195 protein-coding genes, 4 tRNA genes, 1 pseudogene and 1 riboswitch (1 of these 201 cut by a window edge) are annotated in these 230,686 nt (G+C 74.6%); of the genes and pseudogenes, 73 read left to right on the top strand and 127 right to left on the bottom strand.

Features of this window, described 5'->3' with window-relative positions; translation table 11 throughout:
- Together NF338_RS16370 and NF338_RS16365 are read left to right on the top strand one after the other, a co-directional pair.
- A protein-coding gene (locus tag NF338_RS16370; RefSeq protein ID WP_264031751.1) for a glycosyltransferase family 4 protein crosses the window boundary here: on the top strand, positions 1-482 show its end. The gene continues 550 nt to the left of window position 1, outside the view; the window shows 482 of its 1,032 coding nt (coding positions 551-1,032); the start codon falls outside the window, past its left edge; its stop codon occupies positions 480-482.
- Positions 479-1,648, top strand: coding sequence for a glycosyltransferase (locus NF338_RS16365; protein WP_264031750.1), 1,170 nt, complete (start codon positions 479-481; stop codon positions 1,646-1,648). The genes NF338_RS16370 and NF338_RS16365 overlap by 4 nt, the downstream gene beginning before the upstream one ends.
- Here NF338_RS16365 and NF338_RS16360 read toward each other — a convergent pair.
- From NF338_RS16360 to NF338_RS16335, 6 genes are all read right to left on the bottom strand, one after another.
- Positions 1,602-2,804 carry a glycosyltransferase gene (locus NF338_RS16360; protein ID WP_264031749.1) on the bottom strand — a complete coding sequence of 401 codons (1,203 nt, stop codon included), beginning with the start codon at positions 2,802-2,804 and terminating at the stop codon, positions 1,602-1,604. The two genes, NF338_RS16365 and NF338_RS16360, sit on opposite strands and share 47 nt — an antisense overlap.
- Positions 2,801-4,696 carry a polysaccharide biosynthesis tyrosine autokinase gene (locus NF338_RS16355; RefSeq protein ID WP_264031748.1) on the bottom strand — a complete coding sequence of 632 codons (1,896 nt, stop codon included), beginning with the start codon at positions 4,694-4,696 and terminating at the stop codon, positions 2,801-2,803. Before NF338_RS16355 ends, NF338_RS16360 begins: the two co-directional genes overlap by 4 nt.
- Positions 4,693-5,862 carry a glycosyltransferase gene (locus NF338_RS16350; protein WP_264031747.1) on the bottom strand — a complete coding sequence of 390 codons (1,170 nt, stop codon included), beginning with the start codon at positions 5,860-5,862 and terminating at the stop codon, positions 4,693-4,695. Before NF338_RS16350 ends, NF338_RS16355 begins: the two co-directional genes overlap by 4 nt.
- A 115-nt stretch (positions 5,863-5,977) precedes the next feature.
- Positions 5,978-6,580, bottom strand: a complete 603-nt coding sequence (gene pth / locus NF338_RS16345; RefSeq protein ID WP_264031746.1) for an aminoacyl-tRNA hydrolase — start codon at positions 6,578-6,580, stop codon at positions 5,978-5,980.
- 163 nt (positions 6,581-6,743) lie between these two features.
- Entirely contained in the window at positions 6,744-7,346 is a 603-nt protein-coding gene (locus tag NF338_RS16340) for a 50S ribosomal protein L25/general stress protein Ctc (RefSeq protein ID WP_264031745.1), read from the bottom strand.
- A gap of 329 nt (positions 7,347-7,675) precedes the next feature.
- Positions 7,676-11,941: a LamG-like jellyroll fold domain-containing protein gene (locus NF338_RS16335; RefSeq protein WP_264031744.1), complete on the bottom strand. Its 4,266-nt coding sequence runs from the start codon at positions 11,939-11,941 to the stop codon at positions 7,676-7,678.
- A gap of 265 nt (positions 11,942-12,206) precedes the next feature.
- Between NF338_RS16335 and NF338_RS16330 the strand changes: the two genes are divergently transcribed.
- Positions 12,207-13,517 carry a UDP-glucose dehydrogenase family protein gene (locus NF338_RS16330; RefSeq protein WP_264031743.1) on the top strand — a complete coding sequence of 437 codons (1,311 nt, stop codon included), beginning with the start codon at positions 12,207-12,209 and terminating at the stop codon, positions 13,515-13,517.
- Between the two features lie 39 nt (positions 13,518-13,556).
- On the opposite strand, the gene NF338_RS16325 is transcribed toward NF338_RS16330, so the two are convergent.
- The 5 genes from NF338_RS16325 to NF338_RS16305 form a co-directional block, all read right to left on the bottom strand.
- Positions 13,557-14,285, bottom strand: a complete 729-nt coding sequence (locus NF338_RS16325; protein ID WP_264031742.1) for a GOLPH3/VPS74 family protein — start codon at positions 14,283-14,285, stop codon at positions 13,557-13,559.
- Positions 14,286-14,376: 91 nt separating this feature from the next.
- Positions 14,377-14,973 carry an SIMPL domain-containing protein gene (locus NF338_RS16320; protein WP_264031741.1) on the bottom strand — a complete coding sequence of 199 codons (597 nt, stop codon included), beginning with the start codon at positions 14,971-14,973 and terminating at the stop codon, positions 14,377-14,379.
- Positions 14,974-14,999: 26 nt separating this feature from the next.
- Complete coding sequence (locus tag NF338_RS16315) at positions 15,000-15,983, bottom strand: ribose-phosphate diphosphokinase (protein ID WP_053370151.1); 984 nt, start codon at positions 15,981-15,983, stop codon at positions 15,000-15,002.
- Positions 15,984-16,051: 68 nt separating this feature from the next.
- A complete protein-coding gene (gene glmU / locus NF338_RS16310) occupies positions 16,052-17,728 on the bottom strand; it encodes a bifunctional UDP-N-acetylglucosamine diphosphorylase/glucosamine-1-phosphate N-acetyltransferase GlmU (protein ID WP_264031740.1) in 1,677 nt (558 codons plus the stop codon).
- 30 nt (positions 17,729-17,758) lie between these two features.
- Positions 17,759-17,830 (bottom strand) — tRNA-Gln (locus tag NF338_RS16305).
- Between the two features lie 240 nt (positions 17,831-18,070).
- Between NF338_RS16305 and NF338_RS16300 the strand changes: the two genes are divergently transcribed.
- The 9 genes from NF338_RS16300 (at position 18,071) to NF338_RS16260 (ending at position 26,897) form a co-directional block, all read left to right on the top strand.
- A complete protein-coding gene (locus tag NF338_RS16300; protein ID WP_253052881.1) occupies positions 18,071-18,673 on the top strand; it encodes a TetR/AcrR family transcriptional regulator in 603 nt (200 codons plus the stop codon).
- Positions 18,674-18,783: 110 nt separating this feature from the next.
- On the top strand, positions 18,784-19,470 hold the full coding sequence (locus tag NF338_RS16295) for a hypothetical protein (protein WP_264031739.1): 687 nt from the start codon (positions 18,784-18,786) through the stop codon (positions 19,468-19,470).
- Between the two features lie 111 nt (positions 19,471-19,581).
- Positions 19,582-20,562, top strand: coding sequence for an ABC transporter ATP-binding protein (locus tag NF338_RS16290; protein WP_204542836.1), 981 nt, complete (start codon positions 19,582-19,584; stop codon positions 20,560-20,562).
- Positions 20,559-21,767, top strand: coding sequence for an ABC transporter permease (locus tag NF338_RS16285; RefSeq protein WP_264031738.1), 1,209 nt, complete (start codon positions 20,559-20,561; stop codon positions 21,765-21,767). Before NF338_RS16290 ends, NF338_RS16285 begins: the two co-directional genes overlap by 4 nt.
- Before the next feature lie 106 nt (positions 21,768-21,873).
- Positions 21,874-22,374 carry a MarR family winged helix-turn-helix transcriptional regulator gene (locus NF338_RS16280; RefSeq protein WP_167551001.1) on the top strand — a complete coding sequence of 167 codons (501 nt, stop codon included), beginning with the start codon at positions 21,874-21,876 and terminating at the stop codon, positions 22,372-22,374.
- Between the two features lie 117 nt (positions 22,375-22,491).
- Positions 22,492-23,805: a CynX/NimT family MFS transporter gene (locus NF338_RS16275; RefSeq protein ID WP_264031737.1), complete on the top strand. Its 1,314-nt coding sequence runs from the start codon at positions 22,492-22,494 to the stop codon at positions 23,803-23,805.
- Positions 23,806-23,999: 194 nt separating this feature from the next.
- Positions 24,000-24,947 (top strand): ATP-binding cassette domain-containing protein, encoded by a 948-nt coding sequence (locus tag NF338_RS16270; RefSeq protein WP_264031736.1) that lies wholly within the window; start codon positions 24,000-24,002, stop codon positions 24,945-24,947.
- On the top strand, positions 24,944-25,771 hold the full coding sequence (locus tag NF338_RS16265; RefSeq protein WP_264031735.1) for an ABC transporter permease: 828 nt from the start codon (positions 24,944-24,946) through the stop codon (positions 25,769-25,771). The genes NF338_RS16270 and NF338_RS16265 overlap by 4 nt, the downstream gene beginning before the upstream one ends.
- Before the next feature lie 91 nt (positions 25,772-25,862).
- On the top strand, positions 25,863-26,897 hold the full coding sequence (locus NF338_RS16260) for a TetR/AcrR family transcriptional regulator (protein WP_264031733.1): 1,035 nt from the start codon (positions 25,863-25,865) through the stop codon (positions 26,895-26,897).
- A 69-nt stretch (positions 26,898-26,966) separates the two neighbouring features.
- Here NF338_RS16260 and NF338_RS16255 read toward each other — a convergent pair whose 3' ends face one another.
- Positions 26,967-27,569: an NADPH-dependent F420 reductase gene (locus tag NF338_RS16255; protein ID WP_264031732.1), complete on the bottom strand. Its 603-nt coding sequence runs from the start codon at positions 27,567-27,569 to the stop codon at positions 26,967-26,969.
- Between the two features lie 119 nt (positions 27,570-27,688).
- Between NF338_RS16255 and NF338_RS16250 the strand changes: the two genes are divergently transcribed.
- Positions 27,689-28,174: a MarR family winged helix-turn-helix transcriptional regulator gene (locus NF338_RS16250; RefSeq protein WP_264031731.1), complete on the top strand. Its 486-nt coding sequence runs from the start codon at positions 27,689-27,691 to the stop codon at positions 28,172-28,174.
- Positions 28,175-28,393: 219 nt separating this feature from the next.
- Positions 28,394-29,140, top strand: coding sequence for an SAM-dependent methyltransferase (locus NF338_RS16245; RefSeq protein ID WP_264031730.1), 747 nt, complete (start codon positions 28,394-28,396; stop codon positions 29,138-29,140).
- 108 nt (positions 29,141-29,248) lie between these two features.
- Here NF338_RS16245 and NF338_RS16240 read toward each other — a convergent pair whose 3' ends face one another.
- The 7 genes from NF338_RS16240 to NF338_RS16210 all read right to left on the bottom strand — a co-directional run bounded on the left by NF338_RS16240 (position 29,249) and on the right by NF338_RS16210 (position 39,534).
- The gene (locus NF338_RS16240) at positions 29,249-31,123 is read right to left on the bottom strand and encodes an ABC-F family ATP-binding cassette domain-containing protein (RefSeq protein WP_264031729.1); all 1,875 of its coding nucleotides are present in this window, start codon (positions 31,121-31,123) and stop codon (positions 29,249-29,251) included.
- 94 nt (positions 31,124-31,217) lie between these two features.
- Positions 31,218-32,189, bottom strand: coding sequence for a carbohydrate ABC transporter permease (locus NF338_RS16235; RefSeq protein ID WP_264031728.1), 972 nt, complete (start codon positions 32,187-32,189; stop codon positions 31,218-31,220).
- The gene (locus NF338_RS16230) at positions 32,179-33,066 is read right to left on the bottom strand and encodes a carbohydrate ABC transporter permease (protein ID WP_264031727.1); all 888 of its coding nucleotides are present in this window, start codon (positions 33,064-33,066) and stop codon (positions 32,179-32,181) included. The genes NF338_RS16235 and NF338_RS16230 overlap by 11 nt, the downstream gene beginning before the upstream one ends.
- 2 nt (positions 33,067-33,068) lie before the next feature.
- Positions 33,069-34,403, bottom strand: coding sequence for an ABC transporter substrate-binding protein (locus NF338_RS16225; RefSeq protein ID WP_264031726.1), 1,335 nt, complete (start codon positions 34,401-34,403; stop codon positions 33,069-33,071).
- Positions 34,404-34,455: 52 nt separating this feature from the next.
- Positions 34,456-36,096 (bottom strand): FAD-dependent oxidoreductase, encoded by a 1,641-nt coding sequence (locus NF338_RS16220; protein WP_264031725.1) that lies wholly within the window; start codon positions 36,094-36,096, stop codon positions 34,456-34,458.
- Positions 36,093-37,235 carry a LacI family DNA-binding transcriptional regulator gene (locus NF338_RS16215; RefSeq protein ID WP_264031724.1) on the bottom strand — a complete coding sequence of 381 codons (1,143 nt, stop codon included), beginning with the start codon at positions 37,233-37,235 and terminating at the stop codon, positions 36,093-36,095. Before NF338_RS16215 ends, NF338_RS16220 begins: the two co-directional genes overlap by 4 nt.
- A 259-nt stretch (positions 37,236-37,494) precedes the next feature.
- A complete protein-coding gene (locus NF338_RS16210; protein ID WP_264031723.1) occupies positions 37,495-39,534 on the bottom strand; it encodes a DUF1349 domain-containing protein in 2,040 nt (679 codons plus the stop codon).
- Positions 39,535-39,754: 220 nt separating this feature from the next.
- Here NF338_RS16210 and NF338_RS16205 point away from each other — a divergent pair, with 220 nt between their 5' ends.
- Positions 39,755-40,780 (top strand): acetylxylan esterase, encoded by a 1,026-nt coding sequence (locus NF338_RS16205; RefSeq protein ID WP_264031722.1) that lies wholly within the window; start codon positions 39,755-39,757, stop codon positions 40,778-40,780.
- Positions 40,781-41,223: 443 nt separating this feature from the next.
- Here NF338_RS16205 and NF338_RS16200 read toward each other — a convergent pair whose 3' ends face one another.
- The 4 genes from NF338_RS16200 to NF338_RS16180 form a co-directional block, all read right to left on the bottom strand.
- A complete protein-coding gene (locus NF338_RS16200; RefSeq protein ID WP_264031720.1) occupies positions 41,224-42,174 on the bottom strand; it encodes a 4-(cytidine 5'-diphospho)-2-C-methyl-D-erythritol kinase in 951 nt (316 codons plus the stop codon).
- A complete protein-coding gene (gene rsmA / locus NF338_RS16195; protein WP_264031719.1) occupies positions 42,171-43,109 on the bottom strand; it encodes a 16S rRNA (adenine(1518)-N(6)/adenine(1519)-N(6))-dimethyltransferase RsmA in 939 nt (312 codons plus the stop codon). The genes NF338_RS16200 and rsmA overlap by 4 nt, the downstream gene beginning before the upstream one ends.
- A 125-nt stretch (positions 43,110-43,234) precedes the next feature.
- Positions 43,235-44,662: a transglycosylase family protein gene (locus NF338_RS16185; protein WP_318783126.1), complete on the bottom strand. Its 1,428-nt coding sequence runs from the start codon at positions 44,660-44,662 to the stop codon at positions 43,235-43,237.
- Positions 44,663-45,084: 422 nt separating this feature from the next.
- Positions 45,085-46,041 (bottom strand): helix-turn-helix transcriptional regulator, encoded by a 957-nt coding sequence (locus NF338_RS16180; protein WP_264031718.1) that lies wholly within the window; start codon positions 46,039-46,041, stop codon positions 45,085-45,087.
- A gap of 144 nt (positions 46,042-46,185) precedes the next feature.
- Here NF338_RS16180 and NF338_RS16175 point away from each other — a divergent pair, with 144 nt between their 5' ends.
- Complete coding sequence (locus NF338_RS16175) at positions 46,186-46,572, top strand: VOC family protein (RefSeq protein WP_264031717.1); 387 nt, start codon at positions 46,186-46,188, stop codon at positions 46,570-46,572.
- A 40-nt stretch (positions 46,573-46,612) separates the two neighbouring features.
- Here NF338_RS16175 and NF338_RS16170 read toward each other — a convergent pair whose 3' ends face one another.
- The 5 genes from NF338_RS16170 to NF338_RS16150 form a co-directional block, all read right to left on the bottom strand.
- The gene (locus tag NF338_RS16170; RefSeq protein WP_264031716.1) at positions 46,613-47,779 is read right to left on the bottom strand and encodes a ubiquitin-like domain-containing protein; all 1,167 of its coding nucleotides are present in this window, start codon (positions 47,777-47,779) and stop codon (positions 46,613-46,615) included.
- 186 nt (positions 47,780-47,965) lie between these two features.
- Positions 47,966-49,003, bottom strand: coding sequence for a TatD family hydrolase (locus tag NF338_RS16165; protein ID WP_264031715.1), 1,038 nt, complete (start codon positions 49,001-49,003; stop codon positions 47,966-47,968).
- 2 nt (positions 49,004-49,005) lie between these two features.
- Positions 49,006-50,799, bottom strand: a complete 1,794-nt coding sequence (metG, locus tag NF338_RS16160) for a methionine--tRNA ligase (RefSeq protein ID WP_264031714.1) — start codon at positions 50,797-50,799, stop codon at positions 49,006-49,008.
- Positions 50,800-50,947: 148 nt separating this feature from the next.
- Complete coding sequence (locus NF338_RS16155; RefSeq protein ID WP_264031713.1) at positions 50,948-52,246, bottom strand: G5 domain-containing protein; 1,299 nt, start codon at positions 52,244-52,246, stop codon at positions 50,948-50,950.
- 372 nt (positions 52,247-52,618) lie between these two features.
- On the bottom strand, positions 52,619-53,872 hold the full coding sequence (locus tag NF338_RS16150) for a PQQ-dependent sugar dehydrogenase (RefSeq protein WP_264031712.1): 1,254 nt from the start codon (positions 53,870-53,872) through the stop codon (positions 52,619-52,621).
- 129 nt (positions 53,873-54,001) lie between these two features.
- Here NF338_RS16150 and NF338_RS16145 point away from each other — a divergent pair, with 129 nt between their 5' ends.
- On the top strand, positions 54,002-54,436 hold the full coding sequence (locus tag NF338_RS16145; RefSeq protein ID WP_087469752.1) for a phage holin family protein: 435 nt from the start codon (positions 54,002-54,004) through the stop codon (positions 54,434-54,436).
- A 3-nt stretch (positions 54,437-54,439) separates the two neighbouring features.
- Here the strand turns inward: NF338_RS16145 and NF338_RS16140 are convergent, their stop codons facing one another.
- Together NF338_RS16140 and NF338_RS16135 are read right to left on the bottom strand one after the other, a co-directional pair.
- Entirely contained in the window at positions 54,440-55,621 is a 1,182-nt protein-coding gene (locus NF338_RS16140) for an aminotransferase class I/II-fold pyridoxal phosphate-dependent enzyme (RefSeq protein WP_087469753.1), read from the bottom strand.
- Positions 55,622-55,762: 141 nt separating this feature from the next.
- On the bottom strand, positions 55,763-56,338 hold the full coding sequence (locus NF338_RS16135; RefSeq protein WP_264031711.1) for a MarR family winged helix-turn-helix transcriptional regulator: 576 nt from the start codon (positions 56,336-56,338) through the stop codon (positions 55,763-55,765).
- 29 nt (positions 56,339-56,367) lie between these two features.
- Between NF338_RS16135 and NF338_RS16130 the strand changes: the two genes are divergently transcribed.
- Positions 56,368-56,967 (top strand): isochorismatase family protein, encoded by a 600-nt coding sequence (locus NF338_RS16130; RefSeq protein WP_264031710.1) that lies wholly within the window; start codon positions 56,368-56,370, stop codon positions 56,965-56,967.
- A 19-nt stretch (positions 56,968-56,986) separates the two neighbouring features.
- On the opposite strand, the gene rsmI is transcribed toward NF338_RS16130, so the two are convergent.
- Positions 56,987-57,877, bottom strand: coding sequence for a 16S rRNA (cytidine(1402)-2'-O)-methyltransferase (gene rsmI, locus NF338_RS16125; RefSeq protein ID WP_264031709.1), 891 nt, complete (start codon positions 57,875-57,877; stop codon positions 56,987-56,989).
- 34 nt (positions 57,878-57,911) lie between these two features.
- Between rsmI and NF338_RS16120 the strand changes: the two genes are divergently transcribed.
- The gene (locus NF338_RS16120) at positions 57,912-59,702 is read left to right on the top strand and encodes a phospholipid carrier-dependent glycosyltransferase (RefSeq protein ID WP_264031708.1); all 1,791 of its coding nucleotides are present in this window, start codon (positions 57,912-57,914) and stop codon (positions 59,700-59,702) included.
- Between the two features lie 4 nt (positions 59,703-59,706).
- Here the strand turns inward: NF338_RS16120 and NF338_RS16115 are convergent, their stop codons facing one another.
- Together NF338_RS16115 and NF338_RS16110 are read right to left on the bottom strand one after the other, a co-directional pair.
- Positions 59,707-61,203, bottom strand: coding sequence for a beta-N-acetylhexosaminidase (locus NF338_RS16115; RefSeq protein WP_264031707.1), 1,497 nt, complete (start codon positions 61,201-61,203; stop codon positions 59,707-59,709).
- Positions 61,204-61,300: 97 nt separating this feature from the next.
- Positions 61,301-62,929: a hypothetical protein gene (locus tag NF338_RS16110; RefSeq protein ID WP_264031706.1), complete on the bottom strand. Its 1,629-nt coding sequence runs from the start codon at positions 62,927-62,929 to the stop codon at positions 61,301-61,303.
- Positions 62,930-63,118: 189 nt separating this feature from the next.
- Here NF338_RS16110 and NF338_RS16105 point away from each other — a divergent pair, with 189 nt between their 5' ends.
- Positions 63,119-63,634 carry a DUF4190 domain-containing protein gene (locus tag NF338_RS16105; RefSeq protein WP_264031705.1) on the top strand — a complete coding sequence of 172 codons (516 nt, stop codon included), beginning with the start codon at positions 63,119-63,121 and terminating at the stop codon, positions 63,632-63,634.
- A 75-nt stretch (positions 63,635-63,709) separates the two neighbouring features.
- Here NF338_RS16105 and NF338_RS16100 read toward each other — a convergent pair whose 3' ends face one another.
- Positions 63,710-64,561, bottom strand: a complete 852-nt coding sequence (locus NF338_RS16100; RefSeq protein ID WP_412847065.1) for a formylglycine-generating enzyme family protein — start codon at positions 64,559-64,561, stop codon at positions 63,710-63,712.
- Positions 64,562-64,660: 99 nt separating this feature from the next.
- On the opposite strand from NF338_RS16100, the gene NF338_RS16095 reads away from it, so the two are divergent.
- On the top strand, positions 64,661-65,497 hold the full coding sequence (locus NF338_RS16095) for a DUF4253 domain-containing protein (RefSeq protein ID WP_264031703.1): 837 nt from the start codon (positions 64,661-64,663) through the stop codon (positions 65,495-65,497).
- A 57-nt stretch (positions 65,498-65,554) separates the two neighbouring features.
- On the opposite strand, the gene NF338_RS16090 is transcribed toward NF338_RS16095, so the two are convergent.
- The 5 genes from NF338_RS16090 to NF338_RS16070 form a co-directional block, all read right to left on the bottom strand.
- A tRNA-Ala gene (locus NF338_RS16090) sits at positions 65,555-65,627 on the bottom strand.
- 65 nt (positions 65,628-65,692) lie between these two features.
- The gene (locus NF338_RS16085) at positions 65,693-66,952 is read right to left on the bottom strand and encodes a hypothetical protein (protein WP_264031702.1); all 1,260 of its coding nucleotides are present in this window, start codon (positions 66,950-66,952) and stop codon (positions 65,693-65,695) included.
- Positions 66,953-67,013: 61 nt separating this feature from the next.
- The gene (locus tag NF338_RS16080; protein WP_264031701.1) at positions 67,014-67,664 is read right to left on the bottom strand and encodes a GNAT family N-acetyltransferase; all 651 of its coding nucleotides are present in this window, start codon (positions 67,662-67,664) and stop codon (positions 67,014-67,016) included.
- A gap of 132 nt (positions 67,665-67,796) precedes the next feature.
- Positions 67,797-70,253 (bottom strand): GH36-type glycosyl hydrolase domain-containing protein, encoded by a 2,457-nt coding sequence (locus NF338_RS16075; protein ID WP_264031700.1) that lies wholly within the window; start codon positions 70,251-70,253, stop codon positions 67,797-67,799.
- Positions 70,254-70,320: 67 nt separating this feature from the next.
- A complete protein-coding gene (locus NF338_RS16070; protein ID WP_264031699.1) occupies positions 70,321-72,567 on the bottom strand; it encodes an NTP transferase domain-containing protein in 2,247 nt (748 codons plus the stop codon).
- Positions 72,568-72,746: 179 nt separating this feature from the next.
- Here NF338_RS16070 and NF338_RS16065 point away from each other — a divergent pair, with 179 nt between their 5' ends.
- Positions 72,747-73,379 (top strand): 5-formyltetrahydrofolate cyclo-ligase, encoded by a 633-nt coding sequence (locus NF338_RS16065; RefSeq protein ID WP_264031698.1) that lies wholly within the window; start codon positions 72,747-72,749, stop codon positions 73,377-73,379.
- Positions 73,380-73,934: 555 nt separating this feature from the next.
- Here NF338_RS16065 and NF338_RS16060 read toward each other — a convergent pair.
- Entirely contained in the window at positions 73,935-76,598 is a 2,664-nt protein-coding gene (locus NF338_RS16060; protein ID WP_412847039.1) for a penicillin acylase family protein, read from the bottom strand.
- 164 nt (positions 76,599-76,762) lie between these two features.
- Between NF338_RS16060 and NF338_RS21005 the strand changes: the two are divergent.
- A pseudogene (locus NF338_RS21005) lies at positions 76,763-76,903 on the top strand (FmdB family zinc ribbon protein); the annotation flags it as partial.
- A 14-nt stretch (positions 76,904-76,917) separates the two neighbouring features.
- On the opposite strand, the gene NF338_RS21000 reads toward NF338_RS21005, so the two are convergent.
- Positions 76,918-77,121: a hypothetical protein gene (locus NF338_RS21000; RefSeq protein WP_318783130.1), complete on the bottom strand. Its 204-nt coding sequence runs from the start codon at positions 77,119-77,121 to the stop codon at positions 76,918-76,920.
- Between the two features lie 106 nt (positions 77,122-77,227).
- Between NF338_RS21000 and NF338_RS16050 the strand changes: the two genes are divergently transcribed.
- Both NF338_RS16050 and mscL read left to right on the top strand, forming a co-directional pair.
- The gene (locus tag NF338_RS16050) at positions 77,228-77,956 is read left to right on the top strand and encodes an SAF domain-containing protein (RefSeq protein ID WP_264031696.1); all 729 of its coding nucleotides are present in this window, start codon (positions 77,228-77,230) and stop codon (positions 77,954-77,956) included.
- A gap of 155 nt (positions 77,957-78,111) precedes the next feature.
- Entirely contained in the window at positions 78,112-78,579 is a 468-nt protein-coding gene (gene mscL / locus NF338_RS16045) for a large conductance mechanosensitive channel protein MscL (RefSeq protein ID WP_264031695.1), read from the top strand.
- A 127-nt stretch (positions 78,580-78,706) separates the two neighbouring features.
- On the opposite strand, the gene NF338_RS16040 is transcribed toward mscL, so the two are convergent.
- Positions 78,707-78,946, bottom strand: coding sequence for a hypothetical protein (locus NF338_RS16040; RefSeq protein WP_264031694.1), 240 nt, complete (start codon positions 78,944-78,946; stop codon positions 78,707-78,709).
- Between the two features lie 335 nt (positions 78,947-79,281).
- Positions 79,282-83,379: a hypothetical protein gene (locus tag NF338_RS16035; RefSeq protein WP_264031693.1), complete on the bottom strand. Its 4,098-nt coding sequence runs from the start codon at positions 83,377-83,379 to the stop codon at positions 79,282-79,284.
- Between the two features lie 823 nt (positions 83,380-84,202).
- Between NF338_RS16035 and NF338_RS16030 the strand changes: the two genes are divergently transcribed.
- Positions 84,203-85,261, top strand: coding sequence for a hypothetical protein (locus NF338_RS16030; RefSeq protein WP_264031692.1), 1,059 nt, complete (start codon positions 84,203-84,205; stop codon positions 85,259-85,261).
- A gap of 21 nt (positions 85,262-85,282) precedes the next feature.
- Here NF338_RS16030 and NF338_RS16025 read toward each other — a convergent pair whose 3' ends face one another.
- A complete protein-coding gene (locus NF338_RS16025; RefSeq protein ID WP_264031691.1) occupies positions 85,283-87,103 on the bottom strand; it encodes a glycerophosphoryl diester phosphodiesterase membrane domain-containing protein in 1,821 nt (606 codons plus the stop codon).
- A gap of 68 nt (positions 87,104-87,171) precedes the next feature.
- Positions 87,172-87,244: transfer RNA gene (locus NF338_RS16020), tRNA-Arg, on the bottom strand.
- Between the two features lie 118 nt (positions 87,245-87,362).
- On the opposite strand from NF338_RS16020, the gene NF338_RS16015 reads away from it, so the two are divergent.
- Positions 87,363-88,325: a nucleoside hydrolase gene (locus NF338_RS16015; RefSeq protein ID WP_264031690.1), complete on the top strand. Its 963-nt coding sequence runs from the start codon at positions 87,363-87,365 to the stop codon at positions 88,323-88,325.
- 69 nt (positions 88,326-88,394) lie between these two features.
- On the opposite strand, the gene NF338_RS16010 is transcribed toward NF338_RS16015, so the two are convergent.
- Positions 88,395-89,009: a dihydrofolate reductase gene (locus NF338_RS16010; RefSeq protein WP_318783124.1), complete on the bottom strand. Its 615-nt coding sequence runs from the start codon at positions 89,007-89,009 to the stop codon at positions 88,395-88,397.
- A gap of 5 nt (positions 89,010-89,014) precedes the next feature.
- On the bottom strand, positions 89,015-89,854 hold the full coding sequence (locus NF338_RS16005; RefSeq protein ID WP_264031769.1) for a thymidylate synthase: 840 nt from the start codon (positions 89,852-89,854) through the stop codon (positions 89,015-89,017).
- A gap of 222 nt (positions 89,855-90,076) precedes the next feature.
- Between NF338_RS16005 and NF338_RS16000 the strand changes: the two genes are divergently transcribed.
- The 4 genes from NF338_RS16000 to NF338_RS15985 all read left to right on the top strand — a co-directional run bounded on the left by NF338_RS16000 (position 90,077) and on the right by NF338_RS15985 (position 93,645).
- Positions 90,077-91,483: an NAD(P)/FAD-dependent oxidoreductase gene (locus NF338_RS16000; RefSeq protein WP_264031689.1), complete on the top strand. Its 1,407-nt coding sequence runs from the start codon at positions 90,077-90,079 to the stop codon at positions 91,481-91,483.
- Positions 91,484-91,660: 177 nt separating this feature from the next.
- On the top strand, positions 91,661-92,152 hold the full coding sequence (locus NF338_RS15995; RefSeq protein ID WP_264031688.1) for an OsmC family protein: 492 nt from the start codon (positions 91,661-91,663) through the stop codon (positions 92,150-92,152).
- A gap of 39 nt (positions 92,153-92,191) precedes the next feature.
- Positions 92,192-93,133 (top strand): hypothetical protein, encoded by a 942-nt coding sequence (locus tag NF338_RS15990; RefSeq protein WP_264031687.1) that lies wholly within the window; start codon positions 92,192-92,194, stop codon positions 93,131-93,133.
- Positions 93,134-93,168: 35 nt separating this feature from the next.
- Positions 93,169-93,645 (top strand): SRPBCC family protein, encoded by a 477-nt coding sequence (locus NF338_RS15985; RefSeq protein ID WP_264031686.1) that lies wholly within the window; start codon positions 93,169-93,171, stop codon positions 93,643-93,645.
- 26 nt (positions 93,646-93,671) lie between these two features.
- Here NF338_RS15985 and NF338_RS15980 read toward each other — a convergent pair whose 3' ends face one another.
- Positions 93,672-95,093, bottom strand: a complete 1,422-nt coding sequence (locus NF338_RS15980; protein ID WP_264031685.1) for a DHA2 family efflux MFS transporter permease subunit — start codon at positions 95,091-95,093, stop codon at positions 93,672-93,674.
- 54 nt (positions 95,094-95,147) lie between these two features.
- Here NF338_RS15980 and NF338_RS15975 point away from each other — a divergent pair, with 54 nt between their 5' ends.
- Positions 95,148-95,774, top strand: coding sequence for a TetR/AcrR family transcriptional regulator (locus NF338_RS15975; RefSeq protein WP_264031684.1), 627 nt, complete (start codon positions 95,148-95,150; stop codon positions 95,772-95,774).
- 104 nt (positions 95,775-95,878) lie between these two features.
- Here NF338_RS15975 and NF338_RS15970 read toward each other — a convergent pair whose 3' ends face one another.
- On the bottom strand, positions 95,879-96,787 hold the full coding sequence (locus tag NF338_RS15970; RefSeq protein ID WP_264031683.1) for a PadR family transcriptional regulator: 909 nt from the start codon (positions 96,785-96,787) through the stop codon (positions 95,879-95,881).
- A 304-nt stretch (positions 96,788-97,091) separates the two neighbouring features.
- Between NF338_RS15970 and ddaH the strand changes: the two genes are divergently transcribed.
- The 5 genes from ddaH (at position 97,092) to NF338_RS15945 (ending at position 103,230) form a co-directional block, all read left to right on the top strand.
- A complete protein-coding gene (ddaH, locus tag NF338_RS15965; protein ID WP_264031682.1) occupies positions 97,092-98,006 on the top strand; it encodes a dimethylargininase in 915 nt (304 codons plus the stop codon).
- Complete coding sequence (rocD, locus tag NF338_RS15960) at positions 98,003-99,262, top strand: ornithine--oxo-acid transaminase (RefSeq protein WP_264031681.1); 1,260 nt, start codon at positions 98,003-98,005, stop codon at positions 99,260-99,262. Before ddaH ends, rocD begins: the two co-directional genes overlap by 4 nt.
- Before the next feature lie 10 nt (positions 99,263-99,272).
- Positions 99,273-100,556, top strand: a complete 1,284-nt coding sequence (locus NF338_RS15955; protein WP_264031680.1) for an aminotransferase class I/II-fold pyridoxal phosphate-dependent enzyme — start codon at positions 99,273-99,275, stop codon at positions 100,554-100,556.
- Between the two features lie 821 nt (positions 100,557-101,377).
- On the top strand, positions 101,378-102,379 hold the full coding sequence (locus NF338_RS15950) for an ATP-binding cassette domain-containing protein (protein ID WP_264031679.1): 1,002 nt from the start codon (positions 101,378-101,380) through the stop codon (positions 102,377-102,379).
- Positions 102,379-103,230, top strand: a complete 852-nt coding sequence (locus NF338_RS15945; RefSeq protein WP_264031678.1) for an ABC transporter permease — start codon at positions 102,379-102,381, stop codon at positions 103,228-103,230. Before NF338_RS15950 ends, NF338_RS15945 begins: the two co-directional genes overlap by 1 nt.
- Before the next feature lie 4 nt (positions 103,231-103,234).
- On the opposite strand, the gene NF338_RS15940 is transcribed toward NF338_RS15945, so the two are convergent.
- Positions 103,235-103,798: a TetR/AcrR family transcriptional regulator gene (locus tag NF338_RS15940; protein WP_264031677.1), complete on the bottom strand. Its 564-nt coding sequence runs from the start codon at positions 103,796-103,798 to the stop codon at positions 103,235-103,237.
- Positions 103,799-103,894: 96 nt separating this feature from the next.
- Here NF338_RS15940 and NF338_RS15935 point away from each other — a divergent pair, with 96 nt between their 5' ends.
- Entirely contained in the window at positions 103,895-104,359 is a 465-nt protein-coding gene (locus NF338_RS15935; RefSeq protein WP_264031676.1) for a DUF6463 family protein, read from the top strand.
- Here the strand turns inward: NF338_RS15935 and NF338_RS15930 are convergent.
- The 3 genes from NF338_RS15930 to NF338_RS15920 all read right to left on the bottom strand — a co-directional run bounded on the left by NF338_RS15930 (position 104,304) and on the right by NF338_RS15920 (position 107,279).
- On the bottom strand, positions 104,304-105,251 hold the full coding sequence (locus tag NF338_RS15930) for a universal stress protein (protein ID WP_264031675.1): 948 nt from the start codon (positions 105,249-105,251) through the stop codon (positions 104,304-104,306). The genes NF338_RS15935 and NF338_RS15930 overlap by 56 nt on opposite strands.
- A 186-nt stretch (positions 105,252-105,437) precedes the next feature.
- Complete coding sequence (locus tag NF338_RS15925; protein ID WP_264031674.1) at positions 105,438-106,238, bottom strand: C40 family peptidase; 801 nt, start codon at positions 106,236-106,238, stop codon at positions 105,438-105,440.
- 2 nt (positions 106,239-106,240) lie between these two features.
- Positions 106,241-106,401: riboswitch (cyclic di-AMP (ydaO/yuaA leader) on the bottom strand.
- 167 nt (positions 106,402-106,568) lie between these two features.
- Positions 106,569-107,279, bottom strand: coding sequence for a metal-dependent transcriptional regulator (locus NF338_RS15920; RefSeq protein ID WP_264031673.1), 711 nt, complete (start codon positions 107,277-107,279; stop codon positions 106,569-106,571).
- A gap of 243 nt (positions 107,280-107,522) precedes the next feature.
- Between NF338_RS15920 and serC the strand changes: the two genes are divergently transcribed.
- A complete protein-coding gene (gene serC, locus NF338_RS15915) occupies positions 107,523-108,665 on the top strand; it encodes a phosphoserine transaminase (protein ID WP_264031672.1) in 1,143 nt (380 codons plus the stop codon).
- Between the two features lie 97 nt (positions 108,666-108,762).
- On the opposite strand, the gene NF338_RS15910 is transcribed toward serC, so the two are convergent.
- The 6 genes from NF338_RS15910 to NF338_RS15885 all read right to left on the bottom strand — a co-directional run bounded on the left by NF338_RS15910 (position 108,763) and on the right by NF338_RS15885 (position 115,881).
- Positions 108,763-110,109, bottom strand: a complete 1,347-nt coding sequence (locus NF338_RS15910) for an MFS transporter (RefSeq protein ID WP_264031671.1) — start codon at positions 110,107-110,109, stop codon at positions 108,763-108,765.
- Complete coding sequence (locus tag NF338_RS15905; RefSeq protein WP_264031669.1) at positions 110,106-110,564, bottom strand: MarR family winged helix-turn-helix transcriptional regulator; 459 nt, start codon at positions 110,562-110,564, stop codon at positions 110,106-110,108. Before NF338_RS15905 ends, NF338_RS15910 begins: the two co-directional genes overlap by 4 nt.
- A gap of 84 nt (positions 110,565-110,648) precedes the next feature.
- Positions 110,649-112,010 carry a mannose-6-phosphate isomerase, class I gene (gene manA / locus NF338_RS15900; protein ID WP_264031668.1) on the bottom strand — a complete coding sequence of 454 codons (1,362 nt, stop codon included), beginning with the start codon at positions 112,008-112,010 and terminating at the stop codon, positions 110,649-110,651.
- Between the two features lie 9 nt (positions 112,011-112,019).
- Positions 112,020-113,495 (bottom strand): NCS2 family permease, encoded by a 1,476-nt coding sequence (locus NF338_RS15895; RefSeq protein ID WP_264031667.1) that lies wholly within the window; start codon positions 113,493-113,495, stop codon positions 112,020-112,022.
- An 85-nt stretch (positions 113,496-113,580) separates the two neighbouring features.
- The gene (locus NF338_RS15890; RefSeq protein WP_264031666.1) at positions 113,581-114,327 is read right to left on the bottom strand and encodes a hypothetical protein; all 747 of its coding nucleotides are present in this window, start codon (positions 114,325-114,327) and stop codon (positions 113,581-113,583) included.
- 39 nt (positions 114,328-114,366) lie between these two features.
- Positions 114,367-115,881 carry a sugar transferase gene (locus NF338_RS15885; protein ID WP_264031665.1) on the bottom strand — a complete coding sequence of 505 codons (1,515 nt, stop codon included), beginning with the start codon at positions 115,879-115,881 and terminating at the stop codon, positions 114,367-114,369.
- Positions 115,882-116,328: 447 nt separating this feature from the next.
- On the opposite strand from NF338_RS15885, the gene NF338_RS15880 reads away from it, so the two are divergent.
- On the top strand, positions 116,329-116,592 hold the full coding sequence (locus NF338_RS15880) for a DUF2530 domain-containing protein (RefSeq protein WP_087469796.1): 264 nt from the start codon (positions 116,329-116,331) through the stop codon (positions 116,590-116,592).
- Here NF338_RS15880 and NF338_RS15875 read toward each other — a convergent pair.
- From NF338_RS15875 to NF338_RS15860, 4 genes are read right to left on the bottom strand one after another with little or no spacing between them, the layout of a single operon-like run.
- Positions 116,568-119,705, bottom strand: a complete 3,138-nt coding sequence (locus NF338_RS15875) for a sacsin N-terminal ATP-binding-like domain-containing protein (protein WP_264031664.1) — start codon at positions 119,703-119,705, stop codon at positions 116,568-116,570. The two genes, NF338_RS15880 and NF338_RS15875, sit on opposite strands and share 25 nt — an antisense overlap.
- Complete coding sequence (locus tag NF338_RS15870; RefSeq protein ID WP_264031663.1) at positions 119,702-120,667, bottom strand: DUF3027 domain-containing protein; 966 nt, start codon at positions 120,665-120,667, stop codon at positions 119,702-119,704. Before NF338_RS15870 ends, NF338_RS15875 begins: the two co-directional genes overlap by 4 nt.
- 1 nt (position 120,668) lies before the next feature.
- Positions 120,669-121,052: a cold-shock protein gene (locus NF338_RS15865; RefSeq protein ID WP_087469799.1), complete on the bottom strand. Its 384-nt coding sequence runs from the start codon at positions 121,050-121,052 to the stop codon at positions 120,669-120,671.
- Between the two features lie 40 nt (positions 121,053-121,092).
- Entirely contained in the window at positions 121,093-121,842 is a 750-nt protein-coding gene (locus tag NF338_RS15860) for a TetR/AcrR family transcriptional regulator (protein ID WP_264031662.1), read from the bottom strand.
- 120 nt (positions 121,843-121,962) lie between these two features.
- Between NF338_RS15860 and NF338_RS15855 the strand changes: the two genes are divergently transcribed.
- From NF338_RS15855 to NF338_RS15830, 6 genes are all read left to right on the top strand, one after another.
- Positions 121,963-122,901 carry an NAD-dependent epimerase/dehydratase family protein gene (locus NF338_RS15855; RefSeq protein ID WP_264031661.1) on the top strand — a complete coding sequence of 313 codons (939 nt, stop codon included), beginning with the start codon at positions 121,963-121,965 and terminating at the stop codon, positions 122,899-122,901.
- A gap of 51 nt (positions 122,902-122,952) precedes the next feature.
- Positions 122,953-125,430 (top strand): helicase-associated domain-containing protein, encoded by a 2,478-nt coding sequence (locus tag NF338_RS15850; protein ID WP_264031660.1) that lies wholly within the window; start codon positions 122,953-122,955, stop codon positions 125,428-125,430.
- Between the two features lie 63 nt (positions 125,431-125,493).
- The gene (locus tag NF338_RS15845) at positions 125,494-127,173 is read left to right on the top strand and encodes a DNA repair helicase XPB (protein WP_264031659.1); all 1,680 of its coding nucleotides are present in this window, start codon (positions 125,494-125,496) and stop codon (positions 127,171-127,173) included.
- Between the two features lie 402 nt (positions 127,174-127,575).
- Positions 127,576-129,774 carry an adenylyl cyclase gene (locus NF338_RS15840; protein ID WP_264031658.1) on the top strand — a complete coding sequence of 733 codons (2,199 nt, stop codon included), beginning with the start codon at positions 127,576-127,578 and terminating at the stop codon, positions 129,772-129,774.
- Positions 129,775-129,911: 137 nt separating this feature from the next.
- Positions 129,912-131,978: a TPM domain-containing protein gene (locus tag NF338_RS15835; protein ID WP_264031657.1), complete on the top strand. Its 2,067-nt coding sequence runs from the start codon at positions 129,912-129,914 to the stop codon at positions 131,976-131,978.
- Positions 131,979-132,045: 67 nt separating this feature from the next.
- Positions 132,046-132,849, top strand: a complete 804-nt coding sequence (locus NF338_RS15830; RefSeq protein ID WP_087469805.1) for a PspA/IM30 family protein — start codon at positions 132,046-132,048, stop codon at positions 132,847-132,849.
- A 47-nt stretch (positions 132,850-132,896) separates the two neighbouring features.
- Here NF338_RS15830 and NF338_RS15825 read toward each other — a convergent pair whose 3' ends face one another.
- Positions 132,897-133,664 (bottom strand): type 1 glutamine amidotransferase, encoded by a 768-nt coding sequence (locus NF338_RS15825; protein ID WP_264031656.1) that lies wholly within the window; start codon positions 133,662-133,664, stop codon positions 132,897-132,899.
- 92 nt (positions 133,665-133,756) lie between these two features.
- Here NF338_RS15825 and NF338_RS15820 point away from each other — a divergent pair, with 92 nt between their 5' ends.
- Positions 133,757-134,356 carry an NYN domain-containing protein gene (locus NF338_RS15820; protein WP_264031655.1) on the top strand — a complete coding sequence of 200 codons (600 nt, stop codon included), beginning with the start codon at positions 133,757-133,759 and terminating at the stop codon, positions 134,354-134,356.
- An 82-nt stretch (positions 134,357-134,438) separates the two neighbouring features.
- On the opposite strand, the gene NF338_RS15815 is transcribed toward NF338_RS15820, so the two are convergent.
- Entirely contained in the window at positions 134,439-135,668 is a 1,230-nt protein-coding gene (locus NF338_RS15815; RefSeq protein ID WP_264031654.1) for a winged helix DNA-binding domain-containing protein, read from the bottom strand.
- Between the two features lie 115 nt (positions 135,669-135,783).
- On the opposite strand from NF338_RS15815, the gene NF338_RS15810 reads away from it, so the two are divergent.
- From NF338_RS15810 to NF338_RS15795, 4 genes are all read left to right on the top strand, one after another.
- On the top strand, positions 135,784-136,527 hold the full coding sequence (locus NF338_RS15810) for a response regulator transcription factor (protein WP_087469808.1): 744 nt from the start codon (positions 135,784-135,786) through the stop codon (positions 136,525-136,527).
- The gene (locus NF338_RS15805) at positions 136,524-138,233 is read left to right on the top strand and encodes a sensor histidine kinase (protein WP_264031653.1); all 1,710 of its coding nucleotides are present in this window, start codon (positions 136,524-136,526) and stop codon (positions 138,231-138,233) included. Before NF338_RS15810 ends, NF338_RS15805 begins: the two co-directional genes overlap by 4 nt.
- A gap of 248 nt (positions 138,234-138,481) precedes the next feature.
- On the top strand, positions 138,482-139,213 hold the full coding sequence (locus NF338_RS15800; RefSeq protein ID WP_264031652.1) for a hypothetical protein: 732 nt from the start codon (positions 138,482-138,484) through the stop codon (positions 139,211-139,213).
- Between the two features lie 125 nt (positions 139,214-139,338).
- Positions 139,339-139,632 (top strand): WXG100 family type VII secretion target, encoded by a 294-nt coding sequence (locus NF338_RS15795; protein WP_087472516.1) that lies wholly within the window; start codon positions 139,339-139,341, stop codon positions 139,630-139,632.
- A 26-nt stretch (positions 139,633-139,658) separates the two neighbouring features.
- Here the strand turns inward: NF338_RS15795 and uca are convergent, their stop codons facing one another.
- From uca to groL, 15 genes are all read right to left on the bottom strand, one after another.
- Positions 139,659-143,378 (bottom strand): urea carboxylase, encoded by a 3,720-nt coding sequence (gene uca / locus NF338_RS15790; protein WP_264031651.1) that lies wholly within the window; start codon positions 143,376-143,378, stop codon positions 139,659-139,661.
- 210 nt (positions 143,379-143,588) lie between these two features.
- Positions 143,589-144,287, bottom strand: coding sequence for a GntR family transcriptional regulator (locus NF338_RS15785; protein WP_264031650.1), 699 nt, complete (start codon positions 144,285-144,287; stop codon positions 143,589-143,591).
- 72 nt (positions 144,288-144,359) lie between these two features.
- Positions 144,360-145,052, bottom strand: a complete 693-nt coding sequence (gene urtE, locus NF338_RS15780; protein ID WP_087469813.1) for an urea ABC transporter ATP-binding subunit UrtE — start codon at positions 145,050-145,052, stop codon at positions 144,360-144,362.
- Positions 145,052-145,972: an urea ABC transporter ATP-binding protein UrtD gene (gene urtD / locus NF338_RS15775; RefSeq protein ID WP_264031649.1), complete on the bottom strand. Its 921-nt coding sequence runs from the start codon at positions 145,970-145,972 to the stop codon at positions 145,052-145,054. Before urtD ends, urtE begins: the two co-directional genes overlap by 1 nt.
- The gene (urtC, locus tag NF338_RS15770) at positions 145,969-147,219 is read right to left on the bottom strand and encodes an urea ABC transporter permease subunit UrtC (protein ID WP_264031648.1); all 1,251 of its coding nucleotides are present in this window, start codon (positions 147,217-147,219) and stop codon (positions 145,969-145,971) included. The genes urtD and urtC overlap by 4 nt, the downstream gene beginning before the upstream one ends.
- Positions 147,216-148,100, bottom strand: a complete 885-nt coding sequence (gene urtB, locus NF338_RS15765) for an urea ABC transporter permease subunit UrtB (protein ID WP_087469816.1) — start codon at positions 148,098-148,100, stop codon at positions 147,216-147,218. Before urtB ends, urtC begins: the two co-directional genes overlap by 4 nt.
- Positions 148,101-148,217: 117 nt before the next feature.
- Entirely contained in the window at positions 148,218-149,483 is a 1,266-nt protein-coding gene (gene urtA / locus NF338_RS15760; RefSeq protein WP_264031647.1) for an urea ABC transporter substrate-binding protein, read from the bottom strand.
- 223 nt (positions 149,484-149,706) lie between these two features.
- Positions 149,707-150,753 carry an energy-coupling factor ABC transporter permease gene (locus NF338_RS15755; protein WP_264031646.1) on the bottom strand — a complete coding sequence of 349 codons (1,047 nt, stop codon included), beginning with the start codon at positions 150,751-150,753 and terminating at the stop codon, positions 149,707-149,709.
- Between the two features lies 1 nt (position 150,754).
- On the bottom strand, positions 150,755-151,756 hold the full coding sequence (locus NF338_RS15750; RefSeq protein ID WP_264031645.1) for an urease accessory protein UreD: 1,002 nt from the start codon (positions 151,754-151,756) through the stop codon (positions 150,755-150,757).
- A gap of 22 nt (positions 151,757-151,778) precedes the next feature.
- A complete protein-coding gene (gene ureG / locus NF338_RS15745; RefSeq protein WP_264031644.1) occupies positions 151,779-152,597 on the bottom strand; it encodes an urease accessory protein UreG in 819 nt (272 codons plus the stop codon).
- A complete protein-coding gene (locus NF338_RS15740; protein WP_264031643.1) occupies positions 152,590-153,507 on the bottom strand; it encodes an urease accessory UreF family protein in 918 nt (305 codons plus the stop codon). Before NF338_RS15740 ends, ureG begins: the two co-directional genes overlap by 8 nt.
- 3 nt (positions 153,508-153,510) lie before the next feature.
- Positions 153,511-155,229: an urease subunit alpha gene (locus NF338_RS15735; RefSeq protein WP_264031641.1), complete on the bottom strand. Its 1,719-nt coding sequence runs from the start codon at positions 155,227-155,229 to the stop codon at positions 153,511-153,513.
- Positions 155,230-155,233: 4 nt separating this feature from the next.
- Positions 155,234-155,692: an urease subunit beta gene (gene ureB, locus NF338_RS15730; protein WP_264031639.1), complete on the bottom strand. Its 459-nt coding sequence runs from the start codon at positions 155,690-155,692 to the stop codon at positions 155,234-155,236.
- A gap of 50 nt (positions 155,693-155,742) precedes the next feature.
- A complete protein-coding gene (locus NF338_RS15725) occupies positions 155,743-156,045 on the bottom strand; it encodes an urease subunit gamma (protein WP_264031638.1) in 303 nt (100 codons plus the stop codon).
- Between the two features lie 200 nt (positions 156,046-156,245).
- Positions 156,246-157,871, bottom strand: coding sequence for a chaperonin GroEL (gene groL, locus NF338_RS15720; RefSeq protein WP_264031637.1), 1,626 nt, complete (start codon positions 157,869-157,871; stop codon positions 156,246-156,248).
- A 292-nt stretch (positions 157,872-158,163) separates the two neighbouring features.
- Between groL and NF338_RS15715 the strand changes: the two genes are divergently transcribed.
- Entirely contained in the window at positions 158,164-159,630 is a 1,467-nt protein-coding gene (locus NF338_RS15715) for a glycoside hydrolase family 15 (RefSeq protein WP_264031636.1), read from the top strand.
- Positions 159,631-159,654: 24 nt separating this feature from the next.
- Here the strand turns inward: NF338_RS15715 and NF338_RS15710 are convergent, their stop codons facing one another.
- The 4 genes from NF338_RS15710 to NF338_RS15695 all read right to left on the bottom strand — a co-directional run bounded on the left by NF338_RS15710 (position 159,655) and on the right by NF338_RS15695 (position 162,597).
- A complete protein-coding gene (locus NF338_RS15710; protein ID WP_264031635.1) occupies positions 159,655-161,154 on the bottom strand; it encodes a phytoene desaturase family protein in 1,500 nt (499 codons plus the stop codon).
- A gap of 19 nt (positions 161,155-161,173) precedes the next feature.
- Positions 161,174-161,377: a cold-shock protein gene (locus NF338_RS15705; protein WP_087469824.1), complete on the bottom strand. Its 204-nt coding sequence runs from the start codon at positions 161,375-161,377 to the stop codon at positions 161,174-161,176.
- A gap of 169 nt (positions 161,378-161,546) precedes the next feature.
- Entirely contained in the window at positions 161,547-162,197 is a 651-nt protein-coding gene (locus NF338_RS15700; RefSeq protein ID WP_264031634.1) for a LytR C-terminal domain-containing protein, read from the bottom strand.
- A gap of 79 nt (positions 162,198-162,276) precedes the next feature.
- Positions 162,277-162,597: a DUF3263 domain-containing protein gene (locus tag NF338_RS15695; RefSeq protein ID WP_264031633.1), complete on the bottom strand. Its 321-nt coding sequence runs from the start codon at positions 162,595-162,597 to the stop codon at positions 162,277-162,279.
- Between the two features lie 243 nt (positions 162,598-162,840).
- Here NF338_RS15695 and NF338_RS15690 point away from each other — a divergent pair, with 243 nt between their 5' ends.
- A complete protein-coding gene (locus NF338_RS15690) occupies positions 162,841-163,500 on the top strand; it encodes a uracil-DNA glycosylase (protein WP_264031768.1) in 660 nt (219 codons plus the stop codon).
- A 147-nt stretch (positions 163,501-163,647) separates the two neighbouring features.
- Positions 163,648-164,517: an SGNH/GDSL hydrolase family protein gene (locus NF338_RS15685; RefSeq protein ID WP_412847012.1), complete on the top strand. Its 870-nt coding sequence runs from the start codon at positions 163,648-163,650 to the stop codon at positions 164,515-164,517.
- Between the two features lie 132 nt (positions 164,518-164,649).
- Here NF338_RS15685 and NF338_RS15680 read toward each other — a convergent pair.
- The 4 genes from NF338_RS15680 to NF338_RS15665 form a co-directional block, all read right to left on the bottom strand.
- Positions 164,650-164,725: transfer RNA gene (locus NF338_RS15680), tRNA-Thr, on the bottom strand.
- Between the two features lie 92 nt (positions 164,726-164,817).
- Positions 164,818-165,672 (bottom strand): DsbA family protein, encoded by an 855-nt coding sequence (locus NF338_RS15675; RefSeq protein ID WP_264031632.1) that lies wholly within the window; start codon positions 165,670-165,672, stop codon positions 164,818-164,820.
- 90 nt (positions 165,673-165,762) lie between these two features.
- On the bottom strand, positions 165,763-166,338 hold the full coding sequence (locus tag NF338_RS15670; RefSeq protein ID WP_264031631.1) for a hypothetical protein: 576 nt from the start codon (positions 166,336-166,338) through the stop codon (positions 165,763-165,765).
- A 90-nt stretch (positions 166,339-166,428) separates the two neighbouring features.
- Positions 166,429-168,150, bottom strand: a complete 1,722-nt coding sequence (locus NF338_RS15665) for a serine/threonine-protein kinase (protein WP_264031630.1) — start codon at positions 168,148-168,150, stop codon at positions 166,429-166,431.
- 204 nt (positions 168,151-168,354) lie between these two features.
- On the opposite strand from NF338_RS15665, the gene NF338_RS15660 reads away from it, so the two are divergent.
- The 5 genes from NF338_RS15660 to NF338_RS15640 all read left to right on the top strand — a co-directional run bounded on the left by NF338_RS15660 (position 168,355) and on the right by NF338_RS15640 (position 175,358).
- Complete coding sequence (locus NF338_RS15660) at positions 168,355-169,818, top strand: alpha,alpha-trehalose-phosphate synthase (UDP-forming) (protein ID WP_318783117.1); 1,464 nt, start codon at positions 168,355-168,357, stop codon at positions 169,816-169,818.
- Positions 169,815-170,681: a trehalose-phosphatase gene (otsB, locus tag NF338_RS15655; protein WP_264031628.1), complete on the top strand. Its 867-nt coding sequence runs from the start codon at positions 169,815-169,817 to the stop codon at positions 170,679-170,681. The genes NF338_RS15660 and otsB overlap by 4 nt, the downstream gene beginning before the upstream one ends.
- Before the next feature lie 252 nt (positions 170,682-170,933).
- Positions 170,934-172,058 carry an ABC transporter ATP-binding protein gene (locus NF338_RS15650; RefSeq protein ID WP_087469832.1) on the top strand — a complete coding sequence of 375 codons (1,125 nt, stop codon included), beginning with the start codon at positions 170,934-170,936 and terminating at the stop codon, positions 172,056-172,058.
- Between the two features lie 172 nt (positions 172,059-172,230).
- Positions 172,231-173,943, top strand: coding sequence for a discoidin domain-containing protein (locus NF338_RS15645; protein WP_264031627.1), 1,713 nt, complete (start codon positions 172,231-172,233; stop codon positions 173,941-173,943).
- Positions 173,944-174,098: 155 nt separating this feature from the next.
- Positions 174,099-175,358 (top strand): DUF4032 domain-containing protein, encoded by a 1,260-nt coding sequence (locus tag NF338_RS15640; protein WP_412847009.1) that lies wholly within the window; start codon positions 174,099-174,101, stop codon positions 175,356-175,358.
- 66 nt (positions 175,359-175,424) lie between these two features.
- Here the strand turns inward: NF338_RS15640 and rlmB are convergent, their stop codons facing one another.
- The 3 genes from rlmB to NF338_RS15625 all read right to left on the bottom strand — a co-directional run bounded on the left by rlmB (position 175,425) and on the right by NF338_RS15625 (position 179,486).
- Positions 175,425-176,438, bottom strand: a complete 1,014-nt coding sequence (rlmB, locus tag NF338_RS15635) for a 23S rRNA (guanosine(2251)-2'-O)-methyltransferase RlmB (protein WP_264031626.1) — start codon at positions 176,436-176,438, stop codon at positions 175,425-175,427.
- A gap of 246 nt (positions 176,439-176,684) precedes the next feature.
- The gene (gene cysS / locus NF338_RS15630) at positions 176,685-178,115 is read right to left on the bottom strand and encodes a cysteine--tRNA ligase (protein ID WP_264031625.1); all 1,431 of its coding nucleotides are present in this window, start codon (positions 178,113-178,115) and stop codon (positions 176,685-176,687) included.
- Between the two features lie 90 nt (positions 178,116-178,205).
- A complete protein-coding gene (locus tag NF338_RS15625; protein WP_264031624.1) occupies positions 178,206-179,486 on the bottom strand; it encodes an alanine racemase in 1,281 nt (426 codons plus the stop codon).
- Between the two features lie 44 nt (positions 179,487-179,530).
- Between NF338_RS15625 and NF338_RS15620 the strand changes: the two genes are divergently transcribed.
- The gene (locus tag NF338_RS15620; RefSeq protein ID WP_264031622.1) at positions 179,531-180,952 is read left to right on the top strand and encodes a D-arabinono-1,4-lactone oxidase; all 1,422 of its coding nucleotides are present in this window, start codon (positions 179,531-179,533) and stop codon (positions 180,950-180,952) included.
- Positions 180,953-180,983: 31 nt separating this feature from the next.
- Here NF338_RS15620 and NF338_RS15615 read toward each other — a convergent pair whose 3' ends face one another.
- A complete protein-coding gene (locus tag NF338_RS15615) occupies positions 180,984-181,622 on the bottom strand; it encodes a TetR/AcrR family transcriptional regulator (RefSeq protein WP_264031621.1) in 639 nt (212 codons plus the stop codon).
- Positions 181,623-181,825: 203 nt separating this feature from the next.
- Between NF338_RS15615 and NF338_RS15610 the strand changes: the two genes are divergently transcribed.
- Positions 181,826-182,356 (top strand): LpqN/LpqT family lipoprotein, encoded by a 531-nt coding sequence (locus NF338_RS15610; protein ID WP_264031620.1) that lies wholly within the window; start codon positions 181,826-181,828, stop codon positions 182,354-182,356.
- A gap of 2 nt (positions 182,357-182,358) precedes the next feature.
- Here the strand turns inward: NF338_RS15610 and ispF are convergent, their stop codons facing one another.
- The 3 genes from ispF to NF338_RS15595 all read right to left on the bottom strand — a co-directional run bounded on the left by ispF (position 182,359) and on the right by NF338_RS15595 (position 184,225).
- Positions 182,359-182,904: a 2-C-methyl-D-erythritol 2,4-cyclodiphosphate synthase gene (ispF, locus tag NF338_RS15605; RefSeq protein ID WP_264031618.1), complete on the bottom strand. Its 546-nt coding sequence runs from the start codon at positions 182,902-182,904 to the stop codon at positions 182,359-182,361.
- Complete coding sequence (gene ispD, locus NF338_RS15600) at positions 182,901-183,647, bottom strand: 2-C-methyl-D-erythritol 4-phosphate cytidylyltransferase (protein ID WP_264031617.1); 747 nt, start codon at positions 183,645-183,647, stop codon at positions 182,901-182,903. Before ispD ends, ispF begins: the two co-directional genes overlap by 4 nt.
- Positions 183,648-183,742: 95 nt before the next feature.
- On the bottom strand, positions 183,743-184,225 hold the full coding sequence (locus NF338_RS15595) for a CarD family transcriptional regulator (RefSeq protein ID WP_024841917.1): 483 nt from the start codon (positions 184,223-184,225) through the stop codon (positions 183,743-183,745).
- Positions 184,226-184,539: 314 nt separating this feature from the next.
- On the opposite strand from NF338_RS15595, the gene NF338_RS15590 reads away from it, so the two are divergent.
- On the top strand, positions 184,540-185,046 hold the full coding sequence (locus NF338_RS15590; protein WP_264031616.1) for a hypothetical protein: 507 nt from the start codon (positions 184,540-184,542) through the stop codon (positions 185,044-185,046).
- A gap of 110 nt (positions 185,047-185,156) precedes the next feature.
- A complete protein-coding gene (locus NF338_RS15585; protein ID WP_204542945.1) occupies positions 185,157-185,684 on the top strand; it encodes a septum formation family protein in 528 nt (175 codons plus the stop codon).
- Positions 185,685-185,775: 91 nt separating this feature from the next.
- On the opposite strand, the gene pstB is transcribed toward NF338_RS15585, so the two are convergent.
- The 6 genes from pstB to NF338_RS15555 all read right to left on the bottom strand — a co-directional run bounded on the left by pstB (position 185,776) and on the right by NF338_RS15555 (position 192,082).
- Positions 185,776-186,555, bottom strand: a complete 780-nt coding sequence (gene pstB / locus NF338_RS15580) for a phosphate ABC transporter ATP-binding protein PstB (RefSeq protein ID WP_087469843.1) — start codon at positions 186,553-186,555, stop codon at positions 185,776-185,778.
- A gap of 15 nt (positions 186,556-186,570) precedes the next feature.
- Positions 186,571-187,554: a phosphate ABC transporter permease PstA gene (pstA, locus tag NF338_RS15575; protein WP_087469844.1), complete on the bottom strand. Its 984-nt coding sequence runs from the start codon at positions 187,552-187,554 to the stop codon at positions 186,571-186,573.
- Positions 187,554-188,567: a phosphate ABC transporter permease subunit PstC gene (gene pstC / locus NF338_RS15570; protein ID WP_264031614.1), complete on the bottom strand. Its 1,014-nt coding sequence runs from the start codon at positions 188,565-188,567 to the stop codon at positions 187,554-187,556. Before pstC ends, pstA begins: the two co-directional genes overlap by 1 nt.
- Positions 188,568-188,679: 112 nt before the next feature.
- Positions 188,680-189,819 (bottom strand): phosphate ABC transporter substrate-binding protein PstS, encoded by a 1,140-nt coding sequence (gene pstS, locus NF338_RS15565; RefSeq protein ID WP_244286256.1) that lies wholly within the window; start codon positions 189,817-189,819, stop codon positions 188,680-188,682.
- 260 nt (positions 189,820-190,079) lie between these two features.
- Positions 190,080-190,784: a response regulator transcription factor gene (locus NF338_RS15560; protein ID WP_087469847.1), complete on the bottom strand. Its 705-nt coding sequence runs from the start codon at positions 190,782-190,784 to the stop codon at positions 190,080-190,082.
- Positions 190,781-192,082 (bottom strand): sensor histidine kinase, encoded by a 1,302-nt coding sequence (locus NF338_RS15555; protein ID WP_264031613.1) that lies wholly within the window; start codon positions 192,080-192,082, stop codon positions 190,781-190,783. Before NF338_RS15555 ends, NF338_RS15560 begins: the two co-directional genes overlap by 4 nt.
- 218 nt (positions 192,083-192,300) lie before the next feature.
- On the opposite strand from NF338_RS15555, the gene phoU reads away from it, so the two are divergent.
- Positions 192,301-192,984 carry a phosphate signaling complex protein PhoU gene (phoU, locus tag NF338_RS15550; RefSeq protein ID WP_053370239.1) on the top strand — a complete coding sequence of 228 codons (684 nt, stop codon included), beginning with the start codon at positions 192,301-192,303 and terminating at the stop codon, positions 192,982-192,984.
- Between the two features lie 182 nt (positions 192,985-193,166).
- Here phoU and NF338_RS15545 read toward each other — a convergent pair whose 3' ends face one another.
- Complete coding sequence (locus NF338_RS15545) at positions 193,167-193,904, bottom strand: phosphoglyceromutase (protein ID WP_264031612.1); 738 nt, start codon at positions 193,902-193,904, stop codon at positions 193,167-193,169.
- A 124-nt stretch (positions 193,905-194,028) separates the two neighbouring features.
- On the opposite strand from NF338_RS15545, the gene NF338_RS15540 reads away from it, so the two are divergent.
- Positions 194,029-194,475, top strand: coding sequence for a nitroreductase family deazaflavin-dependent oxidoreductase (locus tag NF338_RS15540; RefSeq protein WP_264031611.1), 447 nt, complete (start codon positions 194,029-194,031; stop codon positions 194,473-194,475).
- Between the two features lie 23 nt (positions 194,476-194,498).
- On the opposite strand, the gene mshA is transcribed toward NF338_RS15540, so the two are convergent.
- From mshA to NF338_RS15440, 20 genes are all read right to left on the bottom strand, one after another.
- Positions 194,499-195,758, bottom strand: coding sequence for a D-inositol-3-phosphate glycosyltransferase (gene mshA / locus NF338_RS15535; protein ID WP_264031764.1), 1,260 nt, complete (start codon positions 195,756-195,758; stop codon positions 194,499-194,501).
- A gap of 69 nt (positions 195,759-195,827) precedes the next feature.
- Positions 195,828-197,021 (bottom strand): lactonase family protein, encoded by a 1,194-nt coding sequence (locus NF338_RS15530; protein WP_264031610.1) that lies wholly within the window; start codon positions 197,019-197,021, stop codon positions 195,828-195,830.
- A gap of 168 nt (positions 197,022-197,189) precedes the next feature.
- Positions 197,190-197,525, bottom strand: coding sequence for a histone-like nucleoid-structuring protein Lsr2 (locus tag NF338_RS15525; RefSeq protein ID WP_087469851.1), 336 nt, complete (start codon positions 197,523-197,525; stop codon positions 197,190-197,192).
- Positions 197,526-197,708: 183 nt separating this feature from the next.
- A complete protein-coding gene (locus tag NF338_RS15520; protein ID WP_264031608.1) occupies positions 197,709-197,888 on the bottom strand; it encodes a hypothetical protein in 180 nt (59 codons plus the stop codon).
- Positions 197,889-197,914: 26 nt separating this feature from the next.
- Positions 197,915-199,378, bottom strand: a complete 1,464-nt coding sequence (gene lysS / locus NF338_RS15515; protein WP_264031763.1) for a lysine--tRNA ligase — start codon at positions 199,376-199,378, stop codon at positions 197,915-197,917.
- Positions 199,379-199,534: 156 nt separating this feature from the next.
- Complete coding sequence (gene nadC / locus NF338_RS15510; RefSeq protein ID WP_264031762.1) at positions 199,535-200,437, bottom strand: carboxylating nicotinate-nucleotide diphosphorylase; 903 nt, start codon at positions 200,435-200,437, stop codon at positions 199,535-199,537.
- A 224-nt stretch (positions 200,438-200,661) separates the two neighbouring features.
- Positions 200,662-202,362 (bottom strand): L-aspartate oxidase, encoded by a 1,701-nt coding sequence (locus tag NF338_RS15505; protein WP_264031607.1) that lies wholly within the window; start codon positions 202,360-202,362, stop codon positions 200,662-200,664.
- Complete coding sequence (panD, locus tag NF338_RS15500) at positions 202,359-202,823, bottom strand: aspartate 1-decarboxylase (RefSeq protein WP_087472528.1); 465 nt, start codon at positions 202,821-202,823, stop codon at positions 202,359-202,361. Before panD ends, NF338_RS15505 begins: the two co-directional genes overlap by 4 nt.
- A gap of 53 nt (positions 202,824-202,876) precedes the next feature.
- Entirely contained in the window at positions 202,877-203,905 is a 1,029-nt protein-coding gene (gene panC / locus NF338_RS15495) for a pantoate--beta-alanine ligase (RefSeq protein WP_264031606.1), read from the bottom strand.
- Positions 203,902-204,948, bottom strand: coding sequence for a Rossmann-like and DUF2520 domain-containing protein (locus tag NF338_RS15490; protein WP_264031605.1), 1,047 nt, complete (start codon positions 204,946-204,948; stop codon positions 203,902-203,904). Before NF338_RS15490 ends, panC begins: the two co-directional genes overlap by 4 nt.
- Complete coding sequence (locus tag NF338_RS15485) at positions 204,945-206,624, bottom strand: PH domain-containing protein (protein ID WP_264031604.1); 1,680 nt, start codon at positions 206,622-206,624, stop codon at positions 204,945-204,947. Before NF338_RS15485 ends, NF338_RS15490 begins: the two co-directional genes overlap by 4 nt.
- Positions 206,621-207,139: a PH domain-containing protein gene (locus NF338_RS15480; protein ID WP_264031603.1), complete on the bottom strand. Its 519-nt coding sequence runs from the start codon at positions 207,137-207,139 to the stop codon at positions 206,621-206,623. Before NF338_RS15480 ends, NF338_RS15485 begins: the two co-directional genes overlap by 4 nt.
- 121 nt (positions 207,140-207,260) lie before the next feature.
- Entirely contained in the window at positions 207,261-207,770 is a 510-nt protein-coding gene (locus NF338_RS15475; protein WP_264031602.1) for a DUF3180 domain-containing protein, read from the bottom strand.
- The gene (gene folK / locus NF338_RS15470) at positions 207,770-210,454 is read right to left on the bottom strand and encodes a 2-amino-4-hydroxy-6-hydroxymethyldihydropteridine diphosphokinase (protein WP_264031601.1); all 2,685 of its coding nucleotides are present in this window, start codon (positions 210,452-210,454) and stop codon (positions 207,770-207,772) included. The genes NF338_RS15475 and folK overlap by 1 nt, the downstream gene beginning before the upstream one ends.
- Before the next feature lie 128 nt (positions 210,455-210,582).
- Positions 210,583-211,467 carry a dihydropteroate synthase gene (gene folP, locus NF338_RS15465; RefSeq protein WP_264031761.1) on the bottom strand — a complete coding sequence of 295 codons (885 nt, stop codon included), beginning with the start codon at positions 211,465-211,467 and terminating at the stop codon, positions 210,583-210,585.
- Positions 211,468-211,531: 64 nt separating this feature from the next.
- Complete coding sequence (gene folE / locus NF338_RS15460) at positions 211,532-212,185, bottom strand: GTP cyclohydrolase I FolE (protein WP_239576758.1); 654 nt, start codon at positions 212,183-212,185, stop codon at positions 211,532-211,534.
- On the bottom strand, positions 212,185-214,290 hold the full coding sequence (ftsH, locus tag NF338_RS15455; RefSeq protein WP_264031600.1) for an ATP-dependent zinc metalloprotease FtsH: 2,106 nt from the start codon (positions 214,288-214,290) through the stop codon (positions 212,185-212,187). The genes folE and ftsH overlap by 1 nt, the downstream gene beginning before the upstream one ends.
- 201 nt (positions 214,291-214,491) lie before the next feature.
- On the bottom strand, positions 214,492-215,046 hold the full coding sequence (hpt, locus tag NF338_RS15450; RefSeq protein ID WP_047233909.1) for a hypoxanthine phosphoribosyltransferase: 555 nt from the start codon (positions 215,044-215,046) through the stop codon (positions 214,492-214,494).
- A gap of 5 nt (positions 215,047-215,051) precedes the next feature.
- Entirely contained in the window at positions 215,052-216,197 is a 1,146-nt protein-coding gene (gene tilS / locus NF338_RS15445) for a tRNA lysidine(34) synthetase TilS (RefSeq protein ID WP_264031599.1), read from the bottom strand.
- Positions 216,198-216,201: 4 nt separating this feature from the next.
- A complete protein-coding gene (locus tag NF338_RS15440) occupies positions 216,202-217,368 on the bottom strand; it encodes a zinc-dependent metalloprotease (RefSeq protein WP_264031598.1) in 1,167 nt (388 codons plus the stop codon).
- Between the two features lie 81 nt (positions 217,369-217,449).
- On the opposite strand from NF338_RS15440, the gene NF338_RS15435 reads away from it, so the two are divergent.
- Together NF338_RS15435 and NF338_RS15430 are read left to right on the top strand one after the other, a co-directional pair.
- Entirely contained in the window at positions 217,450-217,683 is a 234-nt protein-coding gene (locus tag NF338_RS15435; protein WP_264031597.1) for an antitoxin, read from the top strand.
- A complete protein-coding gene (locus NF338_RS15430) occupies positions 217,680-218,102 on the top strand; it encodes a type II toxin-antitoxin system VapC family toxin (protein WP_264031596.1) in 423 nt (140 codons plus the stop codon). Before NF338_RS15435 ends, NF338_RS15430 begins: the two co-directional genes overlap by 4 nt.
- A gap of 27 nt (positions 218,103-218,129) precedes the next feature.
- Here NF338_RS15430 and dacB read toward each other — a convergent pair whose 3' ends face one another.
- On the bottom strand, positions 218,130-219,638 hold the full coding sequence (gene dacB, locus NF338_RS15425; RefSeq protein ID WP_318783112.1) for a D-alanyl-D-alanine carboxypeptidase/D-alanyl-D-alanine-endopeptidase: 1,509 nt from the start codon (positions 219,636-219,638) through the stop codon (positions 218,130-218,132).
- 159 nt (positions 219,639-219,797) lie between these two features.
- Here dacB and NF338_RS15420 point away from each other — a divergent pair, with 159 nt between their 5' ends.
- The gene (locus NF338_RS15420; RefSeq protein ID WP_087469863.1) at positions 219,798-220,301 is read left to right on the top strand and encodes an inorganic diphosphatase; all 504 of its coding nucleotides are present in this window, start codon (positions 219,798-219,800) and stop codon (positions 220,299-220,301) included.
- Positions 220,302-220,362: 61 nt separating this feature from the next.
- Here NF338_RS15420 and NF338_RS15415 read toward each other — a convergent pair whose 3' ends face one another.
- The 4 genes from NF338_RS15415 to NF338_RS15400 all read right to left on the bottom strand — a co-directional run bounded on the left by NF338_RS15415 (position 220,363) and on the right by NF338_RS15400 (position 224,669).
- The gene (locus tag NF338_RS15415; RefSeq protein ID WP_264031595.1) at positions 220,363-221,016 is read right to left on the bottom strand and encodes a response regulator; all 654 of its coding nucleotides are present in this window, start codon (positions 221,014-221,016) and stop codon (positions 220,363-220,365) included.
- Positions 221,013-222,254, bottom strand: coding sequence for a sensor histidine kinase (locus NF338_RS15410; protein ID WP_264031594.1), 1,242 nt, complete (start codon positions 222,252-222,254; stop codon positions 221,013-221,015). The genes NF338_RS15415 and NF338_RS15410 overlap by 4 nt, the downstream gene beginning before the upstream one ends.
- Entirely contained in the window at positions 222,251-223,180 is a 930-nt protein-coding gene (locus NF338_RS15405; RefSeq protein WP_264031593.1) for a hypothetical protein, read from the bottom strand. The genes NF338_RS15410 and NF338_RS15405 overlap by 4 nt, the downstream gene beginning before the upstream one ends.
- 73 nt (positions 223,181-223,253) lie before the next feature.
- Positions 223,254-224,669, bottom strand: a complete 1,416-nt coding sequence (locus NF338_RS15400; protein WP_264031592.1) for a C40 family peptidase — start codon at positions 224,667-224,669, stop codon at positions 223,254-223,256.
- A 374-nt stretch (positions 224,670-225,043) separates the two neighbouring features.
- Between NF338_RS15400 and NF338_RS15395 the strand changes: the two genes are divergently transcribed.
- The 5 genes from NF338_RS15395 to NF338_RS15375 all read left to right on the top strand — a co-directional run bounded on the left by NF338_RS15395 (position 225,044) and on the right by NF338_RS15375 (position 230,519).
- Positions 225,044-226,381, top strand: coding sequence for a bifunctional o-acetylhomoserine/o-acetylserine sulfhydrylase (locus NF338_RS15395; protein ID WP_264031591.1), 1,338 nt, complete (start codon positions 225,044-225,046; stop codon positions 226,379-226,381).
- 44 nt (positions 226,382-226,425) lie between these two features.
- The gene (gene metX, locus NF338_RS15390; RefSeq protein ID WP_264031590.1) at positions 226,426-227,742 is read left to right on the top strand and encodes a homoserine O-acetyltransferase MetX; all 1,317 of its coding nucleotides are present in this window, start codon (positions 226,426-226,428) and stop codon (positions 227,740-227,742) included.
- Positions 227,743-227,803: 61 nt separating this feature from the next.
- Entirely contained in the window at positions 227,804-228,514 is a 711-nt protein-coding gene (locus NF338_RS15385) for a maleylpyruvate isomerase N-terminal domain-containing protein (RefSeq protein WP_264031589.1), read from the top strand.
- 77 nt (positions 228,515-228,591) lie between these two features.
- On the top strand, positions 228,592-229,551 hold the full coding sequence (locus NF338_RS15380; protein WP_264031588.1) for a zinc-binding dehydrogenase: 960 nt from the start codon (positions 228,592-228,594) through the stop codon (positions 229,549-229,551).
- On the top strand, positions 229,548-230,519 hold the full coding sequence (locus tag NF338_RS15375) for an alpha/beta hydrolase (RefSeq protein WP_264031587.1): 972 nt from the start codon (positions 229,548-229,550) through the stop codon (positions 230,517-230,519). Before NF338_RS15380 ends, NF338_RS15375 begins: the two co-directional genes overlap by 4 nt.
- Positions 230,520-230,686: the final 167 nt, after the last annotated feature.

Below are 230,686 nucleotides of genomic sequence, written 5' to 3'. Positions count from 1 at the left end.
CGCTCGAGGCGTTCGCGGCGTCGGGGCTCGCGGGCGGCGGCTGGCGGCTCGAGGTCGCGGGCGACGGCGCGCAGCGGGCGGCGCTCGAGGACCTCTCCCGGTCGCTCGGCATCGACGGCGCCACGTCGTTCCTCGGGGCGCGCGACGACGTCGACGCCCTCCTGGGGCGCGCGGGCCTGCTCGTCGCGCCCTGCCCCGTGGAGGGGCTGGGGCTGAGCGTCCTCGAGGCGATGGCGAGCGGCCTGCCGGTCGTCGCCTCCGCGGCGGGCGGGCACCGCGAGACCCTCGACGGGATCGACCCGCTCACGCTCTACCCCCCGCTCGACCCGGACGCCGCCGGCCGCTCCCTGGCGGTCCTCGCCGCCGACCCCGCGCGCCGCGACGACTGCGCCGCCGCCGGGCGCGCCGCACAGCGCGAGCGCTTCACCCCCGCGGCGCAGGTCGCCGGGACGGACGCCGTCTACCGCGCGGTGCTCGCGTGACGGCCGCCGAGGGCGCTGCGGGCGACGTCGTCGTCCTGTCGCTCGAGCGCTGGGACGACGTGTGGCGCCGCAACCAGTACCTCGTCGCGGAGCTGTGCCGCGCCGACCCGACGGCGCGGGTGCTGTTCGTCGAGCCGGCGGCTGACCCGCTGCACCGGCTCAGCCGGCGCGGCGTCCCCCGCCCCGGTCGCGGGCTGCGCGCCGCGCCCGACCTGGACGGGATCGCCCCGGGGCGCGTGCTCCTCCACGAGCCGACCAAGTGGCTCCCCCGCAAGGTCGACCCGCGCGTGGACGTCCGGCTCGCGCGGTCGGTCGAGCGTGCCGTGGCCCGCGCGGGGCTGCGCCGCCCCGTGCTGTGGGTCAACGACCCGTCCGGCGCCGCGGTCGTGCGGCGCACGGGCTGGCCCGCGCTCTACGACGTCACCGACGACTGGCTGGCCGCCGACCGCTCCCCCGCCGAGCACGCGCGCCTCGTCGAGGACGAGGCGACGCTGCTGGACCGGTGCGCCGAGGTCACGGTGTGCTCGACCGGGCTGGTCGCCCGCAAGGGGGCGGCCCGCGACGTGACGCTCCTGACGAACGGCGTCGACCTCGACCGCTACCGGCGCGGTGTCGCCCGGCCGGACGACCTCCCCGCCGGCGGGGTCGCGCTCTACGTCGGGACCGTGCACCCCGACCGGTTCGACGTCCCGCTCCTGCTCGCGACGGCCCGGGCGCTCGACGGGCACGCCCGGGTGGTGCTCGTCGGTCCGGTCGTGGACCTCTCGCCGGCCGAGCACGCGGACCTCTCCCGCGCCGGGGTGGTTCTCCTCGGGCCGCGGCCCTGGACCGACGTGCCGGCCTACCTGCGCCACGCCGACGTCCTGCTCGTCCCGCACGTCGTCGACGCGTTCACCGACAGCCTGGACCCCATCAAGCTCTACGAGTACCGGGCCGTCGAGCGCCCCGTCGTGTCGACGCCGGTGGCCGGGTTCCGGGACGAGCCCGGGGTGCGGGTCGCCGCCGGCGACGAGTTCCCGGCGGCGGTGCTCGCCGCGCTCGGCGGCGCGGCTCCCCCGCACGCCGGCGACCTCTCCAGCGACCCGCCCGACGTCCCGACCTGGCGCGGTCAGGCCGCGCTCATGCGCGCCGCGCTGGCCCGGACACGGACGTCCAGACGTCCGTGAGCACCCGCGCCGTGCGCTCCACGGGGAACCGGCGGAGCGCCGACGTGCGTGCCCGGAGCGCGCGCTCGCGGGCCGCGGCCGGGTCGCGCAGCACGTCGAGGAGCGCCGCCGCGAGCGCGTCGACGTCACCGGGCGGCACGAGGAGCCCGAGCGTCGGGGGCCCCTCCTCGGGGTCGTCGAGGATCTCCTCGACACCGCCCGCCCGTGTCGCGACGACCGGGACGCCGCGGACCATCGCCTCGACGACGACCTGCCCGAACGGCTCCGGCACCGGCGACGCGTGCACGCACACCGCCGCCCGGTCGAGCTCCGCGCGCGGATCGGCGAGGAACCCGACGTGCTCGACGTGGTCGTCGAGCCCGAGCCGGGTCACCTCGGCCCGGACCTGCGCCGCGTAGCCCTCGGCGCCGAACGCCGGCTCCCCGACCACCCGCAGCCGCGCCGTCGGCACCGCGTCCACGACCGCGCGCAGCGCGCGCACCACCTCGAGCTGCCCCTTCGTCGGGCTGATCCGCCCGACCATCACGACCAGGGGCTCGGGCTCGTCGGCGCGCCCGGCGAGCGCCGCCTCGGTCCCCTCTGCCTGCTCCGGGGTGAAGCCCGGGTAGGCGACCGCCGTCGTCACGGGCAGCGTCGCAGCGGTCGCCCGCGAGTTCGCGACCACCGCCGCCGGGACCCGGCGTGCCAGCCCCCGGACGACCCGGACGAGCGGACCGGGCAGGTAGTCGGGGGCGATGCGGTCGTGGACGTGCCACACGAGCGGTCGGCGCGCGAGCGTCGCGGGCACGACCCCCAGGAGGTCCGCCTTGAGCGACGTCGTGTGCACGACGTCGGGCCGCAGCGCCCGTACGCGCCGCGCGAGCCGCCAGAGGAAGGGGACGGTCTGCAGGGCGCCCGTGAGCGTCGCCGCCGACAGGCGCCCGGCACGCCCGCGGTCGGCTGTCGCGACGGCCGGCGCGAGCGGGACGACGTCGACCCGCACCCCGAGCTCCTCGAGGCGCGCGCGCAGGGGACCGTCGGCGAAGAGCAGCGCCCGGACGTCCACCCCGGGCCCGAGCGCCGCGCACGTACGCACGAGCGCCAGCTCGGCGCCACCGAGCTCCGCCGTGTGGTCGAGGACGAGGACCCGGAGCGGCGGACCGCCCGGGGCGGTCACCACCGGAAGGGGCGCTTGCGCTCGTCGGGCGCGGGCTCGTCGCCGGTCTCGTCCGGCGCGGCCGGCTCGACCTTGCTCCACGCCGGGGCGAGGACCGCGTGCCGCTTGCCCGGACCCTGCGGAGCGCCGGGCGCCGCTGCGCCGTCGGCGGCCGTGGGCGCACCGCCGACAGGCCCGGAGGGCGCCGCGGGGCGCCCCGCCGGCTCGTCGACCGCGACCGCCGCCGCGGCGACCGACGCGCGTCGCGTACCGACCGCGCGCGCGGCCTCGTCCGGGGTCGGCTCGTCCTCCGGCCCACCGGAACGCGCCGGCCCGGACGGCTCGGCGGGAGCGTCGGGCCGCCCGGTCGCGGGCCGCCCGGTCGCCGTCGGCGCGCCGAGCGCGGGAGCTGCCGCCCGGGCGCCGCCCTCGCCGGTCACCTGCTCCGTGTCGTCGCCGTACGTCGAGGCGTAGAGCATGCGGCGGTCGCCCGTGACCCCGGTCAGCGCGATGCCGAGCAGCGGGACGTTGCTCACGCGCAGCCGCTCCGTCGCCTCGGCGAGCACCGCACGGTCGGTGCGGCCCGCCGACGCGATGAGCACGACGCCGTTCGCGTAGCCGCCGAGGATCGTCGCGTCGGCCGCCGCCAGGACGGGGGGCGCGTCCACGACGACGACCTCCGCGTGGTCCCGCAGGCTCCGGACGAGCCCCCGCGCGCGCTCCGTGGCGAGGAAGTCCGCCGGGTCCATCTCCTCCTCGGGCACCGGCATGACCCGGAGGTTCGGCACCGCGGTCGGGCGCAGCTCCTGGTCCTGCCCGTCCCAGTCGTCGGGGGCCGGGAGCATGCGGTCGAGCTGCGGACGCCGCAGGTCGCCGGACAGCGCCACCGTGCGGCGCCCGCTGAGCGCGAACGACGCCGCGAGGTTCGCCGTGATGAACGAGCGGGGCGCCGACGGGTCGGCCGCCGTGACGACGACGACCGCGTGCTTCATGCCGGCCGTGGACACCTGCACGGCCGTGCGCAGCTCCCGGATCGACTCCGTGAAGGGCGTCGCGACCTTGCTCGCGACGGGCAGGGCGTACGTGTGCGTGAACTCCTTCTCCGCCGGCCGCGTGCCGTAGAGCTCGGCGAGGACCGGGGTCTCGGTGAGCCGCGTCGACTCGGCCGCGCTCCGGACGCGGACGTCGAGCCCCCGACGAGCGAACGCGAGCCCGATCCCCGCCACGAGGCCCACGAGGAGGGCCAGCGCCAGCACCGTGAGCCGCGAGAGCCCGAGGGGCTCGGCCCCCGTCGCCGGCGCGACGACCTCGCCCGGGACGGCGATCCCGCGCAGCGAGTTGATCTGCACCGTGAGCGCCGAGTAGTCCCCGACGATGATGTCCTGCTCGGCGAGCGCCAGCGGGTCCTCCGGGTCGGCCCCCAGTCGCTGCCGGACGCCCGCGAGCTGGTCGGCGAGCGCCTGGCGACGGCTCTCGAGCTCGGCGACCTGGTCGGCCTGGATCGTGACGAGCTGGGCCACGTACGCGTCGGCGAAGGCGTTCGCGACCTCGACGGACCGCGCCTCGTCGGGGGTCGTGGCCTCGACCGCGACCGTCTTGTTCTCGCCGTCGACGTCGCCGGAGACCTGGTCGGCCAGCTCGTCCGCCGACTCCGGCTCGCCGAGCGCGGACGCTGCGGCGTCGGCGACCTCGGGCGAGGTGACGTCGTCGGCGTCGGTCGCGACCGTGACCTCGACGAGCGACTCCCCGCCCTGAGCGCTCTGCACGCCGTAGAGCTGGACCGTCGCGGTCGCGCGGTACATCGTCTCCTGGCGGTCGACGTAGAACAGGGCGGCGGCGACGACGACGAGGACGGCGGCGAGCACGTAGTACTTGCCCGCCCAGATCGTGCGGAGGAACTCCCTGATGGTCATCGCTGTGCTCTCCCCCCACCCGGTCGGCCCGCGCCGACGGTGCGGTCCTGCTGCTGGGCGACGACCCCCCGCAGCCGCTCGACGAACCGTTCACGGCCGAACGTCGCGACGTGCGCCGTGACGGCGCCATCATCCCACGTGCGCCCGGTCGCGGCCTCGATCGCCTCGGCGACGAGTTCCGCCCGCGGCGCGTCGAAGAAGACGCCGTTGACGCCGTCCACGACCGTGTCGAGGTAGCCGCCGTCGCGCAGCACCACGCTCGGCCGCCCGAACGCGCCCGCCTCCAGGGGCGACAACCCGTAGTCCTCGTACGACGCGGCGACGAGCGCCGACGCGTTCCGGTAGACCCAGCGCAGCGTCGCGTCGTCGACGCGGCCGAGCAGGTGGACGCGGCCGGTGCCCGCGCGGGCCGCCTGTGCCTCCAGGCGCGCGCGGTCGGGGCCGTCCCCGACGACGACGAGCTCGCGGCCCGTCGCGAGCGCCGCGGCGACGACGACGTCGACGTTCTTGTACGGCAGGAGGCGGGCCACGCACAGGAGGAAGCCGGGCTCCACGCCGGGGAGCGCGCGCTCCTCGCCGTCCGGCAGCATCGCGGGCGGCGGGGCGAGCACCTCCGCCTCGATGCCGTACGCGTCGCGGATCGCGCGCTGCGTCACCGTCGAGTTGGCGAGGTAGACGTCGGCACGCCGGGCCGCCGACCCGTCCCAGCGGCGCAGCCCCGGGGAGAGGAGGCCGAGCGCCGTCGCCGCGGCACGGCGTCGGGCACGGTGCGCGGCCGAGCCCTCCGTGGGCCCGAGGTACCGGTCACGCTGGTAGAGCCACCGGGCGGGCGCGTGGCAGTAGACGACCGTGCGGCGCGCCCCGCGGTAGCCGTGGGCCCAGCCGGTGGAGGACGCGAGCAGGACGTCGGCCTCGACGCGCTGCCGGTCGACGGCGGGCGCGAGGAACGGGAGCGCGACCCGGTGGTGCCGCCGCAGGAGGGCGGCCCGGTCGAGGGCGGACGTGCGCAGGTCGAGGGAGCCGAACTCGGGGAACGTGCCGGCCGGGTCGTACAGGGTCGTGTACATCGGCGAGCCGGGGAACGCGTCCGCGAGCAGCAGCGCGACCCGCTCCGCGCCGCCACGCTGGGTCGCGTAGTCGTGCGCGAGCGCGACACCGTGGGTCATCGGTCCTCCCTCGCGAACGCAGGCAACCAGCCTAGGTCGGAGAGACCTCCCGGGGAGGGGGACGAAGGGACCTCACCCGGGTGAAAACGGGCGTCCTGGCGCGCCCGGCACGGCGCTACGCCTTCGTGTGGAACTTCCCCTGGGCGGCGAGCAGGCCGTCGGTGAGCAGCATCTCGACCGCGTCCGCCGCGTCGTCGAGCAGGAACGGGAGCTCCTTGGCCTCGGGGCCCTTGAAGTCCTTGAGCACGAAGTCGGCGGTGTCCTGGCGGCCCGGCGGACGTCCGACGCCCGCGCGCACGCGCACGTAGTCCTTGGTGCCGAGGGCCTTGGTGATGTCGCGCAGGCCGTTGTGCCCGCCCTCGCCGCCGCCGATCTTCAGCTTCACGGTGCCGAACGGGATGTCGACCTCGTCGTGGACCACGACGACGTGGTCCGGGTCGATCCCGTAGTACTTCGCGAGCCCGGAGACCGGGCCTCCCGAGACGTTCATGTACGTCGTGGGCTTGGCCAGGACGACGCGCGGCCCGGGCCGCCCGCCGGGCAGCATCCCGATGCGGGCCTCGGCGACGGCGGCCTGCGCCCGCGGGTGCCGCGCGAACCGGGCGGCGGCGCGCCCCGCGAGGACGTCGAGGACCATGTGGCCCACGTTGTGGCGGTTGCCCGCGTACGTCGGCCCGGGGTTGCCGAGCCCGACGACGAGCCACGGCTGGTCGGTCATGTCGTCTCGTCCTTCGTCCGGGTCCCGCGTCGGGCGGCACGCTCGTCGTACGGGTGGGGTGCAGGTCGGTGCCTGGATGGTGCGGGCGCACGGACGCCCGGCACCGTCACGGTACCGGGCGTCCGACGCGGGTCGTCGCGGCGTCAGCCGACGACGGGGAGGATCACTCCGCGGCGGCCTCGGCGGGGGCCTCCTCGGCGGCCTCGGCGGCCTCGTCCTCGGTGGCCTCGGCCTGCGGCTCGGTGACCGACACGACGAGGAGCTCGGCGTCGGCGGTGAGCGTGGTGCCCTGCGGGAGCACCACGTCGCCGGCGAGGATCTGCGAGCCGGCCTCGAGGCCCTCGATGGAGACCTCGATCGACTCGGGCAGGTGCGTCGCCTCGGCCTCGACCGCGAGGGTCTGCAGGTCGACGAGGTGGATGGTGCCGGGGGCGGACTCGCCGGTCACGACGACGGGGACGTCGACGGCGACCTTCTCGCCCTTCCTCACGATGAGCAGGTCGACGTGCTCGATGACGTTGCGGACCGGCTCGCGCTGGACGTCCTTGGTGATGGCGAGCTGGGCCTTGCCGTCGAGCTCGATCGAGAACAGCGCGTTCGAGTGCTTGAGCGCCATCATCGTCTCGTGACCCGGGAGGGTCACGTGCAGCGGGTCGCTGCCGTGGCCGTAGAGGACCGCGGGAATCTTGCCGGCGCGGCGGACGCGGCGGGCGGCACCCTTGCCGAACTCGGTGCGGGCCTCGGCGACGAGCTTGATCTCGGACACGTGGATCACTCCTGGAAGAACGTTGCGGGCCGGCCACCAGTGGGGAGCGGTCGGCTGTCCGGACGGTTGAGAGGGCCACCCGGACGGGCGGCTGCGTCGGCGCGGGACGTGTGACGGGCGCGCAGGAGGACGACCGCCCAGTCGATAACGGAGATCCAACAGGTCTGGCTGACACTCGCGGTCCCGCGCCGCCGGTGTGCTCACCGGTCCAGCGCTGCCGGCCGTCAGACGTCCCTCGCCGAGGCAACCTGACTACTGTACCCGGGCTCGGCCCCGCCGCGAAACCCGCGACGGAGCCGAGGCGGCGGCGGACCTAAGTGCCCGGCCGGCTACTTCCCGGGTGCGGCGTAGAGCTGCGCCACCTCCGCGGCGCTCAGCGCCCGGTCGTAGAGCCGCACGCCGTCGATGCGGCCCTTCAGCGGACGCGTCCCGTCCGGCTCGGCGCCGATGCCCAGACGGAGCGCGTTGGTGCCGACGGAGGCCGGCCCGGCCTTCGACGCCTGCTCGACGCCGTTCACGTAGATCCTCATCCGCGTGCCGTCGAAGGTGCCCACGAGGTGCACCCAGGTGCCGTCCGTCGGGTACGGCGTCGTGGTGTCGACGCGGTAGGTGTCCCCGGACGACGCGTGGTTGAACCGGAGGAACGCCGTCCCGCCGTTCGCGAGACCCAGCTCGTACCCGTCCGTCACGCCCTGGGCGGCCTTCTTGAGCACGTACTGGGTCGCCTTCTGCTCGGGACGCACCCAGGCGGAGACCGTCATCGGGCCGGCGAGGTCGAGGGCGGGCCGGTCGTCGACGCGCGCGAAGTCGTCGACGCCGTCCAGCGCGAGCGCCGTGCCGCTCAGGCCCGTCGCCCACGTCGCGCCCGAGCGCAGCGTCGCCGTCGCGCCGTTCGTGGAGCCGTCCGCCGCCGTCGTTCCCTGCCCCTCGTCGAACGCCCACGTTCCGACGGCCCCCGCCGGGACGGTCGGTCCGGGGTCGGGCGTCGGGTCGGGCGTCGGCGTGGGATCCGGGGTCGGGTCGGGCGTCGGCGTGGGGTCCGGCGTCGGCGTGGGATCGGGTGTCGGCGTCGGCGTCGGCGTCGGGTCCGGCGTCGGCGTGGGATCCGGGGTCGGGGTCGGGTCCGGAGCGGGCGTGGAGGCGCTCGCACCGGAGTAGAGCGCCGAGACCTCGGCCGCCGTGAGGGCGCGGTCGTACAGCCGCACGGAGTCGACGGCGCCCTTGGTCGCGCGGGTGCCGTTGGACTCGGCCCCGATGCCCAGCGGGAGCGAGTTCGTCCCGATGCTCGCCGGACCGGCCTTCGAGGCCTGCTCGACGCCGTTCACGTAGATGCGCAGCCGCGAGCCGTCGTACGTACCCACGAGGTGCACCCAGGTCCCGTCCGTCGGGTACGAGGAGGTCGCGTCGACCCGGTAGGTGTCTCCCGACGACGCGTGGTTGAGCCGCAGGAACGGCTTCCCCCCGCTCGCGAGCCCGAGCTCGTAGCCGTCCGTCGTCCCCTGCGCGGCCTTCTTCACCACGTACTGGGTCGCGAGCTGCTCCGGCCGCACCCACGCGGCCACCGTCATCCGCGTCGTGAGGTCGAGCGTCGAGGCGTCGGGGACGCGGACGTAGCCGGTCACGCCGTCGGACCGCACCGCGGTCCCGCTCCGTCCGGGGACCCAGGTCGCCGCGCCGACCAGGGAACCACCGTTCGCCCAGCCCGAGGCGTCCGCCGTCGCGAGCCCCTGGCCCTCGTCGAGGTCCCACGCGCCGACGAGCCCGTCCGGGGACGTCACCGCCACCCGGACCGTCGCCGGCGCGGACCACTGCCCGCCCGCACCGACCCGGAAGGTGAAGGAGTCGGCACCCGCGGAGGCACCCGGCGTGTAGGTGAACGCACCGGTGGACGTGCTGGTCAGCGCGACCGTCCCCCGCGTCGGCGGTGTCACGACCTGGAACTGCGGCGTCGCGCCCTGCGGCACGGTGGCCGCGAGGGTGCCGGAGACGGGCTGCCCGAGCGTCGTCGTGACGGCGCCGTCCTGCGCGACGGGGGCCGGCGTGGGCTGCGTCGTCCCGCCCTGGAACAGCGTCGTCACCTCGCCCGCCGTGAGGGCGCGGTCGTAGAGACGGACGCCGTCGACCGCACCCTTGACGGGCCGGTAGCCGTTGCCCTCTGCGCCGATGCCCAGCGGTGACGCGTTCGTGCCGATGCTCGCCGGCCCGGCCTTCGAGGCCTGCTCGACGCCGTTGACGTAGATCCGCATGCGCGACCCGTCGTACGTCCCGACGAGGTGCACCCAGGTGCCGTTCGTGGGGTAGGAGGACGTCGCGTTGACCCGGTACGTGTCGCCCGAGCTGTCCTCGTTGAGGCGCAGGAAGGGCTTCCCGTTGCTCGCGAGCGCCAGCTCGAACCCGTCTGCCGCGTCGTTGGTGGCCTTCTTCACGACGTACTGCGTCGCGGCCTGCTCCGGGCGTACCCACGCGGCGACGGTGAGCCCGGTGCTGACGTCGAGGGCGGCCGAGTCCGGGACGCGGACGAGGCCCGTCGCGCCGTCCGAGCGCACGGCGGACCCGGCGACCCCGGGGACCCACGTCGAGCCGCCGACGAGCGTCCCGCCGTTGCCCCACCCGGAGGAGTCGGCGGTCAGGAGGCCCTGGCCCTCGTCGAGGTTCCAGGCACCGACCAGCCCGTCCGCGGAGGACACGCGCACGCCCACGGTGGCGGGGGCCGACCACAGCCCGCCGCTGCCGACACGGAACGTGAACGAGTCGAGCCCGCTCGCGGCCCCCGCGCGGTAGGTAAACGCGCCCGTGGCAGGGTCCATCGCCGTCAGGGTGCCCGCGGTCGGCGGCGTGACGACCTGGAACGTGAGCGGGTCGTCGGTCGTCGCCCGCGCGCCGAGCCTCCCGGCGACCGTGCCGCCGACCGTCGTGGCGACGGTCGAGTCCTGCGCCGTCGGAGCACCGGCGGGCGTCCAGGCGAGACGCGCCGCGCGCGCCGTCGTGGCCGAGGACGCCATCACCAGCACCTCGCCGGGGACGTTCGACTTCGTCGCGGTCGCGTTGTTCCACGTGCCGGCGAGCACCGTCTCGGGCGCGCCGGAGAAGTCGGGCGCGAGCCGGGAGGTCTCCTTCACGAGGATGTCGTCGAGGTTGGTGCTGCGCGTGTACACGACGCGCAGGCGGTCCGTGACGTCGTCGACGAGGACGATGCCGCGCGTGCCGATCCGGTCGACCTCGTGCAGCGGGTCCCAGGTGCCGTCGGGGTGACGGACCAGGAGCCCGATGACCGTGTTGTCCGTGGTGTTGTAGGAGGTCTTGACGGCCGCGTAGAAGGTGCCGTCGTCGGAGACCGCGACGTTGAGGTGGTCGTCGGCCATGCCCCCGCCGACCGGGAGCGCCGAGCCCGCGGCGGGGAGCTCGTCCGCCGTCCACGTCGAGGGGGACGCGCCGTCGGCGTGGGTCCGGAACCCGAACCTCTGGGTGTTCTGGTTGGACCACAGCACGCCGATCTTGTTGCCCGGCATCGCGGTGACGACGGCGATGTCGTCGTCCGTGATCCCCGAGGCGACCGTGACCGGTGCCGAGAACGAGGAGTAGGGAGCGTCGCTCCAGCGCACCTGGACCTGGCTCGCGGTGTCCCAGGCGACCCACATGCGGCCGGCGGAGTCGATGTCGATCGTCGCCGTCTCGCTCCCCGGCAGGGAGACGGCCGTCGCGCCGGTGCGCGCGGTCCACGGGACGTAGGTGTTCGACTGCGGGTCCCGCTGGATCGAGACGAGGGTCGTGGTCGGCCCGTGGAGCAGCACGTGCGCGACGTCGCCGACGGTCTTGACGTCCGCGCGCACGTCCGTGCGCTCGGAGATGCGGGTGACGTTCGTCCACGTCTTCGCGACCGCGTCGTACCGCCAGACCCAGGTGCCCGCGGGAGACGTGCTGGCCGACGCGAGCACGGCCCACCACGTGCCGCCCGCGGACCAGAGCTTGGACTGGGGCTTCTCGCCCGTGTTCCCCGTGAGGGGGATGCCGGTGGAGGTGACCGCCGCCGCGGCGGGCTCCTCCGGGAGCGCCGTCGCGGCCGGCGCGGGCGGCTGCCAGGACAGCGTCAGCAGCCCCGGGTCGGGCGACTTGGCGGTGACCTCGACGAGGTACTCCTCGCCCGCGGTCGCGTCGAAGGTCACCGACGAGGTGCGGACGTCGCCCTCGTCGTCGTTGGTCGCGACGGGGGTGCTCTTCGCCGAGCGCGGGTAGACCGTGAGCACGGTGTCGAGCTCGCTGCCGTGCGTCGAGAAGGTGATGGGACCGCTCGTCGGGGCCGTCCACCGCCACCACATCGACGACGCGGACGCGTCCGGCCCCTCGGGGCCGGACTGGTCGGGGGCGAAGTTCGCCGCGACCTCCTGGCCGACGGCACCGCCGATCGCGACGCTCTCGTCCGCCGCGTCGCCGACGACGTCGGTGAGCTGCGAGGTGCCGGCACCGCCGGGGACCCCCGGGAGCGCCGCCCCGATGCCCACGAGCGCGAGCGCACCCGCCACCGCCCCGGCGGTCGCGACGAACCATCGCCGACGCGTGACCCCGGACGGTCGAGGATCCTGTGTGGTGTGCGGCATGTGGTGCGTCCTGCTTCTCGCGTGCGTCCGTCGAGACTGCGGCGACACCGCGTGACCGCCGCCCCCTGCACGCACCCTCAGGCGAATCGAACCACTCGCGGAGCCCGCAGTGCGACCTCCTGGCCGGAAGTTCACCCGCCACGGGGGTCCCGCACGACCGGTTGGTGCCCCCTGTCCGTCATTTCACCCCCACGGCCCGGCCGCCCCGCACGCCCGGCGGAGTAGCGTGGGCCGACACCCAGACCGTCTCCTCCGGAGGACCTCGATGCGCATCTCTGTGGTCGGTTGCGGGTACCTCGGCGCCGTGCACGCGGCGAGCATGGCGTCCCTCGGGCACGACGTCGTCGGCGTGGACGTCGACGCCGAGAAGGTCACGGCGCTCACCGCGGGCCAGGCCCCGTTCTTCGAGCCCGGCCTGCCCCGCCTCCTCGAGCAGGAGGTCGGGGGCGGCCGGCTGTCCTTCACGACGGACGTGTCCCGGGCGGCCGGGGCGCGGGTCCACTTCGTCTGCGTCGGCACGCCGCAGCGACAGGGCGAGTACGCGGCGGACCTCCGCTACGTGGACGCCGCGGTCGAGTCCCTCCTGCCGCACCTGTCCCCCGGGGACGTCGTGGTCGGCAAGTCCACCGTGCCCGTGGGGACCGCCGCGCGCCTCGCGGCGCGCGTCCGCGAGGCCCAGCCCGCGGCGCGCCTCGTGTGGAACCCGGAGTTCCTCCGCGAGGGTCACGCCGTCCAGGACACGCTCCACCCGGACCGCCTCGTGTACGGCGTCGAGCCGGGGGACGACGGCACCTCGGAGGGCGTCCTCGACGAGGTGTACGCGAGCGTGCTCGCGGACGGCACGCCGAAGGTCGTCACCGACTTCGCGACGGCCGAGCTCGTCAAGGTCGCGGCGAACTCGTTCCTCGCGACGAAGATCTCCTTCATCAACGCCATGGCCGAGCTGTGCGAGGCGACCGGGGGCGACGTCACGGTCCTCGCGGACGCGATCGGGCACGACGCCCGCATCGGGCGCAGCTTCCTCAACGCCGGCCTCGGGTTCGGCGGCGGGTGCCTGCCCAAGGACATCCGCGCGTTCATGGCGCGGGCGGGCGAGCTGGGCGTCGACCAGGCGCTGTCCTTCCTGCGGGAGGTCGACTCGATCAACATGCGCCGACGCGTGCGCATGGTGGACCTCGCGCGCGAGGTGTGCGGCGGGTCGATCGTCGGTCGCAACGTCGCCGTCCTCGGCGCCGCGTTCAAGCCCGACAGCGACGACACGCGGGACTCCCCCGCGCTCAACGTCGCGATGCAGATGCACCTGCAGGGCGCGCACGTCGTCGTCACGGACCCCCGCGCGGTGGAGAACGCGCGGCGCACCGCGCCGGAGCTCAAGTTCGCGGCGACCGTCGAGGAGGCGGCTCAGGAGGCCGACGTCGTCGTCCTGCTCACGGAGTGGCGCGAGTACCGCGACCTCGACCCTCGCGCGCTGGGCGAGCACGTCGCGCACCGGCGCGTGCTGGACGGGCGCAACGCGCTCGACCCGTCGGTCTGGCGCGACGCGGGCTGGACGTACCGCGCGCTCGGCCGGCCCTGACGCGGCGGGTCGCCGGAGGCGGTCTGCCGGCCGCTCTCCTCAGCTCGTGGCCGCTGCCGTCGCCGCGACCGTGGCGCCGACGAGGATCGCCGCGGTGACCTCCTCGACGTAGGCGCGCACCGCCTCGCTCGCCCAGCTCTGCCGCGCGATCTCCTTCGCGCGCGCGTCGACGGCGCGGCGGCGCGACCCGGACAGGTCGGTCCCGCCGTCCACGACCGCCGGCGTGCCTCGACCACCACCCGCCGCGAGCACCCGGCCCGTCTGCCCGGTCGCGGCGAGGATCGCGACGAGGGCAGCCGTCCGCTGGTCCGGCGCGCCGCCGTCGACGAGGACGCGCCACAGGTCGGCGCGCACGCCGTCCTCGTGCCGGGTGTCGGCGGCCGGCCAGCGCGTGGTCGGGAAGATGCCGAGCACACGCCCGTCCTCGCGGCGCAGGACCCCCCGCGCGGCGAGCGACTCGATCGCGCGCGACGCGGGCCGGAGCTTCGCGAGGGGCGCGACGAGCGCCTTCGGCTTCGACCCCTCGCGCGACCGCACGACGGTCAGGGCCTCGTCGAGCAGCGCGTTGCCGGTCGGGGACGCGTCCCGCACGACGATGCGCCCGATCCTCCCGCCGTCGCCGTCGCCCGCGAGGTCCGCGCGGCCCAGGAGCGCCAGCTCGACGAGGAGCGCCCCGGCGGCGACCTGCTCGCGGTACGACGCGTCGACGACGGCCTTCCCGGTCACGTCGTCGAGCGTGAGCAGCAGGTAGTCCTCGAGGATGAGCATGTCCACCACGCTACGGCGCGCCCCGGCCCAGGACCCCTGCCTTTTGTCACGAGCGAGCCGTGCGCCGCGCACGGTCGCGCGGAGCGGGTCGTCAGTCCGCGAGCTCCCAGCGCACGGTCACGCTCGCACGGACCTCCTGCGTGCCGGGCTCGACGACGAGCGCGTCGCTCACCGCCTTGGCTGCCATCAGGCGCGGCATCGGGCCCGGCCCGCCCGCGTCCTCGCGGACCTCCACGACCGGTCCGAGCGAGCGACCCGCGAGCCGGGCGTACTGCTCGGCGCGCGAGCGGGCGTCGGCGAACGCCGCGTCGCGCGCCGCGACGGCGAGCGGGCCGGGGTCGCCGACGGCGAGGCTCGTCGAGTCGAGGCGCGCGACGGGTCCCGCCGCGTCGAGGGCGGCGCGGACGATCTCGCCGCACGCCGCGACGTCGCGCACGGTCGCGCGCAGGGTGAGCCGCGCCGTCGTCCGCGGGCCGTCCTCGCGCTGCTCGGTCCACGTGGACGTCTGGGACGTGCGCACGTCCGCGGGGTCGACGCCCGCCGCGACGAGCGCGTCGCGCGCCGCGGCGAGCCCCGTGTTCGCCCGGTCGAGGGCCTCCTGGACGCCGGGCGCGCTCGACTCCGCGCCCAGCTCGACGACCGCGACGTCCGGCGCCGCGGTCACCGCCCCCTGTCCGGTGGTCGTCACTCCCGAGCCGCCCACGGCCCCTCCTGTCAGCTGTTGCCGTCGAAGAGCGAGGTGACCGACCCGTCGTCGAACACCTCGCGGATGGCGCGCGCGACGAGCGGCGCGATGGAGAGCACGGTGAGCTGCGGGAACTGCTTCTCCGCGGCGATGGGCAGGGTGTCCGTGATGACGACCTCGCTCGCCCCGCACTCCGAGAGGCGCTGCGCCGCCGGGTCGGACAGCACGCCGTGCGTCGCGGCCACGATGACGGACCGCGCACCCGCGGCGAGGATGACGCGCACGGCCTCGGCGATCGTGCCGCCGGTGTCGATGAGGTCGTCGACGAGCACGCAGTCGCGGCCCTCGACGTCGCCGACGACGCGGTTGGCGACGGCCTGGTTCGGGCGCGTGACGTCGCGCGTCTTGTGCACGAACGCGAGCGGGCCGCCGCCGAGCTTCGCCGCCCACTGCTCGGCGACGCGGATGCGGCCGGCGTCGGGCGAGACGACCGTGACGTTCGACGTGTCGACGCGCGAGCGCACGTAGTCCGTGAGGATCGGCATGGCCCACAGGTGGTCGACGGGGCCGTCGAAGAAGCCCTGCGTCTGCGCGGCGTGCAGGTCGACGCTCATGAGGCGGTCGGCGCCCGCGGCGGTGAACAGGTCGGACATGAGGCGGGCCGAGATCGGCTCGCGGCCGCGGTGCTTCTTGTCCTGGCGGGCGTAGCCGTAGAACGGCTGGACGACCGTGATGGTGCGGGCCGAGGCGCGCTTCGCGGCGTCGACCATGAGCAGCTGCTCCATGATCCACTGGTTGATCGGCGCGGTGTGGCTCTGGAGGATGAAGACGTCGGCGCCGCGCACCGACTCGCCGAACCGGACGTAGATCTCGCCGTTCGCGAAGTCGTACGCGGTCGTGGGCAGCAGGTCGATGCCCAGCTCCCGCGCGACGTCGTTGGCCAGCTCGGGGTGCGCGCGCCCCGAGGCGAGGACGAGGGACTTCTCCCCGTTGCCGGCGATCGTGCTGCTCATACCAGTGGGTTCCTTCGGTGGGGTTTCCGGGTGCGGGGGTAGGTCTGAGGTCGGCTGGCCGGTCGCGGTCAGTCTGCCGTGGTCGCGGGACGACCGCCACGCAGCGCCTCGAGCGTGTGCTCGAGCTCGGGGCCGGGCGGCGGCGGGGTCGGGCGCTCGGCGGTCGCCGCGGCGCTCTGGTCCGCGAGCTGGGCCTGGGCCTGCGCGCCGAGGGGCGCCGCGTCGGGGTCGCTCGCGCGCGCGGCGGCCGCGGCGTCGGCCGCCGCGGTCCCGGGGCGGCGGCGCTCGACCCAGCCCTCGATGTTGCGCTGCTGGCCGCCGCTCACGCCGAGCGCGCCCGCCGGCACGTCGCGACGGATGACGGAACCGGCGGCGGTGTACGCACCGTCCCCGACGCTCACGGGGGCGACGAACATGTTGTCCGCACCCGTGCGCGCGTGCGACCCGATCACCGTGCGGTGCTTGTGCACGCCGTCGTAGTTGACGGTGACCGACGCGGCGCCGATGTTCGTGTGCTCGCCGATCGTCGCGTCGCCCACGTAGGACAGGTGCGGGATCTTGGAACCCTCGCCGATCTCCGCGTTCTTCGTCTCGACGAACGTGCCGATCTTGCCCTGCGCGCCCAGCACGGTGCCGGGCCGCAGGTAGGCGAACGGGCCGACGGACGTCCCCGCGCCCAGGACCGCGAGACTGCCGTGCGTGCGGGTCACCGTCGCGCCCGCGCCGACCTCCGTGTCCGTGAGGGTCGTGTCCGGGCCGATCGTGGATCCCTCGGCGACGACCGTCGCCCCGTGGAGCTGCGTGCCGGGGAGCAGCGTGACGTCGCGCGCGAGCTCGACGTCGACGTCGACCCACGTCGTCGCCGGGTCGACGACGGTCACGCCCGCGCGCATCCAGTCCTCGAGGATCCGGCGGTTCAGCTCCGCGCGCAGCGTCGCGAGCTGCACGCGGTCGTTGACGCCCTCGACGATCGTCGGGTCCGCGGAGACGAGCGCCCGGACCGAGCCGCCCTCGGCGCGCGCCGCCGCGACGACGTCCGTCAGGTAGACCTCGCCCTGCGCGTTGTCACGGCCGAGCGTGCCCAGGCCGCGCCGCAGGACCGCCGCGTCGAACACGTAGATCGACGCGTTGATCTCGCGGATCGCGCGCTCGTCGGCCGACGCGTCCTTGTGCTCGACGATCCGCTGCACGTCGCCCGAGCCGTCGCGCACGACACGCCCGTAGCCGGTCGCGTCCTCGAGCTCCGTCGTCAGCATCGTCACCGCGTTGCCGTCCGCGACGTGCGCGGCGAGGAGCTGGGCGAGCGTGCCGCCGTCGAGCAGCGGGGTGTCGCCCGCGGTGACGACCACGGGGCCCTCGAGCCCGTCGCCGACGCCACGACCCTCCTGCCCGTCGGGCACGCCGTGGAGCAGCGCCTGGGCGTGCGCCTTGGCGTCGAGCGCGGCGAGCGCGCACTGCACCGCGCGCCCGGTCCCGGGGATCTCGTCCTGGTCCACGACGACCGCGTCCGGGTCGACCGAGACGGCGTGCTCGGCGACGCGGTCGCGCTCGTGCCGCACGACGACGGCGAGCAGCGCCGGGTCGAGCGAGCGTGCCGCGACGAGCACGTGCCCGAGCAGGCTGCGGCCCGCGAGCGTGTGGAGCATCTTGGGGGTGGACGACTTCATCCGCGTGCCCTCGCCGGCGGCGAGGACGATCACGGCAGCGGGGGCGACGGTGGAGTCGGTTCCCTGCTGAGCTTCCATGGGTGTTCCCCTCGGGATCGGTGGCACGAGCTCCGCCCCCAGGACTCGAACCTGGACCAAGGGCACCAAAAACCCTTGTGCTGCCGATTACACCAAGGCGGATCGGACCCGGCGACGCTCGCGCCCGGTGCGTTCCCGGGCCACGACGGGCGGGGTGGGTCCGGGAACAGTCTGCCAGGTCGCCCCGCGTGCCCGACGCCGGTCGTGCCCGTCTCGTCCGGTCCGCACCCTGGTCCTCGCTCACCGCGACAGTTGCCTGCGCCACACCGGTGCGGGGCACGCGAGCGGGTGCACGGCATGATGGACCCCGTGGCCGAGTCCAGACGCACCCCCCGATCCCGCATGACCGCGAGCCAGCGGCGCGAGCAGCTGCTCGCCGTGAGCCGCGGCCTGTTCGCCGAGAAGGGGTTCGAGGGGACGAGCGTCGAGGAGATCGCCGCGCGCGCCGAGGTGTCCAAGCCCGTCGTGTACGAGCACTTCGGGGGCAAGGAGGGCATCTACGCCGTCGTCGTGGACCGCGAGGTCCAGGCGCTCACGGCCGCGCTCTCCGGCGCGCTCGACGAGGGCGGCCACCCCAAGGTCCTCCTCGAACGCACCGCGCTCGCCCTCCTGTCCTACATCGAGGCGTCCGAGGACGGGTTCCGCATCCTCGTGCGCGACTCCCCCGTCGCCCAGGCCACCGGCACGTTCTCCAGCCTCATCGGCGACGTCGCGACGCAGGTGGAGCACCTGCTCGCCCACCAGTTCCGCACGCGCGGGCTCGACCCGAAGGTCGCGCCCATCTACGCGCAGATGCTCGTCGGCATGGTCGCGCTCACCGGGCAGTACTGGCTCGACGTGCGCTCGCCCAAGAAGACGGAGGTCGCGGCGCACCTCGTCAACCTCGCGTGGAACGGCCTCGCGGACATGGAGAAGAGGCCGCACCTCATCACGACGAAGTCCTGACGCGTCCGTCCACAGGTCGCCCGGGGAAACTTCTCCGAAACCGCGTCATGGCGCCCGGGCGGGCCCGTCTCTCCTTGCGGAAGCACGAGACCGACGAAGCGGGGCACTTCATGCACGGGCACGACCGGTCCACCGACCGCACGCACGAGGACTGCCGGGACGAGATCCGTCCCACGGTCTGGGGGTACTCGACCTGGACGACGGCGCGCTGCCTCCAGGGCGCCGTCGCCGGCGCACCGGACCGCATCGTCCAGCGCACCGACGTGCTGGTCCCCGGACTGACACCGCGCGAGCTGGACCGCGTGCGTCGGCACGCCGAGTGGCACGCGTCGGTCGACGGCGTGCGCCTGGGGCTCGTCGCGGGCGCGGCGACCGCGCTCGCCGCGGTCCTCGTCGGCCACGACCTGGCGCCCGTCGCGCTCGTCCTCGTCGCCGCGCTCCTGGGCGTCACCGCCGCGCTCCTCACGCCGGCCCTCCTGCGGGTGGCCGGCCCCCGGCTCTCCCGGGTCGAGCGCCTGGCGCTGCGCGACGCCGTCGAGATCCGGCGCGTGCGGGTCGCGCCGCCCACGTCGGCGGGCATGCGCGTGCTCGTCGCGATGAGCGCCGTCGAGTCGATCTCGAGCCGACTCGACGAGCGGGAGGCGGCGATCGCCCGCGAGCTCCTCTGGGCCGCGCTCGACGCCGTCCGGCGCGACGACGACGCCGACGTCGACCATGCGACCGCCGCGATGCTCCGCCTCACCGTGCGGGCCGCGCGCACCCCGCTGCCGCCCGTGCGCGACGAGCACCGGGGCTGAGCCCTCGGCCGCGGCCCCCGACCTCGGGAGGATCCTCCCCCTCCGTCGGGAGGGTGAGGACATGACATCTGTCCCGTGCCGCGCGCGTGCGCCCGTGGTTGTCTGGGGCGCATGGCGACACTCGAGATCGACTCGCTGACCAAGACCTACGGCGACGTGCGCGCCCTGCGCGGGACGTCGTTCGACGTGCGCGCCGGGGAGATCTTCGGCTTCGTCGGCTCCAACGGGGCCGGCAAGACCACGACGATGCGCATCGTCCTCGGCGTGCTCGCCGCCGACGGCGGCGAGGTGCGCTGGGACGGCAGGCCGATCGACCTCGCCGCGCGGCGGCGCATCGGCTACATGCCCGAGGAGCGCGGGCTCTACCCGCGCATGAAGGTGGGCGAGCAGCTCGTCTACCTCGCCCGGCTGCACGGGCTGTCCGCCGCGGGGGCCAAGGACGCGATGGAACGCTGGACCACGACCCTCGGCGTCGACGCGCGTCGCGGCGACGAGGTGCAGAAGCTCTCGCTCGGCAACCAGCAGCGCGTCCAGCTCGCGGCCGCGCTCACGCACGACCCCGAGCTGCTCGTGCTGGACGAGCCGTTCAGCGGGCTCGACCCCGTCGCCGTCGACGTCATGAGCGGCGTCCTGCGCGACCGCGCCGAGGCGGGCGTCCCCGTCGTCTTCTCCTCGCACCAGCTCGACCTCGTGGAGCGCCTGTGCGACCGCGTCGGGATCATCAAGGACGGCGCCATGGTGGAGGTCGGCACGATCGACGAGCTGCGCCGGACCGAGACCGAACGATGGGTCGTGGACGGACCACCGGGAGCGACGTGGATCGGCGCCGTGCCCGACGCGCGGGCCGTCAGCCTCGAGGGGTCGCGCACCGTCGTCGAGCTCGCGCACGGCGACGGGGCCGCGGGCGACGGTGCCGCCGTCGACGGGACGAGCGGGCGCGAGCAGGCCGTGCTGCGCGCCGCGCTCGCCGCGGGCCCGGTGCACGAGTTCTCGCTCGTCCGACCGTCGCTCACCGAGCTGTACCGCGACGTCGTGAGCGCCGAGGAGAAGCCGGCCGGGACGGCCGCCGAGACCGTGGAGGTGGGGGCATGAGCACGGGGACCTCGTTGACGTCCTGGGGCGCGATCCGGCTCGTCGCGGGCCGCGAGATCACGACGCGGATCCGCTCGAAGTCGTTCGTCTGGCTCACCGTGGTCCTCGTCGGCGCGGTCGTGCTCGGCGGTGTGGTGCTGAACCTCGCGAGCTCGTCCGGCCCGACCGCAGAGCGCGTCGGCGTCACGCCGCAGACCGCGGCGCTCGCGGAGTCGATCCAGGCCACGGGCACCACCCTCGGGACCGAGGTCGAGACCGTCGACGTCGCCGACGACGCGGCGGGCGAGGCCCAGGTGCAGGACGGCGACCTCGACGCGCTCGTCACCGGGACCGCCGGGTCGCCCACGGTCGTCGTTGACACCGAGCTCTCCCCCGGCCTCACCGCCGTCTTCACCACCCTCGCCCAGCAGGCCGCGCTGTCCGACGCCGTCGCGAGCCTCGGCGGCGACCCCGCCCAGGTCGCGGGCGACATCGCGACCGCCGCGCCGACCGTGCGCACGATCGGCGAGCCCAGCGAGTTCGACCCGACCCGGTACGTGACCGGCCTCGTCACCGGGATCCTGCTCTTCATGGCGATCATGATCAGCGGCCAGCTCATCGCGCAGGGCGTCGTCGAGGAGAAGACGAGCCGCGTCGTCGAGCTCCTGCTCTCGACCGTCCGGCCCTGGCAGCTCATGGCGGGCAAGGTGCTCGGCATCGGCCTCGTCGGGCTCGGGCAGGTCGCGCTCGTCGTGCTTGCCGGCGTCGGGACCGCGCTCGGCCTCGGCCTCGTCGACACGTCGACGATCGACCTCGGCACCGCGGCCGTCTGGGCGCTCGTGTGGTTCGTCGTCGGGTTCGTCAGCTACGCGCTCCTCATGGCCGGCCTCGGCGCGCTGGTCTCGCGCCAGGAGGACGTCGGCGCCGTCACGACCCCCGTCACGTTCCTCATGATCGTGCCGTACGTCGTCGGCATCTCCGTCGCGCCGTGGGCTCCCGACAACCCGCTCGTCGTGTGGCTGTCGTTCGTCCCGCTGTGCTCGCCGCTCCTCATGCCCGTGCGCATCGCGCTCGGCAGCGCCGAGACCTGGGAGGCGCTCCTCGCCCTCGGCCTCTCGCTCGCCGTCATCCCGGTGCTCGTGTGGCTCGCCGCGAAGATCTACTCCAACGCGGTCCTGCGCACCGGTGCCCGCGTCCGCCTCAAGGACGCCCTCCGCGCGTCCTGATCGTGCGACCAGGGCTCGACCTCGCGGCGCGCTGCGACGGCGCGCGGTCCCGACAGGGGAGCCGTCAAGAGTCTTGATGTCGAGACACGTCGAGTACCCTCGCGTCATGGAGCAGCAGCACGAGGACGAGGTCGACCGCATCGTCGCGGCGTGGCAGCGGGAGCGGCCCGACCTCGACGTCGAGCCGCTCACCGTCTTCTCGCGCGTCGACCGCCTCGCGCGGCACCTCGACCGCGCGCGCCGCACGGCGTTCGCGCGGGGGCACCTCGAGACGTGGGAGTTCGACGTGCTGTCGGCGCTGCGCAGGGCCGGCGAGCCGTACCGCCTGTCCCCCGGCGCCCTCGTGACGCAGACGCTCGTGACGAGCGGGACCATGACCAATCGCATCGACCGGCTCGAGGAGCGCGGTCTCGTGCTGCGCCGCCGGTCCCCCGACGACCGGCGCGGCGTGCTCGTCGAGCTCACGGCCGAGGGCCTCGAGCGGGTCGACACGGCGATGACCGACCTGCTCGCGGTGGAGGCGCGCATCCTCGACGCGCTGGAGCCGGGCGGCCGCCCGGCGCTCGCGGCGCTCCTGCGTACAGTCGTAGGACAGTTCGACGACTGACCGACGGCCCGGCTGACCGGGCGGGCGGCGTCGCACGCGCCCGCACCTGGAGGTCACCGCCCGATGCCGCCGTCCCGGCCGCCCCGCCCGAGCACCTTTCGGGGCGGGATCGACGGCGTGCTGCTCGTCGCGGTGCTGCTGGTCGCGGTCAACCTGCGCGCGCCGCTGACGGCGCTGCCGCCGGTCGTCGCGGACGTCGCAGCGGACCTGCACCTCACGGCGGCGGCCGCGGGCCTGCTCACGGGCATCCCCGTGCTCTGCTTCGCCGTGGCGACGCCCGCGGTCGCGGGGCTGCTGGGGCGGTCGTCGCTGCGGACCGCGATCGCGGTCGCGCTCGGGCTGATCCTCGCCGGCACCCTGCTGCGCTCGGCCGACGTCGCCGCCCTCGGCGCCGCGGGCACGTTCGCCGGGACGGTGCTGCTCGGGCTCGGCATCACGACGGCCAACCTCGCCGTCCCGATGATCGCGCAACGCGACTTCCCCGGGCACGTCGCGACGGTGACCGGCCTGTACACGGCGGCGATCAACGTGGGGACCGTCGCGACGACCGCGCTCACCGCGCCCCTCGCCGACGCCGTCGGGTGGCGCTGGGCGCTCGCGTCCTGGTCGGTCCTCGCCGTCGTCGCGCTCGTGTGGTGGCTCCGCGCCGTCCCGCGTGAGGCGAGCCGGACGGGACGGCCGACGACGGGCCGGGCGAGCGGGCCGGCGTCGGGCACGACGGCGCCCGGCGACGGGGCGGAGCACGCGCCGGACGACGCCGGCGGGTCGGGCGGGGAGGCGCCCTCCGACGCCGGCGACCTCGCCGCCGCGGTCGCGGAGGGCGTCACCGGCACCGACCCGGCCGCCGCCCGCGAGCGCCACGTGCTGGCGACGCCGTTCACGTGGTGGCTGTGCGCGATGTTCGCGCTCCAGTCGTCGAGCTTCTACGCGCTCACGGCGTGGCTGCCGCTCATCCTGGAGGACCTCGCGGGGATCCCTCGCGCGGCGTCGGGCGGCGCGGCGTCGCTGTTCCAGGGCTTCGCGATCGTCGGCGGGCTCGCCGTGCCGCTGGCGGCGCGGCGGTGGTCGCTGCGGCAGAGCTTCGCCGTGATCGCGGTGCTGTGGCTGACGCTGCCCCTGGGCCTGTTGGTCGCCCCGGGCCTGTGGGCGGTGTGGGCGTCGATGGCGGGCATCGCCCAGGCGGCGAACTTCGTCGTCATCTTCACGCTCGTCGCGCAGCGCTTCCCGACCGTCCGCCGCGGGCGCCAGGCCTCGGCGACTGTGCAGTCGGTCGGCTACTGCTTCGCCGCCGTGGCCCCGACGCTCGCCGGCGCCCTGCACACGGCGACGGGGACGTGGACCACCCCGGTGGCCGTCGTGCTCGGCGCCCTCGTGCTCATGACGGGGATCGGCCTCGCCGTCACGGGCTCCCCCCGCGAGCACACGAGGTAGCCCACCGCGGCTCTACCTCCCGCGACCACGGCTCGACCTGGAGGCCAGGGCTCCACCTCGCGCTCGTTCCCTCGGCAGGCACGACGCCCTTGACCCACGCGTCGAGCGTGTTTATGGTGTACACATCGTTTATGCCATACACGTCAGTGTGCGCCGCACACCGGCCAGCACGTCCGACCGAGAAGGAGAAGGCGATGACCGAACCGATGATCGCCGTGCAGGGGCTCGAGAAGTCCTACGGCGACCACGCCGTGCTGCGCGGCGTCGACCTGACCGTGCGCCGCGGCGAGATCTTCGCGCTGCTCGGGCCCAACGGCGCCGGCAAGACCACGACCGTCAACATCCTCACGACCCTCGTGCGGCCCGACGGCGGCGCGGCCCGCGTCGCGGGGGCGGACGTCGTGCACGACGCGGCGCGGGTGCGCGAGACGATCGCCCTCACGGGCCAGTACGCGTCGGTGGACGAGTTCCAGACGGGCCGCGAGAACCTCGTCATGATGGGCGAGCTCGCCCACCTGCCCCGGCGCGCGGTGCGTCGACGCGCGGACGAGCTCCTCGCGCGCTTCGACCTCACCGACGCCGCCGACCGCCGCGTCGGGACCTACTCGGGCGGTATGCGCCGTCGCCTCGATCTCGCGATCAGCCTGGTCGCCGACCCGGCGGTGCTGGTCCTCGACGAGCCGACGACGGGGCTCGACCCGGCGTCGCGCGCCCAGCTCTGGGAGGTGGTCCGGGGGCTGGCCGCGGACGGGACGACGGTCCTGCTGACGACCCAGTACCTGGAGGAGGCCGACCGCCTCGCCGACACGATCGCCGTCCTGCACGACGGCCGCGTCGCCGCGCGCGGCACGGCCGCCGAGCTCAAGGCGCTCGTCGCGGGCGACCACGTGCGCGTCGCGTTCGACGACCCCGCGAGCCTCGCGGCCGCCGTCGGGCTCGCGCCGACGCTGGGGCTCGCCCGCACGACCACGGACGACAAGGACCTGTCCCTCACCGCGCCGAGCGACGACCCCGTCCGCACGATCCGCGACGTGCTCGCGGCCGCTGACGCCCACGATCTCGCCGTCGTCGGGGTCAGCGTCGTCAAGCCCACGCTCGACGACGTCTTCCTCGCGCTGACCCGGAAGGAGGGCGCCCGATGAGCGCCACCACGCCCACGCTCACGACCTCCTCGGCGCGCCCACCGCGCACCGTCGTGCGGGCTCGACAGACGCCCGCGACGGCAGCGCGCGACGTGCGCACGATGGTCGCGCGCGAGACGCGCCGCCAGCTCCGCAGCGTCGACGGGCTCATCACCGCGTTCGTGCTGCCCGTCATGATCATGCTCGTGTTCGTCGTCATCTTCGGCGGCGCGATCGGCGGGGACGACTACATCGACTACGTCGTGCCGGGCGTGCTCGTCATGTGCCTCGGGTTCGGCTCGGCCACGGCCGCCGTGGGGGTCGCGCAGGACATGACGTCGGGCACGATCGACCGGTTCAAGACCCTCCCGATCTTCGGCCCGTCCGCGCTGTGGGGCCACGTCGTGGCGAGCGTGGTGCGCAACCTCGCGTCCGCGGTCGTCGTCGTGGCCGTCGCGCTCGCGCTCGGCTTCCGGCCCGACGCCGGGCTCGGCGACTGGCTGGGCCTCGTCGCGTTCGCCGTGCTCGCGGTGCTCACGTTCACGTGGCTGAGCGTCGCGCTCGGACTCGTGCTGAGCGTCGAGGCGTCGCAGTCGGTGAACTTCCTCTTCCTGTTCGTGCCCTACCTCAGCTCGGGCTTCGTCGAGATCGACACGATGCCGTCGTGGCTGCACGGGTTCGCCGAGAACCAGCCGTTCACGCCGATCATCGAGACGTTCCGCGGCCTCCTCGCGGGGTCGCCCGACGCGACGACGGTCCTCACGGCGATCGCGTGGCTCGTCGGCTTCCTCGCGGTGAGCTGCGCCACCGGCTCGTTCCTCTACCGTCGGCGGACCGCGCGCTGACCCCCGTCGCCGAGCATGCGGCTGTCGCCCGCCCTGGGCCCAGGGCGGGCGACAGCCGCATGCTCGACCGGATACCAGACATGATGTGGGCATGACGGACGCACCCGACCTCCCGCCCCGGCTCGCGCTCGCGTGGGGCGTCGCCGAACGTCCCGAGCGCACGCCGAAGCGCGAGCTGAGCATCGAGCGGATCGTCGAGACCGCCATGGAGATCGCCGACGCCGACGGGCTGGCCGCGGTCTCCATGGCGAAGGTCGCGCAGAGCCTCGGCTTCACGACGATGTCGCTCTACCGGTACGTGACGAGCAAGGACGACCTGCTGCTCCTCATGCAGGAGGCCGCGCTCGACGTCGAGTACCCGCCCGCGCACGAGCCGGCGGACTGGCGCGCGGAGCTGCGCGAGTGGGCGCAGTTCACCATGGCGGTGTTCGCGTCCCACCCGTGGTTCCTCGACATCCCGGTGACCGGCGCTCCCCTCACGCCGAACAACCTGCGCGGGGCGGACAGCGCGCTGCGCGCCCTGCGCTCCACGCCGCTCGACGACGAGGAGAAGATGTCGGTCATCCTCCTCGTCAGCGGCTACGCACGGAACGCCGCCCGGCTGCAGAGCGACCTGGCCCGCGCGGTCGCCGCGGCCGGGGGCGACGAGACCGTCCTGGGCGGCGGCTGGGGCGGTGCGTTGCGCGACCTCGTCGACGAGGTGCGCTTCCCCTACCTGCGCCCGCTCGTGGAGGCGGGGACGTACGCGGAGGAGGGCGAGATCGACGACACCGCGTGGGGCCTCGAGCGCGTCCTCGACGGGATCGCGGTGTACGTCGACGCGCGGGCCGCGGGTGCCCCGGGGGCGGGACGGGTCACCTCCGCCTCGGACGGGACGTCCGACGACGAGGCCGGACCCCGCGACACCGGCGCGGAGCCCGACCCGCGCGACGCCGTCGCGCCGGTCGAGATGGCCGTGCACGTCAAGGACCCGAAGGTCAAGAAGGCCACGCTCAAGCGGCGCGACGCCGAGCGCCGGGTGCGGGAGGCGCAGAAGAAGGTGCGCGAGCTCGAGAAGGCCCTGCGCGAGGCGGAGAAGGCCGAGCGCGAGACAGCGCGGGCTGCCGTGGAGAAGGCACGCGGCTGACTCCCCGGCGCACGACGGCGGCCGGTCACCCGAGGGTGGCCGGCCGCCGTCGTTCCTCCGGGAGACGCGTCACTCGGCGAGCGCGAAGCCCGTCGTCCAGGACGTCTTCTCGCCGGCGGCGAGGGTGAGCTGGAGGAAGCCGAGGGCCTCGAGCTCGTGCGCGCGCTTCAGCGAGCCCGCGTCGACCACGCGCACCCCGGACACGGCGCCGGCGAGCGCGGCCTTGGCGTCCGCGTCGTCGCCCGCGACGAGGACCGTCGTCGGGAGCGGGCCGACCTGCCCGGAGGCGAGCGTCGCGGCGAAGTTCGTGTTGAACGCCTTGAGCACGCGCGCGCCGGGGACGCGAGCCTGGAGCTGCGCCGCGGCCGACGAGCCGTCCGGCACCACGAGCGAGTCGAACGTCGCGAAGTCGAGCGGGTTGGTGATGTCGACGACCACCTTGCCGTCGAGGCGATCGGCGTAGAGGTCGACGACCTCGGCGACGGCCCCGAACGGGAGGGCGAGGACGACGACGTCGCCCTTGAGCTCGTCGCCGACGGTCCCGGCCGCGACCCGGGGGTCGAGGTCGGTCGCCTCGCGCGTGAGGACCTGCACCTCGCTGCCCGCGGCGAGCGCGAGGCCGGCGATCGCGGTGCCCATATTGCCCGCGCCGATGATGGTGATGCTGCTCATGGTGGCTTCCCTTCGTGCGCCGGCCGCCCGGTCGGCAATTGGTTGTTGCTACAACTAAGACGATACGACGCTAAACTTGTAGCGTCAACTATTACGATGGTCACACCGGAGGAGGCCCGATGACGACAGAACCCCGCTGGCTCGACGACCAGCAGCTCGACGCGTGGAAGCGGCTCGTGGCGGTGGTCGAGCTGCTCCCGGGCGTCCTGGACTCCCAGCTCCGTCGCGACGCCGACCTCAGCCACTTCGAGTACTACGTGCTCGCCATGCTCTCCGAGGCCCGCGACCGCACGCTGCGCATGACCGACCTCGCGGGCGCCACCAACGCGACGCTCCCCCGCCTCTCCCACGTCGTGGCCCGGCTGGAGAAGCGCGGGCTCGTCGAGCGCGTCCCGTGCCCCGAGGACCGGCGCGCCACCAACGCGCACCTCACCGACGCCGGGTGGGCCAAGGTCGTCGCGACGGCCCCCGGCCACGTCGCCACCGTCCGGGACCACGTGATCGACGTGCTCACCCCCGAGCAGGTCGGCCAGCTCGACGCCATCGCGGGGGCGATCCTCGAGCGCGTCGACCCCGACGACCGCATGGGCTTCCTGCGTCGCTGACACGACCGCGCCCGGCCCCCACGTCGCGGGTGGAATTCCGTTGCCCGCCGGTCGCTCCCGGTCGTAGCGTCGCGGAGGCTCACCCGGAGCCCGCCCCGCACGATCGACGCAGGGCGATCACAGAAGGTCTTGATGCTCGATGACGGTCCTGGTGCCGGCGAGCGGATCCGTCCGCTCCCGAACGCGTTCCCTGCTGGCACCCGTACAAGGAGCATCCTCGTGTTCGACCTTCGTCTCTTCTCGATCCGTGAGTCCCGTCACCGCATCCACAACCCGCTGACCGAGCGGCAGCTCGCCGACCTCGGCCGCGCGCTCGACCTGCGGCCCGGCACGCGCATCCTCGACCTGGCCTGCGGGTCCGGCGAGCTGCTCTCCACATGGGCGCGGGACCACCGCATCACCGGGCTGGGCGTGGACCTCAACCCGGACTTCGTCGCCCACGCCCGGTCCCGCGCCGACGAGCTCGGCGTGGCCCGCTCGGTGCGGTTCGTCGAGGCAGACGCGTCCGGGTACGTGACCGACGAACCCGTGGACGTCGCGGCGTGCGTGGGCGCGACGTGGATCGGCGACGGCGTCCCCGGGACGCTCGACCTGCTGCGGCGGAGCCTGCGGCCCGGCGGCATGCTGCTGGTCGGCGAACCGTACTGGCGCACCGTCCCCACGACGCCCGAGGTCCTCGCCGGCTGCGGGGTGCAGTCACCCGACGACTACCAGACGCTCCCGGATCTGCTGGCCTCGTTCGGCGCCCAGGGCTACGACGTCGTCGAGATGATGTGCGCGACCGAGGAGTCCTGGGACCGCTACGCCGCACCGCAGTGGCTGACCATGCGGCGTTGGGCTGACGCCCACCCGGGTCACGCGCTGCACGACCAGGTGCGCCACCTCCTGGCGACCGAGCCGCAGCAGTACGCGGCCTGCACCCGGGCCCACTTCGGGTGGGGCGTGTTCGCGCTGATGGCGCGCTAGCGGCGAGCGCGGGCGACGGGCGGGCGACCACCCGACCGTCGCCCGCGGCGCCCGCCCGCGGCGCGCGCACGTCACGGCGGCCGTCGGCACGGCCTGCGCAGCCGAGTGTCAGCCCGCGACCTCGGCCGCCTCGAGCCACGCCGCCTCCAGCTCGTCCTTCTCCGCCGCGAGCGTGCGCAGCTCGGCGTCGAGCTCCGCGACCGCGGTGAAGTCCGTCGCGTTCGCCGCGATCTTCTCGTGGAGCCGGCCCTCCACCTCGGCGATCTTGGACAGCCGCCGCTCGATGCGGTTGATCTCCTTCTTCGCGGCCCGGACCTCGGCAGCGCTCGGACCGGCCGGGGCGACCGCGTCCGGCGCGCCCTCCGCACCACCGTCGGCCCCGGCTGCCGCCGCGGGTGCGTAGCCGCTCGACGACGACCCCGCCCCCGCGAGCGCCGCGCGCCGCAGCTCGAGGTACTGCTCGACACCGCCGGGCAGATCGCGGACCTGGCCGTCCCCGAGCAGCGCGACCTGGCGGTCCGCGACGCGCTCCAGCAGGTAGCGGTCGTGCGAGACGACGATGAGCGTCCCCGGCCAGCCGTCGAGCAGGTCCTCGAGCGCGGCGAGCGTGTCGGTGTCGAGGTCGTTCGTGGGCTCGTCGAGCAGGAGCACGTTGGGCTCGGCGACGAGCAGCCGCAGGAGCTGGAGGCGACGGCGCTCGCCGCCCGAGAGGTCGCGCACGAGGGTCTGCGACCGCTCGCGCGTGAACCCGAGCCGCTCGACGAGCTGCGAGGCCGTGAGCTCCTTGCCGTCCACGACGACGGACCGCTTCTCGTCCTCGATGACCTGGATGACGCGCGACCCGGCGATGTCGTCGAGCTCGCCGACGTCCTGGGACAGCTCGGCGACGTGGACCGTCTTGCCGCGCTTGACCCGGCCCGCGTCGGGCTCGCGCCGCCCGGCGAGCAGGGCGAGGAGCGTCGTCTTGCCCGCGCCGTTGACCCCCACGACGCCGTACCGGTCACCCGGCCCGAGGCGCCACGTGACGTCGTCGAGCAGCACGCGCCGGGCCCCGTCCGCACCCGCCGCGCCGCGCACCGGGACGGCGACCGTCACGTCCTCGAGGTCGAGCACGTCCTTGCCGAGCCGCTTGGTCGCGGTGCGCGTGAGCTCGAGCGTGTCGCGCGGGGGCGGGACGTCGGCGATGAGCGCCGCGGCGGCGTCGAGCCGGAACTTCGGCTTGGACGTGCGCGCGGGCGCCCCCCGGCGCAGCCACGCGAGCTCCTTGCGCAGCAGGTTGTCGCGCTTCTCCGCGGCGACGGCCGCGGTCCGCTGGCGTTCCGCGCGCGCGAGCACGTAGGCGGCGTACCCGCCCTCGTACCCCTCGACCGCGCCGGAGCCGTCGCCGCGCACCTCCCACATGCGCGAGCAGACGGCGTCGAGGAACCAGCGGTCGTGCGTGACGACGACGAGCGCGCCGCGCGCGCCCGGGCGAGCGAACCGGTCGCCCAGGTGCGCCGCGAGCCACGCGACGCCCTCGACGTCGAGGTGGTTCGTCGGCTCGTCGAGGAACAGCACGTCGTGGTCGGCGACGAGCAGCGCCGCGAGCGCGACGCGACGGCGCTGCCCGCCGGACAGCGTGTCCGCGGGGGCGTCGAGGTCGAGGTCGGCCAGCAGACCCGCGTGGACGGTGCGGATGCTCGCGTCCGACGCCCACGCGTGCGTCGCCGCGTCGCCGTGCACGAGGTCGCGGATCGTCGCGCCGGTGCCGACGTCGTCGCGCTGGTCCAGCAGGCCGACCCGCAGCCCGCCCACCCGGGTGACCCGGCCGCCGTCGGGCTGCTGCGTGCCCGCGAGCAGGCGCAAGAGCGTCGACTTGCCGGCCCCGTTGGGGCCGACGATGCCGACGCGGTCGCCGTCGTCGAGGCCGAGCGAGACGTCGTCGAGGAGGGTGCGGGTGCCGACGGTCAGCGAGATGCCGTCGGCGCCGAGAAGGTGAGCCACGCCGTCGAGCCTAGGCCGCACCCCGTGAGTGCAAGAAATAGTCGCCGATCCTCGAGGAGATCGCGACTGTCTCCCGCACTCACGGGACGGTTCGTCAGCCCTTGAGGCCCGAGTGGGCGAGGCCCTGGACGAACTGCTTCTGCGCGACGAGGAACACCGCGAGGACCGGCAGGACCGTGAGCGTCGTCGCGGCGAGCTGCACGTTCCACATCGGGCCGCCGTAGGCGTCGACGTACTGCGTGAGCGCCTGCGGCAGCGTGAACCGGTCCTTGCTGGACAGGTACACGATCGGCTCGAGGTAGAGGTTCCACGACTTGAGGAACGTGAAGATCGCGACGGCCGAGATCGCCGAGCGCGACAGCGGGAACGCGATCCGCCAGAAGATCCCCCAGCGCCCGAGGCCGTCCATGCGTCCCGCCTCCTCGAGCTCGCCCGGCAGCCCGAGGAAGAACTGCCGCATGATGAACGTCGCGAGCACGCTCGGCGCCCCGAGGATCGGGATGACCACGAGCGGCCAGTGCGTGTCGATGAGCCCGAGCGAGTTGACCATCCGGAACAGCGGGACGATCGTCACCTCGGACGGCACGAGCAGCCCCACGAGGACGAGCAGGAACAGCGCGTTCGCCCCGGGGAACCGGATGCGCGCGAACGCGTACCCGGCCATCGAGGACACGAGGATGGTCCCGACGGTCACCAGCGCGGCGATGTAGAGACTGTTCCAGTACTGCTGCGCGAAGGGCTGCAGCCGGAACACCTCCCCGTACGCGGCGAACGACGGGTCCTGCGGCCACAGCGTCGGCACGGCCCGCAGGATCTCGCTCATCGGCTTGAGGCTCGACGTCGCCATCCACCACGTGGGGAAGACGAACGGGACGCTCAGCACGACGAGCAGCGCCACGAGCGCCCAGCGACCCCAGCGACGCCGCGAGCGCGCAGCCCGGTCCCGGCGGGCGGGCGCGTGCCGCGGCGCGTCGGTGCCGTCGCCCGTGCCCGACGGCGCGGGCCGGGACGGGCCGTCGTCCGCGCCCGGGAGCGTGGCCGGGCCGGGCATCACGTCAGACTTCATGGAAGACCCACCTCTTGCGCGTCTGCCACTGCACGAGTGTCAGGACGAGGACGATGACGAACAGCAGGACGGAGATCGCGCTCGCGTAGCCGAAGTCGTTGAAGCGGAACGCCTGCTGGTACAGGTAGTAGACGAGCACCGTGGTCGAGCTCCCCGGACCGCCGCCCGTGAGCACGGCGATCTGCGCGAAGACCTCGAGCGAGCCGACGATCGTGAGGATCGAGACGAGCAGGAGGGTCGGGCTGATGAGCGGGAGCGTGATCGAGCGGAAACGTCGCCACGCCCCCGCGCCGTCGATGCGCGCGGCCTCCTGGATCTCCTCCGGCACCCCCTGCAGCGCCGCGAGGAACAGGATCATGTTGAGGCCGACGTTCTTGAACACCTGGACGACGATCACCGAGATCATGGCCGTCGTCTCGCCGCGCAGCCAGTTCGGGCCCTCGATGCCGAGGAGCGACAGGAACCCGTTGATCCCGCCGTCGGCCTGGAGCAGGAAGCTCCACACGATCGTCCAGGCGACGAGCGACACGACGACCGGCGAGAAGAAGAACGTGCGGAACGTCGTCGTGCCCGGGAGCTTCTGGTTGAGCAGCACCGCGAGCAGCAGGGCGAGCGAGATGTTGAGGACCACGAGGCCGATCGAGAACCACAGGCTCGCGAGCAGCGAGTCGCGCAGACCGGGGTCGGAGAGCATGCGCTCGTAGTTGTCGGCACCCGCGAACGTGAACGTGTTCGCGAGGACGTTCCACTCGTGCAGGGAGTACCAGAACACGGCGACCAGCGGCGCGACGACGAACGCGAGCGCGCCGAGCACGGCGGGCGCGACCATGGTGTACCCCACGGCCGCGTCCCGTCGTGCGAGTGCGGAGGAGGCCACGCTCAGTCCCCGAGCAGGGGCTGGATCGCCGCGCAGGTGTCGGCGAGGACGCCCTCGACGTCGGCGTCCGCGGTCCACAGCGCGTCGAGCTGGGCGCGCACCGTGTCCTGGAGCTTCGCGAAGTTCTGGTGCGACGGCTTGGTCACCGCGCCCTGGATGCCGTCGACGACGACCGCCTGGAGCTGGTCCTCGCTGAGCTTCGGGTTGGCCGCGCCGAGCGTCTCGGCGTTCAGCAGCGACTCGCGCGGCGGCGGGAAGTAGGCCGCGAGCGTCTCGGCGTTCCCCGGGTTGGTGAACCACGCGAGGAAGTCGGCGGCGACGTCCGGGTGCTCGCCCGCGGCGAAGACGCCGATGCCGGCCTGGCCGATGACGTTCTGCTGGCCCGCCGGTCCTGCCGGCAGCGGCACCACGTCCCACGCGAACGAGTCGTCGAGCGACGACGCGCGGCTGATCTGCGTGATCGTCATGGCGGAGTCGCCGGCGAAGAAGTCGGCCGTCGTGCCCGGGCCGGGCATCGCCTTGTCCACGAACGTCGCGTCGTGGACCCACGTGAGCGCGTCGACCATCTCCGGGTCGGTGAACGTGCACTGCGTGCCGTCCTCGCTCCACGGCGCCGCGTCCCAGCCGTCCCAGATCGTCGAGAGGTTCTCCCACACCTTGAAGTCGAAGTCGCGCACCACGAGGCCCTGCTTGCCCGACGTCGCGGCGGCGGCGGCCGAGATGTCGCGGGCCTGGTCGTAGGTCCAGTCGCCCGACGCGACGAGGTCGGCCGGGTTCGGCTGGCCCGCGGCGGCCACCTGGTCGGTGTTGACGAACATCGCGAACGGCGAGTTGGAGAACGGGTAGGCGTAGAGCCCGCCGTCCTTCTCCCACAGCGCGAGCGAGGAGTCGAGGAGGTCGTCGAACTCGTACCCCTCGGTCTCCTGGAGCTTCGGGGCGACGTCCACGAGCGCGCCGCTCGCGACGAACTCCGGCGCGTAGCTCTCGAGGATCCACGCGAGGTCCGGGGCGTTGCCGCCCGCGAGCTGCGTGGTGAGCGACGTCGTGTAGTCCTCGAACGGGATCGTCTCGAACGTCACGCCCGAGACGAGGTCGGGGTTCTCCGCGACGTACGCGTCGGCGATCTCCTGGAACTGGGCGAGCTGCGTCTCGTCCGCCGTCCAGACGGTCATGCGGAGCTCGACGGGCTCGCTCGGCGTGCTGGGTTCGCCGACGACGTCGTCGCCGCCGCCGGAGCACGCGGTGAGGACGAGGGCGAGCGCGACGCCGCCTGCGGCCAGGGGTGCGCTCACGAGGCGCCGCCGGGTCGGGTTCCGGCGCGGGGTCAGGGGGGTCATCAGTTCTCCTTCGGACTGAGGGTGGCCATGTCGGTGCGGGCGGGGGCCCGCGTCAGTAGGGGTGTGCCTCGGCGGGCCAGCGCAGCTCGACGCCGGCCCGGACGAGCTCGTCCTGGTAGTCGGCGAGCAGGTCGGCCTTGGACTGGACGGCGTGCGGCGTGCGCCCCGTCGCGAGGCAGTGGGCCGCGAGGTGGCCGGCGGCCTCGCCGATGTTCCACTCGACCGGGTGCAGGCGGTAGCAGCCGTTGGTGATGTGCGTCGTACCGATGTTCTTGTTGGCCGCGAGCAGGTTGGTCACGCGCTGCGGGAGGAGCGCGCCGAGCGGGATCTCGAACGGGGTCGACGCGACGTCGATGTACGTGTCGCCGCCCGTCGAGGGATGCAGGTCGATCCGGTACATACCGAGCCCGACGGAGTCGTCGTAGCGCGTCGCGCCCCGGTCCCCGCGCACGGCGTACGAGACGTCGTTCTCCGTCACGGTCGTCACCGCGCGCAGGCGGCGCGACTCGCGGTGGTACGCCGCCTGGGCAAGACCGTCGGCCGAGCCCATGACGTCGGGCCGCAGCCGCAGGCCCGGGAAGCCGGTCCCGCCGTCGGGGCGGGGAGCCTCGGTCTGCATCCAGTAGAGCATCGAGAGGCTGAGCTGGCGGGCGTCCGCGATCCGCGCCTCCTCGACGTCGCGCGGCACGTCGAGCACCGGCGCGAGGAAGTAGTCGATGCTCGGCCAGTTCACGAGGCACAGGTCGCTCGCGTAGTGGCCGGGTGCGAACAGGTCGCGCGCGGCGATGCGACGGAACGTCCACAGGTTGCCGTCGCCGGGGTTCCTCGACTGGTCGGCATCGACCGCGCGGGCGTCGTCGCCCGGGTTCGGCGTGAACGATCGCACGTCCATCGCGAGCGTGCGCGGGTTGGGCGCCTCCCACGAGAGCATGCGTCGCCCGTTCCAGGGCCCCGGGGTGTAGGTGCTCCAGAAGTCGTACCGCTCCGGGCGGTCGATCGTGTGGTCGCCGTCCACGTGCTCGACGGCGAAGCACACGCTCAGCGCCTGCACGTTGTCCGGCTGCGCCTCGTCCGGCGCGCTCGGCTCCCCGGTCTCCCGGTTCGACTCGAACCCGGTGACGTACTCCGTGCCCGTGAGCGGCAGGAGCTCGCCGGTCTCCGTCGCGTCCACGACGAACGCGGCGTGGACGGTGACGCTCTCGCCCGCCGCCCCTACGGCGCCGTCGACCACCGCCGCGAGCGTCACCGAGGTGACGCGGTCGCCGTCGGTCGTGGCCGCCGTCGGGCGCACGCGCTCGAGCAGGCGGATCCGGCCCGCGGACCGCCAGGGGGCCAGCATCTCCTCGAGCACCCCGACCGCGACGCGCGGCTCGTGGCACAGCTTGGAGACCCAGCCGGCGCCGGGGTTGAGGGCGTCCCACGTGCGCGCTGCGTCGGTGAGCGGGTACGACCGGCGGTACACGTCGCGGATGCCGTCGCGCAGGGCGCGGTAGCGCGCGGTGACGCCGAACCGCTCGACCCACGCGCTCTCGTCCGGCGGCACCGCCTGGGACGTGAGCTGCCCGCCGATCCACGGGTGCTCCTCGGTGAGGACGACGCGGGCGCCCCGCTCGGCCGCGGCGAGCGCCGCGGCGACGCCGCCGAGCCCGGCACCGACGACGAGGACGTCTGCCTGGAGGTCTGGATGGGTCACGCTGGTTCCGTTTCTCTGGTGCTCTGGTGCTCTGAGGTCTGGAGGGGCGCTCTGGCGCCGGGGGGCGGCGCGGGCGGTGGCGCGGCGACGGTCTCGCCGTCGACGTCGACGCACTCGAGGAGCTGGTGCAGCTCGTCCTCGGGGACGCGGGCCGCGCGCGCGGCCTTCCGGTCGGCGCGTCCCGAGCCGGACTCGGCGACGAGGCGCGAGAGCAGGACGAGGGCGCGCGCGCCCATCTCCTCGCGCGGGATCGAGAAGCCGGACCACCGGCGCCCGCCCGGGCGTCCGTGGTGGGGCTGGCCCAGGAGGAGGAACGACACGTCGTCGGGCACCCGGACGCCGCGCCCCTCGAGCTCGTCGACCAGCTCCTCGGGGTAGTTCTCCGGCGCGACGACGACCGCCGTGAGCCGCTGGTCGACGATCTCTGCGGCCGTCGCGGGGACGCCGTCCAGCTCGACGAACCGCACCGTCAGCCCGTGCGCCTTCATCGTCGCGCGGTAGGCGTCCACGCGGTCGAGCGTCGGCTGGTCGGTGCCGCGCGGCCCCACGTACCCGATGCGCTCGTGCCCGACCTCCACGAGGCGCTCCACCTGGCGCGCGGTCGCGGCGACGTAGTCGGCCCCCACGTAGGGCAGGCGCCCGCCGTCGCTGCCGCGCTTGCCGATGAAGACGAACGGGTAGTTCGTGTCGAGCAGGTGCTGGAGCTCCCCACGGTCCTCGTGCTGGCCGAGCAGCAGGCAGCCGTCGGCGATCCCGAGCCGCTGCCACCCGTCGCGCGTGAGCTGGCGGCGCCCGTCGACGACGCGCGCGCTCGTGAAGAGCAGGATGTCGATGCCCAGCTTCTCGGCCGCGTGCTCGATCCCGACGAGGAAGGGGCCGTAGAAGTCACGACCCGCGCGCGGGAACGTCGCCTCGTAGGTGAAGACGCCGAGGATCTGGTTGTGCCCGCCCGCGAGGCGCTGGGCCACGGGGTTCGCCGAGTAGCCGGTGATCCGGATCGCGTCGAGGACGCGCTGCCGAGTCTCCTCGCTGATCCGGACGCCGGCGGGCGTGCTGTCGTTCAGCACGAACGAGACCGTCGCCTGGCTGACGCCGGCCATGGCGGCGACGTCGGCCTGGGTGATGCGGTGCCTCGGCATGGATCCTCCTCGATCACGTCGTCGATGACGTGCCAGGAGTCTCGCCAGCGCGACGCCCGTGGGTCAACGCGGTAATACGCATTATTACGTCGAGAGCGGCGAGACTCGGGCCCTCGGTGAGCCACCGTTGATCCGCATAATCGCCCGGCGCGCGACCGTGCTCGGGACTCGGGCAGACCCGCCGGGAGAGGCACGACGGGCCCAGGGACGCACTCCGAGGTGCATCCCTGGGCCCGCTGTGCGGCGCTCGCTGGCGGGGCTACCCGCAGGTCAGCGCGTCGTAGGTCACCGAGGTCGAGCCGCGGGCGACGCCGTCGGCGCCGACGACCTCGACCGTCGCCGCCCCGGCCGCGACCGACGTCGCGCGCGTGGCGAACGACTGGTAGGCGCTGCGGCCGGGCACGACGTCGGCGACGGTGCGCTCGCCCGCCGGGGTCGCGAGCCGGATCGAGACCGGCGCCGTGCCGTCGTTGCGCGCCGTCACCGCCACGTACGCGCGGCCCGCGAGGCACCGCGACACCGCCTGCGCCTCGACGGCGGGCTCGTCGTCGTCGCACGCTGCCGCCTCGTCGGCGGTCGGGGTCCACCGGAACCAGTCGAACGACGCGACGATCTCGGGCGGCGTCGCGGACCCGCGCATCGCGAACGGCCCGACGCCCGTGGCGCCGAGCGCGGCGACGTCCACGGTGCGGCCCCAGGGAGCGAACTCGACCCCGTCGACCGACACCGACGCCTGCACGGCGCTCCCGTCGCTCGCGAGGCGCAGCCAGAAGGTCTCGCCGAGCCCTGCCGGCGGGACGACGGAGTCGAACCCGGTGTTGCGGTCCGTGCCGTTCTGCCGCCAGATGAACTCGAGGCGAGGACCCAGCGAGCCGTGCACGAGGTCGAGCTTCGCGTAGTTCGCGTCGTCGCGGTACAGGAGCAGGCCGCCCTGCTGGAAGCGCTCGGCCGGGGAGACGGAGACCGCGGTCGTGACCTCCCACGACCCGTCCGGGACCGCCTGGAGCGGCAGCGACGCCCCCGCGACACCAGTGGCGTACGTCGGGACGCGCAGCGCGCCGTCGGCGAGCTCGTGCCGGGCCGTGTCCCCCCGGACGACGGACCACAGCGCCGGGTCGAGGGTGGCGCCGTCGAACTCGTCCGACGCGGCACCGCTGCACTGCTCGCGCAGCGGGTCGGGGTCCTGGCCGGGCTCGGGCTGCCGGACCGCGTCGGGGTCGCGCTGTGCCCACGCGATCGTCGCGCCGAGGCGGTCGCCGGACTCGTAGAAGAGGTACGTCTCGTCGCCGTCGGTGACGATCTCGGGCGCTGCGACCCGGCCGGTATCGTCGCCGGTCCCGGTGGCCCTGTGCAGCTCCCAGCGCGGACCGACCTGCGTCATCGTCGGGTCGAGCGTGCGGGCGAAGGTGATGCCCGTGGAGCCGTGGTAGATCACGTAGAGCTGGCCGTCCCACTCCCAGAGGTTGCCGCCGGACACGTTCGTCCCGGTCGCGGCGTCGGGCACGACGAGCGGGTCGGGGCGCACGACCCAGGTCTTGCCGTCGACCGACTCGGCGACCTTGATGCGCCGGATGTTGTCCGTCCGGTTCTGCATGTACGTCATCGCGAAGCGGTAGCCCGACGCCGGGTCCGGGTGCTCGACGACGCGCGCGTACGACGTCTCGGTGGTCCCGGCACCGCCGTCGGCGTTGGTGACCGCGATCCCGGAGTCGTCGAACGTGACGCCGTCGGGCGACGTCGCCCACCGGGTCGTGGAGTTCTCGCCGTGGAAGTAGAGGAGCACCTGGTCCGCCTCGTCGTCCCACAGCACGTCGGGCGACGAGACGTGCGAGACGCGCTCGTAGAAGGGCAGCCACTCGTTCGCGACGATCGGGTTGTGCGCGTACTCCGTCCACGGGCCCTCGAGCGAGTCGGCGTACATCAGGGAGATGCCGCCCGGGGAGTCGTGCGGGGCGTAGTACAGGTACCACTCCCCCAGCGGGGCGTCGAGGTACGCGCCCGCGTGGAAGACGCTCGGGAAGATGAACTCGTCCGTCGGGTTGTAGGTCATCGACTCCTTGTCGGTGATCACGCCGCGGTACTCGAACACGGGGAGGTCGGACGCGGACGGCCCGTCGTCCGCGGCGCGCGCCGCCGCGGGGGCCGCGACGGGCACGCTTGCGCCGGCGGCAGCGGGCGCTCCGGTCTGGGCGGCGCCGGCGGGGGCGACCGCACCGACGGCCAGCACGGCCGTCAGGGCGGCGACCGTCGTCGCGACGACGCCGGGTCTGCGGCGCGGTGCTGCTGCTCGGGTTCTCACAGGGGGACCTCCATCGGTTCCTCACCGGCGGCCTCGTCGCCGACCGGGCGCCGCGCGCGCGGCGGCGGCTGGTGGCAGTCTCGCCGCAACGACCCCGCAGGGGTCAAAGGGATGATGCGCATTATTAGTGCGGCCGTGGGCCCGCGACGACGGCGCTAGAGTCGTCACGGCCCGACATCGATGCCCGACATCAGACCTTTGCGCCCCCGGAGGATCCCCCGTGCCGCTCTTCGACCTGCCCCTCGCCGAGCTGGAGGCCTACGCCCCCGCGCTCGACGAGCCCGCCGACCTCGACGCGTTCTGGGCGACGACGCTCGCCGAGTCCCGTGCGGCGGGCGGTGACCTCGCCGAGACCGTCCGCCTCGACCGCGTCGACGCCGGTCTGGAGACGGTCGTGGTCGACGACGTCACGTTCCCCGGCTTCGGCGGCCAGCCCGTCCGGGCCTGGCTCGTGCGGCCCGCGGCGGCCGCTCGCGCGGCCGCCGCCGGGGACGCCGCGCCGCTCCCGGCCGTCGTCGAGTACCTCGGGTACGGGGGCGGTCGCGGTCTGCCGCACGAGCACCTGCTGTGGGCGAGCGCGGGGTACGCGCACCTCGTCGTCGACACGCGCGGTCAGGGCAGCGGCTGGGGCACCGGGGGCGACACGCCCGACCCGGTCGGGTCCGGCCCGGCCGTCCCGGGGTTCCTTACGCGCGGCATCCTCGACCCGCACGAGCACTACTACCGTCGCGTGATCGCCGACGCGGTGCGCGCGGTCGACGCCGTCCGGACCATCGCGGGGATCGACCCCGCGCAGGTCGCCGTCACCGGGGTGAGCCAGGGCGGCGGCCTGACGATCGCCGTCGCCGGCCTGACCGACGGTCTCGTCGCCGCGATGCCCGACGTCCCGTTCCTCACGCACTACCGCCGCGCCGTCGAGATCACCGACCGGGCGCCCTACTCCGAGATCACGCGCTACCTCGCCGTCCACCGCGAGCACGAGGAGGCCGTCTTCCGCACGCTCTCCTACCTCGACGGCGCGAGCCTCGCCCGCCGCGCGACCGCCCCCGGCCTGTTCTCGGTCGCCCTCATGGACCCGGTCTGCCCGCCCTCGACGGTGTACGCGGCGTACAACGGCTGGGCCGCGGACGCGGGTGCCGCGGACGCCGCGCGCGCGATCGACGTCTACCGCTTCAACGAGCACGAAGGTGGGCAGGCCTACCGCTTCGCCCGCCAGCTCGCCTGGCTCCGCGAGCACACCCGTTAGCCCGGCCGGGAGAGCGAACGACCTGGGCCGCCGCCGGTAGACCCGCAGGAGCGCGAGGGAGAACCCTGGCCCGCCGAAGGAGAACCGTGGTCGCGCGAGGGAGAACCATGGTCGTGCCCGACGGCGGCTGGTCGCGCGCCGCAGTCGGGTCGCCCGATGCGATGCGGTGCGGTGCGGAAGGACCCGACACCGCTGGCAGTCGCCCGGGTGAGCAACGACCGGGGCGAGACGACGTAGGGCGGGGTGGGTGGTGGTGCCGCGTCGTGGCGGGCCTGGCGGGAGCCGCGAGGAACGAGCGGCGGATGGTAGACGCGGCACCACCACCCACCCCGACCACCCAAGGTGACCAGACCGCCGTCGGGCACGAGGTGATCACGGCTCTACCTCGCGCGACCACGGCCCCACCTCGCGCGACCGGGGTTCGCGGTCGGCGGGCGGGCTCGTCAGTGGGCGACGACGCGCGCACCGGCAGCGGGGGCGGTGGTGCACCAGACGGTGTCGCACGCGTCGTTCGCCGTCCACGACGCGGCGATCGCCAGCGCGTGCTGGCGGCTGCGCGCGAGGGCGGCCACCGTCGGGCCGGAGCCGGAGACGATCGCGCCGAGCGCGCCCGCCTCGGTCGCGACGTCGATCGTCTGTTGGAGCTCGGGGCGCAGCGCGAGCGCGGGGCCCTGGAGGTCGTTGCGCAGCACCTGCCCGAGCCCGACCGCGTCCCCGGCGCGCAGCGCCTGCATGAGCGCGGTGTCCTCGGCGAGGTCGAGCTCGGCCGGGCCGCCGACGGTCTCGTCGAAGGTGCGGTACACCTCCGGCGTGGAGAGGCCGTCGGCCTGGACGGCGAAGACCCAGTGGAACTCGCCGCGCGTCATCGCGGGCGTGAGCACGTCCCCCCGCCCCGTCCCGACGGCGGTGTGCCCCACGAGCCCGAACGCGACGTCGGCCCCGAGCCCCGCGGCGAGGCGGACGAGGTCGGCGCGGGGCACGCCGGCCTCCCAGAGCGCGTCGCACGCGACGAGCGTGGCGGCGGCGTCCGCGGACCCGCCCGCCATGCCGCCCGCGACGGGGACCTCCTTGTGGATCTCGAGCCGCACGTCGGGATCGACGCCCACGTGCTCGGCGAGCGCGACGGCGGCCCGCCACGCGAGGTTCGTCTCGTCGGTCGGCACGACGTCGGCCTGGAGCCCGGTCACGGCGAGCGAGACGCCCGAGCCCGGCGGCACCTGGTGGGCGACGACGTCCTCGCTCAGCCCGACGGCCTGGAAGATCGTCACGAGCGGGTGGTAGCCGTCGTCCTGCAGCGCCCCGACCCGCAGCGAGAGGTTGACCTTGCCGGGTGCGCGCACGCGGACGGACGGAGGTGGCGCGAGGGCGATGCGCGGCGGTCGCGGGGGTGTCACGCGTCCACTGTGCCAGGTCGTCCGGTGCGACGCTCCGCGGGTGCGGCACCACGGGCGGGGCGCTCGTCGAGGCCACCCCGCAGGACGAGGTGCTCGGCGACGCGCGCGAACGCCGCGACGTCGAGCACCTCGCCACGCGCCTGCGGGTCGACGTCGGCCGCCTCGAGCACCTCGGCGGCCACGCTCGCGGAGCCGGCGAGACCGGACAGCGCGGAGCGGAGCATCTTGCGCCGCTGCGCGAAGGCCGCGTCGACGACGGCGAACACCTGCTCGCGCGTCGCGGTCGTGGCCGGCGGCTCGCGCCGGTCGAGCGCGACGAGCGCGGAGTCCACGTTCGGCACCGGCCAGAACACGCTGCGGCCGATCGTCCCGGCGCGGCGGGCGTCGGCGTACCAGGCGGCCTTGACCGACGGGACCCCGTACGTGCGCGACCCGGGCGGGGCGGCGAGCCGGTCCGCGACCTCGGCCTGCACCATGACGAGCACGCGCTCGAGCGAGTCGAACCGCTCGAGGAACGTGAGCAGCACGGGCACCGCCACGTTGTACGGCAGGTTGGCGACGAGCGCCGTCGGGGGCTCCCCGGGCAGGGTCGTCACCTCCAGGGCGTCCGCGCCGACGACCTCGAGGCGGTCGCCGAGGTCGAGGACGTGCGCGGCGACCGTCGTGGGGAGCTGCTTCGCGAGGACCGGGTCGATCTCGACCGCGACGACGCTCGCGCCCGCCTCGAGCAGCCCCAGGGTGAGCGAGCCGAGCCCCGGCCCGACCTCCACGACGCGCTCCCCCGCGCGCACGTCCGCGGCCCGCACGATCTTGCGGACGGTGCCGCCGTCGTGCACGAAGTTCTGGCCGAGGGTCTTGGTGGGGCGGACGCCGAGGCGGCCCGCCAGGTCACGGATCTCGGCCGGACCCAGCAGGGCACCGCGGGTGTCGCTCATGACAGCCAAGCCTACCGACCGGGGCAGGCACGGGTCGGACGTCGCAGGGACGACGAAGGGCGGGGCGCCGTGCGCCCCGCCCTCCGTGATGCGGCCGTCGGGCGGCCGCGCGTCCTGCTAGCGGGTCAGAGGAGACCCAGCTTGCGCGCGCACGCGGGCCACTGGCCCCAGCCCGAGCGGGCCTGGAGCGCCTGGGCGCGCTGCGTCTGCTCGGCGGCCGAGGCCTCCGACGGGAGGCCGGAGCCGCCCATCGCGCGCCACGTGGACGCCGAGAACTGGTAGAGGCCGTAGTAGCCGTTGCCCGTGTTCGTCGCGGGGTTGCCACCGGACTCGCACTGCGCGAGCGCACCCCAGACGCCGCCGGGGGCGGAGCCGAGGTCCGCGGCCGGGGCGGGCGAACCGCCCGACGACGAGGACGAGGACGACGACGACGAGCGCTGCTGCGTCTCGACCTTCGGCTGCGGCTTCGGGCGCTCCTTGGTGCCCTGCACGAGGATCTTGTTCACCGGGGGCGTGGTGACGCCCTCGGAGACGAGCTCACGCGACTCCTCGGCGCCGTCGACCGTCGTGACGCGGTGCACGGTCGTGTGGACGCCCTCGACGCCCTCCTGCTTGACGACCGGGTCGAGGTCCTTGAAGCGGTTGGCGTCCTCCTCGGTGACCGTCTCGAACGGGACGGCTGCCGTGGTGGGCACCTCCTCGACCTTCACGCGCTGCACGACGAGCGAGACCGGGGCCGCGTCGGCCGCAGCCTCGGCGTCCTCGGTCGCGGCAGCGTCGGCGGCGGGTGCCGCCTCGGCAGCGGCGTCGGCCTGGGCCGCGGCGATCTGCTCGGACTTCTCCACGTGGACGCGGTCGAGCTCGCCGAGCTGGACGCCCTGCTGGTCGAGGATCGCGTCGATGCCGATGCTGCCGTCGGGCGCGACCTTGGTCTCGCCGTCCACGACGACGTTCACGGGGCCGTCCGCGTCGAGGCGGATCGGGAGCGACACGCGCTCGCCGGAGCGCGACGCCACGAGGCGCACGTCGCTGCCGCGCGAGGCGAGGGTCGTCAGGGCCTCGTCCGCGTCGAGCGCGGTCAGCCAGACGGAGGACTGGGAGCCGTCGACCTGGACGGGCACCTCGCGCCCGTACCGCACGACGACGTCACCGCCGCCGCGCAGGGCGGAGTCGACGTCGGGCACGACGAGGTCGCGGTCGCCCACGGCGACGTCCTGCTCGGCGAGCAGGCCCTCCACGGAGCCGGCGAAGGTCGTGACCGAGGTGATCTGGCCGTCGACGTCGAGCTGGACGGTCTTGCGCGCGCTGCCGTAGGCAACGGCGCCGGTCGCGAGCAGGACGACGGCGGTGGCGCCGGCCACGAGGGGCCAGCGGCGACGACGGCGGGCGGTGGTCGCGGGGCTCTGGGGGCTCTCCGCGAGGCCGTCGGTGGTCTCGAAGGGGGTCAGGGGGTCCTGAAGGTTCGTGTCGGCGCTCTCGGGGGCGCCGGCCGCGTCAGCGGTCCGGTGGAAGGGGTTCTTCACTCGGGTCCAGTCGTCGGGGGTCCCGGGCACGGAGGCTCGACGGCGCGTGCGCACCACCCGCGGCCCGTGGCGGACAGACGTCCTCCACGGCGGGCGCACACGTGCGTCCGCGGGTCTCGAGCGGCCGATCCGGCTGCCGGCGCCAACCCCGGCGCCCCTTCCCCAGGGCCCGACGACGGCGCACCGCCCGCGAGGTCCGGGCACGCCTCCCGTGGTCCCGAAGGACCCCGAGGGCATGCCGTTCGCACGCGAGCGACGTTCGACCGTAACCGATCCGTTATCGAAGTCCAACCCTCGCGCCACTAGACTGGGAGGTTCTGTCCGGTTTTCTGCGCGTATGTCGCGGGCCTCTCCACGCACTTCTCACCCCTGCGTCACCGCCCACGTCGCCCCGACGTCGCCCCGACCGTCGTCCCGACGTGAGGCTGTGGCGTCGCCCGCACCGCGCTGCGTCACGCGTCACCGGCACGCGCGGCCCGCGCCCCGACCCGTGCCAGCGATGCCGTCAGCTCGGGCGGTTCCAGCACCGTCAGGTCGACGTCGAGGCCCAGCAGGAAGCCCGCGAGCTGGGCGAGGGACGTCCCCCCGGTCTCCAGCACGCACGCGTCCGGGCCGTCGTCGACGAGCACCCCCGCCTCCGGCGCGAGCCGCTCCGCCACGACGCTCGCCGGCGCGTGCAGGCGCACGCGGGCGGGGTGCGCCCACGCGATCGACCCCACTCCGCGGACCACGTAGGCGACCGCGTCGCCGCCCGGCACGGGGCGAGGCGTGTAGCGGGGTCCGCCGGGCGTGCGCAGGCGCAGCCGGTCGAGGCGGAAGGTCCGCCAGTCGTCGCGGCCCAGGTCGAACGCCAGGAGGTACCACCGCCGCCCCAGGTGCACGAGCCGGTACGGCTCGACCGCCCGGTCCGTCGTCGTCCCGTCGTGGGCCCGGTACTCGAGGCGCAGCCCGATCCGCGCCGCGACCGCACCGGCGATCTCGGAGAGCACCCGCGCGTCGACCGGCGGCCCCGCCACCGGCGCGCTCGCGACCGCGGCGCGCAGCGCGTCCGCCCGGGCGCGCAGCCGCGCGGGCAGCACGGTGTCGAGCTTGACCAGAGCGCGTCGCGCCGCGTCCTCGACCCCGGTGATCGACCCCGTGGCCGCGGCCCGCAGCGACACCGCGACGACGGCAGCCTCCTCGTCGTCGAGGAGCAGCGGGGGCAGCGCGGTCCCGGACCCGAGCCGGTAGCCGCCCGCGGTCCCCGGAGCCGACCGCACCTCGTACCCGAGGAGCCGCAGCCGCTCGACGTCGTTGCGGACCGTGCGGGTCGTGACGCCGAGCCGCTCCGCCAGGTCGGGGCCGGACCACGTCGGGCGCGACGGGAGGAGCGCGAGGAGGCGCAGGAGTCGCACGGAGGTGTCGAGCACGGATCCCATCCTGCCAACCCATGCGGAACCGCAGGTTCCGCATGGGGTCCTACTGTCGTGGTGTCGGTCCCCGCCGGGGTCGACGACCGAGGTCCCCGGGCCGGATCCGGGACGACGACGAGGGAGACGAGCATGCTGCGTGGGATGGCGACGCTGAACCTGTGGGCCGACGACCTGGAGGCCGCGTCCGCGTGGTACGCGGAGGTCCTCGGGACGGACCCGTACTACGTGGTCCCGGGCGGGTACGTGGAGTTCCGCGTCGGCGACCGCCAGGACGAGCTCGGCATCATCGCCCGGTCCTGGTCCCCGCGCCCGCAGCCGGAGACCCCCGGGGGCGCGATCGTGAACTGGCACGTCGACGACGTGCGCGACGCGTTCGCCCGGCTGCTCGCGCTCGGGGCGACCGAGTACGAGGGCGTCGTGGAGCGTGGTGAGGGCACCGGCTTCGTCACGGCGTCGGTGGTCGACCCGTTCGGCAACGTGCTCGGGATCATGCAGAACCCGCACTACCTGGAGATGCTCGAGGCCTAGCGCGCCGCGGCGCTCGCGGACCGGGGGCGCCGCCCCGGTCTCAGTACCAGCCCTTGGCGACCGAGTGCGACCATGCCGAGCACGGCGTGCCGTACCGGCCCTCGATGTAGCCGAGGCCCCACGTGATCTGGGTCGCCGGGTTGGTGCGCCAGTCGGCGCCCGCGCTCGACATCTTCGACCCCGGCAGCGCCTGCGGGATCCCGTACGCGCTCGAGCTCGGGTTGTCGGCGTCGACGCGCCAGTTGCTCTCCTTGGTCCACAGCTTGTCGAGGCACGTGAACTCGTCGTCGCCCCAACCGCGCTGGGCCGCGAGCGACCGGCCGATCGCCCGGGCCGAGCCCGGGTCCACCGAGACGGAGATGTCCATCGTCCCGACCTTGATGACCTCGTTCCGCGGCTCCGTCGTGACGGTGCGCGTGAGGACCGTGCGCGACACCTCGGCGCCGCCGAGGGTCTGGACGGCGTACGTCGTGGTCGCCTCGCCCACGCGGCCGGACTGGACGACGACCCGGTGCCCCTTCGGCAGGTTCGGGTCCTCGACCTCCTCCGTGGCGAAGGGCAGCACCTCGGTGACGGTCGTCGCCGACGCAGCGGCCCGGCTCACGAGGACGAGCATGCCGTCCACCGCGGCGGCGTCGAGCGGCGCCGACGTCCCGTCGCCCTCGGCCAGCACGATGCCGGCCGTCGCGAGGACGCCGCGCACCGTGGGCTCCGCCGTCGTGATGGGCATGACCGCGCCGTCCACGGCGACGTGCACGGTCTTGAGCGTGGAGACCCGGATCGGGTCGCGGCCGAGCGCCTGGGTGCGCGAGACCTCGGTCACCGCGCCCTCGGCGCGCGGGCCGAGGTAGGTGAGGAGCTCCCCGACGGTGCGCGCCGTCGTCGAGATCGTCTGGACCTGGCCGTCGATCTCGATCGTCACGTCGTGGCTCGTCCGGACGACGATCGTGCCGCCGTCGTGCGCGGAGTCCGTCAGGCCCGGCTCGACGAGGTCCTCCGCGCCGACCGTGACGTCCTGGTAGTCGAGCACCTCGGCGACCGTGCGCCCGTACGCCGAGACGTCGTACAGCTCGCCGTCCACGTCGAGGGTGACGCTCTTCTGGAGCGAGGCGAACGCGCCCGTGACGACCACGAGGCTCGCGACGACGACGCCCCGGGCCACCAGCCGTTGCAGGCGCCGGCGACCGGTTCCGTCAGGTGCGAGCACGCGCGCGGTCCCTTCTGGGAAGCGGCCCTCGGCGACCGCCGAGGGCGAGGTGGGGCACGTCGTCGGCGCACGGCGCGCGACGCACGGACCTGACCGTAGCCGAAACGTGACCCCGGACGAAACCTCCGGTTCGCCCCGGAACGGGCGATGACGCGCGGCGAGGGGTCGGCCTCCGCCGTGCCTGCGTCACCAGGGCCCGTAGACCGCGACCGACGTCGCGGCGAGCCGCGCGCAGACGTCCGCGAGCGGCAGGTCCACCACCTCGGCGACGGTACGGACCGTCGTAGGCAGCACGTACGGGGCGTTAGGACGGCCCCGGTACGGGTGCGGCGTGAGGTACGGCGCGTCCGTCTCGACCAGGACCTGCCCGAGCGGCACCTCCCGCAGCGCGGCCCGGAGCTCGTCGTTGGCGCGGAACGTCACCGGTCCCGCGAAGGACAGGAACCAGCCCTGCTCCGCGCAGAACCGGGCCATCGCGGCGTCGCCCGAGTAGCAGTGGAAGACCGTCCGCTCCGGGGCGCCGTCCCGCGCGAGCACGTCGAGCACCTCCGCGTGCGCGTCGCGGTCGTGGATCTGCAGCGCGAGCCCCAGCTCCTTGGCGAGCGCGACGTGCGCGCGGAACGCCTCCCGCTGTACAGCCTCTCCCTGCGGCCCTGTACGGAACAGGTCCATCCCCGTCTCGCCGATCGCCCGCACGCGGTCGTTGCCGCGCGCGATCGCCGCGATCTCGGCGACGGCGTCGTCGAGCGCGATGTCGTGGTGCGGCCGAGGGTCGGGCGCGAGCCCGTCCGGCCCGACCTCCCGCACCCCGCCGTGCAGCACGGCCTCGTTCGGATGGATAGCAACAGCCCCGAGCAGCCGCCCGATCTGGGCCGCCTCCTCGGCGAGCAGGGGGTTGTCGCCCGTCACGACCCCCGGACGGGCAAGCACCCCCCGCTCGGCCGGGTTCGCCGCACGTTCGGCGGTCGACGTCGTCCCCCACGCCTCCGGAACCCCGCGCAGCAGGGCGTCGGTCCAGCGGGCGGACGGCAGGTCGCAGCCGACCTGCACCATGCGGTCCACCCCCGCGGCGGCCGCGCGCGCGAGGTGGTCCGCGACGCTCGGTGCAGGGACGTCGTCGGGCAGGACGTGCGGGATCGAGTCGAGGTGCGTGTGGTTGTCCACCACCGGGACCGGCAGCGGCTCCGGGGCCGGCGGCCACCCGCGCTCGCGCTGCTTCGCCACGGTCAGGCGGTCTCGCGCAGGCGGTCCAGCTCCTCCTCGACGATCGAGTCGTCGAGCTTGGTGAACACCGGCGTCGGCTTGCCCACCGGCGTGCCCGGCACGACGGCCTTCGGCTCCCACGTCGCCAGGCCCTCGGCCCGGTAGTCGCCCGTGATGACCGGGTAGTGCCGCGAGTCGTCGTCGAGGTCCGTCACCTCGTCGATGCGCGGCTGCGGCGTGATCGTGCCCGTCCCGCCGAACGCCTCGTGCACCTGCTGCGCCGAGTGCGGGAGGAACGGGGACAGGATCGTGTTGAGGTCGCTGACCGCCTGGGTCACGGTGTGCAGCACGGTCGCGAGGCGGTCCGGGTCCGTCTTGAGCTTCCAGGGCTCGGTGTCGGACACGTACTTGTTCACCTCGCCGACCGTCTTCATCGCCTCCGCGACGGCCGCGCGCTGCCGGTGCGTCGCGATGAGCTCGCCCACCCGGCCGAACGCGGTCGTCGTCGTGGCGAGGACGCCCTCGTCGATCGGCTGGCGCTGTCCGGGCTCCGGGATCGCCCCGAAGTTCTTGTGGACCAGGTTCGCCGTGCGGTTCACGAGGTTGCCCCAGCCCGCGACGAGCTCGTCGTTCGTGCGGCGCTGGAAGTCAGCCCACGTGAAGTCGACGTCCTGCGTCTCCGGGCCCGCCGACGCGACGTAGTACCGGAACGCGTCCGGCTGGTAGCGGGCCAGCATGTCGCGCACGTAGATGACGACGCCACGCGAGGAGGAGAACTTCTGGCCCTCGACGTTGAGGAACTCGCTCGAGACGACCTCCGTCGGGAGCTGCAGGTTCCCGTACGCCCCCGGCGCCCCGCCCTTGTTCCCCCGGCCGTCGTAGCCGAGCAGCTCGGCCGGCCAGATCTGGGAGTGGAACGTGATGTTGTCCTTGCCCATGAAGTAGTACGAGCGGGCCTCGGGGTCGTTCCAGAACGCGCGCCACGCGTCGGGGTCGCCGCTGCGCCGCGCCCACTCGATCGACGCCGACAGGTAGCCGATGACCGCGTCGAACCACACGTAGAGGCGCTTGCTCGGGTTGGACTCCCAGCCCTCCAGCGGGACGGGGATGCCCCAGTCGATGTCGCGCGTCATGGCGCGCGGGCGCACGTCGTCGAGCAGGTTGAGCGAGAACTTCAGGACGTTCGGGCGCCACTCGGTGCGCGTGCGCAGCCAGTCCCCCAGCGCGTCGACGAACGCGGGCAGGTCGAGGAAGAAGTGGTTCGACTCGACGAACTTGGGCGTCTCGCCGTTGATGCGGCTGTGCGGGTTGATGAGGTCGATCGCGTCGAGCTGGTTGCCGCAGTTGTCGCACTGGTCGCCGCGCGCGCCGTCGTAGCCGCAGATGGGGCACGTGCCCTCGATGTAGCGGTCGGGCAGCGTGCGGCCCGTGGACGGCGAGATCGCGCCCATGGTCGTCCGCTCGACCATGTACCCGTTCTTGTGGACCGTGCGGAACATCTCCTGCACGACGGCGTAGTGGTTGCGCGTCGTGGTCCGGGTGAACAGGTCGTACGACAGCCCGAGCTGGTGCAGGTCCTCGACGATGACGCGGTTGTACCGGTCCGCGAGCTCCTGGGGCGTCACGCCCTCCTTGTCCGCCTGCACGAGGATGGGCGTCCCGTGCTCGTCGGTGCCCGAGACCATGAGGACGTCGTGACCCGCCATGCGCATGTGCCGGCTGAAGACGTCCGACGGGACACCGAAACCTGCGACGTGGCCGATGTGGCGCGGCCCGTTGGCATACGGCCACGCCACGGCCGAGAGGATGTGGGTCATGGTGCCCGATCCTAGTCGGGACCGCCGCGGGCTCGCGGCGGCGTCCGCTCCCGGCGACCGAGCGACGCCGAGAACGGGGTTGCCGACGTTCTCAGCCCCAGAACGTCGACTACCCCGTGCTCGGCGCAGAGAAAGCGCGTGCTCGTGCTCAGTACCAGTTGGTCGCCTGCGAGTGGGACCACGCGCCGCAGGGCGAGCCGTACGAGCCGGCGATGTAGTCCAGGCCCCACGCGATCTGGGTCGCGGGGTTGGTCGCCCAGTCGGCGCCCTTGCTCGCCATCTTCGAGCCGGGCAGGGACTGCGGGATGCCGTAGGCGCTCGACGTCGGGTTGTCCGCCGTCGGGTTCCAGTTGGACTCCTTGGTCCACAGCTTCTCGAGGCACGTCCACTGCGAGCCCGTCCAGCCGCGCGCGGCGGCCATGGCCTGCCCGATCGCGCGCGGGTCCTTCGGGCGCTCCTGCGTCCCGGTGACGACGACCTCGTCCACGGGCGCGGTCGTGACCTCCTCGGAGAGCTGCTCGCGCGACTCCTCGACGCCGTCCACGAGGGTGACCTCGAACGTCGTCGTGGTCACGCCGTCGGCCCCGGCCTGGGCGACGGCGGACTCGTCGGTGTACCTCGAGTCGTCGGGCTGCTGGACGGTCCCGTGCGGGACGGGCGTCGCCGTCTGCTGCTGCTCGACGACGACGCGCTGGACGACGAGCGAGACCGTCGGCGCGCCGGGCTCGGCCGCCTCGACGCGCTGCACGCTCACGCGGTCGAGCTCGCCGAGCGTGATGCCCTGCTGCTCGAGGATCGCGGGGATGCCGATGCTCCCGTCGGGGGCGACCTTCGTCTGGCCGTCCGCGACGACGTTCACCGGGCCGTCGGTGTCGAGGCGCAGGTCGAGCGACGCGCGCTCACCGGACCGCGACGCGACGAGGCGCACGTCGCCGCCGCGCTCGGCGAGGGTCTCCAGCGCCTCGTCCGCGTCGAGCGCGGTGAGCCAGACGTCGGACTGCTCGCCGTCGGTCTGGACGGTGACCTGCTTGCCGAGGCGCACCACGACCTCGTCGCCGTCGTCGAGGGCCGACGCGGGGTCGGGTGCGACCTGGTCGCGCGCGCCGACCTCGACGCCGGCCGCGTCGAGCGCGCCGGACACCGAGCCGGCGAGCGTGCTGACGGTCGTCAGCTCGCCGTCGACGTCGATGGTCACGGTCTTGCTGGCCTCGCCGTACGCGACGGCGCCCGAGCCGACGAGCACGACGGCGGTGGCCGCGCCGACGACGGACCAGCGGCGCCGGCGGGTCGTGCGCAGTGTCCGCGCGGAGCGGGCGGCGCGACGGCTGGGCGTCTCGGCGGTCTCGAGAGCGGTCTCGGTGCGAGCGGTCTCGGTGCGGGTGGCGTCCGAGGCGTCGGTCTCGACGTCACGGTTCTGGGGCGCGCGGAAGCGGAAGGGGTTGTGCACTCTGGTCCAGTCGTCGGGGGTCCCGGGCACGGGGGTCGACGGCGCACGCGCGCCCCGGGGCGCTCCGCACCGCGGCGCGGGCGTCACCCGGTTCGACCAGCCGATCCGGCCGTCCTGCGGACCCCCGGCACCCTGGGTGCTCTACGGAGACCGCGCCCCACGGCCGGCCAATACACCTGTCCCCGGTGAGCGGCAACGCGAGACACTCGACCGTAACCGATTCGTTATCGCGCTCCAAACCGACTGGTCAGCCCGCACATCCACCCAGATCGACCCGTCCGTCGGAGATCGACCTCCCGAGGGTCGATCTCCGACGCTCGGGCCGGTCTCGCGACAGCGATCCCCCCGGCACCATGCAGGCTCGCGACGGCCTCATCCCGCGGGAGTCACCACGACCCGCAGCAGCCGGTCGTCGCCGGCGCGCGGGTCCCCGCGTCCGTCGGTGTTGTTGGTCAGCACGTACAGCACGGAGCTCCCGTCGTCCCCGAGCGGCGTCTCCGGGTCGACGAGGACGGCGCGCAGCCGACCCCGGTCCGTGAGCAACGCCTGGGGCGAGCCGAACGCGTCGGCCGACCCCCCGGCGTCAGGAGTCGCGAACGGCACACGCCACAGCGTCTGGCCCCGCAGCCCCGCCAGGTACGCGCCCTCACGGGTCACGGCCAGGCCGCTCGGCGAGGCGTCCGACGTCGACCACGTCGCCACCGGGTCCACGAACCCCGACGCGGCGCCGCCCACCCCCTCGACCTCCGGCCAGCCGTAGTTCCCGCCCGGCACGACGACGTTGAGCTCGTCGAACGTGTCCTGGCCGAACTCCGACGCGAGCATCCGGCCCGTCACGTCCCACGCGACGCCCTGGACGTTGCGGTGCCCCAGGCTCCACACCGGCGACGCCGGGTCCGGGTTCCCCGGTGCGGGCGCGCCGTCCACCGTCAGGCGCAGGATCTTGCCGTTCAGCGCGCCCGCGACCTGCGCCGCGCCGCGCTGCTGCGCGTCCCCCGTCGTCACGTAGAGGTAGCCGTCGGGCCCGAACGCGAGCCGGCCGCCGTCGTGCGTGGACGCCGCGGGGATGCCCTGCAGGATCGGGGCGAGGGCCGACAGCTCGCGGCCGGCGAGCGTCGCCCGCAGGACCTCGTTGCCGCCGTCGGCGGTCCGGTAGACGAACACCTCCCCCGGCGCCGCGCCGCCTTCGGGCCCGACCGCGACCCCGAGCAGGCCCGACTCGCCCGTCGCGACCGTGCCGTCGCGCAGGTCGTCCGCGCCCGGTCCCGTGACGGGCTCGGCGGCGCCCGACGCCGGGTCCACGACGACCAGGCCGCGCTCGTCGCGCAGCGAGACGAGCAGCGTCCCGTCCGCGAGCGCCGCGAGCCCCCACGGCGCGGGGAGCCCGGTCGCCACCTCGGTCACGTCCACCCGCACCTCGGGCACGACGACGAGTCCGGGCTCCGGCGCGGGCGCCGGCGTGCTCGTCTCCGTGGGCTCGCTCGGCTCGGCGGTGGCCGTCGTGACCGACGGACCCGGGGCAGGTTCCGGACCGTCGTCGGGCGTGCACCCGGCCAGCAGCACGACGGCGGCCCCCACCACGGCCGCGGGCCACGCCCGACGCGGGACCGTCCGGTTCGTGGGCATGCGCCCATCGTCGCGCGCCGCGGGCGCCGTCGCACGGGCCGCGCTCCCCGCGCACGACGGCGGATCCGCGCCACACTGGAGACAAGGAGGCGGGTCCTCCCGCCTCACCGGCCCCAAGGGAGGGGCGCCATGAACCCGAAGGTGCTCAGCTTCGTCGTCGCCGCGGTCGCGTACGGGGTGACGCTCGTCATCGCCAACCTGGTGCTCGAGGGGATGACCATGAGCTGGCTGTGGGGGCTGGTCGCGGTCGCGCTCTTCACCGTGACGATCACCCTGCTGCGGCCGCTCGTGGTGCGGCTGCTCGGCAAGCACGTCCACGGCTGGACGTGGACGCTGGGGATCGTCACCGTGCTCGGCTCGCTCGTCGTCACCACGTTGCTGTCCCCGTCGAGCGGCTTCGACATCGACGGCTTCTGGACCTGGGTGTGGGCGACGCTCATCGTCTGGGTCGGCACGGTCGTGTACGACCTCGTCGACGACCGCGCCGTCGCCGCGGCGGGCCGTCAGGTCGACAGGTACCAGGGCCGGCACGGGCGGACGCCGCCCACGGCGGCGCCCGCCTGACCGTCAGAGGCGGGTCAGGCCGCGCTTGAGGCCGCGGATCGCCTGGCCGATGCGGTGCTCGTTCTCGATGAGCGCGAACCGCACGAACTCGTCGCCCCCCGGGCCGAACCCGACGCCCGGGGAGACGGCGACGTCGCACTCCTCGACGAGGTGCGTCGCGAACTCGATCGAGCCCATGTCGCGGTAGGGCTCGGGGATGCGGGCCCACGCGAACATCGTGCCGCCGGGCTTGTGGATGTCCCAGCCGATGCGCTGGAGACCGTCGTACAGGGCGTCGCGACGCGACGCGTAGACGGACGAGATCTCCTGCGGGAACTCGGTCGCCTCGTTGAGCGTCACGGTCGCGGCGATCTGGATCGGCTGGAACGTGCCGTAGTCGAGGTAGCTCTTGAGCTTGGCGAGCGCCCCGACGACGTCGCGGCGCCCCACGAGGAACGCGACGCGCCAGCCCGCCATGGAGAACGACTTCGTCATGGAGTACAGCTCGACGGCGACCTCGCGCGCGCCCTCGCACTGCATGATCGACGGGGGCTCGAACCCGTCGAACGTCATGTCCGCGTACGCGAGGTCGTGCACGAGCACGACGTCCTTGTCCCGCGCCCAGTCGACGAGGCGCTGGAGGTCCTCCTTGGTCGCGACGGTCGTCGTCGGGTTGTGCGGGAACGACAGGACCACGACGCGCGGCTTGGGCCAGCCGAGCTCCCACGCCTCGATGATCCGGTCGATGTACCCCGCGGCGTCGGTCCCGTCGCCGATGGGGACCTGGCGCGCGTCGGCGCCCGCGAAGTAGGGACCCCAGATGTGGATGGGGTAGCTCGGCGTGGGGACGAGCGCGACGTCGCCGGGCTGCAGCAGCACCCACATGAGGTGGCTGAAGCCCTCCTTGGCGCCGATGGTCGAGATGATCTCGGTGTCCGGGTCGAGGCTCACGCCGAACCGGCGTTGGTACAGGCCCGCGACGGCCTCGCGGAGCTTGGGGATGCCGCGCGACGCGGAGTAGCGGTGGTTGCGCGAGTTCTGCGCGGCCTCGGCGAGCTTGTCGACCGCGATCTGCGGGCTGGGCAGGTCCGGGTTGCCGAACCCGAGGTCGACGACGTCGCGGCCCGCTCGGCGTGCCTCGATCTTGAGCCCGTCGATGATGGTGAAGACGTAGGGCGGCAGACCGGGGATCCGGCGGAACTCCATCGCAGTGCTCCAGCTCTGTGCGGGGCGCCCGGGCGCGGGGTGCGCACGGGTCGCGGGTCTCGCAGGGTACGCCTGCTGCCCGATGCCGCGCGTCGTGTCTCGTCGCGGCGTCGTCCCGGCAGCCCGCCGTGGGACCGGCGCTCAGCCGTCCCAGCCGAGGTTGCGCGCCATGCGCTCGAGCGTCGCGACCGTCTGGGCGTACTCCGCGCGGCTGATGCCGTCCGCGACGCGCTCGCGCGAGACCGACACCGCGTCGAGCAGGTCGTGGTAGGCGTGGTTCCCCGCGACGGTCACGGACAGGCTGCCCGCGCCGTCGCGCGCGACCCAGCCGCGGCGGACGAGGTCGTCGATCTCCGCCGTCACGGCGCTCGCCCCGTGCCCGGGCCCGGGCGCCGCCCCCGTGAACGGCGAGAGGACGCCGTCGACGCTCGTCTCCTCGCTCACGCCGTCCCGGATGGTGTTGAGCACCTGCCAGTGCCGGCGCGTGAGCCCCGAGTGCTGGAACACGCCGTCGAAGCTCTCGTCGATGAGCCGGTCCACGAGCTTGAGCCAGTAGCCGATCGGGCGTTCCGGCGCGCCGGCCGGAGGGGTCGCGGCGGGCGTCGGGTCGTCGCTCATCGGGTCCTCCCGGATGCTCGGGTACGGCTGCTCCCACTCTCGCACCCGCGCGCGGGACGCGCCCGGCAGGCCCCGCGCCTCGTCCAGCAGCTCCCCCATGGCCCCGTCCCGGGTGGCAGAGTGGGCGCATGAGCGAGAACACTCCCGCGGTGCGCCGCGCGCTGATCGTCGTCGACGTCCAGCCCACGTTCTGCGAGGGCGGGGAGCTCGGGGTCGAGGGCGGGAACGCCGTCGCGCAGCGGATCGCCGACCATGCGCGCGACCACCGCGACGCCTACGAGCTCGTCGTCACGACCCAGGACTGGCACGTCGACCCGGGCGAGCACTGGAGCCCGGAGCCCGACTTCGTCGACACGTGGCCCCCGCACGGGATCGCGGGCACCCCGAACGCCGAGCTGCACCCCGCGCTCGCCGACCTCGCTCCCGACGCCGGCGTGAAGAAGGGCGAGTACCAGGCCGCGTACTCCGGGTTCGAGGGGGTCGACGTCGGCGGCCGGCCGCTCGCGGACGTCCTGCGCGACGCGGGGATCGAGGCGGTCGACGTCGTCGGCATCGCCGAGTCGCACTGCGTGCGCGCGACGGCGCTCGACGCCCACGCGCTCGGCCTCGCCACCCGGGTCCTCACCGACCTCACCGTGCCGGTCACGCCCGAGCTCGGCGCCGCGGCGCGCGAGGAGCTCGCCGCGGCGGGCGTCGCACTGGAGCCGAGCACCGCCGTCGGGCGCTGACGGTCCGTCCCGCGCGGGCTCAGCGGCGGCGCGCCTCCAGCGCCGCCGCGTAGAGGTCGCGCTTCGCGACCCCCGCGTCCTGGGCGACGTCCGCGACGACCTCCTTGAGCCGCTCGCCGCCGTCGACGCGTGCCAGCACGCCCGGGACGAGCTCGGCGAGCGGGACCGGTCCGCGCGGCGGCGCCCCGCCGACCACGACGCAGATCTCCCCGCGGAGCTGCTCCTCGGCGGCGCGCTCCGCGAGCTCGGCGAGGGGCCCGCGCAGCACCTGCTCGTACGTCTTGGTGAGCTCGCGCGCGACGGCGGCCGGCCGGTCCGCGCCGAACGCCTCGGCCATCGCAGCGAGCGTCTCCGCCACGCGGTGCGGCGCCTCGAAGAACACGAGCGTGCGCGGCTCGTCGGCGAGCGCGGCGAGCGCGCGCGACCGGTCGCCCGCCTTGCGCGGCAGGAAGCCCTCGAAGCAGAAGCGGTCCGTCGGGAGCCCCGAGAGCGCGAGGGCGGTGAGGACGGCGCTCGGCCCGGGCGCCGTCGTGACGGGGACCCCGCGCTCGACCGCGCGCGCGACGACGCGGAACCCGGGGTCAGACACGCTCGGCATGCCCGCGTCGGACACGACGAGCACCGTCCCGCCCCCGTCGACGACGTCGAGCAGGTCGTCCGCGCGGTCGGACTCGTTGTGCTCGTGGAAGCTGAGGACACGACCGCCGACCTGCACGCCCAGCCGGCCTGCGAGCGCGTGCAGGCGGCGCGTGTCCTCCGCCGCCACGACGTCGGCCTCGGCGAGCAGCCGCCGCAGCCGCGGGCTCGCGTCCTCCGCGTTGCCGATCGGGGTGCCGCCCAGCACCAGGTGCCCGGCCTCCCGCGGGGTCGTGGGCCGGTCGGCGTCGGGCACGTCGGTCGAGGAGGACATGGCTCCCAGGGTTCCACACCCGTGTGCCCCTACGATGGCCAGCGTGTCCCAGCCGCCCGCCGACGCGCACCCCGGGCCCCGGCCCGCGTCCGACGCCACCGACGACCGCTCGGACGACGCCGGGACCCGACCGCCGCCCGACGTCGAGGCGTCCGACCTGTCGGACGACTCGGCCACCGAGTCGCCGGGCGAGACGCCGAGCGAGCGAGCCGACGAGACAGCGGGCTCCGAGCCCGACGCCGCGTCCGACCTGACGCACCGCGAGCGCCTCCTGCTCGCCCTGCTCGGGCCGCGGCGTCTGGCCCTGGGGGCGACCGCGCACGACCGCCTGTGGGGGTGGCTCGGGGTCGCGATCGTCGCCGCCGTCGCGGCGGTGCTGCGGCTGTGGAACCTCGGCCGGCCGGGCACGCTCGTGTTCGACGAGACGTACTACGTCAAGCAGGCGTGGACGCTGCTGCAGGTCGGGTACGAGGCCGACTGGCCCGAGGAGCCCAACCCGGCGTTCGAGGCCGGGGACGTGAACTCGTTCCTCCCGACCGCCGACTACGTGGTGCACCCGCCGCTCGGCAAGTGGATGATCGCGCTCGGCATGAAGGCGTTCGGCGGTGCCGAGAACCCGTGGTCGTGGCGCATCGCGTCCGCGGTCGTCGGGGTCGTCGCCGTCGTGCTCGTGGCGCGGATCGCGCGGCGCCTGTTCGCCTCGACGGCGATGGGGATCGTCGCGGGCGCGCTCATGGCCGTGGACGGCGAGGCGATCGTGCACTCCCGCACGGGGCTCCTCGACAACATGCTCATGATCTGGGTGCTCGTCGCGTTCGGGTGCCTGCTGCTCGACCGCGAGCAGGCCCGACGGCGCCTCGCGGACCGCTGCGGGGCGATCCTCGACGCGGGCGGGAAGATCGGGCGCTACGGGCCCGGGCTCGGGTGGCGGTGGTGGCGGTTCGCCGCGGCGGTCGCGCTGGGCCTCGCGTGCGGGGTCAAGTGGTCGGGGCTGTACTTCCTCGCCGTCTTCGCCGTCGTGTCGGTGCTGTGGGACGCGACGGCGCGCCGCACCGCGGGCGTCGGGCGCTGGTGGGAGGACGCGCTCGTGCGCGACGCGATCCCGGCCGCGCTCATCATGCTCCCGACGGCGGCGCTCGCCTACCTCGGCGCCTGGACGTCGTGGTTCCGCACCCCCGGGGCGTACATGCGCCAGTGGGCGCTCGACCACCCCGACGAGGGCGTCCAGTGGCTCCCGCCCGCGCTGCGGTCGCTGTGGGAATACCACCTCAAGATGTGGGACTTCCACAACGGGCTCACGTCCGAGCACACGTACGAGGCGCACCCGCTCGGGTGGATCCTCCAGTGGCGCCCCACGTCGTTCTACTGGCGCTCCTACGACCCCGGCGAGGCGGGGTGCGAGGTGGAGCGCTGCGCGCGGGCGATCACGTCGCTCGGCAACCCCGTGCTGTGGTGGACGGCGGCGCTCGCGATCCTCGTCGCGCTGTACGCGCTCGTGCGGCTCAAGGACTGGCGGGCGCTCGCCGTGCTCAGCGGCGTCGTCGCGGGGTGGGCTCCGTGGTTCCTCTACGCCGAGCGGACCATCTTCACGTTCTACTCGATCGTGTTCACCCCGTGGGTCGTGCTCACGCTCGTCTACGCGATGACCCTCGCGCTCGAGCGCACCGAGCACCGCCCGGTCGCGCGGGCGCGCGTGAAGGTGGTGCTCACGGTCCTGCTCACGACGATCGGCGCCGTCAGCGTGTTCTTCTACCCGATCTGGACGGCGTGGCAGGTGCCGTACTGGTTCTGGCGCCTGCACATGTGGCTGCCCACCTGGATCTGACGCGTCACCAGTCGACCTGCGCCGACTCGTGGAACGCGATCCCCGCGCGGCGCCAGGCGTCCGCCTCGCGCGCCACGCGACGGCGGTAGTCGTCCCAGTCCTTGCGGTCCGGGGCGGTCCAGCCCACCTCCGCGACGGCGCTCAGGCGCGGCAGGAGCATGGTGAACAGGGCGTCGAGCGTCGGGATCCGCTCGGTCCACACGGCCGCCTCGACGCCCTCGATCGTCTCGACCGGCAGGCCGGGCACGACCTCCTCCGGCTCCCAGTCGTAGGAGTCGCGCACCTCGACGAGGCCCGCCCAGTCCTGCCCCAGGGCGGGGTCGAACTCGGCCGTGTAGCGCATGTCGAGGTAGACGCGGTTCGCCGGCGACAGGATGATACGCGCCCCGGCCTTCGCGGCGTCGACCAGGTACGTGAGGTCCATGGGGTGCGTGTCCCAGTACTGGACGATCGTTCCCGGGCGCAGCGGCGCCTTCGCGGCCTCCTGCCACGCGACCGGCTTCTTGCCGGCCTCGAGGATCACCCGCTCGCACAGCTCGACGAACCGCGCGTACTCGGCGGGCTCCATCTTCAGCACCTCGTCGCCGCCGAGGTGCACGTGCTCGCCGTCCGTCGCGTGGGCGAGGTCGGTGAAGACGTCGCGCAGGAACGGCTCCGTGGCGGGCAGGTCGAACGTGAGGCGCGAGAACCCGACCTCGATGCCGGAGTAGGCGTCGGTCGCGGCGCCGTCGGGCATGAGGTCCCCGTACACGTGCGTCGCCGCGTTGATGTGGCCCGGGACGTCGATCTCCGGCACGACGCGCACGAAGCGCTCGGCCGCGTGGTCCTGCAGCGCACGGAAGTCCGCGAGCGACAGGTGCCCGCCCTTCCCGCCGGACGTGTCGCTCCCGGAGGAGAGCTTGGCGAGCTCGGGCCGGGACGGCGACTCGATGCGCCAGCCCTGGTCGTCCGTGAGGTGCAGGTGGAGCACGTTGAGCTTGTACGCCGCGGCGACGTCGATCACGGCGCGCAGGGCGTCGAGGCCGAAGAACGTCCGCGCGAGGTCCACGGACAGGCCGCGCCAGGGGTAGCGGGGCGCGTCGTGCACGACGACGTGGGGCACCCGCGCGGGCTCGTCGCCCGGACCGGGTGCCTCGACGAGCTGCCGCAGCGTCTGCACCGCGTGGAGCAGACCGGCGGGCTCGGCGGCGGTCGCGGTGACCCCGGCCTCGTCCACGACCAGGCTGTACCGCTCCGGGCTCGCGGAGTCCTCTGGACCCGCCGCCTCGTCGAGCCGGAGCACGAGCGCGGTGGGGGTCGCGACGCCCGCCGCGGAGCCTTCGGACGCCGGGTCGTCGTGCGTCGCGACGACGCCGTCGATGCCGCTCAGGAGCGTCGCGGCCAGGTCCCCGAGCCACGGGGCGGTCCGCTCGAGACCGAGCGCGTGGACCTCCAGCGTGGTGACGGGGACGTGTCCCCCACGGGGCTCGACCTGCAGGGGCTGGGGGATGACCGAGACCATCGGGTACCTCGTCGTCTGGGGCTGGGATCGAATCGATTCGGCTTTTGCGAGCGCCACACCCTAACCCGCGTCAGCAGGGACGGCCAAGCGCCTCGGGTCAGTGCGAGGGCGCGACGTAGCGCGGACTCGGGTCCAGGCCGAGCACGCCCTCGACGTCGCGGGCCGGGTCCGAGGAACCGGTGGTCCACCCGCCGACCAACCCCTGCGGCAGGCCGTCGAGCAGCACGCCCCACTCGCGGACGCGCGCGCCGTAACCGTCGCCGGACGTGGGCTGCAGCACGACCGCCGTCTCGCCGGCCCCCAGGTCGAGGCCTGCCACGTCGCGGATCGCGTCCGCGTCCGAGCGCTGCAGCACGACGAGCTTCTGCGGGAGCCCGGACGTGCGCACGACCTCCCCCACCGCGCCGATCGCGGCGCCCAGCTCGTCCGCGTCCACGGTGCCGTTCGGGACGTCCTCGCCGCGACGGGCATCGACGTCGAGGACGACCCCCACGGTCGGGCGGGCGAGCACGTCCGCGTACTCGGCCACCTGCTCGTCGAAGGTCGCGCGCCCCGGCTCGAACCGCAGGACGACCAGCACCCCCGCCGCCGCGGCGGCGTCCACCAGCGGCAACAGCTCGTCGGCAGGAATCTCCGTCGAGTAGTCGCGGTCCGTCCCCGCGCTCGACGACGCCCGGGTCGCGGGGACCTCGAGAACCGGCACCACGACCTCGTCCGGGGCAGCCTCCACGTACGCGGCCGCCGCGTCCTGCGCGCGCGTGACGGCGTCGGACACGGACCGCTCCCCCACCGCCACGAGCCCGGACGTCACCGCGTCCGCCTCGACCGCCACGTACCGCACCCCGTCGGCGAGCACGAGCTGCGACCCGCTCGGGAGCAGGGTGCCGGCCTCGGCCGTGCGCAGCCGCCACGCGAGGTCGTCCGCGGACCCGAAGCTCGCCCCGATGCCCACGACCGCGAGCGCCTTCGCGGCCGCGAGCGCGTCGACGACCTCCGCCGAGGACCGCGGGTCGCCCTGCGGCACCTCGAGCGGCACCGCCCCGGCCGCGCGGGCCGTCGCGATCGCCGCGGACTGCGGGCCGCCGGGCGCGTCGAGGCTCCCCGGCTCCGTGAGCGCGAGGACCTCCGTGAGCGTCTCCGGCTCGCCGCGCTCGGGGAGCGCGGCACGGACGTCGTCGAGGTCGTGCTCGTCGAGCGTCCCGTCCGCGCGGAGCGCGCCGACGTCGAGCAGGACCCGCTCGACGCCCTCGACGTCACCCACCGTCGCACGCGGGGGCGTCTCGTCGGCGTCCTCGTCCTGCCCGGGCGGGACGTCGGCCTCACCGACCTCGACGACGGCGGCCGTGCCGAGCCGGGCGAGCTCCGTGCGCAACCCCCCGTCGGAGATCCCCCCACCGACCAGGAGGACGGGGGCGGCGAGCTCGACCGCCGCGGCGGCCGCCACGGCCCGCGCGGCCTCGTCGTCGACGACGGCGAGGACGACCACGGGCGCGGACGTGAAGAAGGCCTGGCTGCTCGTCAGCGCGAGCTCCGCCGGGTCGGTCGAGTCCAGCACGAGGACGCCCTCGCCGGGCTCCGCGGCACGCGCGACGAGCCCCGTCTCGCCCGAGGAAGGTCCGTCGGCCTTCGCCGTCTCCGCGGCACAGCCACCAAGCACCGCGACGGTGCCGAGGCTGAGGACGACGGGGAGGGCGACAGGGACGAATCGGACCTTCCGAGAGTTCACGCCCCCATCATCGCGTACGCCGCGCGCCCCGCAGAACGGGGGATGTGGAGGAGTCGTGACGGTCGGCCCGTCGGGTGGACGCCCGCCGGCGGGGTGACCCGTGTTCGGGACGCGCCGCGGGCGCACGGGACGCCGGGCGCCGTCGACCGGCATACTGGCCGGGCCCGAACCCACCGCCGAGGAGATCGCATGTCGACCCCCGACCAGCCCGACCAGAACCCGCAGCAGCCCGGCGGGACGCCCTCCGGCCCGCCCGCGTACGGCGCGCCGCAGCCCGGTCAGCCGCAGCAGCCGCCGCAGGCCCCGCAGTACGGCGCCCCGCAGGCACCCCAGTACGGCGCGCCGCAGGCGCCGCAGTACAACGCCCCGCAGGCCGGACCCGTCCCGGGCGGGACGCCCGGGTACCAGGCCCCGGCCCAGGACCCCGGCAAGACGATGGGCATCGTCGGCCTCGTGCTGTCGTTCCTCGGCTGCCTGTCGATCGTGGGCCTGATCCTCAGCATCATCGCCTTCAACAAGTCGAAGAAGGCCGGCTACAAGAACGGCGTCGCCCTCGCGGGCATCATCGTCGGCGCCATCGTGCTCGTGATCTCGATCGTCGTCGGCATCATCATCGGCGTCACGACCTCCGCCGTCATCGAGAAGTGCGCCGAGCTCGGCCCGGGCACCCACTACGAGAACGGCATCGAGTACACCTGCGGCTGACCGCTCGCGCGCACCGCGCGATCCGAGCACGGACCACGAGGGCCCCCGCCGAGCGGCGGGGGCCCTCGTCGTCCGTCAGCCCGCGTCCGCGGCGCAGCGGAACCCGAGGTGCGTGGTCGCGCTGTCGTCCGACTGCGGGGACCGGGCCGCGGGGCGGTACCGGCGGCAGTACTCGGGCGCGCACAGGTGCGATCCGCCTTTCGTGACGCGCATGACCTGCGGCGACGTCGTCGGCGCCAGGAGGTTGAGCCGCGCCCCGGCGTCCGGCCCGCGCGTCCCGGGAACGACGTGACGGGGGGCGAACGTGTCGACCGTCCACTCCCACGTGTTCCCGATGAGATCGACCAGCCCGTACGCGTTCGCCGCGTAGGACCCGACGGGCGACGTCCCGCCCCAACCCTCGTCGAGGTAGGGGAACCGGCCCTGCCAGGTGTTCGCCATCGGCCGCCCGCCCGGCGCGAGCTCGTCGCCCCACGCGTACTCGGCATCCATCAGCCCGCCGCGCGCGGCGCGCTCCCACTCGGCCTCCGTCGGCAGCCGCCGGCCCGCCCAGGCCGCGTAGGCCGACGCGTCCTCGAACGCGACGAGCACCACCGGGTGGTCCGGGCGGTCGTCGACGTCGGACCCCGGTCCCTGCGGCGTACGCCACGACGCCCCGGGTTGCCACCGCCACCACTGCCGCCAGTCGCGCAGGTCGACCGGACCCGCCGTCGGCGTGAACACGAGGCCCCCGGGCACGAGGTCCGCCGGGTCGGCCCCCGGGAAGTCGGCCGGGTCGAGCGCGCGCTCCGCGACGGTCACGTAGCCGGTGTCCGCGACGAACGCCGCGTACTGCGCGTTCGTCACCGCGTGCCGCTCCAGCAGGAACGGCTCGACCTCCCGGTCGTGCGCCGGCCCCTCCTCGGGGTAGTGCCGGTCGGAACCCATGCGGAACGTCCCGCCGGGGATTGGGACCAGATCGGTGAGGGCCACGCTGGCCAGCATAAGAGCGCCACCCTGTCGGTGGGACGTCGTACGTTGCGCGTCATGACACCGCACTTCCCCGCGCTGCCCGACGACCTCCCGCCCGGGCGCCTCGTGCTCGCCGACGAGAGCGACTGGGCACCGCCCGGGCTCCACGGCACGGCGCTGCTCTGGGTCTCGGACGCACCCGTCCGGGACGCGGGCGAGGTCTGGGCGCGCCTGCGCGGCGCGCACGCGCAGACCGGCCTCGTCCCTCTCCTCCTGGAGCACGACGACGACCACCCGGACGCCTGGGTCGGACGGTGGTCGTTCCCCGAGCCCGCCGAGGTGCTCGACGCCGTCGACCCCGAGACGGCCCTCCGGTCGCTCTGGGACGACCTCCAGGACGACGCGGGCTCCGACGCGGGCTCCGACGCGGACGAGGTGCCCGGGGCGGGAGAACCGAGCGGGCCCTGGCCCGGCCTGGCTCGGCCCGGGCAGGCCGGGGAGGACCCGGAGGCCCTCGCCGACGCCTTCGCCCGCCATCTCCAGGACGACGTCGACCCCTACGGTCGACCGCGACCGTGGCGGCTCGGCCTGGTGCCCGCGCCCGACGGCGCGGGCGCCCTGACCCTCGCCGGCTGGGACGGGCCCTGCAACCACACGAACGACACGGAGCTGGTCTCGGCGGTCCTGCGCTCCTGGGCCGATCGCTTCGGCGCCCGGGTCGTCGGCGTCGGGACCGACATGTTGCTGGTCTCCGTCGCGCGACCGCCCCAGGACCTCGAGCACGCCCGCGCTCTCGCCGTCGAGCACTTCGCCGTCTGCCCCGACAACGTCTGGCAGGGTTCCCACGACACGTTCGACGAGTACGCCCACGCACTCGTCGGGACCCACGCCTGGTCGTTCTGGTGGGACTGAGACGCGCCCTGAGCAGCAGAAAGGGCCGCTGACGGTGTCAGCGGCCCTCTCAGAGGGTGGAGCTAGGGGGATTCGAACCCCCGACCTTCTCATTGCGAACGAGACGCGCTACCAACTGCGCCATAGCCCCTCAAGCGAGGAACAGACTAGCACCCCGGGGGTGGGGTCTACCAAACCGGCCACCCCCGGGGGGAGCTACTGCCCCGCGGCCCGACGCCGAGCGAGGATCTCGTTGAGGTCGAGCCCCAGCGTCTCGGTCGACGGCTTGCGCTCGTCCCCGACGGCGGGCTCGGGCGCGCCCGAGGGCACCTCCACGGCGACCTCCACCGCGGCGACCGGGGCAGGGGCTACGCCCGCCCGGGCGGGCGAGACGACGTCGTCGTCCGTGAGCGGGGCGGGCTCGCGCCGCGGGGCCGTCGGCTTCATCGTGTAGGTCGGCGGCGGCACCGGCACGGGGTCCCAGGCGCGACCCGACGGCACGCGGTCCTCGTCGACGCCCTCGACCTCGACGACCTGCGCAGCCTCTGCCGTCGCGACCGCCGGAGCCTCGGACGACCCGGCGTGCGCAGACGCAGGCTCCTCGGAGCCGGAGTCCTCGGCCGTCGTCGTGCCCGGCGCCGTGACCCGCTCGCGCGGCGACGACCCGACGGGGCCGCCTCCGGAGAGCGCGGCCGCGGTGGCGTTCGCCCGCGCGAGGTCCTGGGGCGTGACGCGCGGGATCATCTGCGTGCTCACCTGGGACCCGTGCACGGCGCGGCCGGTGACGCGCGGACGCGCACCCCGGGGCGCGGGCGGCGCGCCGAGGACGGTCCCGCGTGCGGCGCGGGCGGCGGCGCGACGCTCGGCCAGCCACGCGGCGTCGGACCGCTGCGCGGCGAGCACCGCACGACGGCCCAGCACGAGGACGAGGCCGAGGACCGCCGTCGGGACCACGCCGGCCCACCACGGGAGGTACCCGAGCGCGACGACGACCCACACGGCGACGCTCGCGAGCAGCAGCACGACCGTGAGCGCGAGACGGCGGCGCGCCGCGGCGGCGCGCCGCTCGAGGAGGGCGAGGCGGGACTGCTCGGACGCCGGCTGACGGCGCGGCGGTGCCCCGCGCGAGGGTGACGCGCTGACGGTGCTCCCCATGGCGTGCGTTCCCTCCTCCTCGTGCGTCCGGCCGGCCGGCCGGTCCTGCGTCCCCGCTCCCCCGAGGAGGGCGCGACCTCCGTCGCCGGACGGTCCCGGGGCGATCGACGCGACGGCGGTGACGCCGTCGAGCCGCGCGTCCCAGCCGCCCGCGCCCCCGCCGCCCGGGCCGGCGACGGCCAGGACACGCAGGGAACCGGAGAAGCGGTCGTCCGTGCGCGCCTCCAGCAGCTGCTGCCGGTGACGCACCCGGTGCGGGACGTAGAACCCGACCCACAGCAGGAACACCGCGAGCGCGACGATCCCCGAGGCCGATTCCACATCCCGACCGTAGGCGAGGCGCGCGGCCACGGTCCGCACGCGCTCCGGCGTGTCGGTGGGCTCAGATGGTCTCGCGGCGCGTGGCCTGCCAGCGCGCGAGGAGCCCGTCGGGGACCTCCTCGCTCGTGATCGCGAACGTGCGGTGGTCGCGCCACGCCCCCTGGATGTGCAGGAACCGCTCGCGCACGCCCTCGTCGCGCAGGCCCAACTTCTCCACGACGCGCAGGCTCGGGCCGTTCTCCGGACGGATGTTGATCTCGATGCGGTGCAGGCCGAGGACCGCGAAGCAGTAGTCCGTCGCCATGGCGACGGCGGTCGGGATGACGCCCCGGCCCGCGACGTGCTCGCTCACCCAGTAGCCGATGCTCGCGCCGCACAGCGACCCGTACGTGATCGAGGAGACCGTGAGCTGACCGACGAGCTCGCCGTCCAGCTCGACGGCGAACGGCAGCGACGACCCGGCGCGCGCCTGGGCGGACAGGACGCGGACGTACTCGGCGAACGTCGGCGGCCCTCCCCCGCTGCCGGGGCGCGGCGACGTGCCCTCCCAGCGCTCGAGCCAGTCGGCGTTGTGCGCGCGCAGGCGCATCCACGCGTTCGCGTCCCGACGGCGCAGCGGGCGCAGGACGATCGACCCGCCCAGCGTGTCGTCCCGCAGGGTCACGGGCCACGGCTTGGTGACGGTCCAGCCGCGCGTGATCTTGTGCGTCATGCGGCGGTGACCGTCCTCGGGAGCTGTCGGCGGGCGCGGGCGGGCGCCCGGTCCTCGGTGCACAGGGTGGCACCACCGGGCGCCCGCGCGCCACCGACCGGTGACGGGGGCACCCGGTGGTGCGGCGCGGGATCAGCCGAGCGTGACGACGACCTTCGCCTCGGTGCCCTCGGGCAGCGCCGGGATCGGGGCCGCCGGGTCGTGCGCGACGCCGTCGACCGTCACCGAGCGCACGCCCTTGGACACGTGGTCGGGGTTGCGGACCTCGATGTCGTAGACGGCGTCGCGCCACTCGCGGCGCACCTCGAACCCGTCCCAGTCCTTCGGGATCGACGGGTCGACGACGAGGCCGTCGAGCGCGAGGCGCACGCCGAGCACGTACTTGGTCACCGCGGTGTACATCCAGCCGGCCGTGCCCGTGAGCCACGGGTTCTGCGCCTTGCCGAACCACTCGTGGTCGCGGCCGTAGAGGAACTGGACGTAGGCGTACGGCTCGGCGCCGCGGACCTCGATGTTGTCGTTCTGGTGGTACGGCAGGATCGCGTCGTAGAACTGCACCGCCTCGTCGCCGCGCCCGAGCATCGCCTCGGCGATGATCGGCCACGCGTTGGGGTGCGAGAAGATCGCGGCGTTCTCCTTGATGCCCGGGTAGACCCGCGTGACGAACCCGACCGTGTCGTCGACCTTCGTGAACGCCGGCCAGTTGAGGTGGTTGCCGTATTCGGAGCCGAGCAGCTCGCGCACCGCGTCCATCGACGCCTCGCCGCGCTCCTGGCTCGTGATGCCCGCGATGACGGGCCACGCCTGGTGCTCGAGGAAGATCTTGCCCTCCTCGTTCTCGGCCGAGCCGATCTTCACGCCGTCGCGCGTGTAGCCGCGGATCCACCAACGGCCGTCCCAGAGCTGGGCGTCCGCGACCTTGGCGATGCGCTCGCGCTCCGCCGTGAACCGCGCGACGTCGGCCTCGGCCCGCTCGTCGCCCGCCGCGGCGAGCGGCTCCGCGATCTCGAGGAACGCGCCGATCGCCCACGCGTGCAGGAACGTCACGAGCGACGTCTCGCCGCCACCGAGGTTGAGGCAGTCGTTCCAGTCGGCACGCAGGCCGAGCGCGACGCCGTTCTGGCCCACCTGCTGCGCGGAGAACTCGAGCGCCCGGACCAGGTGGTCGTAGACCGTGGCGGACGTGCCCTCGGCGAACGGGATCTCCAGGTCGAGGAACGCGCGGTCGCCCGTCTCCTTGACGTACTCGACGACCGACGGAACGAGCCACAGGTGGTCGTCCGAGCACGTGTCCTCGAGCCCGTGGATGAGGTCCTTCGGGTCGACCGTGGGCACGATCGTCGGCGACGGGACGTCGGGCAGCTTCTCGGCGTCGGGGTCGAACGCCTTGGGGTCGAACAGGTGCAGGCCGTACCCGGCCTCCGTCTGCGCCCGCAGGAGCTCGACGATGCGCTGGCGCGTCTTCGTCGGGTTCGAGTGGATGACGCTCATGACGTCCTGCGCGGTGTCGCGGTAGCCGAGGCCCGCGCGACCGCCCACCTCGACGAACGACGCGAAGCGCGACCACTGCACGCACGTCTCCGCCTGGAGGAGGGTCCACGAGTTGATCATCGTGTTCATGCCCTCGTGGGGCGTGCGGATCCGCAGCTTGTCCTGCTTGGCGCGCCAGAACGCGCGGAGCCGTGCGCGCTCGGCGTCGACCGTCGCGACGTCCGAGTACTTCGCCTGGATCGCGCGACCGGCCGCGTCGCGCGAGCCGTAGCCGAGCATGTAGACGAGGCGCTTGGTCTCGCCCGGCGCGAGCGTGATCGTGTGCTGGAGCGAGCCGCAGTGGTTCTGCGTCGTCGCGGACTCGTTCGACCCGTGCCCGCGCTCGATCGCGATGGGGTTCGCCTCGGAGCGGTACGGGCCGATGAAGTTGTCGCGCAGCGAGTCGTACGACGACGGCGTCTCGCTCGACGCGAAGAAGTGGTACGTCCACGGCTCGTAGTAGAAGTCGTACTCGATGATCCCGTCCTCGTAGGAGGAGCCGGACGCGTAGAGCGACATCTGCAGGTTCTGGTTGTCGATCGTGATCGTGTGGAAGCTGAACTCCACGTACGACCCGACGGTGAGCTCGCGCACCTCGTCCGTCGTGTTCGTCAGCCGGACGTCCCAGACCTCGACGTCGTCGTCCACGGGGATGAAGATCGTCTGCTCGGCGTCCACGCCCTTGTACTCGGCACGGAACGTCGAGTAGCCGAGCCCGTGCCGGGTCGTCCACCGGCCCGCGCCGCCCGTGGGGTCGAGCTCCTCGCCGGGGCCGACGAACGGCTTGCCGACCGGCTGCCACGACACCGACCAGAAGTCGCCGTCCGCGTCGTCGCGCAGGTACACGTAGTGGCCCGGCCGGTCGACCGGGACGCCGTTCTGCCGGAAGCGCGTGATCCGGCCGTACTGCGAGCTCTTGTAGTACGAGTACCCCCCGCCGGTGTGCGACAGCACGGTGCACAGGTTCTTGCTGCCGAGGTAGTTCGTCCACGAGACGGGGACGTCGGGGCGCTCGACGACGTACTCGTCGTGCGCGGTGTCGAAGTGGCCGTAGCGCATCGTTGCTCTGGTTCCTGTCGTGGGGGGTGGGGCTGGGTGGGGCGGGGGTGGGAAGGGTTCGGCGCCGTCAGACGCCGGCGGTGACGAACCCCTGGAGCCACTCGAGGAGCTCGGCGGCCTTCTCGGGAGAGTCCGCCTCGACGAACATGCGCAGGACGGGCTCGGTGCCGGAGAACCGCAGGAGCGCCCAGTTGTCGTTCTCGAGGAGGATCTTGGTGCCGTCGAGGTGGGAGACCGAGACGACGGGGTACGGGCCGACGTGCGTGAGCGGCTCCGCCTCGAGGCGTCGGGGCACCTCGACGCGCATCTCCGGCGTCGCCGGCACGCCCGCCTCGAGCGTGTACAGGCGGCCCGTGATCTCGTAGACCATCGCGCGCAGCTCGGAGATCCGCTTGCCCGTGCGGGCCAGCATCTCGGCCACCAGGGCGCACGCGAAGATGCCGTCCTTGCCGAGGATCCAGCCGCGGATCGTCAGGCCGCCCGACGACTCGCCACCGAGCACGGCGCCGATCTCCTCCATGCCCGCCGTGACGTGCTTGAAGCCGACCTTGACCTCGCGCGACTCCTCGCCGAAGTGGGCGGCGAGCCGGTCGAGCAGGTGCGTCGTCGCGAGGTTGCGCACGACGCCGCCCTTCTCGCCGCGGACCTCGTGCAGGTACCAGTAGAGGAGGAGGAGCAGGTCGTTCGTCGAGATGTACTCGCCGGTCTCGTCGACGATGCCGATGCGGTCGGAGTCGCCGTCGGTGGCCATGCCGAGGTCGTAGCGCCCCCCGCCCTGCTGGATCATCGTCACGAGCGTGCTCAGGCGCTGCAGGTCCGGCGCCGGCGCGACGCCGCCGAACAGCGGGTTGTGCGCCGCGTGGATGAACTCCGAGCGCACCCGCATGTCGGACAGGATCGTGCCGAGCGTGAGCTGGCTCGTGCCGTACATCGGGTCGACGACCACCTGCAGGTCGGAGCCGCGCACCGCGTCCACGTCGATGATCTTCTCGATCGCGTCGACGTAGGGGTCGGTGAGCGACCGGTCGACCACGACGCCCGCGCGGCGCGCCACGTCGATGTCGAGCGTGATGACGTCGTCGACCGACAGCGCGTTGGCCTCGTCCTGGTAGCGGTCCGTCTCGTCGTCGAGCGGCAGCGAGCCGTCCTGGCGGAACACCTTCATGCCGTTCCACTCGGGCGGGTTGTGGCTCGACGTGACGATGATGCCGTAGGCCGCCCCGAGGTACGGCGCGGCGAACGTCACGAGCGGGGTCGGGACGTCGTCGGGCAGAAGCGTGACCGCGATGTTGTTGCCCGCGAAGACCTCGGCCGCCGCGATCGCCGACTCGCGCGAGAGGAAGCGACGGTCGCCCCCGATCACGACGCCCTTGCCGTCGAGGCCACGGCGGATCGTCTCGTTCGCGATCGCCTGGCACAGCCGGCGCACGTTCGCGAGCGTGTACCCCTCGCCGATGACGGCGCGCCAGCCACCCGTGCCGAACACGATCTTGGTGTCCGTGTTCTTCTTCGGGACGAACAGGCGCTTGAGCACGATGTCCGCCGCCTGCGCGAGCTCGTCCGGCGTGTTGATGCCGCGCACCTCGTCGACGTCGACGATCCGGTACGACGAGATCCGCTTCCCCGCGCCGATGACGCGGCGAGCGAGCTCCGTGAGCCGGTGCTCGCCGTCGGACGCCATGCGCTCGAGCTCGCCGAACAGCAGGCCCGGCGCCGCGACGTAGGCACCCACGTTGATCTCCGTGCGCGGCTCGGCGACGCCGCCCGCCTCGGACGACTCGAGGATCGCCGCGATCTCGCCCTCGGCGCGGACCACGCGGCCGTAGCCGTCGGGGTCGTCCACGACGGCCGAGAGGAGCGACAGGTCGGCGCCCGTGAGCGTGTGGCGCGTGAGCAGGCCCAGGAGCGACTCCGAGCGCAGCAACGGCGTGTCCGCGTACGCGACGAGCACCGGCTCGTCGACCCCGAGCCCCAGCACCGACGCGACCGCGCCGCGCGCCGCGAGGACCGCGTCGCCCGTGCCGAGCGGCGCCTCCTGCTCCACGTAGACGACGTCCTCGCCGAGCAGCTCGCGCACGGTCGGGTCGTCCGGCGCCACGACGACGACGATGCGGCTCGCGTCGACCACGCGACGCACGTTCGCCACGGCCAGCTCGACGACCGTCGCGCTGCCCAGCGGCCGGGACAGGAGGTCGCGCGACGCGGCGTCGTGCCCCGCGGCGAGCACGACGGCGGCCCTCGCGGTCCGGCTGTGCGCGCCCCCTCGCGGTCGCGGGGTCGTGGCGCTGGGCTTCGCGGGCGTCGTCGCGGTCATGGCGTCCTCACTGGTCGACCTCTGCCGGACCCCGACTCATTTGTCAGGAGTCCGAACTACTGGCTCTCCCCGATCATAGGCACCCCGGGCCCGTCCACGGAACCCGATCCGGCCCACCAGGGCCGAAGGTCACCCGCGCCGTGTCCGCACGGAACCGCGAGCCGGGTGACAATAGGGACATGAGTGGCCCGGTCCAGCCGTACCCCCTGCACGGAAGCATCGAAGCCGAGGACGCGAAGGAGATCCTCCGCAAGGCCATCCGCACCAACCGCCAGGCGCGGTCCGAGCGGCTCCGCAAGGAAGCGGCCGCCGCGATCGCCGACGTCGTCGCGACCATCCCCGAGGTCGCCGCCGCCACGTGCGTCGCGACCTACGCCGCCCGCCCCGCGGAGCCCGGCACCGCGGAGATGCTCGAACGCCTCTCCGCGCGCGGCGTGCGCGTCCTGCTCCCGGTGCTCGGCGCCGGCCTGCAGCGCGACTGGGCCGTGTACGACGGCCCGGCCGACCTCCAGGTCCGCGCCCCCGGCCGACCGCCCGAACCCGGCACCCCGCCGCTCGGCGCCGAGGCCATCGCCCAGGCCGACGTCGTCGTCGCCCCCGCGCTCGCCGTCGACTCGCGCGGCGTCCGGCTCGGCCAGGGCGGCGGCTGGTACGACCGCGCCCTCGAGCACCTGAGCCCCGGGACCAAGGTGGTCGCCGTCGTCTTCCCCGAGGAGGTCTACGACGCCTCCGACCGCCCGCTCCCGGTCGAGCCCCACGACAAGACCGTCGACGCCGTCGCGACCCCCCTCGGCTGGCGCTGGCTCCCGTAGCGATCCGCCCGGGCCGGCCCCACGACCCCTGCGGTCGGGCTGGGTCGGTCGGTCCGTTCCGCCGCCCGCCCGGTCGGGTCGGGTCGGTCGGTTCAGGCCCGCCACACGCGCGGTCGGGCTGGGGTGGGTGACGCGCTCGGACTGCCGCGCCGTCACCGAGATCTCTCGGCCGTGGGTTCGAGGAGCGCGGCTCTCACGCTCGGCGGCCCCGCGCCCTAAGTCACCCCGTCCCGTCACGAGGCGCGCATGGTGACGAGAAGCGAGAAGTGGCCCCGAGGACGAGGCCCGCAGGGGCCACTCCTCGCATCTCGGCAGGAACCGCCCAGCCACCGTGCCACGACCGCGCGCCCGGGCCGAGCGCGACCGCTGGACCCGGGCCGCGGGTCGTGCGGTGACGGGCAGGACGAGCGGTGGGGTCGGACCGTGTGCGAAGGACGTCAGAGGCGCACTCCTAGAACCCCCGCCCGAGAGACCAGGGTGACGGTGCGCCAGTCCGAGCACACGGTCCGACCCCACCGCGGACCCGACGCCGCGGGCCGTGGACCGACGCCAGGACTACGGGACGAGGGTGAGCTCGTCCTTGCTGGCGTCGGCGACCGCCTGCGTGGAGAACGGCCAGTCGTAGGTCTCGCCGCGGGCCCAGGTCTTGAGCTGGTCGGAGTAGTGCGTGGACGCGGGGTGGCCGGAGGTACCGGTGACGGTGACCCAGGTGGAGCGGTCGAGGTCGTCGAGGTCGACGACCATCCGCATCGACGGGCCCGCTGTGACGCCGAACGACCCGGAGGCCGCGTCCCACGCGGTCGCGTTGACGATCGAGGAGCCACCGGGCATGCCGACGGGGTCGGGGTTGACCCAGTTGCGGACGGGGCCGGGGATGGACTCGCCGCCGAGGATCGGGTGCTCGAGCGCGAGCACGTGGAGCTTGCCCCAGGCCCAGTCGGAGGGCTGCTTGCTCTGCTCGACGGTCAGGTCGAGGCGGGCCGAGACGAGCGCCTGGGTGAGGACCTCGTCACGCGTCTCGACGACACTGACGGTCTGGCGGTCGTCCCAGAACGGGTCGGTCGGGTTCTCGAGGAGGTTCTGCACGACGGCGAGCCAGCGGCTCCCGCCGTTCGGCAGCGCCGACTCGGGCAGGTCGTCCCAGAAGGTGAGCTGGAGCAGGTTGCGCCAGACGGCGGCGAAGTAGGCGGCCGCGGCGGAGTCGGTGTCGGTCCGGTAGTCCCAGTCCGCGAGGAGCGCCTGCCCTTCGGCGGCGAAGCTGTCGTCGATCTCCTGGTCGAGGAGGGGCTGCACCAGCACCTCGGCGTAGGGGCTGCGGTCGTCGGTCTGGATCTCGTTCATCGTGTCGACGTCGACGGGTCGTCCGGCGGAGATCTCGGCCTCGAGGAGCTGGCGGATGCGCTGCGAGCGGTAGCCGTAGTCCCAGTCGGTGGTGAGGAACGGCGCGACGCCGGTGGGCAGGACCGCCTGGTTGGCTGCCACGATGAACCCCTCGGCCGGGTCGACGACGCGCGGCATCTGCTCGCTCGGGACGTAGCCCTGCCAGTCGTAGCGCTCGTCCGAGCCGTCGCGGGGCCACGTGCCGTCGGAGGGCACCTCGGCGTCGGGCACCGCCTGGCGGACGGGGATCTTGCCGGGCGCCTGGTAGCCGATGTGACCGTCCGCCGTCGCGAAGACGATGTTCTGCGCGGGCACCTCGAACAGCGCCGCGGCGGCCTGCATGTCGTCGGCGTCCTGCGCGAGGTTGAACGCGAAGACCGCGTCGGCGGTGCGGCCCGGCTCGAGCGCGGTCCACTGGAGGGAGACGGCGTACTCGCCCAGGCGCGTGTCGAGCGCGGGGGTGTCGACGGCAGACTCGGTCGCGGGGATCGCCTCGGAGACGATCGGCCCGTGCACGGTCGAGCGGATCTCGAGCTCGACGTCCTCGCCCCCGGCGACGCTCAGCGTCTCGGTCCGGGTCTCGAGCGGCACCCACTCGTCGCCGCGCAGGTAGGTGTCGTCGCGCACGCGCTCGACGAAGAAGTCGGTGACGTCGGCGCCCATGTTCGTCAGGCCCCACGCGAGCTGCGCGTTGTGCCCGATGATGACGCCGGGGAACCCGGCGAACGAGAAGCCCGCGACGTCGAACGCGCACTGCGGCCCGACCTCGTTGCAGTGCAGCCCGACCTGCGCCCAGATCCCGGGGGCGCCGAGAGCCAGGTGCGGGTCGTTGGCGAGGATCGGCTTGCCGCTGGCGGTGTGGTCGCCGGAGATGACCCACGAGTTGGAGCCCGTGCCCTCGCCGCGCCCGATGAGCACGGGGACGGCGTCGAGCGCGCGGTCGGCGGCCTCGAGGGCGCCCCGGAGGTGGTCCGAGCCGTACTCGGCGCGGGCCTCGGGGCCGAGCTCGAGCGCGACCTGCTGGGGGTTGTCGAGCTCGCCGGGGTCGAGGATCGGCGCGTTGACGTCGGACGGGTAGGCGGGGAACAGCGCGGCGACGCGCCCGGTGTCCTGGAGGGTGCTGTACGACAGCGCGCGCTCGAGCTCGTCGTCGTAGTTGCCACGCAGGTCCCAGGCCATCGCCTTGAGCCAGGCGAGCGAGTCGACGGGATCCCAGGGCTCGGGCTCCGCGACGTCGACCTGGAGGCCGAGCACGGTGTACTCGATCGCGATCTCGGACGGGCTGCGGTTCTCGAGGTACGCGTTGACGCCCTCGGCGTAGGCCTGGAGGTACGCCTTGGTCTCGGGCGAGACGACGTCCCACTCCTCCTCGGCGACCTGCCGCCAGCCGAAGGTCCGCGTCACGGTGTCGGCGGCGATGGCGTCGGGGTTGTCGCCCACGAGCTCCGCGAGCCGACCCGCGGTGACGTGCCGGCGGTAGTCCATCTCGAAGAAGCGGTCCTGCGCCTGGACGTAGCCCTGGGCGCGGAACAGGTCCTCGGGGGTGTCCGCGTAGATCTGCGGCACGCCCTGGGCGTCGCGCAGCACCGTGACCTGGCCCTCGAGCCCGGGGACCTCGATCTGACCGGAGGTCTGCGGCAACGGTCGGCGCACGGTGACGACCACGAACGCGGCGCCCGCGACGAGCGCGAGGACGAGCAGCACGGCCACACCGATCAGGACGCGCCGACGGCCGGACCGACGGCGGCGGGGCGGAGCCGTGGTCTCGACCGGGGTCGCGGGGTCGGCACCGGGGACGGCGTCACCGGCGGGGGCCTCGGCGGGTTCGTGCGCAGACACGGATGCGAGACTACCCGGCCGAGGGCGAGCGCCGGGCCGCGTATGATTAGCACTCGGAAGTTTCGAGTGCCAGGCGGTGTTGACACCGACGACCCGGCCGAGACCGACCCGATCCCGACCCGCCGGTGGCCGCCTGACGGCCGTCTCGTGAACGAGGAGAACCCGTGCCCACCTACGCGTACACGTGCACCGCCTGCGGTCACGCCTTCGACATCCACCAGTCGTTCAGCGACGACGCCCTCACGGTCTGCCCCGAGTGCTCGGGTCGCCTGCGCAAGGTGTTCTCCTCGGTCGGCGTGACGTTCAAGGGCTCGGGCTTCTACCGCACGGACTCGCGCTCGGGCGGGAAGTCCTCGACGACCCCTGCCGCCTCGAAGCCTGCCTCCTCCTCGGCGACGTCGGGCGCGAGCAGCACGTCCGGCAGCTCGAGCAGCACCTCGTCCTCGTCGGGAAGCTCGACCGCCTCCTGATCTGACGCCCCGGGGGCGGGTCCGCGACGGCCGTTCCGACGGCGGTCGACCACAGCCCGCTCCTGACGGCCCGTCCGGGCGTCGACACACCGCGTCCCGTCCACAGGTCCGCACCGGTCGGCGCCCGCCGTCGCCCGGAGCGCGGCTACGGTCGCGCCCATGCTCCGCTCCCCCCGCTCGCCGGATCCCCGTCCGCGCCCTGACCGCTCGCCCGCGCGACGGCGGCTGCTGCGCGGGTTGTGGTGGCGGTCTCGCTTCGTCGTGGCCGCGCTCTGCTGCGGGGTCGCGGCCTCCGTGGTCGTCGGGGCGCTCCGCCCTCCCCCGCCGCCGACCGCACCGGCCGTCGTCACCACGCGCGAGGTGCCGGCGGGCGCCGTGCTGGCGGCGGCGGACCTCCGCGTGGACCACGTGTCCGCGGAGCTCGTCCCGGCCGGCTCCGCAGCGCGGCCCGACGACGTCGTCGGGCGCCGCGCGACCGTCGCCCTGCCTGCGGGCACCCTGCTGCAGGACGCGCTCGTCGCCGGCGGCGAGCTCGCCGCCGCGGCTCCCCCGGGCACGGTCGTCGCACCCGTCCGGCTCGATCCCGGTGTCGCGGCCCTCCTCGGCCCGGGCGACCGCGTCGACCTCCTCGCCGCCGGTGACCAGGCGCTCACGACGTCGCTCACCGACCTGCCGGGCGACGGCCAGGACCCGGTCGCCGCCGACCCCTACCTCGCCCGCGCGGCCGTCGTCGTGCCGGCACCCGAACCCGACGGCGAGGGCGGGCTGCTCGGCACGGGCGGGTCGGGCACGGACGCCGTGACGCTCGTCGCCGTCCGGCCCGAGGAGGCGGTCCGGCTCGCGGCCGCGAGCGGGCAGACGAGCGTCACGGCCGTCCTCGTGCCCTGACGGCGACCGGAGCGCGCCGACGGGTGGACCGACGGCCGGTGCCCGACCCGCCGGGCGAGGCCGTTGCCGGGCGGCACGTGGGTTGGGAGGATCGCGCGTGCACCTGTCGTGGCACCGCCGCCACGCGGACCACCGACCTGAGAGGGAAGCAGCACATGAAGGGCGTGTTCCAAGGATTCAAGGAGTTCGTGCTCCGAGGCAACGCGATCGACCTGGCGGTCGGCGTCGTCATCGGCGCGGCGTTCTCCTCCGTCGTCGACGCGATCGTCACCTACCTGATCAACCCGATCATCGGCGCCATCTTTGGCAAGCCGGACATCTCGAACCTGTGGGACATCACGCTGCGCCCGGCCCACGGCAACGTCGAGGCCTCGGTCCTCTCCGTCGGTGGCCTCCTCAACGCGTTCCTCCAGTTCCTCATCATCGCGATCGCGCTCTACTTCGTCATCGTCCTCCCGATGAACAAGCTCGCCGAGCGTCGCAAGCAGGACGTCGAGCCCGAGCCCGAGGCACCGGCGGAGGACGTGCGCGTCCTCCAGGAGATCCGCGACCTCCTCGCCGCCCAGGCGGCCAGCGGTCCCGGCGCGGCACCGGGCGGCCCCACGCCGCCGCGCGGTCTCTGATCCCGAGCCGCCCGACCGTCGCCTAAGCCCACGCGGCGCGGCGCGGCCGGGACGAACCCGGGGTCGCTCCTCACCTCACGCCGAGAGTGGGGAACGACCCCGGGTTCGGCACGTCAGCGGCGCGTGGTCAGTGCCGCCCGTAGTGCGGCGGGACGTCCCCGAGCAGCCGGTCGTCGTTCTCGCCGCGGCTGCCCCCGCCGGGCGGCGCCCCGTCGCCCCAGCCTTCCGAACGCTCGTCGGCACTCACGCCGGACACGACCTCGCTCTCCGTCCCCCGCCGCACGGCCCGCCGCGGCCGCCGACGCCGCCCCGCGCCGTCGGGCACGTCGTGCGGGCGGTCAGGACTCGGGTCGGACGTGGTGCTCACGCCTCCATCGTCGCACCGCAGGAGCGACCCGTCGTCGGCCACCCGCCACCCATGCCAGCGAGACGCGCGAGGGCACCAGACCCAGGACACCCGCGCGACACGATGACCCGTGCGGCGACGAGCACTCGTGATCGCCGGCAGCGGAGACCACGGTGAGACGACATGGCGGGGTGGGAGGCGGCGCCGGGTCGTGGCGGGCCTGGCGGGAGCCGCGAGGAACGAGCGGCGGATGGTAGACCCGGCGCCGCCTCCCACCCCGCACCCAACCCGACCAGGCGGGCAGTCGCTCGCCCGACCCGGCCCACGGTGATGACGCCGAACGGGTCGGCCGAAAGTCAGAGGTCGTCGTCGCCGTGCTGCTCGTCGTCGTCGATCACGGGCACGACGACGATCCGGTCGCCCCCACCGGTCTGGGCGACGCCGCCCGTCTCGGGCAGCCGCTCGTCGCGCACCGCCTGCACGACCCGCCGGATGCGCTCGGCCTCCTTGGCGGGGTCGAGGAACGCGGCGGCGGACCACACCTGCGCGACGGTCCACCCGATGCGTTCGAGGCGCTCGGCCACCTGCCGGTCCCGGACGCGCACGCTCCGCTCGGCGACGTACGCGGCGTCGTCGGTGAGGACGGCGACGAGGAGCTCGCCGGGCAGGTCGGGGTGGCCGACGACGAGCGGGATGCGGTCGCCGTCGCCGATGCCGTAGTCGGTCTCGACGACGAGGCCCGCCCGCCAGAGGCGCTCGGCGAGGTCGAGCACGAGCCGGTCGGGGCTCCCGCCGAGGTCGACGCCGTTGCCGAGGGTCACCTGGTCGGCGGCTCCGCTGCGCTGCTCGGCGAGGTCGAGGACCTCGGCGAGCAGCCGGGCGCCGGCCCCGCGCAGCCGCTCGGGGTCGAGGTCGCCCGCGGTGAAGCACGACACGACGTGGAGGCGACGGCGGGTGGCGCCGACGGAGTCGAGCAGCATGGCTTCGGCGCCAGGGGTGTTGAGGATGCCGAACCGGTGGAGCACGCGACCGTGCGGCGTGCGGCCGAACCCGACGGACAGGACGATCGTGTCGCGCACGAGCCCGGCGACGCCGGACACGTCGGCGACGACGACGGGTTCGGCGCGGGTACCGGAGAAGAAGCCGGCGAGCGCGGGGTTCTGGCGCACCTCGACGAGGAGTGCGTCGCGGATGCGGTCGGCGTGCAGGGGCGTGACGGTGACGATCGCGAGGGACTCGTCGGGCCGCGTGAGCGCGTGCTCGATGGCGACCTCCACGACGCGGTCCACCTCGGCCTGGGTGCTCTCGACCGCGCCGGACGTCGGGTCGGGCATGCCGGCGCCGTCGACGACGTCGAGCTGGACGAGGACCTCGGCGCGGGGCAGGGGCGCGGGGCGCAGCACACCGTCGTAGCCGTGCTCGGCGAGGAAGGTCGTGACGTAGGGGTCGCGCCGCGACCCGTCGGCGAGGAGCTCGACCGTGGGCAGCAGCTCGGCGAGCTCGCGCACGGTCTCGGTCGAGGCGGCGCGCGGGTCGCCCACCGCGACGACCTGCCGCCCGCGGGCGAGCGCGGAGAGCACGAGCTCGACGGGCGCGTGCTCGATCGCGTCGAGGACGACGAGGTCGACGGTGCGCGTCGCGGGGACGAGGTGCGGCACGAGGGTCGGCGTGGCGACGAGCACGGGGCGCAGGCGCCGCAGCACGGCGGGGTGCTTCTCGGCCGTCTCCCGCAGGCTCACGAGGCGGCCCTCGAGGAGCTCGGTGAACAGGTCCTCGGCCTCGTCCCGGTGCTCGCGCATCGCGGTCCCGAGGTGGTCGCGGACCGCCGCGCGGACGGGCGCGGCCAGCGACGCGACGTGCGTGCGGTCGAGGTCGCGGAACCGGCGCGCGAGCGCGTCGAGGCCGGCGCCGTCCTGCCCGGCCAGGGCCTGGTCCTGCGCGAGCACCTGCTCGAACACGGAGCTCCACCACGCGAGCTCCAGCTCGGGGCCGACGAAGTCGGGCTCGACGCGGCGCACGGCGAGGTCGGCGAGGAGCTCGCCGAGGCCGAGGTCGGTGAGCCGGCGCAGGATCGCGGTCCGCGCGGGGAGGGAGTCGAGGGACTCGGCGTCCTCGGCGAGCGCGTCGAGGCGCGTCGCGAGCGCGTCGAGCGGGGCGTCGAGGAGGTCCCGGCCCCCGGGGGTGCCGTCGAGCGCGGGCTCGAGCTCCTCCACGTCGATGCGCACGGCCTCGTGCGTGTCCTCGATCGCGGACAGCCCCTCGGGCAGGACGGGCCAGCCGCCACGGGGGCACTGCTCCTGCCAGACCGCGCGCTGCGCCTGCACCTCGACGAGCGCGGTGTGCAGGTCGGGCACGCGGACGCCGGGTCGGACCATGTCGCGCGCCTGGCGGTGCAGCCGTCGGCGGGCGAACCAGCCCATCTCGATGCCGTGCTCCGCGCGCCACTGCTTGGTCGCGGTCGCCTCGACCATGTCCTGCGCGGTGCGTTCGAAGATGAGGGGCTGGAACACGTCGAGCGTGCCGCGCATGCCGCCGAGCATGGTGAGCTGGTCGCCCCACTGGCGCAGCGTCGTCGCGGGCGTCAGCCCGGTGCGCTGCGCGACCTGCTCGACCTGCGCGCGCAGCTGCGGGAGCGTGTGCGTGCGGAGGCGCTCGACGCGCACGAGCGCGTCGTGGGCCTCCTGCGGGGTGGTGAGGGCGGCGCCGTACCAGGGGGTCGAGGTCGCGCGCGCGGTGAAGGCGCCGAGCAGCGCGGCCTCGCGCAGCTCCGCCGCGATCCGCTCCCGCTGCGGCCCGACGCCGAGCACGACCTCGGTCGTGAGGCGCACCCGGGTGTCCGGGGCAGGTCGCTCGGCGGTGAGCCGGGCGAGCGCCTGGAGCGCGTCGTAGGCGGACACGCCCCACGGGTCGCGCACGAGGTGCAGCGCCTCGATGTACCCGGCGAGCCGCGCGCGCGCGCCGAGCAGCGCGTCGCGCGTGCGCGCGAGGTCCTCGTCCTCGCCCGGCTCCGGCTCGGTCGCCATCGCGGACAGGAGGCGGTGCGACGCCGTCTCGCGCCACGTCGGCTCCGGGACGACGTCGAGCGCGAGGCCGCCCAGGCCCAGCTCGTCGAGCCGCGCGAGGAGCGCGTCCGCGGCCCGGCGGTGGCCGGGGACGTACAGCACGTGGCGCCCGGACGCCGCGGCCTCGGCGACGACGGCCGCGAGCGTGCCCGCGACGTCGGACCCGGCCGGCGCGTCGACGAAGAGGTGCGACCCGCTCGCGAGCACGTCGACGACGTGGCGCTGGGACGGGTCGAGGTCGCCGGCGCCGCGCTCGTGCACCGGGTCCGCGTCGCCGACGCGCGGCGCGGGCAGCTCGGCACGCAGCGCGACGGCCGAGCGCTCGTCCCCGGCCAGCGCGGCGACGACCTCGTGCCGCTCGAGCGCCGGCGCGAGCTCGTCGAGGTCGTCGACGAGGACCTGCCCGGGGTGCACGAACGTGCCGACGAGGACGCGGTGGGTCAGGTCGAAGTCGTCGAGGACGGCTTGGCCGAGCGCGGCGATGCGACGGGTCGCGTCGCCGGGGTCGAACCCCGCGCCGGTGAACGTGGAGCGCGCGAGCGTCACCGGGTCGAGGAGCGCGCCGTGCGCGCGCAGCGTGCGAGCCAGGAGCGGGTTGATCTCTGCCGTCGGCTCGAGGGTCAGCTCGTAGTCGGTCTCGCCGTCCCCGCGCGGGGTGACGGTCAGAGGACGCAGGAGCACGGGGGCGCGCACGGTCCGAGACGTCGGCTCCTGCTCGGTCTCCTCGACCGCGCCCCGCGGATGGCGGCCCGCGTCAGGGACGTGCGCGCCGTCGGAGCCGTCGGATGCGTCCCGCTCGTCGGAGACCGCCGGGCCGTCCTCACCCGTGGCGTCACCGGGGCCGGGTCCGGCGTCGCCGGGGCCGGCGACGTCGTCGTCCCCGCTCGGGACGACCGTCGCGGTGGTGCGGCCCGCGACCCGGGCGAGCACCGCGACGTCGTCCTCGGCCAGCGGCGCCGAGAGGCTCTGGGTCCAGGTCGCGACCCCGATCGCCAGGTACGTGGGCGCGACGCCGTAGCGCTGGGCGTGCTCGGCGGCGCGAACCACGACGGCCCGTGCGCGGCGCCGCGCGGCGGGCAGCGACCCGCCCTCGCGGAACAGGTTCGAGAGCCGCGTCGGCCGCCCGGCGAAGAGCTGGGCGACGCCCGAGGGGTGGGCGGCCGTCAGGTCGACGACGGCGTCGCCGAGGAGCGAGACGTCGGCGAGCGACGAGCCCCCGGCGAGCTCGACGAGGCCCGCGCGCCACCGCGTGACGGCCTCGTCGACGAGGTCCGCCGTCGTGGGCTCGGGGACGAGCACGGGGCGGGACGGTGTCACGCCGTCGTCCGTCGCGGCGTCGGGCTGGTCGGTCCCACCGGGAGCGGTCGCGGGCAGCCGAGCAGGATCGGCCACGCTCCGGGCGGCTGAGCTGGTGCGGGCTGCGGCATTCACCCTCCGACGCTAACCGTCCGCCTCGCGAGGCCCGGCGCGGCGCGCCGGAGGGCCGGCGACCCGGTCCGCCGGGCGGCGGCGGGCCGGGGCCGCCCTCCGGCGGGTCGTGCGCGAGGCCGGTTGACGACGGGACGACGAACGGCCCCGGATCACGAGAATTCGTGTTCCGAGGCCGTCGTTCCGAGCTATTCCGGGGTGTTCTCCCGGAGAAGTATGAAACAGCGCGCACCGCGCAGGGGGCAGGCGATGCGCGCTGTCGAGGACTATCTTGCACGGCGAGATGGCGGGCGTCAACACGGCCCATGGTCCTGGACGGGTAAATCACCCGCGTGACCCCGGAGGCGTCTGAGAACCACCTGGACGAGCGTCCACAACATGCGCGGGATTCCGCGAATTCGCGACCGCGCACCACTGCCCGCACCCTGTGGCGCACACCACACCGCGCGGCATGCGGCGGGGTTCGCGTGCGAGCCGACGACGCCCCGCGCAGCCCTCGGCAGGATACGTCGCCGTCGTCGGGCCGCCCTCCTCGTCGCCCGTCCCCGGGCCACCCGTGCGCGACGACCGGGCCGGAGCACACCACCGCGGCGCTCCGACCGGCGGCGTCACAGGATCTCTCCCGTTCCTCTGAACCCCCGGCACGACGCCCCTGAGCAAGGTCCACACGAGCGGCCTACCGTGGGAGGACGCCCGTGGCCCGACGCCGGTCCCTGGCGCGCGGCCGTCGTCCACGGCCGGTGGCGGCGGGTGGTCCTGCCCGCCGACGACCGGAAACCCGCACCACGTGACGACACCCCCCGCGCCCCGCCCCGAGAACGACGACTCCCCTGCCCCGCGCCCCGCGCCCCACGACGCCGGCCGCGAGGCGGGGCGTGCCGCCGCGGAGGCCGCGCCCGCGAAGGAGCGCGAGGCCCCCGCCCGGCTCTCCCTCACGCAGGTGGTCGCGAGCTCGCTCGCCGCCGTGAGCACCACGGTGCTGCTGTCGTACTTCGGGACCGCCGGCACGATCATCGGCGCCGGCATCGCGAGCGCCCTCACCGTCGTCGCGAACTACGTCTACACGCGCTCGATCCAGAAGACGCGCGAGCAGCTCGTGCCCGTCGTCGGCAAGGTCGTGCAGGTGACCACCGGTGGGAGCACCCCGCGCGACCGCGCGAACGCCACACCGGTCACGACCGCTGTCGCGAGCGTGCCGCGCGGGACGGTCGTCGTGGCGGACACGGCAACCGCGCCCGATCCGGACGCTGCGTCGGACGCGGAGGCGACGAGCACCCTCCCCACCGACGGCGACCCCGTGGCCCCGGAGGGCACGGAGCCGGAGCAGCCGCAGAACGCCTGGCTGCGGCTCGTCGACCGCTACGGCCGCGGGCGGGTCCTGACGGTCTCCGCGCTCGCCCTGTTCGTCGTGGTGATGGGCGTCGTCCTCGTGGTCGAGCTCGCGATCGGCAAGCCGATCTCCGACGCCGTGCGGGGCGTGGAGGGCTCGGGGACGACGATCAGCCGCGAGCGCTCGACCGGGACCGACGTCCCCGCGACGCCCGCACCGTCGGGCCCGGCCGTGGACCCGTCGACCGTGCCGACCCAGGACCCTGCCCCGAACCCGACGCCGACGGACGAGCCGTCCACCACCCCAACTCCGGACCCCACCGAGAGCCCCACCGAGGAGCCCTCGCCGGAACCGACGACGCCGAACCCCGACCCCTCGACCACGCCTGACCCGGGCACGGGCGAGGGCACCGGCAGCGGCGCGGGCTCGGAGGCCGAGACCGGCACCGGTGGGAGCACGGGCACGGCGCCCACGCCGGCACCGTCGACCGGACCGGCGACCGGCGCCTCGGCCTAGCACCGCGGTCGGGCGCTCCCGTCACCAGCGGAGCGTCTCCCGGACCCGGTGCTCCAGCCGCGGCGCGACACCCGTCTCGACCTCGACCTCGCCCCGCACCCACACCGCGGTCTCAGGGGCGCTGGTGATGACCGCGTCCACGTCGCCCGCGCGCAGCACGGCCCGCAGCCCCGCGGTGTCGTTCACGGTCCACACGAGCAGGTCGACCCCCGCCGCGCGCACCACGGCGCGCGTCCGCGGGCCGAGCGAGGACTGCTCCACGGCGAGGAAGTCGACGTCCGGGACCTCCCGCACGCCCCGCACGAGCGGGACGACGTACCCCACCTCGATCTCCGGAGCGGCAGCGTTCACCGCGTCGGCGAGGTCCGGGTAGATCGCCTGGACGAGGTACTCGTCGGCGACGCCCTCCTCGCGCAGCAGCGCGACGACGTCGGGCACGTACGACGCCGTCTCCCCGCCGTGGAGCTTCAGCTCGACGAGGAGCGGCTGGTCCAGCTCCTTCGCGCGCCGCACGAAGTCCCGCAGCGACGGGATCGTCGCCTCGTGCCCGCCCTGTCGGATCGTCGTCGCGGTGAGCTCGTCGAGCGTGAGGTCCGCGACCGCGCGCCCCGACCCGGCGAGGCGGCGCAGCGTCGTGTCGTGGAAGACCACGAGCCCCCCGTCGGAGGCCTGCAGCACGTCCAGCTCGACGTAGTCCACGCCCAGCGCGGCCGCGGCCTCGAGGGACGGGATCGAGTTCTCGACCGCGGCGGCGGGGTGCCCGCGGTGCGCGACGACGCCGGGCAGGTGCTCCGTGACCCGGGAGACCGCCAGCGTGTTCGTGGCGACGAGCGCCAGGGCGCCGAGGACCGCCCCCGCAGCGAGGACGGCGCGCGCCGGGCTGGGCGGGACGACGGCGGGGCCCCCGACCGCGGGTGCCGGCACGAGGGGCGTCGTCGCGGCCGCCTCGGACCCCGCGCGCCCGGGCCGTCGCTCCCGCGCGACGGCGACGAGCACGTGGGCCACGGTCGCCGCGACCGCACCCGCGAGGACGACTGCCAGCACCTGCACGACGGCGAGCCCGACCCCCGCCACGACCGCCGCCGCGCCGGGCGCCTGGGCGTCGGCGACCCGGGTCGGGACCAGGACGAGGGCGGCCGCAGCCCCCGCGACGACCAGGGCGGCGAGGCCGACGGGCACCAGCACGACGAGCAGCCGCAGGGTGGCCCGGCGCGTGGCGCGCCAGCTCGCCCGCATCGCGGCCGCGACCGTGCCGCCGTCCTCCACCAGGAACGTCGTCGTGAGGACCAGCCGCAGGTTCGCCCACAGCACCGCCACCAGGAACGCGACGTAGACCAGGAGGCCGCCCCGGAACTTCAGGAGCTCGGCGATGACGAAGTCCGGGATCGCGACTCCCCGGACGAGGAGCGCCGCCGTCCCGAGTCCACCGAGCGGGACCAGGACGACCGCGTAGAGCAGGAACAGGGCGAGCTGCGGGCTGCGCAGGCCGCGGGCCGCACGGCCCAGGTCGCGCAGGACTCCGCGCAGCGTCACCGGCTCGCCCTGGTCGGCCCTCCACGCGACGGCGACGAACGCCCCGTGCTGCACGAGGACCACGGCGCCGACGACCACGGCGAGCACCACGAGCAGCAGCACCGACAGCGGGGTGGTCAGGACATGGACCACGTTCTGGTGCGTCAGCGCCTGGACGCCCGCCGCCGCCGCGCTCGCTCGCGCGAGCCACGACACCACCGGCACGGTGACCGCGGAGAGCACGACGGCGAGGACGAGCACGCGGACGGTCACGCCGCGCAGCGCGTACGACCGCCGTGTCGCGTCGCGCAGCAGTGCCCACGGGCTCATGGAACCTCGCTCCCGGTCTGGTCGTGCGAGGTGGCGGTCGGCCGGGGCGGCCCGTGCCGGACTCTCGGTGCGCCTGGCCAGATTCGAACTGGCGACACCCGCTTTAGGAGAGCGGTGCTCTATCCCCTGAGCTACAGGCGCGCGGCCCCGGGGAACGGGCCGGGGGACAGCCTAGCCGTCGGCGACCGTCCGAGGCGAAGCGCGCCCCCGCCGACGTGACCGTCGGGCCGGAGCGCGGCTCGCACGCGAGGATGGGCGCATGCCCACCGGACGTGCCGACGCGCCACGACGCGTCCTCCTCGACTGCGACCCCGGCCACGACGACGCGATCGCGATGCTGCTCGCGCACGGCAGCCCCGCCGTCGACCTCGTGGCCGTGACGACGGTCGCGGGCAACCAGACGCTGGAGAAGGTCACCCGCAACGCGCTCGCCGTCGCCGAGCTCGCGGGGATCGACGTCCCGGTCGCGGCCGGGTGCGACCGCCCGCTCGTCCGGCCGCGGATCGTCGCACCGGACATCCACGGCGACTCCGGGATGGACGGGCCTGTCCTGCCCTCACCACGCCGCACCGTCGACCGCCGCCACGCGGTGGACCTCGTCGTGGACACGGTCATGGGCGCAGAGCCCGGCGAGATCACGCTCGTGCCGACCGGACCCCTGACGAACGTCGCGATGGCGGCGCGCAAGGAGCCGCGTATCGTGCCGCGCGTCCGGGAGGTCGTGATGATGGGCGGCGGCTACCACGTGGGCAACCGCACGCCGGTCGCGGAGTTCAACGTGCTCGCCGACCCGGAGGCCGCGCACGTCGTCCTGAACGAGCCGTGGCCGGTGACGATGGTCGGGCTGGACCTCACGCACCAGGCGGTCGCGACGCCGGACGTGCGCGACCGGCTCTCCGGGCTCGACACCGCCGCCTCGCGGTTCGTCGGCGAGCTGCTCGACTTCTACGGGGCGACGTACCGCTCCGCGCAGGGCTTCCTCTACCCGCCCGTCCATGACCCGTGCGCCGTCGCGTACGTGATCGACCCCGAGGTGATGACGACGCGCCGCGCCCCGCTGGACGTCGAGCTCCACGGCGCGCTGACCACCGGGATGACGGTCGCGGACCTGCGCGGCGACGAGCCGGGCCCCGACGAGTGCCGCACCCAGGTCGCGGTCACCCTCGACCACCCCCGCTTCTGGGACCTGGTCCTCGACGCCCTCCGCGACCTCCCCGCCTGACCGGTTGTGGGCATGAGATGGGCCCGGTTCCGTCGAGGAAACCGGGCCCATCTCATGCCCACAAACCAGTCAGGGACGCAGCGCCGTGACGAAGCGGTAGCGCAGGCCGGTGGACGACGTCGCCCAGTCGCCCGGGTGCGCGGCCCACCCGGCGGGGATCTCGGGCGCGAAGGTGTCGCCCTCGACGACGGTGTCGATCTCCGTGACGACGCACCGGTCCGCGAGCGCGATCGTCGCGGCGTAGAGCTGCGCGCCGCCCATGACCCAGACCTCGCCCGACCCGGTGTCGCGCGCCGCCGCGCGGGCGGCTGCGAGCGCCTCGGTGACCGACCCGGCCACGCGCACGGGCGCGCCGCCCTCGGCCGCCGGGCGACGGCCGTCGGGCACCGTGCCGGCGGACGCACCGACGCCCGGTGACGGCTCCCCGGCGAACCACCCGGCCTGCCGCGTCACGACGACGTTCGTCCGTCCCGGCAGGGGGCGAAACCGGGGCGGGAGCGAGTCCCACGTGCGGCGTCCCATGACGACGGGGTGGCCCGACGTGACACGCCGGAAGTGGGCGAGGTCCTCGGGCAGGTGCCACGGCATGGCGCCGCCCGCGCCGATGACCGGCCGCCCCGCGCCGTCGCGCGCCTGTGCCCAGACCAGCCCGAGCGTCGGCTCGGCGGGCGCCTCCTCCCCCACCGCCGTCAGACCGCGATCGGGGCCTTGATCGTCGGGTGGTGCTGGTACCCGACGACCTCGATGTCCTCGTACTCGTACGCGTCGATCGAGTCGCGCGGCGCGAGGCGCAGGGTCGGGTACGGGTAGGGCTCGCGCGTGAGCTGCTCGCGCACCTGCTCGACGTGGTTGTCGTAGATGTGCACGTCGCCGCCGGTCCACACGAAGTCGCCGACCTCGAGCCCGGTCTGCGCCGCGACCATGTGGACGAGCAGCGCGTACGACGCGATGTTGAACGGCACGCCGAGGAACAGGTCGGCCGAGCGCTGGTAGAGCTGGCACGACAGCTTCCCGTCGGCCACGTAGAACTGGAAGAACGCGTGGCACGGCGGCAGGGCCATGTCCTCGATCTCCGCGACGTTCCACGCGGAGACGATGTGCCGGCGCGAGTCGGGGTTCGCCCTGATCTGCTCGATCACCTGGGCGACCTGGTCGACGTGTCGCCCGTCCGGCGTCGGCCACGAGCGCCACTGGACGCCGTAGACCGGGCCGAGCTCGCCGTCGGCGTCGGCCCACTCGTCCCAGATGCTCACGCCGCGCTCCTGGAGCCAGCGCACGTTCGAGTCGCCGCGCAGGAACCACAGCAGCTCGTACGCGATCGACTTGAGGTGGACGCGCTTGGTGGTGATGAGCGGGAAGCCCTGCGACAGGTCGAAGCGGAGCTGGCGCCCGAACACGCTGCGCGTGCCCGTCCCGGTGCGGTCGCCCTTGTGGGTGCCGTGGGCGAGGACGTCGCGCAGCAGGTCCTCGTACGGGGTCGGGACCGGCCGGGCGGGGCTGCCCGACGGCGCACGCTCGCCCTCGGTCACGACGGCGAGGGTCGGGGAGGTCGAGTCGGGGGCCACGGTCGTCAGTGTGGGTCGTCGCCGCGGGGCGGGTCAACCACTGCCGTCGGCCTGTCCCGACCTCGACCGCGCGCGGCCGCGGGCGCTCGTCGACGAGGGTGACGCACGTCATGTCACGCAGCGCGCTCCCGGGCGGTCGTACGGGTAGAGCGCCGGACCGGACGCTCGTGGGCACAGGAGGCAGTGATGGAACGCATCGTCGTCGTCGGTGGGGGCTACGCCGGGTTCACGGCGGCCCGGGAGCTCGAGCAGCGCCTGCGGCGCGAGCTGCGCCGCGGCGAGGTCGAGGTGGTCCTGGTCGACCCGCGCCCGTACATGACGTACCAGCCGTTCCTGCCGGAGGTCGTGGCGGGCTCGGTCGAGGCGCGGCACGCCGCGGTCGCGCACCGCAGCCACCTGCACCGCACGCGCCTCGTCGACGGGACGGTCGAGCGCGTGGACCACGCGCGCCGCACGGTCGTCGTGCGGCCGCGCTCGGGCGAACCGTACGACCTGACGTACGACACGGTCGTCGTGACCGCGGGCGCCGTGACGCGCGTGTTCCCCGTGCCGGGCGTCGCCGAGCACGCGATCGGCATGAAGCACGTCGAGGAGGCCGTCGCGATCCGCGACCGGTTGCTCACGTCGTTCGACCGCGCCGCGAGCCTGCCCGTCGGGCCGGAGCGCGAGCGGCTGCTCACGGTGACGTTCGTCGGCGGCGGGTTCTCGGGCGTCGAGGGGTTCGCCGAGCTCCTGTCGCTCGCGCACGACCTCACGCGCGTCTACCCCGAGATCGACCCGGCGGAGCTGCGGTTCCACCTCGTCGAGCGCAACCCGCGCCTCCTGCCGGAGGTCACCGAGCGTCCGGGGCGATGGGTCCTGCGCGAGCTCGAGCGCCGGGGTGCGCACGTGCACCTGGAGGCCGGGCTCGTGTCGGCCGAGGGCGGGGTCGTGACGCTCTCGACCGGCGAGTCGTTCGCCACGGGGCTGCTCGTGTGGACGGCGGGCAACGCGGCGAACCCCGTCGTCGCGACGCACACCGACCTGCCCGTCGACGCGCGCGGCTACCTCGTCACGCGTCCCGACCTGCGGGTCGGGACCGTGGACGGCGCCGTCCCCGACGCCTGGGCCGCGGGCGACGGCGCCGCCGTCCCCGACCTCGCGGTCCCCCGGCCGGGCGCGCTGACCGTCCCCAACGCGCAGCACGCCGTGCGGCAGGGCCGGCTCCTGGCCCGCAACCTCGTCGCGGCCCGGCGCGGTCGGGCCACGCGGCCGTACGTGCACGGCAGCCTCGGGGTCGTCGCGACGCTCGGCCTCGGCTCGGGCGTGTTCGAGTACCGGCGGATCGTCGTGCGCGGGCGCCTCGCGTGGCTCATGCACCGCGGGTACCACGTCCTCGCGATCCCGACCTGGGAGCGCACGGCCCGCGTGCTCGCCGTGTGGGCGACGGGCGCGCTGTTCGGGCGCGACGTCGTCTCGCTCGCCGCGGTGCAGCGCCCGCGCGAGGCGTTCGTCGCCGGGGCGACGGCGACCGCCGCCACCACGACCGTCACCACCACGCCGGTGCGACCGGCACCGGAACCCGCCGCGCCGGAACCTCTCCGCGCGGCCTGAGACCGCCGTCCGGGTCCGTCGGCCCGCCCCGACCGACGGACCCGGGCGGCTACCCCCGAGAGGCACCGGGGAGCGCGGCGAGGGCCGGGGAATCACGCGCCCGCCGTCCGCGTTCTCCGGGCGACCGACCGGTGGGCGACGAGCGCACCGGCACCGCACGAGTGCGAGGATCGACGCATGACGACCGAGCCAGCCACCACGCCGCAGACGGGCACCGACGAGATCGCCCCGTCGTCGCCGTCGCCCACGGACGCCCTGTGGGTCGAGCGCACGGGCGTGCGCACGTACACGGGCCGCTCCGCGCGCGGCGCGCAGGTGCTCATCGGGCCCGCGAGCGAGGGCGCGGTGTTCACGCCGGGCGAGCTGCTGAAGATCGCGCTGGCCGCGTGCGCGGGCATGAGCTCGGACCGCACGTTCGCGCGCCGCCTCGGCGACGACTACACGGTGACGATCCACGCCGAGGGCGTCAAGGACCTGCCCGAGGACCGCTACCCCGAGATCACGGAGCGGTTCGAGATCGACCTGTCCTCGCTCGACGACGAGGTGCGCGAGCGCCTGCTCACGGTCGCCGAGCGGGCGATCGAGAAGACCTGCACAGTGGGACGGACGATCAAGGCCGGCGCGACCGTGCACACGGTGTTCCAGCAGCCGGGCGGCAGCGTCGAGTGACGACCGGGCCCTGAGGCCCGACCGACGACGGGAGGCGTGATGGCGCACGAGCAGCCGTCCGGTACGCCGGACTACGGGACGTGGGACCCCCAGCGGGGCCCGACGTCGGACGCCGTCGCGCGCCGCGGTCGGCGCGCCGTCCAGGCGCCGCAGGACGCGCACGTCGACGCGACGGACTGGGCCGCCTACCGGCCCACGCCGCTGCTCGACGCGGCGCTCGACAAGGCCGTGACGATCCCGTCCCACGTGATCCGGGCGCACGTGGACGGCGTGCGCCGGCGGAACCCGGAGGCGAGCCCCGCGCAGGTGGTGCGGATCCTCGAGCGCGAGTACCTGCTCGTCATCCAGGCGGCCGGCGGTGCCGTGGGCGCGGCCGCGGCGTTCCCCGCGGTGGGCACCGGGGTCGGCATCGCGCTCACGTCGAGCGACATCGCGACGTTCTTCGCGTCCTCTGCGGCGTTCGCGCTCGCCGTGGCGGACGTGCACGGGATCGCCGTGGACGACGTCCCGCGCCGCCGTGCCTTGCTCCTTGCCACCGTCCTCGGCGAGAAGGGCGCGCGCGACGTCGAGCGCGCCACCCAGGGCTCCGGTCTCGCGTGGGGCAAGGTCCTGCTGACGAGCATGCCCGCCGGGACGCTCGTCAAGGTGAACAAGGCGCTCGGCAACCGCTTCCTGCGCACGCAGCTCGCCAAGCAGTCCGGCCTCGCGATCGGGCGCCTCGTCCCGTTCGGCGTCGGTGCGGTCGTGGGCGTCGCGGGAGCCCGGGCGCTCGGGCACGGCGTGATCGGCCAGTCCCGGCGCGCGTTCGGGCCGCCGCCGTCGGTGTTCGGGCGGCTCCTGGAGGTCGTCGAGTCACCGGTCGAGGACGCGCCGCCGCGGCTCGTCCCCGTGCCCGACGACGCGACGAACCCCCGGCGGCGCCGTCGCCTCCTGCCCGGGCGCGGGCGGCGGGACCACTCCGCCGCGCGCGACGCGGAGTGACGGGCGGCGACGAGGCGCCCCGCCGGGGTCGACCCGTGCGGCGGGTCGCCGTGGCGCGCGAGCTCGACGTCGACGCGACCGTCGCGTTCGCGTGGGTCGCCGACCCGCGCACGCACCCGCGCTGGATCCCGCTCACCGTGATCGCGACCCCCGCGGTCCGCGGCCCGGAGGTCGGCGACCGCTTCACGATGGTGAGCGGGCCGCGCGTCGGGCGCACGGGGCGAGGCTTCACCGACCGCATGGTGGTCGAGTCGCTCGACCGCCCGTCCGTCGCGGCGGGCCGGACCGGGAGCACGCGGGTGCGCAAGCTCGGGCCGGTGCTGCTCGGCGACGCGGGGTTCGACGTCGTCCCGCTGGGCCGCGGTCGCTGCCGCGTCGTGTGGTGGGAGGAGGCGTACCTCGCCGGACCGGTCCCCCGCGCGGTGACCGCGCCGCTCGTCGGGCTCGCGCTGCGCGTGATGATGCACGTGTCGCTGCGACGCCTCGAGGACCGTCTGTCCGCCCGCCGCTAGGTGTGTCCCGCCGTCGTGCCGGGCGCTCACGCGGCAGCACCGGACGTCGGTGAGACCGCCGGCGCGCGGAGCGCCGGGGCGAGCACGGCCACGAGCACTGCGGCGACGACGGCGAGCCAGAACGGCGTGGCGCCCGCGGCAGCAGGCCACCCTCCGGCGCCGGAGCCGCCGGCCGCAGCGAGCATCGCCGCCAGGACGGCGACGCCCAGCGCCCCGCCGAGCTGGTTGCCGATGAAGAGCACGGTGCTGCCCGAGGGGACGAGCGGGACCGGCAGTGCGCGGTAGACCGCGGAGACGGTCGGGCTGCCGATCGAGCCGAGGCCCAGCCCGATCGCGAGGGACGCGAGGACGAACACCGCGAACGGCGTCGACGGTCCGCTCGTGACGAGGAGGACCGCTCCGACCAGGGCGACGACCGCGCCCGCCGCGACCGGGCGGGGCGCGCCGAGCCGGTCGCTCAATCGACCTGCGACGGGCATCGCGACGAGCGTCCCGACGGCGTACGGCACGAGCATCGCGCCCGCGACGGACGCCGAGAGCCCGGCGACGCTCACGAGGTACTGCGGCAGGCCGAAGAACAGCGGGTAGATCGACAGGCCGAGCAGCGCCATGATGACGATGCCCGGGGCGAATCCCGGGTACCGGAACGTGCCGAGGTCGACGATCGCCGCCGCCCCGCGACGCCGGGCGACGAGCACGAAGGCGACGAAGCCCAGCGCCGACACGACGACCAGCGCGACGAGTCCGCCGTCGACACCGGCCGCGGCCCCGCGGGAGAGCGCGACGAGCGCGGTCGACGTCGCGGTTGCGAGGAGCGCGAGGCCGACCACGTCGAGCCGGACCGGCGTCCGCTCGGCGTCGCGGACCGCCACGACCGACCCGACGAGCACGACCACCCCGAGCACGGCGATGAGCCCGAGCGACCACCGCCAGCCCACGGTGTCCGCGGCGACGCCGCCGAGCACCGGCCCGGCGAGCGGGCCGATCGACATCGCGGCGGCGACGACGCCCATGACCCGGCCCATCCGCGCCGGGCCGGCGGCGCGCGCGACGGCGGTGAGCATGAGCGGCTCGAGCGCGCCGCCCCCGAGTCCCTGGACCCCGCGCGCGACGACGAGCGTCCCCAGGTCAGGGGCGAGCGCCGCCGCCGTCGCCCCGACGACGAATACCGCGAGGCCCGTGAGCCACGTGGCGCGCACCCCGAACCGCAGGCTCGCCCACCCCCCGAGCGGGATCGCGACGGCGGTCGCGAGGAGGTACGCCGTCGTGACCCAGTGGACCGACGCTCCCGCGCCGAGCTCGGCCGACAGCGCGGGGACCGTGGCCCCGACGACCGTCGTGGCGAGCAGGGCCAGCACCCCGCCCGCGGTGAGGAGCACGATGCCGGCGCTGGAGCTCGTCGCGCCGCGTCGGGTGGTGAACTCTGCGGTAGCCTCAACTGAACTCATGCGTTCACTATACGCATGAGTTCAGTCCGCACAACCCCCCGGTAGGATCGGGTCATGGTCAGCGCCCAGCCCCGCACCGACCGCCGCGAGGCGATGCTCGACGCCGCGCTCGAGGTGTTCTCCCGCGACGGCTACGACGGCGGCAACATCGACGAGATCGCGCGGGTCGCGGGCGTCGCGAAGCCGACCGTCTACAGCCACTTCGGCGACAAGGCCACGCTGTTCGTCGAGACCCTGCGCCGCGGCGCGAGGCGCGCGAACGAGCGGGTCGACACCGTGATCGACGCGATCGACCTCGACGGCGACGACCTGCGCGGCGAGCTGACGCGGCTCGGCGACGCCCTCGTCGGCTGCGTGACGCACGACGACGGGGCCGCCGTGATCCGGCTCCAGCTCGGCGAGCGCGCACGGTTCCCCGAGGTCGTCGACGAGGTCAGCCGGGGCAGCCGGGAACGCACGATCGACCGGCTCGCGGGCAAGCTCGCCCAGCTCGCGACCGCGGGGCGGCTGCGCGTGCGCGACCCGCGTCGCGCGGCCCGCCAGCTCCTCGCGCTCGTGGCCGACGACGCGCTCGTCACGAGCGGGTACGGCGCGCGCGTGCTCGACCCGGGCGAGCTGCGCGGCACGATCGACGACGGCGTGGACACGTTCCTCGCGGCGTTTGGTCCGAGCGAGGACTGAACGCCCACCGGGTCGGCGGACGCAGAGACGCCGAACCCGGGGTTGCCGGCCACCCATGGCTGCGGGTGGCCGGCAACCCCGGGTTCGGCGGGGTGCGGCGAGGGTCAGGCCGTGGGCTCGTCCTCGACCGCGGCGTCCTCGACGGGAGCGTCCTCGACCGCGGCGCCCGACGGCGCGGGGTCGCCGCTCGGCGCCGAGGCGTCGGGCACCGCCGGGCCCGCGAGGATCAGGTAGAGCTCGCGGCGCGTGCGCTCGAGGAGCTCCGCCGCGGCCTGCGCCTGCTCGTCGGTGCCCGTGCGGGCGACCTGGTGGACCGCGGCGGCGACCGCCTCGACGCCAGCCCGCAGCTCGCGCCGCCCGCGCCCGCCGCGACCGGCGGCGTCGGCGAACGGGTCGCCCAGCTCGGCGGCGTGCTCCGCGACGTACGCGGTGCCCGCCTCGGTGAGCGTCGCGAGGCGACGCCCGCCGTCGGCCGAGAGCTCGACGAGACCCTCGTCCTGGAGCAGGTTCAACGCGGGGTAGACCGCTCCGGGGCTCGGGCGCCACTGGCCCTCGCTCCGCTCGGCGATCTCCTGGATGACCTGGTAGCCGTGCATGGGCTGCTCGGCGAGGAGCAGCAGGACGGCGGCGCGGACGTCGCCGCGGCCGGCGCGCCCGGGGCCGCGACCGCGGCCCCCGTGACGACGCCCGCCGTGACCCGGACCGAAGCCGGGGCCACCGGGGCCGCCCGGCCCGAAGCCCGGGCCGAACCCTCGCCGGTCGTCGGCCGGCCCGCCGGGGCCGAAGCCCCGTCCGCCGTCGGCCGGGCCGCCGAACCCGCGGCCACCGCCGCGGCGCGCGCCGCCCCGACCTCGGGGACCGTCGCCGCGGAACCAGGCCGCGTCGTCGGGCACGGGCGGGAAGCCGTCACGACGACGGCGGTCCGGGCGCGGCCCGGGACGCTCGCCGAACGGCTGGGACATGTTCTGGACGTTCTCCGGGGTCCTGCCCCGGTGCTGGTGTGCGTAGCTCATGGGATGTGTCTCCTGTGTTCGTGGGGCTCCGGGTGATCCGCGGAGCGGTGGCGGGCCGGTGCGGCCTCGCGGTGGTCGCGAGTCATGTCTGGCCTCAGCGATACGGTAACGATATATCGATAGAATATCGCTGTCAACACCCTGCGTGAGAGCGCGTCGTCCCAGGACGCGCCCGGGTCGCGGACGTACGCTGGCATCCAGCAGCCAACCGGCAGCCCACCAGCAGCACCGGACGCCATCCCCCGTCCGGCCATCACCCGGGCCGCACCACCCCGGCGGGCCCGGCTCCCGCGAGGAGGCGGCGATGCGCCCAGGCCAGCCCCGGCACTACCTCATGTGCCGGCCCACGTACTTCACCGTGAGCTACGAGATCAACCCGTGGATGGACCGGCGCACGCCGGTGGACACCCCGCTCGCGGTCGCCCAGTGGGAGCGCCTGCGCGACGCCTACCGCGACCTCGGCCACGCCGTCGAGACGATCGACCCCGTCCCGGGGCTGCCGGACATGGTCTACGCCGCGAACGGCGCGACCGTCGTCGACGGCCTCGTCTACTCCGCGCGCTTCGCCCACCCCGAGCGCGGCCCCGAGGGCCCCGCCTACCTCAAGTGGTTCGCCGACCACGGCTACGTCACCCACCTCGCCGAGCACGTCAACGAGGGCGAGGGCGACCTCCTCGTGGCGGGCGACGTCGTGCTCGCCGGAACGGGCTTCCGCACCGAGCGCGCCGCGCACGCCGAGGCCGCCGCGCTGTGGGGGCGCGAGGTCGTGACGCTCGAGCTCGTCGACCCGCGCTTCTACCACCTCGACACCGCGCTCACCGTGCTGCGCGGAGGATCCGGCTCGGTCCCCGGTGCCCAGGTGCCCGACGGCGGCGCCCACCCCGGCCTCACCGGCCCGCCGCCCGTGGACGTCGTCTACTACCCGCCCGCGTTCTCGCCCGCGGCGCAGGAGGTGCTGCGCGAGCGCTACCCCGACGCGCTCCTCGCGACCGAGGAAGACGCCGTCGTGCTCGGCCTCAACGCGGTGAGCGACGGGGCGCACGTCGTGCACGCCCCGCGCGCCGAGGGGCTCGCCGCCGCGCTGCGGGAGCGCGGCTACGAGACGATCGCCGTCGACACGTCCGAGCTGCTGCGCGGAGGCGGCGGCGCCAAGTGCTGCACGTTGGAGATCCGCGAGCTGACCCCCGGGTCGCGGTCCACGACCGGGAGCGCGTCGTGACCGCGCAGGACGTCCGCCCGGTCGCCGGGGCGGCGGACGACGGCACGCGCGACGCGCTCGCGCACAACTACCACCCGCTGCCCGTGACGGTCGCGACCGCCGAAGGGTCCTGGGTGACCGACGTCGACGGGCGCCGCTACCTCGACTTCCTCGCGGGCTACTCGGCCCTCAACTTCGGGCACCGGCACCCCGCGCTCGTCGCCGCCGCGACCCATCAGCTCGGGCGCGTCACGCTCACGTCGCGCGCGTTCGACCACGACCTCCTGCAGGCGTTCGCCACCGCGCTCGCCGCGCTCGTCGGACCGCTCACCACCGGCAGGACGGACTCCCTGGTGCTCCCGATGAACACCGGCGCCGAGGCCGTCGAGACCGCGATCAAGACCGCGCGCAAGTGGGGGTACGACGTCAAGGGCGTGCGCCCCGGAGAGGCGACGATCGTCGTCGGCTCCGGGAACTTCCACGGCCGCACGACGACGATCGTGTCCTTCTCCGACGACGAGGACGCGCGCCGCGGGTTCGACCCGTACACGCCCGGCTTCCGCCTCGTGCCGTACGGCGACGCCGACGCCGTCGCTGCCGCGATCGACGAGACCACCGTCGCGGTGCTGCTCGAACCGGTCCAGGGCGAGTCGGGCGTCGTCGTGCCGCCCGCCGACTACTGGCCGCGCCTGCGTACCCTCACCGCCGAGCGCGACGTGCTGCTCGTCGCCGACGAGATCCAGTCCGGGCTCGGCCGCGCCGGCACGACGCTCGCGGTCGAGACGTGGGGCGTGCGCCCCGACCTCGTCACCCTCGGCAAGGCGCTCGGCGGCGGGATCCTGCCCGTGTCCGCCGTCGTGGGTCGGCGCGACGTGCTCCAGGTGCTCACCCCCGGCACGCACGGCAGCACGTTCGGCGGCAACCCGCTCGCGTGCGCGGTGGCGCTCGCGGTCCTGGAGCTCCTCGCGACCGGCGAGCCGCAGCGCCGCGCGCGCGAGCTCGGCGCCCGGTTCCACGCGCGGCTCGCCGGGTTCGTGGAGGCCGGCCTGCTCGACGACGTCCGCGGCCTCGGGCTGTGGGCGGGGCTCGACCTCGACCCCGCGCGCGGGACCGGTCGCGACCTGTGCGAGGCGCTGCTCGCGCGTGGCGTCCTCGCCAAGGACACGCACGGGTCGACCATCCGCCTCGCTCCCCCGCTGACCATCTCCGCCGACGACCTCGAGACCGGGCTGTCCGCCCTGGAGGACGCGCTCACGGGCCTTGCGCGGGGTCGGTAGAGTCCGGAGGGTGACCACGCCCGAGCACCCCGCACCCGGTACCACCACCCTCGCGTCGTCCCTGGACGACCTGCGTCGCGCGTACGCCGACCTGCAGGCCCTGGGGCTGAAGCTGGACCTCACGCGCGGCAAGCCCTCGGCCGAGCAGCTCGACCTCTCCGAGGCCCTGCTCGCGCTCCCGGGCGAGGGCGTGCACACCGACGCCGACGGCACCGACGTCCGCAACTACGGCGGCCTCGACGGCCTCCGGCAGCTCCGGGAGATCTTCGCCGAGCTGCTCGGCGTGCCCGTCGAGCAGCTCCTCGCGGGCGGCAACGCGAGCCTCACGCTCATGTACGACACGCTCGCGTACGCGACCCTGTTCGGCGTCCCCGGCTCCGAGCGCCCGTGGGGCCGCGAGGAGAAGGTCCGCTGGATCTGCCCCGTACCCGGCTACGACCGGCACTTCTCGGTGTGCGAGGCCCTCGGCATCGAGATGGTCACCGTGCCCATGACCGCCGACGGGCCTGACGCCGAGGCCGTCGCCGAGCTCGTCGCGAACGACCCCACGATCAAGGGCATGTGGGTCGTGCCGACCTACGCGAACCCCGACGGGTCGGTCGTCACCGAGGAGGTCGCGCGCGCGCTCGTGTCCGTGCCCGCCGCCGCCCCCGACTTCCGCATCCTCTGGGACAACGCGTACGCGCTGCACCACCTCACCGACGACGAGGTCCGCAGCGCCGACGCGATCACCCTCGCCGCCGAGGCCGGGCACCCCGACCGCGTGATCCTCTACGCCTCGACGTCGAAGATCACGTTCGCCGGCGCCGGCGTCGCGTTCCTCGCGTCGTCCCCCGCCAACGTCGCCTGGTACAAGAAGCACCTGTCGGCGCAGTCCATCGGCCCGGACAAGGTCAACCAGCTCCGCCACGCGCTGTTCTTCGGCGACACCGACGGCGTGCGTGCCCACATGCGCAAGCACCGCGACATCATCGCCCCCAAGTTCGACGCCGTCACGAGCATCCTCGCCGGGCGCCTCGGCGGCACCGGCGTGGCGTCGTGGACCGAGCCGAAGGGCGGCTACTTCGTCAGCCTCGAGGTCGTGCCCGGCACCGCGTCGCGTGTCGTCGAGCTCGCCCAGGCCGCCGGCATCGCGCTCACGCCCGCGGGCGCCCCGTTCCCGTACGGCAAGGACCCCGAGGACAAGGTCCTCCGCCTCGCCCCGACCCTCCCCCCGATCGAGGAGGTCCGCGTCGCCATGGACGGCGTCGCGACCTGCGTCCTCCTCGCCGCCGCGGAGGCCGCCGCGCAGTAGCCGTGGACCCACGCGGCCTTCCGAGGCCGAAACGCCGCTGCGCGAGGTAGACCCGTGGCTGCGGGAGGTAGAGCCATGGTTGCGCGAGGTAGAGCCATGGTTGCGCGAGGTAGAGCCGTGGTTCCGCGAGGTAAAGCCGTGGTCTTTGTGCCCGACGGCGCGTGGTCGGGTTGGGTGGTCGGGGTGGGTGGTGGTGCCGCGTCTACCATCCGCCGCTCGTTCCTCGCGGCTCCCGCCAGGCCCGCCACGACGCGGCATAACCACCCACCCCGCCCTACTCCGTCTCGCCCTGGTCTCCGCTTCCCTTGCGCACCGTGCCCGCAGTGCACGAGTTCGTCCGTGACGTGCCGCCGCCGCTCGGCCACCGCGCTCTGCCGCCGGCCGGGCGCCGTCGCGTCGAGCAGGCGGTCGGGGCGCGTCCTGCTCGCCTGACCTGCCCCGGTCACCTGCTCGACCGGCCGAGACCGCCTGCTCGACCGGGTGGAGACCGCCGAGGACGGCACCACCACAGTGCCGTGCGACCGGCGAACCCGGGGTGAGCGGGCCGCCCTGGACGAGCACCCGCCGTCCGGCACGACCACGCCTCTACCCGGTCAGACCAGGGCTCTACCTCGGCAGACCACGGGTCTACCTCGGGCGATCAGGGGTATCACTCGCCGCGGGAACTGACGAATCGCACTGGTCCTCGGGCGCCCGCGCGGCGCAGGATGGAAGACGTGCGCGACCGATGAGTTCTGCCGGCCCCGACGGTCGGTGGGTGGGTGGCCCGGAGAGCCGGGCGGCTCGTCGGCAGCGGCGAACGACCATCCCGCGGAGGGGACATGACCGACACTGCACGCGGCGACCTCGCCGTCGAGGCACGCGGCCTCGTCAAGCACTTCACGACCGGGAAGTCCGTGACCAAGGCGGTCGACGGCATCGACCTGCTCATCCCCGAGGGCACGGTGTTCGGCGTGCTCGGTCCGAACGGCGCGGGCAAGACGACGGCCGTGCGCATGCTCGCGACGCTCCTGCGGCCCGACGCGGGCACGGCGCGCGTGCTGGGCCACGACGTGGTGCACGACGCCGACAAGGTGCGCTCCGTCGTCGGGCTCACCGGGCAGTACGCGTCGGTGGACGAGGACCTCACGGGGACGGAGAACCTCGTGATGCTCGCGCGGCTCTACGGGTTCCTCGGCGGCACGGCGCGCGGGCGCTCGGCCGAGCTCCTGGAGGCGTTCGGCCTGGGCGACGCAGGCGACCGTCAGGTCAAGACGTACTCGGGCGGCATGCGGCGACGCATCGACCTCGCGGCGAGCCTCGTCATGAGCCCGCGCGTCATCTTCCTCGACGAGCCCACGACGGGCCTCGACCCGCGCAGCCGCAACCAGGTGTGGGACATCGTGCGCGTGCTCGTCGCGGACGGCGCCACGGTCCTGCTGACGACGCAGTACCTGGAGGAGGCGGACCAGCTCGCCGACCGGATCGCCGTGATCGACCACGGCAAGGTCATCGCGGAGGGCACCGCGACGGAGCTCAAGCGCTCCGTGGGCGAGGGCGCGGTCCACGTGCGGCTCGCGGACGCGACCCAGCGGGGTCGCGCGGCGGAGGTCGTGGGTGCGCTGCTCGGCACGGAGATCACGCTGGCGAACGACCCGTACGCGCTCACGGCGCGCGTGCCCGACGACGGCGCGGCCGACGTCGCGCGCATCCTGCCCGCGCTCGGCGACGAGGGCATCGTCGTGCCCGAGTTCACGCTCGGCCAGCCGAGCCTCGACGAGGTGTTCCTCGCGCTGACGGGCCAGCCCATGGAGGACGACGAGACGATCGAGGAGGTGGCCTGATGGCCGTCGACCCCACCATCACCGCCGCGGAGCTGCGTGCTCCGGAGGCGAACGCGCTGCGGGCCGCGGTCGCGCTCGAGCAGCGGCCGTCGCGCCCGTCGCCGGTGTCGGCGACCTTCACCTACACGTGGCGTGCGCTGCTCAAGATCAAGCACGTGCCCGAGCAGCTCTTCGACGTCACGGTCTCGCCGATCATCTTCACGCTCATGTTCACGTACCTGTTCGGCGGAGCGCTCGCCGGAGACGTGCAGAGCTACCTGCAGTTCCTCCTGCCGGGCATCCTCGTGCAGGCGGTGCTGTTCACGACGATCTACACCGGCTACACGATGAACACGGACATCAGCAAGGGCGTGTTCGACCGGTTCCGGTCGCTGCCCGTGTGGCGGCCCGCGCCGATCGTCGGGGCGCTGCTCGGCGACACCGTCCGCTACACGATCGCGTCGGTCGTGACGCTCGCGCTCGGCCTCGTGCTGGGCTTCCGTCCGCCGGGCGGCGTCGTGGGGGTGGTCCTCGGGATCGTGCTGCTGCTCGTGTTCGCATTCGCGCTGAGCTGGGTGTTCACCGCCCTCGGTCTGGTGCTGCGCTCGCCGAACGCCGTCATGGGGACGTCGATGCTCGTGCTCATGCCGCTGACGTTCGCGTCGAACATCTTCGTCGACCCGTCGACGATGCCCGTGGTGCTGCAGCGGTTCGTCGACGTCAACCCCGTCACGCACCTCGTGACGGCCGTCCGCGGCCTGATGGCGGGCGAGCCGGCGACGGAGGGGATCGCGTGGGTCCTCGTCGCGTCGGTGGTCCTGACCGCGGTCCTCGCCCCGATCACGATGCGCCTCTACCGCAACCGGAGCTGACCGGTCATCGGCCGGGGTCCTTCCGCAGCAGGAGCTCGCCCGCGAGGCTCACGGCCTCGCGGGTCGAGCGCCCCGGGTGGTGCGCGACCATGAAGTGCCGCGCCACGGCGAGCGAGAACATCAGGGTGCTGCGGGCCTCGACCTCGTCGGGGTCGTCCACGAAGGTCGCGAAGAGCCCGCGCAGGTAGTCCATGCGCCGGTCGTCGACGCGCCGCAGGCGCTCGGCGACGCCCTCGTCACGTCGCGCCCACTCGCGCACCGCGAGGTCGAGGCGGTGCTGGTCCGGGGAGTGCGAGAGCTGTCCGGCCCGGCGGAGCCGCTCGACGGCGTCGCCCCCCTCGGCCTCCACCTCCGCGAGCACGGCGTCCGTGCAGCGCCGCTCCCAGTCGTCGAGCATCGCCTCCAGGAGAGCCGGGCGGTCGGGGAAGTGCCCGTAGAAGCCCCCCTTCGTGACGCCGAGCCGGGCGGCGAGGACCTCGACCCGGACGGCGTCCGGCCCGCCCTCGGCGAGCGCGTCCAGGCCGGCGTCGACCCAGCGGTGCCGGGGCGTGCGCGTGCGGGCGGGCATCTCGGGTCCTCTCGGCCGGTGGAGTCGTCGGCGGTCGGAAACATACGCTACCGTACGCATGAAGCGTACGTTGCCGTATGAATCGGAGGAGCCTCCATGACCGACACACCGTCGAGCGCACTGAGGGCGGCGCGCATCGCCGCAGGCACGCTCGTCACGCTGGGCGCCGGTCACCTGGCGATCGTCTCGGCGGTCGGGCGCGACCGCCTCGCCGCGTGGGTCGACGCAGGCCTCTGGGCGGCCGTGCCGCTCTTCCCGGGCGCACGGCCGAGCGCCGCGACGCTGGACGACCAGGTGGTGTTCTGGAGCGGGGTCGGGAGCTTCGCCGTGCCGCTCGTCCTGCTGGGCGGCCTGGTCTGGTGGCTCGCGTCGAGGAGGATCGTGCCGCCCGCCGCGGTGGGCTGGGGACTCGTCGCGTGGTTCACGCTGGGAGCGGTCGTGCTCGTGCCGTCGCCGATGATCGTCGGAGCGCTCGCGGGAGCGCTCCTGGTGGTCGCCGACCGGCTCAGCCGTCCTCGGTCGCCGGCGCGTCGTCCTCGCACTTCTTCGTCACGACCATGACCGGGCACGCCGAGTGGTGCAGGACCGCCTGGCTCGTGGAGCCGAGGAGGAGCCCCCGGAAGCCGCCACGGCCGCGAGATCCGACGACGATGAGGTCGGAGGCCGTCGAGAACTCCGTGAGCAGCTCCGCACCCGTGCCGTCGAGCACGATGCGCTTGATCGTGAGCCCCGGGTGCTCCGCCTCGTGGCGGTCGATGATGACGTTGAGGCCCTCGGTGATGTCCGCGAGGACCTGCTCGTGGTCGATCGACGCGGGCAGCCACGCGAGCAGACCGGCGCCGGCACCGACCGGGACACCGGCGACCGCGACGAGCTCCGCGTCCCACGCCCGGGCCTGACGGATCGCGTGCCGCAGGGCGATCTCCGCCGACGGCGACCCGTCCACCCCGACGACGATGCGCCGCAGCGGCTTCACCGCGGGGAGCTCCTGCGGCGCGCCCTCGGCGCCCTTCGCGTCGGAGCGGTACGGCACGACGACGGTCGGGCAGTGGGCGTGCGCGGGCAGTGCCGACGACACGGTGCCGAGCAGGCGCTCGGTGAACCCGCCGCGGCCACGTGTGCCGACGACGACGAGCGAGTGCTCGCGCGACATCTCGACGAGCACGCCCGCGGCGTCCCCCGTCGTCACCGTCGCGGTCGTCCGGACGCCGGCCGCCTCGGACCGCGCGCGAGCCTCCTCGAGGACCGCGCGCGCACCCTCCTGGATGGCCGAGTCGTCGAGGGCCGCGTAGCCACCGTCCAGCGAGGCCGCCGTGAACGACGGCAGGGAGTAGGTGCAGACGATGTGGAGCGGCCAGCCCACCTGCAGCGCGTACGCCGCGGCCCAGTCCAGGGCGTGCAGGCTCGGTGCCGAGCCGTCGACGCCGACGAGGACGGATTCCGTGCGGGTCATGAGCGACTCTCCTCTCGACGGCCCGGTGCCATCGGACGACCAACCTAGCCGAGACCAGCGCGCCCGTCCGTCTGCCACGAGTCACGAACACGTCAAGAATGCCACGAACCCCGCCTCCTCGCGACGATGCGCGAGGGGACGGGGTTCGTCAGGCCGGTGACCGCGAGGGTCCTGAGGCGTGGGCGATCAGGCCACGCGGATGAACGTGGGGTTCGACTGCCAGATCTGACGGAACTGGACGGTCTTCCCGGGGCGCGGGGCGTCGATCATCATGTTGTCGCCCGCGTAGATCGCGATGTGGCCCGGCGTCCAGATGAGGTCGCCCGGCTGCGCCTGGTCGCGCGACACCTTGGTGCCGACGGAGCCCTGGGCGCTCGACGTGCGCGGCAGGCTGATGCCGACCTGCGCGTAGACGTAGCTGGTGAAGCCCGAGCAGTCGAAGCCGTCGGGGGTGGTGCCGCCGTAGACGTAGGGGACGCCCACGTAGCGCGCGGCGATCGAGACGATGCTCGAGCCGTAGGCCGAGGCCGGGACCTCGACGGCCGCCTCCTGCTGGGCAGGGGCCTCGGACTGGGTGGACTGACGCTCCTGCGTGCGGCTCGTCTGCTGGGTGCGGACGGGCTCCGGCTCCGGCTCCGGCTCGGGGGCCGGGGTCACGGTGACGGGGGCGGCCGCCTGCTCGATCGTGAACGCCGCGTCAGCCGCGACGGTCACTGCGGGGGCGGCCTCGAGCGCCTGGCGCGCCTGCGCGGTGAGGGCGCTGAGGTCGACGGCGTTGAGCTTGCCGGACTCGTTGTCGACGGGGGCCGCGGTCGCCGGGGCGGCGGCACCGATCATCGAGACGATGAGGCCCGAGGACGCGGCGACGACGGCGGTGCGGCGACCGACGGTCGACATCTGGTCCGACGCGGCCTGGGCGATAGAGCTGAGTGGCGTCACGGGACGCCGCGCCGCGCGGTGGCGGGCGCGAGTCGTGCTCACGGTCACTTTGTGCCTCTCCAAGACGCCTGCGAGGTCAGCTGTCGGGTTCGGGTGGAAGAGTCACCCGGCCCGCCGGACCGAGGTCCGTCGGGCTTCACCCCAAGGGCGCTGTCTCCAGCACCCGGAAGTGGGTCCCCCGTCCCTGTCATCGGGTCGTCGTTGGCCTCATGCGGTGACAGGGTTAGGCGTTCCGCGCGAGGACTCCGTCGAATGGGTATTCCGATGGAGCAGCACCGACCGTACAGGACGCTCCGGCAAAAGTCACGTTCCCATTACGAATCGATGCGGACGATCACGTCGTCGCAGGTCAGCGTGCATTTGCGGGTGAACGGAGGGCTATCCCCGGGCGACGAAGAGGTGCCGCGCGACGTCGTCGGGCAGGTCCAGCACGACCTCCGCGCCCTCTCCCTGCACGGTCACGCCGCCGTCGCCCGTCGACCGCACGACGAGGGTCCGGCGGGGCAGCACCTCGGCCTCCGCAAGCCGCGAGAGCAGCTCGACGTCGACCTGGATCGGCTCGGCGATCCGCTGCAGCACGACGCGCGCCTCCGCGCCGTCCCGACCGTGCTCCGCGAGGAACACGGGCAGCGAGACGACACCGTCGAGGAAGTCGACCTCCTCGAACTGCTCCCCCAGCTCCGGCAGGCCCGGGATCGGGTTCCCGTACGGGTCGAAGTGCGGGTGGTCGAGCAACCCGATCAGGCGCTCCTCGACCAGCTCGCTCATGACGTGCTCCCAGCGGCACGCCTCGGTGTGCACGTACTCCCAGTCGAGCTTGATCACGTCGGTGAGCAGCCGCTCCGCGAGCCGGTGCTTGCGCATGACGCGCGTGGCCTTGTCGTGGCCGACGGACGTGAGCTCCAGGTGGCGGTCGCCCGTGACGACCACGAGACCGTCGCGCTCCATGCGCGCGACCGTCTGCGACACCGTGGGTCCCGAGTGGCCGAGGCGCTCCGCGATGCGCGCGCGCAGCGGGACGATGCCCTCTTCCACGAGCTCGTAGATCGTCTTCAGATACATCTCGGTGGTATCGATCAGATCGGTCACGTCACGCTCCCAGTCGCTCGTCGGCTCGGGGCGCCCGGTCGTCGTCGCGGGGCGCCTGCCCGCACCGGCGGGCCGCTGGGGACAGTCTATGGCGAGCCCGTGACCCGGCCCGGGGGCCGCGCGGGAGAACCCGTGGTGCCGGTCCGTACCGGATGCTCCGGCACCCGGCCGCGACCCGCGACCGTCGCCGCTCGTCCGCGGACACCGCTCCCGGCCCGTGAGCCACGCGCGTAGTGTGACGGCGTGCACGATCCCGCGAACGCCCCGATCACGATCCCCTCGGACCTGCTGCCGGCCGACGGCCGCTTCGGCTCCGGGCCCAGCAAGGTCCGCGCCGCCCAGGTCCGCGCCCTGTCCGACGCCGGCGCGTCCCTGCTCGGGACGTCCCACCGCCAGGCACCGGTCCGCTCGGTCGTGCGCCGGACGCGCGAGGGGCTCGCCGAGCTCTTCGCGCTGCCCGAGGGCTACGAGGTCGTGCTCGGGAACGGTGGCTCCACGACGTTCTGGGACGTCGCCACGGTGAGCCTCGTGCGCACCAAGGCGCAGCACGCCGCGTTCGGCGAGTTCGGCGCGAAGTTCGCCGCCGCGACGACGTCGGCGCCGTTCCTCGAGCCGTCGCAGGTGATCTCGGCCCCTGCCGGGTCCGTCGCGCTGCCCGAACCGGCCGACGACGTGGACGTGCACGCCTGGCCGCACAACGAGACCTCGACCGGGGCCATGGCCCCGGTCCGCCGCGTCGAGGGGTCGCGCGAGCGCGGCGCGCTCACGCTCGTCGACGCCACCTCGGGCGCGGGGGCGCTCCCCGTGGACGTCGCCGAGACCGACGTCTACTACTTCGCGCCGCAGAAGGTCTTCGGGTCTGACGGCGGCCTGTGGCTCGCGCTGTGCTCGCCCGACGCGCTCGCGCGGTCGGAGGAGGTCGAGTCGAGCGGCACGCGCTGGGTGCCGGAGTCCTTGTCGCTACGCACGGCCGCGGCGAACTCGCGCCTGGACCAGACGCTCAACACGCCCGCGATCGCCACGCTCGTCATGCTCGCGGAGCAGGTCGAGTGGATCCTCGGCAACGGCGGTCTCCCCTGGGCCGCGGCCCGGTCGGCCGAGTCGGCGACCCACCTCTACGGCTGGGCCGAGGAGCGCGAGTGGGCGACGCCGTTCGTCACCGACCCGGCGCAGCGCTCCACCGTCGTCGGCACGATCGACCTCGACGACGCGGTCGACGCGACCGCCGTCGTGGCCGCGCTCCGCGCGAACGGGATCCTCGACGTCTTCCCCTACCGCAAGCTCGGCCGCAACCAGCTCCGCGTGGCGATGTTCCCGGCGATCGAGCCCGATGACGTCCGCGCCCTCACCGCGTGCGTCGACCACGTCGTCGCGCACCTGGCCTGACGACCACGACCCTGCTCCGCGTCGAACACGACCTTGGTGTCGCTATGGAGGTCATAGCGACACCCAGGTCGTGTTCGGCGGCGGGGGGACCGAGGCGTCAGGCGGCGCGGGCCGCTTCCTCCGCGTCCTCGACCCCGAGGCGACGGCTCGTCTCGGCGCGGGCCGAGCGGTCCGTCGGGGTGCCCGCGTCGAGGTAGCGCACCACGAGGTGCGGGCGCTGGAGGACGCGGTAGCGGACCTCGAGGTGCCAGTTGCGCACCGCCCACACGGCCGCGCCCACGGCGACGAGGCCGGCGGTGATCGACCCGACCCCGATGGCCCAGCGAGGGCCCCAGGCCTCGGCGATCCAGCCGACGAGCGGCGACCCGACCGGCGTCGCGCCGAGGAACACGATCATGTAGAGCGACATGACCCGCCCCCGCATGACCGGGTCGACGGACATCTGGATCGTGGAGTTGGCGGCGGTCATCATCGTGAGCGACGCGAGGCCCACCGGGATGCAGGCGAGCGCGTAGCTCGCGTACGTGGGCATGAGGGCCATGACGCCCGTCGCGACGGCGAACCCGAACGCGGACCCGATGACGAGCCGGACGCGCGGCCGCTCGCGCCGCGCGGCGAGCAGGGCACCGGTCAACGACCCGATGGCGAGGATCGACCCCAGGATCCCGTACTCCCCCGGTCCCTTGCCGAACTCGACCTTGGCCATCATCGCGGACGTGAGCTGAAAGTTGAGCCCGAACGTCGACACGACGCCGACGACGACCATGATGACGATGATGTCGGTGCGCCGGCGCACGTACCGGATGCCCTCGCGGATCTGCCCCTTCTCGCGGGGTGCGCTGGGCAGGACGTGGAGCTCGCGCGTGCGCATGTACATCAGCGCGAGGATCGTCGCCCCGAACGTCACGCCGTTGAGGATGAAGAGCCAGCCCGAGCCGACGGCCGCGATGAGCAGACCGGCGACGCCCGGCCCCACGAGGCGCGCGGCGTTGAACGACGCGCTGTTGAGCCCGACGGCGTTGGACAGCTTGTCGGCGGGGACCATCTCGGCGACGAACGTCTGGCGCACCGGGTTGTCGAACGCGGTGACGACGCCGAGGAGCCCGGCGAACACGTAGACGTGCCAGAGCTCGACGCGCCCGGACAGGACGAGGGCACCGAGGCCGAGGGCGAGCACACCCATCGCGCCCTGCGTGGCCATGAGGAGCCGGCGGCGCGGGAGCCGGTCGGCGAGCAGGCCCGCCCACGCGGACAGGGCGAGCACGGGCGCGAACTGCAGCGCTGTCACGACGCCGACGGCGATGCCGGAGTTGTCGGTCAGGTCGGTGAGGACGAGCCAGTCCTGCGCGACGCGCTGCATCCAGGTGCCGACGTTCGCGACGAGCGCGGCGCCGAACCAGACGCGGTAGTTGTAGTACTTCAGGGAGGAGAACGTCGCGCTCATCGGGCGGCGATCCGGGTCAACAGCTCACTGGCGCGGGCCAAGGTCTCTCTTTCGTCGGGCGTGAGGGAGGACAGCTGCTGCGTGAGCCACGCGTCCCGGCGGCGGCGGGTCTCCTTGACCTCGCGCACGCCGGCGTCGGTGAGCCCCACGACGACCTGACGGCGGTCGCTCGGGTGCTCGCTCTTCTCCACGAGCCCCATCTCGACGAGGGCGTTGACGGCCCGGGTCATCGACGGCGGGCGGACGCGCTCGTGCTCGGCGAGCTCGCTCGGCGACATGGCGCCGTGCTTGTGCAGCACCGTGAGGACGCCGAACCGACCCTCGGGCAGGTCGGCCTCGCCGCGCTGGGCGCGCAGACGGCGCGAGATGCGCGTGAGCGCCACGCGGAGCTCGCCGCCGAGGGTGGCGGGCCGGCACTGGCTCCGGGAGGGGGCAGTGGGGTCCGCAGCAGGCATGATAGTTACCTTAACTCATTACCTAGAGTAATGAAAGAGGCGCACGTCACCCCCGCGGGCGGAGGCGAGAGGTCCGTGCCCTGGTCAGGGCACGTAGGCGACGACGGCGCGGCCGTCGCCGCGCGCGACCACCGGCCCCGTCCCGTGCGGGACGAAGACCGACTCGCCGCGCGCCAGGCGGAGCTCGACGGAGCGCGCGCCGGAGCCTGCGGCGAGCGTCACCGCACCGTCCAGGCACAGGACGACGCGCGGACCGGCCTCGGGCAGGGGCACCGGACCCGTGATCCGACCCGCCCGCAGCGCGAACTCCGCGACGGGCGGGCGGTAGGTGACGAGTCCGGACCCGTCGTCGACCAGCCGCGGGCGCGCCGCGGGACCGGGCGTGCAGGTGGCGCACTCGAGCAGCGCGTCGACGTCGACGAGCTTGCTCGTGAGCCCGGCACGCAGGACGTTGTCCGAGCTCGCCATGACCTCGACCGCGCAGCCGGACAGGTAGGCGTGGACATGGCCGGACGGCACGAACATCGACTCCCCGGGCGCGAGCGTGACCCGGTTGAGCATGAGGGAGACGACGGCGCCCGGGTCGCCCGGGTGCTGCTCGGCGAGCGCGAGCACCGTGGCGTCGGCACGCCGCGACGTGCGGCGGGTGGCACCGGGAGCCGCCGCGGCGCCGGGACCGGCCGGAGCGTCGGCCCGGGCCCGCACCGACGCGACGGTCCGCGCGAGGTCCGCCGCGACGTCGGGCTCGGACCGCGCGTGCAGCGCCAGCGTGAACGCCGCGCGGACGCCCGCTTCCGTGGGGCGCGCGACGAGGGCCGCCCGCATGCGCCCGACGAGGTCGCCGTCGAGGCCGTCGAGGAGCTCGAGGATGCGGGTCGGCCGACGGAAGCCCGACAGGCCCTCGAAGCGCGACACCGCCACGACCATCTCGGGCTTGTGCTGGTCGTCGTGGAAGCTGCGCAGCGGCGAGTCGCGCGCCACGCCCTCCCGGTTCTCGCGGTTGAACCCGGCGCGCGCGAGGTGCGGTCGTGGGTGGACCTGCAGCGAGAGCGCGCGCTCGGCGGCGAGCACCTTGAGGAGGAACGGCAGCCGGGGACCGTACTGGTCGAGCACGCGCTGGCCCAGCACCCCCACCGGGTCCGCGCGCACCAGGTCGGCGAGCGTCGAGCCCGACGCTGCCGCCCCGCCCGGGCGCGGTGCCCCACCCGGGCGATCCTCGCCGTCGGGCACCACGCGCGACGGTGCGAGCGGGTGCGCGCCCATCCAGAGCTCGGCCGCCGGACGACCGTCCGGGTCCACCCCCAGGAGCTCCTGGATCGCCGACGTCGAGCCCCAGTCGTAGGGCTGGACCGTGTTGTCCAGCCGGTAGAACGCGGGCGGACGACCGGCGGGGACGGCGTCGTCGACCGACACCTCTCCCGACCGCTCGTCCGCCGCGCTCGTCATGGGCCGAGCCTAGACGCCCAGGGCGTCCCGGATCGGGCCGAGGAGGAAGTACACGAGGAACATCGCCGACGCGACCCACATGAGCGGGTGGATCGCCCGGACCTTGCCGAGCGCGAGCTTGATGACGACGAACGCGAGGAAGCCCGCGCCGATGCCGTCCGCGATCGAGTAGGTGAACGGCATGACGATGATGGTGAGGAACGCCGGGATCGCGATCTCGACGTTCTTCCAGGAGATGCCGGCGATCTGGGTCATCATGAGGAACCCGACGAAGACCAGCGCCGGTGCGGCGGCCTCGTAGGGCACGAGCGCGACGAGCGGCGACAGGAACGTCGCGAGCAGGAACGCGACGCCCGTGACGACCGAGGCGAGACCCGTGCGCGCCCCCTCGCCCGCGCCGGTCGTGGACTCGACGAAGCTCGTGTTCGACGACACGGAGCCCGCGCCGCCCGCGGCCGCGGCGAGCGAGTCGACCACGAGGATCGCGCGCGAGCGCGGCGGGACGCCGTCGGCGTCGTTGAGCCGCGCCTCGGCGCCGACGGCGACCATGGTGCCCATCGTGTCGAAGAAGTCCGCGAGCAGGAGCGAGAACACCAGCAGGATCACGGTGACGGTCGCGATGTTCTGGAACGAGCCCAGGAGCGAGAACTGGCCGAGGAGGCCGAAGTCCGGGACCTGGACGACGCCGTCGAACGTGGGCGCGTTGAGGTTGAAGCCGTTCGGGTTGGAGCCGTCAGGCGCCTTGGCGCCGATGTGCAGCGTGTTCTCCAGCACGACGGCGAGCGCGGTCGCCGTGAGGATCGCGACGAGCAGAGCGCCCTTGACCTTGCGGACCCACAGCACGATCGTCAGCACGAGGCCCACGACGAACACGAGGATCGGCCACGTGCCGAGGTTGCCCAGGGCGAGGAGCGTGCCGCTGCCCGCGGTGACGAAGCCCGCGTTGACGAGGCCGATGAGCGCGATGAAGAGGCCGATGCCCACGCTGATGGCCGTCTTCAGCTCGACCGGGACCGCGCGGAAGACCGCCTCGCGGAACCCGGTGAGCACGAGGAGCAGGATGATGAGGCCCTCGATGACGACGAGGCCCATCGCGTCCGCCCAGGTCACCCCCGGCAGCGAGGCGATCGAGTACGCCACGACCGCGTTGAGGCCCAGCCCGGCCGCGAGGCCGAGGGGGAAGTTCGCGAAGACGCCCATGGCGATCGTCATGACGCCCGCGACGAGCGCGGTCGCGGCGGCGATCTTGCCGAAGTCGGGCTCGGCGCCCCCGCCGAGGAACTGGCCCGTGCCGTCCTGGACGGTCCCGATGATCAGCGGGTTCAGCACGATGATGTAGGCCATCGCGAAGAACGTGACGAGACCACCACGGATCTCGGTGCCGATCGTCGAGCCGCGCTCGGTGATCTTGAAGAAGCGGTCGATCGCGCCGGACGCAGGGGCAGGCGCCTGCTCGTCCTCGTGGACGGAGGTGGGTGTGGACATGGTGAGAATGCTGCCAGAACCCTGTGACCGCCCGGTAACACGCGGGACACGGTCCGGCATCGTGCCCTGCGGGCGTCCTCCCACGTCAGGCGGCGCCGACAGCGGCGAGCGCCGCGACGGGTGTGCTCGACGCCACGTCGGCGGAGTCGCGCCCGCCGTCGCGGAGTCCGTCGAGGGTCGCGAGACGCGGGGTGCCCGCGCCGTGCCCGAGCCCCTCCGCCGTCGCGAGGTCGGTGACGGTCCGGGGAGCGCCCGTCGCGAGCTGCACCGCGTGGAGCGCGTCGAGGATCGCGGCCGCCCGCTCCCCGGCCGGGCCCGCGGGGACCCCGTGGACGAGCCGCGGCGGGTGCAGGAGGTCGACGACGGCGTGCCCGGTCCGGTGCTCGTCGGGCACCCACGCGACGGTCGCCCGGACGCCGTCGGCGACGAGGCCCGCCGCGAGCCACTCCGCGGTCCCGGCCGGGACGCGGGCGCGCCCGACGACCAGGTCCCCGGGGCCGAGGTGCGGGGCGAGGTCGTCGAGCGCGTCGCGGAGCGTCACCACGCGCGAGACGCCGTCGGGGTCGGGGTCCGGGCCGGCACCGACGCACAGGACGTGCACGCGCGCCCCGGCGACCGCCGTCCGGTCCGTCGTGGGGCGCAGCCGGCCGCTCACGAGGCCGAGCGCGAGGAGCCGGTGGAGACGCGGCTCAGCGGCGCGGCTCAGACCCGTGCGGAGCGCGTCGAGGGCGCCAGGGTCCGTGTCGTGGAGCACGACCTCGTGGCCCGCCGCGGCGAGGCAGGCCGCGTGCAGGACGCCGCGGCGACCGCATCCCGAGACCGAGACCCGCACGACGCACCTCCCCGCGCCCGACCCTGCACCCCGCCGGCCTCAGTAGGCCCCGGAGCCGGAGAACACCGCGCGCGCCGTGCGCGCGAGGATGAGGAAGTCGCCGAACATCGTCCAGTTCTCGACGTAGTAGACGTCCAGGCGGACGCTCTCCTCCCACGACAGGTCCGACCTGCCGCCGACCTGCCACAGTCCCGTGAGACCGGGCTTGACCAGGAGGCGACGGCGCACCTTCTTCTCGTACTTCTGGACCTCGCGCGGCAGCGGCGGCCGCGGCCCGACGAGGCTCATGTCGCCGCGCAGCACGTTGAAGAGCTGCGGGAGCTCGTCGAGCGAGTAGCGGCGCAGCACGCGACCGACGCGCGTGACGCGCGGGTCGTCGCGCATCTTGAACAGCGGCCCGGCGCCGTCGTTCTGCTCCTCGAGGTGCTGGACCTCGCGGTCGGCGCCGGAGCGCATCGACCGGAACTTGAACATGGGGAACGTCCGACCGTTGCGGCCGACGCGCTCCTGGCGGAACAGCACCGGGCCGCGGCTCGTGACCCGGACGGCGAGCGCGACGAGCACGAGCACCGGCAGCGCGGCGAGCGTGATGAGCGCGGCGCCGGTCCAGTCGATGACCGACTTCACGGCGAACTTGGGGCCCGTGAAGCGGGGCGCGTCGACGTGCAGGAGCGAGACGCTCTCCGCGGGCGTGATGGTGATGCGCGGTCCGGCGACGTCCGCGAGCTCTGCCGTGAGCATGAGGTCGACGCCGTACGGCTCGAGCTCCCAGCCCAGCCGCCGGACGACCTCGGCGGTGATGGCGTCCGAGCCCGACACGGCGACGACGTCCGCGCCGACGCGCGTGGCGACCTCGCCCGCGTGCCGCAGCTCCCCGAGGACCGGGACGCCGCGGATCTCCTCGCCCGCCCCGAACCCGCCCGAGGGGACGCACACGCCCACGACGCGGTACCCCGACTCGTCGCGGCCGTTGAGGTCGCGGATGAGCCGCTCGGCCTGGTCGCGGTGGCCGATCGCGAGCACCGCGGAGCGCATGCGCCCGTGGGCCCGCTGGGCGTGCAGCCACTGGCGCCACGCGTACCGTCCGAGGAGCAGCCCGCCGAGACCGAGCGGGAACGCGAACGCGAGGTACCCGCGCGCCTCGGGGAAGCGGAGCAGGAACGCGAGCACCGCGAGGACGGCGAAGAGGCGCCACGACGCGTCGAAGACCCGGTGGTACTCGGTAGGGCCGCTCCCCATGACGCGCGGGTCGCGCGTCCGGCTCGCGACGAGCGAGACGGACCAGGCGACGCCGACGAGGAGGCTGAGCACGACGTACGGCACGCGCGTCTCGCGGACGGGCTCGTTGATGAACTGGTCCCAGCGCAGGAAGTAGGCGACGAGCACGGCGACGACGATCACGGCGGTGTCGGTGAGCAGGAGCCGGCGCCGGTAGGCGACCTCCCAGCCCTGCGCGGCGAACGCGGCGCGCGCGGCGCGGATCCGGGCCGCGGGAGTCGTGGCGAGAAGGGTGCGCAGGCTCCGCCTGGCGTCCTCGGTGACGCTGTGGGACATGCGTCCACCTCCGGTCGGTTCTACACCCTGCATGGCGACTCATCCTAGGGTTCAGAAACTGCGGGAACGAGGGTTGTCAGGGGGTTTCACCCGGGTGAGAAGACGTTCCGCACCATCGTGGTCGGAGTCGTCCTGAGGGGCAGGATCCTGCGGATCTGGTGCCGCGTCAGCCGCTCGGAGAAATAGATTGGACGGGTGTCCAGGTTCCATGTTCTGCCGAAGGTCCGGATACATCGGACGAAGGTCCCGAAGCGATGCGCGGCCCCGCGCCGGCCAGATCCACCTGGACGAGTGACCATCTGTGGGGGCCGTAGCGCGGCGCCTGCATCCTAGCGTGCCGTTGCGAGTGGTCCCGACGTGTGTTCACACCAGAAGGAGATGTGGTGCAGGTCACGGGTGTGACACCCAGGCGCGGGTGAAAAACCGCGCGGTGGCTACGATGCCCCTGTGCCCTCGTTCGTCACGCTGCTGCTCCACCCCGACCGCCGCCGCCCCGACCCCGGGCCCTGGCGGGTCGACCTGCGCGTCGTGATCCTCGTCGGCATGGGCCTCTGGACGGTCGCGCTCGTCGTGTGCACGGTCCTCCTCGTGACCGGCACGATCGCCCCGCGCGCCGTCGCGACGTGCGGCGTCGGCCTCGTCCTCGGCCTGCTCGGCCTCGTGTGGGAGCGCCGGAACCGCACCCGCTACCGGGCGTCGTCGGACGACTGAGGGTCGTCCCAGGCCGTCCGCGCGAGCGCGTCCTGCGCCGCGTCCGGGTCGCGGAGCGCCTCCTCGAGCACGAACCGCGCGCCGTGGCGTCCCATCGCGACCGCGAGCCCGGCCGCGAGCCCGGCCGGCCCGGTCGCGTGCACGACGGCGTCCGCTCGCCCGCCGCGTTCCACCCACCACGAGACCGCGACCCCGCCGACGCGCAGGTCGTCGTGACGTTCCCAGGTGCGAGGCACCGGACCGTCGAGGACCGCGCGCACCGCCTCGGGGACGTCGCCACGACGGCCGGAGGCGTCGGGGGCGGGAGCGGTGCGCGGGACGGTCCGGACGTCCAGGAGGTCGGCGACCTCGGCCAGGAGCCCCGGCGGCGCCGGGAGGACCGCCCGGACGGGTGACCACATCGGGTCGGGGGCGACGGCGACGTCGTCCGCACCGACCACGACCACGGCGCCGGCACGCAGCGCGGGCACCCGGTCGGGCGGCGGGTCCAGCCGCTCGCCCCGGGCCGCGAGGACGCCGAGCGCACGCCAGAGCGTCAGCGCGGCCCTCGCGTCGACCGCCTCCCCGACGTCGGGCAGGTCGTCCAGCAGCTCGACCCACTCGTCCGGCTCGAGCTCCGCGAGGTCCCGCACTCCACCCAGCGCGGCCAGCGCCTCGTCGTCGAGCCCCGCCACCTCCGGCGGGGCCGGGCGCAGGAACGGGACGTACCGGGGGCCCGTACCGAGCGCGAACGCCCCGCCGAGCTCCTCGCGCAGCCACCACGCGGTGTAGGAGCGCGCCGTGGCGGCCCGTCCGCCCTCGGCCCGCACCGGGGCGAGCAGCGCCTCCCGCGCGGCGGGGTCGCCGGCGAGGCGCGCGAGCGCGTCCGGCCACGCCGCGTCGGCGACCGCGTCGAGGTCCGCGACCGCGAGGAGGTCGCCCACGTACGCCTCGGGGCCGAGGGCCGTCGTGAGGTACGCGAGGTACCCGCCCCAGTCGGACAGCCACCCCTCCGGCGCGTGCGGGTCCAGGTCCGGCTCGTCGTCGGCCGACGCGAGCGTGAGCACGTCGCGCACGCGCAGCACCCCGAGCCCGTCGGCCGCGCCCACCGCGCGCAGCACCGGCTCGCCCCAGCGGTCGACGACCGCGGGATCGACGAGGTCGAGCGTCCCGAGCGCGTCCGCGGCCCACGTCCCGGGCAGCGCGCAGCCGCGCACGGGCGACCGGTCGCCGTCGGCCGTCGGGACGGGCAGCTCACCCCACCAGAACGGCAGGCCCGCCCGTGCCGGGTCCGGTGCCGCGCGCACCGCGGTCGCGACCAGCGCGAGCAGCCGCTCCACGTCCGCCGTCGGGTCGTCGCCCGCGTCCGCCGCGTCCGCCGCCGCGAGGACGCGCTCGCGCACCGCCGCGTCGGAGAGCACCGTCCGCAGGTCGGTCACCCGGGCCCCGAGGCGCTCGAGCAGCGGGTGCGCGGCACGCGGGTCGACCACGCGCAGCCCGAGCGCGGCCGCGCCGCGCGCGTCGAGCACCCCGGCGTCCGACGGCTCGCCCGACCCGGCGTCCAGGAGGAGGAGCCCGCGCGCACCACGGACGACCTGCCCGCCGAGCAACGGCACGGGAAGCGCCCCCAGCGCCTCCAGCACCGACCGGTCGCCGGCGTGCGGCGCGAGAGCGTCGTACAGGGCCCACCAGTGCGCCGGGTCGGCGACGAGCGGGAGGTCGTCCACCACGTCCGCGAGGTCCACGACCTGCGCCCCGAGCGACCGCGCGACCGCGCGGAGCGGACCCGGGACGTCCACGAGGTGCGCGACCCCGAGCTCGGCCCGGACGCGCGCGTCGCCCACGTCCCCCGCGAGCACGCGCGCCTCGGCAGGCGCGACCAGGGCTCGCCGGTCGGCCGCCGCCCCGGCCTCGTCGTCGGCCACCCCGAGCGGCTCCTCGGCACCCCGCGCGGGCAGCGCGTCGAGCGGGAGGAGCGGGGTCCGGGCGAGCGCCGCCTCGGCCGCCGCACGGACCTCTGCGTCGACCGCGCTCGCCGGGAGCCCGGTCGGGACGAGGGCGAGCACGTCCGCGCCACGCGTGTGCGCGAGCTCCGCGAGCAGCTCCGCGTACGCCCGCCCGGCCGCGCGCGCGACGTGCGCGGTGACCGGGCCGGGCGGGACGTGGCGGCGCGCGGGATCCAGCGGGAACGACGCCAGGAGCAGCGCGGGGAACGTGAGGCGCTCGTCGGTGGGGGTCGGGGCGTGCAGGACGTCGGTGCGCGCACCGTCGTGGGGCAGCGCCCACGTGACCGCCCACCGCGTGGTCGCGCGCTCCTCGATCGGGCGGTCCGCGAGCAGCGCCGGGTCGATCGACCCCTCGCGCCGCAGGACGGTCCACCGGTCGGCGACGTCCGCGACACGGCGCTGCTCGACGCCGTCCCCGGCCACGACGACCTCGGCGAGGGCAGGGAGCGCGAGCAGGAGCGGGTCGCCCACGTCGGCGAGCTCCGCGCGGACCGCGGCGAGCGCGTCCGCGTCGCGCAGCTCGACCTCGACGACCGTGTCGTAGCCCGCCGGCACCTCGACGCGGGTCGGGAACGGGAGGCGCAGCACCGGGAGCCGGTCGCCGCGGCGCGCCACCTCGGCGGCGAGGTCGGGACGGTCGGCGACCACGTCGTCGAGCGCGGCGCGCGTGCGCGCGAGCGACAGCTCGACGGCGCTCTCCCCCGCCCCGACCCGCACCCGGTCGGAGACGGAGCGGACGGCCGCGAAGCCGACCCCGAACCGGCCGACCGTGGACGCCCGGCCGTCGGCGTCGCGCGTACTACGCCCCGTCGCGGACGCGCGCAGCGCGACGAGCGACGCGACGCCCGAGGAGTCCAGCGGCTCGCCGGTGTTCGCCGCGCGCAGCACCCAGGGCTCGTCCGGGCCCGGCGGCGCGTGCAGGCTCAGGCGCAGCCGCCCCGGGACCCCGGCGCGGGCCGCGGCGTCCGCGGCGTTCTGCGCGAGCTCGACGACGACCCGCCCCCGGTACGACCCGTGGGCGTGGTCCTCCTCGGTGTTCGCGTCCTCGCGCAGACGCGTCGGCGACGACCGCCACGCCTCCAGGACCGCACGGCGCAGCGCGGCCGTCCCGAAGACGTCGTCCGTCACTCCTGCGGCTCGTCCGCCGCCGGCTCGGTGTCCGGCTGGGCGTCGGCCGGCCGGGACTCCAGCGCGGCTCCCGGCTCCGGGACGTCGGCCGTCGGCTCGGGGGCCACGGCGTCGGCCTCCGGCTCCGCCACCGTCTCCTCGGCGGGCTCTGCCGCCGGGGCGACGGACTCGAGCAGCGAGACGATCTCGACGTGCAGCTCGTCGACCAGCGGATCGGCGTCGGGCCAGTCGCTCCGGTGCGGCTCGACGTCGGTCTCCGAGTGCGCGCCGCAGCCGTGGTCGAGGCTCACGACCTTGCCGTCGTCGGGCGACCACGCGTTCGCGCACACGCCGAACACCTGGCCGAGGCTGCCCTGGAGCGTGACGAGGAAGCCGCACGACCCGCACTCGGCGGCCGAGGCCACGGCGCCGCGCGCCGTCGGACCGCGAGAGCCGCGGTACCAGCGCTCGGCGGCCTCGTCACGGCCCTGCGGGGACAGCACGCGGGCACGCGCGAGGGCGAGCTCGTCGATCGCGACCGCGTCCTGCTCCTCGTCGCCGGTGGGGACGTAGCCGGGCTCGAGGCGCGGGTCGTCGGCGCGGAACGGGAGCACGTCGCCCGGCCCGACGTCGCCCGGCTGCAGGCGCTCGGACCACGGGAGCCACGACGGCGCGAGCAGCGCGCCGTCGCCCGGCAGCAGCTCGACCTCGCACACCGTGGCCGTCCGGCCGCGCGGCACGCGCGCGAGGGTGACGGTCCAGTGCCAGCCGCGGTAGCCGCGCATCGTGCACGCGAACCGGTGGGAGATGAGGCGGTCCGCCTCCGCGAAGGTGCCGAGGTGCTCCCCGACGTCCTCGGGGCGCTCGGCGACCTCCTGGGCCGCGGCGCGCGCGAGCTCGACCGCGCCCGTGAGCACGGCGTCCCGCGCGGCACGCGCGGACACTCCCCGGGAACGCTCCTCGGCGGCAGCCACGGCGACCATGTCAGCCCTCGATCTCGTCGGCGACCACGCGCAGGACCTTGGCGACCATCGTGGCCTTGCCCTTCTCCGGGTAGCGGCCCTTGCCGAGCCCGTCGCGGATCCGGTCGAGCTCCTTGATGAGGTCCTCCACGATGACCGCCATCTCGTCCGCAGAGCGGCGCTTCGCCTTGACCACGGACGGCGCCGGGTCGAGGAGCGTGACCGCGAGCGCCTGCGGGCCGCGTCGCCCGTCGGCGACGCCGAAGTCCACCCGGGCGCCCGGCTTGGGCGCGGGGGCGTCCGCGGGCAGCGCGGAGGCGTGCAGGAAGACCTCGCCGCCGTCGTCGTTGGCGATGAAGCCGAACCCGCGTTCGGTGTCGAACCACTTGACCTTGCCGGTGGGCACGTGGACCTCGTTCGTGCTCGTAGGAACCAGAACCCCCAGGCTACCGGCCGGACGGCGGCAAGGCCGCATCCGTCCCGCGCGGGACGACCCCGGCGTCGGCGCCGACGCGCAGGGCGACGGCGTCGAACCACCGCGCGTAGTCCGCGACGGTGCGGTGGAGGTGGCCGAACAGCTCGAAGGAGACCGTGCCGAAGAGGGTCGTCCACGCGACGAGCGTGCGCACGACGGCCTCCGCCGGGGCGTCGGCGCCGACGAGCCCGCGCGACGCGACGTACGCGACGGCGGGGGCGACGAGCGCGTCCGCGTCGTCGGCCGACGGCGGGGCGGGCGCGGGACCCTCGCCGTCCGCCCAGGAGTCGGCGACGACCCGGACGAGGGTCCGCACGACGCGCGTCGCGGGCTCGACGGTGTCCTGCGGCGCCGCGTACCCCGGGACGGGCGTGCCGTAGAGGAGGGCGAAGTCGCCGGGGCGCCGGACGCACCACGACCGCAGCGCCCGGCACGCGGCGAGCCACCGGCCGGGCAGGTCGTCACGCGCGACGGCGGCCTCCGCGGCCTCGACGGCGGCGCCGAGCTCGTCGTAGCACTCGACGAGGAGCGCGGTGAGCAGCGCGTCGCGGCTCGGGAAGTACCGGTAGACGGCGGACGACACCATGCCGACGTCGCGCGCGACGGCCCGCAGCGAGAGCGCGGCGGGACCGTCGGCCACGAGGCGCGCGCGGGCGGCGTCGAGGATGTCGCGCGTCAGGGTCTCGCGCGCGAGGGCGCGTGCCGTGCGAGGGGCCGTCATCAGGTCAGGGTCGCAGACGAGAGCGCCGCCCACAAACGAGAGCACCGCTCTTGCGCAAGCCGACGGCTCGTGCCATGCTCCTCGACGAAGCGAGAGCACTGCTCTCGGAAAGGAGATCCCATGTCCAGCGCACCCTCCTCGGCCGGCCGGCACGTCGTCGTCGGCGCCGGGCCCGTCGGCCGGCACGTCGCCGCCGAGCTCGCGGCCCGCGGGTCGCACGTCACCGTCGTCACCCGCAGCGGCCGGGACACCGGCGTCGCGGGCGCCGTGCACCTCGCTCTCGACGCCTCCGACGCGGACGCCCTCGCCCGCGTCGCCGAGGGCGCCGACGTGCTCTACAACTGCGCCAACCCCGGCGACTACACGCAGTGGGAGCGCGTGTGGCCGCCGCTCGCGACGGCGATGCTCACCGCCGTCGAGCGCACCGGCTCCGTCTACGCGATCACGGGCAACCTCTACCCGTACGGCCCCGTCGACGGGCCGATGACCGAGGACCTGCCCGACGTCGCGACCGACCACAAGGGCGTCCTGCGCGCCCGGCTGTGGGCCGACGCGCTCGCCGCGCACCGCGCCGGTCGCGCGCGCGTCGTCGAGGTGCGCAGCTCCGACTTCGTCGGCCCCGGGGTCGGGAGCAACGGCCACGTGTCGCGCGTCGTCCCGGCCGCCCTGCGCGGGCGCGCCGTGACCATGATCGGGCGCACCGACCTGCCGCACTCGTTCACCGACGTCCAGGACGCCGCCCGCACGCTCGTCGCGGCGGCGGCCGACCCCGGCGCGCACGGCCGCACGTGGCACACGCCGAGCAACCCGCCACGCACCCAGCGCGAGGCACTCACCGACGTCCTCGCGAGCGCCGGCCACCCGCCCGTCCGGGTCCGCTCGCTGCGCGGCGCCGGCCTCGCCGTCGCCGGACTCTTCTCGCCGCTGCTGCGCGAGCTGCGCGACCTCGCCTACCAGTGGGACCGCCCCTACGTGCTCGACGACACGGCGGCGCGCGCCCGCTTCGGGATCGAGCCGACGCCCTGGGACGAGGTCTGCCGGCGCACCGCTCGCGGCTGAGCGCCCGGACCGTCCGCGGGCCGTGGCCGCGCGGCGCGTAACATCGAACGGATGGCCACCTCCCGGCCCGAGCGGGCTCCGACGTACAGCGAGTCGCTGCGCCAGCGCGACGACGCCGCCCTGGTCGCGCTGCTCCGGCGGCGGCCCGACCTCGCGACGCCGTCGCCCTCGACACTCCTCTCGCTCGCCGCGCGCGCGATGAACCGAACGAGCCTGGAACGGGCGCTCGCAGGGCTGGACGAGCTCACGCTCCACGTCCTGGAGGCGGTGCTGGTCCTCGACTCCGTGGGGTCCTCCGCGACGGCGGCGGCGGTCGACCGCGCCACGGGCGTCGACCGGCCCCGCGTCACCGCGGCGCTCGCCCTCCTCGACGAGCTCGCGCTCGTGTGGACGCCGGGCGCGCGGTCGGCCGGGTCCCGCCCGGCGCCGGGTCTCGCCGAGGTCCTGGGTCCGCACCCCGCCGGCCTGGGCCCGGTCGCGACCGCGCCGCGCGCGCCGGCCGCCGGCCCGCCGTCCGACCTGCCCGACGACGCGCCGCCGGGCGCCCGGGCCATCCTCGACGCGTTGACGTGGGGACCGCCCGTCGGCGTCGCTCCCCGGTCGGACCCGTCGGCCCGGCGTGCGACGGACTGGCTCGTGGGCCACGGCTACCTGCGCGCGACCGACGAGCGCCACGTGGTGCTGCCGCGCGAGGTCGGGCTCGCCCTGCGCGGGGGCCGCACCCACCGCGACGTCCGGACGGCGCCGCCCGTCCCCGACGTCCGCGAGCTCCCGTCGGCGACGGTCGACGCGGAGTCCGCGAGCGCCGGGCTGGAGGCGGTGCGGCTCGTGGCGCGGCTCGTGACGCACTGGACCGAGCACCCGCCGGGCGTGCTGCGCGCGGGCGGGCTCGGGGTGCGCGACCTGCGGCGGGCCGCCGTCGCGCTCGAGGTGGACGACCCGACGGCGGCCGCGGTCGTCGAGCTGGCGGCGGCGGCCGGGCTCGTGGCCGACGACGGCGACGACCCGCCCACGTTCGCCCCGACCCTCGCGGCGGAGGACTGGCTCGACGACGACCTGGGCGACCGGTGGGCGACGCTCGCCCGCGGCTGGTGGCGTTCGCGCCGCACCCCGTGGCTCGTGGGCAGCCGCGACGAGAAGGGGGCCCTGCGCGCCGCGCTCGACCCGGAGCTGTGGCGCCCGTGGGTGCCCCGGCTCCGCCGCTCCGTCCTGGACGTCCTCGACCTCGCTCCCGGGCGCCCGCTCGCCGCGGCCGACGTCGTCGCCGTCCTGCGGTGGCGCACGCCGCGGGCGGTGCCACCGGAGCAGGCCGTGGCGGGGCTGCTGCGCGAGGCCGCGCTGCTCGGGGTGACGGGGGCAGGCGCGCTCGCTCCCCCGGGCCAGGTCCTCCTCGGGGCCGACGACGCGGCGTCGCCGTCCGGGACCGGGCCGGCCGACCTCGGCGCCGCCTTCGAGGCGGTGCTCCCGGCCGAGGTCGACGACCTGCTGCTCCAGGGAGACCTCACGGGCATCGTGCCGGGGCGGCCGTCGCGCACGCTCGAACGCCTCGTGGAGGTCGCGGCGGACGTCGAGTCGCGGGGCGCCGCGACGACGGTGCGGTTCACCCCGGACTCCGTCCTGCGCGCGCTCGACCGGGGCGCGACGGCCGACGACCTCCTGGGCGACCTCGCGGCACACTCGCGCACGCCCGTGCCCCAGCCGCTGGAGTACCTGGTGCGGGACACGGCCCGCCGCCACGGTCGGGTCCGTGTGGGGACGGCGTCGTCGTACGTGCGCGCCGAGGACCCGGTGCTGCTCGCGGGGATCGCGGAGGACCCGGCCCTGCGCGGGCTGGGCCTCGTGCTCCTCGCGCCCACGGTCCTCGCGTCCTCGGCACCCGCCGGGGAGCTGCAGGAGGCGCTGCGCGCGCGCGGCGTCCCGGCCGTCGTGGAGGGCCCGGACGGGCGCATGCTCGTCGCGGACCGGGCGGCGCGGCGGGGCGGGCCCGACGACGTCGCACCGCCCCGGCGCGGACGGCTCGCCGCCGCGGGCCGGCGCGGTCGGGCGCGGACGGGAGTCGTCCCGGGGTCCGGTGCGCGCGTCGACGAACCCGGTTCTGGTCCCGACCGGGGGGAAGCGCGCTTCGCGGACCTCGTGGCGCGGCTGCGCGCCGCCGACTCCCGCGCCGCCGCGCAGGCCGACGGCAGCACGGGCCGGGCCACCGGTGAACGCAGCGCGTCGAGCGAGGGCGACCGGGCGTCGTCGGGCACGAACGGGCACAGCGGGTCCAGCGGGTCCAGCGGGTACGACCTCGGGGAGGGAACATCCGACCCGGTGGCCGCGTTGGGTCTGCTGCGCGAGGCCATCGCGGACGGGGCGATGGTCTGGCTCGAGGTGGTGGGGCCGACCGGAGGGCAGGACCGCCGCCGCGTCCGACCCCTCACCCTCGACGCGGGACGGCTGCGCGCGCAGGACCCGGCGCGCGACGCCGAGCTCACGGTCGCGGTCCACCGCATCGCCTCCGTCACCCCGGACGCCCCGCCGAGGTAGAGCCGTGGTCACGACCACGCCTCTACCCCGCGGCACCACGGTTCTACCTCGGCAAGGAGACACATGACCGACGGACCCCTCATCGTCCAGAGCGACAAGTCGCTGCTGCTCGAGGTCGACCACCCGCGTGCCGACGACGCGCGGCGCGCGATCGCGCCGTTCGCCGAGCTCGAGCGCGCCCCCGAGCACGTCCACACCTACCGGCTCACGCCGCTCGGGCTGTGGAACGCGCGCGCCGCGGGCCACGACGCCGAGCAGGTCGTCAACACGCTCATCGAGTACTCGCGCTACCCCGTTCCGCACGCGCTGCTCGTCGACGTCGCGGAGACGATGTCGCGCTACGGGCGGCTCACGCTCGCGCAGCACCCGACGCACGGCCTCGTGCTCGAGGCGACGGACCGCGCCGTGCTCGCCGAGGTCCTCAAGTCCAAGCGCACGGCCGGCCTGGTGGGCGAGCGCATCGACGACCTCATGGTCGTCGTGCACCCGTCCGAGCGCGGCCACCTCAAGCAGGTCCTGGTCAAGCTCGGCTGGCCCGCCGAGGACCTCGCGGGGTACGTCGACGGCGAGAAGCACGCCATCGCGCTCAGCCCGACGACGCCGCCGCGCGTCGAGGGCGAGGAGCCGAAGCCCTGGGAGATGCGCCCGTACCAGGCCCAGGCCGTGGACGGGTTCTGGCACGGCGGCAGCGGCGTCGTCGTGCTGCCGTGCGGCGCGGGCAAGACGATCGTCGGCGCGGGCGCGATGGCGAAGTCCGGGACGACGACGCTCATCCTCGTGACGAACACGGTGAGCGCGCGGCAGTGGCGCGACGAGCTCGTGCGGCGCACGACCCTGACCGAGGACGAGATCGGCGAGTACTCCGGCGCGCGCAAGGAGATCAAGCCCGTCACGATCGCGACCTACCAGGTGCTGACGACCAAGCGGAAGGGCGTGTACACGCACCTCGAGCTGCTCGACGCCCGCGACTGGGGCCTCGTCGTGTACGACGAGGTCCACCTGCTGCCGGCGCCGATCTTCCGCATGACGGCGGACCTGCAGGCGCGCCGCCGGCTCGGGCTCACCGCGACGCTCGTGCGCGAGGACGGCCGCGAGGACGAGGTGTTCTCGCTCATCGGGCCCAAGCGGTACGACGCCCCGTGGAAGGACATCGAGGCGCAGGGGTACATCGCGCCCGCCGACTGCGTCGAGGTGCGCCTCACGCTGCCCGAGTCCGACCGCATGACGTACGCCGTCGCCGAGCCGGAGGACAAGTACCGGCTCGCCGCGACCGCCGCGGGCAAGAACCGGGTCGTGGAGCAGATCGTCGCGCAGCACCCGGACGACCAGGTGCTCGTGATCGGCCAGTACCTCGACCAGCTCGAGGAGCTGTCGCAGCACCTCGACGCGCCGCTCATCACGGGCGCGACGACGGTCCGCGAGCGCCAGCGCCTGTTCGACGCGTTCCGCTCGGGCGAGATCTCGCGGCTCGTCGTGTCGAAGGTCGCCAACTTCTCCATCGACCTGCCCGAGGCGTCCGTCGCGATCCAGGTCTCCGGGTCGTTCGGGTCGCGCCAGGAGGAGGCTCAGCGCCTCGGCCGCGTCATGCGCCCCAAGTCCGACGGCCGCACCGCGCACTTCTACGCCGTCGTCGCGCGCGACACGGTCGACCAGGACTTCGCCGCCCACCGCCAGCGTTTCCTGGCGGAGCAGGGGTACGCCTACCGCATCGTCGACGCGGAGGACCTGGGCGTCGTGCAGTGACGGGTGGGGGCCCCGCGACGCAGGAGCGCGGCACCCGCCCGGCACGGAGCGCCGCCCAGTCCGACCGAGGACACGAGGACCTGGGCGTCGTGCAGTGACGGGTGGGACCGCAGCGAAGCAAGGTGCCCGCCCGGCACGGAACGACGCCCAGTCTGACCGAGAGTGCGAGGACCTGGGCGTCGTGCAGTGACCGCTCCCCGTCGAGTGCGTGGAATCTGTCGTCTCGAACCGGTTCGGGGCGACATCTTCCTGCACTCACAAGGTTCGTCCCACGATGTGAGAGCGCTCCCAGCCAGTTACTGACAAGACAGTCAGTTGTGCTCTAGGCTCCCCGCATCGGCGCGACGTCGCGCCGGCGTCGGTGCGCTGCGCCGACCCCCCGTTCGAAGGAGAACACCCACCGTGACCCTCTCGACGACCATCCCCGGCGCAGGCGTGCGGGCCCGTCGTGCCCGCGCCGCCGGCGCAGGCGTGGCGGCGCTCGCCGTGGCCGCCACGGGCGTGGCGCTCGGCGCGCCTGCGACGGCCGCCCCGGCCACCGACCCCGACCTCGGACCCAACGTGGTCTTCATCGACGACTCGTGGTCGGTGGACCAGATCAACACCTATCTCGCGTCGATCAACGACGAGGCGGAGTTCAGCCAGGACCGGCACGCCGTGTTCTTCGAGCCCGGCGTCTACGGCGACGCGTCCGGCGCGAACGACCCGGCGACGGCGACGGGCATCGTCAACGCCGAGGTCGGCTACTACACCGCGATCGCCGGCCTGGGCGCGCAGCCGGACGACGTGCTCATCAACGGCGCGCTGAGCGTGCAGCCGGTCGTGAGCTGCCCGAACAACCCGTGGAGCTGCCAGGACCCGGGCTCGCTCACGCGCTTCTGGCGCTCGCTGAGCAACGTCGCGATCAACCCGATCCAGCGCCCGGTCGACGAGGACGTGAACCGCCCGTTCCCGGCGGGGATCACCGACCCGCACCAGCTGCGCTTCGCCGTCTCGCAGGCCGCGCCGCTGCGTCGCGTCGACATCCAGGGCGACCTCACGGTGTTCGGGCGCTTCGGCGAGTACGCGAGCGGTGGCTACCTGGCCAACTCGCGCGTCTCGGGTCGCCTCGTGACCGGCTCGCAGCAGCAGTGGTACACGCGCAACTCCGAGGTCGGCACCTGGGACGGCGGCGTGTGGAACATGGTCTTCTCGGGCGTCGAGGGCGCCCCCGCCACGGACTTCGGTCCCCAGCCCGACGGCACGACCGGCAACAAGACGACGCTCGACACCACCCCGCTGAGCCGGGAGGCGCCGTTCCTCTTCCGCGACGGCGAGGACCTCGCCGTGTTCGTGCCGAACGCGCGGACCGAGACGCGCGGCGTCGACTGGTCGACCGACGCGGACGCGGGCCAGAAGCTGTCCCTCGACAGCTTCTTCGTCGCCCACGAGGGCGACTCGGCGGCGGAGATCAACGCGGCCCTCGCGACCGGCAAGAACCTCCTGCTCACGCCCGGCGTCTACCACCTCGACGAGGCGATCCAGGTCGAGAACCCCGACACGGTCGTGCTGGGCCTCGGCTACGCGTCCCTCGCCCCGACGTCGGGCACCGCGGCGCTGGAGATCGGCGACGTCGCGGGCGTGAAGGTCGCGGGCATCACGGTCGACGCCGGCCCGGTCGAGTCGGACGTCCTCGTGCGCGTCGGTCCGGCGGACGCGCACGTGGCGGACGCCGCCGACCCGACCACGCTCACCGACGTGTTCGTCCGCGTCGGCGGACCGTGGGTCGGCAAGGCGACGACGAGCATCGAGGTCAACAGCGACCACGTGCTCATGGACCACATCTGGGCCTGGCGCGGCGACCACGGCGCCGGCATCGGGTGGGACCAGAACACCGGTGACCACGGCGTCGTCGTGAACGGCGACGACGTGACCGCCACGGGCCTGTTCGTCGAGCACTACCAGAAGAACCAGACGATCTGGAACGGCGAGCGCGGCCGCACGGTCTTCTACCAGAGCGAGATCCCCTACGACGTGCCGAGCCAGGCCGCGTTCATGGACGGCGACCGCAAGGGGTTCGCGTCGTACCGGGTGGGCGACCACGTCCGGCGGCACGACGCCGTCGGGCTGGGCGTGTACTCGTTCTTCAACCAGGGCGTCGACGTGCGCGTCGCGAGCGGCGTCCAGACGCCGGTCCGCGCGGGCGTGACGTTCCGGTCGATGACGAGCGTCTTCCTCAACGGCTCGGGCGGCATCGACCACGTCGTCAACGACACGGGCGCGCCTGCCGTCGGCTCGTTCGCGTCCCCGCAGGTCGTCGCCTACCCGACGGACCTCCCCGCGGAGGCGGACGTCACGGTCGAGGCCACGACGCGCTGCCTCGCGGGCAAGGCGTACGTCGCGGTCCGGGCGACCAACGGGGGCGAGGAGCCCCTCGCGGTGACGCTCTCGACGCCGTTCGGGTCGCGCACCGTCGCGAGCGTCGCCCCGGGCGCGAACGCCTACCAGTCGTTCGCGGTGCGCGCCGCCTCGGTGGCGGCGGGCGACGCCGTCGTCAGCGCGGTCGCCGGAGGGGTCACGAGCGAGGTCAGCGCGCCGTACGCGGCGCTGACGTGCGGCTGACCGACAGTGACTCCTGAGCGCGAGGCCCGTCTCCCCGAGGGGGAGGCGGGCCTCGCCGTCGTCTGCGGGCGACGACGGCCCGCGGGCAGCCACCGGTAGCGATTGCGGGACCCCGGGGGCTGGGAAAGGATCGGCGCGTGAGCACGGCCCACCGTCCCTCGCTCCCCCGCGCCGCCGCGGACCGTGGCGCCCGCGCGCTCCGCGCCCTCGTCGCGACCCGCCTCGCCCTGACGGCGGTCGCGCTGCTGACCGGGCTCGCGCTGCTGGCCCCCGCCGGGACCGCGCACGCCGCCCCCCCGATGGACGTCGCCGGCGAGATCACGGACCCCGACGGCGTCCTGGGCGACCGGACCGACGAGGTCCAGGACGCGCTCGACCGCCTCGCGCAGGACACCGACCTCCAGCTCTTCGTCGTGTACGTGCCGAGCTTCGACGGCATGGACGGCGTCGACTGGGCGAACGCCACGGCCAACACGTCCGGGCTCGGGGTGGACGACCTGCTCCTCGCCGTCGCGACCGAGGACCGCCGCTACGGGCTCTCCTACGACACCAACGTGTCGCTCACCGACCAGGAGCTGGACCGGATCTCCGCCGCCGTGGAGGACGAGCTGCGGGACGACGACTGGCCAGGTGCCGCGATCGCCGCCGCCGAGGTCGCGCGCGGCGCGAGCCAGGGTTCCGGGGGCGTGTCCTGGTTCTGGGTCCTGCTCGGCCTCGGCGTGCTCGTCCTCGTGGTCGTGCTGGTCGTACGAGCGGTCGCCAGACGCCGCCGCACGCCCTCGGGCGGGGCTCCCGCGGAGGGTGGCCTCGCGGCCCTGCCCACCGACGAGCTCAACCGGCGCGCGAGCGCCGCGCTCGTCGCGATCGACGACGCCGTGAAGACCTCGGAGCAGGAGCTCGGCTTCGCCCAGGCCCAGTTCGGCCTCGAGGCGACGCAGCAGTTCTCCGCGGTGCTCGCCGAGGCCAAGCAGAAGGTCTCCGAGGCGTTCGCGCTGCGCCAGCAGCTCGACGACGACCGCCCCGAGACCGAGCCGCAGGCCCGGGACGCGATGGCCCGCATCGTCGCGCTGTGCGACGACGTCGCGCAGTCCCTCGACGCCCAGTCGCGCACCTTCGACGAGCTGCGCGACCTCCAGGCGCGCGCGCCGCAGGTGCTCGACGAGACCGACCAGCGCGCGAGCGAGGTGCTCGCCCGCGTCGAGCCCGCGCGCACGACCCTCGAAGGTCTCGCCCGCACGTACCCGCCGACGTCGCTCGCCTCCGTCGTGCAGAACCCCGACCAGGCGCAGGCACTCGTCGCGAACGCGCGCGAGTCCGTCGCGCGGGGCCGCGAGGCGCTCGCCGGCAAGGACCGGGCGGCGGCCGTCGCCCTCGCCCGGGCGGCGCAGAACGCCGTCGGGCAGGCGGTCACGCTGCTCGACGCCGTCGACCGGGCCGGCACGGACCTCGCCGAGTCGGGCCCGCGCCTCGACCGGGGCCTCGCCTCGATCACGTCCGACATCGCCGACGCCGGCCGGCTCGCCCCCGCGGACCCTTCCGTGGCCCCGGCCCTCGCGGAGGCGCAGGCCGCCGCGGCCGCGGCAGAAGCCGCACGCGACGGCGGAGACCCGCTCGCCGCACTCCGGCGCCTCACCGAGGCCGAGGCCGCGCTCGACGCCACGCTCGCCCCCTTCCGCGAGCGTGCCGAGCAGGCCGCGCGCGCGAACGCGCTCCTGCGCGACACGCTCGCGCGCGTCGACTCGCAGGTCCGCGCGACGAACGACTTCATCGAGACCCGGCGCGGCGCCGTCGGGCCCGAGGCACGCACCCGGCTCTCGGAGGCCATCCGCCTGCTCGGCGAGGCCCGCGCCCTCCAGCCGACCGACCCCGTCGCGGCGCTCGAGCGCGCGCAGCAGGCCGACGCCCAGGCCCAGTCCGCCGCGCAGCGCGCCCAGCAGGACGCGTCGAGCTGGCAGTCGTCGCAGGGCGGCGGGATGTTCGGCGGCGGGGGCGGTGGCGGGAGCAACGTCGGGGGCATGGTGCTCGGCGGCATCCTGCTCGACTCGATCCTGCGCGGCGGCGGAGGCGGCGGCCGGTCCGGCGGGTTCGGCGGCGGAAGCTTCGGCGGCGGGTCCGGGGGCGGCGGCTTCGGCGGCGGCCGGTCGGGCGGGCGCTCCGGCGGCCGGTCCTCGGGCGGCCGCTCGGGCCGCGGCGGACGCTTCTGACGAGACGGACGAACGACCAGCACACAGCACCGACCAGCACGAGACGGCTCACCAGAGAGGGACGACCATGGCGGAGAAGCAGAGCATCTTCGGACGGATCGCGCAGCTCGCCCGCGCGAACATCAACGCGCTCCTGGACAACGCGGAGGACCCGCAGAAGATGCTGGACCAGCTCGTGCGCGACTACACGAACAACATCGCCGACGCCGAGCAGGCCGTCGCGCAGACCATCGGCAACCTGCGCCTCGCCGAGCAGGACTACAACGAGGACGTCGCCGCCGTCCAGGAGTGGGGCCAGAAGGCCGTCGCCGCCTCCGCGCAGGCCGACCGCTATCGGCAGCAGGGCGACACGGCCAACGCCGACAAGTTCGACAACCTCGCCAAGGTCGCGCTCGGCAAGCAGATCTCCGCCGAGGGCGAGGTCCGCCAGGCCGAACCGCTCATCGCGTCCCAGCGCGAGTCGGTGGAGAAGCTCAAGTCCGGCCTCGCGATGATGAAGGACAAGCTCGGCGAGCTGAAGTCCCGGCGCGACTCCCTCGTCGCCCGCCAGAAGAGCGCTCAGGCGCAGCAGACCGTCCAGGGCGCCATCAGCTCGATCAACGTGCTCGACCCCACGAGCGAGATCTCCCGCTACGAGGAGATCGTGCGCCGCGAGGAGGCGCAGGCGATCGGCCAGGCCGAGGTCGCGGCGTCGAGCATCGACTCCCAGTTCGCCGAGCTCGAGACGTCCGGCGAGGCCGTCGAGATCGAGGCACGCCTCGCCGCCCTCAAGCAGGGCTCGTCGCCCGCACCGCAGGTGTCACCCACGCAGGTCACGCCCGCGATCGAGTCCGGCACCACCACCCAGGACGCCCCGACCTCCGACTGGTGACCGCGGCGAGGTAGAGCCCCGGTCCGCCGAGGTAGAGGCGGGCGGCGTCAGGCCGGGACGCTCCGCCCGACCGTCGTGCGGACCTCGGCGACGAACGCCTCGGCGAGGCGACGTCCGCCGTCGAGGATCTCGGCCGCGTGCTCGTCGAACCCGGCCAGGGCTACCGCCGTGTCGACGTCGTCGTACGCGTCGCACCACGCCTCGAAGCCCGCGCGCGTCGTCTCCGGGTGGAACTGCACGCCGAGCGCGGAGCCGAGGCGGAACGCCTGGTAGGGGTACATGTTGGACGACCCGAGCCAGACGGCGCCGGGCGGGAGGTCGACGATCGCGTCGGCGTGCATGCTCGTCACGTACCGCACCGGCGCGTCGCCCGCGGCGGGCCCCGTGAGCGCGGAGAGCACGGGGTCGGCGTCGGCGTCGGCGCGCCAGAAGACGCGGGTCGCGCCAACCTCGCGCCCCGGGGGCGCGCTCACCTGGACGTGGCCGCCCCCGGCGACGGCGAGGAGCTGGGCACCGAGGCAGATGCCGAGCGTCGGGACACCGGTCGTCGCCGCGGCGAGCAGAGTCTCGCGCAGCGCGGGCAGCCAGGGGGCACGCTCGTCGTCGTGCGCGGACATGTGTCCGCCGAGGACGACGAGGCCGTCGCCGAGCGCGTCCGCCGGGGGGATCGCGTCGCCGTCGAACGCGCGCACGACCCGCAGGTCGGCGGCGAGCAGGTCGGCGTAGGCGTCCAGCCGGACGTCCGCGGAATTCTGGACGACCGTGATCCGGACGGTTCCGGTTGCGGCCGTGGCGTCGGTGTCGTACGTGGTCACGAGGTCCGACGGTACCCACTCCGGGGTACCCCGACGCAAACACCCACGTCGTGGACATGGCAGGCGACCGTCGCGCGGATAGGCTGACCAGCATGTCCGACCTCCAGACCCCCGACGGCCGAACGCTGACGACGCCGCGCCGCACCTATCTCGTCGTCGACGGCGAGAACATCGACGCGACGCTCGGCATGAACGTCCTCGGGCACCGGCCCGCGCCGGAGGAGCGGCCACGGTGGGACCGCATCGTGGAGTTCGCCCGTCAGGCCTGGGGCCAGGACGTCACGCCGCTGTTCTTCCTCAACGCGTCGTCGGGCCAGATGCCGATGTCGTTCGTGCAGGCGCTGCTCGCGATGGGCTACCGGCCGATCCCGCTCGCCGGGTCGAGCAGCGAGAAGGTCGTGGACATCGGTATCCAGCGCATGCTGGACGCGATCGTCGACCAGCCGGGCGACGTGCTCCTCGCGAGCCACGACGGCGACTTCCTGCCGCAGGTCGAGACGCTGCTCGACGACCCCGACCGCCGCGTGGGCGTCCTCGCCTTCCGCGAGTTCGTCAACGTGCGGCTCACGGAGCTCACGGGGCGCGGGCTGCAGGTGTTCGACCTCGAGGACCACGCGGGGGCGTTCACGACCGTGCTGCCGCGCGTGCGCATCATCCCGCTCGAGGAGTTCGACCCGCTGCGCTACCTCTGACCGCCCCGCTGAGTGCTGGGTGTTCGTCGTCGCGGCTCTCCCGGGACGACGAGTACCCAGCGCTCACGGGAGGCCGTGGCCCTCAGGCGTGGAGCTCGCGGTACAGCGGCGTGGGGAACGACGCCGTCACGCCGTCGCCGCCCAGGAGCGCCGCGATGCGCTCGGCCTCCTCGGCGACGGCGCGCTCGGCGTCCGACCCCACGTCCTCGAGCAGCCGGAACGCGGGCTCCCCTCCGGGGCGCACGACCCACGCCCCGACGATCCGGCCCTCCCACCAGACCGTCGCGCCGGCGTTGCCGATCGTGTCGAAGACCGCGGCCTTGTGCGGGCCCAGGTACCAGTCGCGCGCGACCCAGCCCATCGTCGTCGGGTCGAGGGCGGGCAGGAGCGCGACGCTCCCCTCCAGCGGAGCCTCCTCGGGGCCGGGCAGGTCGGTGCCGCGCAGCATCACGCCGGCCTGCGGGGCCGGGTCGTCGGGCGTACCCGTCTCGACCTCGACGGCGACGACGTCGAGCTCCGCGAGCGCGGCGCGCGTGTCCCGCAGGTTCCAGCCGGTCCACCATGACAGGTCCTTGACCGTCGCGGGGCCGAACACCTCGAGCCAGGACCGGGCCAGCGCCGCGCGCGCGACCGCCTCGTCCATCGCGGGGACGCCGCCCGGGAACCAGTCCTCGACCGGCGACCAGACGTGCCGGTTGGACGACCACGACCCGCGCGGCTCGCCCCGCACGACCGCGCCCTCCGCCGAGAGCAGCGCTGTGAGCTGGGACGTCATGGTCCGGCGCACGTCCCACGTCTTGTCCGTGGTGGGCAGGAACGCGGTGCGCAGGAGCGGCGCGGCCCTCGACAGGCTCGCGCCGTCCATCGGCCCGTGCTCCGCGAGCGCGCCGTGGACCTGGGCCTCGACGGCGGCGAGGAAGGTCGCCGCGTCGTCGACGGGCGGGTCCGTGGGCAGCGTCGCGAGCTCCTTGAGCAGGCGGGCGCGCAGCCGTCGGGCCACCGCGAGCGCCGCGGCGGCGTGCACGACGGGCACGGTCTCGCGGCGCACTACGAACATCGTGCGCCGCATGGCGAGCACCTTGACCAGGGTGCGCCGTCGGAACACGGCGTCCCGGACGTCGTCGAGCACGAGGCCGGGGACGCGCGCGAGGACGGAGAGGTAGACGCTCGGTGCGTCGGTGGCGTGCAGCGCGAGCAGCCGGTCGACGACGTCCTCGGGAGTACGGGCCGCCGGCCGTCCGGGCAGGTCCGTCGCGAGCGCGAGCTGTTGCGCGACGAGCCGCCGTCGCCTCTGGTCCACCGTGATCCGCACGCCCGCCATCCTGCCCGACGCCGCCCACGCGCACCGCGCGGAACCCGCCTCCGGAGCGGGTCCCGATGGAGCCCGCTCCCAGGCGACTCCCAGACCGCGGGAGGACACTGGAGGCATGAGCACCACCCCTGAGGCACGCCTCGTCGTCGTCGACGACGAGCCGAACATCCGCGAGCTGCTGGCCACGTCCCTGCGCTTCGCCGGGTTCGAGGTCCACGCCGCCGCGGACGGGCAGAGCGCGCTGCGGCTCGTGCGCGACGTCGAGCCCGACCTCGTCGTGCTCGACGTCATGCTGCCGGACATGGACGGGTTCACCGTCACGCGCCGCCTGCGCGAGAAGGGGCAGCACACGCCCGTCGTCTTCCTCACCGCGAAGGACGACACGCGCGACAAGATCACCGGCCTCACCGTCGGCGGCGACGACTACGTGACGAAGCCGTTCAGCCTGGAGGAGGTCGTGGCGCGCATCCGTGCGGTGCTGCGCCGCACGCACGCCGAGCCCGTCGAGGACGCGGTGCTGCGGTTCGCCGACCTGGAGATGGACGAGGACTCGCACGAGGTCCGCCGCGCGGGCATCGACGTCGACCTGTCCCCCACGGAGTTCAAGCTCCTGCGCTACCTCATGCTCAACGCGGGCCGCGTGCTGTCGAAGGCGCAGATCCTCGACCACGTGTGGCAGTACGACTGGGGCGGCGACGCGAACATCGTCGAGTCCTACATCTCCTACCTGCGTCGCAAGATCGACAACCTCACCGTCCCGGGCCCCGACGGCGAGCCCGTCGCGCTCCCGCCGCTCATCCACACCAAGCGCGGCGTGGGCTACCTGCTGCGCCAGCCCCCCGGCGCGTCGACGACATGACGGCCGGCCCCGACCGCGCGGAGGCGGGCGCCCGCCCGGTCCCGCCGCCTCCCCCGCCCCCGGGGCGCCGCGCCGTCTCGGGCGACACCGCGACCGAGTCCGCGGCCGGCACCGCGACGTCAGGGCCGGGCGAGGCGGCCTCCGAGGCGTCGTCGTCCGCGGGGCCGGGCGAGGCGGGCCCGACGGCGGAGCGCCCCTACGGCCGGCCCGTCCCCACCGAGGGGTGGGGCTGGTTCGCGCGCGTGCCGCTGCGCGCCCGGCTCGTCGCGATCACGGTGCTCCTGCTGGCCGCGGGGCTCGGGCTCGCGTCGGCGGTCACGACGACGGTCGTGTCGAGCTACCTGGTCGGCCAGGTCGACTCGCAGCTCGAGCGTTCGGCCGAGGACGTCGCCAGCTCGACGATCCGGCAGGCGCCCGCGGCGGCGACCTCGCTCCCGAGCGACTACTACGTGCTCGTGCGCGACCTCGACGGCAACAGCAGCGCCCTGGGCTGGCCCCAGACGACCTCGCGCTACGGCACCCCCGACATCCCGGCGATGTCGAACCCCGAGGTCGCCGACGCGGTCGGGACGCAGTTCACCGTCGGCTCCGTGGGCGGCACCGATCCCGCCGAGTGGCGGGTCACGCCGTTCTTCTTCTACGACAGGTTCAGCGGCGAGCTCGGCGGCACCGCGTTCGTCGCCCTCCCGCTCACCGGCATCCACGAGACGGTCAAGGTGCTGGGCCGCGCGCTCGCGCTCTCGGCGCTGGGGATCGCGCTCGTCGGCGGTGCCGTGGCCTACCTCGCGGTGCACCGCGCGCTGCGCCCGCTGCGGGAGATCGAGGAGACGGCGGCGGACATCGCCGCGGGCGACCTGTCCCGGCGCGTGCGTCCGGCCCCGCCGACGACCGAGGTGGGTTCGCTGGCCGCGTCGCTCAACGCGATGCTCTCGCAGATCGAGGAGGCGTTCGCGGTCCAGGAGGCGTCGGAGGAACGGATGCGGCGGTTCGTGTCCGACGCGAGCCACGAGCTGCGCACGCCGCTCGCGACGATCCGCGGGTACGGCGAGCTGTACCGGATGGGAGCGCTCGACACCCCGGACAAGGTCGACGACACGATGGGGCGCATCGAGGACTCGGCGACCCGCATGGGGACGCTCGTGAACGACCTGCTCGCGCTCGCACGGCTGGACGAGGGCCGGCCCCTGCGGCACGAGCCCGTCGACCTCGTGTCGCTCGCGCGCGACTCCGCGCAGGACCTGCACGCGCTCGACCCGACCCGGGACGTCCGGCTCGTGGGCCTGGGGTCCGGCGCGAAGGCGCCCGGAGCCCTGCGCGTCGTGGGCGACGAGGACCGGCTGCGGCAGGTGCTGGCGAACCTCGTCGGGAACGTCGCGCGCCACACGCCCCCGGGGACGCCGGTCGAGATCGCGCTGGGCGCGGTCCGCCCCGCGACGCCGCCTGACGACGCGCCGGACGGCCCCCGCGACGCGGTCGCCGTGCTCGAGGTGCGCGACCACGGGCCGGGCGTCCCCGGCGAGCAGCGTGGCCGGGTGTTCGAGCGGTTCTACCGCGCGGACTCGTCGCGCAACCGCGCGTCGGGCGGCTCGGGCCTGGGTCTGGCGATCGTCGCCGCGATCGTGGGTGCGCACCAGGGTCGCGTGTCGGTCCGTGAGACGACGGGCGGCGGGCTCACCGTCCGCGTGGACCTCCCGCTCGCGTCCTGACCTGCTCGCTACCCGCCCCACCTGCGGGTCTGCTCCGGCCCGCCCCGGCGTGACGCGCGGTGGCCGTCACCACGGTCCCGAGGCACCGCCGACTGCGGCTACGATGGCGGGTCGTCCCGCGAGACCTAGGCTGGTGGTGAGGCCGCGCGGCGACGCGGGGGCCTTCGTGCCAGGCGCCACGCCTGGTGGCGACCACCCCGTCATCTCCTCGTGTCCGTCGAAGTGTCCGTCGAAGAAGGCGAAAGTTCATGGGCGTCAACAGCGCCGACGCACCGCAGTGGTTCCTCTCCTCGTTCGTCCGCAGCGCCCGCGGCGCCGGGGCGACCGCCCCGGACGACGAGGTCCGCGCCGTCGGGCAGGGGCTGCTCGACCGCTGGGACCTGCCGGACCGCCACTTCCACAACCTGCGCCACCTCGCCGACGTGCTCGGCCGGGTCGACGAGCTCTCCCAGGAGACGCACGACCCCGACCTGGTGCGCCTCGCCGCCTGGTACCACGGCGCGATCTTCGACGCGAAGGGCCGCGCGACGTACGCGAACAAGGGTGGCGAGGACGAGTCCGCGAGCGCCGCGCTCGCGACCACCGAGCTCACGAGCCTGGGGGTCCCCGAGCCGGCGGTCCGCCGCGTCGCGTACCTCGTGAACGCGCTCGTACGGCACGCGCCGGACGCCTCGGATTTCGACTGCGCGGTGCTGTGCGACGCCGACCTCGCGATGCTCGCCGCGGAGCCGCAGCGCTACAAGGAGTACCTCAAGGACGTGCGCGACGAGTACGCGCACATCCCGAAGCCCGACTACGTGCGGGCGCGCATCGCGATCCTCACGAAGCTGCTCGACCGCCGCTCGCTCTTCTCGAGCCCGCTCGGGGCGGCGTGGGAGGAGCCCGCGCGGCAGAACCTCGACGCGGAGCTGCAGCGGCTGCGCAAGGAGCAGCTCAAGCTGGCAGAGGCGTCGACGCCGTCCACAGGTCCCACCTCCTGATCCGTCGTCCACAGGGACGCCGTCGCTGCCCGCAGCGCCACGCGTCTCGTGGCTAGCGTCGTCGTCGCACCGGCGCCCGCCGTGTGCAGGGCGGTCCGCGGGCCGACGAGACGACGGAGGACGACATGAGCCGGTACGAGGTCGACAGCGCACGCGTGGCCCAGGCGAGCGCGGCGGTGAACGGGTCGGTCACGGCGATCCGGGCCGAGGTCGGGGCCATGATGCGCCACCTCACCGACCTGCAGGCGTCGTGGCGCGGCGGTGCGGCGACGTCCTTCACGGGCGTGATGACGCAGTGGCAGACCACGCAGCACCAGGTCGAGCTCGCGCTCGACGACATCACGGCGGCGCTCGGTGCGGCCGCCCAGACCTACGCGGACGCCGAGTCGCAGGCCTCACGGCTCTTCACGACGCGCTAGGCCACGGGAGGGCGACGCTCGGCGCGTCACTCCTCGAGATGCACGACGGCGAGCCGGTCACCCGCGCGCACGTGGTCGCCCGGGCGCACGCGGACGTCGACGACGATGCCGTCGGACGGCGCCAGGACGGGCAGCTCGAGCTTCATCGCCTCGAGCACGACCACGGGCGCGCCCTCCGTGACGGGCCGTCCCGGGGACGCCTCCACGCGCCACACGACACCACCCAGCGGGGCGCGCAGCACGACGCGCGCCGGGTCGTCGAGGTCGGCGGAGTCCTCGCCGATGTGGGTCGCGCCGCCGTGAGGTCCGCCGCGCGCGGTCGCGCGCGCGGCGGACCCGACGAGCTCGCCCGCCTCCGCCCAGGCTTCGGCCTCGCGCCCGAACGCGGCGCGGCGCGCCGCCGCCACCGCCGCAATCTCGTCCGCCTCCCGCGCGAGGAGCCCGGCGTGCTCCCGGCCGGAGAAGACGCCGTCCTCGACCGGGACCTCCAGGACACCGGCCCGGGCGGCCGCGCGGCGCTCGGCGAGCTCGTCCGGGTCGACCGGCTCCCACACGATCCGGTCGAAGTACCGGAACAGCCACGGGACGCCCGGGCGGAACGGCGGACGCTGCGCGTGCGCCGACCAGACCGGGACGGTCCGGCCCACGAGCTGGTAGCCCCCGGGGCTCGCCATGCCGTACACGCAGAGGAACGCCCCGCCGAGCCCGACGGCGTCCGACGGCGTCCAGGTGCGCGCCGGGGTGTACTTCGTGGTGAGCAGGCGGTGCCGCGGGTCCACCGGCACGGCGAGCGGCGCGCCCAGGTAGACGTCCCCGAGCCCGAGCACGAGGTACTCGGCGGCGAGGACGGTGCGCCGCACGTCCTCGACGCTCTCGAGCCCGTTGGCCCGCCGGACGAAGTCGACGTTGGACGGCAGCCACGGCGCGTCGGACCGGACCCCGGCGGCGTACCGCTCGACAGCGTCCCGGATCGCGGGGTCGTCCCAGCTCAACGGCAGGCGGAGCACGCGGCTCGGCACCTCGATCTCGTCGCTCGGCGGCAGGTCCTCCTCCAGCTCGCGCAGCAGCCCGACGAGCCGGGTCACGGGCAGGGTCTCGGGGTCGACGTGCAGGTGGAGCGTGCGGACGCCCGGGGTCACGTCGAGCACGCCCGGCGGGGCCGCGGCCCCGAGACTGCTCGCCAGGGCGTGCACGCGCAGCCGGTCCTGCAGGTCGATCCCCGCTCCGCCGTCGTACTGCACGAGCACCGCGTCGTCGCCGCCACGCAGGTAGCGGACCACGGGTCGCCGGTCGGCGCGCGACGTCGGCCCGCCCGCGGGGCGGACGTCGTCGTCGGTGAAGACCCTGGCGTCCCGACCCCGGACGGCGCGCACCGCCGTCGGCACCCGTGCTGCCGCCCGGGCGGCGTCGTCGCGGCGCAGCCGGTCGGCGCCGTCGTCGTCGTGGACGGTCACGAACCGTACGACGTCGCCCGGGCGCATCTGCCCGAGCTTCCACCGGGATCCGGCGACGACGGTGAGCGCGCACACGAAGCCGCCGAGGCTCGGCCCGTCCGGGCCGAGCAGGATCGGCGTGTCCCCGCTGATGTTCAGCGCACCCACCGAATACGGGTTGTCGAGCACGTTGGACGGGTGGAGCCCCGCGTCCCCGCCGTCGGGCCGCACCCAGGTCAGCGGCGGCCCGGCGAGCCGCACGCCCGTCCGGTCCGCGTGCGGCAGGACGCGCCACCACGACGTCCGCAGCCGTCCGAGCGCGGCGGTGGTGAGCGCCGCGGACTGCGGTCCCGTCGTCACGGCGAGCTCCCACGAGTGCCCCATCCGGGGGCGGGCGTCGGGCGGCACGGCGCTCACCGCACCGAGCCCGGGAGCGCTCGCCGCCGCCTCGCCCGGCCGGCCCGCGGTCCCGGGACCGGCGGTGCGAGGGTGCAGCGCGTCTCCCGCGGCGAGCGCGCGCCCGGCCGGGCCACCGAGGGCGCCGAGGACAAAGGTCGCCGCCGACCCGAGGTACTCCGGGGCGTCCAGGCCGCCCGCGACGAGCACGTACGTCCGCAGCCCGACGGCGTACGGCGCGCCGACGGCGAGCACGCCGCCCGCGGGGACGACGACGGGCACCCACTGCCGCACGGGCTCGCCGTCGACCGTCACGGGCGCGGGCGCCCCGGTGACGCACACCGTCGCCTCGTGCGAGAACTGCAGGGTCGGGCCGGTCAGGGTGCACTCGAGCCCCGCCGCGCCCTCGGGGTTTCCGAGCGCGCGGTTGCCGGTGCGGAACGACAGGTCGTCCATGGGGCCCGAGGGCGGGATGCCGACGCCCCAGTACCCGGTGCGGCCCGGCCAGTCCTGCACCGTCGTGAGGACGCCCGGATCGAGCACGTCGACCCAGGGCTCCGGGTCGTGCACGGTCGCGAGCGTGGCGGTGGTCGCCGATCCTTCGGCGACGGCGGGGTCGGCGAGCGCCGCGCGCAGCAGCGAGACGTTCGTGGGGAGGCCGTCCACGCGGACGTCCGCGAGCGCGGCGCGCAGTCCCTCGACCGCGCGCGCGTGCGACGCCGCGTGCACGACGACCTTCGCGAGCAGCGGGTCCGCCTCGGGACCGAGCTCGTCGCCCGCGCTCGCGCCGGTCTCGACGCGGACGTCGGTCCAGGACGCCGCGCGCTCGTCGAGCGGCCCCAGGTCGAATCGCGCGAGCGTGCCCGTGGCGGGTCGCCCGTGGCGCACGTCCTCGGCGTAGACGCGCGCCTGCGCCGCCGCCCCCCGGACGGCGGGTCCCGACGGCGGCACGTCGTCGAGCACGGTCGTGTCGCCGAGGGCGAGGCGCAGCATCCAGGCCACCAGGTCGACGCCGGTGACCTCCTCGGTCACGGTGTGCTCGACCTGGATCCGCGGGTTCACCTCGAGGAACGTGATCTCGCCGGAGCCGACGTCGAGCAGTGCCTCCAGCGTCGCGGCCGAGCGCAGCCCGACCCGCGCCGCGAGGCGACGGGCGCCGTCGTGCAGGGCCGCGCGCACGCCGGGATCGAGGCCGGGCGCGGGCGCGACCTCGACGACCTTCTGGTGGCGGCGCTGGAGCGAGCAGTCGCGGTCGCCGAGCGAGACGACCCGGCCCGCCCCGTCACCGAAGAGCTGCACCTCGAGGTGGCGTGCCCGGTCGACGTGGCGCTCGACGAACAACCGCCCGGACGACCCCGGGCGCGACGACTCCCGCCGCCACGCCGCGGCGAGCCCCGCCGCGTCGCGGCACACGTGCACGCCCGTCCCGCCTCCGCCACCGGCGTCCTTGAGCACGAGCGGGAAGCCGATCTCCTCCGCCCACCCGAGCGCGTCCTCGAGGCCGCCGAGCACCGGCGACCCCGGCAGCACCCGCAGGCCGCACTCCTGCGCGAGCGCGCGAGCGCGGGCCTTGTCGCCGAGGACGCGGAGCTGCTCCGGGGTCGGGCCCGCGAACGCGACGCCCGACGCCTCGACCGCCGCGGCGAAGCCCGCGTCCTCCGCACGGAAGCCGTAGCCCGGGTGCAGGACGTCCGCGCCCGAGGCAAGCGCCGCGTCGAGGAGCCGCCGCCCGTCGTCGTACGACTCGGCGACCGGCGCCGGGCCGATCCGCACCGCCTCGTCGGCGAGCCGGACGTGCCGCGCTCCACGGTCCGCGTCGGAGTGCACCGCAACCGTGCGCAGCCCGAGCGCCCGCGCGCTGCGCAGCACGCGGCAGGCGATCTCGCCGCGGTTCGCGACGAGCAGCGTGGCAGCCATCGCCCTCCCCGGGCCGGTGCGCGGACGAGGCCGCGCCTCGCCGTCGGACAGAACGGCCCCAGCCTAGAACCCGTCCGTGCCGCCTGGGCTTCGTCCGCACGACGTCAGGTCACCACGCCCGAACAGGCGAACCCGGCAGGCCGAGCGGGCGATCCCGGCGCGTCGGCCGAGCAGGAGGAGCCCAGACCATGTGTTCGGCGCAGGACCCCGTCAGCCGGCGAGGGCCATGCGGGAGAGCGCGCGTGCCGCGCGTTCCATGACGACGGCGAGCGACTCGCCGACGTGCAGGTGGAGCGCGGTGCGGGCCTCGGGGAGGCGGTCGGCGAGCGCGAGCTCGAGGATCTCGATGTGCTCGTCGATGGTGATGCGGATGCGCTCGGACTCGACGAAGTCGTACATGCGCACCGCGCGCACCTTCTCGTTGACCTCGACGAGCGCCTCGGTCAGGCGCTCGTTGCCCGCGGCGCGGGAGAGCACGGTGTGGAAGCGCTCGTCGAAGAGCACGAAGCTCGGGTCGGGCTCCGGCGGCGCGGCGCGGAGCTCGACCCACCGGCCGAGCTCGTCGCGCAGGGCGTCGGTGTCGTAGTGCAGCTCGGTGTTCTCGATGATGCGTTCGACGCCGCGCAGCTCGAGCGTCACACGCAGCTCGTACAGGTCGCGCAGCTCGGCGAGGCTGGGCACGACGACGGCGTACCCGAAGTCGGTCCGCTGGATGAGCCCGTCGGACAGGAGCCGGGACAGCGCCTCGCGCACGGGGGTGCGCGACACCTCGAACCGCCGGCTCAGCTTGGGCTCGGTGAGCCGCTCGCGCGGGTCCACCCGGCCGTTGAGGATCTCGGCGCGCAACCGCGTGTAGACGGCGTCACGCAGCGAGGTCGCGGCGGGTTCCGGCGCGGTCACGATGTCCATGCGGGGTCTCCTGGTCGTCCGGCCCGTGCGTCGTGGTCCTGCCCTGCCATCATCCCGCACGACGCACCTCGCCTACACGGCCATCGCCGCACGGACGCTCTCCTCGGCCGCCTCGCCGCCCGAGCCACGGCTCGTCACGCGCCCGGACTGCAGGACGACGTAGTCGCGCGCGGCGCCGAGCGCGAACCCGACGTGCTGCTCGACGAGCAGCACCGAGAGCCCACCCGCGTCGGTGAGCGTGAGGATCGCGTCCTCGATCTCCGTGACGACGGACGGCTGGATGCCCTCCGTCGGCTCGTCCAGCACGAGAACGCGCGGGCCGGTGATGAGGGCGCGCGCGATGGCGAGCTGCTGGCGCTGCCCGCCGGACAGGAGCCCGGCGCGCCGCCCGAGCAGTCCGCGCAGGGCGGGGAAGAGGTCCAGCGCCTCGTCGAGGCGCCGCGGTCCCTCGCGCGACGTGTCGGCGACGAGCTGCAGGTTCTCGCGCGCGGTGAGGTCGCCGAACGACTGCTGCCCCTGCGGCACGTACGCGAGGCCGCGCCGCACCCGCTGGTGGGTCGGCAGCCGGGTGACGTCCTCGCCGTCGAGCACGACGCTCCCCGACCGGGCCTTGAGCAGCCCGAGCGCGGTGCGCAGCAGCGTCGTCTTGCCGGCGCCGTTGTGCCCGAGCACCGCGGCGACACCGCCCGCGGGCACGGTGAGGTCGACGCCGTGCAGCACCATGGTCCGGCCGTAGCCCGCGTGCAGTCCGGTGAGCTCGAGCATCATGCCTCCTCGGCGTTCGTGGTAGCGCGTCGTCGTGCGCCGCGGGTCGCGCCCGCGCTGCCCAGGTAGACCTCCTGCACACGCGGGTCGGCCTGGACCTCGGCGTACGTGCCCTCGGCGAGCACCTGGCCCAGGTGCAGCACGGTCACCGAGGACGCGAAGGCCCGCAGGAACTCCATGTCGTGCTCGACGACGACGACGGTCCGCTGGGCGCCGATGCGCTGCAGCAGCTCGCCCGTCTGCTCGCGCTCGGCCTGGCTCATGCCCGCGACGGGCTCGTCGAGCAGGAGGAGCCGCGCGTCCTGGACGAGCAGCATCCCGACCTCGAGCCACTGCTTCTGCCCGTGCGCGAGGATGCCGGCCTGGACGTCGCGCAGGTGCGCGAGCCCGACGGTCTCGAGCGCCTGCTCGACGGCCTCGGGCGTCCCGCCGCGTCGCCGGAGCAGCGTGAGCGGGCCCCGTCCGGCGCCCGCCGCGATGTCGAGGTTCTGCAGGACGCTGAGCTCCTCGAACACGCTCGCCGTCTGGAACGTGCGCCCGACGCCCGCGCGGGCGATGCGGTGCGTCTTCCGGCCGAGCAGGTCGACCCCACCGAACTGGACGGACCCTGACGCCTTGGCGAGACCCGTGATCGCGTCCACGATCGTCGTCTTGCCCGCGCCGTTGGGCCCGATGAGGAACCGGAGATCCCCCGCAGTGACGGTGAGGTCGACGCCTTGGACGGCGACGAACCCGTCGAACTCGACGCGCAGGCCGCGCACCTCGAGGTAGTCGTGCCGGAAGCGCGAGTCGTCGACGCCGAGGACGGACTGCGCGGCCTCCAGGTCGAGCCCGTCGCCCGCGACGCCGGTCTCCAGGACGGCGGCGCCGGTCGCCTCGGGGCCCGAGCCGGACGCCGGTCCCGTGGGGTGCGTGGTCATGCGGTCCTCCCGGTGGTCGCGGGGTCGTGGTCGACGGCGGTCGGTGCCTCGGTGGTCGGGTCGCCGGTGCCCGGCTCGCCCGTGCGCGTCGCGCCCGGGTGGCTCCCGTCCGAGGCACGTCCATCCGCCGGGGCGGGTGCGCCGCCGTCGGGCACCGCGCCCGGGCGCGAGCGACGCCACCGCGTGAACAGCTCGGCGAGCCCGCCGGGCAGGAACGCGACGACGAGGATGAACAGCGCACCCTGGGCGTAGATCCAGCCGGACGGGAACGTCTCGGACAGGCTGGTCTGCGCCCAGCTCACGGCGATCGAGCCCAGCACGGGGCCGAGCAGGGTGGCCCGGCCTCCGATCGCGACGCCGATGAGGAACCCGATCGACGGCACGACGCCCACGTCCGCCGGCGAGATGATCCCGACGATCGGCACGAACAGCGCGCCGCCCACGGCCGCCATGAACGCCGCGACGGCGTACGCGACGACCTTGACCTTCGCCGGGTCGTAGCCGAGGAACCGCACGCGGTTCTCCTGGTCGCGCACGGCGACGAGCAGCTCGCCGAACCGGGACACCATGAGCTGGCGCGCGATCGCGACCATGACGAGCAGCGCCCCGGCGGCGATGAAGAAGAGCATGCGCTTGTTCACGGGGTCGGCGAGGTCGTACCCGAAGAACGACCGGAACCCGTTGAGGCCGTTGGTGCCGCCCGTCGTCGCCTGCTGGCCGATGAGCAGGATCGCGAACGCCGCCGCGAGCGCCTGCGAGAGGATCGCGAAGTAGGCGCCGCGCACGCGCCGCGTGAAGACGGCGAACCCGAGCAGCGCGGCGAGGCCCGCGGGCACGATCGCGATGGCGAGGATCGTCACGACGGGCGACCGGAACGGCTCCCACCAGCCCGGCACCTCGCCCGAGCCGTAGAGCATCATGAAGTCCGGCACGCCACCGGATCCCTCGACCGGCCCGGCGTCGGCGAGCTTGAGGTGCATCGCCATGATGTACGCGCCGAGGCCGAAGAACACGCCCTGCCCGAGCGTGAGCATCCCACCCCGGCCCCACGCGAGGCCGATGCCGACCGCGACCATGGCGAGGCACAGGAACTTGCCGAGCAGGCCGAGGCGGAACGTGGAGAGGGTCGCGGGCGCGACCGCGAACAGCAGGACCGCCGCGACGGCGAAACCGACGATCACGCGGGCGCGCGAGGAGCGGTACAGGGCGGTGAGCCGGGACGTGCTCCCGGTGGTGACGGCGCTCATGCGAGGCTCCTCGTCCGGACCGACACGAGGCCCTGGGGTCGCACCTGGAGGAAGACGACGATGACGACGAACACGAGCACCTTGGCGATGCTCGCCGTCGTGGAGTACTCGAACGTCGCCTGCAGCAGCCCGAGCGCGAACGCCGCGATGACCGTGCCCTTGATCTGCCCGATGCCGCCCGCGACGACGACGAGGAACGCGTCGACGATGTAGCTCGTGCCGAGCGTCGGGCCGACGGACCCGAGGAGCGTGAGCGCGACCCCCGCGATCCCGGCGAGGCCCGAGCCGATGAAGAAGGTCAGGCGGTCCGTGGTCCGCGTGGAGACGCCGCTGGCCTCCGCGAGGTCACGGTTCTGCACGACGGCGCGGATCCGCCGCCCGAGCGGCGTCACCTTGAGCACGACGGCCAGCGCGACGACCGCGACGACAGCGAGCGCGAGGATGAACACGCGCGTCTTCGGCACGGCCAGGCCGAACAGGTCGACGGCACCGCTCAGCCAGGCCGGCGCGCGGACGTCCACGTTCGGGGCGCCGAACACGTCGCGCGCGACCTGCTGCAGCACGAGCGCGACGCCCCACGTGACGAGGAGCGTGTCGAGCGGCCGCTTGTACATCCGGTGGATCAGCGTCGCCTCGAGCAGCAGCCCGAGCAGCCCACCGACGAGGAACCCGAGCGGCAGCGACACGAGCAGCGAGACGCCGGCGTTGCCGACGACCCCCTGCACGACGAACGCCGTGTAGGCACCCGCCATCATGAACTCGCCGTGCGCCATGTTGATGACGCCCATCTGGCCGAACGTGAGCGCCAGCCCGAGGGCGGCGAGGAGCAGGACCGAGCCGAGGCTCAGCCCCGCGAAGAGCTGCGAGAACAGCACATCCATGGGCGTCGTGCCTTCCGGTGGGTGCGTAGCAGGACGGGTGACGTGACCGCCGAGGTGGGGGCCGGGGGTGTGCGCCCGGCCCCCGCCGGACTCAGCGGGTCGGGAGCGGCGAAGTCGTCAGGAGAGGCCCTCGGCCCAGTCGTAGCCCTCGAGGTACGGGTCGGGCTCGATCGGCTCGCCCGAGCTCCACTCGGTGTAGATGAGGCCGTCGGGGCCGATCTTGCCGATGAGCGCGGTCTTGGCGATGTGGTGGTTGTCGCCGTTCACGGTGACGGAGCCCTCCGGCGCGTCGAAGGTCACGCCGTCGGCGGCCTCCTGGACGTCGGCGACGGCGAACGACTCGGCCTTCTCGACCATGCCCTTCCACAGGTACAGCGACGTGTACGCCGCCTCCATCGGGTCGGACGTCACGCGGTCGGCGCCGTACTTCGCCTGGAACGCGTCCACGAACGTGGCGTTCTCCGGGCTGTCGAGGGTCTGGTAGTAGTTCCAGGCGGTGAGCTGGCCCTCGACGTTCTCGACGCCGACGCCGCCCACCTCCTCCTCGGCGATCGACACCGACACGACGGGCATGGTGTCCGGGCCGAGCCCGGCGTTCTTGTACTCCTTGAAGAACGCGACGTTGGAGTCGCCGTTGAGCGTGTTGAACACGGCGTCGGCACCGGCGGACTTCACCTTGTTGACGATCGTGGAGAAGTCGGTGTGGCCGAGCGGCGCGTACTCCTCGCCGAGGACCTCGATGCCGTTCGCCTCCGCGTAGGCGTTGATGATCTTGTTCGCGGTGCGCGGGAAGACGTAGTCGGAGCCGACGAGGAAGATCGACTCCGCCCCCTGCTCCTTGAGGTAGTCGAGCGCGGGCACGATCTGCTGGTTCGTCGTCGCGCCGGTGTAGAAGATGTTGGGCGACGACTCCAGGCCCTCGTACTGGACCGGGTAGAACAGCAGCGAGTCCTGCGCCTCGAAGACGGGGAGCATCGCCTTGCGCGAGGCGGACGTCCAGCCGCCGAACACCGCGGCGACGCAGTCGCTCGTGATGAGCTTCTCCGCCTTCTCCGCGAAGACCGTGGGCTCGGACTGGCCGTCCTCCTGGACGATCTCGAGCTGCTTGCCGAGCACGCCGCCGTCGGCGTTGATCTCCTCCGCCGCGAGGGCGAGCGAGTCGGCGACCGTCTGCTCGGAGATCGCCATGGTGCCGGAGAGCGAGTTGAGGAAGCCGATCTTGACGGTGTCGCCAGAGGTGTCGACGCAGCTCTCGGCGGCGCTGGTCGCGGCGCCCGCGCCGTCGCCGCTCTCCGTCTTCGCACCGCACGCGGTGAGCGTGAGCGCGAGGACGACGAGAGCGGCAGCCGGGGCGAGACGGGTCGTGGCGCGTGAAGGTGTCACGAGAGTCCTTTCAGCGAGGTTCGCACAGCGGAGTTCTCCGCAGGTTTCTCAGCAGGAGGCCGGCGGCCGCCAGGCAGGCGGTCGCTCGCCGCGAGCACCGGGTACAGGCATGTATACGTTCATGTGCCCGGGGTGGTGCCCACTGATGTCGACGCTAGTGACGCCGTGTTTCGGCCGATCTGCCCGTCCTGTTAACGGCACGTGTCACGCGGTCACGATCCGGTCACGCGGCCGGTGCGGTCGCCGCGCGGCGGCGGGCGGTTGCGCGCAGGGCGGCGGTGAGGAGCCCGGCCGTGAGCGCGACGACGAGGGCCACGCCCACGAGACCCGCAACGCCGACGAAGATCCCGCCGGCCTCGCCGTAGTCGGCGAGCGGCATCCCCGCGAACGCGTGGTCGCGCGCCGCGTCGGCGAAGCCGACCGACTCGGCCGTCGCCTCGAGGCCGTCAGGCGTCGCCGCGGCGAACGACGACACGACGACCGCGGCGAGCAGCGCGCCCGACCCGAGCGCGAGCACCGCACGCCGCACCGCGCCCGCCGGGGCCGCCGCGAGCGACGTGGAACCAGGCGAGACAGCCGTACCCGGCGAGGCCACGGCGTCGGGCCCGACGACACGGCTCGCCGCAGGTCGTGCCACGCCCTCGATGGCCGCGACTCCCGGGGCGACAGCGAGCACGAGGCCGACGACGCCCGCCGTGATGAGCGCCTCGCCGAGCCCGATCACCGCGTGCACGGAGAGCATCTGGCCGACGAGCTCGCCCACCGGCACCGGCACGGTCCCGCCGACGGCGAACAGCCCGGCGAACACCGCCGCGGACACGGGCACGCTCGCGAGCGCCCCCGCCCCGGCAGCCGCCGCAGCACCCCGTCCGCGCGTCAGCCGCAGCACCACGCGGGTCACCGCCCAGCCGACGAGCGTCCCGACCACCGCCATGAGCAGCACGTTCGTGCCCAGCGCGGTGATCCCGCCGTCGGCGAACACGAGCGCCTGCACCAGCAGCACGAGCGTCACGGACAGCACGCCGAGCCACGGCCCGACGAGCGCGGCGGCGAGCGCCCCGCCCATGAGGTGCCCGCTCGTGCCCGCCTCGACGGGGTAGTTGAGCATCTGGACGGCGAAGACGAAGCCGGTCGTCGCCGCCGTGAGGGCGATGCGCCGCGGGGTGAGGTCCTCGCGCGCCCGGTACGCGGCGTAGCCGACGGCGGCGAGGGAGACGACGGCGGTCGTCGCCGACGTGGGGTCGTCGAGGAAGTGGTCGGGGACGTGCATGTCAGGCTCCTGTCGTCAGCAGTGTCGTGCGGCGGTCGGTGTGGTCGGTGGTCGACGGCGCGGCCCGGGCGGGCCGCGGCGCGTCATCGGGTCGGTCGGCGGCGCGGGCGGCGTGCGCGCGACGCACCGCCGTCGTCCAGGCCGCCACGACGGCGTCGATCCCGGCGTCGTGGGTGCTCGCGCCGAGGTGGCGGCCGATCGCGCCGGGTCCGTCGAGGTCGAGCCGCAGCGGCCCCGAAGCCACGCGTGGACCTGCCGAGCGGGACGGCACCGCGGGCGCGTCGGGGACCGGGACCGGCGTCGGCGGCCGGGTGCCGAGGCACAGCACCGAGTCGACGACGCGCACGTCGCCGAGGATCCCGGGCAGCGCGCGGTCGTCGCCGAGGTCGAGGTCCTCGACGAAGAGCTCTCGTGCGCACCTCGGGCGCCTCGGGTCTCCCTGCCATGCGGGGAACGACCCGTCCGGCGCCGCGGACTCACCGGTCCTCTCGACGACGGCGGGTGTCCGGGTGGCACCGGGCGCCGAAAGGTCGACTCGCGTGCGTGATCGCAGCCGGCCGCCCACCTCGCCCGTGCGGCCCAGGACGAGGGTCTCGCGCAGCAGCGCGACGCCCCGCTCACCCCGCGCTCCGCCGTCGGCGAGCGACACGCGCGTGGTGCGCTCGACGTCGGCCCCGTCCGCCACGACGAACGGCAGCGCGTCCCACACGAGGAGCCCACCGGCGTCGACCCGCACGTCCACGTCCCACGAGGCCGACCGGCCGCGCCCGGCGTACGCGACGGTGCCCGACACCTCGACGAGCTCGAGCTCGACGCCCTCCCCCACGTGCACCTCGACCCGCACGCGGTCGCCCCCGAGGAGCAGCGCACGCGTCGCGACGAGCGCGACCCGGGCGACGCCCGGCCCCGTGGACAGGACGCGCGGGCTGAGCGCGCCGGGGCGCAGGTCGCACCGCACGCGACCCGCCTCCCGGTACGCGCCGACGCGCGTCACGTCGTCCATCAGCGTCTCGTCGCCCCGGGCCTCAGTCGCGCCCGACGGCGGCCACCGGCTCCGCGGCTGCGTCGCCGTGCTCGTCGGCGTGGGGGTGGTCGTGCCCGTGGGCGTGCGACGCGTCGCCCTCCTCGTGCGTGTGGAGGAAGCCGTTGCCCTCCTCGTCCGCGTGGAAGTGCGGCGCCATCGGACCCGGGTCCTGCGGCACGTGGGCGCCCGCGCGGTGCGCGGCGAGCAGGGTCTGCACCCACGTGGTGAGCGCGTCGATCGACTCGCGGTCGAGGCGTGAGAGGGCGAGCACCGGGGCGCCGTCGCGCGCGGCCGTCGCGTCGAGGACCATCCGCGGCACGTCGACGCCCACGTAGGGCGCGAGGTCCGTCTTGTTGACGACGAGCAGGTCCGCCCGAGCGATGCCCGGCCCGCCCTTGCGCGCGACGTCCCCGCCGCCCGCGACGTCGAGCACGAAGATCTGCGCGTCGACGAGCGCGGGCGAGAAGGTGGCGGTGAGGTTGTCGCCGCCCGACTCGACGAGCACGACGTCGAGCGGCGCGAAGTCCTCCTCGAGGTCCTCGACGGCGAGCAGGTTGGCGGTCACGTCGTCACGGATGGCGGTGTGCGGGCAGGCGCCGGTCTCGACGGCGCGGATGCGCTCGGGGTCGAGCACGCCCGCGGAGCGGAGGAAGCGCGCGTCCTCGTCGGTGTAGATGTCGTTGGTGATGACGCCGAGCTGCAGCACGCCGGACAGCTCGCGGCACAGGAGCGCGATGAGCGAGCTCTTGCCCGTGCCGACGGGGCCGGCGACGCCGAGTCGCAGGGAACGCGTGCTGGTGGGGGTCGTCTGATCAGGCACTGAACAGCCTCTCGGTGGTGCGGGCGTGGATCTCGGCCCACTGCTCGACGAGCGGTGCGCCGTGCGCAGGGATCGCGCGGGGGTCGGTCAGGTGGGCGACGTCGTGGGCGAGCGCGTCGATCACTGGCTGGGCGGCGACCACCCAGCCCGTCGCGACGACCGGGTCGACCGGCTCGAGCTTGAGCGTCGCCGCAGCGACGGTCTGCACGTCCTCGTACCCGACGAGGCGCGCGACCTGCCGCGCCGACAGCCCCGCGCACGCGGCCGTCACGCCGAGCACGACGGGTCGCGGGGGCTGCGGCCCCCGGCGGCCCGTCGCCGCCCGGCCACCCGGGCCCGGCCCGGTGCCCGACGGTGCTCGCTCGGCGGACGGGGTGCCCGCGCCCGGGTCGGGCGACCCGTCGGCGCGACGCGCGTCGGCGACGAGCACCGCAGCCTCGTCCAGCGCGGTGACCGCGGGATGCCCTGCCCACAGGCGGCGCAGCAGCCGCAGGTAGCCGCGCCCCAGCCGCTGCGACGTCTCGCGCAGCGCGGGCGACGGCGTCCGGGCCGCCCAGGCGAGCCACGTGTCGGCGAGGTCGTGCGCCGCGGACACCACGCCGCCGGGCGCCACGCCGTCATGTCCCGCGGACGGCGCACCACCCGCGCGCGGCGACCCCGCGCCGTCGGGCACTGGACCGGCCGCGAGCGCCACGTACCGCGCGACGACCGCCGTCGCCGCCTCGACACGGGTGACCGTGGCGAGGCGCGCGCGCACGTAGTCGGGCACGCTCGTCGCCGGCATCCCCGCCCGCAGCGCGGGCTCGAGGCCCGCGGACTGCGTGTGCCCGCCGGTCGGCAGCCGCGCGTCCGCGAGCAGCGCGAGCATGAGCTCCGCGCGCCCCTCCTGGACCTCCGGCGTCTCGCGCATGGCTCAGAACAGCGAGTAGAGCTGCGCGAGGGGCAGCCGGTCGGCGGGCGCGGGGACGACGAGCTCGCCGTCGACCTCGATCGCGAAGGACTCCGGGTCGATGTCGATCTGCGGGAGGTAGTCGTTGTTCTTCATCTGCGCCTTGCCGACGCCGCGCGTGTCCGCGACCGGGAGGAGCTGCCGGGCGAGCCCGAGCCGTTCCTCCAGGCCGTCGTCGAGCGCGGCGGGCGAGACGAACGACATGGACACGTCCGCGCCGATGGCGTCGGCGAGCGCCGGGCGCATGAGCACGGGCTGGGGCGAGGGGATGGACGCGTTGGGGTCGCCGAGCGCGCCCCACACGAGCGCGCCGCCCTTCATGACGACGCTGGGCCGGATCCCGAAGAACTTGGGCTCCCACAGCACGAGGTCGGCGACCTTGCCCGGCTCGACCGACCCGACGTACGCGTCGATCCCGTGCGCGACCGCCGGGTTGATCGTGTACTTCGCGACGTACCGGCGAGCGCGCAGGTTGTCCGCCGGCAGCTCCGGCCCGCGCGCGCCGCCGGGGTGCGCGCCGCGCCGCGCCTTCATGACGTGCGCGACCTGCCACGTGCGCGTGACCACCTCGCCGATGCGGCCCATGGCCTGCGCGTCGGACGACGTGATGGACATGGCACCCAGGTCGTGGAGCACGTCCTCGGCGGCGATCGTCGTGCCGCGGATGCGCGACTCCGCGAACGCGAGGTCCTCCGCGACCTGCGGGTTGAGGTGGTGGCACACCATGAGCATGTCGAGGTGCTCGGCGACGGTGTTGACGGTGTGCGGGAGGGTCGGGTTGGTCGAGCCGGGGATGACGTTCGGGTGGCTCGCGACGGTGAGGATGTCGGGCGCGTGCCCGCCGCCCGCGCCCTCGGCGTGGAACGCGTGGATCGAGCGGCCGCCGATCGCGCGCAGCGTCGACTCGACGAACCCGGCCTCGTTGAGCGAGTCCGAGTGCAGCGCGACCTGCAGGCCCCAGTCCTCGGCGGCCTGCAGGGCCGCGTCGATCGCGGCCGGCGTCGATCCCCAGTCCTCGTGGACCTTGTAGCCGCCCGCCCCCGCCATGGCCTGCTCACGCAGCCCCTCGGCGCTCACGGTGTTGCCCTTGCCGAGCAGCAGCACGTTCACGGGGAGCCTGTCGAGCGAGCGGTGGATCGCCTCGAGGTGCCACGCGCCCGGCGTGACGGTCGTGGCCTTGGTGCCCTCGCTCGGCCCGGTGCCGCCGCCCGCGACGGTCGTGATGCCCGTCGCGAGCGCCTCGACCACCTGCGACGGCGAGATGAGGTGCACGTGCGAGTCGATGCCGCCCGCGGTGAGGATCTTGCCCTCGCCGCTCACGACGTCCGTGCTCGGCCCGATGTGCAGGTCCGGGTGGACGCCGTCCGCGACGTCGGGGTTGCCCGCGCGGCCGAGCGCGACGATCCGCCCGTCCCGGATCCCGACGTCCGCCTTGACGATCCCCCACCAGTCCAGCACGACGGCGTTCGTGACCACCGTGTCGAGCGCACCCTCGGCGCGGGTCGTCGACCCCTGCGCCATGGACTCGCGGATCGACTTGCCGCCGCCGAAGACCACCTCCTCGCCCCCGAACGTGCGGTCCTCCTCGACCTCGATCCACAGGTCGGTGTCGCCGAGGCGCACCTGGTCGCCCGCCGTCGGCCCGTACAGCGCGACATAACGCTCGCGCGAGATCGCGACCATTGCGTCAGTCCTCCTCAGGAGTGGTCGTGCTCCGCGTGCCGAACCCGGGGTCTCTCCCCACGTCCGCCGGATCCTGGGGAGCGACCCCGGGTTCGGCAGGCTCGGTCGCGCGGTCCAGCGACCCGCCGTCAGGCTTGCCGCGCTGGAGGCCCGGTACGCGGCGTCGGCCCCGGAGGGCGACGGCCTCGACCTCCGCCGACGCGCCCGGCTCGAAGCGGCGCGACGTGCCGGACGGGACGTCGAGCCGGAACCCGTGCGCGGCGGTGCGGTCGAACGCGAGCGCGGCGTTGGCGTCCGGAAGGTGCAGGTGGGAGCCGATCTGGACCGGGCGGTCCCCGGTGTTCGTCACGACCAGCGTCACGCGCTCGTCGTCCGTGCGGTCGGCGTTGAGGACGACGGGCACGTCCTCGGCCCCCCGCTTCAGCCGGACCGCGCCCGGACCGCTCGTGCTGATGCCTGCCATGTGTCGCCTCGCTCTCGCTGAGCCTCGTGCGTGCGCCGGACCGGGCCGGGTCAGGCGATCGGCTGGTGGATGGTGACGAGCTTGCGCCCGTCGGGGAAGGTCGCCTCGACCTGGACGTCGGGCAGCATCTCCGCGACCCCGACCATCACCTCGTCGCGGCCGAGCACCTCGCGGCCGGAGACCATGAGCTCCTCGACGCTCGCTCCCTCTCGTGCCCGCTCGATCACCCACGTGGTGAGCAGGGCGACCGTCTCGGGGTAGTTGAGCAGCACGCCGCGCGCGCGCCGGTCGCGCGCGACCATGCCCGCGACGGCGAGCAGCAGCTTCTCGGTGTCCGCGGGCGTCAGGTGCATGGCGGCGATCCTGCCGCGTGTTCGTTTCCGGCGTGTATACACCGCGTTATACGTCCGTGTACCGCGACGATCCCCGGGCGCGACGTCCGTCAGGACCACCGACCGCGGGCACGACGAAGGCCGCCGACCGGGCGAACCCGGCCGACGGCCTTCGATGTCCTGCGACCTCCCGGCCAGGCCGGGAGAGGGTCAGGCGTGGATCAGAAGTCCATGCCGCCCATGCCACCGTCGCCACCCGGCACGGCCGGGGTCTTCTCCGGCTTGTCGGCGACGACGGCCTCGGTCGTGAGGAAGAGCGCCGCGATGGAGGCGGCGTTCTGCAGCGCGGAGCGCGTGACCTTGACCGGGTCGTTCACGCCGGCGGCGAGGAGGTCCTCGTACACACCGGTCGCGGCGTTGAGGCCCTGGCCGGACGGGAGGTTGCGCACCTTCTCCGCCACGACGCCGCCCTCGAGGCCCGCGTTGACCGCGATCTGCTTGAGCGGGGCGTCGATCGCGGCGCGCACGATCTGCGCACCGGTCGCCTCGTCGCCCTCGAGCTCGAGCTTCTCGAACGCCACGGCACCGGCCTGGATGAGCGCGACGCCACCACCGGCGACGATGCCCTCCTCGACGGCCGCCTTCGCGTTGCGCACGGCGTCCTCGATGCGGTGCTTACGCTCCTTGAGCTCGACCTCCGTCGCGGCACCCGCCTTGATGACGGCGACGCCGCCGGCGAGCTTCGCGAGGCGCTCCTGGAGCTTCTCGCGGTCGTAGTCGGAGTCCGACTTCTCGATCTCGCCACGGATCTGGTTGACGCGACCCTGGATCAGGTCGGCGTCGCCCGCACCCTCGACGATCGTGGTCTCGTCCTTGGTGACGACGACCTTGCGCGCCTGGCCGAGCAGGTCCAGCGTCGCTTTCTCGAGCTTGAGGCCCACCGTCTCGGTGATGACCTGGCCGCCGGTGAGGATCGCGATGTCCTGGAGCATGGCCTTGCGACGGTCGCCGAAGCCCGGGGCCTTGACGGCGACGGACTTGAACGTGCCACGGATCTTGTTGAGCACCAGGGTCGCGAGCGCCTCGCCCTCGACGTCCTCGGCGATGATGAGGAGCGAGCGGCCGGCCTTCATGACCTGGTCGAGGACCGGGAGCAGGTCCTTCACGTTCGCGATCTTGGACTCGACGATGAGGACGTACGGGTCCTCGAGCACGGCCTCCTGGCGCTCCGGGTCCGTCTCGAAGTAGCGCGCGAGGAAGCCCTTGTCGAAGCGCATGCCCTCGGTGAGCTCGAGCTCGAGGCCGAACGTGTTCGACTCCTCGACCGTGATCACGCCCTCCTTGCCCACCTTGTCGAGGGCCTCGGCGATGAGCTCGCCGATCGCGGGGTCGCCGGCGGAGATGGCGGCCGTGGCGGCGATCTCCTCCTTGGTCTCGATCTCCTTGGCGGCGTTGAGCAGCTGCTCGGTCACCGCGTCGACGGCCTTCTCGATGCCGCGCTTGACGGCGATCGGGTTGGCGCCGGCCGCGACGACGCGCAGGCCCTCGCGCACGAGCGCTTGGGCGAGCACGGTCGCGGTGGTGGTGCCGTCACCCGCGACGTCGTCGGTCTTCTTGGCGACCTCCTTGACGAGCTCGGCACCGATCTTCTCGTACGGGTCCTCGAGCTCGATCTCCTTGGCGATGGAGACGCCGTCGTTGGTGATGGTCGGCGCGCCCCACTTCTTGTCGAGCACGACGTTGCGGCCCTTGGGGCCGAGGGTGACCTTGACGGTGTCGGCGAGGATGTTGAGCCCTCGCTCCATGCTCCGACGAGCCTCCTCGTCGAAGGCGATGATCTTGGCCATGGGGAATGATCCTCCGCTGGTGGCGTATGGCGGTCGGCCGGCGCCCGCGACGGACGGCCCGCGACGGGCGGCGTTCATGTCACGCCGCCGGGGCGGGCCTCACCTGTCGACCTGGTGGGTTGCGCCGCACCCGCGGTGAGCGGCTGCCTGCGCTGGTCACTTCTGTCACTCTCATGACGAGAGTGCTAACGCCATTATTGGCACTCGCAGGGTGCGAGTGCAAGACAGCCCGTCGCGGCCCTGCCCCGTATCGCGACGGGCGAAACCCGCTGTGCCGCGCCGTCCCCTTAGGATGCGCGGTGTGATCCGCGCAACACCGTCGTGGCGCCTCGCAGCAGCCCTGGCCGGCTTCGTGCTGGTCCCTGCCCTCGGCCTCACCGCCGCGACCGCCGTCGCCGCCCCCACGGGCGAGCACATCGACCTGTACCAGGACGGCGTCGCCGTCTCGACCGGGCCCGACGGCGGCACCGCGCTCCTGCGCCTCGCCCCCGGGGCCGCGGCGACGTACCTCCCCGGCAGCCGCGTGCTCGACCCCGCGGCGCTCGACCCGGCCGCGCTCGCCGACGGCGTCGACCCCGCGGACGGCGAGGCGGACCGGCTCGCCCAGGTCGCCGGTGCCCGGCTCGACGCGTCGGCGCTCCTGGACCCCGGGCGGGCGCAGGACGCCGCCGCCGCGTCGCGCGCGTGGCTCGCGTCCGGAGTGGTCCCTGGCGCGGACGGGCCGTTCGCCGCGCTCGGCGAGGCCGCGCTCCTCGACCTGCGCGCCCTCACCCTCGACGACGGCGCCGCGCTCGCCGCCGCGTCCCCCAAGTGGCGCTACGTGTGGCCCCGCGACGCGTCGTTCGCCGCCGCGGCGTTCGCGCGCACCGGGCACGTCGACGACGCGCGGGACGTCCTCGGCTTCCTCGCCCGCGTCCAGGAGGACGACGGGTCGTTCCACGCGCGCTACCTGCCCGACGGCTCGGGCGTCCCCGACGACCGCGGCCTCCAGTCCGACGGCGTCGGCTGGGTCCTGTGGGCGACCGACGTCGTGCTCGAGGAGACGCCCGCCACCGAGCGGCGCGAGGTCGCCGCGGAGCTGCGGCCCCTCGTCGACGCCGCGACCGACCACGCGCTCTCGCTCGTCGACGGCGAGGACCCGCTGCCCCCGCCGTCGAGCGACTACTGGGAGGTCGAGCCGACGGCCCTCACCCTCGGCACCGCCGGTCCCCTGCTCGCCGGGCTCGAGGCCGCGGCCGACGTCTACTCCGCGGCGGGCGAGAACGACCGCGCCACCGACGCGACGGTGGCCGCCGCACGGCTGCGCATGGCCGTCGAGCGGTCGTTCGGGTCGCAGGGCTACCCGCGCCACGTGACCGGCGGCGCGCGCGACGCGTCGACCGCGTTCGTCCTGCCCCCGTTCCAGCCCGAGCCGCTCGCGGGAGCGGACGTCGCGTGGCGCGCGTCCGTCACCGAGATGCTGCGCCCCGCCGGAGGGCTCGCGCCCGGGGCGGGCTGGCGCGAGGACGGCATCTCCTGGACGCCGCAGACGACGCTCTACGCGCTCACCGCGGCGTCGTCGTCGGACCCGGAGGACCGGGCCGACGCCCAGGAGTGGCTCCGCTGGGTCGACGACCACCGCACCGCGTCCGGCGCGATCCCGGAGAAGGTCCTCGCGGACGGCTCCCCGGCGGCCGTCGCGCCGCTGTCCTGGAGCTCGGCCCTCGTCGTCCTCGCTCTCGTGGAGCTCGACACGACCACCGCCGACCCGGCGAGGTAAAGGCGTGGTCGCGGACCGCGCGCGCTACCTGGAGCCCATGTCCGACGTCGGCGCCAGGTCCGGCTCGACGCGCACGTCGAACTCCCGGCGCAGCACGCGCCGCGCGGCGTTCCAGCCGCCGAGCCCGTGCACGCCCGGCCCGGGCGGCGTGGACGCCGAGCACAGGTAGACGCCCTCCAGCCCGACGGCGTACGGGTCGAGCCGAGGCGTCGGCCGCGCGACCATCTGCCACATGCTGACGGCGCCGCCCGCGATGTCCCCGCCCACGTAGCTCTCGTCGTGCGCGGCCATCTCCGCGGCGGGGACGCAGCGGGACGCGACGACGAGGTCCCGGACCCCCGGCGCGAACCGTTCGAGCTGACCGAGGACGTCCTCGGTCACGTCGCGCATCGAGCCGGCGGGCACGTGCGCGTACGTCCACAGCGGCCGCAGGCCGCCCACGGCACGCCCCGGGTCGACGACGGTCGGGTCGCTCGCGAGGACCATCGGCCGCACCGCGTGCCGACCGGCCGCGACGTCCGCCTCCGCGCGCGCCATCTCGGCGCGCGTGCCGCCGACGTGCACCGTCCCGGCCCGACCCACCTCGGGGTCCGCCCACGGGACCGGCCCGGAGAGGACGAGGTCGACCTTCGCGGCCGCGTCGCCGTGCCGGAACCGCCGCAGGGCCCACTCCGCCCGGGGCGACAGTCGGTCGCCGAACACGTCGGCGACGACACCGGGCGCGGTGTCGAAGACGTACGCCCGCGCTCGCGGCAGGTCGGCGAGCGCACCGACCCGGTGGCCGGTCACGACCTCGCCGCCGTGCGCGCGCAGGTCGTCCAGGAGTGCCGCGACGATCGCGCCCGACCCGCCCCGCGGCAGCGGCCAGCCGCCCGGCGCGTGGCCGAGCGAGGCGAGCAGGAGCGCCGTCCCCGCGGCAGCCAGAGACGGCAGACGAGAGATCGCGTGCGCCGCGACGCCCGTGAGCAGCGCCCCCGCCTCCTCGGTCCGGAAGCGCCGGCCCCAGGCCGCGCTCCCCTGCTCGAGGACGGCGGCGCCGAACCGCGCGGCGACAGCGGCACCGCCGGGCGTCAGCGTGCGCCCGGGGACCGAGCGCTTGTCCCCGAGGGCGAGCGCGACGACGTCGCGCCAGCCCTCGGCCAGCGGGCCGAGCAGCGCACGCCAGGCGGCGCCGTCGACGCCGAGCCGCTCCGCCGTGCGATCGAGGTCGTGGTACGCGATGCCCGCGCGGCCCCCGTCGAGGGGCTGCGCGTACGACACCTCGGGCACGAGCAGCTCCACGCCGCGCGCGCCCAGGTCGAACGCCTCGAAGAACGGCGACGCCCACGCCATCGGGTGCACGGCCGAGCACACGTCGTGCACGACCCCGTCCGCCAGACCGAGGTCGAGCGTTCGCGAGCCGCCACCGATCGTCGGCTGCGCCTCGAGGACGCGCACGGCAAGACCGGCACGTGCGAGGGTCACGGCGGCGGTCAGCCCGTTGGGGCCGGAACCGACGACGACGGCGTCGAGGTTCTCCGTCACGCGACCCTCGTCGGCCGCGTCAGAGGGGCCGCACCTGCTCGGCCTGCGGGCCCTTGGTGCCCTGGCCGAGCTCGAACTCGACCGCCTGGCCCTCCTCGAGCGTGCGGTAGCCGTCGGTCTGGATCGCGCTGAAGTGCACGAAGAGGTCCTGCCCGCCGGACTCGGGCGTGATGAACCCGTAGCCCTTCTCGGAGTTGAACCACTTCACGGTGCCCTGAGCCATTGACGTTCTCCTCGTGCATCGTCGCCCGCGAGGCGACCCCCGCCCCGTGGTAGCCCGAGCCTAGCCCGACCGTGGCGTGCGCGAAAGGTCGAACGGCCGGCCGAAGATGTCGAACGGGCAGGTCAGCGCAGTGGCCGCCGGACCGGCGAGGTGATGCAGGCTGACGCCGTCAGCCGACGGGGGTGAGCTCCGACTTGACGATGACGACGACGTCGCCGGAACGGAGCGTCTGCTGGCTCACCTGCTCCGCCGGGATCCCGAGGATCGCCGCCACTGCTGCCGCGCTGTCGCTGCGGTCCTCGCCGTACCAGACCGTGGTTGCTGCGACCTCGTCCGGGTCGCCCTCGTAGTCCGCGGCCTCGACGTTCGTGAAGCCCTGGCTCGTGAGCGCGTCGCGCCCCTTGCCCGCCTCGCCGCCGATGCCGCTGGCGTTGAGGACGCGGACGCTGGCCGACGGGTCGGCGGCTGCCATGAGCGTCGCGAGGTCGGGCGCCGCGGGGGTGTCGTCGGCAGGCGGCTCTTCCGTCGCCGGGGGCTCCTCGGTCGCCGGAGACTCCTCGGTCTCGTCGGCGGGCGGCGCCTCGGTCTCCTCCGCGGCGGGGTCCGTGGACTGCGCCTGCGGCGGGTTCTCGGTCGCGCCGTTGTCCGACAGCAGCGCGACGCCCCCGTACGCGAGCCCGGCGAAGACGACGGCGACCAGCAGGAACGGCCACGTCTTGCTCCACCCGCTGCGCGGCGTGCGGTGCACCCCCACGGGGGAGCCCTGCTGCGCGGGCGCGTCGAACTCGTCGGGCGCGTAGGGGTAGCGGCTCTTCGTCACGGCGACAGGGTAGCCCGGTCAGGCCCGTTGGATAAACGCCCGGTTCGCGCAGACTTCACGGGCGAGGGCGGTCAGCACGTCAGAGACCTTCGAGCCGGCGGGCCGTGCGAGCCCGCTGCCTGGTCGAACGCATCCGGCGCAGCCGCTTGACGAGCATGGGGTCGTGCGCGAGCGCCGCCGGGGAGTCGATGAGCGCGTTGAGCACCTGGTAGTAGCGCGTCGCGGTCATGTCGAACAGCTCGCGCACCGCCTGCTCCTTGGCGCCCGAGTACTTCCACCACTGCCGCTCGAACGCCAGGATCTCCTGGTCCCGCTCGCTCAGGCCCGACGACGGGTCCTCCTGGGCGGTCGGGTCGCCGACCGCGTCGGGTCCGTCGAGCACGTACGCCGCCTCGCTCATCGTTCCCTCCCTGCACTCTCTCGTCACGGGACCTGCGCACCTCGGTGCGCGCGGCCGCCTCTCAGCGTACGCAGGAACCACACGGGTGTCATTCGTCCTCGCCGGAGTCTTGAAGAGCCGCTCCCCGCGGCCGTTAGGCTCGGTGCCGTGGAGAGCGCACCCGTCCAGCCCGTCGACGTCGACCCGGGCAGCACCCCGGCCGTCCCCGACCCGGCGCCGAGCCCCCGCCCCCCGCTCGCGAGCATCATGGCGCCCGACTGGGCCGAGGCGCTCGCGCCCGTCGAGCCCCAGCTCCACGCGACCGGGGACTTCCTGCGTGCGGAGGTCGCGGCCGGGCGCGAGTACCTGCCCGCGCCGTCGGCCATCCTCAACGCGTTCTCGCGGCCGCTCGCGGACGTGCGCGTGCTCGTCGTCGGGCAGGACCCCTACCCGACGCCGGGGCACCCGATGGGGCTGTCGTTCTCCGTGCAGCCGCACGTGCGCCCCGTGCCGCGCTCGCTCCAGAACATCTTCGCGGAGCTCGCGGAGGACGTCGGCGCCCCGACGCCCGCGAACGGCGACCTCACCGCGTGGAGCGACCAGGGCGTCATGCTCCTCAACAGGGTGCTCACGGTCCGTCCGGGCGAGCCCGGGTCGCACCGCGGCCAGGGCTGGGAGGCGGTCACCGAGGCCGCCATCCGCGCGCTCGTCGCCCGCGACGCCCCGCTCGTCGCGATCCTGTGGGGCCGCGACGCCGCGACGCTGCGCCCGATGCTCGGCGACACCCCCGTCGTCGCGAGCGCTCACCCCAGCCCGCTCTCGGCCCGCCGGGGCTTCTTCGGCTCCCGCCCGTTCTCCCGCGTCAACGATCTCCTCGTCGCCCAGGGCGCCAACCCGGTCGACTGGACCCTCCCGACGGCGTAGCCCAGAACCGTCTCGACGCCGAGCGTGCGGTGGCATCGCGTCCCGCCGTGCGACGGGCCATGACCACATGCTCGGTGGGCAGCGATCGCATGATCGTGGCCCGGCGCGGTCACCTGGGGCACGGTCCGGGAGGAGCAGAATGGGCGGGTGACGACGCAGAACCCGACGACCACTCCCCTGGCCGGTGACGCCTCCGACGACTCCCGCCCCGACGCCGCACCGCCCCGCTGGACCAGCTACCTCGCGATCGGCGACTCGTTCACCGAAGGCCTGTGGGACCCGTACCCCGGGGAGGACGACCACCAGCGCGGCTGGGCCGACCTCCTCGCGCAGCACCTCGCGGCCCGTCGCGTCGCTGCGGGCGAGGAGCCGCTGCGCTACGCGAACCTCGCGATCCGCGGGCGCAAGCTGCGCTCGATCCTCACCGAGCAGGTCCCGGCGGCGCTGGAGCTGAAGCCGGACCTGGTGAGTGTCATCGGTGGCGGCAACGACATCCTGCGGCCGAACGCCGACGTCGACCGCCTCGCGCGCAACCTCGAGCACGCGGTCTCGCGGCTGCGGTCGGCCGAGATCGACGTGCTCATGGCCACCGGCTTCGACGCGTCGCAGTCGCCGCTCGTGGGCCTCACCCGGTCCCGTGTCGGGGTGTACAACGCGCACATCTGGTCGATCGCGCGCCGGCAGGGCGCGTACGTGCTCGACCTGTGGGGCATGCGCGCGCTCCAGGACTGGCGCGTGTGGTCGGAGGACCGCATCCACCTGACGCCCGAGGGGCACCGGCGGGTCGCGCAGGCGGCGCTCGTCGGGCTGGGACAGACGCCCGACGACGCGGCGTGGGACGACCCGCTCGCTCCCCTGCCGCCGCTCCCGGCGCTGGACCGGGCACGGCAGAACGCGCAATGGGTGCGGACGCACGTCGTGCCGTGGGCCCAGCGCCGGATCCGCGGGACGTCGTCAGGCGACGGACGCCTTCCCAAGGCGCCGGAGCTCCTCCCCGTCCCGCTCGCCGACCGCTGAGCGCGGACGAGGTCGGCAGCTCCTGCCGAGGTCGGCGGCCGAGGCTGCCGATCCCGGCAGAGGCTGCCGATCTCACGCTGCGCGCCGACACGACGACGCCCCCGGCTCCTCGCGGAGCCGGGGGCGTCGTGGTGGAGCCGCCTGTCGGGTTCGAACCGACGACCTTTCGCTTACAAGGCGAGTGCTCTACCAGCTGAGCTAAGGCGGCGTGCCCGGGCTGCCGGGCGAGCGAACAGACTACCTGCTCGCCCGACGGCCAGGGACCGGGGCCGACGCCGCGCGCGGCGCCGGCCCGCGAGGTCAGCCCTGCGCGGCCGTGACGGCGGCGGAGAGAGCGTTCGGGTCGCTCCAGTTGCCGTCCCAGCGCTCGCCGTCGATCGTGATCGTCGGCGTCCCGAAGCCGCCCGACTGCGGGTTCGCGAGCGCCTCGTCCTGGGTGACGAGGCTCGTCGCGGTGGCGGCCCAGTCGCCGAACGTCTCGACCGCGGTCCCGTCGGCGATGCCCGCGGCGACGTCGGCCGGGACGCCCGCCTGCTCGGCCAGGTCCGCGATCTGCTCGTCGGTGAGCGTCTCCTTGTTCTCCTCGGGCTGGTTCTGGAACATGATCGCGTTGAACGCGTTCATCTGCTCCGGCGCACGGTCCGCGACCCAGGCCGCGGCCGCCGCGGAGCGGGTCGAGAACTGCTGGGCGTTCGCCATGCGGTCGAGGATCGCGACGGGGTGCAGCACGACGGTGACGTCGCCCGCCTCGCGGAGCTGGTCGAGCGTCGGGCCGTTCGTCTCCTCGAACTGGCCGCAGATGGGGCACATGTAGTCGAGGTACACGCCGACCTCGACCGCGCCGTCGCTCTCCGTCCCCGCGGCGCCGTCGACGCCCATGGGGATGCCGCCGTCGTCGCGCGCGGTGGACGGGCCGGTCACGTCGGCGAGGTTGCCCGCCGCGACGGCGTCGACCGTCTTGTTCTGGTCCTTCATGGCCGGGATCCACACGGCGAGGAACACGCCGACGAGGACGAGGACGCCCGCGACGAGCGCTCCGATCGTGATGAGGCGGTTCCGCTTGTCGCGCTTGGCCTGCGCCTCGCGCAGCGCGAGGGCCTCCGCGCGCGCGGCCTCGCGGCGCTGGGCCTTGGTCTGGGCTTCGTTGCTGGGCATGGTCGTCCTCCGAGGGAGTTCCGAGAGCTGGGGATGTGTCGGGGTGCGCGCCGACAGGGGTCGCGCGGGTCCGTGCGTCCGACGACGTCGTCAGACGAGCGCGAGCCGCGGCGGCCCGCGCCGCGTGCGCACCACCGCGTCCGCGAGGTGGTGCAGTGCGGCGGGGACGGCGTCGGGCACCGGGCGGACGACCCGCCGGGCACCCGCGACGAGCGCGCCCACCGGGCGGCCCGCGCCCCGCAGGACCGTCCGCAGCGCCCGCGCCGCGCCGGTCACGACCGCCCGGGAGCGGTCGTGGGCGCGCCGCGCCCACGCCGACACGCCCCACGCGACGGCCGCGGCCACCGCGTGCGCGACCACCACGGGGAGCGCGAGCACGCCCACCACGGTGACCATGGCGGCGGGGTCGCCCCCGAGCGCGGTGCCGGACGGGCAGTCGGGGGTCTCGTGGACGAGCGCGAGGTGCATCCCCGCGACGCCCCACGCGCCCGGCACCGTGACGCACTGGTGCACGACGGCGTACCCGCGGTCGGCGAGCTGCGTCACCAGGGCGGCGAGAAGCGTGAGGAGCAGGAGAGCGGGGCCGAGGAGGCGGCCGGTCACGGGCACGACGGACGTGCGCGTCACGCCGCGCGACCACGCGCGCGGCACCGTCGTCCGGAGCACGGCGCCCATCCTACGCATGCGTGCTGGTAGCGGGCTGGGAACGCCCCCGGGACAGGTCCACGAGCCGGTCGCCGGAGCCGGGCGTCACGCTCAGCGCAGCGACGGGGGCCCGGGGAAGGGCCACCACGTGACCTCGGGGTCGCCCGCGAGGAGGACGACGCACAGGACCGTGAGGGCGAGCCCGACGCCCGCGAGCACGAGGGTCCCGGTCCGGCCCGGGGCGAGCCGCGCGAGCGCGGTCCGCGTCCCGTAGCGCGTGAGGTGGGTCAGCGGCCCGGCCCACGCGAGCACGACGGCCGCGAGCGACGCGAGGCCCAGGATCACGGTCGTGACGACCGGCGAGTTCCCGCCGTCCGCGCCCTCGACGACGACCCAGCGGTCGGACTCCAGGAGCCACCACCCGGCCACGACGACGAGCACGCCGGCGCACGCCGCGACGAGCAGCGACGGGAGCGCCCCGACGGCGGCGCGCACGACGTACCAGGGCGACGCCGCGACGGCCCGCACGGTGTCTCGGGGCGAGACCCCGCGCCGCTCGCGGCGTGCGTGGAGGGACTCGGTGGTCACGCCGACGATCCGCGCGAGGACGACGAGCACGGAGAGCACCACGAACGCGACGCCCGGGTGGAGCATGCCGAGCAGGACGAGCGGGGCCGCGAGGAGGAGCAGCGCGGTGCGGCGCGCGGCGGGCGCGGGCCGCACGTAGAGCGGTTCGCCGTCCTCCCCCACGGGCGGCGCCCCGAGGTCGTCCATGAGGTCGTGCCCCGCGGGGACGGCCATGGTGCGGCCGTCGTTGACCTGGGACTGCGACGTGGGCAGGGGCGGCGGCACGACCTGCGCGTGGCCCGCCCAGGCCTGCGCGCCCGTGCCTCCCGGCACGACCGCGACGGGCGGCACGACCTGCGTGGGGCCCGTCGGCGGGCCGACGACCTGGGTCGCGGGGGCGGCGTCGCCCGTGTCGGCCGCGTGCCGCAGCGCGGCGACGACCTCGGTCGGGCCGAGCCGCTGCGCGGGGTCGGCGTGCAGGGCCCCGGCGAGCACGCGCGCCGTGACGGGCCCGAGGCCGGCGAGGTCGGGCCGCCCGCTGCGGGCACGGGCCAGGACGACGTCGGTCGGCCGCACCCCGAACGGGGCCCGGCCCGTCGCGGCGTAGGCGAGGAGCGCGGCCCAACCCCACCAGTCGCTCCCGACGCTCGGGGCGGCGCCCTCGAGCAGCTCGGGCGCGAGGTAGCCCGGCGTCCCCATGACGAGCCCGGTGGACGTGACGCGCGCGTCCTCGAGGCCCTGCGCGATCCCGAAGTCGATGAGCACGGGGCCGCGCGAGGAGACCATGACGTTGCTCGGCTTGAGGTCACGGTGCACGACGCCCGCCGCGTGCACGGACTCGAGCGCGGCGGCGAGCTGGTCGGCCAGCTCGTAGAGGTCCCACGCGTCGAGCGGGCCGCCCTCGGCGACCTCGTCCTCGAGGGTCGGGCCGTCGACGAGCTCGGTGACGATGAACGCGTCGGGGCCGTCGAGCTCGACGTCGAGGATCTGCGCGACGGCGGGGTGCCGCAGGCGCTGGAGGGCGAGCGCCTCGCGCCGGAGCCGCTCGCGCCCCTGGGCCGCGGCGTCGAGGTCGACGTGCGCGTGGAGGAGCTTGATCGCGACGAGGTTCCCGCCGCCGTCGTGGGCGCTGTGGACGGTGCCCATGGCCCCCGAGCCGAGCCGCGCGCCGATGAGGTAGCCCCCGACCTCGCTGCCCGGCGCGGGGCCGCGCGCCGGCCCGCCGGGGGCGGTCCGCGCGTCGACGCGCTGCGTGGGCTCCTCCATGGTGACAAGGTAGCGGCAGCGGGCCGGTCGTCGCCTTCCGGACGGGCGTTCCGGCGGGGCGCTGCGGGCCCGGTGGGCGGGTCGGCCCGGGACGGACGTCCCGTCCGCGCGGCGGGCGGGACGACTACCCTGGGCTGCCCAGGCGCGATCCATCGAAGCTCAAGGAGAACTCCATTGACAGGCAAAGACGGATTCGATCTCGTCGTGGTGGCCAACCGGCTGCCCGTGGACTTCACGGTCGGACCCGGCGGCGACGTCGAGTGGAACCGCTCGCCCGGCGGCCTCGTCACGGCTCTCGAGCCCGTCATGCAGGCGTCCGACGGCGCGTGGGTCGGCTGGTCCGGCGCCCCCGACCTCGCGAGCGAGCCGTTCGACGCGGACGACATGCGCCTCGTGCCCGTCACCCTCTCCGCGGACGAGATCGAGCGCTACTACGAAGGCTTCTCCAACGACACGCTCTGGCCGCTCTACCACGACGTCATCTCGCCGCCCACGTACCACCGCACGTGGTGGGAGGCGTACCGACGCGTCAACCAGCGCTTCGCCGACGCCGCGGTCGCGCAGGTCTCGCCGGGCGGCGTCGTGTGGGTGCACGACTACCAGCTCCAGCTCGTGCCGCAGATGATCCGCGCCCAGCGCCCGGACGTGCGGATCGGGTTCTTCAACCACATCCCGTTCCCGCCCCTCGAGCTGTTCCAGCAGCTCCCCTGGCGCCGGCAGGTGCTCGACGGCCTCCTGGGCGCGGACCTCGTGGGCTTCCAGCGCGCGGGCGACGCCGCGAACTTCATCCGCGCCGTGCGCCGCCTGCGCGCGCACACGACGCGCGGCCCCATCATCACGGTCCCCGGCGAGGACGGTCGCGACCGCCACGTGCGCGCCGCGGCGTTCCCCATCTCGATCGACTCGCGCCGCTTCGACGAGCTCGCGCGCTCGCCCGAGGTGCAGCAGCGCTCGCGCGAGATCCGCGCCGACCTGGGCGACCCGGACATCATGATGCTCGGCGTCGACCGCCTGGACTACACCAAGGGCATCCGGCACCGCATCAAGGCGTACGGCGAGCTCCTGCAGGACGGGCGACTCGACGTCGAGCACGCGACCCTCGTGCAGGTCGCGAGCCCGAGCCGCGAGAACGTGGACGCCTACCAGGAGCTGCGCGAGCACGTCGAGGGGCTGGTCGGTCGGATCAACGGCGAGTACGCCGAGATCGGGCACGCCGCGATCCACTACCTCCACCACTCCTACCCGGCCGAGGAGATGGCCGCGCTGTACCTGGCGGCGGACGTCATGCTCGTCACCGCACTGCGCGACGGCATGAACCTCGTCGCGAAGGAGTACGTCGCCGCCCGTTCCGACGACCGCGGGGTGCTCGTGCTCTCGGAGTTCACGGGCGCCGCGGACGAGCTCTCGTCCGGTGCGCTGCTCGTCAACCCGCACGACATCGACGGGATGAAGGACATCATCGTGGCGGCCGCGCACATGGACCACCGCGAGCAGCGCAAGCGCATGCGCCGTCTGCGCCGCAAGGTCCTCAACGACGACGTCGCGAAGTGGTCGGAGTCGTTCCTCGGCGTCCTCACGGCCATGCCGTCGCGCGTGCCGCACCGCCGGCCGGGCGACGCGCGCCAGGACGGGGCGCAGGCCGACGCCGGTGCGGAGGTCGGCGCGTGACCCGGCCCGACGGCGGCGCCCAGCTGCCGGGGAGCCTGCCCGGGCCCGTCGCCGACGCCGTCCGGGCGTTCGCGGCGGACGGCGCCGACGCCCCGCACCCGCGGCTCGTCGCGCTGGACTTCGACGGGACGCTCGCGCCGCTCGTCGACGACCCGCACGCGGCGCGCATGGCGCCCGCCGCGCGGGCGGCCGTCGACCGCCTCGGGGCCGCGTGCACCGGGACGACGACGCGCCTCGCCCTGGTCTCCGGGCGCCACCTCGCGGACCTGGCGGAGCGCAGCCTGCCCCCCGTCGGGACGTTCCTCGTGGGCAGCCACGGCGCCGAGACGGGCGTCGTCACGCCCGCCGGGCTCGAGGCCGTCCCCCTGGAGCTGACCGAGGACCAGGCGGACCGGCTCGACGCGCTGCGCGCGGGGCTCGCGGACGCCGTGGCGGGGCGCGAGGGAGCCTGGGTCCAGGAGAAGCCGAGCGCCGCCGTCCTGCACACGCGGCTCGCGTCCGCGGCGGACACGCGCGCCGCCGAGGAGGCGGCGGACGCGGTCGCCGAGCGCCTCGGGCTGCACGCGATGCACGGCAAGGACGTGGTCGAGGTCGCCGTCGTCGAGACCTCGAAGGGCGAGGCGGTCGACCGGCTGCGTGACGTCGTCGGGCACGACGCAGGCCTCCCGGCCGCGCGGACGCGCGTGCTGTACGCCGGGGACGACACGACGGACGAGACCGCGTTCGCCGTGCTCGGCCCGGGCGACCTCGGGGTCAAGGTGGGCGACGGCACGACGCTCGCCGCGCAGCGGGTGCCGGACGCGGACGCGCTGGCCGCGGCGCTCGACCTGCTCGCCGACCTGCTGGAGCGCCCGGTCAGCTGAACGGGCACAGCGCCCTACCGCCACGAAACCGCTACCCGATCGTGACCGGCTCTGTGACGAAGCACTCAGGACCGGGAGTAGTATCGGGTCCACGATGACGTCGGGTCCCCTGCTCGGGCTAGAGGGGGTCCGACTTCTTCTGTGTCGTCGAAGACACGCTCGTCCGCCATCGCGAACAGCTACGTCGACGTGGCACGTCACTGCACAACGGATCGTCCGGCACGTACCTGCCGGTGGAGGGATGTACCAGTCATGGCTACGGTCACCTACGACCACGCAACCCGCGTCTACCCCGGGACCGAGCGCCCCGCGGTGGACCAGCTCAACCTGCACATCGAGGACGGCGAGTTCCTCGTCCTCGTCGGCCCCTCGGGCTGTGGCAAGTCGACCTCGCTCCGCATGCTCGCGGGCCTCGAGGACGTCAACGGCGGTCACATCTACATCGGCGACCGCGACGTCACGGACGTCCAGCCGAAGGACCGCGACATCGCGATGGTGTTCCAGAACTACGCGCTGTACCCGCACATGTCCGTCGCGGACAACATGGGCTTCGCGCTGAAGATCGCCGGCACGCCGAAGGCGGAGATCCGCCAGCGCGTCGAGGAGGCCGCGAAGATCCTCGACCTCACCGAGTACCTCGACCGCAAGCCGAAGGCGCTCTCCGGTGGTCAGCGTCAGCGTGTCGCCATGGGCCGCGCGATCGTCCGCCAGCCGCAGGTGTTCCTCATGGACGAGCCGCTGTCGAACCTCGACGCCAAGCTCCGCGTCCAGACCCGTACGCAGATCGCGTCGCTCCAGCGCCGCCTCGGCGTCACGACCGTCTACGTCACGCACGACCAGACCGAGGCCCTCACCATGGGTGACCGCATCGCGGTCCTCAAGGACGGCCTGCTCCAGCAGGTCGGCACGCCGCGCGAGATGTACGACACCCCGGCCAACGTCTTCGTCGCGGGCTTCATCGGCTCGCCCGCGATGAACATCGGCACGTTCGTGGTCAAGAACGGCGTCGCCGAGGTGGGCCCGGCCCGCATCTCGCTCGAGCGCGAGACGGCCGCGAAGATCACCGAGGCGGACAACGGCAAGGTCACCATCGGCTTCCGCCCCGAGTCGCTCGACGTCGTGTCGCAGGCGAACGAGGCCGCGTTCCCGGTCGAGGTGAACATCGTCGAGGAGCTCGGCTCCGACGCGTTCGTCTACGGCACCCTCAAGGGCGACCTGGCCGCGCAGGCCGACGTCCACTCGGGCGCCGGCGACAACCAGGTCATCGTCCGCGTCGACCCGCGCAACGTCCCGGCCAAGGGCGAGCGCATCTACGTGACGATCCGCCCGGGTCACTCGCACGTCTTCGGTGCGGCGTCGGGTCTGCGCATCAGCTGACACCGTCACGCACCGCAGGGCGGGTCCTCCCGGTCGGGAGGGCCCGCCCTTCGTCGTCTCCCGGGTGGAGCGTTCCGCGAGGGCGGTGCTGGTCACGGGTGGCGCGGCTCGCCCTTGACAGTGTCATGGTCGACCACGAGACTACTTTTGCACACGTGACATCAGAAGTCGCATGTTCGTCAGCCAAATCGACAACGCTGTCAATTGGAGCCTCATGCAGATCTCGCACCATTCGTCCCGCGCGCGACGCCTCGGCGCGGCCCTGACGGGCGGCGCGCTCGTCGCGGGGACGTTCGCCGCGGCCCCCGCCGTCGCGGCCTCGTCAGCCGAGACCAGCCCACCGACCACCCTCGCCGCGGCCGAGACGTGCGGCCCGGACGACGGGCTCCCCGACTCCAAGATCTCCATCCAGCTCTACACGCACGTGGGTGAGCTCGGCGGCTCAGGGACACCGTCCGCCGAGACGATCGACCGCGTGCTGGGCGAGGTGGCCAACGCCGGGTTCACCAACGTGGAGCCGTACAACCAGCCCTACTCGATGCCGGTCGAGGAGTACCAGGCGATCCTCGACAAGCACGGCCTCGCGGTGTCGTCCAGCCACGGCAGCACGGACTGGGGCTCGTGGCCCCAGACCGTCGCGTACGCCGTCGCGCTGGGCCAGGACTACATCGGGACCGGCGGGATGGCAGGGGGCTACGGCACCTACGCGGAGGCGGTCGCGACCGCCCAGTACGTGAACCAGCTCGGCCAGTACGCGCACGAGAACGGCGCGAACAAGATCGTCCTGCACAACCACCAGAGCGAGTTCACCACGCGGTACCCCGACCCGGTCACCGGCGAGATGGTCAGCGCCTGGGAGGTCATCGAGGAGAACACCGACCCGCGCTACGTCACGTTCGAGCTCGACGTCGGCTGGGCCGCCGACGCCGGCCTCGACGTCCCCGCGTGGATCGAGGAGCACGGGGACCGCATCGAGCTGCTGCACATCAAGGACGCCGTGAACGTCGACGCGCCCGGCGACATGCGGCAGGTCGCCCTCGGCAGGGGCGACCTCGACCTCCCGGCGATCATCGCCGCGGCCGAGCCGTACGTGCAGTACTACACCTACGAGTGGGACTGGGCGCCGTCGTTCGAGACGTCCGCGCAGTCCTACCGGTACCTCCGCTGCTTCGAGTCCGACGGCGGGGGCGGGAACGAGGGCGACGAGTCGCTCGCCCTGGGCCGTCCGGTGACGGCCTCCAGCATCGACGAGGCCGGTCACGAGCCCGAGATGGCGGTCGACGGCAACGCCGGCACCCGCTGGAGCAGCGCGTGGAACGACCCGGAGTGGATCGCGGTGGACCTCGGCGCGAGCTACGACCTCAGCCAGGTCGTGATCGACTGGGAGACCGCGTACGGGTCGGGGTACGAGGTCCAGACCTCGCCCGACGGCGAGACCTGGACGACGGTGCACACCGTCACCGACGGTGACGGTGGGTACGACGAGCTGGACGTCGCCGCCACGGGCCGGTACGTGCGTCTCTACCTCACCGAGCGCGCGACGCAGTGGGGCTTCTCGCTCTACGAGCTCGAGGTCTACGGCACGCCCAGCGGGCAGCTCGACCTCGACGTCGAGGTGCAGGCCCGGTGCCTCGCCGGCCAGGCGTACCTCGCCGTCCGCGCTGCGAACGGCGAGGACTCACCGGTCGACGTGACCCTCACGACCGCCTACGGCACCCGCGAGTTCGCCGACGTCGCCCCGGGCAAGAACGCGTACCAGTCGTTCGCGGTGCGCTCGGCCTCGGTCTCGAGCGGCTCGGTGACCGTCACGGGCGCCGCGACGATCGACGGCGAGGACGTCACCTCGACCATCGACGTCGAGCACGACGCGCTCGACTGCTCCTGACGGCTCCCCGGGTGCGTGGCCCTCGCGCCCGCACCCGGGGCCGCCCCGACCCTGACCCGGCGCCCGCCGGCCTCGACCTGAGGCCGGCGGGCGCCGACGTCGTCTCCGAGGTGCGGGGACGCACCCCGTCGGGCGCGGGACGCGGAGCGTGGACAATGGACCCCGTGACGGTGCACAACCTGCAGATCACCGCGTCGGCCCCCGACCCGGCTCTCCTCGACCTACCCTGGGACATCCCGCTCGAGGAATGGCCGGCCGAGACCCTCGCGGCGCTGCCGCGCGGCATCTCCCGGCACATCGTGCGGTTCGTCCGCCTCTCGGGGCGCGTCATCGCCATCAAGGAGATCGGTGAGACGGTCGCGTACCGCGAGTACGAGCTGCTGCGCCAGCTCCGCCGGCTCGAGGTGCCGAGCGTCGTCCCGGTGGGTGTCATCACCGGGCGCCAGGACGCCAACGGCGAGCGGCTGGAGGCCGTGCTCATCACGGAGCACCTGCAGTTCTCGCTCCCGTACCGCGCGCTGTTCAGCCAGTCGCTGCGCCCGGACACGGCGACGCGCCTCATCGACGCGCTCGCCGTGCTGCTCGTGCGCCTGCACCTCGTCGGCTTCTACTGGGGCGACGTGTCGCTGTCGAACACGCTGTTCCGGCGCGACGCCGAGACGTTCGCGGCGTTCCTCGTGGACGCGGAGACGGGCGACCTGCACCGCGAGCTCTCCCCCGGCCAGCGCTCGTACGACGTCGACCTCGCGCGCACCAACATCATCGGCGAGCTCATGGACCTCACCGCGGGCGAGCTGCTCGACGAGGACGTGGACGAGGTCGCGATCGGGGACGCGCTCGTCGCGCGCTACGAGGAGCTGTGGGCCGCACTGACGACGTCCGAGTCGTTCGACGCGAACGAGCGGTGGCGCGTCGCGGCCCGCATCGAGCACCTCAACAACCTCGGCTTCGACGTCGACGAGCTCGCGATCACGACCGACATCGACGGCACGACCGTGCAGATCCAGCCCAAGGTCGTCGACGCGGGGCACCACTCGCGGCGCCTGCTGCGCCTCACCGGCCTCGACGTCCAGGAGAACCAGGCGCGCCGCCTGCTCAACGACCTCGACTCGTTCCGTGCGGCGGCGGAACGGCAGAACGACGACGAGGAGTTCGTCGCCCACGACTGGTTGAGCGGGGTCTTCGAGCCGACGATCCAGGCCGTCCCGCGCAACCTGCGCCGCAAGCTCGAGCCGGCGCAGCTCTTCCACGAGATCCTCGACCACCGCTGGTTCATCTCCGAGCGCGCCCGCCGCGACGTCCCCATGGCGGAGGCGACGCAGTCCTACGTCGAGAACGTGCTGCGCCACCGCCCGGACGAGAAGGCGATCCTCGGCCTCGCGCCGGGCGAGAAGGACCCCGAGTACTACGGCTAGCACCCGACGAGTCGTCAACGCCCCACGGGTCCGGAGACCGGTGGGGCGCTGACAGGTCGTGGGGCGTCAGGCCTCGCGGCGCAGGCGCGCGACCTCGTAGAGCGAGATGCCCGTCGCGACGGCGGCGTTGAGCGACTCGGTGTCGGAGCCGATCGGGATGGACGCGACGACGTCGCACGCCTCGCGCACGAGGCGGGAGAGCCCCTTGCCCTCGGACCCGGCGACGACGACGAGCGGCTCGGTCGCGAGCTGGAGGTCGCCGATCGCGGTCTCCCCGCCGGCGTCGAGCCCGACGACGAAGCAGCCCGCCTTCTTCAGCTCGCCGAGGGCGCGGACCAGGTTGGTCGCCCGTGCGACGGGCACCCGGGCGGCGGCGCCGGCCGAGACCTTCCACGCGGACGCCGTGACGCCCGCGGCGCGACGCTCAGGGACGAGCACGCCGTGCGCCCCGAACGCGCCCGCCGAGCGCAGCACGGCGCCGAGGTTGCGCGGGTCGGTCACGCCGTCGAGCGCGACGATCAGCGGCGGCCGACCCGTCGCCTCGGCCGCGTCGAGCAGGTCGTCGACGTCGGCGTACTCGTACGGCGGCACCTTGATCGCGACGCCCTGGTGCACGGCGCCGTCGGTGAGGCGGTCGAGCTCCGGCTTGCCGACCTCGAGGAGGTCGTAGCCGCGACCCGCGACGATGTCGACGATCTCGCGCGTGCGGTCGTCGGCATCGAGGCGCGAGGCGAGGTAGACGACCTCGACGGGGATGCGCGCCCGCAGCGCCTCGAGCACGGAGTTGCGACCCGCGACGACCTCCTGCACCGAGCCGCGACCCTTCGGCCCGCCACCGCGCGAGGCGCTGCCCTTGGCGGGGGCTCCCCGCGTGGCGCCCCCGCGGCCGGTCGGTGTCGTGGCGCGCTTCTCGTCCGCGACCTTGCGCTTGTGCGCCGCGTGGTAGACGCGGTCCTCGGCCTTCGGGGTCGGCCCGCGGCCCTCGAGGCCCTTGCGGCGCTGCCCGCCGGAGCCGACGGTCGCGCCCTTCTTGCTGCCGGGCTTGCGGGTCGCGCCGCGTCGTTGTGAGTTGCCAGCCATGGGTGTACCCGTCGTGTCGTGGTCAGGTCGGTCGGTGTCGGTCGGTGTCGGTCGGTGTCGGTCAGGTGGATCGGCACCGGTCCGGTCGGTCAGGTCGGTCGGTCGTGCGAGCGGGCGTGGGTGCGCCACCGGGTCCAGTGTCCCTCAGACGCCGCGCCGAGGGAGAGCCGTGGTCCACCGAAGTAGCGGCATGGTCACGACCACGCCCCTCCCTCGCACCGGGCCGCTACCTCGCGGAGACGAACATCAGGCGAGGGTCCAGCGGGCGCCGTCGGCCGAGTCCTCGACCGCGACGCCCGCCGCGGCGAGCCGGTCACGGATCGCGTCGGCGGTCGCGAAGTCGCGCGCCGCGCGAGCCTCGGCGCGGGCCGCGAGCTCCGCACCGACGACGGCGTCGAGCACCGAGGCGTAGCGCGAGTCGCCGCGGTCGGCCCACTGCGCGTCGCCCGGGTCGAGGCCGAGGACGTCGAGCATGGCCCGCACCGCGACGAGGTGGTGGCGCGCGACGGCGTCCGCGGCCGTCGTGCGGTCGGCGAGCGCCGCGTTGCCCGCCCGCAGGTGCTCGTGCACGACGGCGAGCGCCGCCGGGACGTTGAGGTCGTCGTCCATCGCCGCGGTGAACGCGGTCGGGAGCTCGGCCTCGGTCACGTCGCCCACGTCACCGACCCGCTCCGCCGCGCGCTCGACGAACCCGGCGAGCCGCTCCCACGTGGCCTCGGCCTCGGTGACGGTCGCGGGCGTCCACTCGAGCATCGAGCGGTACTGCACGGACCCGAGCGCGTAGCGCAGCACGGCCGGGCTCGTGGTCGCGAGGACCTCGCGCACGAGCAGACCGTTGCCGAGCGACTTGCTCATCTTGGCGCCGCCCTGCGTGACCCACGCGCTGTGGAGCCAGTGCTGCGCGAACCCGTAGCCCGCGGCGCGCGACTGCGCCTGCTCGTTCTCGTGGTGCGGGAAGCGCAGGTCGAGCCCGCCGCCGTGGATGTCGAACGTGTCGCCCAGGTACCGGCGCGCCATCGCGGAGCACTCCAGGTGCCAGCCGGGGCGCCCGCGGCCGAACGGCGTGGGCCACGACGCGGTCTCCGGCTCGCCGTCCTTGGGCGCCTTCCAGAGCGCGAAGTCGCGAGGGTCCCGCTTCGCGGCGGCCTCCTCCGCGTCCGCGGGGACGTCGTCGGGCACGGGGTTGAGGTCCTCGAGCCGCTGGTTGGTCAGCGAGCCGTACTCGGACCACGAGCGCACGTCGAACCACACGTCGCCGGGACCGGTCGTGTACGCGTGCCCGCGCTCCACGAGCCGCTCCATGAGCTCGACCATGTCCGGGACGTGGCCCGTCGCGCGCGGCTCGTACGTGGGCGGCAGGACGCCGAGCGCGTCGTACGCGGCGGTGAACGCGCGCTCGTACGTCGCAGCCCAGGCCCACCACGGCTCGCCGGCGTCGGCGGACTTCACGAGGATCTTGTCGTCGATGTCGGTGACGTTGCGGATGAGCGTCACGCGGGAGCCACCGCGCCGCAGCCAGCGCACGAGCACGTCGAACGCGACGGCCGAGCGCATGTGACCGATGTGGGGGGCCGCCTGGACGGTCGCGCCACACAGGTAGATGCCGACCTCGCCCGGAGTCAGGGGCACGAAGTCGCGCACGTCCCGCGTGGCGGTGTCGAACAGGCGAAGAGTCACGTCCGCAAGGGTACCGGGGACGTACCACCACGGCCGAAGCGGCACGGGCAGGTCTCACGGCCGATCCCGGTTCGGCCACGACCCGCCCGGTCAGCCGAAGCTCTTGCCCTCGCCGCGGTACGTGGGCACGACGTCGACCACCTCGTCCCCGCGCACGAGGTGCACGCGGTCGAACCGCTCCATCGCCTCGCCGGCCTTCCCGTGGCGGAACCAGACGCGGTCGCCGACGCCGAGGTCGGGGGCGCCGACGGCACCCCGGTTCCGGTGCAGCGGCGTCTGGACCTCGCCCGCGCCCTCGCGGCCCGTGAGCGACCACCCGGGCGTCGCGACACGCGGCAGGCGGCTGCGCGACGCGGGCCCGGACGCGACGTAGCCGCCGCCGAACGCCGTCGCCCAGCCGGGGGCGGGGACCCGCACCACGTCGAGGCCGAAGAACGCCGAGGGGCGCGGGCGGAAGGAGCGGTACTCGTCGAACAGCCCGGGCACGTAGAGCCCGGACCCGGCGGTGACCTCGGTGACGACGGCGTCCGCGGACGACGTCTCGAGCGAGCCGGTGCCGCCGGAGTTCACGAGCTCGAGGTCGCGCCCGACGACGTCGCGCACCGCGGCGACGACCTCGCCGCGGCGCTCGCCCAGCTCGAGCACCGAGAGCCGCTTGACCGCGCGGACGGCGAGGCTCGAGTCGGGCATGCCGGCGACCTGCGCCTCGTAGAACATCAGGCCGCGCAGCGCGAGCCCGGGCGTCGAGACCACCCGGGCGGCGAGCGACGCGACGTCCGGGGGGTCGTGCAGCGGCGAGCGGCGCGTGCCGAGGTGGACCGTCACGAGCCCGAGACCGACCCGCAGCGAGGCGTCCACGTCGAGGCACACCCGTACGGGCGGCGCGTCACCCGTCCCCACCTCGGCGAGCGCGTGCCGCACGAGCTCGAGGTGCGCCGGGTCGTCGACCATGAGCGTGATCTCGCGCCGCCCGGCCTCGTGCCGCGCGAGGGCGGCGAGCGCGCCGCGGTCCACGGACGGGTAGCCGACGAGGACGTCACGCACACCCGCGTCGACGAGCCACAGCGCCTCGCGCACCGAGAACGCCATGACGCCCTGGAAGCCGCGCTCGGCCGCCCGCGTCACGAGCGAGCGCACGCGCACCGACTTCGACGCGACGCGCACGGGGACGCCCCCGGCACGTGCGAGGAGCTCGTCGGCGTTGGCGTCGAACCGGTCGAGGTCGACGACGGCGAGCGGCCCGTCGAGGTCCGCGGTCGCACGCGTCAGCCGGGCGAGCAACGACGGCGTCGCGCCGCGCTCGTCCCCGGCAGGGTCGGCCGTCCCTGTCCTCGTCCCCGCGTCCGGCCCGGGTGCCGCGTCGGTCGTCATGGGGAGAACGTACGCCACGCGGGGAGCGTGAGACAGTACGACCTGTGAGCAGCGACGACGCCCTCTCCTGGACCAACTGGGCCCGCACGGCCTCTGCGACCCCGCGCCGTCGGGCCTCCCCGCGCGACGAGGCGGAGCTGGGCGAGCTCGTCGCCCGGGCGGCCGCCGACGGGATGCCGGTGCGCGCCGTCGGCGCAGGCCACTCGTTCACCCCCGCGGCCGTCACGGACGGGCTCCTGCTCGACCTCGACCGCATCGGGCTCGTCGAGCGCATCACCCGCGGCACGGGCGTACGCGGGGAGGCCGACGCCGACGCGATCCTCGTGACCGTCGGGGCGGGCATCCGCCTGCACCGGCTCAACGAGGCCCTCGCGGCCGCGGGTCTCGCGATGCGCAACCTCGGCGACATCGACCGGCAGTCGATCGCCGGCGCGATCTCGACGGGCACGCACGGGACCGGAGCGGGGCTCGGCGGTCTCGCGACCCAGGTGCGCGGCGTCCGCGTCGTCGGGGCGGACGGAGAGGTCCGGGAGGCCTCGGCGACGCAGGACCCCGACCTCTTCGAGGTGAGCCGCCTGGGGCTCGGCGTCACGGGCGTCCTGTCCGCGGTGACGCTCGAGGTCGTGACGGCGTTCCTGCTCCGCGCGCAGGAGGAGCCGTGGCCGCTGGACCGCGTGCTGGAGGGCCTCGGCACGCCGGACGACCCCGACGGCCTCGTCGGGGGGAACGACCACTTCGAGTTCTACTGGTTCCCCCACACGCGCCGGGCGCTGACCAAGCGCAACAACCGGCTCTCCCCCGACGACGAGGCCGTGGAGCTCGAGCGGCTGCGGACCACCGGCCCCGGGCCGGTCGCGCGGGCACGCACGTGGGTCGACGAGGAGCTGCTGTCGAACGGTGCGTTCGAGCTCGTCAACCGGCTCGCGACCGCGGTGCCGCGCGTCACGCCGCGGCTCAACGCCGTCTCGGCCCGCGCGCTCGCACCCCGGACCTACGTCGCGCCGTCGCACCAGGTCTTCGTCACCTCGCGCCGCGTCCGGTTCCGCGAGATGGAGTACGCCGTGCCGAGCGAGCGCCTGGTCGACGTCCTGTCGAGCATCGACGGCTGGCTGAACCGGTCCGGCGAGCACGTGCCGTTCCCGGTCGAGGTCCGGTTCGCGGCGCCCGACGACGTCTGGCTCTCCACGGCGCACGGGCGCGAGACCGCGTACGTCGCGGTGCACCAGTACGCGCGCCTGCCGCACGCGCGGTACTTCGACGCCGTCGAGCGCATCGTCGCCGAGGTCGGCGGGCGTCCCCACTGGGGCAAGCTCCACGGGCTCCACGCCGACCGGTTCCGCGAGCTCTACCCCCGGTTCGACGACGCCGTCGCGGTCCGCGACGCGGCGGACCCCGACGGGGTGTTCGCGAACGCGTACACGGAACAGGTGCTCGGGCGCGCGCCGGGAGCGGCCGCGCGCGGCTGACCGCGGCCCGTCCGGCCCGCGGGCCCGTCGGTCAGGAGACGGGCTCCGGTCCGTGCTCGCGCACCGGCGAGCCGTCGGGTCGGACCATGAGCGACAGCACGTACTCGGCGAGCGCGTGGAAGCTGCGGACCGCGGTCTCGTCGTCCTGCTCGACGAGCCACGCGATCTCGATGCCGTCGATGTACCCCGCGACGATGCGCGAGAGGAAGCCCATGTCCATGGCGTAGGTGACGTTCCCGCGCTCGGCGACGTTCTCGAGGAAGCCGCGGGTCATCGCCCACGTCTGCTCCAGGTGCGTGTGCGCGACGGACCGCAGCGCGCGGCTGCGCACGCCCGCCGTCGCGAACTCGAACGTGAGGAGGCGCATGTGCCGGCGCGGCGTCAGCCCGCTCCAGAGGCCGTCGGCCGCGGCGTGGGCGAGCTCCACGACGTCGCCGTCGACGTCGAGGGCGGCGCGCACGGGCTCGGACGCGACGAGGGCGAGGCTGTTGCCCATCGCCTGGAGGAGCTCGTCCTTGTCCTCGAAGCAGTAGTGCACGACCCCGAGCGAGACGCCGGCCTCGGCCGCGACGCCACGGATCGTGACGGCCTCGACGCCCTCGCGGACGGCGATGGTCATCGCCGCGTCGACGAGCTGGGCCCGGCGTTCTTCGACGGACATTCGGTTCATGTGCGATTCATCCCATGTGTCGTTCTTGGGAAAGTCAAACACATCGATGCGCTCTCAGCGATCGTAGTGTCTGCTCGTGGGCCTGGCACCCGGGACGCCGGGAGGCGAGAATGGCGAGCCGAGCCCCTCGCGCCACCCCCCGACGAAGGACGACCGTGCCCCGACCGCGCCACCCCCGCACCCTCCGGACCGCTGCGCCCCTCGTGACCCTGGTGACCGCGGCGCTCGCCCTCGCGGGCTGCGGCGCTCCGGCGGACACCGGGGACAGCGACGAGCCGGTCACGTACGACGTCCCCGAGGTCCCCGTCCGCGTCACCGCGCCCCCGGGCTGGGAGCGCGTCACCCGCGACGGGGCGTTCGTGCTGCGCGCGCCGAGCGGGTCGGGCTCGGAGGACTTCCGGGCGAACGTCGTCGTGACAGGAGAGCAGTCCGCGTCGACCCTCGAGCAGGCCGGCGCCGCGACCACGGTGTCCGTCAGCGCGATCCCCGGCTGGCTCCTGGACGTCGACGGCCAGGGCCAGACCACTCTCGGCGAGCTCCCCGCCTTCCGGGTCGCGGGCACGTACGAGACGGCCGGGGCGGTCGTCGCGCAGGAGATCCTGGCGGTCCGGACCGGCGACGGGCCGGACGCCTGGGTCGTCGACCTCACGGCCTCGTACGCCGACGGTGACGCCGACGGCGCCGCGCAGGCGCGCGCCGTCCTCGAGAGCGTGCAGCTCGCCCCGGCGGGCTGAGGTCACGCGGGCGTCCCGACGGCGACGACGAGCGCCGTCGCGACGGCCGCGACGCCCTCTCCGCGGCCCGTGAGGCCGAGACCGTCGGTCGTCGTGGCCGTGAGCGTCACCGGGGCCCCCGCGGCGGCCCCGAGGGCCGCCTCCGCCTCGGCGCGGCGGGGCCCGAGGCGCGGGCGGTTGCCGATGACCTGGACGGCCACGTTCCCGATCTCGAACCCGGCGGCCCGCACCCGGCGCGCAGCCTCGGCGAGCAGGCGCGACCCGCTCGCCCCCGCCCACTCGGGCGCGCTCGTGCCGAAGTTCGACCCCAGGTCACCGAGCCCGGTCGCCGAGAACAGCGCGTCCGCGGCGGCGTGCGCGGCGACGTCCGCGTCGGAGTGCCCGGCGAGGCCGCGCTCACCCGGCCAGAGCAGCCCACCGAGCCACAGCTCCCGCTCCTCGCCCTCGGGGGCGAACGCGTGCACGTCGACGCCGACGCCGGTGCGCGGGAGCAGGTGCACGAGGGGTCGCCGCGGCGTGCCGTCGGCGTGCTCGGCGGGGGTCGTCATCTGTCCTCCCGGAGGGTCAGCGCCGCGACGCGCAGGTCGTGGGCGGTGGTGATCTTGGCCGCCGCGGCGTCTCCCGGCACGACGTGCACGGGAAGGCCCAGGGCCTCGACGAGCCCTGCGTCGTCGGTCGCGGCGGACGCCTCGTCGTCGGCGCGGTGGGCCGCGGCCTGGTGCGCCCGGACGAGGAGCGACCGGTCGAACCCCTGCGGGGTCTGCACCGCGCGCAGGGCCGCCCGGTCCACCGTCTCGGCCACGGGCTCGGCGCGGGACGGGTCGCCCGCGCGCGCGGGCGTCACGCGCTTGATCGTGTCCGTGACGGGCAGGCCCGGCACGACGGCGCCGTGACCCGCCCGCACCGCCTCGACGACGCGGCGGACCAGCGCGGGAGGCGCGAGCGGTCGCGCCGCGTCGTGGACGAGCACGACGTCGACCGGCTCTCCGTCGCGCCCCTCGACCAGCCCGGCGCGCAGCCCGGCCGCCACGGACGCCTGACGCGTCCCTGCGCCCTCGACGACGCGCACGGGACGGTCCACGGCAGGATCGTCCCGGAGCAGCGCCGCGACGTGCTCCCGCAGGCCGGGCGGCGCCGTGACGACGATCGTGTCGACCGCGCCGGACGCGCACAGTCGTCGTGCTGCCTGCACGACCAGCGGCAGGCCGTCGAGCTCGACGAGCGCCTTGGGCAGGTCGAGCCCGAGACGGGACCCGGAGCCCGCGGCGGTGAGGACGGCAAGAGTCGGCACGGGCACACGCTACCGGGCACGACGACGGGGAGGGCGCCGTCCGCACGGACGGCGCCCTCCCCGGGGGTCTGTCGCTCGGGCCGAGGCCCGGGACGTCAGGAGGCCAGCACCTCGTCGAGGATGGCCTCGGCCTTCTCCTCCTCGGTGTGCTCGGCCAGCGCGAGCTCCGAGACGAGGATCTGGCGCGCCTTCGAGAGCATGCGCTTCTCGCCGGCGGAGAGGCCACGGTCGGCGTCCCGGCGCGACAGGTCGCGCACGACCTCCGCGACCTTGATCACGTCGCCCGACGCCAGCTTCTCGAGGTTCGCCTTGTACCGACGCGACCAGTTGGTCGGCTCCTCGGTGTAGGGTGCACGCAGCACCTCGAAAACGCGGTCGAGACCCTCCTGGCCGACGACGTCACGCACGCCGACGAGGTCGACGTTCTCGGCTGGGACTTCGATGGTCAGATCGCCCTGCGCGACCTTGAGCTTGAGGTAGATCTTGTCCTCTCCGCGGATGGTGCGCGTCTTGATCTCCTCGATCAGTGCGGCTCCGTGGTGCGGGTAGACAACGGTCTCGCCTACTGTGAACGTCATCTGCAGATGTCCCCTTTCGCGGTGGTCCACCTTACCACGCGGAAGGGCGGAAATCCGAGCCCCTGCGCCCCTTGACAAGCCGCACCGGACGACGTTTTCCCAGGTCAGCGCCGTGTGAGCGCGCCTCACGAACTTCGTGGGGAGGGCCAGAGGGCCGTGCCGACCGCCGCCCGACGCTCCCGGCGCGCGCGTGACCTCGCGTGACGCCGCTCACGCCACCCTCCCGAGGTGCCGGTTCCGGCCGCCCGGCCTCGCCCGACGCACTAGGCTGGGCGCGGAATCCAGTCCCCCCTCTCGCAGCCCTGGAGTGCACCGTGACCCGCATCCCGACCCCCCGAGCAGCGACCCGCGCGGCGTCCCGAGCGACCGGCCGCGCACGCTACTGGGCCGTCCCCCTCGTGGTCGCGAGCGTGGCCGTCGCCTCCGCCTGCTCCCCCATCGAGACGAACCGCCCCTACTCGCCGTCGGACGGCCTGCGCGTCGACCTCACCGACGACCTGCGCGGCCTCAACCTCCTCGTCGTGAGCGCGGCCGACGGCGATGCCGGCGCGCTCGTCGGGGCGTTCGCCAACGACTCGACCGAGGACGTGGAGTTCGACGTGACGCCCGAGGGCGGCGACCCGGTGACCATCCCCGTCGCCGCCGGCGAGACCGTCTACCTCGGCACCGAGGACGGGTTCGACGCGCAGATCGGCCGCGTCGACGTGGCCCCGGGCGGCATGCTGCCCGTGACGGTCAGCGTGACCTCGGGCGAGGAGCAGGGCATGTCGCTGCCCGTCCTCGACGGCACCCTCGAGGAGTACGCGCACCTGCTGCCGTGACGTGGACGGCCCGGGCCGGAAATGAGCTCGGGCCGTGTCACCGGTGGACGCTAGCCTTCGCGTGCCGCCCTGACCGTCGTGGTCGGGGCACGTCCACGAAGGAACCCCAGGTGACCCTGTCCCGTACCACCCGTCGGCCGCTCCTCCTCGTCGTGAGCGCCGTCGCCCTCGCCCTGACCGCGTCGGGCTGCGGCGCGATCCTCGACGAGATCACCGGTCCGTCCGAGGCCCAGCGCGACGAGCCCGGCGGCGAGGTGACCGAGGCGTCGGACGCCGACGTCTTCTCGATCCAGGTCGGCGACTGCATCGTCACCTCGAAGCTGCCCGACGGCGAGAACGTCGAGTCCGTGCCCGTCGTCCCGTGCTCCGAGCCGCACGACGCCGAGGTGTACGCCGAGACCGAGCTGCCCGAGGGCGACTACCCCGGCGACGAGGCCCTCCAGGCGAGCGCCGAGGACTTCTGCCTCGGCGAGTTCGAGAGCTTCGTCGGCCTGTCCTACGACGAGTCCGCCTACTACTTCTGGCCCTTCACCCCGCGCGAGGACGGCTGGAACACGATGGACGACCGCGTGGTCCAGTGCGTCCTCGACACCGACGGGACCGACGTCACGGGCACGCTCCAGGGCTCGGCGTCCTGACCCTCCCACCCCGCGCACGACGGCGCCCCTCCCGGCCCGGGAGGGGCGCCGTCGTCGTCCGGCCGGGTCGGCCCGGCCTGTGGGGATCAGGTCACCCGAAGCGGCCGGAGATGTAGTCCTCCGTCGCCTGCTGGGTGGGCGAGGAGAACATCGTCGCGGTGTCGTCCATCTCGATGAGGCGCCCCGGCTTGCCGGTGCCCGCGATGTTGAAGAACGCCGTGCGGTCGCTCACGCGTGCCGCCTGCTGCATGTTGTGCGTGACGATGACGATGGTGTACTCGTCCTTGAGCTCGGCGATGAGGTCCTCGATCGCGAGCGTGGAGATCGGGTCGAGCGCCGAGCAGGGCTCGTCCATGAGGAGCACCTGCGGCTTGACCGCGATGGCGCGCGCGATGCACAGGCGCTGCTGCTGGCCGCCGGAGAGGCCCGAGCCCGGACGGTCGAGGCGGTCCTTCACCTCGTTCCACAGGTTCGCGCCGCGCAGCGAGGTCTCGACCAGCTCCTCCGCCGCGGACTTCGAGATCCGCTTGTTGTTGAGCTTCACCCCGGCGAGGACGTTCTCCTTGATGGACATCGTCGGGAACGGGTTGGGCCGCTGGAAGACCATGCCCACCTGGCGACGGACGGCGACCGGGTCGACGTCGTCCCCGTAGAGGTCCACGCCCTCCATGGCGACCGTGCCCTCGACGCGCGCGCCGGGGATGACCTCGTGCATGCGGTTGAGGGTCCGCAGGAACGTCGACTTGCCGCACCCGGACGGGCCGATGAAGGCCGTGACGGACTTGGGGTCGATCGTCATGCCGACGTCCTGCACGGCGAGGAAGTCGCCGTAGTAGATGTTGAGGTCCTTGACGTCGATGCGCTGTGCCATCGGAGCTGTCCTGTTCTAGCGGAGGGTCTTGGGGGCGAACCAGCGGGTGACGAGTCGCCCGACGAGGTTGAGCAGCATGACGATGAGGATCAGCGTCAGGGCGGCCGCCCAGGCCCGGTCGTAGTTGATGTCGGGGATGCACACGACGTCGGTGACGTTGCTGCAGGGCACCAGGCCCTGGCTGTACTGCCGGTACACGTACACCGGCAGGGTCATCATGCGGCCCTCGAAGAGGTTGCCGTTGATGGAGTCGACGACGCCCACGGTGATGAGGAGCGGCGCGGTCTCGCCGATGACGCGCGCGACGGCGAGCATGACGCCCGTCGTGATGCCGGCGATCGACGTCCGCAGCACGACGCGCACGACGGTGAGCCACTTGGGCACCCCGAGCGCGTAGGCCGCCTCGCGCAGCTCGTTGGGGACGAGCCGGAGCATCTCCTCGCACGAGCGGACGACCACGGGGATCATGAGGACGGACAGCGCGACCGAGCCGACGATGCCCATGCGCACCCCCGGCCCGAAGATCACCGCGAAGAGCGCGTACGCGAAGAGGCCGGCGACGATCGACGGGATGCCCGTCATGACGTCGACGAAGAACGTCACCGCGCGGGCGAGCGGCCCGCGGCCGTACTCGACGAGGTAGATCGCGGCGAGCAGGCCGATCGGGACCGAGATCACCGCGGCGCCGAGCGTGATGAGCAGCGTGCCGAGGATCGCGTGGTAGATGCCGCCCGCGTCCATGCCGCCGAACACGCCGCGCATGGAGTGCGTGAGGAAGTAGACGTCGAACCGCTCCATGCCGTGCACGACGACGGTCCACGCGACGGACACGAGCGGCACCATCGCGAGGGCGAACGCGCCCCACATGAGGACCGTCATCGTGCGGTCCTTGCGGCGGCGGCCGGCGTCCGCGCCGCGCAGGAGCGCGCGCACCGACGCGGTGCGCTCCGGGTCGGGGGCGGAGGCCCCGCGCGCGGGGCTGGTGCTGAGGGCGCTCATCAGTTGGCTCCCGAGAAGTCCTTGCGCCGCGCGACGATCGCGCGGGCGCCCATGTTGACGAGCAGGGTGATGACGAACAGCGCGAGACCCGTCGCGATGAGGGTGCTCACCCCGAGCGGGTTGGCCTCGGGGAAGTCGGCCGCGATGTTCGCGGCGATGGTCTGCTGCTGGCCGGCCTGCAGGATCTTGAACGAGTAGAGGAGCCCCGGCGAGAGGATCATCAGCACCGCCATCGTCTCGCCGAGCGCGCGGCCGAGGCCGAGCATCGCGGCCGAGATGACGCCGGACCGCCCGAACGGGATCACCGCGGTGCGGATCATCTCCCAGCGGGTCGCGCCGAGCGCGAGCGCGGCCTCCTCGTGGAGCTTCGGCGTCTGGAGGAACACCTCGCGGCTCACGGCGGTGATGATCGGCAGGATCATCACGGCGAGGACGAGCGCGACGGTGAGCAGGACGCGGCCGGTCGGCGACGCCGGACCGGCGAAGAGCGGGAACCACCCCAGCGTGTCGGCGAGCCACGACCACACCGGCACCACGATCGGCGGGAGCACGAGCGAGCCCCACAGTCCGTACACGACGCTGGGGATCGCCGCGAGGAGGTCGACGACGTACCCCAGGGTCGACGCGAGCCGGCGCGGCGCGTAGTGCGAGATGAAGAGCGCGATGCCCATCGCGACCGGCATCGCGAGGAGGAGCGAGAGCGCGGCCGCGAGGAGCGTGCCGAAGATCAGCGGACCCACGAAGGACAGGAGCGAGGCACCCTCGGGGAACCAGGACACCTCCTCGCCGAGGACGTCCCCGCCCGCGGTGAGCGCGGGCCACGCGCGCAGCACGAGGAAGATCGCGACCGCCGCGAGGACGGCGAGGATGAGCCCACCGGCACCCGTCGCGGTCCAGCGGAACGCGCGGTTGACGCCGCGGTCGGTGTTCCGGGGCCGGCGGCGCGGGGTGCCCGCGCGAGGCGTCGCGCTCGGCGTGGGGCCCGGCGTCGTGGGTGGGGCTGTGGTGGTCACTCGTGCTCCCGGTGCATACGGTCCTGCTGCGTGAGGTCTGGGTGCGGGCGATCTCGCGGGTCAGGGGCGGCGGGGCTCGTAGGCCCCGCCGCCCCCTGGTTCCCGGCGGTCGTCAGCCGGCGGCGCCGACCGTGATGGCCTCGATCGCCGCGTGGACGTCCGTGCGCAGGTCCTCCGAGATCGGCGCGTTGCCCGCGGCCGACGCGGAGGCCGACTGGCCCTCCTCGCTCGAGATGTACGTGAGGAACGCCTTGACGAGGTCGCCCGTCGCCTCGTCCTCGTAGTTCAGGCACGCGACGGCGTAGGAGACGAGCACCAGCGGGTAGGCGCCGGCCTCGGTCGTCGTGCGGTCGAGCTCGACCGCGATGTCGTGGTCGTGGCGACCCTCGACGCGCGGCGACGCGTCGACGACCTTCGCCGCGGCCTCGGGCGAGTACGCGACCCACTCCTCGCCGACCTTGATCTTCGCGGTGCCGAGGTCGCCGGCCTTCGAGGCGTCGGCGTAGCCGATCGTGCCCTCGCCGCCCTGGACCGTCTGCACGACGCCGGACGTGCCCTGCGCGGACTCCCCACCCTGCGTCGGCCAGTCGCCGCTCGGCTCGTGGCCCCACGCGTCGCCCGCCGTCGCGGCGAGGTACTCGGTGAAGTTCTCGGTCGTGCCCGACTCGTCGGAGCGGTGGACCGGCGTGATCGCGACGTCCGGAAGGGTCGCGTCGGGGTTGTCGGCGGCGATCTCCGGGGCGTTCCACTGCGTGATCGTGCCGTTGAAGATGCCCGCGATCGTGGCCGGAGCGAGGTTGAGCTCCGCGACGTCCGGCAGGTTGTAGATGATGGCGATCGGGCTGACGTAGACCGGGAGGTCGATCGCGCCGTCGGGGCCGCACACGGCCTGCGACTGCGTGATCTCCTCCTCCTTGAGCACCGCGTCCGAGCCGGCGAACGCGACGCCGCCCTCGAGGAACTGGGTGCGGCCACCACCGGAGCCGACCGGGTCGTAGTTCACGGTGACGTCGGGGTTCGCGCTCTGGAACCCGGCGCGCCACGCCTCCATGGCGGACTCCTGCGAGCTCGCGCCCGCACCGTTGAGCTCACCGCTGAGGTCGCTCGCGGTCTCGGAGGAGCCCTCGGAGGAACCGTCGGTGGCGCCGTCGGCGCTGCCGACGGGGTCGTCCGACCCGCAGGCGGCGAGGGTCAGCGCGAGCGCACCGATCGCGACGGCGGATCCAGCACGGGAGAATCGGCTGAGCTTCACTCTTCGTTCCATCCTGTTCAAGCGTCTCGTGGCACCAGCGAGCGCCGGTGACGATCCCGACGCTAGGAGCGCCGGGTGACGCGTTCCCCGAGAGCGGGTGAACGAGGGATGAACAGTGCACAGACCTTCCGTGCCACGTTCCCGGCCGGGTCGGTCGGGGGCCGGTCCGGTGTCGGGCCGGGCCTCCGTGCCGCACGACGACGGCCCCGGCGCGTCCGTGAGGGACGCGCCGGGGCCGTTCGTGCGCTGCGCCGGAGAGGTCAGGCCTGGCCGACGCCGTCGGCGATCTTGTAACCGAGACCGCGGACCGTGAGGAGGTAGCGGGGGCTCGCGGGCTCGGGCTCGATCTTCGACCGGATGCGCTTCACGTGGACGTCGAGCGTCTTCGTGTCGCCCACGTAGTCCGTGCCCCAGACCCGGTCGATGAGCTGCCCGCGCGTGAGCACGCGCCCCGCGTTGCGCAGCAGCAGCTCGAGGAGCTCGAACTCCTTGAGCGGGAACGGCACGACCTGGCCGTCGACGCTCACCGTGTGCCGCTCGACGTCCATGCGCACCGGACCGACCTCCAGCGCGCTCTCCGCGACGACCTCGCCCCCGTTCTCGCCGCCCTTGCGGCGCAGCACGGCACGCACGCGCGCGAGCAGCTCGCGGAACGAGTACGGCTTCGTCACGTAGTCGTCGGCGCCCAGCTCGAGGCCCACGACCTTGTCGATCTCCGAGTCCTTCGCCGTGAGCATGATGACGGGCACGTCGCCGCGCTGCCGCAGCTCGCGGCACACCTCGGTGCCGCTGAGCCCGGGGAGCATGAGGTCGAGCAGGACCAGGTCCGCCCCGTCCGCGTCGAACCGCTCCAGCGCCTCGGTGCCCGTCGCCGCCTCGACGACGTCGAAGCCCTCGCGTCGCAGCTGGTACGTCAGCGGGTCGCGGTACGACTCCTCGTCCTCCACCACCAGGATGCGCGTCACGCGCCTACCTCCTTGTTCTGTACGTCCTCGTCCCGCGCGGAGGCCTGCGCGGCCCGCCGCCCGTCGTGCTGCACGGTCCCGGGGTCCGTCCCGGCCGTGCCCTCGTCTCCCGCCACGTCGTGGGTCGTGCCCGACGGCGCGGCGTGCGCCTGCCCGGTCGGCACGTCCGCCGCGGGGATCCGGAGCGTGAAGGTCGAGCCGCGTCCCGGCTCGGACCACATGGTGACCTCGCCACCGTGGTCGGCGGCGACGTGCTTGACGATGCTCAGGCCCAGGCCCGTCCCGCCGGTGTCGCGCGAGCGCGCGGGGTCCACCCGGTAGAACCGCTCGAACACGCGAGCCTGCTCGTCCGCCGAGATCCCGATGCCCTGGTCGACGACCGCGATCTCGACCAGGTCGTCCGCGAGCGAGACGCCGACGCCCACGCGCGTGTTCTCGCCCGAGTAGGCGACCGCGTTGTCGAGCAGGTTGCGCACCGCGGTCACGAGCAGGTTGTGGTCGCCGTACACGGCGGCATCGAGCTCGCCCCCGGTCGTGAGCGTGATGCCCTTGCCCTGCGCGGTCGTGCGCGCGCGATCCACGGCCTCCTCGATCACGCCCCGCACCGGCACCACGGTGACCTCCTGGAGCGCGCCCGCGACCTGGAGCCTCGAGAGCTCGATGATCTCCTGCACGAGCGCGGAGAGGCGCGTCGCCTCCGACTGCATGCGCGCGGAGAACCGCCGCACCGCCACCGGGTCGTCGGCGGCGTCCTGCACCGTCTCGGCGAGCAGGGCGAGCGCCCCGACCGGCGTCTTCAGCTCGTGGGACACGTTCACGACGAAGTCGCGGCGGATCGCCTCGACGCGCCGCGCCTCCGTGCGGTCCTCCGCGAGGACGAGCATGTGCTGCGGGCCCACCTGGGCGACACGGACCTGGAGCATGACCGTTCCGCGACCGACCGGGCCGCGCGGGAGCTCGAGCTCCTCGTCGCGGATCACGCCGTCGCGGCGTACGTCGTCGATCATGTCGCGGATCGCCGCGTGTGCGATCGCGTCGCCACGGACCACGCCGAGCGCGTACGCGGGCGGGCTGGCGCGCACGACCTCGGCCTCCTCGTCGAGCACGACCGCGGCGGAGCGCAGCACGGCGAGCACCCGGACCAGACCTTCGTCGAGCTCGGGCGCCGGCTCCGACCGCGCGGCACGCTGCTGGCGCTCGCTCACGCGGAACGCGATGGCCGCGATCACGCCGACGACGACGCCCACGACGCCGGCGGCCAGCACGGTCGCGCCCTCGATGAGACTCTCGGCTTGCACACGTCCAGCCTACGGTCGTGTGCGCGCCCGACCCGTCGATCCGGCGTCCCACGGGCGGGAGCCGCCAAGAGTTCACCTGGCGGCGCCCTGGAGTTCACCGCCCGGTCGACCGCGCCTGCGAGCGTGACAGGAGCCGACGGCGTGCCCGGGCGCCGCCCGGCGCGCAGGGGTGCACGCCGTCACGGACCGGACCGACCGGTCACGACGAGAGGGAAGCGATGCGGGAGATCTTCGAGGCCGAGCTGAAGCAGGTCGGCGACGACCTGGCCGAGATGAGCCGGCTGGTGGAGTCGGCCGTCAACCGCGCGGGGCAGGCGCTCCTCACGGCAGACCTGCAGCTCGCGCAGTCGGTCATCGGCGACGATCACACGATCGACGCCCTCGAGCGCGAGCTCGACGAGCGCTGCGTGCTCCTCCTCGCGCAGCAGCAGCCCGTGGCCACCGACCTCCGCGTCGTGGTCAGCGCGCTGCGCATGAGCGCCACCCTGGAGCGCATGGGCGACCTCGCCCGGCACATCGCGCAGGTCGCGCGCGGCCGCTACCCAGCCCGGGCGATCGAGCCGTCGCTGCACCGGACGTTCGAGCAGATGCACGACGCCGCCGTGCGCGTCGCCCGCCGGACGACGACGCTCCTCACGACGCGTGACCTCACCGTCGCCGCGAACATCGAGCGGGACGACGACCTGCTCGACAAGCTCCACCAGGACACCTTCACCGCGCTGCTCGACGGCACGTGGACCGGCACCCCGCAGGAGACGGTCGACGTCACGCTCGTGGGCCGCTACTACGAGCGCTTCGGCGACCACGGCGTCTCCATCGCCAAGCGCGTGACGTACCTCGTCACCGGCGACTTCGCCGACGACCGCGGCACCCCCGCCGGCTCCGCCCGCGCGTCTGCCTGACGACGGGACCACGGCCCTGCCCGCGAGGTAGAGCCTGCGGTCTCGAAGTAGGGCCCGCGGAGCTCTACCTCGGTGCCGGTGGTTCTACCTCGCGGGACCATGCTTCTACCGCGCGCACGACAGACGACCGTGGCCCGTCCGGAGATCCGCACGGGCCACGGTCGTCTGTGCAGGAGGGGCTGTCAGCGGCCCTGGTTCGCGACCGCGGCGGCGGCCTCGGCGGCGGCCTCGGGGTCGAGGTAGCGGCCACCCTTCGTCACCGGCTTGAGGTCCTCGTCGAGCTCGTAGAGCAGCGGGATGCCGGTCGGGATGTTGAGCGCGGCGATGTCCTCGTCGGAGATGCCGTCGAGGTGCTTGACGATCGCGCGCAGCGAGTTGCCGTGCGCCGCGACGAGGACGGTCTTGCCCGCCTTCAGGTCCGGGACGACCTCGCCGTCCCAGTACGGCAGGGCGCGCTCGAGCACGTCCTTGAGGCACTCGGTGCGCACGACGGGAGCGTCGGCGTACCGCGGGTCGGCGTCCTGCGAGAACTCGGAGCCGAGCTCGATCTCGGGCGGCGGGACGTCGTACGAGCGGCGCCAGAGCATGAACTGCTCCTCGCCGAACTCCTCGAGCGTCTGCTTCTTGTTCTTGCCCTGGAGCGCACCGTAGTGGCGCTCGTTCAGGCGCCACGACCGCTTCACGGGGATCCAGTGGCGGTCCGCGGCGTCGAGCGACAGGTTCGCCGTCGTGATGGCGCGGCGCAGGAGCGAGGTGTGCACGACGTCGGGCAGGACGCCGGCCTCGGTGAGGAGCTGACCGCCGCGCTTCGCCTCCTCGGTCCCCTTCTCCGACAGGGCGACGTCCACCCAGCCGGTGAACAGGTTCTTGGCGTTCCATTCGCTCTCGCCGTGGCGGAGCAGCACGAGGGTGTAGGTCATGGGTTCCATCCTGCCGCACGGCCCGGCGCGCGGGCACCCGCGTCCCACGTGGTGGTGACCGTCGCCGTCGGGCGTGGGACGAAGGTCCGGGAATCGGGAGGGCGACGCGCACGTTGCCCCGGACATGCCGATCGACGGAGAGTACGCCCCCAGCCCGAGCGCCTGGTCCCGCAAGCAGGCCGAGTCCTACGAGTCGTCCGGCGGGACGCGCAGCACGACCCTGAACGGGATGCCCGTGGTCGTGCTCACGACCCTCGGGCGGCGCACCGGCAAGATCCGCAAGACGCCGCTCATGCGGGTCGAGCACGACGGTGCGTACGCCGTCGTCGCGTCGCTCGGCGGCGCCCCTCAGCACCCCGTCTGGTACCACAACGTCCTGGCGCACCCCCAGGTCGAGCTCCAGGACGAGGCCGAGCGCCACGACTACGTCGCGCGCGAGGTCCACGGCGAGGAGAAGGCGCTCTGGTGGGAGCGCGCCGTCGCGGCCTACCCGCCGTACGCCGACTACCAGCAGAAGACGTCGCGCGAGATCCCCGTCCTGGTCCTGGAGCGCACCGCGCCGGACGCCTGACCCGCAGCGAGCGCCGCGCGGCGTCAGCGCGCCGCGCGGACCTTGCGCGCCTGCGCGTAGACGTCGAGCATGCGCAGCGCGGCGGTGTCCCAGCCGAACCGCTCGCCCGCGCGTCGGGCGCCGTCGCCGAGCGCGGCGAGGCGCTCGTCGTCGGCGAGCAGGTCGCCCAGCACGCGCGCCCAGGTCTCCGGGTCGTGGTCGGGCACGAGGACGCCGGAGACCTGGTCCTCGACCACCGTCCGCAGCCCGCCGACAGCGGCCGCGACGACGGGCGTGCCGCTCGCCTCGGCCTCGGCCGCGACGAGGCCGAACGACTCGTTGTGCGACGGGACGGCGACGACGTCGGCAGCCCGGTACCACCGCGCGAGCTCGTCGCGCGGGACCGGCGGGCGCACGACGAGCCGGTCGCTCACCCCGACCTGGTAGGCGAGCGCCTCGAGCTCGCGCACCGCCGTCGGGCGCCCGCTCGGGCCGCCCAGCACGACGAGCGTCGGCACGGGCTCCCCGCGCTCGGCGAGAACGCCGAGCGCCCGGACGAGCACGTCGGGACCCTTGAGGGGTTGCACGCGCCCCGCGAAGAGCACGAGCCCGCCGTCGGTGGGCAGGCCCAGCCCGGCGCGCAGCACCCGCCGCCGCTCCCGCCGCGCGGCGCCGTCGCCCGCCGACGCGCTGCCGGGGTCCGGGGAGAACAGGTCGAGGTCGACGCCCGGCGGCACGACGTGCACGCGCGCGGGGTCGGCGGCGTAGTCGCGCACGAGGTCGTCCGCCTCGGCGTCCGTGCTCGCGACGAGCGCGTCCGCCTCGGCGACGACCTGCTCCTCCCCGATGATCCGGCCCAGCGGCTCGGGCGCGTCGCCCGGGGCGAGCGCGGCGTTCTTCACGCGCGCGAGCGTGTGCATGGTGTGCACGAGCGGGACGTCCCAGCGGTCGGCCGCGAGCCAGCCCACCTGCCCGGAGAGCCAGTAGTGGGTGTGGACGACGTCGTACCAGCCCTCGTGGTGCCGCGCCTCCGCGCGCAGCACCCCCGCCGTGAAGGCGCAGAGCTGGCCGGGCAGGTCGTTCTTGTCGAGCCCCTCGAAAGGCCCGGCGACGACGTGGCGCACCGTCACGCCGTCGGACACCTCGACCTTGCGGGGCTGGCTCGACGCCGTGGCGCGCGTGAAGATCTCGACCTGCGTGCCACGGCGCGCGAGCGCGTGCGCGAGCTCCGTGACGTACACGTTCATGCCGCCTGCGTCGCCCGTGCCCGGCTGGTCCAGGGGCGACGTGTGCACCGAGAGCATCGCGACCCGCAGCGGGGTCGCCGGGTCCGGGGAGACGCCGTCGGGCAGCTCGAGCGCGGTCACGGCGGGTCAGGCCTCCACGACGCACGCTGGCGCGGGCAGCGCGAGCACGTCGACCACGTGGGCGGCGCCGTCCGAGCGGCGCACGCGCAGGAGCGCGAGGTTCGACGTCGGCTCCTCGCCTGCCGGGGCGTCCGGCCGTGCGAGCAGCGGGTCGTCGTTCTGGTTCGCGACGACGACGAGGTCGTGCAGCGGCGCGTCGGGCACCCCGGAGCCGTCGAGGACGGCGAAGTGGCGGGGCCAGGCGCCGCCCACCGGGGAGTCGGCGAGGTGACGCAGCGAGGGGACCCCGCCGTCGGGCCCCGGCTCGACGGCGTGCACGGCGAGCACGTCGGCGCCGCGCACCGCGGCGAGGACGCGCGTGCCGTCCGCCGAGACCGCCACGTGCGAGGGGTAGTTCCCGCCGCCCGCGGGCGCCGCGGCGTGCGTGACGTCGTAGCGCGCGGCCACGTCGTAGGTGCGCGCGCCGTCGGGGCCTTCGACCGGCGCGAGGACGAACAGGGCCGGGTCGAGCTCGCCGACCACGACGAGGTGCCCGGACGGCAGCGCGGCGAGGTGGCGCGGACCGGTCCCCGGCGGGAAGGTCGCGACGACGCGCGGGGCCGATCCGTCCGCGGCCGCGGGGTCGTGCCGGCGCAGCTCGTCGGTCCCCAGGTCGACGACGAGCACGTCGCCGCTGCCGTCGTCCGCCGCGCCGAGGTGGGCGAGCGGGGCGACGAAGTGGGCGTGCGGCCCCTCCTGGCGGTCGGTGACCGGTCCCGTCCCCGCGTGCCCCTGGTGACGCACGGCGGCGCCGGGCTGGTCGCCCGCCACCACGGCGAGCGAGCCGTCCGCCGCGGTCGCGACGGCCGTGAGGACTCCGTCACCGTAGTTCGCGACGAGCACGTCACCGCTCACGACGACGTGGCAGGGGTACGCCCCGCCCGTGGCGACGGGCCCGCCCCGGGGTGCGACGCCGCCGTCGGCCCCGACGGCGAACGCCGACACCGAGCCGGCCTCCGTCTCCCCCACCGCGTAGAGCGTGTCACCGTCGAGTGCGAGGAACGACGGCGACGGTGTCTCGGCGACCAGCGCGCCGCCCACGAACGACCCGGTCCCCGCCACGGCGTCGACGTCGAGCCCGACGCGCCACACGCCCTCCGCGCCGCCGTTCGCCGGGTGCGGGTAGGTGCCGATCCAGAGGGCGCGGGTCGCGGAGGTCATGACCCGAGCCTAGTTCTCCGGACGCGTGCCTCCGGCACCGGGGAGACACCGGAGAGACACCGGGCCGGCAGACGACGCGGACGCCGCCGCCCACCCGGTGGGACGACGAGGGCGCCCTGCCGACGGTGCTGGTCGGCAGGGCGCCCCGGTGCTCGGTGCGGCGTCGCGTCAGTGCGCCGCGTCGTAGGCGGCCTGGATCTCCTGGGAGATGCGGCCACGGTCGTTGACCGTGTAGCCGTTGGAACGCGCCCACTCACGGACCTCGGTCGCGCGGGCCGAGCCGGAGGCCCGGCTGCTGCGGCGCGCGGGGCGGGCCGTGCTCGTGCGGGACGAGACCTTGCGCGCGTTGCCGACCCACGACGCGAAGGCATCGCGCAGCTCCTGCGCATTCTTGGTGCTGAGGTCGATCTCGTAGGAGACGCCGTCGAGTGCGAACGTGACGGTCTCGTCGGCCGCGCCCCCGTCGAGGTCGTCGACGAGAATTACCTGGACTTTCTGGGCCACTGTGGTTACCTCACGATTCACAGGAATGATTGTCCTCGTCAGGATGCCATCGAGAAGACGAGGGCGTCAATTGCCCACGCCGTTGACCCGTGCCCGACGATCTGCGCGCCGTTACGCATTCCTGGACGCGAGTCCATCATTCTGCCCGGCAATTGACGCACCGCACCGGGCACGGGAGCGGGCTCAGGAGTCGCGCGCTGGCGCGGCATTCCCGTCGGCCGCCGATTCCTGTTCCGCGTCGAGACGCGCGAGCGCGGCGCGCTCGTTGCGGTCCGCGCGCACGATGGCGCGCATCGCGAAGTAGAAGAGCACGCCGACACCGATCGAGGGAATCAGTGCCGAGACGACGGGCCAGATGTCCATGCTGTCGATCCTCGTTCTCTGGGGCGCTACTGCTGCGCGGGCTTCACGAGCGGGAAAAGGATGGTCTCGCGGATCCCGAGGCCGGTGAGCGCCATGAGCAGGCGGTCGATGCCCAGGCCCATGCCGCCCGACGGCGGCATCGCGTACTCCATCGCGGTGAGGAAGTCCTCGTCGATGCGCATGGCCTCCTCGTCGCCGGCGGCCGCGAGCAGCGCCTGCGCCTCGAACCGCTGGCGCTGGACCACCGGGTCCACCAGCTCGGAGTACGCCGTCGCGAGCTCCACGCCGCGCACGTAGAGGTCCCACTTCTCGACCTGGCCACGCACGGCCCGGTGGTCGCGCGTGAGCGGGGAGGTCTCGACGGGGAAGTCGCGCACGAACGTCGGCGCGACGAGGTGGTCGCCGACCAGGTGCTCCCACAGGCCCTCGACGAGCTTTCCGTGGTTGACGTTCTTCGGGTCGAAGGTGAGCTCGAACTTGTCGGCGTACGTCAGCAGGGTCTCGACCGACGTCTCGGGCGTGATCGCCTCGCCCAGCGCGTCCGAGAGCGAGTCGTACATCTTGAGCTGCGTCCATTCGCCGCCGAGGTCGTATTCCGTGCCGTCGGCGAGCGTGACCAGGGTCTTCCCGAGCGCGTCCTGCGCGGCCCGCTGCACCAGGTTCTGGGTGAGCGCCGCCATCGTGTCGTAGTCGCCGTAGGCCTCGTACGCCTCGAGCATCGCGAATTCCGGCGAGTGCGTGGAGTCCACGCCCTCGTTACGGAAGTTGCGGTTGATCTCGAACACCTTCTCGACGCCACCGACCGCCGCGCGCTTGAGGAACAGCTCGGGCGCGATGCGCAGGAACAGGTCGATGTCGAACGCATTCATGTGCGTCTCGAACTGGCGCGCCGCCGCGCCTTCCGGACGCGTCTGCAGCATCGGCGTCTCGACCTCGACGAAGCCGCGCTCCCAGAAGTTCTCGCGGATGGAACGCACGACGGCGGCGCGCAGGCGGACCGTGTCCCGCGCGGCCGGGCGCGCGATGAGGTCGACGTAGCGCTGGCGCACGCGCGCCTCCTCCGAGAGCTCCTTGTGGAGCACCGGGAGCGGGCGCAGCGCCTTCGCGGCGATCTGCCACGCGTCGGCGAACACGCTCAGCTCGCCGCGGCGCGAGCTGATGACGCGCCCGTGCGCGAAGAGGTGGTCGCCCAGGTCGACGTCCGCCTTGAACGACGCGAGCGACTCCTCGCCGACGACGGCCTGGCTCAGCATGACCTGCAGGCGGTTGCCCTCGCCGTCCTGCAGCGTGACGAAGCACAGCTTGCCGGTGTTGCGCAGGAACACGACCCGGCCGGCGACGCCGACCTCGTCCTGCGTCTCCTCGCCGGTCTCCAGGTGCGCGTAGGCGGCACGGACGTCGGCGATCGTCGTCGTGCGCGGGACGGAGACAGGGTACGGCTCGTCGCCGCGCGCGAGGATCCGCTCGCGCTTCTCGCGGCGGACCTGCATCTGCTCCGGCACGTCGTCGACGTGCTCCTCGGGCTCGCGCGCGTCAGGAGAGGGGGTTCCGGCGGGGGAGGTCACCCGAGGATTCTACCGACGCCCGCACGTCGTCGAGGTAGCGGCGTGGTGCCGCGAGGTAGAGGCGTGGTCGTGACCATGGCTCTACCTCGCGCTACCAGGGCTCTCCCTCGACGGGAGGGTGGGCAGGAGGTCGAGGGCGAGGTCGAGGATCGGGGCCGAGTGGGTGAGCGCGCCGACGGAGAGGTAGTCGACGCCCGTGCCCGCGACCTCGCGCGCGCGGTCCAGCGTGAGGTTGCCCGTCGCCTCGAGCTCGACCTTCGCCGGCACGCCGTCCCTCCCCTCGCGCGCCCGGACGGCCGCGACCGTCTCCGCGAGGACCGGGGTCGGCATGTTGTCGAGGAGCAGGAAGTCCGCGCCCGCCGAGACGGCCTCGAGCGCCTGCGCGGTCGTGTCCGCCTCGACCTGGACGAGCACGTCCGGGAACGTGCGGCGGATCGCGTCGATCGCGGCGCTCACCGACCCGGCGGCCACCACGTGGTTGTCCTTGACCATCGCGACGTCGTAGAGCCCCATGCGCTTGTTCGTCCCGCCCCCGGCGCGCACGGCGTACTTCTCGAGCGCGCGCAGGCCGGGCGTCGTCTTACGGGTGTCCAGCACCTGCGCGCCCGTGCCGGCGAGCTCGCGCGCCCACGCGCGCGTCGCCGTCGCGACGCCGGAGGCGCGGCTCGCGAGGTTGAGCAGCGTGCGCTCGGCCGTGAGGAGGACCTGGACCGGCCCCGTGAGCGCGGCGAGGACGCGACCGCGACCCACGGCCTCGCCGTCGGACGCGACGAACGTCACCTCGACGCACGGGAGGCCGAACCGCTCCGCGACCTGCCGCGTCACCTCTTCGACGACGACGAGCCCCGCCACGACCCCGTCCGCGCGGGCCACGAGGTGCGCGGTCCCGGTGGCCGACGGCGGCACGGTCGCCTGCGTCGTGACGTCGCGCCCGGGCGCGACGCCCAGGTCCTCGTCGAGCGCCCGCGAGACGGTCTCGGCGATCCACCCGGGGTCGAGTCCCGGCTCGACACGCGAGGGGACGTCGGACGGGACCGGCGCGGCGTCGTCGGGCAGGTTCGCGCGCTGGGGCTGCTCGGGAGTGCTCACGCACCCACGGTAGTCGGCCCCGCGCGGCGTCGAGCACGACCCTGCGCGCCGTCGAGAACGAGGTTGCGGTCGCTATCCGGCGGACAACGACCGCAACCTCGTTCTCGGCGCCGGACCGGTCAGCGGACGCGCAGCGTCCCGTCAGCGTCGAGGGAGACGAGGACGCGGCGCTCCCATGCCGGGTCCGTGTCCGGGAAGTCGGTGCGGAAGTGGCCGCCGCGGCTCTCCGTGCGCAGCGCCGCCGCCGCGGTGAGGGCGGTCGCGACCTGGTGCACGTTCGTGGTCTCCCACTCGGCGGCCTGCGGCTGCGCGACGACGTCGCTCGCCTCGTGCGCGTCCGTGCGGACCGCGGCGAGCCGAGCCGCGGCGGCGGCGAGACCGTCGCCGTCGCGGATCACCCCGGGACCCGCCGAGGCGATCGACTGGATGCGCGAGCGCGCCGCGGCCGCCACGAGCGCCGACGGCCCGGGGCGCCCGACGGGCTCGACCTGCTCGAGCTCGCCCGCCGCGACGCGCTCGGTGATCTGGCGCGCCGCGCGGTGCGCGAACACGAGCCCCTCGAGCAGCGAGTTGGACGCGAGCCGGTTGGCGCCGTGCACACCCGTGCACGCGACCTCGCCGATCGCGTAGAGACCGTCGAGCGTGGACCTCCCGTGCAGGTCCGTCACGACCCCGCCCGAGTGGTAGTGCTGGGCGGGCGCCACCGGGACCGGCTCCTCGGTCCAGTCGAGGCCGTTCTCCGCGAGGCGCTCCGTGATCGTGGGGAAGCGCGAGCGCAGGAAGTCGGCGCCGAGGTGGCGCGCGTCGAGCAGCACGTGGTCCGAGCCCGTGGCGGCCATCTGCCGCACGATCGCGTGGGCGACCACGTCGCGCGGCGCGAGCTCGGCCATGGGGTGCTGCGCGGGCATGAACCGGTGGCCGTCGGTGTCGAGGAGGATCGCGCCCTCGCCGCGCACCGCCTCGGAGATGAGCGGGAGCTGGCCGCGCGCGCCGAGCCCGAGCCACAGGACCGTGGGGTGGAACTGCACGAACTCGAGGTCGCCGAGCGTCGCGCCCGCGCGCAGCGCCGCGGCGATGCCGTCTCCGGTGGCCTGCGGCGGGTTGGTCGAGGAGCGGAACACCTGGCCCACTCCCCCGGTCGCGAGCACGACCGCGCGCGCGAGCACCGCGCCGACGCCGTCGCGCGTGCCCTCGCCGCGCACGTGGAGCGTGACCCCGCACGCGCGCGGTGCGCCGTCGGGCCCCACTCCCGTGAGGACGTCCAGCACGAGCGCGTTCTCGATCACCTCGATGCCCGGGTCGGCACGGACCGCGTCGAGCTGCGCGACGAGCGCGCGCGAGATCTCGGCGCCCGTCGCGTCACCGCCCGCGTGCGCGATGCGGTCCGCGTGGTGGCCGCCCTCGCGCGTCAGGGCGATGTCGCCGTTCTCGGCCCGGTCGAAGTTCGCGCCGCGCGCCACGAGCTCGCGCACGCGCGCCGGGCCCTCGGTGACGAGCACCTCGACCGCCGCCGGGTCGCACACGCCGCCGCCCGCGACGAGCGTGTCCGCGAGGTGCGCCTCGGGCGAGTCCTCGGGATCGAGCGCCGCGGCGATGCCGCCCTGCGCCCACACCGTCGAGCCCGACGACAGCTCACCCTTGGTCACGAGCAGGACGCGCGGCACGCGCGTGCGCAGCTCCAGCGCAGCGGTGAGGCCCGCGATGCCGGAGCCGACGACGACGACGTCCGCCGTCGTCGTCCAGCCGGGTGCCGGGGCGGCCAGGGTGCGGGCGAGCGTCCGGGCGAGCTCGGGCGCCGGGGACACGCCGCGTCCGCTCACGCGGGGCGCACCACGGACGCGTCGCCGCCGGCACCCGCTCCGCCCCCGCCGCGGAACGGGGCGAACGGCAGGCCGCTCGCCTCGAGGCCGTGGCCCGCCGGGACGAGGCCGGGCTCGTCGGACAGCTCGACGATCCGGTTCTGCTCGTCCACGAAGACGACGTTCGGCAGGTAGGTGCGCGCGTCGGCGTCGTCGAGCATGCCGTAGGCGATGAGGATGACGACGTCGCCCGGCTTCACGAGGTGCGCGGCGGCGCCGTTGATGCACACCTGCCCGGCGCCGCGCTCGCCCGGGATGACGTACGTCGTCAGGCGTGCGCCGTTGGTGACGTCCACGACGTCGACCTGCTGGCCCGGGTAGAGGTCCGCGGCGTCGAGCAGGTCGGCGTCCACGGTGATCGATCCGACGTAGTGCAGGTCGGCCTGCGTCACCGTCGCGCGGTGGATCTTGCCGATCATCATGGGGCGCTGCAGGGACGCCGGACGACGGTGCGGGCTCGGCGGGGTCGGCGCGGTCACGCGGTACCTCCAGGTGCGGGGGCACGGCCGGCGGGGTCGGCGGCCCGGGTCGCGGGCGGCGCGATCTCGACGGCCGCGTTGTCGATGAGACGGGTGGTGCCCACGCGTGCCGCGACCAGGAGGAGCCCGGGGCCGACGGCGCCGGGCGCCAGGTCCTCCACGGTAGCGGGATCGACGAGCGCCACGTAATCGACGTCAACACCGTCCGCCCCGTCGAGGATTCCCCGGGCGGCGGCGAGCACCGCGGCGGCGTCCGCCCCGGAGGCGGCGGTGTCCGAGCCCGCGCGCAGCGCCCGGCTCAGCGCGAGCGCGCGGTCCCGCTCGGCGGGCGACAGGTACGCGTTGCGCGACGACCGGGCGAGCCCGTCCGCCTCCCGCACCGTGGGCACGCCGACGATCTCGACGTCCAGGTCGAGGTCCGCCACCAGACGCCGGACGGCGAGGAGCTGCTGCGCGTCCTTGGCGCCGAACACGGCGACGTCCGGACGCACGAGGTGGAGCAGCTTGAGCACGACCGTGAGGACGCCGTCGAAGTGCCCGGGCCGCGACGCGCCCTCCAGCACGGTGCCGATCCGGCCGGAGGTGACGCGGACGATCGGCCCGGTTCCTCCCGCCGCCGGCCCGAGGTCCGGGTACAGCTCCTCGACGGCGGGGGCGAACACGAGGTCCACGGCGACGTCGGAGCCGGCGGCCGCGAGGAGCGCGACGTCCGCCGCGACGTCGCGCGGGTAGCGCTCGTAGTCCTCGCCCGGGCCGAACTGCAGCGGGTTGACGAAGTCCGTGACGACGACCTGCCCGCCCGGGCCGACCTCCGCGCGAGCGCGGCGCACGAGCTCGAGGTGCCCGGCGTGCAGCGCGCCCATCGTCATGACGACGGCGCGGCGCTCCCCCGGGTGCGCAGCGGTCCACGCGTCGGTCGCCGCGCGCAGGTCGGCGCGCGTCGTCAGGACGCGTGCAGCGTCGCGCGCGTCGTCGGTCCGGCCGTCGGGGGCGTCCGCGGCGGACGGGCGGGGCGTGGTGGTCATGCCGTTCCTTCGTCGTCGTGCTGGTCGTGCTCGTCGTGGGACCCGGTGGGTTCAGGGAGCCCCGCGCGCTCGGCGCGGGGACGCTCGTGACCGGCCCCGGCGCCCTCGTCGAGCGCGTCCAGGACCGCGCGCGCCGTCCGCTCGTCGAGGCGTCCGCCCGCGAGCGCCCGGTGGGTGGCGGCGCGGCTCAGCGCCCGGTACGACTGCGGCACGTCGGCCGCGTCGCTCGTCGCCGCCAGCGCGTCGAGCGCGTCCAGGTGCTCCCGGACCGTACCGACGTCGCCGCGCACCACGGGCCCGGTGAGGCCCAGGAGCGCGCCCGCTCCTGCGCCGGTGCCCGACTCGGCGCCGGCGTCGGCGCCGCGGGTCGCACCGTCGAGCGCGGCGGCGAGCAGCGGCGCGAGCGCACGGCCCGGCTGGTCGACACCGGCCGCCTCGAGCGCCTGCGCCGCCTGCGCGACGAGCACGACGAGGTGGTTCGCTCCGTGCGCGAGGGCCGCGTGGTACAGCCCGCGGGACTCCTCCGCCACGACGACGGGCTCCCCGCCGAGCTCGACGACGAGCGCCTGCCCGATCGGCAGGACCGGCCCCGGCGCGGTGACGGCGAACGTCGTGCCCTCGAGCCGCGCGAGGTCGAGCGACGTACCGGTGAAGGTCATGGCCGGGTGCAGGGCGAGCGGGATCGCGCCCGCGGCGCGGGCCGGGTCGAGCACGGAGGTCCCGTAGCGGCCGGACGTGTGCACGACGATCTGGCCCGGCTGCCAGGCCCCCACGTCGGCAAGGCCGCGGACCAGGTCGCCCAGCGCGTCGTCGGGCACGGCGAGGAGCACGAGCTCCGCGCGCTCCACGACCTGCGGGACCTCCAGGACCGGTACGCCGGGCAGGAGGGTCTCGATGCGCTCGCGCGACGCGTCGGACACGCCGCTCGCGCCGACGACCGCGTGCCCGGTGGCGCGCAGCGCGCTGCCGAGGACCGCCCCGACGCGGCCCGCCCCCACGACGCCCACGCCGAGACGCCCGGGCCGCGCGCCCGCCGCGCTCACGGCTGCTCCCCGTCCTCGGCCCGGCGGTCGAGGGGTCCCTCACCGGGCACACGACCGGGTACACGACCGGGATCTGCGGCGGGCAGCGGTTCGGGCTGCTCGACGGGCCCCGGGGTGGGCTCGGGGGCAGGTGCCAGGGGCACGTCGTCGCGGCGCATCCACAGCTCCGGCCCCGCGTGCGCGCGGGCCTCGCGGGCGCGCTCGGCCTGGGTGTCGAGGAGGCGCGCGGCGTCGCCCGCGTCGAGGTGCCAGACCTTCGGCGAGACCGGGCCGGGCGTCGAGTGCACCGCGAACGTGGCGACGTCGAACCGGCGCTGCAGCGGGCCCTGCTCCAGCCCGAGCGACTGCGTGCGCTCGTGCGGCACGACCACGAGGCTGCGGAACACCCGCCCGCCGCGCAGCACGAGCGCGCGGTCGGTCACCGTGAAGCCGTTGCGCCGCCACGACACGAGGTCGAGCAGGCGCGCACGTCGCGGGGTCACCGTGAAGTGCTCGCCCGCGTCGAGGCCGGACAGGCCCTCGTCGAGGAGGGCGCGCGGGTCGGGCGTCCCGAGGTCGGGCAGCACGAGCCACAGCGCGGCGAGCGCCTCGTCGCGCGTCCCGACGGGCAGCAGCACGCTCGTCGTGTCCGACCCGTCGGAGCTCACGCCGTAGCCCGCCACGTTGACGTCGACGCGCCACCAGTCCGGACCGCGCCAGAACGGGCCCTGCCGCAGCCGCACGGCCTGGACGCGGCCGGGCGGGATGGTCTGCGACCGGGTCTCCAGGAGGCCGTGCCGCAGCCGGATGCCGTCCGGCGAGATCGCCGATCGGAACCCGAACTCGCCCGAGAACCGGGAGAAGAGGAAGCCGCCGAACCCCAGGACCGCGGGCAGCGCGCTGAACAGCACCCCGATCTCGCGCGTGCCGATGACGACCCCGGCGATCCCCAGGACACCGAGGACGAGGCCGACCGTCGCGCCCGACCGGACGAGCGAGGCGACGAGCCGCCCCGGTCCGACCGCGGTGACCGGCTGCTCGGGCGCCTCGGGGGCGACCAGCACCTCGTCGCCCGCGGGCGCTCCGCCGATCGGCCGCACCGTCGACGAGGCGCCCGGGTCGGCCGTCGGGGACGTGGCACCGGCACCCGCCGCGCTCCCCTCCCCGACCGCCGGCGGGGCGCCGACCGGGCGCTCCCGCGCGACCCGCAGGCCGGCGGCGCGCGCGAGGAGGTCGTTGCGCAGCCGGTTGGCCTCGACCTCCTTGAGGAAGCCGAGCTTCACGCCCGAGTCCGCGCCTCCGGCGACCTCGAGCTTGAGCTCCGCGAGGCCGAAGAAGCGCGCGAGGAGCGGCTGCACGACGTCGACCGCCTGGAGCCGGTCCAGCCGTGCCTTGCGCTGCTGCCGGAACAGCACACCCGTGCGCAGGTGCACGGACTCGTCGTCGACCGCGTAGCTCGTCATGCGCCACGCGAGCGCCGAGTACCCCAGCCCCACGAGCCCCACCGCGAGGATGCCGAGGAGGATCATCCACCAGCGGTTCCCCTCGAGAAGGTTCTCCCCCTCGGGCAGCCCGTTGAGCGTCTGCTGCCCGACGACGACGAGCAGCACCGCGATGACCGTCCAGCCGCGCACGAGCGGGGTGACCGGGTGCACCCGGTGCCACACGAGGTCGTCGGTGGCCGGTGCTTCGCTCACAGGCCCGCCAGCCTCGCCTCGCCGCGCGACGCGAGCCGGTCGCGCAGGCGCTCCGCCTCGGCGGGCTCGAGGCCGTCGATCGTCGCGTCCGTGGACGCCGACGCCGTGTGGAGCTGCACCTGCGCGATGCCGAGCTTGCGCGCGAGCGGCCCGGCCTGCACGTCGACGTACTGCATGCGGCCGTAGGGGACGACGACGAGCTGGCGGAACATGATGCCGTGCCGGATCAGCAGGTCGTCGTCGCGCTCGGCGTACCCGATCGCGCGCACCTGGCGCGGGACGAGCACGAGCGCCCACAGCCCGAGGAGCACGAGCACCCCGAGGACGAGCCACTGCCACCAGTGCGGGAAGAGGATCGCCAGCACGATCGCCGCGACGGCCGGTACCGCGAGCGTGATGCCCACCGACAGCAGGCGCGCGGTGATCAGCCGTGGCGAGACGCGCGTCCACTCGACGCCGGGCGGGTCGAAGGGGCCGGTGCCGCGGGCGTCCAGGTCCCGTGCAGGGTCGGTCATGCGTCGATTCTCCCATCCCGTCCCGGTGCGCCCGGGGCCGCGTGTCGCGCGTCACGCCCGGGGCGGGACGCTGCCCGGCGCCACCGGGTCGCGGTGCGCGGCCACGCCACGGAGCGGAGCGTCAGGCGGGCGTGCTCGCGCCCGGCGTCTCCGGGTCCTCGCGCGTCGTCGAGCCCTCGCGACCCTCACCGCGGTCGTCGGGCGGGAGCTGGCAGAACCGCTCGGCCACGAGCCCGACGACGGCCAGCAGCACCGCGCACGCGACCGCGACCCCGGCCGCCACCGCGCGGTCCCGCTGCGCCTCGATCGAGAGGTCGGGCAGCGCTACGAGCACCTGCGCCCCGTACCAGCCTGCGAGCAGGGCGCCCGTGAGCGCGGCGGCCTTGGCGAGCACGAACGTGCGGGCCGCGCGGAACGCGTCGAGCGAGGGTCGCTTGCCGCGCTGGTAGGCGCGGACGGTCCAGCCCGCCCAGAACACCGCCGCGGCGAGCGCGACGACCGCCACGTCCACGAGCCACGGCACCGCCGGCAGGTGCGTGCCGCGGCCCTGGAGGAGCCGCACGACGAACCAGCCCACGACCGCCGTGGCGACCGCCACGAGCAGCAGGGTGCGGACCGAGGTGCGCCGCATCAGCGCTCGGCGTCGTGCGCGGCGCCCGAGACCGGCCCGAAGGGCGGCCACGGGTCGGTCGTCGGGTGCAGCGAGGCGTCAGCGAGCGGCCCCGGTGCCGACGCCTGCGCGGACGGGAGGGCCGAGGGCTGGGGCGCTGCCTGTGCCGGCCCCGCCACCGGGGCGAACGGCACCGACCGGATGATGCCGTCCTCGATCGCGGTCGCAGGGTCGGCGGGTGCCTGCACGTGCGGCCTGCCGACCGTCGGCGCGGGGACGTGCGGGGCGCCGACCGGCGGCGCCGCGACCGGCCGCTCTGCAGGGTGGACCGGCGCGAAGGCGGGGAACGCCGGGGCGCCGTGCTCCGCGGGCTCCACGACGTCCTGCGCCGGTGGCTCCGGGTCGGGCAGCACCGACGGGCGGTGCGAGGGGCCAGGGAAGGGCGCGACGCTCGGCAGACCAGCGCCGTCGTGCGCCCCGAACGCGCCATCAGGGACGACGGTGGGCGACCCCTCGGACACGGGCGCCGGGCCGTCGGACACCGGGGCGAAGACGGGCCGGGCCAGGCCGGGCTCCGCCGGGGACGCCTGCGGAGTGACGACCGCCTGCGGCGGGATCGCCGCCTGGGGCGGGGCGACGGGGAGCTCCGCGCCGGGGGCCGGGAGGCCCTGCGGTGGGACCGGCTGCGCGGGCAACGCCTGCTGCGGGACGGGCGGATGCTGGGGCGCGACCGGCGCGGGAACCTCTTCCCGGATCACCTGCGCTCCGACGGGAGTCGGCCCCGACGTCGACGGTGCGTCGTGCGGTCCGGGTGCCGCGTCCGCCGGCGGCTGCCGGTACGGGTCGTCGACGACCACGTGCTCTGCCGGTGCGGGCGCGGGAGCGGGGGCCGCGTCGGAGCCCTCGGCCGCGACCGGGACCGCACCCGTGGGGTCGGGCGCGGCGTCGGTCAGCCAGTCGAGCGCGAGCCAGCGGATCCCGCCCCGGTCGGGTGCGGTCGCCGCGAGCGCGGCGACCGGCCCTCCGCCGAGGCCGGGCAGCACGGCGTCCGGGTCGATCTGCGACCACGGCTCGAGCACGAACGCCCGCTCGTGGGCGCGCGGGTGCGGCAGCTCCAGGTCGTCGGCGACGGCCGTGAGCGTGCCGTACACGATGAGGTCCACGTCGAGCGTGCGCGGCCCCCAGCGCTCGTCGCGCACCCGGCCGTGCGCGTGCTCGACGGACTGGCACGCGTGCAGCAGGTCGCGGGCCGAGAGACGCGTGCGTGCGAGCAGGACCGTGTTGAGGAAGTCGGGCTGGTCGGGGCCGCCCACCGCGGCCGTCCGCGCGAGCGGCGAGACCTCGGTGATCTCGAGCCCGGAGATCCGGTCGAGGTCGGTGATCGCGTCGCGCAGCGTCTGCTGCGCGTCGCCGAGGTTCGCGCCGAGAGCGAGCACCACCTCGACGAACCCGGCGGGCACGTCGTCCATGCGGTCGTGCTCGACCGGCGGCGCGGGAGTCGCCTCGTCCTCGGCACCCCGCGCAACAGGCTCCCCGGACGGGGCGACCGGGACGCCGGCGTCGTGCGAGGGCGCCGTGACCGGCGCGGTGGCGTCGACGGGCGACTCCGGCGTCGGCCCGGCGAACGGCACGGGCTCGTCGTGCGGCACCGCTTCCGGCGCAGGGCCGGGCTCCGGGTCCCGCGTCGCCAGGGGCGCGGCCGCGGCACCCGTGGCAGGGCCGGTGCCCGGGTGCCCGGGTGCGGGAGGCTCGGCCGGGGTCGGCTCCGGTGCGGCGGAGGCGCCCGGCAGCGCCTCCGGGGCGGGTGCCCCCGGAGCCGCGGGCATCGCTGCCTCGAGCAGCGCGTCGTACGGCGCCGGGGTCGGCTCCGCGGCGGGCGGGGCGGCGGAGGTCGGCTCCTCGGGTGCGGGCACGACGGGCGTGGCGGACGCCGGCTCGCCGTGGACCGGCGCGGCCGGCTCGGCCACCACGGGAGCCTCGCGGGTCGCGTCGGACGCGTCGTCGAGGAGCGGGCCGCCGCCCACCGCCTCGTGCGCGGTCTCGTACGCGGGCTCGTGCACGTTCTCGTCCACGGGCGGCAGGGCGTCGGCGGGGACGGCCGTCGTGCCCGGGGGGATGCTCGGCGGCATGACGTCGGGCGCGGGGGCCAGCTCCACACGCTCCTCGGGGACCGGGGAGTCCCCGACGCCGTGGATGAGCGCCGGGGCGACCGAGCCCACGGGGATCGGCGCGACGGGCGGCGCGTCCCGCAGGCCGTGCTGCTCGGACCGGCGGGCGAGCGGCCCGACGACCGGCACGACGACGCGGTCACGACGGATGACGACCTCGACGTCCTCGAACGGGACGGTGATCGGCGCCTGGGGCTTGTGCACGGCGACGTCGACCGCGACGACCTCGTCGTGGGTGAGGATCGTCGCGGCGATGCGCTCGGCCACCGTCTCGACGAGGTCGGCGGGCGAGCCGGCGAGGACGGCCACGACGTCCTCGGCGACGCCCGCGTAGCTGACGGTCTGGGCGAGGTCGTCCCCGCTCGCCGCGGCGCGCGTGTCCAGGTGGAGCACGACGTCGGCGCGGAAGAGCTGACCCTCGACCTTCTCGTGCTCGAAGACACCGTGGTGCCCCGTGGCGCTCAGGCCCGTGAGCCGGATCCGGTCGAACGGCCGTCCGTCCGCGTCGAGGACCGCTCCTGCGAACGCTGTGGTCACGTCGTGCTCCCGTCCGGTGCTCCGTCACCGACCGCCGGTCGGGCGGACGGACCTCTCGGCACCGTGTCTCGTTGCGTGTGTCGTGCTGCGCCGGGCCTGCCGCGCCGCGGGGCCCGTCGCCCATCCTGCTAGGTCGTGGGCCGCGCCGTCGAGTCGCTCCCGGTCCTCGGTCGGTCGGTCGTGCCCACGCTCCCGTCCCGTCGGCCCGACCCCGCCGCTCCCGCACGGGACCAGGCGGCGGCGACCCGCACGGCGTCGGCCGACGCCCGGACCGTGTGGACCCGCACGCACCACGCGCCCGCGGCGGCGGCCAGCGTCGTGATCGCGGCGGTCGCGTCGTCGCGCAGCAGGGGCGGTACGGGCTGCCCGTCGGACCGCGCGAGGAGGTGCCCCAGGAACCGCTTGCGGGACGCGCCGACGAGCACCGGCAGGCCCAGCTCCTCGAGCTCGCCGAGCCGGGCGAGCAGGGGCCAGTTGGACGAACCGGCCTTGGAGAACCCGAGCCCCGGGTCGAGGACGACCTGGTCGCGCCGCACCCCGGCCGCGAGCAGCGTCTCGACGCGCGCGGCGAGCTCGTCGCGCACGTCCGTGACGACGTCGTCGTAGTCCTCGAGGTCGTCCATGACGTCGGCGTGGCCGCGCCAGTGCATGCACACGTACGCGACCCCGGTGCGCGCGACGACGTCGGCCATCGCCGGGTCCGCGAGCCCGCCCGAGACGTCGTTGACGATCCGGGCGCCCGCCGCGACCGCGCGCTCGGCGACGACGGCGCGCGTCGTGTCGACGCTGACGACCGCGCCCTCCGCGGCGAGCGCGGAGATCACGGGCAGCACGCGCGCGAGCTCCGCCTCGACGGGGACCCGCCCGGCACCGGGGCGGGTCGACTCGCCACCCACGTCGAGGATGTCCGCGCCCTCGCCCAGCAGCTCCCGCCCGTGCGCGACCGCGGCGTCGGGCTCGTACCACTCGCCGCCGTCGGAGAACGAGTCCGGCGTGACGTTGACGACGCCCATGACGAGCGTCCGGCCCACGTCGGCCAGGTCCTCGAGCCCGGCGACCACGAAGCGGTCCACGGGACTAGCGCCCCAGGATGAGGCTCATCGCCTCGGCCCGCGTCGCGCCGTCGCGCATCTGGCCGCGCACTGCCGACGTCACCGTGCGCGACCCCGGCTTGCGCACGCCGCGCATCGACATGCAGAGGTGCTCGCACTCGACGACGACGATCGCGCCGCGCGGCTGCAGGTGCTCCACGAGCGCGTCGGCGATCTGCGACGTGAGGCGCTCCTGCACCTGCGGGCGACGCGCGTAGACCTCGACGAGGCGCGCGAGCTTCGACAGACCGGTGATGCGCCCGTCGACGTTGGGGATGTAGCCGATGTGCGCGACGCCGTGGAACGGCACGAGGTGGTGCTCGCACGTCGAGTACACCTCGATGTCCTTGACGAGCACCATCTCCTCGTGGCCGAGGTCGAAGGTCGTCGTGAGGACGTCCGCCGCCTCCTGCCGCAGGCCCGCGAAGATCTCGCGGTAGGCGCGCGCCACGCGGGCCGGCGTCTCGCGCAGCCCCTCGCGGTCCGGGTCCTCCCCGACCGCGAGCAACAGCTCGCGGACGGCGGCCTCGGCACGCTCCTGGTCGTACGGCGGCACGTCCGCGGGGGCGCGCAGGTCCTCCGCCGAGCGGGCGCGCGTGATCGCGCCCTGCGCGCCGTCCGTGCCCGCGGGGCTGCCCATCAGCCCTGCCCCGGCTCGCGCACGTCGCTGACCTCGGGGCCGTCCTCGCCGCGACCGAGCGCCCGGTCGAGCGGGCTGTCGGCGGGGACCTCACCGATGCGCTCGGGCGGCAGCTCGTCGTTCGCGGCGGCGGCCTCGTCCTGCGGGATCACCGGGGCGCCGTTCTGCACCGCCTTCTCGGCGTCCGTGAGGACGGGTCCACGCTGCGACACGGAGCGCTGCTCGCTCGAGAGCCACACGTCGCGCGCGTCGCGCTTGACGACGGGCTCGAAGACCCGCGCGAGCTCCGCCTGGTTGAGCGTCTCCTTCTCCAGGAGCTCGAGCACGAGCGCGTCGAGCACGTCGCGGTACTGCGTGAGCACCTCCCACGCCTCGTCGTGCGCGGCCTCGACGAGCTTGCGCACCTCGTGGTCGACCGTGCCCGCGACGGACTCAGAGTAGTCGCGCGTGTGGCCCATGTCGCGACCCATGAAGGGCTCGCCCGAGCCGGTGCCCAGCTTGATCGCGCCGACGCGCTCGCTCATGCCGTACTCGGTGACCATCTTCTTGGCGATCGCCGTGGCCTTCTCGATGTCGTTCGAGGCGCCCGTCGTCGGGTCGTGGAAGACGAGCTCCTCGGCGACGCGCCCGCCCATGGCGTACGCGAGCTGGTCGAGCAGCTCGTTGCGCGTCGTGGAGTACTTGTCCTCGGTCGGCATGACCATCGTGTACCCGAGCGCGCGGCCGCGCGGCAGGATCGTCACCTTGGTGACGGGGTCCGTGTAGCGCATCGCCGCGGCGACGAGGGCGTGGCCGCCCTCGTGGTACGCCGTGATCTTCTGCTCCTTGACGTTCATGACGCGGGTGCGCTTCTGCGGACCGGCCACGACACGGTCGATCGCCTCGTCGAGCGCGCGGTCGTCGATGAGCTGCGCGCCGCTGCGCGCCGTGAGGAGCGCGGCCTCGTTCAGCACGTTCGCGAGGTCGGCCCCCGTGAAGCCCGGCGTGCGGCGCGCGACGGCGGAGAGGTCGATCTCGGGGACGATCGGCTTGCCCTGCGCGTGCACGCGCAGGATCGCCTCGCGGCCCTTGAGGTCGGGCGCCTCGACCGCGACCTGGCGGTCGAAGCGGCCCGGACGCAGGAGCGCCGGGTCGAGGATGTCGGGGCGGTTCGTCGCCGCGATGAGGATGACGTTCGTCTTGACGTCGAAGCCGTCCATCTCGACGAGGAGCTGGTTGAGCGTCTGCTCGCGCTCGTCGTGCCCGCCGCCCATGCCGGCGCCGCGGTGGCGGCCGACGGCGTCGATCTCGTCGACGAAGATGATCGCGGGCGAGTTCTCCTTGGCCTGGGTGAACAGGTCGCGGACGCGGCTCGCGCCGACGCCGACGAACATCTCGACGAAATCGGAGCCGGAGATCGAGTAGAACGGCACGCCGGCCTCCCCGGCGACGGCGCGCGCGAGCAGCGTCTTGCCCGTCCCGGGCGGGCCGTAGAGCAGCACGCCCTTGGGGATCTTGGCCCCGACCGCCTGGAACTTGTCCGGCTCCGCGAGGAACTCCTTGATCTCGTGGAGCTCCTCGACGGCCTCGTCGGCGCCCGCGACGTCGGCGAACGTCACCTGCGGGGTGTCCTTGGAGACGAGCTTGGCGCGGGACTTGCCGAAGCCCATGACGCGCGAGCCGCCGCCCTGCATGCGCGAGAGCAGGAACCAGAACAGCACGCCGATGATGAGGAACGGGATGAGCAGCCCGAGCAGCGAGGACCAGAACGACGGCTGCGCGACCTCGGAGTTGTACCCGTCCTTCGGCTCCGCCTGGACGACCGCGTCGACCACGGCCTCGCCCTGGGGCTGGACGTAGTAGAACTCGACGTTCTTGCCCTTGTTCTCCTCGGTGTCCGTGCCCTCGTCGACCACGTAGTCCTTGGACAGCGTCAGGCGTACGCGCTGGTCGCCGTCCACGATGAGGGCCTGCTCGACCGTGTCGCCCGAGAGCAGCTCGAGGCCCTGGGACGTGTCGATGCGCTGGACGGTCGGGCGCGACAACGTCGCGAACGCGATCCACAGGATCACGAGGCCCAGGACGATCCAGACGATCGGCCCACTGAGAATCTTCTTGATGTTCATCGGCGACGGGGCGTGCGCCCCGGATCCCTCCGCTCGCGCAAGTGTTCGGGCTCGAAACTACACTCTGGACCTTGACGCCTGCTGGGGATCACGCCTCTGTTCGCCCAGGGCGTGGCCCACGTCGCCTGGGCGTGGGCGGCACGCCGCCCGGGCGCGGGCGGTCTCGCGCCCCCGGTGGCCCGGGGGGCGCCCGCCTCCCGCTCAGCTCGAGTACACGTGCGGCGCGAGCGTCCCGACGAACGGCAGGTTGCGGTACTTCTCCGCGTAGTCGAGGCCGTAGCCGACGACGAACTCGTTCGGGATGTCGAACCCGACGTACCGGACGTCGACGTCGGTCTTCGCGGCGTCGGGCTTGCGCAGCATCGCCGCGATCTCGACCGACGCCGGCCCGCGCGAGCGCAGGTTCGACAGGAGCCACGAGAGCGTGAGGCCCGAGTCGATGATGTCCTCGACGATGAGCACGTTGCGGCCCGTGAGGTCCGCGTCGAGGTCCTTGAGGATGCGCACGACGCCCGAGGACTTGGTGCCCGACCCGTACGACGAGACGGCCATCCAGTCCATCTCGACGTGGCTGTGCAGGCGCCGCGCGAGGTCCGCCATGACCATGACGGCGCCCTTGAGGACGCCGACGAGCAGGAGGTCCTTGCCCGCGTAGTCGCGGTCGATCTGCGCCGCGATCTCGTCGAGCCGCGCTCCGAGCTGCTCCTCGGTGAGCAGGATGTTCTCGAGGTCGCCTGCGACGTCCGATGCTTCCACGGGGGTCACTCCTGAGGTCTGGGGGTGGTGAGGGTGGTGAGGGTGCTGAGAGCCTGCGGGGGGATGCTTCGCCGGGGCGTCGTCTCGCGGCCCAGGGAAAGCCTGCCACACGCGCGCGCGGCCCTCAGGTCGCCGGGCAGGTGCACGGGCCCCTGGCCCCGCCACGCCGTGACGAGCGCGTCGAGCGCATCGACGTGCACGGCGAACAGGTCGCTCGCGGGGCAGCCCGCGCGCAGCGCCGCGGCCCGCAGGGCACGACGGCGCAGGGCCCGGTGCGCGGACGCGAGCACCTCGGCGTCGAGCACCACGCTCTCGGCACCCGGCGCCGCGGGCCCGCCGACCGGGCGACGCCCGCCGTCGTCCGAGGACTCCACGAGGGCCGCCGCGAGGAGGTCCGCGGCGAGCGCGTCGAGCAGGTCGGCATCGTCGCGGAGCAGGTCCGCGGTCCGCGCGAGCGCCGGCACCGCGCCGGGCCCGAGCACGCCGACGAGCGGGGGCACGACGCGCGCGCGCACCTGCGAGCGCAGCGGCAGCGCCGCGGTGCCCGGCAGCCCGGAGGTGCCCGACGCCGCCGGTCCGTTCGTGGGGTCGTCCCACCATCCGAGCCCGAGAGTCCGGCACACCGCCTCGGTGTCTGCGCGCCGCAGCGCGAGGAACGGGCGCCGGTGGACGCCGCGTCGGGGCGCCATCCCGGCGAGCGAGCGGGCGCCGGCCCCGCGGGCGAGCCCGAGCAGCACCGTCTCCGCCTGGTCGTCGAGCGTGTGCCCCAGGAGCACCGCGGCCGCACCGTGCTCGACCGCCACCGCGTCCAGCGCGGCGTACCGGGCCGTGCGCGCCGAAGCCTCCGGGCCGTCACCCGACGCCGGTACGACGACGCGGCGCACCTCGACCGGGTCGAGCCCCAGCCCGCGGCAGCGCTCCGCGGCGTCCGCCGCGACGCCCGCGCTGCCCACCTGGAGACCGTGGTCCACGACGACGGCGCCCGCGCGCACCCCGAGCCGCGGCGCGACGAACGCCGTGGCGGCCGCGAGCGCCGTCGAGTCCGCCCCGCCCGAGCACGCGACGAGCACGAGGGACCCCGGGTCCAGGTCCCCGAGCGCGCCGCGCACGGCGCGGCGCGCAGCGGCGACGACGGGTGCCGGCCCGCCCACCGGCTCAGCCGTGGACGCGGCGCACCCAGGCGCGCGCGTCGGCGATCTCGCGGGCGGTCGGCAGGTTCTCGGGCGCCGCCCACACGGCGTTGAACCCGTCGCGCCCGACCTCCTTCTCGACCGCGCGCACGAACGCCGCGCCGTCGCGGTACTGGGCGATCTTGGCGTCCATGCCGAGCACGCGCCGGAGCACGACGTCGAACCCGGAGCGCCCCTCGCCGTCGCGCCGGGCCTCGAACTTGCGGCGGATGCTGCGCACCGTGCGCACGGTGCGCGGCCCGACGGCGTCCATCGCCACGTCGGCGTGGCCCTCCAGCAGGGCCATGACGGCCGTGACGTCGGCGAGGCGGTCCTGCTCCTCGGGCGTGAGGAGGCCGTCGACGAAGGTCCCGTCCTCGCCGCGCACGGCGTGGAGGACGGCCCGGCCCACGGTGGCGAGCTTCTCCCGCAGCCGCGCCTCGGCGAGCCGGCGCGACGACGCGGACAGCTCGGTGAGGAGCGCGCTCGCCCGCGCGCGCAGGTGGTCCGCGAGCCACGGCGCGGCGGCGAACTGCAGCGCGTGCGTCTGCTCGTGCAGGCAGACCCAGAGGCGGAAGTCGGCCGGCTTGAGGTCCAGGGCGCGCTCGACCTGCAGGACGTTCGGCGCCACCAGCACGAGCCGCCCGGGCGAGCCGGGGCTCCCGGACGGCGATGCGCCGAGACCGCTGTACGGGTCGAACTGGCCCAGGACGCGGCTTGACAGGACCGCGAGCACCGACCCCACCTGGGCGGCCCCGACGAGCGCCGTCGCCTGCGGGACGCGTCCGCGCTCGCCGACGAGCGCGTCGGTCACGCCGTCGGTGAGCGACGCCATGATCTCGGTGTTGGCGCGCGCCCAGCGCGCGCGGTCCACGACGTACACGGTGCCGAGCCCGGCCGTCGACCCGGACGTCGTCGCGCCTGTCGGCCCGCCTGCAGGGGTCATGCGCGTCACGTCGAGCACGTGGGGCACGGCGGCCTCCGCCGCGGTGCGCAGCCCCTCGACGAGGTCGGCGAGCTCGTCGCGAGACGCCTGCGGACCCGGGCGCGCGAGCCGGCCCGCGATCTGCGCGGCGGCCGACCAGTCGACGATCGACGCGTCGCCGCGTGACGGGTCGCTGCCCGAACGGCCGTCCTGCTCGACGAGTGTCACCGTCTCACCGTATCCCGGGACCGGGAGTCGCGTGAGGCGCAGGGATATACTGCCGGGATATACGCAGGAAGGAGGGGCCTGATGGTCCGCACGACGGTGTTTCGCAGCAACCGGACGCAGGCGGTCCGCCTGCCCAAGGCGGTCGCGCTGCCCGAGGACGTCCGCGAGGTGGAGGTCCGGGCCGTGGGCCGGTCCCGAGTGATCACGCCGGCAGGATCCGGGTGGGACGAGTGGTTCGACCACGGTCTCCGCACCACCGCTCACTTCCTCCCCGACCGTGAGCAGGGGACCGCCGAGGAGCGCGACGCCCTGTGAGCACGCTCTTCCTGCTGGACACCACCATCCTGGTCACGCTGCTGCGCGGGAACGGCGCGGCGGCGCGACCGAGGCTGCGGGAGGCAGAGGGGCGCGTCGCGGTCTCGACGGTGAGCGAGATGGAGCTCGAGTACGGCATCGAGAGGTCTGGCGACCCGCACCGCAACCGTCAGGCCGTCGACGACCTGCTGTCGCTCGTGGACGTGCTCCCCTTCGACGGGCTCGCGGCGATGCACGCCGGCCGCGTCCGTGCCCTCCTCGCCGCCCGCGGCACGCCCATCGGGCCCTACGACGCACTTCTCGCCGGGCATGCCCGGTCGCTCGGCCTCGTCATGGTGACGAACAACGTCCGTGAGCTCGCCCGCGTCCCCGGTCTCGAGGTCGAGGACTGGCTCACGGTGGCGTCGCGTGATCCCTGAGCCGCGGCTCCCGAGCCGAACCGACGGTCATGCGGTGCAGCCGCACTCCGCGAGCGAGGCGACGAAGTCGTCGAAGATGAGGCGCGCGCCGTACGTGCCGCCGTCGGGGACGGCGTCGGCCATGAGCGAGAACACGAGGAGGCGGTCGTCGGCCGTGACGACCGTGCCCGCGAGCGAGGTGACGTTCGGCAGGCTGCCCGTCTTGGCCCGCACGACGCCGCGGCCCGCGTTCTCGAGGTAGCGCTCGCCGAGCGTCCCGGACAGTCCCGCGACCGGCAGCCCGACCGCTCCGGGCCGCAGCTGGGGGTGTGCCGGGTCCGCGAGGAGGCCGACGACCTCGTCGAGCTGCGCGGGCGTCACGACCGAGCCGTCGCCGAGGCCCGAGAGGTCGGCGAGGGAGGCGCCCGTGAGGTCGACCCCGAGCCCTTCGACGGCCGACCGGACGGCCTGCGTCGCGCCCGCCGCGGATCCTGGCAGCCCCGCGTCGATCGCGACGACACGGCCCACGACCTCCGTGATCGTGTTGTCGGAGTGCTGCAGCAGGTACGCGACGACCTCGCTCAGCGGCGCGGACTCCACCGCGCCGACCGCGCGGCCGTCGTCGGGCGCCGGTGCGCGCACCACGTCGCCCGCCACGGTGACCCCCTGCTCGGCGAGCGCGGCGACGAACGCGTCGGCGGCGGCCATCGCCGGGTCCTCGGCGCGTGGCGCGTACTCCTCGTCCGCGAGCCGCGCGATGTCGACGGCGAGCGCCGCGACGGGCGCGACGTAGCCGTTGCGCACGCTCGCCGGGTCGACCGTGGGCGCGACGGCGGCGCCCGTGAAGAGCGTGTCGTCGAGGCGGAGCGCGACCGTCGTGCGGCCCGTCAGACGGAGCTCGCCCGCGACCTGCGCGGCGAGGTCGCCGAGGCCCGCCCGGCCGTTGACCGCCGTCGGGTCCCCGGCGCCCGCGGCGAGCATCATGTCGCCGCCGCCCACGAGGTACACGGTCTCCTGGCCCTCGAGGACGGCGCGGGTCGGGAGGGTCGCGTGCGCGCCGGGCGACGTGAGGGCGGCCGCCGCGGTGAGGGTCTTGAGGGTCGACGCCGGGACGTGACCCACGGTGTCGCCGCTCGCCCCGAGCACGTCGCCCGTCGCGGCGTCGGTCACGAGGACGCCGACGCGCGGGCCGAGCCGCGTGTCGGCCGCGAGCGCGTCCGCGAGGCCCTGCACGCTCGCCGTGGCGGGGACCGGGGCCGCGGCGTCGAGGGTCGGAAGCCCGACCTCCAGCGGGGGCGCCGCGACGGCACCAGGCGCGTCGGGGAACGGGTTCGGCTCCGGGTACGGCGCCGCCGTCGTGAGGACGCCGGGCACGACGTCGTACGCGTCCGCCACGACGTACCCGCCCGCGAGGACGAGCACGACACCGACGGCCACGCCGGTCCGCGCGCCCCAGCCCATGCGTCTCCCCCGGATCCGTCCGTCCGCCGCGTCCGCGCGCGCCTGCTCGGCACCGGCGGGCACCGGTGCCTCCACCGGGACGTCGGGTGCGGGCACGTGCGCATTATCACTCAGCCCGGGCGACCGTGAGGCCTGTGGAAACCCTCCCGCGCGGACCGCACGTGTCACACTAGTTCCCGCACGACGGCGTGGTCCGTCGTCCACAGACCCAGCCACCGCCCGAGCGTCGCGGTGCCGGTACGACTGGAGGAAGCAGTGGAGTTCGACGTCACGATCGAGATCCCCAAGGGGCAGCGCAACAAGTACGAGGTGGACCACGCGACCGGTCGCATCCGCCTCGACCGCATGCTCTTCACCTCGACGCGTTACCCCGACGACTACGGGTTCATCGAGGGGACGCTCGGCGAGGACGGCGACCCGCTGGACGCGCTCGTCCTGCTCGAGGAGCCCACGTTCCCCGGCTGCCTGATCCGCTGCCGCGCGCTCGGCATGTTCCGCATGCGCGACGAGGCCGGCGGCGACGACAAGGTCCTGTGCGTCCCGACGGGCGACCAGCGCGCCGCGTGGCGCCAGGACATCGACGACGTCTCCGACTTCCACCGCCTGGAGATCCAGCACTTCTTCGAGGTCTACAAGGACCTCGAGCCGGGCAAGTCCGTCGAGGGCGCCCACTGGGTCGGCCGCACGGACGCCGAGGCCGAGATCGAGCGCTCGCTGCAGCGCGCCATCGACTCCGGGTACCACACGCCGGGCCACTGACACCCGGCACCACCATGACGGCGGCCGCTCACCTCACGAGGTGCGCGGCCGCCGTCGTGCGTCACGGCCGGGCGAGGCCGTTCCGGTAGGCCCAGACGACGACCTGTACCCGGTCGCGGAGCCCGAGCTTGGTGAGGACCCGGCCGACGTGGGTCTTGACCGTCGCCTCCGAGAGGTACACCCGCGCCCCGATCTCGGCGTTCGACAGCCCCTCGGCGAGCAGCGCGACGATCTCGCGCTCGCGCCCGGTGAGCACGCCGACGGCCTCGGACCGGGCGACGACGTCCGGGAGGACGGGGACGACCTCGGCGAGGAGCCGCCGCGTCGCCGACGGCGCGATGACGGCGTCCCCCCGGTGCACGGTGCGGACGGCGGCGAGCAGCTCGTCGGTCGGTGCGTCCTTGAGCAAGAACCCGGCGGCGCCCGCGCGGAGCGCGGCATAGACGTACTCGTCCACGTCGAACGTCGTCAGGACGAGCACCCGGCACGGAGGCATCGACGCGTCCAGCAGCCGCGCCGTCGTCTCGATGCCGTCCATGACCGGCATGCGCACGTCCAGGACGACGACCTCGGCCCGTCGCTCGCGCTGCACGTTCAGCGCCTGCGCACCGTCGGCAGCCTCGCCGACCACGGCCAGGTCCGGTGCGGCGTCGATCACGGCGACCGCCCCGGCGCGGACGAGCGGCTGGTCGTCGACGACCAGCACGCGGATCACGGGCCACCGTCCGCGCGCCGCGACGGTGCGAGCGCGTGCTGGTTCGAGGCCGGGACCGAGGCCGCGACCGTCCACGCCTCGCCCGCACGGATCTCGAGCGTCCCGCCCGCCGCCTCGATCCGCTCCCGCATCCCCACGAGCCCCAGGCCCGCGCCGGTCGCCGGAGCGGGGTCCGGGCCGGGAGCGGGTCGGGCAGCCCCCGCGTCGTCGGACGACAGGACGTCCGCCACCTCCACGTGGAGCCCGGCACCGTGCCACGCGAGGGTGACCGTCGTCGACGAGCCGGGCGCGGCGTGGCGCGCGCTGTTGGTCAGCGCCTCCTGGACCGCGCGGAACGCGGCGAGCTCCGCCGTCGGCCCGAGCGGCACGGGGACACCCGACTCGACGACCCGCACAGCGCGGCCGCCCCCGCGGACGCGGTCGACGAGGTCGGGCACGTCCCGGAGCGTCGGCGCCGGCGCCCCGGCCGCCGCACCGACGGAGGTGCCCGCCAGCTCGGCGCGCAGCACGTGCACGATCCCCCGCATGTCCCGCAGCGCCTCGCGCCCGGTCTCCTCGACCACCGCGAGCGCCTGCGCCGCGCGTCCGGGGTCGGCGCGGCCCACGCGCGCCTGGGCGACGACGACCGAGAGGGAGTGCGCGACGACGTCGTGCATCTCGCGCGCGATCCTGGTGCGCTCGGCGAGCACGGCCCGCTCGGCCCGCTCCTCGCGCTCGGCCTCCGCGCGCTCGCGCCCGGCCAGCGCCTCGCGCCGCACCTGCTCCTGCGACCGCCGGAGCAGGCCGGCGGTCCAGGCGACCCCGACGAGGGCGGCGAGGAGCAGGCCCAGCAACCACGGGCTCGGACCGACCGGCGATGCCGTCACGCTCGGGTCCACGCGGTACCGGAGCACGGTCGCCGCCACGCCGACGACTCCGGTCACCAGCCCGAGCGGACGCGGCCCCCACGCCGTGCAGGAGTAGACGGAGAGCAGGAACACGGCCGCCGACGGCAGCAGGAAGTAGAGGCCGGACACGGCGAGCATCCCCGCCGCGGTGAGCGCGACGAGCACGTGCGAGAGCACCGGGGCCGACCGGCGAGCGACGAAGGTGACGTGCGCCAGCGCGGCGAGCGCGACCAGGGCCCACGCACGGGCGGCGGGGAGCGACTCCAGCGCGACCACGCACGTCACGGGCAGCAGGGCCAGCGCTGCCGCCGTCGCGACGAGCACGTCCCCGCGTGCGGGCCGCAGGCTCACGGTGCGGCGACCGATCGGGTGCCACGGAGGGCGGGGCGCGCCGCGGCGCCGCCCGCGTCCAGCGTCGCGACGAGCAGCGCCAGGCCGGTCACGAGCCAGGTGCCGTAGGTCAGGGCGACGATGACGGTGATCGCCCCGGCGCCGAGGTCGACCGGACCGTCGTCGAGGCCCAGGAGCTGCGCGGCGGTCCCGAACACCATGAGCGCCCCCATCGTGAGGCCTGCGCACGCCGCGACCCACCCGACGACCTGGAGCGCGGCCCGGACGACCCGGCTCGGGACCGGACGGTGCGTCAGCGCGAGCACCAGGACGGCCGCCGTCGCGAACAGCGCGACCTCCATCACCGGCGCTCCCCCCGTGTGCGGCTCGGGCCGTCCGAGCGTACCGCCCAGCCACCAGTACGCCTTGAGCGCCGGGTAGGGCACGCACATCGCCAGTCCGAGCACCCGCGGCCACCGACGCCGGACGGGCCGGGCTCCGGTCGTGGCGACCGACCACGTGCCCAGCGTCGTGACGACGGCCGTCACCGTGGCGAGCGACCGCACCAGCGCCCCCGGGACGTCGACCACGGCGAAGTCGCCGGCCGGGATCCCCGTCACCGCGAAGAACGCCCGGAACGCGTCGAGCGCCAGGCCCCCGCCCGCCCAGAAGAGCAGGACGACCGCCGTCCAGCCGAGCCCGAGGGCCAGGTGCCGGGACGCGGGACGGTGACCACGGGCGGCGACGACCGCGAGCAGGGCCGTCCCCGCGGCGACGGGCGCCACCCACGACGGCGCGAAGATCGCCGAATACCCCTCCGGGGACGGACCCCACCAGCGCAGGGAGCCCGCGACGAGGGTCGCGGACGCGGAGACCACCATCGCTGCGGCGGCCCGCGGGGTGCGGGTGGGACCGGTGCGGGGCCAGGACGAGATCGTGTCGGTCATGCGACCAGGCTCGTCGGCGCGGTCCCCGGCGCGCGTCGGTCTCAGGTCGCGACGGCGCGCGACCCAGGTCGCGTCAGGGACGCCCCGCGTAGGGCATCGCGTCGGCCCAGCGCATCGCGACCTCGTGCACGGGGCTGCCGGGCTGGCGGGCCTCGATCATCATGCCGTTGCCGGTGTACATCGCGACGTGGCGGATGGTCGACGGGTTCGAGGTGTCGTTCGCGTAGAAGACGAGGTCACCCGGCCGGAGCTGGTCGTAGGAGATCTTCTGCACGCGCTGGTACTGCGAGCGCGACGTGCGCGTGATGTCGACGCCCGCAGCGGCCCAGGCCCGCGACGTGAGGCCCGAGCAGTCGTAGCCCGGCCCGGTGCCGCCGAACACGTACGGGGCGCCGATCTTGGTGCGCGCCCACGCGACCGCGGCCTGGCCCTGCGCCGCGCTGCCGACACCCGTGCCCGGGGGCGGCGTGACGACCGGGGGCGGGTCGGGAGTCGGCGCGGGCGGCGGGTTCGGGGCGGGCGGCGGGTTCGGCGCGGGCGCGGGGTCCGGGACCGGCGGCGGGTCGGGAGCCGGGTTCGCGGGGGCGGGGCTGCTCGTCGGCGGCGCCGCGGGGGCGCCCGACGGCGTCCCCGTCGCCGGGGCGTCGACCCGCGCCCGGGCGGCGGCCTCGCGCTCGCTCGCGGCCTGGGCGTCGAGGGCGTCCTGGCGCTGACGCTCGACGTCGACGCTCGTGGCCCGCGCGCGGGCGAGCTCGGCGAGGAGCGCCTCGCGGCGGGTCGCGGACTCCTGCACGGCGTCGGCGAGCGCGTCGGACGAGACCTGGGCGGCGGCGAGCGCGTCGCGGGCCCGGTCCTCGACCTCTCCCTGGTGCGCGAGCGCCGCGTCGGCCCGGGCGCGGGCGGTGTCGGCCACGGCGCGCGCCGTCGCGTGCGCGTCGACCGCGCGACCCGCGGTGCGGCCCGCGACACGCTCGGCGTTCTCCCGCTCGACGACCTGGCCCACGCCGTCCGCGTCCAGGACGGCGCGGAGCGCGTCGAGGTCGGTGGAGCCCTGCCGGGACGCGCGGAAGAGCGCACCCACGGCGGCGCGGGCGTCCGTCTCGCCCGTCCGGGCGGTCGTGAGCGCCTCCTGGGCGTCGCGGACCTCCGCGTCGGCTGCGGCGAGCGCGTCCTGCGCGGCCGCGTACTCCTCCGCCGCGGTCTCGACTGCCGCCTCGGCGGTGGACTGCCGGTCCCGCAGCGACGCGAGCTCGCCCTCGACCGTCGCGACGTCCCGGGCCGCGCCGTCCGCGGCCTCGCGCGCGGCGCGGACGTCGTCGTCGGAGGGCGGGTCGGACGACGCGGAGGGCGCGAGCCCGACGCCGAGCACGAGCGCGAGCAGGCCCGCCGCGGTCGCGGAGGCGAGTCGGCGCGGCCCGGTGGCCGGCCGACGCCGCGCCCCTCCGAGGAACTGCGACGGGGCAGCAGGCGCCGACGTCACGTCGTCCATCGCACCTCCTCGACAGCTTGCTCGGCGTGTCCCGTTGACAGCACTCGCACGAGTCTGCCCAGAAGGTCCGCGATGCGCCATCGGAGCGCCGCCAGTCTTCTCAGGATGTGGTCTCGCATCGCGAGACGCCCCTGTCGGGCGGCGCGGAACGCGCCTAGCCTCACGAGCATGTCCCGTCGAATGTGTCGCTGACCCTCGCACACGTTCGCCTGCCCGCGAGCCGTCGTAGACGACGTCCTCGCCGTGGCGATCCCGTCCCGTGTGCGCCCCTCGCCGCGGTCGACGGACGGCCTCCCGCCCTCTCGTCCCCCACGGCACCCGCCCGCCCGGCGCGCCGTGCGCCGTCGTCCACCCACCACCCGCAGGAGAGCACCATGAGCACCGAGAACGCCCCCGCCTGGTCCTTCGAGACGCGCCAGGTCCACGCCGGCCAGACCCCCGACCCGACGACCGGTGCCCGCGCGCTGCCGATCTACCAGACGACGTCGTTCGTCTTCCCCGACGCGTCGGTCGCGGCCGACCGCTTCGCGCTCAAGGACCTCGGCCCCATCTACACGCGCATCGGCAACCCGACCCAGGAGGTCGTGGAGAACCGCATCGCGTCGCTCGAGGGCGGCGTCGGGGCGCTCCTCCTCGCATCCGGGCAGGCCGCGACGACGTTCGCGATCCTCAACGTCGCCGAGGCGGGCGACCACGTCGTCGCCTCCCCGAGCCTCTACGGCGGCACCTACAACCTGCTGCAGTACTCGCTCGCCAAGCTCGGCGTCGAGACGACGTTCGTCTCCGACCCGCACGACCCGCAGGCCTGGCGCGACGCGGTGCGCCCGAACACGAAACTGTTCTTCGGCGAGACGATCCCCAACCCGCAGGCCGACGTCCTCGACATCGAGGCCGTCGCGGCGGTCGCGCACGAGGTGGGCGTCCCGCTGATCGTCGACAACACGGTCGCCACCCCCTACCTGCTGCGCCCGCTCGAGCACGGGGCGGACGTCGTCGTGCACTCCGCGACGAAGTACCTGGGCGGGCACGGCTCGGCGATCGGCGGCGTGATCGTCGACGGCGGCACGTTCGACTACGCGGCGCACCCCGAGCGTTTCCCGAACTACAACACGCCCGACCCGTCGTACAACGGCCTCGTCTACGCGCGCGACCTCGGCGTGGACGGCATCCTCGGGGCGAACCTCGCGTACGTGCTCAAGGCGCGCGTGCAGCTCCTGCGCGACCTGGGCTCGGCGATCTCGCCGTTCAACGCGTTCCTCATCGCGCAGGGCATCGAGACCCTGTCGCTGCGCGTGGAGCGCCACGTCGCCAACGCGCAGAAGGTCGCGGAGTGGCTCGAGGCCCGCGACGACGTCCGCACCGTGCACTACGCGGGCCTGCCGTCGAGCCCGTGGCACGAGCGGGCACAGAAATACCTGCCGCGCGGCGCGGGTGCGGTGCTCGCGTTCGAGCTCGACGGCGGCAGCGAGGCGGGGCAGGCGTTCGTCTCCGCGCTGCAGCTCCACTCGAACGTCGCCAACATCGGCGACGTCCGCTCGCTCGTCATCCACCCCGCGTCGACGACGCACAGCCAGCTCACGCCCGAGGAGCAGGCGCAGTCCGGCGTCACGCCCGGCCTCGTCCGCCTCTCGGTCGGCATCGAGCACGTCGACGACATCCTCGCCGACCTCGAGCTCGGGTTCACGGCCGCCAAGTCGTCGCTGGGCGCCTGAGCGACGACGCCCGCTCGCACAGCAGAACCACGACGAGGACAGCGATGACGGATCTGGACAGCCGGGGCGCCCTGCGCGCCCCGGCCGTACAGTGGCCGACGGTGAGCCCTGTGAACGACGACCTCCTCTCCCCCGCCCCCGACGACCGCCGCGGCCCCCGCGCGGACGCCGCTGCGGGGCGCGGCGTCGCACCGTCGCGGGCCCGGGTGAAGGCTCCGGTCCCGGCCACGGGCGCGTGGCGCGAGGGCGACCCGGCCGGACGACGGCGGTTCGCCGACGTCGGCACGTTCGACCTCGAGTCCGGCGCCCGCCTGCCCGACGTTCGCGTCGCGTACGAGACGTGGGGCACGCTCGCACCGGACGGGTCGAACGCCGTCCTCGTCCTGCACGCCCTGACCGGCGACTCCCACGTCAGCGGCCCCGCGGGCGAGGGCCACGTCACCGCGGGCTGGTGGGAGTCGCTCGTCGGCCCCGGCGCACCGATCGACACCGACCGCTGGTTCGTCGTCGCGCCCAACGTGCTCGGCGGGTGCCAGGGCACCACGGGCCCGGCGTCTGCCGCACCCGACGGGCTCCCCTGGGGCAGCCGCTTCCCGCGCGTCACGACCCGCGACCAGGTCGCGGTCGAGATCGAGCTCGCGCGGTCGCTCGGCATCGCGTCGTGGGCGTTCGTCGTCGGCGCCTCGATGGGCGGGCACCGTGTCCTCGAGTGGGCCCTCCTCGGCCCCGAGGCGGGGATCGACGTCGTCTCCCTCGCCGCGATCGCCACGACCGCGCAGACCACCGGCGACCAGATCGCGTGGGCGCACCCCCAGCTCGGGGCCGTCCGGGCCGACCCGGGCTTCCGGGGCGGCGACTACTACGACGCGGCGGACGGCGACGGCCCGCACGTCGGCCTCGGCATCGCCCGGCAGATCGCGCACGCCACGTACCGGTCCGCGCGCGAGCTCGACGACCGGTTCGGCCGCCTCCCGCAGGGGGGCGAGGACCCCTTCACCGACGGGCGCTACGCCGTGCAGTCGTACCTCGACCACCACGGCGACAAGCTCGCGCGGCGCTTCGACGCCAACTCGTACGTCGTGCTCACGGAGTCGATGCTCACGCACGACCTCGGGCGGGACCGCGGCGGCGTCGAGGCGGCGCTCGCGCAGGTCACGGCGCACGCGCTCGTCGTCGCGGTCGACACGGACCGGCTCTTCCTGCCCGCGGACTGCGCGCGCATCGCGGCCGGGATCCCGGGGGCCGAGCCGCTGCGGACGCTCACGAGCGACTTCGGGCACGACGGGTTCCTCATCGAGTTCGACCAGCTCGGCCCGATCGTCGCGGACTTCCTCGGGGAACGCGCCGGCGTCCGCGACTGAGACCTGTCCACGGGATGGCGCCGTGGCGGGCGTGCCCACGCCGTCCTGGCACGATGAGGAGATGGACAGCGACGTGACCGAGGCGGCCCAGCACCTGCGCGCCCAGTGGGACCGGCTCGACCGGTGGCTGCGCGACCTCGGTGACGAGCTCGACCGTGACGCCGGGCGTCCCAGCGTGCTCGACGGGTGGACCGTGGGCGAGCTGGCCTCCCACCTCGGCCGCGTCATGGAGACGCTCGCCCTGTGCGGACCGGTGCCCGCCGGGACCGTCCCCCTCACGCTCGCGGAGTACCTCGGTACGTACCCGGAGCGCGCGGAGGAGATCGAGCACGCGACGCGCGCCCTCGACGAGCAGATCGCCGCCGACCGCCTCGGGAACGTCGAGGCCTTCGCCGCCGCGGGCCTCGCGCGCCTCGACGAGCTCGCCGACGAGCGCGTCGTGCAGGCGCGACGCGGACCGATCACGCTCCTCGACATGGTGCGCTCGCGCGTCCTCGAGCTCGTGGTGCACGCCGACGACCTCGCCCGCACGTTCCCCGGCGTCCACGTCGACCCCGTGGACCGTGCCGCGCTCGACGCCGTCGCCTCCGAGCTGCTGCGCGTCGTCGTCACGCGCGGCGGCTGGGCGCTCGAGGTGCGCGACGCCCGCCTCTGGCTGCGCCTCGCCTGCGGCCGCGTCCCCTACGACGTGGACGAGCTCGCGCGCGCCCTGGAGCCCGTGCACACGTCCGAGGCCGTCCCGGACCTCGGTCGCATGCTGCCGATCCTCTGACCGCTCCCCCGGCGGGGTGACGCGCGGCACGCGAGTCTCCCGTGGTTGCGGCGCGGACCGGACCGTAGGTTGGGGGCATGCTCGCCGCCTACGCCGACCACCTCGACCCCGACGACCCCCTCGCCGGGCTGGTCGTCGGGGACCGCCCCGAACCCGAAGCCCGCGAGCACTGGACGACCGTGGACGTGCGCGCCGCATCCCTCAACCACCACGACCTCTGGTCGCTGCGCGGTGTCGGGCTGCCCGCCGACCGGCTCCCCATGATCCTCGGGACGGACGCCGCGGGCGTCGCGCCGGACGGCACCGAGGTCGTCGTGCACGCGGTGGTCGGCGCGGACGGGCACGGCGTCGGGCCGACCGAACAGCGGTCGCTCCTCTCCGAGCGCTACCCCGGCACGCTCGCCGAGCGCGTCGCCGTCCCGACCCACAACCTCGTCCCCAAGCCGCCCGAGCTGACCTTCGTCGAGGCCGCGTGCGTGCCCACGGCCTGGCTCACCGCGTACCGGATGCTCTTCACCGCCGGCGGTGCCGCCCCCGGCGACCGCGTCCTCGTCCAGGGCGCGGGCGGTGGGGTCGCGACGGCGGCGGTCGCCCTCGGCGCGGCCGCCGGGCTCGAGATGTTGGTGACCTCCCGCTCCGCGGGCAAGCGTGCCGGGGCAGCCCGGCTCGGTGCCGCCGCGACCTTCGAGCCCGGCGCCCGGCTGCCCGCGCCGGTCGACGTCGTCGTCGAGACCGTCGGCCAGGCGACCTGGCGGCACTCGCTGCGGTCGGTGCGCCCGGGCGGGACCGTCGTCGTCGCGGGAGCCACGAGCGGGGACGCGTCGCCCGCCGAGCTGACCCGCATCTTCTTCCACGAGATCCGCGTCCAGGGCGTGACGATGGGGACGCGCGACGACCTCGCGGCGCTGCTGCGGTTCCTCGCGCGGAGCGAGGTGCGGCCCGTCGTCGACCAGGTGCTGCCTCTGACGCAGGCTCGCGACGGCCTCGCGCGACTCGACACCGGGGAGCAGTTCGGCAAGGTGGTGCTCACGCCGTGACGTCGCCGGGCTGGGGTCCGGACGTCCTCGGCGCCGGGTACGAGCAGTGCACGGTCGAGCTGGAGCCCGACGACGAGGGCGAGGTCGTCGTGACCGTGGTCCGCCACGCGCCGGCGACCGACGAACCGATCCGGCCGGCGCGCGCCGTGCTGTATGTCCACGGCTGGAGCGACTACTTCTTCCAGACCGAGCTTGCCGAGACCTGGCGCGCGCTCGGCGCCGCGTTCTACGCCGTCGACCTCCGCAAGTACGGACGCAGCCTGCGGCCGCACCAGACACCCGGGTACGCCGACCACCTCACCGAGTACGACGCCGACATCGCCGCCGCGCTCGACGTCGTCCGGGCGGACCTCGGCACGCACGCCGCGATCATGCTCATGGGTCACTCCACCGGAGGGCTCGTCGCGGCGCTGTGGGCGCACCGGCACCCGGGGGCGGCCCGGGGGCTCGTGCTTAACAGCCCGTGGCTCGAGCTCCAGGGATCGTCGGTCGCCCGGACCGTCTCGGGCCCTGCGATCCGCCAGCTCGCGCGCTTCCAGCCGCGCACGCCGCTGCCGAACGTGGACCCCGGCTACTACGCCCGGACGCTGCGCGACCGCGACGACGGCACCTGGGTGATCGACGACGCCTGGCGACCCGTCCCGTCGTTCCCCGTCCGCGCCGGCTGGCTCCGCGCCGTCATCTCCGGCCATGCTCGTGTCGCAGCCGGACTCGCCGTCGACTGCCCCGTGCTCGTGCTCCTCGCCGAGAAGTCGCTCTTCAGCACCCGCTGGTCCGAGGAGATGCGCTCCGCCGACATCGTGCTCGACGTCGAGCCGCTCGCCCGCCGCGCCGCGCACCTGGGACGGGTCGTCACCATCGTCCGGATCCCCGGCGGGATGCACGACCTCTCGCTCTCCGCGCCGGAACCGCGGGCGCGCTTCTTCGCCGAGATCGTGCGCTGGTCGGCGGCCTACGGCTGGGCCTGACGCCGACGTCCCGACCACCGTCCGACCGAGGAACCACGGTTCCACCTCGGCCGACCACGGTCCTCCGTCGCGCGACGGTGCCTCCGGATACAGAAATGCCGAAGGCCCACCCCGTGTGGGGTGGGCCTTCGGTGAAGGGTTGTCCGGCGGCGTCCTACTCTCCCACC

Source organism: Cellulosimicrobium sp. SH8, assembly GCF_025818875.1.
Lineage (GTDB): Bacteria > Actinomycetota > Actinomycetes > Actinomycetales > Cellulomonadaceae > Cellulosimicrobium > Cellulosimicrobium cellulans_D.
The sequence above is the reverse complement of the archived record's forward strand: the minus strand, read 5'-3'. Positions and strand labels throughout refer to the sequence as shown.

Coding starts and splice junctions, on each gene's coding strand:
- NF338_RS16355 (WP_264031748.1), bottom strand. CDS start 4,696: ATGACCATCAGGGAGTTCCTCCGCACGATCTGGGCGGGCAAGTACTAC.
- NF338_RS16350 (WP_264031747.1), bottom strand. CDS start 5,862: ATGACCCACGGTGTCGCGCTCGCGCACGACTACGCGACCCAGCGTGGC.
- pth (WP_264031746.1), bottom strand. CDS start 6,580: ATGACCGACCAGCCGTGGCTCGTCGTCGGGCTCGGCAACCCCGGGCCG.
- NF338_RS16335 (WP_264031744.1), bottom strand. CDS start 11,941: ATGCCGCACACCACACAGGATCCTCGACCGTCCGGGGTCACGCGTCGG.
- NF338_RS16330 (WP_264031743.1), top strand. CDS start 12,207: ATGCGCATCTCTGTGGTCGGTTGCGGGTACCTCGGCGCCGTGCACGCG.
- NF338_RS16325 (WP_264031742.1), bottom strand. CDS start 14,285: ATGCTCATCCTCGAGGACTACCTGCTGCTCACGCTCGACGACGTGACC.
- NF338_RS16315 (WP_053370151.1), bottom strand. CDS start 15,983: ATGAGCAGCACGATCGCCGGCAACGGGGAGAAGTCCCTCGTCCTCGCC.
- glmU (WP_264031740.1), bottom strand. CDS start 17,728: ATGGAAGCTCAGCAGGGAACCGACTCCACCGTCGCCCCCGCTGCCGTG.
- NF338_RS16300 (WP_253052881.1), top strand. CDS start 18,071: ATGACCGCGAGCCAGCGGCGCGAGCAGCTGCTCGCCGTGAGCCGCGGC.
- NF338_RS16295 (WP_264031739.1), top strand. CDS start 18,784: ATGCACGGGCACGACCGGTCCACCGACCGCACGCACGAGGACTGCCGG.
- NF338_RS16290 (WP_204542836.1), top strand. CDS start 19,582: ATGGCGACACTCGAGATCGACTCGCTGACCAAGACCTACGGCGACGTG.
- NF338_RS16285 (WP_264031738.1), top strand. CDS start 20,559: ATGAGCACGGGGACCTCGTTGACGTCCTGGGGCGCGATCCGGCTCGTC.
- NF338_RS16280 (WP_167551001.1), top strand. CDS start 21,874: ATGGAGCAGCAGCACGAGGACGAGGTCGACCGCATCGTCGCGGCGTGG.
- NF338_RS16270 (WP_264031736.1), top strand. CDS start 24,000: ATGACCGAACCGATGATCGCCGTGCAGGGGCTCGAGAAGTCCTACGGC.
- NF338_RS16265 (WP_264031735.1), top strand. CDS start 24,944: ATGAGCGCCACCACGCCCACGCTCACGACCTCCTCGGCGCGCCCACCG.
- NF338_RS16260 (WP_264031733.1), top strand. CDS start 25,863: ATGACGGACGCACCCGACCTCCCGCCCCGGCTCGCGCTCGCGTGGGGC.
- NF338_RS16255 (WP_264031732.1), bottom strand. CDS start 27,569: ATGAGCAGCATCACCATCATCGGCGCGGGCAATATGGGCACCGCGATC.
- NF338_RS16250 (WP_264031731.1), top strand. CDS start 27,689: ATGACGACAGAACCCCGCTGGCTCGACGACCAGCAGCTCGACGCGTGG.
- NF338_RS16235 (WP_264031728.1), bottom strand. CDS start 32,189: ATGAAGTCTGACGTGATGCCCGGCCCGGCCACGCTCCCGGGCGCGGAC.
- NF338_RS16225 (WP_264031726.1), bottom strand. CDS start 34,403: ATGACCCCCCTGACCCCGCGCCGGAACCCGACCCGGCGGCGCCTCGTG.
- NF338_RS16215 (WP_264031724.1), bottom strand. CDS start 37,235: ATGCCGAGGCACCGCATCACCCAGGCCGACGTCGCCGCCATGGCCGGC.
- rsmA (WP_264031719.1), bottom strand. CDS start 43,109: ATGAGCGACACCCGCGGTGCCCTGCTGGGTCCGGCCGAGATCCGTGAC.
- NF338_RS16175 (WP_264031717.1), top strand. CDS start 46,186: ATGGCGACGCTGAACCTGTGGGCCGACGACCTGGAGGCCGCGTCCGCG.
- metG (WP_264031714.1), bottom strand. CDS start 50,799: ATGACCCACATCCTCTCGGCCGTGGCGTGGCCGTATGCCAACGGGCCG.
- NF338_RS16150 (WP_264031712.1), bottom strand. CDS start 53,872: ATGCCCACGAACCGGACGGTCCCGCGTCGGGCGTGGCCCGCGGCCGTG.
- NF338_RS16145 (WP_087469752.1), top strand. CDS start 54,002: ATGAACCCGAAGGTGCTCAGCTTCGTCGTCGCCGCGGTCGCGTACGGG.
- NF338_RS16140 (WP_087469753.1), bottom strand. CDS start 55,621: ATGGAGTTCCGCCGGATCCCCGGTCTGCCGCCCTACGTCTTCACCATC.
- NF338_RS16135 (WP_264031711.1), bottom strand. CDS start 56,338: ATGGGGGAGCTGCTGGACGAGGCGCGGGGCCTGCCGGGCGCGTCCCGC.
- NF338_RS16130 (WP_264031710.1), top strand. CDS start 56,368: ATGAGCGAGAACACTCCCGCGGTGCGCCGCGCGCTGATCGTCGTCGAC.
- rsmI (WP_264031709.1), bottom strand. CDS start 57,877: ATGTCCTCCTCGACCGACGTGCCCGACGCCGACCGGCCCACGACCCCG.
- NF338_RS16120 (WP_264031708.1), top strand. CDS start 57,912: ATGGCCAGCGTGTCCCAGCCGCCCGCCGACGCGCACCCCGGGCCCCGG.
- NF338_RS16115 (WP_264031707.1), bottom strand. CDS start 61,203: ATGGTCTCGGTCATCCCCCAGCCCCTGCAGGTCGAGCCCCGTGGGGGA.
- NF338_RS16105 (WP_264031705.1), top strand. CDS start 63,119: ATGTCGACCCCCGACCAGCCCGACCAGAACCCGCAGCAGCCCGGCGGG.
- NF338_RS16100 (WP_412847065.1), bottom strand. CDS start 64,561: ATGGGTTCCGACCGGCACTACCCCGAGGAGGGGCCGGCGCACGACCGG.
- NF338_RS16095 (WP_264031703.1), top strand. CDS start 64,661: ATGACACCGCACTTCCCCGCGCTGCCCGACGACCTCCCGCCCGGGCGC.
- NF338_RS16080 (WP_264031701.1), bottom strand. CDS start 67,664: ATGACGCACAAGATCACGCGCGGCTGGACCGTCACCAAGCCGTGGCCC.
- NF338_RS16075 (WP_264031700.1), bottom strand. CDS start 70,253: ATGCGCTACGGCCACTTCGACACCGCGCACGACGAGTACGTCGTCGAG.
- NF338_RS16070 (WP_264031699.1), bottom strand. CDS start 72,567: ATGACCGCGACGACGCCCGCGAAGCCCAGCGCCACGACCCCGCGACCG.
- NF338_RS16065 (WP_264031698.1), top strand. CDS start 72,747: ATGAGTGGCCCGGTCCAGCCGTACCCCCTGCACGGAAGCATCGAAGCC.
- NF338_RS16050 (WP_264031696.1), top strand. CDS start 77,228: ATGCTCCGCTCCCCCCGCTCGCCGGATCCCCGTCCGCGCCCTGACCGC.
- mscL (WP_264031695.1), top strand. CDS start 78,112: ATGAAGGGCGTGTTCCAAGGATTCAAGGAGTTCGTGCTCCGAGGCAAC.
- NF338_RS16025 (WP_264031691.1), bottom strand. CDS start 87,103: ATGAGCCCGTGGGCACTGCTGCGCGACGCGACACGGCGGTCGTACGCG.
- NF338_RS16015 (WP_264031690.1), top strand. CDS start 87,363: ATGCCCACCGGACGTGCCGACGCGCCACGACGCGTCCTCCTCGACTGC.
- NF338_RS16000 (WP_264031689.1), top strand. CDS start 90,077: ATGGAACGCATCGTCGTCGTCGGTGGGGGCTACGCCGGGTTCACGGCG.
- NF338_RS15995 (WP_264031688.1), top strand. CDS start 91,661: ATGACGACCGAGCCAGCCACCACGCCGCAGACGGGCACCGACGAGATC.
- NF338_RS15990 (WP_264031687.1), top strand. CDS start 92,192: ATGGCGCACGAGCAGCCGTCCGGTACGCCGGACTACGGGACGTGGGAC.
- NF338_RS15980 (WP_264031685.1), bottom strand. CDS start 95,093: ATGAGTTCAGTTGAGGCTACCGCAGAGTTCACCACCCGACGCGGCGCG.
- NF338_RS15975 (WP_264031684.1), top strand. CDS start 95,148: ATGGTCAGCGCCCAGCCCCGCACCGACCGCCGCGAGGCGATGCTCGAC.
- NF338_RS15970 (WP_264031683.1), bottom strand. CDS start 96,787: ATGAGCTACGCACACCAGCACCGGGGCAGGACCCCGGAGAACGTCCAG.
- ddaH (WP_264031682.1), top strand. CDS start 97,092: ATGCGCCCAGGCCAGCCCCGGCACTACCTCATGTGCCGGCCCACGTAC.
- NF338_RS15950 (WP_264031679.1), top strand. CDS start 101,378: ATGACCGACACTGCACGCGGCGACCTCGCCGTCGAGGCACGCGGCCTC.
- NF338_RS15945 (WP_264031678.1), top strand. CDS start 102,379: ATGGCCGTCGACCCCACCATCACCGCCGCGGAGCTGCGTGCTCCGGAG.
- NF338_RS15940 (WP_264031677.1), bottom strand. CDS start 103,798: ATGCCCGCCCGCACGCGCACGCCCCGGCACCGCTGGGTCGACGCCGGC.
- NF338_RS15935 (WP_264031676.1), top strand. CDS start 103,895: ATGACCGACACACCGTCGAGCGCACTGAGGGCGGCGCGCATCGCCGCA.
- NF338_RS15930 (WP_264031675.1), bottom strand. CDS start 105,251: ATGACCCGCACGGAATCCGTCCTCGTCGGCGTCGACGGCTCGGCACCG.
- NF338_RS15910 (WP_264031671.1), bottom strand. CDS start 110,109: ATGAGCGCGACGTTCTCCTCCCTGAAGTACTACAACTACCGCGTCTGG.
- NF338_RS15905 (WP_264031669.1), bottom strand. CDS start 110,564: ATGCCTGCTGCGGACCCCACTGCCCCCTCCCGGAGCCAGTGCCGGCCC.
- manA (WP_264031668.1), bottom strand. CDS start 112,010: ATGACGAGCGCGGCGGACGAGCGGTCGGGAGAGGTGTCGGTCGACGAC.
- NF338_RS15895 (WP_264031667.1), bottom strand. CDS start 113,495: ATGTCCACACCCACCTCCGTCCACGAGGACGAGCAGGCGCCTGCCCCT.
- NF338_RS15885 (WP_264031665.1), bottom strand. CDS start 115,881: ATGTCCCACAGCGTCACCGAGGACGCCAGGCGGAGCCTGCGCACCCTT.
- NF338_RS15870 (WP_264031663.1), bottom strand. CDS start 120,667: ATGGTCGCCGTGGCTGCCGCCGAGGAGCGTTCCCGGGGAGTGTCCGCG.
- NF338_RS15860 (WP_264031662.1), bottom strand. CDS start 121,842: ATGACGGCCCCTCGCACGGCACGCGCCCTCGCGCGCGAGACCCTGACG.
- NF338_RS15855 (WP_264031661.1), top strand. CDS start 121,963: ATGTCCAGCGCACCCTCCTCGGCCGGCCGGCACGTCGTCGTCGGCGCC.
- NF338_RS15850 (WP_264031660.1), top strand. CDS start 122,953: ATGGCCACCTCCCGGCCCGAGCGGGCTCCGACGTACAGCGAGTCGCTG.
- NF338_RS15845 (WP_264031659.1), top strand. CDS start 125,494: ATGACCGACGGACCCCTCATCGTCCAGAGCGACAAGTCGCTGCTGCTC.
- NF338_RS15830 (WP_087469805.1), top strand. CDS start 132,046: ATGGCGGAGAAGCAGAGCATCTTCGGACGGATCGCGCAGCTCGCCCGC.
- NF338_RS15820 (WP_264031655.1), top strand. CDS start 133,757: ATGTCCGACCTCCAGACCCCCGACGGCCGAACGCTGACGACGCCGCGC.
- NF338_RS15810 (WP_087469808.1), top strand. CDS start 135,784: ATGAGCACCACCCCTGAGGCACGCCTCGTCGTCGTCGACGACGAGCCG.
- NF338_RS15805 (WP_264031653.1), top strand. CDS start 136,524: ATGACGGCCGGCCCCGACCGCGCGGAGGCGGGCGCCCGCCCGGTCCCG.
- NF338_RS15800 (WP_264031652.1), top strand. CDS start 138,482: ATGGGCGTCAACAGCGCCGACGCACCGCAGTGGTTCCTCTCCTCGTTC.
- NF338_RS15795 (WP_087472516.1), top strand. CDS start 139,339: ATGAGCCGGTACGAGGTCGACAGCGCACGCGTGGCCCAGGCGAGCGCG.
- uca (WP_264031651.1), bottom strand. CDS start 143,378: ATGGCTGCCACGCTGCTCGTCGCGAACCGCGGCGAGATCGCCTGCCGC.
- NF338_RS15785 (WP_264031650.1), bottom strand. CDS start 144,287: ATGGACATCGTGACCGCGCCGGAACCCGCCGCGACCTCGCTGCGTGAC.
- urtE (WP_087469813.1), bottom strand. CDS start 145,052: ATGCTCGAGCTCACCGGACTGCACGCGGGCTACGGCCGGACCATGGTG.
- urtD (WP_264031649.1), bottom strand. CDS start 145,972: ATGACCACGCACCCCACGGGACCGGCGTCCGGCTCGGGCCCCGAGGCG.
- urtC (WP_264031648.1), bottom strand. CDS start 147,219: ATGAGCGCCGTCACCACCGGGAGCACGTCCCGGCTCACCGCCCTGTAC.
- urtB (WP_087469816.1), bottom strand. CDS start 148,100: ATGGATGTGCTGTTCTCGCAGCTCTTCGCGGGGCTGAGCCTCGGCTCG.
- NF338_RS15755 (WP_264031646.1), bottom strand. CDS start 150,753: ATGCACGTCCCCGACCACTTCCTCGACGACCCCACGTCGGCGACGACC.
- NF338_RS15750 (WP_264031645.1), bottom strand. CDS start 151,756: ATGGACGACGTGACGCGCGTCGGCGCGTACCGGGAGGCGGGTCGCGTG.
- NF338_RS15740 (WP_264031643.1), bottom strand. CDS start 153,507: ATGCGCGAGACGCCGGAGGTCCAGGAGGGGCGCGCGGAGCTCATGCTC.
- NF338_RS15735 (WP_264031641.1), bottom strand. CDS start 155,229: ATGGTCGCGATCTCGCGCGAGCGTTATGTCGCGCTGTACGGGCCGACG.
- ureB (WP_264031639.1), bottom strand. CDS start 155,692: ATGGCAGGCATCAGCACGAGCGGTCCGGGCGCGGTCCGGCTGAAGCGG.
- NF338_RS15725 (WP_264031638.1), bottom strand. CDS start 156,045: ATGCACCTGACGCCCGCGGACACCGAGAAGCTGCTGCTCGCCGTCGCG.
- groL (WP_264031637.1), bottom strand. CDS start 157,871: ATGGCCAAGATCATCGCCTTCGACGAGGAGGCTCGTCGGAGCATGGAG.
- NF338_RS15715 (WP_264031636.1), top strand. CDS start 158,164: ATGCGCGGTGTGATCCGCGCAACACCGTCGTGGCGCCTCGCAGCAGCC.
- NF338_RS15705 (WP_087469824.1), bottom strand. CDS start 161,377: ATGGCTCAGGGCACCGTGAAGTGGTTCAACTCCGAGAAGGGCTACGGG.
- NF338_RS15695 (WP_264031633.1), bottom strand. CDS start 162,597: ATGAGCGAGGCGGCGTACGTGCTCGACGGACCCGACGCGGTCGGCGAC.
- NF338_RS15675 (WP_264031632.1), bottom strand. CDS start 165,672: ATGCCCAGCAACGAAGCCCAGACCAAGGCCCAGCGCCGCGAGGCCGCG.
- NF338_RS15665 (WP_264031630.1), bottom strand. CDS start 168,150: ATGGAGGAGCCCACGCAGCGCGTCGACGCGCGGACCGCCCCCGGCGGG.
- NF338_RS15650 (WP_087469832.1), top strand. CDS start 170,934: ATGGCTACGGTCACCTACGACCACGCAACCCGCGTCTACCCCGGGACC.
- NF338_RS15645 (WP_264031627.1), top strand. CDS start 172,231: ATGTTCGTCAGCCAAATCGACAACGCTGTCAATTGGAGCCTCATGCAG.
- NF338_RS15640 (WP_412847009.1), top strand. CDS start 174,099: ATGGACCCCGTGACGGTGCACAACCTGCAGATCACCGCGTCGGCCCCC.
- rlmB (WP_264031626.1), bottom strand. CDS start 176,438: ATGGCTGGCAACTCACAACGACGCGGCGCGACCCGCAAGCCCGGCAGC.
- NF338_RS15625 (WP_264031624.1), bottom strand. CDS start 179,486: ATGACGACCGACGCGGCACCCGGGCCGGACGCGGGGACGAGGACAGGG.
- NF338_RS15615 (WP_264031621.1), bottom strand. CDS start 181,622: ATGAACCGAATGTCCGTCGAAGAACGCCGGGCCCAGCTCGTCGACGCG.
- ispF (WP_264031618.1), bottom strand. CDS start 182,904: ATGACGACCCCCGCCGAGCACGCCGACGGCACGCCGCGGCGACCCCTC.
- NF338_RS15595 (WP_024841917.1), bottom strand. CDS start 184,225: ATGACGTTCACAGTAGGCGAGACCGTTGTCTACCCGCACCACGGAGCC.
- pstB (WP_087469843.1), bottom strand. CDS start 186,555: ATGGCACAGCGCATCGACGTCAAGGACCTCAACATCTACTACGGCGAC.
- pstA (WP_087469844.1), bottom strand. CDS start 187,554: ATGAGCGCCCTCAGCACCAGCCCCGCGCGCGGGGCCTCCGCCCCCGAC.
- phoU (WP_053370239.1), top strand. CDS start 192,301: ATGCGGGAGATCTTCGAGGCCGAGCTGAAGCAGGTCGGCGACGACCTG.
- NF338_RS15545 (WP_264031612.1), bottom strand. CDS start 193,904: ATGACCTACACCCTCGTGCTGCTCCGCCACGGCGAGAGCGAATGGAAC.
- NF338_RS15540 (WP_264031611.1), top strand. CDS start 194,029: ATGCCGATCGACGGAGAGTACGCCCCCAGCCCGAGCGCCTGGTCCCGC.
- mshA (WP_264031764.1), bottom strand. CDS start 195,758: ATGCTCTCGGTGCACACGTCGCCCCTGGACCAGCCGGGCACGGGCGAC.
- NF338_RS15530 (WP_264031610.1), bottom strand. CDS start 197,021: ATGACCTCCGCGACCCGCGCCCTCTGGATCGGCACCTACCCGCACCCG.
- NF338_RS15520 (WP_264031608.1), bottom strand. CDS start 197,888: ATGGACATCTGGCCCGTCGTCTCGGCACTGATTCCCTCGATCGGTGTC.
- lysS (WP_264031763.1), bottom strand. CDS start 199,378: ATGCAGGTCCGCCGCGAGAAGCGCGAGCGGATCCTCGCGCGCGGCGAC.
- panD (WP_087472528.1), bottom strand. CDS start 202,823: ATGATGATCGGCAAGATCCACCGCGCGACGGTGACGCAGGCCGACCTG.
- panC (WP_264031606.1), bottom strand. CDS start 203,905: ATGACCACCACGCCCCGCCCGTCCGCCGCGGACGCCCCCGACGGCCGG.
- NF338_RS15480 (WP_264031603.1), bottom strand. CDS start 207,139: ATGACCGACCCTGCACGGGACCTGGACGCCCGCGGCACCGGCCCCTTC.
- NF338_RS15475 (WP_264031602.1), bottom strand. CDS start 207,770: ATGCGGCGCACCTCGGTCCGCACCCTGCTGCTCGTGGCGGTCGCCACG.
- folP (WP_264031761.1), bottom strand. CDS start 211,467: ATGGGCGTCGTCAACGTCACGCCGGACTCGTTCTCCGACGGCGGCGAG.
- folE (WP_239576758.1), bottom strand. CDS start 212,185: ATGGGCAGCCCCGCGGGCACGGACGGCGCGCAGGGCGCGATCACGCGC.
- ftsH (WP_264031600.1), bottom strand. CDS start 214,290: ATGAACATCAAGAAGATTCTCAGTGGGCCGATCGTCTGGATCGTCCTG.
- NF338_RS15435 (WP_264031597.1), top strand. CDS start 217,450: ATGGTCCGCACGACGGTGTTTCGCAGCAACCGGACGCAGGCGGTCCGC.
- NF338_RS15405 (WP_264031593.1), bottom strand. CDS start 223,180: ATGACCGACACGATCTCGTCCTGGCCCCGCACCGGTCCCACCCGCACC.
- NF338_RS15400 (WP_264031592.1), bottom strand. CDS start 224,669: ATGGACGACGTGACGTCGGCGCCTGCTGCCCCGTCGCAGTTCCTCGGA.
- NF338_RS15395 (WP_264031591.1), top strand. CDS start 225,044: ATGAGCACCGAGAACGCCCCCGCCTGGTCCTTCGAGACGCGCCAGGTC.
- metX (WP_264031590.1), top strand. CDS start 226,426: ATGACGGATCTGGACAGCCGGGGCGCCCTGCGCGCCCCGGCCGTACAG.
- NF338_RS15385 (WP_264031589.1), top strand. CDS start 227,804: ATGGACAGCGACGTGACCGAGGCGGCCCAGCACCTGCGCGCCCAGTGG.
- NF338_RS15380 (WP_264031588.1), top strand. CDS start 228,592: ATGCTCGCCGCCTACGCCGACCACCTCGACCCCGACGACCCCCTCGCC.